At 39.9% G+C, this 199,046-nt stretch carries 141 protein-coding genes and 1 tRNA gene (1 of these 142 only partly in view); 64 read left to right on the top strand and 78 right to left on the bottom strand.

What is annotated here, in order from left to right:
- The first annotated feature begins 741 nt into the window (after nt 1–741).
- Nucleotides 742–1,113, top strand: a complete 372-nt coding sequence (locus tag ACE1EF_RS16610; RefSeq protein ID WP_375721817.1) for a YraN family protein — start codon at nt 742–744, stop codon at nt 1,111–1,113.
- Between the two features lie 68 nt (nt 1,114–1,181).
- On the opposite strand, the gene rodA is transcribed toward ACE1EF_RS16610, so the two are convergent.
- Genes rodA through purH form a run of 6 tightly spaced genes read right to left on the bottom strand, consistent with a single transcriptional unit; the run spans nt 1,182 to nt 8,413 of the window.
- Nucleotides 1,182–2,603, bottom strand: coding sequence for a rod shape-determining protein RodA (rodA, locus tag ACE1EF_RS16605; protein ID WP_375721816.1), 1,422 nt, complete (start codon nt 2,601–2,603; stop codon nt 1,182–1,184).
- Nucleotides 2,584–4,422: a penicillin-binding protein 2 gene (mrdA, locus tag ACE1EF_RS16600; RefSeq protein ID WP_375721815.1), complete on the bottom strand. Its 1,839-nt coding sequence runs from the start codon at nt 4,420–4,422 to the stop codon at nt 2,584–2,586. The genes rodA and mrdA overlap by 20 nt, the downstream gene beginning before the upstream one ends.
- Nucleotides 4,415–4,936, bottom strand: a complete 522-nt coding sequence (gene mreD, locus ACE1EF_RS16595) for a rod shape-determining protein MreD (RefSeq protein ID WP_375721814.1) — start codon at nt 4,934–4,936, stop codon at nt 4,415–4,417. The genes mrdA and mreD overlap by 8 nt, the downstream gene beginning before the upstream one ends.
- Nucleotides 4,929–5,759: a rod shape-determining protein MreC gene (gene mreC, locus ACE1EF_RS16590; protein WP_375721813.1), complete on the bottom strand. Its 831-nt coding sequence runs from the start codon at nt 5,757–5,759 to the stop codon at nt 4,929–4,931. The genes mreD and mreC overlap by 8 nt, the downstream gene beginning before the upstream one ends.
- Nucleotides 5,760–5,794: 35 nt before the next feature.
- Nucleotides 5,795–6,814 carry a rod shape-determining protein gene (locus ACE1EF_RS16585; protein ID WP_375721812.1) on the bottom strand — a complete coding sequence of 340 codons (1,020 nt, stop codon included), beginning with the start codon at nt 6,812–6,814 and terminating at the stop codon, nt 5,795–5,797.
- A gap of 12 nt (nt 6,815–6,826) precedes the next feature.
- Nucleotides 6,827–8,413: a bifunctional phosphoribosylaminoimidazolecarboxamide formyltransferase/IMP cyclohydrolase gene (gene purH, locus ACE1EF_RS16580; protein WP_375721811.1), complete on the bottom strand. Its 1,587-nt coding sequence runs from the start codon at nt 8,411–8,413 to the stop codon at nt 6,827–6,829.
- A 330-nt stretch (nt 8,414–8,743) separates the two neighbouring features.
- Between purH and ACE1EF_RS16575 the strand changes: the two genes are divergently transcribed.
- From ACE1EF_RS16575 to ACE1EF_RS16535, 9 genes are all read left to right on the top strand, one after another.
- Nucleotides 8,744–8,818: transfer RNA gene (locus ACE1EF_RS16575), tRNA-Val, on the top strand.
- A gap of 44 nt (nt 8,819–8,862) precedes the next feature.
- Nucleotides 8,863–9,135, top strand: a complete 273-nt coding sequence (locus tag ACE1EF_RS16570; protein ID WP_375721810.1) for a GIY-YIG nuclease family protein — start codon at nt 8,863–8,865, stop codon at nt 9,133–9,135.
- 64 nt (nt 9,136–9,199) lie between these two features.
- Complete coding sequence (locus ACE1EF_RS16565; protein ID WP_375721809.1) at nt 9,200–9,472, top strand: GIY-YIG nuclease family protein; 273 nt, start codon at nt 9,200–9,202, stop codon at nt 9,470–9,472.
- Nucleotides 9,473–9,821: 349 nt separating this feature from the next.
- A complete protein-coding gene (locus ACE1EF_RS16560) occupies nt 9,822–10,796 on the top strand; it encodes a hypothetical protein (protein WP_375721808.1) in 975 nt (324 codons plus the stop codon).
- A 5-nt stretch (nt 10,797–10,801) separates the two neighbouring features.
- Nucleotides 10,802–11,740: a T9SS type A sorting domain-containing protein gene (locus tag ACE1EF_RS16555; protein ID WP_375721807.1), complete on the top strand. Its 939-nt coding sequence runs from the start codon at nt 10,802–10,804 to the stop codon at nt 11,738–11,740.
- Between the two features lie 273 nt (nt 11,741–12,013).
- Nucleotides 12,014–12,883 carry a prephenate dehydratase gene (locus tag ACE1EF_RS16550; RefSeq protein WP_375721806.1) on the top strand — a complete coding sequence of 290 codons (870 nt, stop codon included), beginning with the start codon at nt 12,014–12,016 and terminating at the stop codon, nt 12,881–12,883.
- Nucleotides 12,867–14,024 carry a pyridoxal phosphate-dependent aminotransferase gene (locus ACE1EF_RS16545; RefSeq protein WP_375721805.1) on the top strand — a complete coding sequence of 386 codons (1,158 nt, stop codon included), beginning with the start codon at nt 12,867–12,869 and terminating at the stop codon, nt 14,022–14,024. The genes ACE1EF_RS16550 and ACE1EF_RS16545 overlap by 17 nt, the downstream gene beginning before the upstream one ends.
- 11 nt (nt 14,025–14,035) lie before the next feature.
- On the top strand, nt 14,036–15,106 hold the full coding sequence (locus tag ACE1EF_RS16540; RefSeq protein ID WP_375721804.1) for a bifunctional 3-deoxy-7-phosphoheptulonate synthase/chorismate mutase type II: 1,071 nt from the start codon (nt 14,036–14,038) through the stop codon (nt 15,104–15,106).
- Between the two features lie 24 nt (nt 15,107–15,130).
- Complete coding sequence (locus tag ACE1EF_RS16535; protein WP_375721803.1) at nt 15,131–15,925, top strand: prephenate dehydrogenase/arogenate dehydrogenase family protein; 795 nt, start codon at nt 15,131–15,133, stop codon at nt 15,923–15,925.
- Between the two features lie 16 nt (nt 15,926–15,941).
- Here ACE1EF_RS16535 and ACE1EF_RS16530 read toward each other — a convergent pair whose 3' ends face one another.
- Nucleotides 15,942–17,960, bottom strand: a complete 2,019-nt coding sequence (locus ACE1EF_RS16530; RefSeq protein WP_375721802.1) for an alpha amylase C-terminal domain-containing protein — start codon at nt 17,958–17,960, stop codon at nt 15,942–15,944.
- A gap of 192 nt (nt 17,961–18,152) precedes the next feature.
- On the opposite strand from ACE1EF_RS16530, the gene ACE1EF_RS16525 reads away from it, so the two are divergent.
- A complete protein-coding gene (locus ACE1EF_RS16525; RefSeq protein ID WP_375721801.1) occupies nt 18,153–19,100 on the top strand; it encodes a phosphoribosylaminoimidazolesuccinocarboxamide synthase in 948 nt (315 codons plus the stop codon).
- A gap of 170 nt (nt 19,101–19,270) precedes the next feature.
- On the opposite strand, the gene tsaB is transcribed toward ACE1EF_RS16525, so the two are convergent.
- The 8 genes from tsaB to ACE1EF_RS16485 all read right to left on the bottom strand — a co-directional run bounded on the left by tsaB (nt 19,271) and on the right by ACE1EF_RS16485 (nt 23,923).
- Nucleotides 19,271–19,966, bottom strand: a complete 696-nt coding sequence (gene tsaB, locus ACE1EF_RS16520) for a tRNA (adenosine(37)-N6)-threonylcarbamoyltransferase complex dimerization subunit type 1 TsaB (RefSeq protein WP_375721800.1) — start codon at nt 19,964–19,966, stop codon at nt 19,271–19,273.
- 1 nt (nt 19,967) lies between these two features.
- Nucleotides 19,968–20,714 carry a DUF6048 family protein gene (locus tag ACE1EF_RS16515; RefSeq protein ID WP_375721799.1) on the bottom strand — a complete coding sequence of 249 codons (747 nt, stop codon included), beginning with the start codon at nt 20,712–20,714 and terminating at the stop codon, nt 19,968–19,970.
- The gene (locus tag ACE1EF_RS16510) at nt 20,668–21,141 is read right to left on the bottom strand and encodes a DUF6452 family protein (protein WP_375721798.1); all 474 of its coding nucleotides are present in this window, start codon (nt 21,139–21,141) and stop codon (nt 20,668–20,670) included. The genes ACE1EF_RS16515 and ACE1EF_RS16510 overlap by 47 nt, the downstream gene beginning before the upstream one ends.
- 19 nt (nt 21,142–21,160) lie before the next feature.
- On the bottom strand, nt 21,161–21,382 hold the full coding sequence (locus tag ACE1EF_RS16505; RefSeq protein WP_375721797.1) for an RNA-binding S4 domain-containing protein: 222 nt from the start codon (nt 21,380–21,382) through the stop codon (nt 21,161–21,163).
- Nucleotides 21,383–21,431: 49 nt separating this feature from the next.
- Complete coding sequence (locus ACE1EF_RS16500; protein WP_375721796.1) at nt 21,432–21,803, bottom strand: hypothetical protein; 372 nt, start codon at nt 21,801–21,803, stop codon at nt 21,432–21,434.
- The gene (locus ACE1EF_RS16495) at nt 21,781–22,215 is read right to left on the bottom strand and encodes a rhodanese-like domain-containing protein (protein WP_375721795.1); all 435 of its coding nucleotides are present in this window, start codon (nt 22,213–22,215) and stop codon (nt 21,781–21,783) included. The genes ACE1EF_RS16500 and ACE1EF_RS16495 overlap by 23 nt, the downstream gene beginning before the upstream one ends.
- A gap of 29 nt (nt 22,216–22,244) precedes the next feature.
- Nucleotides 22,245–23,372 carry a radical SAM family heme chaperone HemW gene (gene hemW, locus ACE1EF_RS16490; RefSeq protein ID WP_375721794.1) on the bottom strand — a complete coding sequence of 376 codons (1,128 nt, stop codon included), beginning with the start codon at nt 23,370–23,372 and terminating at the stop codon, nt 22,245–22,247.
- A 299-nt stretch (nt 23,373–23,671) separates the two neighbouring features.
- Nucleotides 23,672–23,923, bottom strand: coding sequence for a hypothetical protein (locus ACE1EF_RS16485; protein WP_375721793.1), 252 nt, complete (start codon nt 23,921–23,923; stop codon nt 23,672–23,674).
- Between the two features lie 330 nt (nt 23,924–24,253).
- On the opposite strand from ACE1EF_RS16485, the gene ACE1EF_RS16480 reads away from it, so the two are divergent.
- Nucleotides 24,254–26,752, top strand: a complete 2,499-nt coding sequence (locus ACE1EF_RS16480) for a hybrid sensor histidine kinase/response regulator (protein ID WP_375721792.1) — start codon at nt 24,254–24,256, stop codon at nt 26,750–26,752.
- Between the two features lie 6 nt (nt 26,753–26,758).
- Here ACE1EF_RS16480 and ACE1EF_RS16475 read toward each other — a convergent pair whose 3' ends face one another.
- The 9 genes from ACE1EF_RS16475 to crtD form a co-directional block, all read right to left on the bottom strand.
- A complete protein-coding gene (locus ACE1EF_RS16475; RefSeq protein WP_375721791.1) occupies nt 26,759–28,108 on the bottom strand; it encodes a sigma-54-dependent transcriptional regulator in 1,350 nt (449 codons plus the stop codon).
- A 178-nt stretch (nt 28,109–28,286) separates the two neighbouring features.
- Nucleotides 28,287–28,643, bottom strand: a complete 357-nt coding sequence (locus ACE1EF_RS16470) for a hypothetical protein (RefSeq protein WP_375721790.1) — start codon at nt 28,641–28,643, stop codon at nt 28,287–28,289.
- 225 nt (nt 28,644–28,868) lie between these two features.
- A complete protein-coding gene (locus ACE1EF_RS16465; RefSeq protein ID WP_375721789.1) occupies nt 28,869–29,486 on the bottom strand; it encodes a LysE family translocator in 618 nt (205 codons plus the stop codon).
- A gap of 4 nt (nt 29,487–29,490) precedes the next feature.
- Nucleotides 29,491–30,219 carry a hypothetical protein gene (locus ACE1EF_RS16460; protein ID WP_375721788.1) on the bottom strand — a complete coding sequence of 243 codons (729 nt, stop codon included), beginning with the start codon at nt 30,217–30,219 and terminating at the stop codon, nt 29,491–29,493.
- Nucleotides 30,216–31,526: a cryptochrome/photolyase family protein gene (locus ACE1EF_RS16455; protein WP_375721787.1), complete on the bottom strand. Its 1,311-nt coding sequence runs from the start codon at nt 31,524–31,526 to the stop codon at nt 30,216–30,218. Before ACE1EF_RS16455 ends, ACE1EF_RS16460 begins: the two co-directional genes overlap by 4 nt.
- Nucleotides 31,526–32,620 (bottom strand): glycosyltransferase family 2 protein, encoded by a 1,095-nt coding sequence (locus ACE1EF_RS16450; RefSeq protein WP_375721786.1) that lies wholly within the window; start codon nt 32,618–32,620, stop codon nt 31,526–31,528. Before ACE1EF_RS16450 ends, ACE1EF_RS16455 begins: the two co-directional genes overlap by 1 nt.
- Nucleotides 32,617–33,114, bottom strand: coding sequence for a 1-acyl-sn-glycerol-3-phosphate acyltransferase (locus tag ACE1EF_RS16445; protein ID WP_375721785.1), 498 nt, complete (start codon nt 33,112–33,114; stop codon nt 32,617–32,619). Before ACE1EF_RS16445 ends, ACE1EF_RS16450 begins: the two co-directional genes overlap by 4 nt.
- Before the next feature lie 132 nt (nt 33,115–33,246).
- Complete coding sequence (locus tag ACE1EF_RS16440; RefSeq protein ID WP_375721784.1) at nt 33,247–33,912, bottom strand: carotenoid biosynthesis protein; 666 nt, start codon at nt 33,910–33,912, stop codon at nt 33,247–33,249.
- Nucleotides 33,913–33,926: 14 nt separating this feature from the next.
- On the bottom strand, nt 33,927–35,408 hold the full coding sequence (gene crtD, locus ACE1EF_RS16435) for a 1-hydroxycarotenoid 3,4-desaturase CrtD (protein WP_375721783.1): 1,482 nt from the start codon (nt 35,406–35,408) through the stop codon (nt 33,927–33,929).
- A 228-nt stretch (nt 35,409–35,636) separates the two neighbouring features.
- On the opposite strand from crtD, the gene ACE1EF_RS16430 reads away from it, so the two are divergent.
- Entirely contained in the window at nt 35,637–36,353 is a 717-nt protein-coding gene (locus ACE1EF_RS16430; protein ID WP_375721782.1) for a LytR/AlgR family response regulator transcription factor, read from the top strand.
- Nucleotides 36,354–36,486: 133 nt separating this feature from the next.
- Nucleotides 36,487–38,454, top strand: coding sequence for a sensor histidine kinase (locus tag ACE1EF_RS16425; RefSeq protein ID WP_375721781.1), 1,968 nt, complete (start codon nt 36,487–36,489; stop codon nt 38,452–38,454).
- 72 nt (nt 38,455–38,526) lie between these two features.
- Here the strand turns inward: ACE1EF_RS16425 and ACE1EF_RS16420 are convergent, their stop codons facing one another.
- The 36 genes from ACE1EF_RS16420 to ACE1EF_RS16245 form a co-directional block, all read right to left on the bottom strand.
- On the bottom strand, nt 38,527–39,549 hold the full coding sequence (locus ACE1EF_RS16420) for an ATP-grasp domain-containing protein (RefSeq protein ID WP_375721780.1): 1,023 nt from the start codon (nt 39,547–39,549) through the stop codon (nt 38,527–38,529).
- 204 nt (nt 39,550–39,753) lie between these two features.
- On the bottom strand, nt 39,754–40,920 hold the full coding sequence (locus ACE1EF_RS16415; RefSeq protein WP_375721779.1) for a PD-(D/E)XK nuclease family protein: 1,167 nt from the start codon (nt 40,918–40,920) through the stop codon (nt 39,754–39,756).
- A 154-nt stretch (nt 40,921–41,074) separates the two neighbouring features.
- Nucleotides 41,075–43,468, bottom strand: coding sequence for a TonB-dependent receptor (locus ACE1EF_RS16410; protein WP_375721778.1), 2,394 nt, complete (start codon nt 43,466–43,468; stop codon nt 41,075–41,077).
- Nucleotides 43,469–44,284: 816 nt separating this feature from the next.
- Nucleotides 44,285–46,123 (bottom strand): hypothetical protein, encoded by a 1,839-nt coding sequence (locus ACE1EF_RS16405; protein WP_375721777.1) that lies wholly within the window; start codon nt 46,121–46,123, stop codon nt 44,285–44,287.
- 46 nt (nt 46,124–46,169) lie between these two features.
- On the bottom strand, nt 46,170–47,000 hold the full coding sequence (locus tag ACE1EF_RS16400) for a hypothetical protein (protein WP_375721776.1): 831 nt from the start codon (nt 46,998–47,000) through the stop codon (nt 46,170–46,172).
- A 336-nt stretch (nt 47,001–47,336) separates the two neighbouring features.
- Complete coding sequence (locus tag ACE1EF_RS16395) at nt 47,337–48,158, bottom strand: sugar transferase (protein WP_375721775.1); 822 nt, start codon at nt 48,156–48,158, stop codon at nt 47,337–47,339.
- A 239-nt stretch (nt 48,159–48,397) separates the two neighbouring features.
- Nucleotides 48,398–49,144 carry a glycosyltransferase family 2 protein gene (locus ACE1EF_RS16390; protein WP_375721774.1) on the bottom strand — a complete coding sequence of 249 codons (747 nt, stop codon included), beginning with the start codon at nt 49,142–49,144 and terminating at the stop codon, nt 48,398–48,400.
- A gap of 175 nt (nt 49,145–49,319) precedes the next feature.
- Nucleotides 49,320–50,717 carry an LruC domain-containing protein gene (locus ACE1EF_RS16385; RefSeq protein ID WP_375721773.1) on the bottom strand — a complete coding sequence of 466 codons (1,398 nt, stop codon included), beginning with the start codon at nt 50,715–50,717 and terminating at the stop codon, nt 49,320–49,322.
- A gap of 42 nt (nt 50,718–50,759) precedes the next feature.
- Complete coding sequence (locus ACE1EF_RS16380) at nt 50,760–51,944, bottom strand: glycosyltransferase (protein ID WP_375721772.1); 1,185 nt, start codon at nt 51,942–51,944, stop codon at nt 50,760–50,762.
- A gap of 547 nt (nt 51,945–52,491) precedes the next feature.
- Nucleotides 52,492–52,950, bottom strand: coding sequence for a putative colanic acid biosynthesis acetyltransferase (locus tag ACE1EF_RS16375; RefSeq protein WP_375721771.1), 459 nt, complete (start codon nt 52,948–52,950; stop codon nt 52,492–52,494).
- Between the two features lie 70 nt (nt 52,951–53,020).
- Nucleotides 53,021–54,184: an acyltransferase family protein gene (locus tag ACE1EF_RS16370; RefSeq protein WP_375721770.1), complete on the bottom strand. Its 1,164-nt coding sequence runs from the start codon at nt 54,182–54,184 to the stop codon at nt 53,021–53,023.
- Nucleotides 54,185–54,664: 480 nt separating this feature from the next.
- Nucleotides 54,665–56,704 carry a right-handed parallel beta-helix repeat-containing protein gene (locus tag ACE1EF_RS16365; RefSeq protein WP_375721769.1) on the bottom strand — a complete coding sequence of 680 codons (2,040 nt, stop codon included), beginning with the start codon at nt 56,702–56,704 and terminating at the stop codon, nt 54,665–54,667.
- 68 nt (nt 56,705–56,772) lie between these two features.
- Complete coding sequence (locus ACE1EF_RS16360; RefSeq protein ID WP_375721768.1) at nt 56,773–57,672, bottom strand: glycosyltransferase family 2 protein; 900 nt, start codon at nt 57,670–57,672, stop codon at nt 56,773–56,775.
- Nucleotides 57,669–58,217 (bottom strand): LbetaH domain-containing protein, encoded by a 549-nt coding sequence (locus ACE1EF_RS16355; protein WP_375721767.1) that lies wholly within the window; start codon nt 58,215–58,217, stop codon nt 57,669–57,671. Before ACE1EF_RS16355 ends, ACE1EF_RS16360 begins: the two co-directional genes overlap by 4 nt.
- 1 nt (nt 58,218) lies before the next feature.
- Complete coding sequence (locus ACE1EF_RS16350; RefSeq protein ID WP_375721766.1) at nt 58,219–59,202, bottom strand: nitroreductase family protein; 984 nt, start codon at nt 59,200–59,202, stop codon at nt 58,219–58,221.
- A gap of 8 nt (nt 59,203–59,210) precedes the next feature.
- Nucleotides 59,211–60,353 carry a polysaccharide pyruvyl transferase family protein gene (locus tag ACE1EF_RS16345; protein ID WP_375721765.1) on the bottom strand — a complete coding sequence of 381 codons (1,143 nt, stop codon included), beginning with the start codon at nt 60,351–60,353 and terminating at the stop codon, nt 59,211–59,213.
- A 9-nt stretch (nt 60,354–60,362) separates the two neighbouring features.
- Entirely contained in the window at nt 60,363–61,496 is a 1,134-nt protein-coding gene (locus tag ACE1EF_RS16340) for a glycosyltransferase (RefSeq protein WP_375721764.1), read from the bottom strand.
- Entirely contained in the window at nt 61,486–62,613 is a 1,128-nt protein-coding gene (locus ACE1EF_RS16335) for a glycosyltransferase (RefSeq protein WP_375721763.1), read from the bottom strand. Before ACE1EF_RS16335 ends, ACE1EF_RS16340 begins: the two co-directional genes overlap by 11 nt.
- A gap of 36 nt (nt 62,614–62,649) precedes the next feature.
- The gene (locus ACE1EF_RS16330) at nt 62,650–63,168 is read right to left on the bottom strand and encodes an acyltransferase (protein WP_375721762.1); all 519 of its coding nucleotides are present in this window, start codon (nt 63,166–63,168) and stop codon (nt 62,650–62,652) included.
- 32 nt (nt 63,169–63,200) lie between these two features.
- The gene (locus ACE1EF_RS16325; protein ID WP_375721761.1) at nt 63,201–63,971 is read right to left on the bottom strand and encodes a glycosyltransferase family 25 protein; all 771 of its coding nucleotides are present in this window, start codon (nt 63,969–63,971) and stop codon (nt 63,201–63,203) included.
- A gap of 38 nt (nt 63,972–64,009) precedes the next feature.
- Nucleotides 64,010–64,951, bottom strand: a complete 942-nt coding sequence (locus ACE1EF_RS16320; RefSeq protein ID WP_375721760.1) for a glycosyltransferase family 2 protein — start codon at nt 64,949–64,951, stop codon at nt 64,010–64,012.
- Nucleotides 64,952–64,994: 43 nt separating this feature from the next.
- Nucleotides 64,995–65,921 (bottom strand): glycosyltransferase family 2 protein, encoded by a 927-nt coding sequence (locus tag ACE1EF_RS16315; protein ID WP_375721759.1) that lies wholly within the window; start codon nt 65,919–65,921, stop codon nt 64,995–64,997.
- A gap of 35 nt (nt 65,922–65,956) precedes the next feature.
- Nucleotides 65,957–66,946 (bottom strand): glycosyltransferase family 2 protein, encoded by a 990-nt coding sequence (locus tag ACE1EF_RS16310; RefSeq protein ID WP_375721758.1) that lies wholly within the window; start codon nt 66,944–66,946, stop codon nt 65,957–65,959.
- On the bottom strand, nt 66,939–68,393 hold the full coding sequence (locus ACE1EF_RS16305; protein ID WP_375721757.1) for a lipopolysaccharide biosynthesis protein: 1,455 nt from the start codon (nt 68,391–68,393) through the stop codon (nt 66,939–66,941). Before ACE1EF_RS16305 ends, ACE1EF_RS16310 begins: the two co-directional genes overlap by 8 nt.
- 12 nt (nt 68,394–68,405) lie before the next feature.
- Complete coding sequence (locus ACE1EF_RS16300; protein WP_375721756.1) at nt 68,406–69,656, bottom strand: O-antigen ligase family protein; 1,251 nt, start codon at nt 69,654–69,656, stop codon at nt 68,406–68,408.
- Between the two features lie 41 nt (nt 69,657–69,697).
- Entirely contained in the window at nt 69,698–72,070 is a 2,373-nt protein-coding gene (locus tag ACE1EF_RS16295) for a GumC family protein (protein ID WP_375721755.1), read from the bottom strand.
- 368 nt (nt 72,071–72,438) lie between these two features.
- Nucleotides 72,439–73,209, bottom strand: coding sequence for a polysaccharide biosynthesis/export family protein (locus ACE1EF_RS16290; protein ID WP_375721754.1), 771 nt, complete (start codon nt 73,207–73,209; stop codon nt 72,439–72,441).
- Nucleotides 73,210–73,911: 702 nt separating this feature from the next.
- A complete protein-coding gene (locus ACE1EF_RS16285; RefSeq protein ID WP_375721753.1) occupies nt 73,912–77,715 on the bottom strand; it encodes a type I polyketide synthase in 3,804 nt (1,267 codons plus the stop codon).
- A complete protein-coding gene (locus ACE1EF_RS16280) occupies nt 77,702–80,893 on the bottom strand; it encodes a non-ribosomal peptide synthetase (RefSeq protein WP_375721752.1) in 3,192 nt (1,063 codons plus the stop codon). Before ACE1EF_RS16280 ends, ACE1EF_RS16285 begins: the two co-directional genes overlap by 14 nt.
- Nucleotides 80,894–80,900: 7 nt before the next feature.
- Nucleotides 80,901–81,929, bottom strand: a complete 1,029-nt coding sequence (locus ACE1EF_RS16275; RefSeq protein ID WP_375721751.1) for a phosphoadenosine phosphosulfate reductase domain-containing protein — start codon at nt 81,927–81,929, stop codon at nt 80,901–80,903.
- On the bottom strand, nt 81,922–82,197 hold the full coding sequence (locus ACE1EF_RS16270; RefSeq protein ID WP_375721750.1) for an acyl carrier protein: 276 nt from the start codon (nt 82,195–82,197) through the stop codon (nt 81,922–81,924). The genes ACE1EF_RS16275 and ACE1EF_RS16270 overlap by 8 nt, the downstream gene beginning before the upstream one ends.
- A gap of 18 nt (nt 82,198–82,215) precedes the next feature.
- A complete protein-coding gene (locus ACE1EF_RS16265; protein ID WP_375721749.1) occupies nt 82,216–83,100 on the bottom strand; it encodes a methyltransferase domain-containing protein in 885 nt (294 codons plus the stop codon).
- Between the two features lie 48 nt (nt 83,101–83,148).
- Nucleotides 83,149–85,128, bottom strand: a complete 1,980-nt coding sequence (gene asnB, locus ACE1EF_RS16260; RefSeq protein WP_375721748.1) for an asparagine synthase (glutamine-hydrolyzing) — start codon at nt 85,126–85,128, stop codon at nt 83,149–83,151.
- Nucleotides 85,129–85,135: 7 nt separating this feature from the next.
- Nucleotides 85,136–86,935: a non-ribosomal peptide synthetase gene (locus tag ACE1EF_RS16255; RefSeq protein WP_375721747.1), complete on the bottom strand. Its 1,800-nt coding sequence runs from the start codon at nt 86,933–86,935 to the stop codon at nt 85,136–85,138.
- 18 nt (nt 86,936–86,953) lie between these two features.
- A complete protein-coding gene (locus ACE1EF_RS16250; RefSeq protein WP_375721746.1) occupies nt 86,954–88,852 on the bottom strand; it encodes a hypothetical protein in 1,899 nt (632 codons plus the stop codon).
- 16 nt (nt 88,853–88,868) lie between these two features.
- Complete coding sequence (locus ACE1EF_RS16245) at nt 88,869–89,276, bottom strand: T9SS type A sorting domain-containing protein (protein WP_375721745.1); 408 nt, start codon at nt 89,274–89,276, stop codon at nt 88,869–88,871.
- A 107-nt stretch (nt 89,277–89,383) separates the two neighbouring features.
- On the opposite strand from ACE1EF_RS16245, the gene ACE1EF_RS16240 reads away from it, so the two are divergent.
- Nucleotides 89,384–90,109, top strand: a complete 726-nt coding sequence (locus tag ACE1EF_RS16240) for a 4'-phosphopantetheinyl transferase family protein (protein ID WP_375721744.1) — start codon at nt 89,384–89,386, stop codon at nt 90,107–90,109.
- An 837-nt stretch (nt 90,110–90,946) separates the two neighbouring features.
- Here the strand turns inward: ACE1EF_RS16240 and ACE1EF_RS16235 are convergent.
- Complete coding sequence (locus ACE1EF_RS16235) at nt 90,947–91,654, bottom strand: LytR/AlgR family response regulator transcription factor (RefSeq protein WP_375721743.1); 708 nt, start codon at nt 91,652–91,654, stop codon at nt 90,947–90,949.
- A 574-nt stretch (nt 91,655–92,228) separates the two neighbouring features.
- Here ACE1EF_RS16235 and ACE1EF_RS16230 point away from each other — a divergent pair.
- Nucleotides 92,229–93,716 (top strand): phytoene desaturase family protein, encoded by a 1,488-nt coding sequence (locus ACE1EF_RS16230; RefSeq protein ID WP_375721742.1) that lies wholly within the window; start codon nt 92,229–92,231, stop codon nt 93,714–93,716.
- Nucleotides 93,700–94,533, top strand: coding sequence for a phytoene/squalene synthase family protein (locus ACE1EF_RS16225; protein WP_375721741.1), 834 nt, complete (start codon nt 93,700–93,702; stop codon nt 94,531–94,533). Before ACE1EF_RS16230 ends, ACE1EF_RS16225 begins: the two co-directional genes overlap by 17 nt.
- 111 nt (nt 94,534–94,644) lie before the next feature.
- Here ACE1EF_RS16225 and ACE1EF_RS16220 read toward each other — a convergent pair whose 3' ends face one another.
- Both ACE1EF_RS16220 and ACE1EF_RS16215 read right to left on the bottom strand, forming a co-directional pair.
- Nucleotides 94,645–95,382 (bottom strand): sugar phosphate nucleotidyltransferase, encoded by a 738-nt coding sequence (locus tag ACE1EF_RS16220; protein WP_375721740.1) that lies wholly within the window; start codon nt 95,380–95,382, stop codon nt 94,645–94,647.
- Between the two features lies 1 nt (nt 95,383).
- Nucleotides 95,384–96,562: a GHMP family kinase ATP-binding protein gene (locus ACE1EF_RS16215; RefSeq protein ID WP_375721739.1), complete on the bottom strand. Its 1,179-nt coding sequence runs from the start codon at nt 96,560–96,562 to the stop codon at nt 95,384–95,386.
- 233 nt (nt 96,563–96,795) lie between these two features.
- Between ACE1EF_RS16215 and ACE1EF_RS16210 the strand changes: the two genes are divergently transcribed.
- From ACE1EF_RS16210 to ACE1EF_RS16160, 11 genes are all read left to right on the top strand, one after another.
- Nucleotides 96,796–97,485, top strand: a complete 690-nt coding sequence (locus ACE1EF_RS16210) for a hypothetical protein (protein WP_375721738.1) — start codon at nt 96,796–96,798, stop codon at nt 97,483–97,485.
- 104 nt (nt 97,486–97,589) lie between these two features.
- Nucleotides 97,590–98,294 (top strand): phosphoadenylyl-sulfate reductase, encoded by a 705-nt coding sequence (locus tag ACE1EF_RS16205; RefSeq protein WP_375721737.1) that lies wholly within the window; start codon nt 97,590–97,592, stop codon nt 98,292–98,294.
- A gap of 6 nt (nt 98,295–98,300) precedes the next feature.
- Nucleotides 98,301–99,290 carry a calcium/sodium antiporter gene (locus ACE1EF_RS16200; RefSeq protein WP_375721736.1) on the top strand — a complete coding sequence of 330 codons (990 nt, stop codon included), beginning with the start codon at nt 98,301–98,303 and terminating at the stop codon, nt 99,288–99,290.
- 66 nt (nt 99,291–99,356) lie between these two features.
- Nucleotides 99,357–99,791, top strand: coding sequence for a dCMP deaminase family protein (locus ACE1EF_RS16195; protein WP_375721735.1), 435 nt, complete (start codon nt 99,357–99,359; stop codon nt 99,789–99,791).
- The gene (locus ACE1EF_RS16190) at nt 99,784–101,424 is read left to right on the top strand and encodes a S41 family peptidase (RefSeq protein ID WP_375721734.1); all 1,641 of its coding nucleotides are present in this window, start codon (nt 99,784–99,786) and stop codon (nt 101,422–101,424) included. Before ACE1EF_RS16195 ends, ACE1EF_RS16190 begins: the two co-directional genes overlap by 8 nt.
- 8 nt (nt 101,425–101,432) lie before the next feature.
- Complete coding sequence (locus ACE1EF_RS16185; protein WP_375721733.1) at nt 101,433–102,095, top strand: DUF4271 domain-containing protein; 663 nt, start codon at nt 101,433–101,435, stop codon at nt 102,093–102,095.
- Nucleotides 102,096–102,122: 27 nt separating this feature from the next.
- On the top strand, nt 102,123–102,872 hold the full coding sequence (locus ACE1EF_RS16180; RefSeq protein WP_375721732.1) for a uroporphyrinogen-III synthase: 750 nt from the start codon (nt 102,123–102,125) through the stop codon (nt 102,870–102,872).
- Between the two features lie 22 nt (nt 102,873–102,894).
- Nucleotides 102,895–103,278 carry a ribonuclease P protein component gene (gene rnpA / locus ACE1EF_RS16175; protein WP_375721731.1) on the top strand — a complete coding sequence of 128 codons (384 nt, stop codon included), beginning with the start codon at nt 102,895–102,897 and terminating at the stop codon, nt 103,276–103,278.
- Entirely contained in the window at nt 103,262–103,504 is a 243-nt protein-coding gene (gene yidD, locus ACE1EF_RS16170; protein ID WP_375721730.1) for a membrane protein insertion efficiency factor YidD, read from the top strand. The genes rnpA and yidD overlap by 17 nt, the downstream gene beginning before the upstream one ends.
- A gap of 108 nt (nt 103,505–103,612) precedes the next feature.
- The gene (locus tag ACE1EF_RS16165) at nt 103,613–111,616 is read left to right on the top strand and encodes a PKD domain-containing protein (RefSeq protein WP_375721729.1); all 8,004 of its coding nucleotides are present in this window, start codon (nt 103,613–103,615) and stop codon (nt 111,614–111,616) included.
- A gap of 363 nt (nt 111,617–111,979) precedes the next feature.
- A complete protein-coding gene (locus tag ACE1EF_RS16160; protein ID WP_375721728.1) occupies nt 111,980–113,041 on the top strand; it encodes a PorP/SprF family type IX secretion system membrane protein in 1,062 nt (353 codons plus the stop codon).
- On the opposite strand, the gene ACE1EF_RS16155 is transcribed toward ACE1EF_RS16160, so the two are convergent.
- Nucleotides 113,038–114,936 (bottom strand): RecQ family ATP-dependent DNA helicase, encoded by a 1,899-nt coding sequence (locus ACE1EF_RS16155; RefSeq protein WP_375721727.1) that lies wholly within the window; start codon nt 114,934–114,936, stop codon nt 113,038–113,040. The two genes, ACE1EF_RS16160 and ACE1EF_RS16155, sit on opposite strands and share 4 nt — an antisense overlap.
- Nucleotides 114,937–115,175: 239 nt before the next feature.
- Between ACE1EF_RS16155 and ACE1EF_RS16150 the strand changes: the two genes are divergently transcribed.
- Genes ACE1EF_RS16150 through ACE1EF_RS16135 form a run of 4 tightly spaced genes read left to right on the top strand, consistent with a single transcriptional unit; the run spans nt 115,176 to nt 120,875 of the window.
- The gene (locus ACE1EF_RS16150; RefSeq protein ID WP_375721726.1) at nt 115,176–117,113 is read left to right on the top strand and encodes a foldase protein PrsA; all 1,938 of its coding nucleotides are present in this window, start codon (nt 115,176–115,178) and stop codon (nt 117,111–117,113) included.
- The gene (locus ACE1EF_RS16145; protein WP_375721725.1) at nt 117,103–117,972 is read left to right on the top strand and encodes a peptidylprolyl isomerase; all 870 of its coding nucleotides are present in this window, start codon (nt 117,103–117,105) and stop codon (nt 117,970–117,972) included. Before ACE1EF_RS16150 ends, ACE1EF_RS16145 begins: the two co-directional genes overlap by 11 nt.
- Complete coding sequence (locus ACE1EF_RS16140; protein ID WP_375721724.1) at nt 117,959–119,308, top strand: peptidylprolyl isomerase; 1,350 nt, start codon at nt 117,959–117,961, stop codon at nt 119,306–119,308. Before ACE1EF_RS16145 ends, ACE1EF_RS16140 begins: the two co-directional genes overlap by 14 nt.
- 13 nt (nt 119,309–119,321) lie before the next feature.
- Complete coding sequence (locus tag ACE1EF_RS16135) at nt 119,322–120,875, top strand: OstA-like protein (RefSeq protein ID WP_375721723.1); 1,554 nt, start codon at nt 119,322–119,324, stop codon at nt 120,873–120,875.
- A gap of 96 nt (nt 120,876–120,971) precedes the next feature.
- Here ACE1EF_RS16135 and ACE1EF_RS16130 read toward each other — a convergent pair whose 3' ends face one another.
- The gene (locus ACE1EF_RS16130) at nt 120,972–122,060 is read right to left on the bottom strand and encodes a DUF1573 domain-containing protein (RefSeq protein ID WP_375721722.1); all 1,089 of its coding nucleotides are present in this window, start codon (nt 122,058–122,060) and stop codon (nt 120,972–120,974) included.
- Nucleotides 122,061–122,320: 260 nt separating this feature from the next.
- Here ACE1EF_RS16130 and ACE1EF_RS16125 point away from each other — a divergent pair, with 260 nt between their 5' ends.
- From ACE1EF_RS16125 to ACE1EF_RS16110, 4 genes are all read left to right on the top strand, one after another.
- Nucleotides 122,321–122,683, top strand: a complete 363-nt coding sequence (locus tag ACE1EF_RS16125; protein ID WP_375721721.1) for a sulfite exporter TauE/SafE family protein — start codon at nt 122,321–122,323, stop codon at nt 122,681–122,683.
- A gap of 7 nt (nt 122,684–122,690) precedes the next feature.
- Nucleotides 122,691–124,064, top strand: coding sequence for a histidine--tRNA ligase (gene hisS / locus ACE1EF_RS16120; protein ID WP_375721720.1), 1,374 nt, complete (start codon nt 122,691–122,693; stop codon nt 124,062–124,064).
- Nucleotides 124,065–124,145: 81 nt separating this feature from the next.
- A complete protein-coding gene (locus ACE1EF_RS16115) occupies nt 124,146–124,370 on the top strand; it encodes a plasmid mobilization protein (RefSeq protein WP_375721719.1) in 225 nt (74 codons plus the stop codon).
- Between the two features lie 4 nt (nt 124,371–124,374).
- A complete protein-coding gene (locus tag ACE1EF_RS16110) occupies nt 124,375–124,818 on the top strand; it encodes a nucleoside deaminase (RefSeq protein WP_375721718.1) in 444 nt (147 codons plus the stop codon).
- A 41-nt stretch (nt 124,819–124,859) separates the two neighbouring features.
- On the opposite strand, the gene ACE1EF_RS16105 is transcribed toward ACE1EF_RS16110, so the two are convergent.
- Together ACE1EF_RS16105 and ACE1EF_RS16100 are read right to left on the bottom strand one after the other, a co-directional pair.
- A complete protein-coding gene (locus tag ACE1EF_RS16105) occupies nt 124,860–125,441 on the bottom strand; it encodes a hypothetical protein (RefSeq protein WP_375721717.1) in 582 nt (193 codons plus the stop codon).
- 76 nt (nt 125,442–125,517) lie between these two features.
- Complete coding sequence (locus tag ACE1EF_RS16100; RefSeq protein WP_375721716.1) at nt 125,518–126,048, bottom strand: GNAT family N-acetyltransferase; 531 nt, start codon at nt 126,046–126,048, stop codon at nt 125,518–125,520.
- 308 nt (nt 126,049–126,356) lie between these two features.
- Between ACE1EF_RS16100 and ACE1EF_RS16095 the strand changes: the two genes are divergently transcribed.
- Nucleotides 126,357–128,504 (top strand): hypothetical protein, encoded by a 2,148-nt coding sequence (locus tag ACE1EF_RS16095; RefSeq protein WP_375721715.1) that lies wholly within the window; start codon nt 126,357–126,359, stop codon nt 128,502–128,504.
- A 67-nt stretch (nt 128,505–128,571) separates the two neighbouring features.
- Here ACE1EF_RS16095 and ACE1EF_RS16090 read toward each other — a convergent pair whose 3' ends face one another.
- The 9 genes from ACE1EF_RS16090 to ACE1EF_RS16050 form a co-directional block, all read right to left on the bottom strand.
- Nucleotides 128,572–129,048 carry a nucleoside deaminase gene (locus tag ACE1EF_RS16090; protein WP_375721714.1) on the bottom strand — a complete coding sequence of 159 codons (477 nt, stop codon included), beginning with the start codon at nt 129,046–129,048 and terminating at the stop codon, nt 128,572–128,574.
- 195 nt (nt 129,049–129,243) lie between these two features.
- Complete coding sequence (locus ACE1EF_RS16085) at nt 129,244–131,271, bottom strand: dipeptidyl-peptidase 3 family protein (protein WP_375721713.1); 2,028 nt, start codon at nt 131,269–131,271, stop codon at nt 129,244–129,246.
- A gap of 17 nt (nt 131,272–131,288) precedes the next feature.
- On the bottom strand, nt 131,289–132,110 hold the full coding sequence (locus ACE1EF_RS16080) for a hypothetical protein (RefSeq protein WP_375721712.1): 822 nt from the start codon (nt 132,108–132,110) through the stop codon (nt 131,289–131,291).
- Between the two features lie 5 nt (nt 132,111–132,115).
- Nucleotides 132,116–132,760 (bottom strand): SPOR domain-containing protein, encoded by a 645-nt coding sequence (locus ACE1EF_RS16075; RefSeq protein ID WP_375721711.1) that lies wholly within the window; start codon nt 132,758–132,760, stop codon nt 132,116–132,118.
- Between the two features lie 22 nt (nt 132,761–132,782).
- Nucleotides 132,783–134,771, bottom strand: a complete 1,989-nt coding sequence (locus ACE1EF_RS16070; protein WP_375721710.1) for an OmpA family protein — start codon at nt 134,769–134,771, stop codon at nt 132,783–132,785.
- A 37-nt stretch (nt 134,772–134,808) separates the two neighbouring features.
- Entirely contained in the window at nt 134,809–135,789 is a 981-nt protein-coding gene (locus ACE1EF_RS16065) for a PorP/SprF family type IX secretion system membrane protein (RefSeq protein ID WP_375721709.1), read from the bottom strand.
- Between the two features lie 386 nt (nt 135,790–136,175).
- The gene (locus tag ACE1EF_RS16060) at nt 136,176–138,830 is read right to left on the bottom strand and encodes a 4-alpha-glucanotransferase (protein WP_375721708.1); all 2,655 of its coding nucleotides are present in this window, start codon (nt 138,828–138,830) and stop codon (nt 136,176–136,178) included.
- 15 nt (nt 138,831–138,845) lie between these two features.
- On the bottom strand, nt 138,846–140,708 hold the full coding sequence (yidC, locus tag ACE1EF_RS16055) for a membrane protein insertase YidC (protein ID WP_375721707.1): 1,863 nt from the start codon (nt 140,706–140,708) through the stop codon (nt 138,846–138,848).
- A gap of 9 nt (nt 140,709–140,717) precedes the next feature.
- Nucleotides 140,718–142,319 (bottom strand): CTP synthase, encoded by a 1,602-nt coding sequence (locus ACE1EF_RS16050; RefSeq protein ID WP_375721706.1) that lies wholly within the window; start codon nt 142,317–142,319, stop codon nt 140,718–140,720.
- A 315-nt stretch (nt 142,320–142,634) separates the two neighbouring features.
- On the opposite strand from ACE1EF_RS16050, the gene ACE1EF_RS16045 reads away from it, so the two are divergent.
- The 13 genes from ACE1EF_RS16045 (at nt 142,635) to ACE1EF_RS15985 (ending at nt 170,158) form a co-directional block, all read left to right on the top strand.
- Nucleotides 142,635–145,397: a glycoside hydrolase family 78 protein gene (locus tag ACE1EF_RS16045; RefSeq protein WP_375721705.1), complete on the top strand. Its 2,763-nt coding sequence runs from the start codon at nt 142,635–142,637 to the stop codon at nt 145,395–145,397.
- Nucleotides 145,398–145,422: 25 nt separating this feature from the next.
- Complete coding sequence (locus tag ACE1EF_RS16040) at nt 145,423–146,349, top strand: dihydrodipicolinate synthase family protein (RefSeq protein WP_375721704.1); 927 nt, start codon at nt 145,423–145,425, stop codon at nt 146,347–146,349.
- 25 nt (nt 146,350–146,374) lie between these two features.
- A complete protein-coding gene (locus ACE1EF_RS16035; RefSeq protein ID WP_375721703.1) occupies nt 146,375–147,859 on the top strand; it encodes a sodium:solute symporter family protein in 1,485 nt (494 codons plus the stop codon).
- Between the two features lie 604 nt (nt 147,860–148,463).
- Nucleotides 148,464–154,694: a LamG-like jellyroll fold domain-containing protein gene (locus ACE1EF_RS16030; protein ID WP_375721702.1), complete on the top strand. Its 6,231-nt coding sequence runs from the start codon at nt 148,464–148,466 to the stop codon at nt 154,692–154,694.
- A 323-nt stretch (nt 154,695–155,017) separates the two neighbouring features.
- Nucleotides 155,018–156,043: a T9SS type A sorting domain-containing protein gene (locus ACE1EF_RS16025; protein ID WP_375721701.1), complete on the top strand. Its 1,026-nt coding sequence runs from the start codon at nt 155,018–155,020 to the stop codon at nt 156,041–156,043.
- A gap of 120 nt (nt 156,044–156,163) precedes the next feature.
- A complete protein-coding gene (locus tag ACE1EF_RS16020) occupies nt 156,164–159,427 on the top strand; it encodes a SusC/RagA family TonB-linked outer membrane protein (RefSeq protein ID WP_375721700.1) in 3,264 nt (1,087 codons plus the stop codon).
- A 41-nt stretch (nt 159,428–159,468) separates the two neighbouring features.
- Nucleotides 159,469–161,295: a RagB/SusD family nutrient uptake outer membrane protein gene (locus ACE1EF_RS16015; protein ID WP_375721699.1), complete on the top strand. Its 1,827-nt coding sequence runs from the start codon at nt 159,469–159,471 to the stop codon at nt 161,293–161,295.
- 33 nt (nt 161,296–161,328) lie between these two features.
- The gene (locus ACE1EF_RS16010) at nt 161,329–163,131 is read left to right on the top strand and encodes a T9SS type A sorting domain-containing protein (RefSeq protein WP_375721698.1); all 1,803 of its coding nucleotides are present in this window, start codon (nt 161,329–161,331) and stop codon (nt 163,129–163,131) included.
- Nucleotide 163,132: 1 nt separating this feature from the next.
- Nucleotides 163,133–164,596, top strand: a complete 1,464-nt coding sequence (locus ACE1EF_RS16005; RefSeq protein WP_375721697.1) for a pectinesterase family protein — start codon at nt 163,133–163,135, stop codon at nt 164,594–164,596.
- Nucleotides 164,597–164,660: 64 nt separating this feature from the next.
- The gene (locus ACE1EF_RS16000; RefSeq protein WP_375721696.1) at nt 164,661–166,361 is read left to right on the top strand and encodes a pectate lyase family protein; all 1,701 of its coding nucleotides are present in this window, start codon (nt 164,661–164,663) and stop codon (nt 166,359–166,361) included.
- Nucleotides 166,362–166,427: 66 nt separating this feature from the next.
- Nucleotides 166,428–168,167: a pectate lyase family protein gene (locus ACE1EF_RS15995; RefSeq protein WP_375721695.1), complete on the top strand. Its 1,740-nt coding sequence runs from the start codon at nt 166,428–166,430 to the stop codon at nt 168,165–168,167.
- Between the two features lie 80 nt (nt 168,168–168,247).
- On the top strand, nt 168,248–168,910 hold the full coding sequence (locus ACE1EF_RS15990; protein ID WP_375721694.1) for an aspartate/glutamate racemase family protein: 663 nt from the start codon (nt 168,248–168,250) through the stop codon (nt 168,908–168,910).
- Nucleotides 168,911–168,919: 9 nt separating this feature from the next.
- Entirely contained in the window at nt 168,920–170,158 is a 1,239-nt protein-coding gene (locus ACE1EF_RS15985; protein WP_375721693.1) for an MFS transporter, read from the top strand.
- Nucleotides 170,159–170,206: 48 nt separating this feature from the next.
- Here ACE1EF_RS15985 and ACE1EF_RS15980 read toward each other — a convergent pair whose 3' ends face one another.
- Both ACE1EF_RS15980 and ACE1EF_RS15975 read right to left on the bottom strand, forming a co-directional pair.
- Nucleotides 170,207–171,607, bottom strand: coding sequence for a four-carbon acid sugar kinase family protein (locus tag ACE1EF_RS15980; protein WP_375721692.1), 1,401 nt, complete (start codon nt 171,605–171,607; stop codon nt 170,207–170,209).
- Nucleotides 171,608–171,622: 15 nt separating this feature from the next.
- On the bottom strand, nt 171,623–172,453 hold the full coding sequence (locus tag ACE1EF_RS15975; RefSeq protein WP_375721691.1) for a beta-keto acid cleavage family enzyme: 831 nt from the start codon (nt 172,451–172,453) through the stop codon (nt 171,623–171,625).
- A 393-nt stretch (nt 172,454–172,846) separates the two neighbouring features.
- On the opposite strand from ACE1EF_RS15975, the gene ACE1EF_RS15970 reads away from it, so the two are divergent.
- The 14 genes from ACE1EF_RS15970 to ACE1EF_RS15905 all read left to right on the top strand — a co-directional run.
- Nucleotides 172,847–175,621 (top strand): glycoside hydrolase family 78 protein, encoded by a 2,775-nt coding sequence (locus ACE1EF_RS15970; protein ID WP_375721690.1) that lies wholly within the window; start codon nt 172,847–172,849, stop codon nt 175,619–175,621.
- A 2-nt stretch (nt 175,622–175,623) separates the two neighbouring features.
- Nucleotides 175,624–176,754, top strand: a complete 1,131-nt coding sequence (locus ACE1EF_RS15965; protein WP_375721689.1) for a hypothetical protein — start codon at nt 175,624–175,626, stop codon at nt 176,752–176,754.
- Nucleotides 176,755–176,763: 9 nt separating this feature from the next.
- Nucleotides 176,764–179,172: a beta-galactosidase GalB gene (gene galB, locus ACE1EF_RS15960; protein WP_375721688.1), complete on the top strand. Its 2,409-nt coding sequence runs from the start codon at nt 176,764–176,766 to the stop codon at nt 179,170–179,172.
- 9 nt (nt 179,173–179,181) lie between these two features.
- On the top strand, nt 179,182–182,493 hold the full coding sequence (locus ACE1EF_RS15955; RefSeq protein WP_375721687.1) for a glycoside hydrolase family 2 TIM barrel-domain containing protein: 3,312 nt from the start codon (nt 179,182–179,184) through the stop codon (nt 182,491–182,493).
- Between the two features lie 12 nt (nt 182,494–182,505).
- Nucleotides 182,506–186,015, top strand: coding sequence for a glycosyl hydrolase (locus ACE1EF_RS15950; RefSeq protein WP_375721686.1), 3,510 nt, complete (start codon nt 182,506–182,508; stop codon nt 186,013–186,015).
- A gap of 127 nt (nt 186,016–186,142) precedes the next feature.
- Nucleotides 186,143–187,573 carry a sialate O-acetylesterase gene (locus tag ACE1EF_RS15945; RefSeq protein WP_375721685.1) on the top strand — a complete coding sequence of 477 codons (1,431 nt, stop codon included), beginning with the start codon at nt 186,143–186,145 and terminating at the stop codon, nt 187,571–187,573.
- Between the two features lie 89 nt (nt 187,574–187,662).
- Nucleotides 187,663–189,981, top strand: a complete 2,319-nt coding sequence (locus ACE1EF_RS15940; RefSeq protein WP_375721684.1) for a DUF5703 domain-containing protein — start codon at nt 187,663–187,665, stop codon at nt 189,979–189,981.
- Nucleotides 189,982–190,021: 40 nt separating this feature from the next.
- On the top strand, nt 190,022–191,023 hold the full coding sequence (locus ACE1EF_RS15935) for a PDDEXK nuclease domain-containing protein (protein ID WP_375721683.1): 1,002 nt from the start codon (nt 190,022–190,024) through the stop codon (nt 191,021–191,023).
- Between the two features lie 32 nt (nt 191,024–191,055).
- Nucleotides 191,056–192,102, top strand: a complete 1,047-nt coding sequence (locus ACE1EF_RS15930; RefSeq protein WP_375721682.1) for a uroporphyrinogen decarboxylase family protein — start codon at nt 191,056–191,058, stop codon at nt 192,100–192,102.
- 58 nt (nt 192,103–192,160) lie between these two features.
- Nucleotides 192,161–192,484 carry an L-rhamnose mutarotase gene (locus ACE1EF_RS15925; RefSeq protein ID WP_375721681.1) on the top strand — a complete coding sequence of 108 codons (324 nt, stop codon included), beginning with the start codon at nt 192,161–192,163 and terminating at the stop codon, nt 192,482–192,484.
- Nucleotides 192,485–192,512: 28 nt separating this feature from the next.
- Nucleotides 192,513–193,559 (top strand): L-rhamnose/proton symporter RhaT, encoded by a 1,047-nt coding sequence (locus tag ACE1EF_RS15920; protein WP_375721680.1) that lies wholly within the window; start codon nt 192,513–192,515, stop codon nt 193,557–193,559.
- 97 nt (nt 193,560–193,656) lie between these two features.
- Nucleotides 193,657–194,943 (top strand): MFS transporter, encoded by a 1,287-nt coding sequence (locus ACE1EF_RS15915; RefSeq protein ID WP_375721679.1) that lies wholly within the window; start codon nt 193,657–193,659, stop codon nt 194,941–194,943.
- Nucleotides 194,944–195,042: 99 nt separating this feature from the next.
- Entirely contained in the window at nt 195,043–197,757 is a 2,715-nt protein-coding gene (locus tag ACE1EF_RS15910; RefSeq protein WP_375721678.1) for a family 78 glycoside hydrolase catalytic domain, read from the top strand.
- Nucleotides 197,754–199,046: the 5' portion of an aceric acid hydrolase gene (locus ACE1EF_RS15905; RefSeq protein WP_375721677.1), read on the top strand. It continues 744 nt past the right edge of the window; 1,293 of the gene's 2,037 nt are visible here — the first part of the coding sequence; it begins with the start codon at nt 197,754–197,756; its stop codon lies beyond the right edge, outside the window. The genes ACE1EF_RS15910 and ACE1EF_RS15905 overlap by 4 nt, the downstream gene beginning before the upstream one ends.

The following is a 199,046-nucleotide window of genomic DNA, read 5'->3' as shown; positions in this document are numbered from 1 at the left end:
AACTGAAGGGGTAGGCAAATGAAGGCACTTAATATATAATAAAAATGTCATCCTTTCAGGATTTTCTTTCATCAAAGAAAGTACACAGTTACAAAAATAACAACCCTTCGGGTTTTGTTGTGTAGTTATAGCCGGTCTGTAAATTTGGTGTAATCCCAACGGGATGTCATTATTGTAAAGAATAGATAAGACGAAAAGCATAAACCCGGAACGGGTGACACTGTTATAATAAACTAAATGATCAAAATAATCAGATCCTGAGATATTAATACTGTCATCCTTTCAGGATTTTTTCACATCATAGCAAGTTCACAGTTACAAAAATAACAACCCTTCGGGTTTTCTTATTTGGTCATAATTCGTCTGTAAGTTGAACATAATCCCAACGGGATGTCATTATTGTAAAGAATAGATAAGACGAAAAGCATAAACCCGGAACGGGTGACACTAGCATAATAAAATAAATGATCAAAATAATCAGATCCTGAGACATTAATACTGTCATCCTTTCAGGATTTTCTTTCATCACAGCAAGTTCACAGTTACAAAAATAACAACCCTTCGGGTTTTGTTATTTGGTCATAAATCGTCTGTAAGTTGAACATAATCCCGAAGGGATGTCATTATTGTAAAAAAGACCGTTAATATATGGTACTGTAAACCCGGAACGGGTGGTATTATTAGATGCTTCTATACAATTATGAATTTTCGTAACTTTATAATTCCTTAAACTCAAACCAGATGACACAAAACAACCGAAAAAAAGGTAACCGTGGAGAGGAACTGGCACGGATATATCTACAGCAACACGGCTATCATATCAGGCATACCAACTGGCAGTTCGGACACAAGGAACTCGATATTGTAGCAGAAAAGGACAGCTTATTAATTGTGGTAGAGGTTAAGAGCCGGACCACCGATATTTTTGAAAATCCCGAAGATGCCGTTTCGAACAAGAAAATCAGGATGATCATTGATGCCACAGAAGCATACCTCGAAACTTATGATGTGGATTTGGAGGTTCGGTTTGATGTTATAGCGGTCTTGTTTCAGCCCGGTAAAGCGCCTGAAATTGAACATTTTAAGGATGCATTTATTTCCCCCATCTGGTAAATGTAAACGCATGAGAAATCAGTAACTCAAAAGTCTTGATTCCTGTGTCTTGATTCCTGTGTATTAGGTTAAGCCAGTATCTGCATCCGGTTAGAATCAAGTTTCAGGAAGATGAAAAGGAGGATTGTGAAACCCCATAACGATGAACCCCCATAACTGAAAAAGGGTAGTGGTATTCCGATTACCGGAGCCAGTCCGATTGTCATTCCAATATTGATTATAAAATGGAAAAGAAAAATGGAAAATACACCGTACCCATATATCTTTGAGAAAAGGCTTCGTTGTCGCTCGGCAAGATAAATTAACCGGATCAGAAAGAATGAAAACATGGCTATTACAGTAAAGGTACCTAAAAATCCCCATTCCTCGCCTACGGTACAAAAGATAAAATCTGTACTTTGTTCGGGTACATATTTAAATTTGGTATACGTACCGTTCAGAAATCCTTTACCTGTGAACCCGCCCGATCCTATGGCAATCCTTGATTGTTTCACATTGTATCCAGCACCACTCGGATCACTTTTAATACCCAGCAATACTTCTATTCGCGTGCGTTGATGATCCTCCAGCACTTTTTCAAATACATAATTGGTTGAAAGGGTATATCCTATGGAGATAATAAGGAACAGTCCGGCCAGCGCGAGAACCCTTGACTTATCTACCAGGGCCTTAAAGAAGAGGTATGCGGCACTTAAAATAATCACGACTGTCAAAACCATTTTAAGGTCCGGCTTATAAATTCCGAACACATTCAGTAGTAAAAGAATACCGGTTGCAGTTGCTGAAATTATCGCAATTCCAAGAAGTATTCTGTACTTTTTCTGAATCAGTATGCCAATAATAGCGAGTGCCAGAATCATAACCAGCACCATGCTTTGTGAGTAGATTAATGAAAAGATAAAATACAGCACCGCGAGAATGGCAGCTGTCAGAAATATTCCGGATAAGCCCTGACGGTACATGACCAGAACAAGGGACGCATATACCAGGGCTGATCCTGTGTCGTTTTGCAAAAGGATCAGTGCAGAAGGAAAAAAGGTTATAAAAAAGGCCAGTGCCAGATCTTTTATCCGGTTAAAACTGAAATTGAACCGGGACAGAACTTTGGCCAGTGCCAGTGCTGTGGCAAACTTCATGAACTCTGCCGGTTGAAGCCTGAAAGAGCCAATAGCTATCCATGATGTGGCCCCTTTAACTTCCACTCCAACTACCAGAACGGCAACCAGTAACAGCAGAATAGCAGCATATATAGGATAGGCAAAAGCTTCAAAGAATTTACTGTCCGTTAATAAAACAACAAGAGCAAGAACCACTGAAGCCCCTATCCAGAGCAGTTGTTTTCCGGCACGGGTATCCAGGTTTATACTCATGGAAGGCTCATCACCCAGACTGGATGCAAAAATACTGATCCATCCAAATCCGATAAAGAAAAGGAACAAAAGGATGGTTATCCAGTCAAGTGATCGTATGCTACTCTGTCTCCTGTCCATGATCAATTAGATTTGTTTCAAGCATCTGATCTTCATAATACTTGTGATAGGGCGGAATACTGTCTGTAATGTATTTTTCCATTAACAGAGTCGTTATCGGAGCTGCGTAGGTAGATCCAAACCCGGCGTTTTCTACCAGGGTGGATATGGCAATTTGTGGATCATCAAAAGGCGCGAATGCAAGAAATACAGAGTGGTTCTCACCCTGTGAGTTTTCTACAGTACCCGTTTTACCTCCCATTTCCATTGATCTGTTCCTGTACCATCTTGCTGTACCATGTTCCCCTGAAAATACCTCTCTCATGCCTTCACGGATAAGCTTGAAATTTGATGAATCAACCTTTGTCCTGTGCAGTTCAGTATATTTTTCCCTGACATATTTTTCATGTCCGATTGATTTGACAATGTGCGGGATATAGTATTTTCCGCTATTGGCCATTACGACGGCTTCATTGGCAATCTGAATGGGTGTAACCAGTAATTCTCCCTGCCCGATAGCCAGAGACCGTATAGTGTTTGCCCGCCATACATTACGGTAAACCTTATCATAATAGGATGCCTCAGGAACGGATCCGTTATATTCGTAAGGCAGATCGATTCCCAGTTTTTTCCCAAACCCGAAGCTTCTGACATAATCTGCCCATTTTACATATTGTGATTCCACCTCTTCAAGGGTGGGCCTTTCGATGGTCTGATAAAAGGTTTTGTAAAAGAACGGATTACACGAAAGTTCAATTGCAGTAACCACGTTTAAAGGTGATACGTGAGAGTGCGAACAACCAATTGGTTTGGAAGCTTCACCCTGGCAACTGAATAGGGTATACTGGTTGATGGATTGTTCCTGGAGCGCGATGGCTCCAACCACCATTTTAAAGGTTGAGCCGGGGGAGTAATTCCCTTGTATGGCTCTGTTTATGAGTGGTTTGAGCGTATCGGTATTCAGCGATATAAAGGCATCAGAACGTAACCTGCCGGTTAGCACTGTTGGATCGAATGTGGGTGCCGAAACAAGGGCCAGCACTTCCCCGGTTTTGGGTTCAATGGCAACAACACTGCCCAGTTTGTTCTGCATCAGTTTTTCTGCATAAATCTGCAGATCAATATCAATGGATAGTGTAATGTCTGATCCGGTTACCGGAGGCTGGTCATAAGCTCCGTTTTTGTATGATCCCTTTTCTCTCCCAAAGCGATCCACAAATATCAGCCTTTGCCCCTTTTCTCCTCTCAGAAACTCCTCGTAAGTTTTTTCAATTCCGCTCATACCTGCATAATCGCCGGATTTATAGAACGGATCATCTTTAATCATTTCCGGTGTTACCTCACCCAGATAGCCCAGTACCTGCGCTGCATTCGGATAATTATAGGCTCTTATGGTCCGTTGCTGTACATAAAAACCCGGAAACTGATACAGGATTTCCTGTAAAAAAGCATAGTCTTTGGCTGACAATTGCGAAAACAGAATAGATGCACGGTTCCATGACCAGTTTTTTGCTTTCGTCAGCTGCCTGGCCAGCGCTTCAGGTGTTACATTGATGGCACTGCATAGTTTAAGAGTATCAAATGCTTCCAGCTTCTGAGGTAATACCATCAGGTCGTAAGCCGCTTTGTTGTAAACCAGAAGTTTCCCGTTGCGGTCAAAAATCTTACCCCGCGACGGATATACGATTTCGGTCCTTATGGTGTTGTCGTCTGCAGAAAGCCGGGCTGTTTCATCAACAACCTGAAGATTAAAAAGGGATATAACAAATACAAGAGCGATGATCAGTACCATTCCGCCCAATATAAATTTTCTGCTATCTCTGTCCCTGAAGCTATTCACTAAGCAAGGTCCGTTTTGAAGTGCTTGACTGTGTTAAAATAATGAGAATCAGTGTAAATACTGAAGAGTATAAACTGTATAAAAGGGTAATGCCGGAATTCTTCAGTGAAAACGCATCCAGAAAGAAAAGTGCAAGGTGATGCAATATGACCAGAATTACAGCATAGCGCATGTACCAGGCCCATCCGTAATGAGCAACAGACGGATGTGTTCCCGGTTCATAGTTGTCCCTGGGTTCCATAAATGGTAGTAAGAGGTTCCGTAGAAAACCGAGAAATACCGTGGCCGCTGTATTGATCCCCGGAGTGGACACAAAGAGATCAATCGTGAATCCCATTAAAAAACTTAGCAGTAAAACGCCGGATTTAGAAACATTAAAGGGAAGGGCCAGAATAAACACAATGTAAAGATATGGATTAATATGATCCATAAAGTTAATATGGTTCAGCACTGTAATCTGAAGCAGAACCAGGAAAACAAAATAGAGCACATATTTTGCAATAAGTCTAATCATCGCTTTCTTCCAATACTTTTAATGAATCAATCTCGTGTTTATATTCATTTCCAATCACTTCCACATAGTACAGCGATTTAAAATCCACAGCCAATCTAACGGTTATATCATAAAAATCATCATCTTCATCCGACACGATTTTATCGATATAGCCAACCGTAATGCCAGCCGGGAAGATAGACCCGAAGCCGGATGTGAAAATGGTATCTCCGACAATCACATCAGCATGATTCTCAATAGCTTTTAATTTTGCATACTCGTAATCAATGCCGTCCCATACCAGCGAACCGAAAAAACCGGTTTGGCCTATTTTTGAGCTGATAGCCTGCTGTGTATTCAGTATCGGCGTCACAATGGCATAATGTTTCGATGTTCCCTTTACTGATCCCACCAGGCCCCTGGCTGAAGTAACACCCATTTCGGGTTTTATACCTTCTGCGCTACCCTTGTCAATCGTAATATAATTCATTCTGCGGTGAACGGAATTATTTACAACACGGGCCGGGATGAAGTAAAACTCTTTTTGAGGCATTGAATCGTTGTAGAATGCAACGCTTCCTGTATCTTTTTTGTTGTAAAAGAGCAGATTTTTCAGCGCAGCATTTTCAACAGACAGTTGAGCATTTTCTTTTTGTAACTGGAAATAATTTCCAATGGCTTTTGATTGCTCATACACATACCCTGCAATGCCACTTCCTGAATTGAGAAACGTAGCACGTTGGTAAGGATTATTGTTGAAAATGAGCACAAAAGCTATTGCCTCCAGAAAAATGAAGAGGAAAATATTCTGAAACCGTATGAAGAAACGGATCAAATTCCGCATAGATCAGTGTCCCATATTTGGTGCCTTGTGGCTGTTTAACGAAGCAGGAACTGGAATTTGTCAACATTCTTAAGCGCTATGCCTGTTCCCCTGGCAACGGCATGCAACGGATCGTCGGCAATATGAACCGGAATATTGATCTTGTCGCTCAGACGTTTATCCAGACCTCTTAACAATGCACCTCCACCTGCAAGAAAAATCCCTTTGTTAACAATGTCAGAGTAAAGTTCAGGCGGTGTCTGTTCAAGTGCGCTTAAAACTGCAGCTTCAATTTTTGAAAGTGTTTTCTCAAGGCAGTGAGCAATTTCCTGGTACGAAACCGGAACTTCCATCGGAAGAGCAGTCATGGCATTCGGACCACGTACGATATAATCCTGTGGTGGTTCTTCCAGATCTGTCAATGCGGCTCCAACATTAATTTTTATGAATTCTGCTGTACGTTCCCCAACTTTAATGTTATGTTGGCGACGCATATATTCCATGATATCCTGCGTAAGATCGTTACCCGCAATTCGTATGGATTTGTTGGATACAATACCACCGAGCGAGATAACTGCAATCTCGGTTGTTCCACCACCAATATCCACAATCATACTGCCTTCAGGTGCTTCAACATCAATGCCAATGCCGATTGCTGCAGCCATAGGCTCGTAAATCATATAAACCTCACGGCCTCCGGCATGTTCAGAAGAGTCTCTAACCGCCCTGATCTCAACTTCAGTACTTCCCGATGGAATACAAACCACCATTTTCAGTGAGGGTGAGAAGAGGCGGGGTTTTTTGTTGATCATCTTAATCATGCCACGAATCATTAATTCTGCAGCGTAAAAGTCAGCAATTACACCATCGCGCAAAGGATGTATAACTTTTATATTTTCATGCGTTTTCCCATGCATCTGACGAGCTTTTTCTCCCAAAGCGATAAGTTTGTCATCTCTTCTGTCAAGGGCAACAACTGATGGCTCGTCAACAACGATTTTGTCGTTATGAATAATAATAGTGTTCGCAGTACCCAGGTCAATAGCAATCTCCTGGGTCAAGGAAAATAATCCCATGTTGTGTTCTTTTTAATGTTTAAAGTGGCGTCTGCCGGTAAAAACCATTGCAATTCCAAATTCGTCACATGCTTCAATAACCTCGTTGTCGCGGATGCTTCCACCCGGTTCAACGATATATTTTACACCATACTCGTTAGCAGCTTCAATGCTGTCCCTGAAAGGAAAGAAAGCGTCGGAGATTAAAACAGATTTTTCAATTTCAACACCTTCCTTGAGGTTAAAACGGGGCATTGTAAGATGTCTCAGACTGTCAAGTCGGTTGGGTTGTCCCATGCCGGCTCCTGTCAGCCAGAAGGATCCATCTTCCTGTTCGGTTACAATTGCAATCGCATTACTTTTTAAATGTTTGCAGGCTGTAATACCAAACCGGGCAAGATTCATTTTATTATCTTCAAATTTCACTTTGGTCACTTGTGTAAAGTCGCTGTCCATTCCTTCATCTTCGTCCTGTACCAGCATGCCACCACTGATGGAACGGAATAACTTTTCACCGGTCGTTTCATTTTTCACCGGTATTTCGAGAACTCTAAGGTTCTTTTTCTTTGCCAGCACCTCTTTGGCTTCATCACTGTATGAAGGTGCAATAATGATTTCAATAAATTTTTTGCTGAACCATTCTGCTACATCTTGTGTCACTTCTTCTGTAAAGCAGATGATGCCTCCGTATGCGCTCACCGGATCACCGGCCCATGCCAATTCAAGCGACTTCATTATATTTTCTGTTACAGCTAAACCGCAAGGATTAAGATGTTTAATAACAGAGACTGCAGATTTATTCCTGAGGTGCGTAACAGCATGATATGCATCACTGGCGGATTTCCATGCTGCGTCGGCATCCAACAGGTTGTTGTAGGACAATGCCTTGCCCTGCAGGATTTTAGCATTGGCAAGTGAAGCGCCATCACTGACGTTATTAAATTTAAAGAATGTGGCACTCTGATGCGGGTTCTCGCCATACCGGAGTACATGACCGTTGTTCAGGCTGATCCGGGAAGTGTCAGCTTCTTCATTAAAATATCCGAAAATGGCTGCATCGTAATGAGATGAAACGGCAAAGGCATCACGCGCAAATACTTTTCTTTCTTCAAGGGTTGATTCTGCCCCCCTAGTCTTCAGGATATCAAGTAATTTACCATACTGAGCCTGCGACGGTACAATGATAACATCCTTAAAATTTTTAGCTGCCGCCCTAATCAATGATATACCTCCGATGTCAATTTTTTCTATGATATCCTGTTCTGCTGCACCAGAGGCTACGGTATCTTCAAAAGGATAAAGATCAACAATAACGAGATCAATTTCAGGAATGTCATATGATTTTATCTGATCATTATCTCCGCTGTTTTCTCTTCTTGTAAGGATACCACCAAATATTTTAGGGTGCAAAGTCTTGACGCGACCGCCTAATATCGATGGGTAAGAAGTAAGGTCTTCGACCGCTGTACAAGGGATGTTCAGAGATTCTATAAAACTTCTGGTTCCACCGGTACTGATCAGTTGAACACCTTCGTTATGTAGTTTGGTAATAATTTCGTCCAGATTTTCTTTGTGAAATACAGAAATAAGAGCAGATTTAATTTTTTTATTTTCAGACATTTACACTAATATTAAAATAATTAAATGCAAAAATATAAAAAATAGCCAATTCATTCAACTTGTTTAATTTTTTTGTGCTTTGAATTATTAACTTTTTATCAGGGCGGATATTGTGTGAGATTTGGGTGTGTTCGTAATATCCACTAATACAGTTGATTATGGTAATAATATTGACCAGTCAATTGGAGAATAGCCTACTGGTTACAGTCGAAATAACACTATTCGCAATTTTTAAAATATAATTTAGAGGAATTCGAATATTTTTTATCAATTTCTTTGCAGGAATAAAAACTTAGCATATATTTGCACCGCATTTGAAAAAAATGACACGGGCGGTTAGCTCAGCTGGTTCAGAGCACTTGGTTTACACCCAAGGGGTCGGGGGTTCGAATCCCTCACCGCCCACAAAACTTCACAATTAAGGTGAAGTTTTTTTTTACCCGCAAACCATGTTTTACACTTACATTTTATATTCCGGTGTTTTAGGTAAATTCTATATTGGGTCAACCAAAGATATTGCCAACAGGCTGGAGTGGCATAACGTTAAAGGTCATGGATTTACCAGTCGTGGCCGGCCCTGGGTTCTGGAATATTTTGAAGCCTATGAAACGCGTGAGGAGGCAAAACAGAGAGAGGAGCAATTAAAGCGTTGGAAGAATAGCAAACGGATAAGATCATTAATCGGGAAAGGCACAAGGGGTCGGGGAGTTCTCCCGACATAACCTGTCGGGATCACCGCCCACAAAACTTCACAACTAAAGGTGAAGTTTTTTTTACCCACAAACCATGTTTTACACTTACATTTTATATTCCGGTGTTTTAGGTAAATATTATATTGGGTCAACCAAAGATATTGCCAACAGGCTGGAGTGGCATAATGTTAAGGGTCATGGATTTACCAGTCGTGGCCGGCCCTGGGTTCTGGAATATTTTGAAGCCTATGAAACGCGTGAGGAGGCAAAACAGAGAGAGGAGCAATTAAAGCGTTGGAAGAATAGCAAACGGATAAGATCATTAATCGGGAAAGGCACAAGGGGTCGGGGAGTTCTCCCGACATAACCTGTCGGGATCACCGCCCACAAAACTTCACAACTAAAGGTGAAGTTTTTTTTTTACACGCAAACCATGTTTTACACTTACATTTCTTGTTCGGATTTGCATGTTTAATCTGATTGTCGTAGTTATTCTGCTTTTAGATTAGAACATCAAATTCAGCCTACCAAAAAAAATGCTACAAGTTGAGGTGTGAAAAAATAATTGAAAATTCAGGTTTAGTTAATGGACATATCTCTTTTAAGTTTGTATATTTAAGCTCCTCAGTTACTGTTTAATCAAATTCGCATTTTGGATTTATACATGCCTTCCGGGTATGAAAATATACGTTTAACTCTCTAAAAATTATGACATCATGAAAAGACTGTTTTTTACTTCATTTATTTTTTCATTTATTTTTTTAACGCATTCTTATGGCACCAAATGGCGCGTTAATAATACCGCCGGAATTGATGCTGACTTCACAACATTTAAAGCAGCTCACGACGCTGCATCACCGGGTGATACTCTTATGTTTGAAGGTTCAAATTTAGCCTATGGTGATGAAGATACTTTATCTAAAAAGCTTATAATTATTGGTCCCGGTTACTTTTTAGGTGAAAATGAAATTGGTAACGATAATATTCTTCCGGCTGAACTTGGTGTCCTTTATATTGATTCTGCAGGCAGGGGATCGGTTATTATGGGGATGTCAATATTAGGTGGCTTTGATGCTTTAAGAGTAGATGCAAGTGACCTGATAATTGAAAGAAACCGTATTAACGGTTCAGTTGCCTTCTGTTATGAAAAACCTGTTCAAAATGTAGTAGTCTCAAAAAATTATTTAGCAGAAATAGATACCCGATGGAGCTCAGAAACCTTATTTGCCACAGGTTTAATAATAACAAATAATATTGTTACCTCAGTTATTGGTTTCAATAATAAAACTACAGCTACAATTACAAATAATGTGTCCGGGGGGCATATAAACGCTAATAATTCAGTAATTAAAAACAATGTTTCGGCATATTTGGTTGCAAGGGACGGATCAACATATCAATATAATGTGGTAGTTCATGATGCACCAGTTGGTATAGGTAATATTGGTAATGTAGCGTGGGATGATATTTTTGTTACAGCCGAAACATCCACCGACGGAGAATTTGTGCTATCAGAAACATCGGTGGCTAAAGAAGCAGGAGAAAGTAGTGCTGACTGTGGAGCATTCGGAGGAGATGATCCTTATATTTTATCAGGATTACCCCCCATGCCGTTTATTTATAATGTTGAAATTCCGGCGACAGCAACCGGAAGTTTGGTAGTAAAAATTAACGCCAGAAGTCAAAAATAAGCACTATGAAAAAGTTATGTTTGATTTTTCTGGTATTCCCGTTGTTGTGTTTTGGACAAACACTGACACAGGGAGAGTTTTTTGTAGATAATGATCCGGGATATGGAAATGGCTATTTAATGGGGTTTACACCAAGTGAATCGCTGACCCTGGTTTCGGAACTTTCGCTTGAGACAGTTACTCCGGGATTCCATACGTTGTATTACCGGTTGAAGGATGATGTAAACGGTTGGGGTCAGACGTTTTATCAGAATGTATTTGTATCCGTTCCTTCTCAGAGTATAACCCGGGCGGAGTATTTTATTGATTCCGATCCTGGTTATGGAAACGGAATCAGCTTGTTTAATGGATCCAGTGATGTTGCAGATATGCATACAGTGATCCCGCTTTCAGATATTAATCCTGGCTATCATGTTTTGTTTTACAGGTCAAAAGATGAAGGATCCTGGGGCGAAACATTCCGGCATCCATTTTATAAAACGATGACGCCGAAACTAAATGCCATTCTTTATTCATTTGATGACCAGGAGGTATTGTTTAAGATTGATCTTGATCAGGAAATATGGGAACTGGATAAGGATTTTGATATTGATGTCAGTTCGCTTTCTAAGGGTGATCACACCTTACATGTCTGGGTTCAGAATACAGATGGCATTTTGAGTGAGGTGTGGAGTGATTCGTTTTATGCAGGGGCAAACAGCATCAATAATCCTGAAACAGCGGGTGTCGGACTTTATCCCAATCCTGCTACGGATTTTGTCAGGTTCAATACCGAAGATGAGATTATTTGCGTGACCTTGATTTCACTGAAAGGAAGCGTGATAAAATCATATTCAAGTGTAGATAAGGAAATCAATGTGAGTGAAATACCTGATGGTTTATACCTGGTAACGATTAAAAGTGTACGGGGAATTTCGGTTCATCCTTTGGTAATAAATCATTAGAATTTCAACGTATAATGTTTACATTAATTAAAGATTTTAAGCAAAAACTCACATTTTTAATGCATTTGTGTTTGATCAATTAAAAATTGGTTATATTTGCGCAAACAAAATTAAGGAAATGAAATCCGGTTACTTTTTTAGCTTTTTCTTTTATTTCTACTTTAAAAAGGTGGCGGGATTTTGTATGCAATGAAATGAACATATATTATAATACAGAATCCCGCTGAAAAGCGGGATTTTTTTTTGGTAACATCAAAAGATAAAAATATTACGATGGTAAAGACAAAACAGGTAGCCATTCAGGGAATCGCAGGAGCATTTCACGAAATAGCAGCAAAGGCATTTTTCGAGAATGATGATGTGGATATAATTCCCTGTATAACATTTAAGGATGTCTTCAATACATTAAGAAAAGATGGTTCTGTTTATGGTATAATCGCTATAGAAAATACGCTTGCCGGCAGTCTACTCCCAAATTACAATCTTCTCAGAGAGTCAAACTTCAGCATAATAGGTGAATATAAACTGAGGATTAAGCACAACCTTTGTGCATTGCCCGGTCAGAAGATCGGGGATATTCGCGAAGTTTATTCACATCCAATGGCTTTGATGCAATGTGAGGATTTCCTGGATCAGTATCCTGCCATGCGCTTAATTGAATCAGACGACACCGCTCTGAGTGCAAAGAATGTGACATCGGATAAAATGCTAGGGGCTGCTGCTATTTGCAGTGATCTGGCGGCCAGAACCTATGGGCTGAATGTCCTGGCAGAGAGCATCGAAACCAATAAGAAAAACTTTACACGTTTTCTTATTATTGGTGATCCGTGGAACCTTTCAGCCGATTTTGCGTTAAAAGAAGTGGTAAACAAATCGTCCGTTGTTTTTGCATTGCCGCATGAGGAGGGAAGCCTTTCCAAGGTATTGACCATCCTTTCGTTCTATGGCATCAACTTAACCAAGATTCAGAGTCTTCCGGTCTTAGGCCGTGAATGGGAATACATGTTTTATGTGGATCTGACGTTCAACGATTATATCCGTTATCAGCAATCGCTGGAAGCCATAAAACCGCTGACAAAGAACATGAAAATATTAGGAGAATATAAACAAGGAAAACAGTCACACGATGATTTCACCAGCTGAAAGAATTAGTAACGTAAAAGAGTATTACTTTTCAGTTAAACTGAAAGAGATTGCTAAAATGCGGTCTGAAGGCATTGATATTCTGAATCTGGGTATCGGTAATCCGGATATGCCACCTTCGGATGAAACCATTGAAGCACTGCACAAAGCATCTTCAAAAGACGGAGATCATGGCTATCAGAGTTATATTGGTATTCCGGAGCTCAGAAAGGCTTTTGCTGAATGGTATAAAACATGGTACGGTGTTTTGCTTGATCCGAATTCAGAAATCCTGCCCCTGATAGGAAGTAAGGAAGGAATAACGCACATTTCACTGGCTTTCCTGAATCCGGGCGATGAAGTGCTGGTTCCTGATCCGGGTTATCCGACGTACAGCTCGGTGAGTGAACTGGTTGGAGCTAAAATCAGAACGTATGATCTGAAAGAAGAGAATGGGTGGTTTCCGGATCTGGATCAACTGGAGCAGGATGGAGTGGAAAAGGTTAAGATCATGTGGATCAACTATCCGAATATGCCTACCGGTACACCGGCTACAAAAGAATTGTTTAAAAGCATTGTTGCTTTTGCCAGAAGAAATAATATTCTGGTTGTAAATGATAATCCATACAGCTTTATCCTTAATGAGCATCCGATGAGTATTCTTGAAGTTGAGGGTGCTAAGGATGTATGTATTGAACTGAATTCGATGTCTAAAAGTCACAATATGGCCGGATGGCGTATAGGGATGGCGGCTGCAGATGCAAACATTATAAACTATATCATCAGGGTAAAAAGCAATGTGGATTCTGGCATGTATAAACCCCTGCAGCTGGCAGCAGCCGAAGCCTTAAAAGCACCTAGGTCATGGTACGACGCCAATAATGCCGCATACCAGGAACGTAAGAAGCTGACATTTGCTATTATGGACAGGCTGGAATGCAGTTATGATATGAAACAAACCGGGATGTTTGTATGGGCAAAAATTCCGGATCATATAGAATGTGTCGCTGATTTTTCGGATTCAATCCTTATGAAAGCAAATGTTTTTATAACACCAGGATTCATTTTTGGTGAAAACGGGAAAAGATTCATACGCATATCGTTATGCAGCTCAGAGAAAATGCTGAAAGAGGCATTAAGAAGAATAAATGAAAAAATGTAAACAGAAATAAAATGCTTGACTTAGAAAAATTCACATTACCGGGTCTGAATACGGAAAGACCGTTGGTTATTGCCGGGCCCTGCAGTGCCGAGACTGAAGATCAGGTTATGGCAACCGCAAAAGAACTTGCAGCAAGAGGGGTACAGATCTACCGTGCCGGAATCTGGAAACCAAGAACGCGTCCGAACATGTTTGAGGGTGTTGGGGAAAAAGGGCTGAAATGGTTGAGACATGTAAAAGAGGAAACCGGAATGTATGTGGCTACAGAGGTGGCAACAGCCAAACATGTTTACGAAGCTTTAAAGCAGGGAATCGACGTGCTTTGGGTTGGTGCCAGAACATCTGCAAACCCTTTTGCAGTGCAGGAAGTGGCCGATGCCCTGAGTGGAGTTGACATACCTGTACTGGTAAAGAACCCGGTAAATCCGGATGTGGAGTTATGGATCGGAGCCATGGAACGCATTAACCAGGCCGGTATTAAACGATTGGGAGCCATACATCGTGGATTCAGCTCATACGACAAACGCATCTACAGAAACCTTCCGCAATGGCATATCCCGATTGAACTGCGCCGTAAGGTGCGTGAACTGCCTATTATTTGTGACCCGAGTCATATTGGCGGTAAACGGGATCTGATTGCTCCGATATCACAGCAGGCCATGGACCTGAATTTTGACGGGCTTATTATTGAAAGTCATATCTGTCCGGAAAAGGCACTGAGTGATGCCGCTCAGCAGGTTACGCCTGAGGCTTTATTCGAAATTATTTCCAATTTGGTATTGCGTGATGCAACAAAAACCACAGAGGATCTGTCGATTCTACGCCGCAATATCGATGAACTGGATGATCAGTTACTGGAGGTGCTGGCTAAACGTATGCGGATATCAAGGGAAATAGGACAGTTTAAGAAAGAAAATAATATGACAATCCTGCAAACAACGCGTTATGATGAAATTCTTCAGAAAAGGGTAGAGCAGGGGAGTGAACTTGGCCTGAGCAGCGATTTTATGATTAAGATCTTAAAAGGGATTCACGAAGAATCCATCCGTCATCAGGTGGATGTGATGAATGCAAAGGACTAATCCGATAAAAAAACATTCAGCGATATGAAAATCCTTGTACTGGGTGCCGGGAAAATGGGCACATGGATCACCGATTGTCTTTGTTTCGATCACGAAGTGGCAATTTATGACCCGGATCATAGAAAACTACGTTTTGTATTCAATACAATCAGGATGACCAATCCTGAAGAGATTGAGGCTTTTAAACCGGAACTGGTGATAAACGCGGTAACCCTGAAGTATACCATTGAGGCGTTTGAGACAGTGATTCCGTATTTACCTGAAAATTGTATTCTTTCCGATATTGCATCTGTGAAGAACGGTTTGAAAGACTACTACAAAAACAAAGGTTTCAGGTTTGTTTCCACGCACCCGATGTTTGGACCAACATTTGCCAACATCCAGGATCTGTCTACACAGAATGCAGTAATCATTTCAGAATCAGATCATCTTGGTAAGGCCTTTTTCAAGGATTTTTATGGAAGTCTGCGCCTGAAAATTTACGAGTATACCTTTAAAGAGCATGATGAGATTACGGCATACTCCCTGTCAATACCATTTTCTTCAACGCTGGTTTTTGCTGCCTGTATGAAAAATATTGAGGCACCGGGAACCACATTTAAAAAACACATGGCTATTGCCCAGGGATTGCTTTCGGAGGATGATTATCTGTTATCCGAAATTCTGTTCAATGAGTATACCTATGAACAGGTTGAAAATATTCGCAAGGAGCTCAGGTATCTTCTTGACATTATAAAAGATAAGGATTCTGAAAAGATGAAAGCCTTCCTGTCAAAGGTTCGGAATAATATTAATCACAAAAAACCATCCGCCGGCTGACGGATGGTTTTTTGTATCAGAACAGTTTCTTTGTTTCCTGTCTCTTCATGACAAAAGCTATGCGTGATGGAATATATAAACGTAGCCAGTGTTTCTTTTCCAGTCTGGATGGCGCAGAAGTGTAATAGGTCATTTTATCATCAATCCTGTTAAAGCCACCAAATTCCGTCGAATCCGTGTTCAGAATTATTTTGTAGCGTCCCGGATCAATCTGTATCCCATAGTCCGTAAAGGATTGGTTAGGATTGAAGTTGAAGACAAAAATCAGGTCTTTGCGTTGAAATATCAGAACCTGATCTTTTTCATTGCTGCTGTGTACGCCAGTAAAGGCATTTGCAAAATCATCTTCTGATGACAGCAGCTGAATCATGGCCTTATCAAATGCGTTTAAGAATTTATACTTCAGATTTTCATTATCCACCAGACTCCATTGCCTGCGGGCATATTTAAATGACCAGTTATTTCCTTCACGCGGGAAATCGATCCATTCCGGATGGCCGAACTCGTTACCCATGAAGTTAAGATAACCGCCATTGATTGTTGATGCAGTAATCAGCCGGATCATCTTATGCAGGGTTAAACCACGGTCCACGGTCAGATTCTGGTCAAAAACCTGCATATGCCAGTACATCTCTTTATCGATAAGGCGGAATATAATGGTTTTGTCGCCTACGAGGGCCTGGTCATGTGATTCAGCATAGTTTATGGTCTGTTCTTCCGACCGGTGATTCGTCAGCTCATGAAAGATGCCACCAACATTCCAGTTTTCATCCTGAACCTCCTTAATGATCTTGATCCAGTAATCCGGAATTCCCATGGCCAGCCTGAAGTCAAACCCGATCCCGCCTTCGGTTGTTGTATATGCCAGGCCCGGCATACCACTCATTTCCTCTGCTACAGTTATAGCTTCCGGTTTCAGTTCATGGATCAGCTCATTGGCAAGAGCCAGATAAGTAATGGCGTCTTCATCCTGGCCTCCGTTGTAATAATCATCATATGAAGTAAATGCTTTTCCAAGACCATGATCGTAATAAAGCATACTGGTTACGCCATCGAACCGGAATCCATCGAAACCGATGGTCTCAATCCAGTAACGGCAGTTGGAAAGCAGGAAACGCATCGTATCTTCTTTACCGTAGTCGAAACAGAGAGAATCCCATGCCGGGTGTTCCCTGCGGTTTATATCTTCGTGAAAATAGAGTTTGCCTGAACCGTCAAGCTTGCCTATCCCTTCGTTTTCATTTTTAACCGCGTGACTGTGTACAATATCCATGATAACCAGGATGCCGTTTTCATGGCAGGCATCAATAAGCCGTCTCAGTTCCTCCGGTGTGCCAAAACGGCTGGAAACAGCAAAAAAGTTGCTGACATGGTATCCGAATGAACCATAATACGGATGCTCCTGGATGGCCATAAACTGTATCACGTTATATCCGAGATCAACAATACGGGGCAGTGTTTTTTCCCTGAATTCATTAAATGAACCAACCCGTTCCATTTCTGTTGCCATTCCGATGTGGCACTCATATATAAATGGCGATTTGCCGTTAAGAGAAGGCTGGGGAGCTGTAAATTCAAACCGGTCCTCCGGTTGCCATACCTGCGCACTGAAGATGTATGTATTTTCATCCTGAACCACACGTTTTGCAAAAGCAGGTAGTCGTTCAGCCTGTCCACCATCCCAGCTGACCAGCATTTTATATAAATCACCATGGTTTAGTTGATCTTTTTCAAGTATGATTTCCCAGATACCGTTTCCCACGTTTTTCATCTGGTATTCCTCCAGAGCCTGCCAGTTATTAAAGGTTCCGATAAGAAAGATACCGGTGGCATTAGGGGCATATTCCCTGAAAACCCAGCCGTCATTCATGGGATGAAGTCCCAGCAGGTTATGCCAGGCCGCACAGTTTTGAAGGCTTCCAAATTTCTGTATCAGTTCAAGCCGTTTTGATATGACCCGTTCATGACGTCTTACAATGGTATCGGTAAACGGTTCAAGCCACGGATCGAGTTTTAATAAGCCTGGTGTATGCATATTCGTGTTATTTTCTATAAAAATAGTGAGATTTTTTCACTTTAGTTGACTCATCCCGAAAAGATTTCAGGAATTGATTCCATCAGGAATTAACAGTACAGTTTACATTTATTTAGATTTTATACATATTAAAATCCCGTATCATAGATCAAAATTTTTTATTTTTGTGTGAATCATTAAAACAATAAAAAAATGAGTAAAGCACTGGTTAAAACCGACTATAATTTCCCCGGACAAAAGAGTGTCTATCATGGAAAAGTAAGAGACGTTTATGATATTAACGGAGAGTATCTTGTCATGATAGTTTCAGACAGAATATCGGCTTTTGATGTGGTACTCCCCAAGGGTATTCCCTATAAAGGTCAGGTTTTGAACCAGATCGCTGAGCGTTTCCTTGATGCAACTCAGGATATCGTGCCTAACTGGAAAATTGCTTCTCCCGATCCATCAGTAACTGTAGGGCATCGATGCGACCCGTTTAAGGTTGAGATGGTTATTCGTGGTTATCTTACAGGACATGCCTGGCGGGAATATCGTTCAGGAAAACGTTCACTTTGTGGCGTCCCGTTACCTGAAGGAATGGTTGAGAACCAGAAGTTCCCGGAGCCAATTGTTACGCCGACAACCAAAGCAGATGAAGGCCATGATGAAGACATCAGCCGCGAGGAAATTTTGGCACAGGGACTTGTTTCTGAGGCAGATTATGATTTACTGGAAAAATATACCAGGGCATTATTTCAGAGAGGGACAGAGCTGGCTGCTGAGAAGGGCCTGATCCTGGTAGATACCAAATATGAATTTGGTAAGAAGGATGGTACAATTTACCTGATTGATGAGATTCATACACCGGATTCATCACGTTATTTCTATGCCGAAGGGTATGAAGAACGTTTGAATAAGGGTGAGAAACAAAAACAGCTTTCAAAAGAGTTTGTGCGTCAATGGCTTATCGAGAATGGATTTCAGGGGCAGGAAGGTCAGAAGGTGCCGGAAATGAGCGAGGAATTCGTGAACCAGGTTTCAGATCGTTACATTGAACTTTACGAACATATTGTAGGTGAGCAGTTCAAAAAAGCAGAAGTGGAGGACGTGGCTGCACGTATTGAAAAGAACGTGACCGAATTCATTAAAGGAATGTGATCTTAATAGATCTCAGGAATTAAGACATTAGATAGAAAGCACGGATTACGGTTCGTGCTTTTTTTCTGTTATTTGGTAAGGAAAGAGAACGTCATATTAAATTCTATGTGATACGAGAATAAATCTGCGAAACTTAGCGCCGTCATCGGCGGGAAATATTTAAAATAAAACTATTTCCCCAAAACGTTTTTTGTAGAGACAGTTGCAACAAAGTTCTTCAGATAAAACGGTTCAAAATAAGCTACATCCTCAAACTGTTTTTCTTTAAATGCTTTTTCTGCAAGAACAGCAAGATATTTTGCCATGGGATGGATGCTGTCTTTAAATTTCAGCTGGGGTAAGGAAAGCACATTGATGCATTTTTCTGCACCATTCCCGAAAACATAGACCTCCCTATCTTTATATTCAAGCAACGACTCAGCATCTATAACTTCTGCCACGGTTGGTTTAATGCGGTTCAGAGCTTTATCAAAAACAGCGTAATAGACTTCCATCCGTCTTGCATCAATCATCGGGCAAAGCAGTGGATCACCCTTTATGTTCCATTCGGTGAGCAAGCCCTGGGTTAAAACGGTATGCGTGTCAACCGCAATTAAAGGAATCCCGTATCCGTAACATAATCCTTTGGCCAGCGAAACGCCAATCCGCAATCCGGTATAGGACCCTGGCCCGCTGCAAACAGCAACAGCATCCGGATTCAGTCCGGCTTTTTCAGCTTCATCCAGCACTTCATCAACAAATATTCCTGTTTTTACGGCATGTGAACGGTCTTCAAAACTCTCACGGTTAAACAGCACTTCCCCATCTTTACTGAACGCCACTGAACCAACCTCTGTCGATGTATCTATTGAAAGAATATTTGCCATGTTACTCTGTTAATGAACCTTTTTTTATTGGTAACGCGTAGGATACATATATGTTTGCTGACACGTTTACATTATTGCTGTATTTCCCGAATCCGGGAATCATATAAGGTGTTACATCTCTTGTGGATGTCTTTAGCATGCGTTTTCCCCTTACTGTCCATCCAAAGAACCAGTTTTTGGCGATCTCTGTTTTAACACCTACCGTAAGTTCGCCCCAAAAAGAGTGAAAATTCTGCCCCGGGAATTCAAAGTTCATATCTGTCCCCGTATTATTGAGGATTATGTTATCAGCATTTTGTGTAAGATTAGCGTAAGCCAGTCTTATCCCGACATAGAACATATCCCGATCGTCTTTGTCATTATATTTGAGAAAGTTATCATCCACACCCACCCTGAAAAACAGTCCGTTGGTTTGCAGATTATATGTAGGTTGGTCCAGTGATACAAATTCATGACCTAACTCAAATACGGGGAAAAAGCGTCCTTTTATTTCAGTGTCAATACTGGCTTCCATTCCACCTCGTGTGATGCCGTCGATAAAGGGATAAAGATACCGTGTAGGGTCCAGACTGATTCTCAAGTATTTCGTTCTGCCTTCAGGTATAACATATTTAGGACGCTCGTTTTGTTGTTCTTCCTCCGTATTTTCTGTCGTTACCTGCGAAAAGGCAGAAAATGAGAATGTAAGAAGCAAAATAAAACTAATATGTAATTTTAATATTCTCAACTTCAATATCTGTTGTAACATTTTTTGATAACCAGAATAATGAATCAATATTCTGCCCGGTATATTTTACACTGTCCAGCAAGAATTCGGGCACAAACCCACAGGCTTCGTCCAGAAAATCCACTTTCATGGAATGATAAAATACAATGATGTCTGTTGTTGTGTCGATAGAATCTGCTGCAATAAATAAAAATGCTGTTGTGTCTGATGAAAGGGATAACGGCAGTGTTTTTATGTATGCTGACGCTGCACCCGAGTTATAGAGGGTGTCATCCGGGTTTTCAAATGGACTGATGATAACACGGTTTACAATACTTGATGCGTTTTTTTGCAGAGCATAGTTTACACCTGCTATGGTGCTGTGATTGCATTCGTCGGTTTTATTGCACGCTAGCAACAGGGCAAAAATCCCGGCAACAAAAAATATGTGAGTCTTATTTTTCAACATCAGGTGTAAAGATAACCGTTCACTTTTCAGAGGCACCGGTGATTTTTATTTTTTGACCTTCGTACTCAATAATGTCTCCATCTCTCAGTTTGGCTCGTTTTCTGTATTCCGTTTGACCATTTAGCATCACTTCTCCGTCTTCGACAACTATCTTTGCATGGCCACCGGTTTGAACCAGTTGCATTACTTTCAACAGCTTGATTAATTCTATGTATTCTGTTTTTAACTGAAATGTAAGCATTTGAGTAAATTTGAAATGCAAAGATAATGCTTCTGCCAGATAGTTTAGATCAGAATTTTGTTAATCCTTTATAATTAATATAATATTCGCCGTTCACTACCGGCTGTGCCATTTCTTCATCACTGTCGCCGTTTGCATTGGCAATGCCTACACTTGCAAAATACATGGATGCATTATGCTTTGCAGCCAGTTCCCTTATTTGTGCTGCCGTATGAGGCTGCAGAACGCCCATATGCGGATAACGTGCCGTGCGAACGACAATCAGGGCTTTGTTACCATCAATTTCTGCCAGAATTTGTGGGTTGACATCCGGTTCTTTTCTCACATTAAGTACTTTAAGACCCTGATCTACCAGATCTTTGTAAACGACTTTTATGCCCAGGAAATGGAGTTCTTCCTCATTTAATTTTCTTTCGCTCATGCCGGCTGATTTTTTTCACCGGAAAATGCTCTTTTTTCCAGTTTCGGATTCCTTTTTTTAAATTATATATTGTGGTAAAGCCTTCCTTCGCCATTAGTTTGGTAGCCTGGTTCGATCTGAACCCAACTTCGCAGTAGACAAATACAGGAGCTTCCCTGTCCAGGGTGTCCATGGCATTGTACAAATCCTGTTTGTTAGCTGCATGAACCGAACCATTTAATTTGTATTTTTTGTAATGGGCATTGTCACGCACATCAATAATCACAGGGTCAGGAACCTCCTGCAGTCTTGCATAATACATATCAGGCAAAAGGGTGACAATAGCATTGGTGGTATCTTCTGCTGCATCCTGAGCCTGACACAAAGGAGGAAGCAAAACAAGCAAAACAATGAGTATTTTTACAACCTTCATAAATGCAAATATATAAGTTTAAAAAGTGCTTACACAAACATCAGATCCGACATAATATGATCAGAAATGAATATACCGCTTCTGTTCAGCCTTATGATATGATTATCAACATTTAAATTGCCCGATTGAATAAATTTTTGGGCATTTTTAACGAAGTAGTCATGTTTTTCGCGCCCGAATAATTCCAGGAGTTCGCTAAGATTACAACCTTTCATTGTCCGCATTCGCGTGATAATGTAATCATTATATTGTGTGTCGATATCCAGTATTTCTTCTTCAAAACAGGACTCATGGTTGTTTATGGCTTTAATATAAGCTGCATTGTCAGCTATGTTCCATTGCCGTGTTTTCCCATTATAAGAATGTGCTGAAGGCCCCACTCCCCTGTAGATACTGCCGTTCCAGTAGGATGAGTTATGTCGGCTTTCCCAGCCAGGGATGGAAAAATTACTGATTTCGTATTGTTGAAATCCTGCCTTATTTGTTGTATCAATTAATAAAGCAAACATTTCCAAAACAGATTCATCCGCCATTGGCTGCATCCTGTTGTTTTTAACCAGGTTGTAAAACAAAGTTCCTTTCTCATACATAAGACTGTAAGAGGACAAATGTTTAACCGGAAGTTTCAATGCCCTGTCAAGTGTGTATGCCCAACTCTTCATGGTCTGTGCCGGGATGCCATATATCAGGTCGATGGTCAGATTTTCAAATCCGCTATTATATGCATTTTCGATGGCATCAATAGCCTGCTGTGCATTGTGACGCCGGTTCATAAATTTCAGTTCCCCATCGATCAGTGACTGTACCCCCATACTTAATCTGTTGACAGGTAGTGACCTGAAAAATTTTATTTTATCAGATGTCAGATCATCAGGGTTGGCTTCAATTGTTATTTCAGCGGTATCACTGATATTGAATTCTGAATAAATTGTTTCAAATAGGTCGTTCAACAGATCATCCGGAAGCAGGGATGGTGTGCCACCACCCAAATAAACCGTATGCAGCATTTCGCTTTCAGAGAAATGAGATCTGGTTTTTATTTCTTTTATAATAGCAGAAACAAGCGGCCTCATCAGGTTCAGACCTGTTGAAGTATGAAAATCACAGTACCCGCAGCGGGTTTTGCAAAATGGGATATGAATGTACAATCCGGCCATTACAACTTAAAAGTGCGTGAAATTAAAAACTCCTGTTGAAAGATGAAACCAATTTGGTGAATGATTAAAGTATTTTAAGTAATATTTCCCGGTTGGCTTATGTCTTTACTTAGCCCTGGCTAATCAGGCTCCGGTAAACCACACGTTGTTGTTATAAGTTTATGTGTTTGACAGGAAAATCGGGACAATAAAAAAGGGCTAACCTCTCGATTAGCCCCAAGTCAAAAAGACCTCAATTTACCCCACTATTACTCACTTGCAATTATTGCAGGACTCTCCAACCTGCAATATTTTTAATATTATTTAGCTTCTTCAGCTTTTTTCTCTTTTTTAGATTCTTCTTTTTTCTTGTCACAACTTTTTTCTTTGTCGCAACACTTCTTTTCACATGCTTTCTTGTCAGCACTCTCTTTTTTCTCTTTCTTATCTTTTTCAGGAGCCTGAACAACTACTATTTCATCTCCATTGAGAACAGTTGCAGCTGCGTTCGCAGGAACCATAAGCATCATCGAAAGAACGAATGCGGCTAAAAATTTAATGATGTTTTTCATCGTATTGTTGTTATTTTTTGATTATGTCTATTGCAAATATAAAACATTTATTTAGACTTAGTCAATATAAACAACAAATTATTATGTTAAAATTCATCAAGCATGTTTAAATCTATATATGAAATCGAATAAGTAGGATATAAAATGCACACTGTAAGTGTAGTTATATTGACATAAGTCGTATATTAAATAAACAATAGAAAAGGATATTTTCATATTTGGTACTGCTTTTGCTGCAAATCCGTTTGAGTAAAATACCGGTTTTTTGCATTATGGTTGTTTTAATACCAAAAGGCATATCCGGCCGTTTTAATTTAAGAGATAAGGAAAATGAGAAATCCATTACAGGATATTAAAGTAAAACTTTTTCTTGGTTATTTTATTCTGGTTATTATTACCGGATTAACAGGATGGCTTGTTTATTCCGAACTGATACAGAACGGCAAGGAAAGTGTAAAAATAAATCCCGCCAATGAGAAGATAATCTACATAAACGGTATTCTTTCCAATCTATACACAGCAGAGGGGCTTGAACGCAATCTTTTACAAACCGGGGATTCTAAGTATTTTTCCAGTTATATTGAATTAATGGACAGTGTGGAATTACAGATTGATTCTTTAAACACACTGATTGAAAATCCGGGGCAGAAGAACTACACCGACACCATCCTGACATTGCTGGAAAACAAGAGGAAAAATATAACAGAGCTAAAGTATCTGAAAGAAAACTATTCAGCGAGTGCGCTTTACGAAAAAACACTGAAAGATCTCGAACTGAACCGGGATTCCATTATTCAGTATTTTACGGTCAGTCAAAAGCAGACCACTAAATATGATTCAACATATATTAAACGTGAAAAGCCAACTTTTTTCAACCGGCTGTTTGGATTGTTCAGTGATCAGACACCAAAAGATTCTGCACTTCAGGTTAAAATCAGCAAATATATTCAACGTGATAGTCTCTACAATAATATGAATCCTGCAGATTCCGTGGCTGCCCTTCTCAATTCCATCTCAAAAGAAATTAAAAACAGAAGTTTAAATGCAGAGAAGCGGATTCGGCTAAAAGAAAAAGAAATTCTGGAAAGTGATAAGACGATTACCCTGCAGCTTAAAGAGATATTGTCAGTTGTGGAAAATGAAGAATTGATGGCTTCATTTACAAAAGTCTACAAACAACAGGAGCACAATGAAGTCATCACCCGTTACATTGTATTGCTTGGTATCCTGGCACTGTTTACCATTCTGTTTTTTGCAGTTAATATCCTTCGGGATGTCACTAAAAGTCAGCACTACAGGCAGGGTCTTGAATCTGCAAAAAACGAAACAGAACTGGTTCTGAAAAGTAAAGAGCAGTTTATGTTAAGCCTGACACACGATCTGAAGTCGCCATTGAATGCTATTTCCGGTTTCACAAGTCTCATTGCAGCTGAAAAAACGACACCTACCGTAAAAAGGTATCTGAAAAATATTGAACAGTCATCAACGCATATTCTTAAACTGGTGAACAGCCTGCTTGACCTGGCCCGTCTACAGCAAGGTAAACTTAATATAAACCCTGTGCCGGTTAACCTCTGTTTGCTTATTAATGAGGTAACAGAAAATTACAGACCCGGTGCAATAAACAAAAAAGTTGACTTTAAACTCGACAATAAGATATTACCCGAACAGAACTATATTGGTGACCCCGTAAGGATCACCCAGATCCTGGTTAATCTCATTTCAAATGCCATAAAATTTACAAATACAGGCTCTGTTGAGGTCAGGGTTGCCCCTAAAAGCATAAACGATAAAACAGATGAAATCACACTCGAAGTTATTGATACCGGAATTGGCATAGATCGAGATGAGCTGCCCTATATTTTTGATGAATTTGCAAGAGGTAAGGCTGATAAAGGGTCATATGAAGGTACGGGACTGGGGCTGACCATAACAAAAAAGCTGGTGGATCTTTTGCAGGGGAATATAAGTGTTATCAGTTCACCCGGAAAGGGAAGCCATTTTACGCTTAAGTTTCCGCTGGATAAAACCGGGCAGAAAGCAGAGAATATTCCGGATATAAAATCTGAAAAGACAACTTCAGATCTTGCTGTTTTACGCGAAATGACAATCTGGGTTGTTGATGACGATGAACTGATGCTGGAAATGCTTGATGCCGTATTAACATCTTATGGAGCAACCGTTCGGGTTTTTAATGATCCATTGTTAGCTGCAAATGAGTTTGAAACCCGTAAAGCCGATTTAGTCATCACCGATGTTCAGATGCCCGGAATGGATGGTCCTGATTTACTGAAGAGGATAAAACAGAAATCAGGAGGAAGTTTTCCGGCTATTGCCATGTCAGGGCGGGATGAAAGTAGTGATCAGGAAATAGAAGATAACTTTATGGCATTTATACAGAAACCATTTGATCCCAATGATTTGCTTGATATTATCGTTTCCAGCCTTGAAAAAATAATAAATGGTAAGGTGGTAAACACGGAACAGGATTTAAGTTACAGCCTGGATAAAATAAAACGTTTTGTCGGAGAAGATCGCGAAGGACTAAAAAGTATATTGCGTTCATATGTTGAAACAAGCAAAGAGCATATTACCCTGCTTGAAACAAATCTTACCGACCGGAATTTTGATAACATTAGTGAGGTAGCCCATAAAATGTTGAATTTCCTCAGGCAGATGGAGGTCAGGGAGCTGATCGGTATTTTTTCTGACCTGGAGAATTACAGAACATCAGGGATGACGGAACAGCAATTAATAGAGCTAACCTTCAATGGTATCAGAAAAATGAACCGGTTGATTCACACGATAAAACAGAAGGAGAATATTTAGACCCCTTCAGTCAGTACCTTCTTTTCCATCGGAAAGCTCAATATTGTATAACCTGAGTTTATTGTACAGTGTTTTACGATCTATTTTCAGCAGTCTGGCAGCCTGGCTTTTATTATGACCTGTGGCGTCAAGAGCCTTAAGGATGAGTTCCTTTTCATTTTGACTGTTGTAAAGTGAGAATGCAGATTCACTATCGGGCTTTTCGTATAACTCTTCAGGAATATCGGCCCGGCTTATTTCATTTCCTTCGGTCAAAAGTGTTGCCCGTTTAACCACATTCAGCATTTCGCGAAGGTTTCCCGGCCAGTCATATTGCATAAAAACAGAAGTCACATCATTGTCAAAGCCATCCACGCTGCGGTTAAGAAATGCGTTAGCCTGATCCAGAAAATGTTCGGCGAACATCATTATATCTGCCTGCCTTTCTCTGAGGGCTGGAACTTCGATCATAAATTCATTTAACCGGTGAAACAGGTCCTCTCTGAAATCTCCTTTTTCACAGGCATCTCTCAGGTCTTCATTTGTTGCTGCAACAATGCGGACATCAATTTTCACCTCTTTTGTGCTGCCCACCGGCTTGATTACACGTTCCTGTATGGTTCTTAAAAGCTGAACCTGGGAATCATACGAAAGGTTGCCGATTTCATCCAGAAATAATGTTCCGCCGTTAGCTGCTTCAAACTGGCCCACTTTATCTGTAACCGCTCCGGTAAAGGATCCTTTTACATGTCCGAAAAATTCACTCGCCACAAGTTCTCTTGGTATAGCACCACAATCCACCGCAACAAAAGGTTTCTTTCTTCTGTCGCTCAGATTATGAATAGTACGTGCTACCAGCTCTTTCCCTGTTCCGCTTTCTCCGATAATTAAGACAGACATCGGCGTTGGAGCAACCAGTTCAATATACCGTTTTAACCGTTTTGACGCCGGACTCTTTCCTTCAACAAAATCCTTGTTTTCTTCCTTTTTGCCTGGTTTATGTTCATCGTCGCGTTTAGCAGTCTCAATGGCTTCCTCGATTAGTTTCAGCACTTCATCGGGCAAAAAAGGTTTGGGTATGTAATTAAAGGCACCTTCTTTGATGGATTGTATGGCCGTGTTATAATTGGCGTAGCTGGTCATCATGATTATCTGTGTTTTAGGCGTAATGCTCTTTATCAGACGGATGACGTCCATGCCATTTATATCAGGCAATCGAAGGTCAGTTAATACCACATCGAAAAAAGTTTTAGTGATCAGGTCTTTAACAGTTGCAGGAGAAAAAACTGAAGTTACTTTGTATTTATGCTTTTCCAGGTAGGTTTTAAGCATCATACAAAACGTTACATCATCATCAATTACCAGGATATTTGCCATACATATTACATCAAAAAAGAATTCCCCAATTTATGAATATTGCTTAAGAAGAACAATACAGATTTTTATTATGACATATTAAATTAAAAAAACCCCTGCCGGAGGGCTCCGGTCAGAGGTTATTGGATACCTGTTATCCTGATGATAATTAAGATGATTTGGGTACTTTTTATGAAGTTTACTCTTCTGATGGTGATTGTTCTTCAGCAGAACTATCCGCATTCAAATCTTCTTTCTTAAAAACAGTTCCTTCTTTATCGAAATAAAGGGCCCATTTTGTATCTTCCTTACTGACATCTACTTTGTACGTGCCATCACTTCCCAGGTAATACTTGTCTACTGTGAAGTTTGAGAATTTTTCACTTAAGGCTGTGGTAATCACTTCAGGAACATCATCTTTTGTGATCTCCTTATAGGTTACCTCATCCTGTTGCGCTGCTACTGCAGAATTTTCATGTACTGTGGCATTACTTATAGTTGGTACTGACAATCCAAGTGTCATCACTGCTGCTGTTAAAATCATTAATTTTTTCATAACTTATTTTTTTAATTAGTAATTGTTACGCTTTGATCTGTATATAAGAAAAGGATGTGCCACAAAATTTTTGGATGTGTAAGGGTTGAGTTAATGTATTAAATACCAGTAGAATAAAAATTGTTTTTATGCAGGGAATAAGTGAACGGACAATATCACATCAGCTGTGGATTCACCATGATGATGTAGATTAATTCTACAACAGAAACTACATATAAAGGAAGATTAAAAAAATAAGAGTGAAATGGCAATTCCGGTAAAAACAACGGCGGAGATCACATTCATATTACGCGAAAAATTATTATGCTCACGTAACATTTCGCCAAATGTGCCGGCAAAATATCCTGCAGAACCAAAAACAACAACCACCTGAAAGGCAAAAATTACGCCCAGAACAATAAACTGAAGCATAACCTTCCCCAGGTCAGGATCTACAAATCGTGGTAAGAATGCGATAAAAAATAAGGCGACTTTCGGATTCATAATGTTCATAAGAAAGCCCCGCCAGAACAGGTTATCTTTTTTTGTTACAGATCCGGAAATATTCAGACTGTCATTCCGGTGTTTAATGCTCATGTAAGCCAGATAAAACAGGTAAACAGCTCCTGCAATTTTCAGTATCCAGAATGCAACAGGCGATGTTTTAAAAAGGACCGACAAACCCAATGCAGCAGCAGAAGTATGCACCAGGTTACCGCTTGCCAGACCCATGGCAGTAGTAATACCGGCCCGCTTTCCGTTTGACAATCCCTGGGTAACGGTGAAAATAATATCAGGTCCCGGAGCAAGAATAATCAGTACGGAGGAGCCCAGAAAAAACAGCAGTGATGTGAGGTCAAACATTGGATCAGTTTTTTAATGCTTCCGGTTTTAATTCATTCGCGACCCAACTGTAACGGGGTTCAAAAATCAGAATCTCATCAAAAATACGAATGGCATTCGTTTTATAACCTTTCTTTAGTAAGGCTGTGCCATAATTTGTTTTAGCCATCAGGTAATACCAGCTGTTTTTCAGGTTCACACTATCAGATTCCAGCATGTGGATGGCTTTGTCATAGGTGCTGATGGCCAGGGTTTTGTCACCGCCAGCAAAGGCAGGAGCGTAGTATTTTCCATTGGCATATTCCATCAGTACATACGGATTATGATCATCCAGGGCCAACGCCTCGTTTATGTAACTGAAGCTGCGTGGGCCGAGAAATGGTGCTTTATAGGGTGATATGCCAATCTTAAAGCCGGTAAAAGCACATTTATAAGCCCAGTATCTTGCAACTTTATCGTTGCGTTTCATGAGCAAATCCAGATTTTTTTCTGCAACAATCAGAATCTTCCCGGCTTTATCATCCTGATCTTCACCAATTAAAAATCCAATCAGTCCATACTGAGCTTCAACGATGTTTTCCAGTAACTTAATGTCTGGTTTCGACTGGTAAAGTTTTTCCATATTGTTCAGGACCTGCTCCCATTTTTCCATATTGCCGGAGATATAAGCACTGTATATTTCTGCCTTAAAATCTTCAGCTTTAATAATGGAAGCCTTGAATACAAGCAGGAGTATGAAAACGTATGGTCTCATTTAAGTTTGTTAAGTGTTTCTTTATATACCTTTAAAGCTCTTTCCCTTGCCATCTTATGATCCACCACAGGCTGTACCATATGCAAATCATCCCCCAGCCATGTTTCGATGTATTTTCCATCGGGATCGAATTTTTTCGTTTGTGATTCCGGGTTAAAAATACGAAAATAGGGCGCAGCATCACAGCCTGTACCTGCTGCCCATTGCCAGCCGCCGTTATTGCTCGATAACTCGTAATCCGTCAGTTTTTCAGCGAAATAGGCTTCCCCCCATCGCCAGTCGATTAACAGATGTTTAGTCAGAAAACTGGCAACAATCATTCTTGCACGGTTGTGCATGTAGCCGGTTCGGTTAATCTGGTTCATCGCAGCATCAACAATTGGATAACCGGTCTTTCCATTGCACCAGATGTCAAACTCCTTTTCATTATTGCGCCATGGAATATGATTGTAAGCCGGTTTAAAAGCCCCGTCAACCACATATGGAAAATGCCAGAGGATCATCATGTAAAACTCGCGCCAGATGAGTTCATTCAAATAGGTTTTATTCATCCGGAAAGCTGTTCTGACCAGTTCCCTGATGCTTAATGTTCCAAACCGGAGATGAACCGACACCTTCGATGTGCCGTCCTGTGCCGGATAATCTCTCGTTTTGTCGTAATGCTGTATAATAGCTTCATCAATACGAACAGGAGAAACCATATGATCAGTCTCCCTGAATCCTATTCCGGAAAGCGAGGGCATAGGTGTAGGTTCAGTTTTTAAAAATGCATTTGTGTGCTCTTCAGAAGGGTAGGATTCCATATCTTTTTTACCCAGACCTGATAACCACTTTTTGCTGTAAGGTGTGAAAACGGTATAAGGGTTCCCATCATCCTTCAGAACCTCATCTTTTTCAAAAATAACCTGGTCCTTAAAGGAATAAACTTCTATGCCATTCATTAAGGCAAGCTCAGTCACAGCTTTATCCCGGTTTACGGCATCCGGTTCAAAATCGTGGTTGAACCAGACCGAAGTAATGGTAAATTCCCCGAACAGCTCCCTGTAAATTTCAACCGGTTTCCCGTGTTTCACAACCAGATCCGAGCCGGCCTCGTTCAGTTTTGTTTTGAGTTCTGTCACTTTTTCGTGAATAAAAGCAACGCGTCGATCGCACTTATTATCGAGTTTATTCAGAATGTCAGTATCGAAAATAAACAGTGGCAGAACCGGTAAGCCGGACGTGAGAGCTTTGTAAAGTCCGTGGTTGTCGTGTATGCGCAAATCTCTGCGAAACCAGAATACTGCGATATTTTGTTTTTTACTCATTAGATTTTAATTTTTCTACCCTTCCATGAATAGTTTTGCCGAAACCTGAAACTCAGAGCCCGGATGACAACGGTGATAAACATAAGCTGTCGTGGAATGATCAGAATCCAGGCTTTAAGCATGCTCTCCTGTGATAAGCGGCCAACAACAGCTTTGTAAACCAATACGCCAATAAGGTACATGGAAAGAAATCTGAAATCAGGCATTAATAACATGATTACAAGTCCTGATGTTGTAACAAGTACATGAAATAATGTAAAAGCAATGCTGTTGCCAAAAAAACGGATGACATTTTTTGCAAATCCATTGATGGCTTCAGTCCCGCTATTATACATTCGGCAGGAAATATCATCTCCTCCAAGCAGTGTGATACACCGGATATTAAATTTCTTGAACAACTGCATAATGGCGATGTCTTCTACCGCCTGATCTTTTTTCCACCAGTGGGGTTGATGTTCCATGTATACTGAGCGTTCAAACAGCATAAACTGACCATTAGCGCCACTAAAAACAGGCCGTCTGCTTTTTCTGACAAAAGCCAGCGGAAGCAAGGTTAACAGGATATCGTACATCAGAGATACGGTAAGCTGTTCGCCCATGGTTTTTTTAAACTGGTGTGGAAAAATGGACAACAGTCCTGCTTTTTTGTGCTGTAAATAACCGACAGCACTGGACGCCAGATGGGCTTCAGGACGAACATCAGCATCCATAAACATCAGATAATCACCATTAGAGGCTTTGGCCAGTTGATAGCAGGCATGATTTTTCCCCAGCCATCCCTCAGGTAGTTTTAGCCCTTTTACCAGTTTTACCCTCTCGTCATTTTCTGAAAAACGGGTCACTATTTCTGCTGTCCTGTCATCGCTTTGATCATCATACACCAGCACCTCCAGACGACGGTAAGTTTGTGAGCTTATTTGTTTCAGTAAGGACCCGATATTGTCTTCTTCATTTCTTGCAGGGATCAGAATGGAAATCAGAGGTTCATGTTCCGGTACCAGTTGAATAAGGTATGGCTGAATGGCAAAATTATACAGTACGACCACATTTCGGATCAGCAGATAAAATAATATGATTACAGCCAGGGCAATCATACATTAAGCGCGTTTAAACGGTTTCTGCATTCGGCCAGGAAGCTGTTGTAGGCATTTTCCATTTCACTGATATTTGTGAAGGATTTTGCTTCAATGCTTTTATAAAAAGAGTATAAGGTCGGTTTTTTATTTGAAAAATACTCTGTCAGGTTGACTACGAACATTAACTGAAGATTATCCGGCGCCCGATCTATGATGCGCATAATCCCTTTTTCAAAATGAACGGTTTCCTGGTTTTGTGGTCTGATTTCACCCTCAGGGAAAAAAAACAGAATATTATCCGGATTTTGCATCAGCCTGGAACAGTAATCCAACAATTTCAGGGTATTTCGACTGTTACGTTTGAGACCGGCAGCTCCTATTTTATTAAAATACATTCTGGATTTAAGTTGCTCATACAGCATAATGATATGGAATCTTTTACCAATGTTTATCCGGTTCAGATCATACATCCAGAATCCGTCCCACCAGCTGAAATGGTTCCCAATAGCCAATATAGCACTATTGACAGTGTTTTTTGAAACTTCATTAAAATTTAATTGATGAAAATTTCGCAAATTCAACCGGTGTATATACCAATTAAAGAAAGAAACATAGTGCTTATTATGTCTTGCTTCCAGCATAGTTCAGATAAACAGTATTACAATATTCAGTACCAGGAAAAATAGGAAAAGCATGAAGAAGAGCGGACCGCCCATTTCATTCATCAGTTTCACTTTTGAAATGGCCATAAGAGAGGAAAAAATCAGCGCTATTACGAACCATGCAATATAGTTTTGAAGGGGAACCTGAATGGCTTCCCAGCTCCAGAAGCCCAGTTTTATAGCGACCGGTTCAAGCACAATGTCGAATGCAGTAACCAGTATGGCAACAACGGGTACCTTAATCCATTCCGATGTATCCCAGTATTCTATCATAGCTCTGGCTGTATAAACCAGGAGCAACCAGTTAAGTCCTATGATAAGCGGTGTCCCCATAACCTTTGGACCTAAAACTTTTCCATACCGGTATGATCCGAAAATGATACCGGTTTTTACGCCCAATGCCTCAACACTAAATCCGGCCATAAAGATAAAAACTGATAAAATGACCATCTTTAAGTTGCGGTCACCATCGTGGTAATGGATAGAACCTAAAACTGCCAGCAGTATGACCAACGGTGTCATAGCCTGAAAAACCGGTCGTGATAGTGGTATGGCAAAACCTATTATGCCTACCAGCAAAACAGAAGACACAGAGCGGATCGCTTTGGACGGTTCCGGTCTTGGTATCGCAATTCGTTTTATATCCATGTTAAACTCTTATGTTAAAATTCACCCTTATTTATGTACGTTTTGACTTCATCAGCAACTATTCTGGCTGAAGCAATACACAGTGGTATTCCCCCGCCGGGATGCACACTGCCACCCGTAAACCACAGGTTTTTAAACTGTGAACTGAAGTTTGCATGCCGGTTAAATGCTGCAAATAAACTGTTTGAACTGTTTCCGTAGAGCGCTCCCCTGAATGAAGAGGTGTTACGTTCAATTGTCACAGGATCGGCAATATTTTCAGTTAGAATATGCTCCCTGATATTCACGTTCAGCAATTTATCAATTTTTTTCTGAATATACATCCTGGCATCATTTCTCAGTTTTTCCCAGTCATGATTATGATTGGCAGGCACATTCAACATGACAAACCAGTTTTCGCAACCTTCAGGGGCATCTGTTTTGACTACTTTTTTACTGATAAATATGTATATGGTTGGATCATGATACAGAATTTTGTCTTTAAAAATGGCTTTGAACTCTGACTGGTAGTCCTTAGCAAACAAAATATTGTGCACATCAAGACTACTGTTAAAATCAACACCCCAGTAAAAAATGAGGGCAGAGGAGGACAGTTCTTTATTGATGATGGATTTTGGTGGCCTGATCCCTTCAAAAAGGTTCATGTAAATGGTCCTGACATCTGCATCACTGATGATAATATCTGCATTCATTTCCTTACCGTCACATACAATACCCGTTACTTTATTACCGTCATGCAGAATTTTTTTAATAGAGCTGTTCGTTTTAATTTCTATCCCTTCTTCTATAGCCAGTTTTTCCATGGATAGCGCAATAGATCGTATCCCTTCGTCAGGGAAATAGGCGCCAAGATTATGTTCCAGGTGTGCTATCATGTTTAAAGTAGCAGGTGCTCTGAACGGATCTGATCCATTATACGTTGCATACCGGTCAAAAATCTGTACCATATGAGGGGACTGAAATGCTTTTTTATTGCGCCTGTGCATGGTGTAGAGGGAATCCAGCTCATGTAAATGAAAAAGCATTCCGCGAAATTCCTTTTTTGCAAAATTCTTCCAGCGCTGAAACGCATTGAACAGAAATACAGGAGATGCCGTCTGATAAAGTTTTCTGTAGCGCTTAAGGTACTTCTTCAGATTATTCTTTGGTTCACCCAAGACTTCATAAGCTTCATCCGAAAACCGGTCGATATCTGCCCAGGCATTGACAACTGTTCCATCATGAAAAAAATAACGGCAGGAATTATCAAGCTTCGTATAGGTGAAGTAATCACGTGGGTTTTTATCAAAAAGTTCAAAAAGCTCATCACTCAACTCAGGAAGAGTAAAAAGTGACGGTCCGGTATCGAAACGAAAACCCTTTGACCGGATTTCTCCCATTTTACCACCAATGGTTGGGTTCTTTTCAAAAAGCGTTACGTTCAGACCTGCTTTTTTAAGTCTGAGTGCCACAGCGAGGCCACCGATTCCGCCGCCAATGATGAGTGCTTTTTGCATAAGGTTATGATTGAGATCCAAATATAAAAAATTAACAACTGAAAGTTAAGGAAGTTTGTTTAAGCACTTCCAAACAATTTATAATAATATTGAAATGGTGGATTCATGCACGTCAGAAAACGGTATAGGTTTTAAATAGTAGTAATTACCCCTAAAAACAGATCAAATCCTAATTTTAGTTTGCAAATAAATGTTAATTTATTAAATTTAGGCTATAAACGACCGAAAATGAAAAAAATTAGAGCTCTTCTTGTTGATGATGAACATGATGCAATTGATGTGATGGATAATTTATTATCCGATATTGACTATATCGACGTTATCGACAGGATTTCGAATCCGTTAAAGGTGGAATGTAATGTAAGTAAATTTCAACCGGACGTTGTATTTCTGGATATTAATATGCCGGGAATAAATGGCATTCAGTTACTTGAGAATATAAGAGAGTATAATACGGAAGTATATGTTGTAATTGTCTCAGCTCACCGAAGTTATATCAGTGATGCCATATTACATAATGTTTTTGCTTTCCTTTTGAAGCCTGTCAACCGGCATCAGCTGAAAGACATTACAGATCGTATCTTAGATATTAAAAAAGAAGTGGAAATAAGAGATTATAAAGGTATGATTAAGTTACCGGTTAACGATGGATATGTTTATATAAATACAAACGATATCTTATTTCTGGAAGCTGAAGGGAATTATTCCAGAATAACCCTGATTAATAATCAGGCCTATATCTCTTCCTATAACATGGGGAGATTACATAAAAAATTACCCCAGAGTGATTTTTACAGAATCAATCGTTCGTGTGTTATGAATAAGCATTATTTATTCAAAATTGACAAGGCTAAGAAGAACTGTGTCGCAAGAATCGGAGATAATGAAATACAAAAAGAGATATCAGGTGTGTTTATGACCACCTTCAATAAAATACTTCAATAATCTGAAAAAACTTATTGCCCTTATAAGAGCCGCTGGCGGAGGACAGCTTACCTGGTTAAATCCGTTTATAATCGCAGTTTTTCCTGCTTTAATAATCCTGTTATTGCAACCTATTGATTTCAACAAATTCAAAATGAATTTTTTAACCAGAACTCCAAACAAGACAATTGGAGATACGCAATTTTATAAAGATATAAATGATGACGGAAATATTGAAAAATTTATGTTTGGGAATAATGCTGCAGGGAATCTGTTTTTTAATCTCTATAATGTAAATGATGAATTAATTGAACAAATAAATTGTGATCATCCCACAATAAGATCATATCGGTTTATACACCCAATGTTTATAGATAAAGCAAATGATAATTTTGCTGAATTAATTGTATTCACGCAAAACAAAGATACAATATTCCTTAACCGTTTTGATTTTAAAACCCTAACATGGCTTAAAAAAAATATTTTTGTGACTGTAGTTGGTAATGTGTTTTCAAAAGGAGAAAATTTTACCATAGAATGGATAACAGAAAAACCTGATCAATCAGATATTCTGTATTTTGTTATTAATTCAGGTTTCAGCATGTTTCCCAGACGCATATTTGGCTATAACTTTCAGAACGATAAAATCATTAAATCCTTAAACACAGGTTCTCAGCAAAGAGTACGGGCATTTTATAAGGAAGATGGCAGAATGTTTTTTCTTTCTCTTACGCATGCTGCCAATAATTGTTCCAGTGCATATCCCTTTCCTTATCATGATACATGTGTGTGGATTTTTTCTTATGACAATGACTTGAAGCTGAAGGGTAAGCCTAAATATCTTAGAGGTAAAGGATCGGGGAATGATATATACAGGATAGATGACAGTAGTTTTGTTTGTTCCTATTGGAATTACGGTTCGTTTGGACACCCTAGTGCCTTATTAAAACTGACAGAAAGTGGTGAAATAACGGATAGTCTGAATATACATTTTCTTTATGCCCCCAGACTGAACCGAATAAATATTAAGAAGAGAGATTATTTTGTTCTAATTGGTGAAAAAGATAAAATGACTAATTCGTATTTATTCAATCCTGAAACATTCGGGCTTAAAGATAATCCTTTTAAAAGACTTATTTTTTTTGATAAATCTCCGATGAATTGTGATGTGGATCACGATGGTCAAAGTGAATTGATATTAGTGAATCCCATCGAAAACAGCATAACTATACAAAGTAATAACCTGAAGCATAAGAACAAGTTGAAATTCCCGATTCAGGAAAGGTATGTTTCAAATATCAGTTCAAAATCTGAACAGAGATCAGGACATATATTACTCACTACAGATCAAAGTGTTTATGATATGCATTTTATTCAGAATCCGGTATATAAGCTTAAAATACCATTCTATGTCCTGGTATACATAGTTTGTTCTGCTTTTGTAATGGTGATCATGGTTAATTATAGAAAAAGAATTGAATATGCCCAGAAGATGGAGAGAAGAATTGCCGGTTTGCAGCTCCAAAACTTTAAGAACCAGCTGGATCCGCATTTTACATTTAATGCGCTGAATTCGGTTGCCAGTGCTATATACAAGGAGGATAAAAGAACAGCATACGATCTTTTTCAACGATTCAGTGAGATGGTCCGTTCATCGCTTCACACAGCAGATAAGGTTTTAATACCCCTGGGCGATGAATTACAATTCACCGAAGATTACCTGGAGTTTCAGAAAACGCGGTTTAAAGGCTTGTTCAGGTACGCCATTGAGATTAGAAATAATCCGGATGTGGGTCACATTGAAATTCCTAAGCTACTGCTTCAGGGAATTGTTGAGAATGCGGTAAAACATGCTTTTTACCGCATAGATTATGTTGGGGAAATCCTTATCCGTATCGATAACACGAATCACAAAACCATAATAACTATTGAGGATAACGGCATTGGAATTAATGCCTCAAAACATGAAGGTTCAACGAAAGGGAATGGTGTCGGTTTAAAATTGCTGAAAGAACAGCTGGTCAGAATAAACAAACTATTTCAAAAAAACTATACTTTAGCCATAACCGATTTATATGAATCCGGCGGTAAGGGTACGAAAGTCGAAATTAGTCTTGGTTAAAACAAAACATACAAAATATGTAAACTGAAACTATTTCAGATGAATTTTGAAACCTTAAATGGTAATTGATGTCTATGACTTAAGCGAATTTATAAAATCTTCTGCTATAAATTTTTCAGCATTAACCTCAGCAGTAATCCATTGTAGTTCCTTGTTCCAGTAACCATCGCAATTGGCTATTATATCACGACAATAGATGTAACTTATTTCACAGATTACGGGCTTTATGCCATCGTATATAAAGTCAAAAGCAATGGATTGTGAACCAATCTTTTCAGATATTTCAAAAGCAAGTTTCACACAATTCATATCAAATATTTCGGGACTGTTATCATAAAGACCGCTTCCGGATGCTCTGAAATCTCCGGGCCGACAATATCTTCTGGTTCCGAAACACCGGTCTCCAACCACAATTAATCGCGTATCATAGGTATTACCGGGAATAAAATCCTGAAACATCACATAACCAAGTTCTTTCCCGGACATTCGTTCTACTGATGTTGGAATGAATAAGCGTATAAAGCCTGACAAGACACCACGAAGAGCATGAAGGTTCTTATCTCTTTTCAACAACCAAAACCGGTCTTTAAACCTAACATAACGATTGATATGTTTATAGCCGCGTCTAAAGGATTTTTGAATAAGTTTTTTAGCTGCACCTCGGGTATTAACCTTAATAACGTTTACTCCACTGGCTCCACCTCTTAGTTTAAAAACTTTTGGATAGGAGGTTTGTGCAGACCAGTTCAGGGCGTCCTGCTTTGTATAATATATGTGAGTAGGCACATAGGGCGCCTGGATGGATTCCATCAGATATTTTTGTCCGAGTTTGTCATCAAAATGCCAAACTGTATTAATATCCGGAAACACCTTAATTCCTTTCTTTTGCAAAGATATGGTGAGCTGACGTGCAAAAAGAGGTGCTCTGTAATCGTTTTGATTCCAGTGCCACATTAAACCGTCACAATCCTCAAGCTTTTTTATAATATCCGTATCATAACAATTTACAAGCTTATAAGGAATATTCTTTTCCTCGCAGTATGCAATCCAGCCATCACTGAAACTGCCTTTTTGTTTGTGTATTGCAATTAACATAATCGTACAGGTAATTTAAATTTAATATTTAAAACTAATAATTTCTCTTTTTTATGCAAATGACTTTACTTACGTTTTATATGCGTAATTGTTCTAGCCCTGTAAACAGTCAAGAACCTAATATCAGTCTAACAAAAATATCCTTACAATTATAACTTCGACCAAGGAGGTAAAAGATCTCATATCTATCTTTTTGTACGGAATTTAAAAATCATATTTCTTTACCGTTTCAATAATCTTTTTAATTTCTTTCATGTTTTTGCTGTAGATTTTATCGACAGCTTCAATCAATTCTTTCTTATCACTCCAGTCATTAATTCTCATAAATCCTGATACCAGCATGGTATATTTTGATTCAGGTTTTTTTGCTCTGCTTTTTATGATGAAGCCATTCTTTTCCAGGAACCGGATAAACCTCTGTCTTTCTGATCCGTTTTCAAAAGGTCCAATTTCAATATGAAATCTTAACCTTGTATCATCTCTTTTTGAAATCCTGATTGCAATGGGATAAGGAACTCTCCAACCTAAATCCATTCCGGGTAATAATTTTGTTAACTCAACAGGAAGAAACCAGAAATCTCTATCGCTTAAGTAGTATTCTTTGATTTTATGTAGTGTCTTAAACGATAGGAACGCCTCTTTCAGAGATGTTTCATCATGTACAATTGTTTCATTTATTATATCGATGGCATCACGGTGTTCGTTATAAATTTTGAGACATAGTGCTTTTAACTGTTCATTCATTCCAAGTGTTTTTTCGAGTGTCCTTAAATAAAACCGTATAAAGTCTGATATCTCTTTCGAAAGATATTTCTCATTTGCTTTCAACGTGTCATGGATCAGTTTGTGCAGAATTTCATGACTCAGAATACCGCATTCGTTATTATTTTCAGGCTCATCTCCGGTAGTTGTTAAAAGGGCAGGTATTTTTATATAATCCGGGAATGCTGCATTAACAACATTTAGATAAGCTGACAACGGTTGTTTGCTGTCCCTTGAGTGAATTTTGTTTTTAATAATAAATAGTAAGCTGTTACTTTTTGACTTTAAGCAGATTGCATTGTTTTGTTCATCTGTTTTCAATACGGTATCTCCAAAATCAGCCATATGAATTTGTAATTGGGATATTCTATCACCTAAGATATCTTCATTCATTAAAACAACTTGAGATAACACGACCTTCAGAAAATAATCGCCCAGACCATGATTTTCATTCGGATTAAGCAACCAAGCCAAAACATTGGAATGTTTTATTTCATCCGTCTCAATTGCCAGAACCTTGAAGGGATTAAATGCCTTAATCTTTGTTTCTAACATTTCAAGATTATAATTATTTACAATGAAGTTATATAAAATCTCTTTTTCATTCATTTTTGCTACCTGCAGAGTTATGTTTATATGTTATACCGGATAGCTGCATATGTCAGTTTCACCATGAGTTATTCAGGAAAAGTGTTTGATTATTTACATATGTTAGAAGGATTTCTTGAATAAAAGAACTGGGAGATATAAACTACTGATCAGATTAAAACTGTACCCTGTAAAGCATCATCGGAAAGAAACCTTGTTGATACACAGCATATTCTTCATTTCTGTTGACATCATACTGTATTTGAAACACATTCCTGTAGTTGGTCAGGTTTTGCAGGTCAAGCCCCCATTCCATGGTCATTTTTTCACGATTATATTTGAAACCGATCCTTAAATCCGTTCTGAAGTAGTTGCCAAAGCGTTTTTCCCAGGCATGTTCCCAATCCAGAACTGCAGAATGGGTGGATGCAGAAGCTTCCTGATTATATGGTACATATCTGCGTCCTCCGGCATAAACTGTTTTAGAGTCAAATGTCAACATAGCTTTTTCATTCATTTGGATTTCATACCCTAGAAGCAGATTGCACACAAAATTGCCGTTAAACGCTGTATTACGCCATATACCATCCAGAGGTTTGTATTTTGATTCATACAAGGAAGTGGTCCATAAGAAATAGAACCCCCGGTCAAGAAATCTTTCCATTGTAAATTCTATCCCGTAATTTTCACCCGTAACATTATTGCTTAGAAAATTTTCAGCAGGAACAGTAAAGTAATCTCCGGCATTGATCATGGCAAACTGCCTGTCATAGGCAGAGTTTTGATATATTTTACCAGGTATGTCATATAGATACTGGTAATATAATTCTGTTTTGAATCTCAATATATGGGTAATCAATAGATTATAGCTTAAGACATAATGGTTGCTCCGTGACATTTTCAGATTTTCGTTAGTGGTGTAGGAGCTATCTGTTGATGAATCATAAAACTGGTGATAGTATATACTTTTAGCTTGTATCTGGCTGTGTTTCCCATAGCCGGCGGACAGGGTCTGAGACTGACTAATCTGCCAAACCATAGAAAGTCTCGGTTCCTGAATCCATTGTTCATTCAGGTCATAGTACTGACTGTAAAGTCCACAGTTGAGTGTCAGTTTGCTGCTGAATTTGTGCTGCCACTGGACATAACCTCTCCATAAGTTATTATTACCCTTGATATCAAGAATACGGACAAATCTTTCAAATTCAGGATAATGGACGCTGTCGGCATAGTTAATTATAAAATGGTCCCTTATAATTCCTAAGCTGTAATTATTCCGGCTGTTAATTTTATGTTTGTATTCTGTTGTTAATGAGAGTTTTGATTCATTCTGTGTGCTGCGATAGTATGGAATGATTCTTTCGGGGTTGGTATAAACAGAATCATAGCTGGTTTTTGAAATAGCATACTGTACCGACAGCGTGGATCTGATCCGGATGTTTTCATTGAAATAATACTGATGGGTTAATCCAACAAAACCCAACTCTGTTCCAAAATCGGTGGCCGTATTCCTGGACACATAGCCGGTTGTTATTCCACCATCTGTCCCCCTTCCCAGTTCAATCAGGCTATTCCCCCAAAGACCGATTAATTTGAATCGTCCGGCCTTATTCCCGGGAAAATCGATGACAAAAGTGAGATCTTTATACTGAGGAATGGTCATCCCTGCTCCCAGATCAAATCCCAGCTTATTAACCACATCAAGTGTGGAATACCTGTAATTTGCCATATATGAGGCATTCTGACCCCTTTGGGATCTGCCCAGAGGACCTTCGGCTCCCAACTCAAAGCCGTTAAATCCTACTTGTCCTACATACTCGCGTTTTTTGTTATTTCCTGACCGCATATTAAGATCAAAAACACCCGACAGGGCATTCCCAAATTCAGCAGGGAACGCTCCGGTCATAAAATCCGATTGGGTAAGAAGGTTGTTGTTCAGAATGCTTACCGGGCCACCTGTTGTGCCCATGGCTGCAAAATGGTTGGGGTTAGGAATTTCCATGCCTTCAAGTCGCCATAACAATCCCATAGGTGAGTTCCCACGTATGACAATATCATTCCGCATATCGTTCTGACCAACTACGCCTGCAAAATTAGCTACCATACGTGCAGGATCACCCAGACTGCCGGCAAAACGTTCCGTTTCCTCAATGGAAATGGAACGGGCACTTACGGCTGCCATAGGGTTAAGTGCACTTTCCCTCTGTTTCTTAGCTCTGACGGTCAGTTCATTTATAACTTTAATCTTTTCACGAAGTTCGATCTCCAGGTAAATTTCTTTAGCACTTGTAACCAGTATATTGCTGACCTTTGTTGTCTCATAACCCACGAAAGACACATCAACTGACTGTCTTCCCGGACTGACATGTTCAATTTCGAAATAGCCTTCAGTGTTTGTGGTTACTCCGATTAGGGGATCAGAGCCGGTAAGTGTTACAGTGGCTCCGGGTAAGGGATAGCCTGTTACTTCGTCAATGATCCTGCCCCGAATGGTCTGATGAAGGGGTTGAGCCAATATGACCGGAAACCATAGTACTAAAAATATGGAGAAGAGATATATATATTTCATTTTAATCAGTCCAAATGAGCATATGACCACTACAGTTAAACGCATTACATTGGAAGAAGAGGTTATCATCCCACCTTTATCATCCGGTAATATCAGTTAGGTTTAACCGGGTATGTTCAATCCCCGGCCATGAATTGCTGCCCTGAAAAGGCGATGTTAACTGTTCTCGATAACATGCCACCGGAAGAAGTACTCCTCCCGGTCCGGATAGGAATCAGGACCAGGAGGAGTGGGATAGGGATCTATATTCGTCATCACAGGGGTAGTATAATAGACAGTTTTAAGATGAACTACGCGGATGACGAAATATTTTAAGGGATAAGATTTTGTGTCTGTAATTCAGAAGGTCTTTCGAACCTAGATTCTAAGGTAGTAGAAATTGATGCTTGTGGCTCTCAGACACTTCTGACTATTAGTTTATATTTAAGTTTTAATGTTTTCTGCTGCTTTGAAGCTATAACTCCTCTATGTGACGGAAAACTGTGTTCGTCATTCCATTCGCAATGACGATTGACCGTGTAAACAATGCCGTGCAATAGTATACGTCATTATGATCCCGACGTTTACGTCGGGAGAAGTAATCTCAACCAATTGAGGTGTGTTCATTGGAGTATGAGTTTGCTACTTCTGATACTAAGGTCTGGATGGTTATAACGAATGGCTGAACGGACATTCAGGAAGAATCTTTGAAAAAATCAAATTCCCGCTTAAAGTTTACCGGTTACAAAAAGTTGATGAGCATATAGAAAAATTTTCATTATCCACTATTCTTTAAATTTTACCTGTGCATATAGCCATTCACTCGTCACGAAAATACTACATATCCACCACCACACCAATGCTGCTTGTCAGTATATGTTTGCTTTTCGGAGCCCTTATGCCGCTGTTGTTGCTTTTCCACCAGGATGTTCCATATCCTATACTGCCCACTATATGATAAAAATTGATAAACTTAATGTGGCGTGCAACTTTAAAATCAAACGCAATTTTTGTTGTTACCGAATAATCATATATGCCGTCCTTTCCTAAATTCATTTCCGGGTATTCCAGAACATTATGGCGTTGATAGCGGTAAACATCGCCAAAGTTAAGGTTATCTTCCATATTAGACAGATCGTTGGTGCCGTGTCTGATATACCTGGTGTCCCAGGATAAAACCAGGTCCCTGAATGCAAAATTGGTCAGGTTCAGGTTCCATTCGGCCGAATTGGGAGGCAGATAAAAACCAAGGTTACTTCCATCGTGTGTGTAGGTCATATCCAGAGGACGATCGTTACCGAAGGGATTAAAGTCCGTTTCCGGGTAATGGGTATAAACATAAGGTGTCAGACGTGTGTATCTTAGTTTTGCAGTGGTAAAAGGGATTATATGAGATAACAGATTAGTCTGCCAGCCCAACTGCCACCCGTAACGGTTACGGGGACGTAGAAATAATCGGCCATTACCTTCCCATCCAAATTCATCCACAAAAAACTCTCCCCATAGTTTTCCCATGTTGGACAGCCTCACAGCAGCATCAAAATAAAGGGTCAGGTTATCGTGATCGCCCACTTCAATCTGTGCCAGATGGGGAACCATGAAAGGGACCAGGTAGGCCATTTCAAACCGTTTGGACCAGATATTGCTGCCACCGGCTGCCAGGGTGGTGTTTTTCCACAGGATGAGTTCCAGCAAATGATTTGTGAAATTTTTTTGTACCTGCCCAATATCATAACCGTAAATGTTTTCAAGTGTATTACTTTGTGATTCATATGAAAACAGCGAGCCTGTAAGGTAGGAGTAACGCAACCAGGGGACTGGCTCAATTTTGAATTCAATTCCGGGAAAACTGCGTGCTGTTGATGAAAGTACAAGGTTTTGCTGATCAAAACCCCAGGCGCGTCTCCTGTTGTGAATATTGATCTGAAGGGTGTTGTTAAACCATGACATGTTGAGTTCTGTATGGTAGATAAGGGCTGCCGTAAGATTCTCATGGATAGGCGAGGTCTCTTTAAAATCAGGCACATTGACATGTGACCACATGGTGATGTAATCAAACTGGTAAGGCAAAGCGGCATATCCTACATTATCATAAGGAAAATAAACGTCTCCGTCTTTTGTATATGACCCTTCAAAGTAATCCGGCGCTAAATGTTCAAAAGCCGGACCACCGCTAAAAGAAAAGGAGATATGCTGGCCGAAATCTCCGCTGACAAACGGTTCCGCGATCAGGTTGGTTTGCCAGGTCCCTTCTTGACCAATTCCTGTCCCTATTTCGGTACGGGCACTAAATCCCAACACAGCATACCGGTCCTTGTTTTCGGTCTGATAGATACGTATGCTGTTGGAACCGTGGGTCAGATCTTCCAGATATGTTTGCACCAGTGATTGTTCTTTTGCTGTCAATCTTCCAGCTTGTAATGCGTCAGAAAGTAGTCTGACAACAGTAATCCGCGTATACGGTTTTGACATGGGGAGAAGGTTTACATGTTTGCCTGTTTCCAGGTAGTCCAGGAATTGATATACCGGGTCAGAAAGCGGAATAATTTTATGGTGCAAACGGATATTTCCTGTTTCAATGTACTTTAAATCCGCTTTAACAAAATCATGGGGCTGACTAAATAAAGTGGTTCCATAAAGCAGGATTATCAGTAGGGAGGGAATGGTTTTGAACATTATCTTCAGAATTGAATTGGAGACTTTAGTTGGTTACAGCTTGAAATTATTCATTAATATCTTTGGTAACTTTACTATATTTCAAAGAATGGCTAAAGAGCCATTTGAAAAGTTTATCATCTTTATAACAGGGCACTGCAGTATGACCCATATCTGAATATTCACTGTATTTGAACACAGGAAGACCGGCACGGTTAAGTGTTAGCGTGTTTCTTTCAAATCCCGTTAAGCTGTCTAAAAGTTTTGTTTCGGTGGCATTGTCGTTGCATGCATAGTTGCGCATGTATTCTAATGCCTTTCGTGCAACAGTTACCCGCGATTTTATATCGGACAGGCCGATGTGATACCATACTGCAGTATATTTGGCGATGTCGTTTCCCAGGTCAGGCTGGCTTTGTCCGGCTATACGTATTATGGCTGCGAAGTACATGTTTTCAGCGAACATTCCTTTTGCCAGTGGGTACGAACCGGATCCTCCCCAGGAAAATCCGGTTAAATATATGCGGTTCAGATCAATTCGATAGCCTGAATCTATGGCGCTTTTAATCCAGTACGCCAGGGCTTGACCATCTGCATCTGTTGTTTTCTGGTAGTCAATAACAAAAGCAGGGAAATCCCGTGCAACTTCCGTATAATATTTTTCTCCTTCACCCCATTTGCCGGAAACCAGCAGTGGATAAAGCCGTGATGCATTTTCTGGTTTGTTGTATCCCCAGGGACTCTGAAAGGTCAGGCCCTTATGTACAAGTTCAACCGGTGCATCTGTATCATTAAATAATTCCATTGGATTAAGTTCGCTTTGATCGTTTTGTGCCTTGGCGCAGGAAATGAAGGTTAGTGTAAACATGGTAAACATAAAAGATAGTATTCTTTTCATCTTATCGTAGTAAATTATTTTTAGAGATTTCCCAACAACGCAGTGACAGGTTTTAATGCTATCCCGGAAGTTTGTCTGGCATATATGTAGGGTTATAAAATCCTCAAAGACACATCTGGTCTGTTTAACAGGGACTTTATAGTGGTCAACTGCATAATTACTATTTTCATTCGGAGCTCTTATCTTTAGTTGCTTCTTTAGCCGCAATCATATTTTGCTTTGTAAATCGAATTCTTTCCGCTAAAATAGGCTTTACGCCTTATAAGATGTTATCGTCTGAAATATTAGTGATGATCAAACAGATAATTTAATGTAGTTTTTTCCGGGTTTGTTAATTCATAATCCTTTAGCTTTTAACATGACCTTTATACCTTTTAAAATAATAGAGATATCAATAAATAACAATTTGACCGGCGAGCTAAAGATGTAGTTATCAATGTATTTGTATTCATACACGGGTTTACCCATCTCAGGTGTTCCTTTATTAATATGTCCCATGCCCAGAAGGCCTCCTTTTATCAGGGCCCTGGTCACATTGCCCTGTTCCAGATCCCGCTCATAATGGTGTACCGCCAGTGGGCGCGGACCAATGATGGACATATCCCCTTTAAGGACACAGAAAAACTGGGGGAGCTCATCAAGATAAAATTTTTTGACAAAGCGGCCGAGATAGGTACGGGCTTCCGGCATCCACTCGTTTTGAAATGCATGCCAGTCGCCTTTGGCCTGAAGTTCCTTATCGATGTATTTCTGCTTGATGAGTCTGATTTTGTATTTCCGGAATACCTTTCCACGGCTAATGGCATTGTAATAAAAAATCAGGGGCCCCCGGTTTTCCGGAATAAGAAGACCCTCTATCAGATTAAAGAGGTAGAGAATTACAAAAACAGGAAAACTACCAATCAGTATCAGGATTGAAAAAACCTTATCGAACATTGTTTTTGAAAGCCTGCTTCTAAGTGCTCTTTTCAGTTCAAAGATATAGCTGTATTCACTTTTTACTTCCTCATCCGGTGGAATATAAACAAAGGCCTGTTGTGGTTCTTCATCAGCATTGACATAAATGGCATCTGCAAATTCTGTTTTTACCATACCAACCGGTGTTTCTACTGACGCTTTGGTGACATTTCTGTCACCAAAAAGTTTGTTCCAAATCATAATATGTCTGTTTTTTGGTTTTAAAAGAGATTTTGGTTTTTCAGACGCTGAATGTCTAAATAATCAATGAGAGAATTGATCACGGTTAAACCGGATCTAAGGTTCAGAACTGAAGATTCAGCTTTGGAAAGCGTGAATTACTCAAAATGATGTAACGACCCACTATTTTAATATAAACTGACAGGATAATTCAGTTCGGTTCAATTGTAGAATCTGAAGTTTCAGGAATACCCTGACTATTAAATGAAAAACTGGGGAATTTTTGATATATTCTTCGACAACAATACAAATACTGGAAAAGGCAGTTTATTGCTGCGCATAGCTCTAAAGTCTTCGGAAGATTTACGTATTATGTTTCTAAGGCCGTTATTGCTGGTTCCGCCTATCCGCATTTTAGTAATGATATTGGGTACATTGACGATTTTAAGGGAGGTGTCTTTAAACACGCGCAGGATAAATTCATAATCTGCCGATATCTTATAGTCCAGGTTAAACTGGCCGTGTTTATCATACACTTCGCGCTTCATAAATACGGTGGGATGGGCCGGCATCCAGCCACGCTGTAACTTGCCCGGATGAAAGGGTTCACTCTTCCACGTGCGGATGATGCGTTTTTCCTGATCTTTTGAAACATAAACCAGGCCACCATATATGACGTCTGCGCCACTTAATTTAAAGGTTTGATTGATCTGTTCAAGGGTTTTCTCATCCCATAATTCATCATCAGCGTGCAGAAAACCGATAACATTCCCTGTGGCATGACGAATACCTTTATTCAGTGCATCATATATGCCTCTATCCGGTTCAGAGATAACCCTGGATGCCCGGGTAGGTTGCCTGCGGATTAAATCCAGTGTACTGTCACTGGATGCACCGTCTATAATAATATGTTCCACTCTGGGATGACTTTGACTGTATACCGAATGCAGGCAATCTTTAACTGTATCCATGCAGTTATAGGTCGCTGTAATGATTGAAAATTTCATAATTTAAAATTTTAATGAATTCAAATGAGAGTATGATAACATTGCATGTTAAGAATGCGCTTTACCCCTCTTATATTTTGTGATATGAGAATTTTATGGCGTTTTTCGGAAGCAGGATAAGGAGCTCCATCCACAACTTAAACAGAGGAGGATGGAGCATTATAATTATTCCGGTTTACCAGACTTTACTGCTTTCAGGATGTTCATACCAGTCTGTATTGCTGGTTCCGCCGGATGTAGCCCAACCTTCAAACTCAGGAAAAGCCTGTAATACATTGATATATTCCAGTGGCCAGGTGATGTCTGCCCCCACATATATGGCCCATGGCAGGTTACTGCTGGTGATGTAGTAGGTATCCTCTGACGGAACAGAATAATCATCCCGGGTACCGAACAGGCTTGAATTCATCTTATCCGTTGGGGCCTGGTTTCTCAGGTGGATTTCAGTGGTCCGGTCCTGGTTTTTGGTCATGAAAAAGTTCATGGACTCGCAGTTTAAGCTGTTCACCTGGATGCTTGTCAGATCTTTAAACCAGAAATTCAGTTCAACCCGTTTCCCAATACCGTTATTCCCGTCACGCTTTGTATTAAAGGCCCAGTCACCCGCCGGATCCTCCTGTATGATCACATCGTCTATATTATCTATAGCCATTACAACTACTTTATCACCCTGACCTTCTTCTACAGGCAGGTTATCAGGATTGGGCACTTCCGGTAATACATAACTCCAGTCGCCATCGGGACATTCAACGATGGCTTTAGGCTCATATACAATTTTTTTTACGGTAGCCCCACTCAGATCATCCTTTGAAATTTCTGGCAGCCAGACACCAAAACCATTGTCGTAACCGGCACCGGCAGCTTTCACTCTTAACAGAAGCTTCATGAAGAATACCTTATTATTGCCTTTCGTGACATAAATCACACCCACCCGCATTACCAGATCGTTGAAGTCATAGTCACCTTTAACCGGCCAGTTATCTTCAAAAAGCAGGGTTCCATAACTTTTTCCATCCGGACTGAACGAGGTATAAGCCCCATTTTTATTATTAGGGTAGTCGTCCAGATCATCCGGCACACCGTCACCATCTGAATCGGTTATCTGCATTGTTATGCTTTTACTTTCAATGGCATTTTCATTAAAGGTAAAGGCTATTTCTGCATCAGAAATGGTAAATGTTTTTTCCATCCGGTTGCCTGAAGGGAACGTACACATCACGCTGAGTGAGGTTTGACCGGAGGCAATACTCAGTTTATCCACAAACATAATGTTGTTGCCGGCGCCACCGGATAAAATCTCATCCCCGTCTTCATTCCGGATGGCGATTTTAGAATAGAACCCGGGATTGTAGGAAACTGCGTCAAATGAGAAACTGACGACTTTTGTAGTCTTCCATGTGAACTCAGGGGAGATATCCAGGCTATCTAAAACCGAAGATGTTTCTGTCCCCCGTTCAACGGGAACGATTTCCTTGGATTGCGTCTCGCATGCAAGCAGGAGCGTCAAATAGACAAGCATTCCTGCCGGAACAATCATATTTCTGATTGTTGTAATGAACTTTTCTCGTTTCATGTCACTAAAGATTTAAATGATTTCTGTGGTTTTATAAATGATCTATTGATCAATGGTTGAATTATGGAGAGCTGTAAACAAATGCTCCCAGTGAGAGATGATGGTTGACCGGTCGAATACCTTAACTTTTTGCCTGGCTTTTGCTGCTACGCGGTCCAGTTGTTTGGTATCATTCATCAGGCCTGTTACCAGTTTTTTTGCTGTTTCTTTGTTATAGGGTTTCGGAATAATAACACCATCCTGTTGATGTTCAATAATATCGTATACAGCGGAGTAACTGCCATAAACCACCGGGACCACTCCAAAACTCATACCCTCGGTGATTACCAGACCAAAGCCTTCAAATTCGGAGGTTAAGAGAAGAAGTTTAGCCTTTTCGTAGTACGGTGAAGGATTCCGGTTGCCTGTAAATTCCACACGTTTTATCTGTCTGTTTTCAACATAGTGCTGCAGGTCTGCTTTCTCATTGCCATCCCCTGTGATGCTTAACCGCCAGTCAGGATAATCATTATAGATGTCCTCCCACAATTCAATAATCCGGTGAACCCGTTTCTGATAAAAATCCAGCCGGCCGACATAGAGGATCAGGTTTTCTTTTTCTATCGTTGTTTTGCCTGATGGCGTCAGTGTGTTGAGGTTGGGGATGAAGGATAGTTTTTCCGGATTTTTTATACCTGTAAATGCTTTAAACGATGATTTAAAACTCTCTGAAAGCAGCACGTACCGGTCGCTCCGGCGATACACATCACGCATGCTCCATTGAATGAAAGCCCGGGTTAACCAGCGCTTTGCAGGATAATAGGCCCTGTTTTTTATACTGTTTTGCTTTGATGATTGCATGGCCGCTTCAATGGATGCTATCCTCGCATTTTTATCCGGTGTATTGTGAAGCACTGAAATCAGCTTACACGGTTTACTTCCAATAGCGTTTTTACATAAGGTGGTCACGTAATATGGCAGACACCACTGGTTAATAATGATATCCATGGCCTTTGTGTCGATCAGCGATGAAAGCAGTTTGGTATTCCGGGATCTCCAGACCGGATATGATAAGGCGATCAATCTGACGGATGCGTCCAGTTTAAAATGCGCGTCCACGGTTTCCTGTTCAAAGGATGCAATCCAGACGTGATGCCCTTTACCCGTAAATTCATTGGCAAGCACCCTGGTCACACTTTCAACACCACCGTAGCCGGGGAAAACCCCAGTAAGAAAAAGGATGTTCATGTGGAGGGGACAGTTTTTTAGCTACCGACTTTATATTGCATTGGTCTTAAATGTTTGTCTTTCGTCATTACCAGGCGATGCACTGAGCCTGGTCGAAGTGAGCCTGAATGCTTTTAACTTATGTTATTGTTGTTTTACGACGAAGTAATCTTATTCAATTGGTTAGGTGTCCTTAAATATGGGATTGCTTCGCTACATTTTATTCCGCTCGCAATGACGATTAACCCGGTAAACAATAACGTACAATAGTATCCGTCATTACGAGGCATATGTAAGGATCTACAAATTGATTCTAATATGTTTTAATGCCGACGTAATCTTATTCCATTGGTTATGTATCCTTAAGTATGGGATTGCTTCGCTACATTTCATTCCGCTCGCAATGACGATTAACCGGTAAAACAATAACGTGCAATAGTATACGTCATTACGAGGTGTGCGTTTGGACTTACAAACTAAAGTGGGGTATTTTTTACGACGAAGTAATCACTTTAAATTTATCCATTTCATATATTCCCGACTTTCTGACCCTTCACGCCTTGTGACTTTATGACTTATTACTTATTTTTCTTGATTTTATAAATTTTGCAGGATTGCCAGCAACAACAGTCCAAGGATCTACATTTTTAAACACAACGGCTCTTGCACCAACTACGGCACCCTCTCCAACGGTTACACCAGGGCCTATAAATGCATCGGCAGCTACCCAAACATTATTTTCAATAGTAATTGGACGTGTAATCAATGCATGAGACTGTTTTGAAATATCATGCGATGCTGTACATAAAAATGCTCCTTGTGAGATCACACAATTATCTTTAATAATTACTTTCGCTTTGTTATATATTTGCGTGTGTGGACCTACACAACTTGCTTTCCCCATTTCTAAATTCCAGGGCGCAAATATTTTAGCAGATGGATAAACCAAAGAACGAATTGGTATTTTTGAACCAAACATCTTCAGTATAATATTTCTTGGATACCTTAATGTCGTTCCAATCATCATCCTGAATACTGTTGCGTTTATTACATACCAAAGCAGCCGTTTTAAATGCTTTGGTTTTGATTCCTTATAATTAGATAGATCCATTAATTTGTACCAATAGTCTTTTAACTCTATTATTTTCTCGAAGTCTTGTTGTAGGTACTTCAAAGAACTTATAAATAAGAATTGAACCAAAAATTGTTAATATCCAGTAAGTATTATATTTTAAGAAAACAATAATGTATATATTGTCATTTAAACCAGTCCAGGGAATCTTGTTAATTATATTAGTTTGAATAACTGATAAATTCAATAAGTACATTGAATATGAAATTAAACTTACTGTTGTAATTCCTTTATATATTATTCCAGTCCCAGATTTTAAATCACTTAAGTATGGAAGAAGAAAAGCTGTTGCAATTGAAGTGACTGAAAATGAAATAACACAACTGTAAAATCCTGTATATGTTATTACGTTTTGTAAAAATAAAGTTTTATTTATAATAAAAATTATTAAACCTGCAATGAATAGTTTTTTTTTGTTTTTTAACCATCTGATATTCATGTAATATTGAATATAAGCACTAATAACACCAAACATTAAACTGTCTAATCTTGTAAATACCTGCTTTCTAAATAATAAATCCCATTCATAATGTGATTTTATATCGACTGATGAATATTTTATGAATCTGAACAATAAAACCATAAAAAGAACTGAAATAGCTATAATAAGTATCGCATTCTTTGATTTAATATTAAAAAAATGCATTAAAGAAAAAATGCAGATAGGCGTTATTAAATAAAACCATTCTTCTATGCTTAAACTCCAGGCTTCAGGGAAAAAATGAGGATGTGGGTGAAATAAATTTTGCGCAAAAATAAAATATCTTTTTGTTTGCAAAATTGAAAATTCACTATCGAAAGCAAAACTAAAACCGATTAATAAAAACAATATCAGAAAATAATTTGGCAAAGTACGGAACCATCTCCTTATCCAAAAGTCTATAATTAATTTTTTAGTCGGTTTATTTTTATCGAGTAGTTTTATTAAAATACCACCAATTAAAAAGCCACTTAGAACAAAAAATATTGAAACTCCATCGAAAATGATTATGTTATGTATTGTTTTTAGTGATGGAGGGAGGATATATTGACCATGTTCAATAACTACGAATAGGATTGCAAGAGCCCTTAGAATGTCAAGTCCGTATAACCTATTTTTACTTAAGTTTATTGAAAAAAGTTGAATCATAATTCTACAATCTTTCTAGTGGTTAGTAATTAAACTCTTTCTGCGATTTTATTATTAATAAGACCCTAGTGACTATTTTAATATCTGAATTAACATATTTTTTCAAATATCGAAGAGTCGGAATTTTGTCTACATCACCATTTTAAAGCACTGTAATTTTAATACTCATATTATTGTCTGCCAATATCCTTTAACCAGATATTACCATGTAATCTCATTCAAGCTAAAGTTTAATTATTTAATGATGTTTTTTCATAGTTTTTACAGCCTCATTGTTTTAACCTACGGTTAAATCGCTAAAAAAAGGCATAGGCAATGTTAAACCCAACTACTGACAAAAGGTAATGATGAATGAAAATAATGACAATTACAAAAACGTTGTGCTAAATAAATAATTTCAATCTTTGTGAACTACAATCTTTTAAGGCTTTTAGACTCTTATGACTTTCTTGATCCTACCAACTGTGTGCCCCTAAACCCCTACCTCAATAACACAAACTCACAATCCCTATTTACCTTAATATCGTACGCTTTGCCGGGAATAAAGTTTCCAATGTTATTCACCCAGCCGCTGGTGCTATCATAATAAAGTCTGTTTGCCGCGTCATCCCTGACTTCCACCAGGCATCCCTTGTCTCTCAGCGCTTTTAAAACGGTCAGGGCATCCTGTGGGCTAAGTTTATTGTAGGGCAAAATATTCCAGCCTTCACTTAGGTTTACGCTTAAATTGCCTTCAACAGGCAGGCCCACTGTTGTAAAATCGCAGGTCTTGGCCACCTTAATTTTATAACCCTGGGTCACTGACAGTTCACCAATGTTATTGACCCAGCCTTCTTCGTCACTAAGGTATTCGATGGCATTGCCTTCCTGATCCATAATTTTAACCAGGTTATCATTGGTTAAGGTATCAAACACAAAGTTAAAATTCATGTTGCCCGGAACCACCCTGAAAGAGAAATAGTTCCAGCCCGGGTTAAAGCGCACAACAAAGGTATCTTTAGCGGGTGGAACATAGGCCGTTTCATACTCAATGGCTCCAATATCCGGTAACCCATCACGTACTTTTCCGAAAAAATCTCTTGTTAGCCCAATATCTGCCCCTGCATTAATAGCCGGAGAGCCTTGCTTAAGGCGGAAATTGTTGAAGAGTGTATCAATAAATAAGGGGTCTGCATAAATTGTATTATTTGTTATTGCTGCAAAATCTTCATAAGTCATTAAGGCACTATCAACATACCCAACATTTGTTGGGGTTTGAGAATAAATGATGTTATTATACAATTGAAGCGAATCATTGTGATATGCGTCCACAGCATATGATCCTTTATTTCCTGAAATAATGTTGTTTAGAAACTTATTTTTTCCTTTAGTTCCATCAACTACGGAATAACTACTTGAATTAAATAAAGTATTGTTGAAAAAAATATTACTACAATGTGTAACAGGATCACCCCCGCTCACACTATTTGAAACTATATGCGTTTTGTTGTCATAAAAAAGATTATTGTAAACCTTATTTCCATAATGACCGTCAGTAGTTCCACCAAACCTGAATGCACATACATCTGCATGACCAGAAAAGATGTTATTATAAAACAGATTGCTATCGCAATGATAATAATAAATGTCATTGTCTCCAAAAACATCTATTCCGGCATTTCCGTTGTTTTGAATTACATTATTGTAAAACTCACACCTCGAAGATGAAGCCCAGCCAACACCATAAGTTTCAAAATTTGTTTTGGTATTATTACTGAAAATATTATTGTAAATTTTAGAATCATAAACTCCCTGAATATAAAGACCTGCAGTATTGTGAGTTGATACATTGTTATAAATTTCAACATAGCGTATGGCTTGATGCCATTTATAGTTTGAATATAAAGAAATACCTGTTACTCCATTATCGTAAATGGTATTATTAAATATCCAAATGCTATCTCCAGCTCCCTCTCCGGGAGGCAAGTGATCGGTATCTAACTTTAACTCAAAAATAATAGGGTTTCTATTGTCCGTGAAATAATTATTGCTTATGCGCACATTTTTCCGATTAATTAAATAGATAGCTGCCCCTGAATTGTTGATAAAATCACAACTGTCAACTATAATATTCGAAGTAGTCGAAATCCATGGATCTTTTATGGCTCCACTTGTTGCCCCAGTGAATTTAATATAAGAAAAACTTAGATAGTCCATCCAGTTACCTAAATTAACAAGCATATCAACCGAATTATTTCCATCAAATACAGGTTTAGCGCCAAATCCATAAGCTGAAAAATTAAGACTGTCCCTTGGTATTTTTATTGATTCACCTACCCATGTATCACCTCGCTTAAAAAGTATTGAATCACCGCCATCAAACGAATAGCTATTTATTTTACTTAGCGTTTCCCAAGCCGTTTCGGGCGATAAGCCATCGTTGTTATTCGAGCCTCCCGAACTACTTATATAGTAGTTTGTGGCAAAGCTGTTTATTGTTAGAAAAAAAGTGAAAAGGCTAAGATATAATGTACGCTGCATGATATTGTTTTTAAGTTTGGCGAATAATGCATAGAGCTAATGTCTAACATGAGCTAGCATAAAGACATTTAATCCAATTGAATGTTGTATTTTTTTTTAAGGTATTTTTTGATTTTAATTTGATCAGTACCACACACCTTTTTAATTTCAAAGAGCTTGGCATCCACCAGGGTGCGGTACCACCAGCCTTGTAAAAAGTGCCATAAGAATCCTTCTTTGCCCTCAAGAAAACCCAGCTTAAGAATGTAGCGGTAGATAAAATAAGCAAAGGCTCGCCAGAAAAGCGGTTGTTTGGCGTATTTTAGTTTTTTATTGCGTTTGGCTTGCGCCTGCTCGCTTAATTCGCCAATAGCTTTTTTGTTTCCTAACAGGTTTAATTCAAGGTCCAGTAAATCAATGGCCTCACGAATGGCATAGCCATTGTGTTTCTGCGTCCACCACCCTAGAGAATTTAAGTTATGGTCGGCAAAGGGATGCTTAAATTTTACACTTTTCCCTTCTGATAATACAATATGTTCATCCATATTCCTTACTTCAGATCTTCCCTTTTTATACTTGAAAAGCCGCATTAACTCTATTCTTCCTGTTCCCCTTTTAATCTCTTTTTCCAGAAATATACGGCGCAATGGCATTATTATTCCATTGACGTCCTCGGGTAGCGGATACAATTTACTATTGATTTCATCGATCAATTCTTCAGATAAATACTCATCGGCATCCAGTCTGAAAATCCATTCATTATTAATTGGCAGGTTATCTAAGGCCCAATTAAATTGTATTGCCTGATTTAAAAATGGATTCTGGTACACTTTTGCTCCTAATGATTTAGCTATATAAATTGTATTATCTGTTGAGTAACTATCAATTACAAATACTTCCCGTGCAATTAACTTTATGGAACGAATGGCTCGTTCAATATGAATTTCTTCGTTATATGTTAGAATAATTGCGGAGATATTCTGCTTCATGATAATTTATCTTTAATAATCCTTTTCTTGATAAATTTAGCGGGATTTCCTCCAACCACAGTCCAGGGTTCAACATCTTTAAAAACTGCAGCACGTGCTCCAACAACGGCTCCTTCTCCAATGGTAACACCAGGGCCAATGAATGCATCTGCTGCAATCCAAGAAAAGTCTTTTATTATTATAGGGGCACTGATAAAGGGCTTATTAATATATGAGATATCATGTGATCCATTACATAAATAAGTACCTTGGGAAACTGTAACTTTTGAGCCAATATTAATTTTGTCGAGATGTAATGCTACATAAGGACCTAAAACTGAGTAATTATGCATCGTTAAATTCCACGGAGCAAGTATATTTACTGAAGAATATACCATTGATCCTTTCCCAATTTTGGCTCCAAACATTTTTAGCATCCATATCCTCCAGAAATTCAATAATCTAGAAGTAAATGGTTTGAAAAAAAAGAATGAGAAGAAAATCCAAATTTTACTTAATAGCTTTTGTTGGATAGAAATATTATCAATATATTTTGCAGCTTTCATCTTAATATATATGTAAAAAGTGTTCTAATGGATATCTTTTTGATAAAGCAATTTGAAATGAATCTGGAGGGATTCCGCAACTTATCATCATGATAAATACCTCTGAATTTTTAATACCACATAATTTTCGTAGTTCCCTATCTTTCTTAATTGAAAAATTACAATTTAGTGGACATGCAGCTATTTTCATGAAGTGAAGAGAATACAATAAATTCATTGCAAACATTCCACCATCTATCCACACCTGATGACGTTCGAAAACACCATGAGAAATACCTAGCTCAGCCGTTACAACAATTAATTTTTTGGCAAGATGACCAAAGCCCCTATTTCCTCCTTGTAATTTGAGTATTTGTTTAACTAAAGCTCTGTCAGAATATATGTACACTCTTGATCCTTGTCTGTTACAAGAAGATGGTGTATTTCTGCTTAAATCTACTGCTGCATTTATTGTCTCAATAGGTACTTCTTTGTCAGAATAGTTTCTTAAACTTTTTCGTGAAGAAGAAAAGATGTCAAATGAACTTCTATTATGTTTAAAGTATTCCTTTTGAGTTGATTGGATTTGTTTACTAACTTCTCTGATATGAGTTTTCTGTCTGAAAATATCAATTTTTTCAACTAATGTTTTATCTAATTTATAGGCGTTGTCTTCATGAAATTTCAGATATTCATTCACTACCGAAGCTGCATGCCTAAGCTGTATATCGTAAAAACCATACTTGGAGACAAATTCATTACAGTTTGAAAGAAGTGAAAGCAAATTATTTCTACCGAAGCCTAATCTGGTTTCTGGCATTGTGAGTCCTTTTTCAATAACATGATATTCTTCTGTGATTCTTGCAATTAATTTTGTCTTAGTTGAAGTTTTTAATACCCCTGAGTGCACGACATAATGCCAAAAATCATAACAATACTCTGGAATTAAAATGATTGGAATTAATATGGGTATGAATTTTTTTATAATAGTTTTTAGATTAAGCATAATTACTTTTAGTTAATTGATTCAAAAAGGAAATTAATAGATTGTTTTCTAAGTTCATTTAATTTTACAATGGATTTCGTAAAATCACAATCTGTTACGTGGATTTCGGAAAAATCCGAAGGTTTAGTTATTATCCTGTTTTCAAGCTTCAATGATTTCAATAAGCTTAATTGTCTGCTGTTGTTCATTTTCCTATTGTTGATGACAGTGTAAAATGGTCTTTCAAAATTAACTGAAAAGGCAGTTCCATGAAAGGAGTTAGTTATTACAAAAGAAGCATTCATAAACAATCCTAAAAATTCTGCCGGACCAGCATCAAGCACATTTTCAATTTTTTTAGAGTTATCCGGAGGTGCTGCTTCTTTACAAATTCTAATAATTTTATAACCTTTTAATTTTGCTATTTTCTCTGCAAGTTTTATTGCAATATCAGATTTTGATAGCATATAAAGTAACAAATAGTTGGGCTCAATTTTTTGCACTTTTGCATATAATAACCATCTTTCACGATCAAGTAATAATGTCGGATCCAAAACAACTCTTGCCTCTAAACCTAGCTGTTGCTCAATTATTCTTTTACCATCAATTTCTCTTACACCAATTGCTGAAAATTTTGATAAACTATTTTTAAATCTGTATATTGTTTCAGGCGGCAAGCATTTTACTCCAAAACTGGAAGCATAGGAAACAGTTATTGCATTTTTAGGTGCAAAATTTAGAACATAAGGATCCAGTGAGGTATATGATGTTGGATTCCAAACCTGATCACTTCCTACCATGAATACGTCGTAGTTCCATTTTTCTTTAAATAATTTATCGATTGAATTAAAACAACGGTTAGAAAAATGTGTGTGATTTTTGTGATATAAATCAAATTTTTTGTTTCTTTCCTTTGATGGTTTTAGATATTTTATTGTTTTAATTTTAATGATTAGGGGATAAATTAATTCCTGAATCTTTTTCTTTACTCCAAGTTTTATCCAAGGTTTTGAGAGGCTCGTCCTTTCATAATTTTTATGTTTATAATACAAAAAATCAATTAATTCGGCATTATAACCAAGATCATTAAGTTTTTGTTGCAATGCAAAGGCTTGTAACTCCGCACCGTAATTATTTACTTTGACAATTGTTATTATTCCAATTTTTTTCATTTTGAAAACTTAAAATATAAAATCTGGTTTATTGTTATTCCCAATTATCCATTTATACAATTGTAACATTTTATAAGCAACTGAGCCGATGGAATAATTTTCCTCAACCAATTTACGACCATTCTTTCCTATTAATTTTAAGTCCCTGTTATCTAAGGAAAGTACCTTTTCAAAACATTTTAATAAAGGCTCCAGTCCAATATCAATCCACCAGCCGGCATTGTGGGAATTTAATTCTTCCCATGGCGTGCCTTTTGTTGTAATTACAGGTACACCACAGGCAAGTGCTTCTGCTACCACAATCCCAAAATTTTCGCTATACGTAGGCAATACAAACAAATCAGCACGGTGATAAGTTTCCAATTTGGCCTTATCGAACTGAGGACCAATAATCTTTATCTCATCCCCCAAATGTTTGCTATCGATTCTTTCCTGCAAAGAATTAATATATTCCTGCTCTCCATTTCCAGCAATTTCAATTTGCCAGTCTTTTTTTAAGGCTGGTGTAAGCTGTTCCCAGGCATCAATAAGTATTTCTATCCCCTTTTTGGGATGAATGCGCGATAAAAAGAGTAAGGTACGTTTCTCCTTTTGCTCTTTTAATGCCGGTAAAGGAAAATCCCCTAAGTCTATTCCGTTGGGTATAATTGCAATGGGATTCTTATATCCCAAATTGCGAATGTTTTTGGCCTCGGATTTTGCTGTAGCGTGTAAACATGCAGCTCCTGTCAGGTCGGCATGTTGAAAAAGTGCCATGGCTATTCTCTTTTTCCATTTTCCGGCATTAATCGCCCAGGGCTCCAACATGCCATGAGGCGAAATAATATATGGGATGTTTCTGTTTTTTGCGGCTTGTGCCATTGCATGAACAGGATATTCCCATAGACCATTACCGTGAAAAATGTCTGTATCTGACTTTCCAAATACCTTTGAAAAATATTTTGAATATTTTTTTATAAGAGGAAATGATCCCTTTACATTATAGATGCTTACTTTAGGATTGAGGGGCAAGGGAGTAGGAGATTCCAGACAGACCACTTGCGATTTTAATTTAGCATCTAAATGGTTTACCAATAATTGCAGGTAGGTGGATGTTCCACCACCATTTTTATCGATGGATGATATGACGTGACTAATGTTCATATTCAGAATTATTTAACCAGGGTGCAAGAGGTCTTGATCCCGCTTTATGGTAATGAAATTTTATTATATCCAGAAAATAGTCAGCCACTTTTTCCCCTGTAAGTTTGTTACAAAACTCAAGAATAGTCTTTCTCTCAAAGTTGTTTATTTCTTCTATCTGAGTGTTTAATCCTTTTACAAGACTTTTAATATTTCCACTTTTAAAGGTCATTCCAATCTGTTGGTTAATTAACAAAACAGATGCTCCACAATGGTCGCTGCATAGCACCCGGGTTCCTGCCGCAATGGCCTCGTTTACCACAGCGCCCCAGCCATCAAACCTGCTGGGAAGTACTAAAGTATGGTAGTTTTGTAATGAACTTTGGAGTTCACTATTTTTCAATACGCCTTTAAAGCTTACCTTATCACTTACATCAAGTTTTGTGCTTAAGGTCTTGTATGTGTTCTCATCACTTCCTGTACCATAAATATCCAATATCCAGTTCTTGTGCGATATTTGTGCCAATGCCTTAAGGAGAAGATCAAGTCCTTTTCGTTTAATTAATTGCCCAACAAATACAAAACGAAGAATGTCCGTGGGTAAGTTTTCATCCAATCTTTCAGGAGTGTTTACCGTGTACATAAATGGATAAAAACAAGATGGTTTCAAGCCATTTTCTAGATACCATGTTTTTGTATTGCTACCGGAGCCCAGAACCAAATCATAATGTTTTAAATAGCGTCTTTCAATTAATAAAGCAGCCAGTCTTCGTGTTAAAGCTCTTTTCCCATACATATTGAGTGATTCGGTGAGCAGAATTCTTTTAACAGGATAATTCCGGCTTAAATTAAAGGCATTATATACCATCGGAAAGGCACGGATGCCGGAGAAAACGTGATAGCTATTTGTGATTTCTTTTTCTAATATGTGCTTGATTTGTTCAATATTAGGAGAGAAAATGATTTTGGGACCATGGCTTTTGCTCAATGTGTTCTCCCATCCATTTTTTATAAGCGACTCAGGCAGGTCTTCCTGAACTACCAGAATAAAGTCACTCACTTTTTTGTTGCGGGCCAATTCAATCCAATAGGGTAACTTATGCTGACTCACAATATTTTCCCAAAAAACTATTCTCATTTTAAAGTGTAACAATCGTCAATAAAATGTAAATCATTAATTACTTAGAGGATCACAATTTTTTAATTTTCGTATTAATTTAGCAGGTACGCCACCAATTAACGAATAAGCTCCAAATTCTCCTTTTACTACTGCCCCGGCAGCTACAATGCATTTTTCACCTAGTTTTGTGCCAGGAAGAATAATCGCACCGGCGCATATCCAGCAGCCATCTCCAATTTCAATGGGTAAACTTATGCCTTCTCCGGCTACTCTTTCTCCTTGCAAATCTATTTTATGAGTCCCGGTGCCAATAAATACATGTGGTGCAATGTCCACCGACTTACCAATTTTTAAACCCGAAGCAGATAAAATGGTTGATTTATGTCCTATCCATGTATTTGCGCCTATTTCAAGATTCCCGGATCCTAATACGAATGCGCTGGAACAAATTTTGCAGTTAGTTCCAATGGTTGCTCCTGTAAACCTATACAACTTACGTTTCGTATTAAAAAGCCTGGTTTCCGGAAAGAGTTTTATAAACAGCCTTACAATATACAATTTAGTAGAATTCATTTTTTAGAAAATTGTTTGTCTGTAAAAGATATTTATCGATTTTTTAAAATATTCGCATAAGGCCTGAAAAGTCTGTTGTAGCGTGAAAATACCAAATCAAAGCTTAAAGTTACCAATCTGCAAAACTTAAATTTTAATACTGTAAAAAAAGGTCGGGTATTTAAGTGTTCCACATCCGATGTTGTGGAAGAACCAAAGCTATCCTGATCTTGAATGATCAAGGGTGGATTTATTGCATAGATGTCAATAATTTTGTGTTTGTGTAATCTTTTCCAGCAATCAGCTACGTCATTAACAGGATAGAGAACTTTTAACAATGCTTTGGCAGCTAAATTATTTAGTATGTATGAAGAAGTATAGTACCCGCTTTTGTATCTCCCAATTGTAAATTTATTATTCAATTTAGCTAGAACTTTTTGTTTGGTTTTTGCCGGAGAAAGCAAAATTACCTGAGGGAGGCTCTGATCAATAAACTGTTCTATTTGAGATAATATAAGCTCAAAGTTTTCGGGAATTATAACATCGTCTTCCAAAATGCATGCAAGTGAAATATTTTCGTTGGCTATTTTCCTGTAAATATTTATATGACTTAAGGCGCAGCCTATTTCTGAGGGTCCCAAAGGACGGCATTGATGCCTTAGGGCCTTTCTGTTATTATAGTTTGTAGCTAATTTTTTAGTTGATAAAGAAGAACCTAAAACACCGGTTATAAAGTTAAAGGGCGTGTTTAGCTGACTAAGTTGCTGTTGCACAAATTGGCGCCTTTCTTTATCCTTTTCAAGGTTAACTATTAAAATTTGCATTTTGGTGTATTTATGATTTAATCAGGAAATATAAATTCCTATTTTATAGCCTGATAGATTTTTAGGAGCAGCCTCGTGCCTAATAATTTACGAAATAGAATAAGTGCAATAATTTCCAGGTGTATCCGGGGATTAAGTGAGCATTTAATCATCCATTTTTCAAAATCCTGCATTTTTAATTTCGTTGCAGTCGATAAATAATTGGCATAAAGTGTACGGCTAGCTTTTAAAATCCCCTTTTGGGAAGCTTTATCCCAAAGGTTCGCATCATTAAGGGTACGAACGATGGATTGTTGTGTTCTTATACCCGATTCAATTTGCTCTAGATTACCTTTAAATTCACTTAAGCGATCGGCCTTATGAACCCTCAGGAAAAACAAAGTTTCAGGAATAAAAACCATTTTGTTTATTTCAGAGACAACTCTCACATGGTATTCCAAATCATCGCCAAACCCAAGCTGGGTATTCCAGTTAACATTCTTTTCCAGAGCTGACTTTTTCCATAAAGGGGCAGAGGTTTGCATTACATGCACTCTACCGCTACATAATTCATGTAGTAAATCAAGCTTTGATTCAAATGCTTCACCAATTTTAAAACCTTTATGAATGGTTTCTCCCATTAATCCATAACAGGAACAACCATCTGCATTGGTTTCGTGTATTTTTTTTATTTGAAGCTCTAATTTTTCGTGCATTAACTGATCATCTGAATCCAGAAATTGAATATAATCCCCCTTTGCCTGTTTTAAGCCATGATTACGGGCAGCACTTGCGCCTGCATTATCCTGCTTTATATAACGGATGTTAAACCCTTGCCATGTGCTATTTAACTGTTGGGAAACCAAATTTTCAGTATCATCGCTTGAGCCATCATCTACAATAATAATTTCAATGTTTTTATAAGTCTGGTGCAAACAACTGTTTACTGCCGAAATTATAAGATTACTTCGATTATAAGTTGGGATGATTATACTGACCATTATAATGGAAATAAATTTATTGTTGGCATAATACTTTAATCATTTAGAACCAAAGCTTCCCTTGCCGCTTATTGGCTTTACGGTTTTTATTAATTTGCTTTTTATGAGTTAAAATAAACCTGTAGGCATCAAGCAAATTTTTAGTTTCACTAAAATTTAGGGTTATCAAAGATTTTATAAATAAAAAGCAGTTTTTTACATGTCGATTTCTAAGGGCTGTGTTTATTTGCTTTTTCGAAAGGTTAATATTTAAATAGTACTCCATTAAGGACCTTCTTTCAATGTTCTTTTTATACAAAGCAACATTTCCGGCGTTTTCGCGGTCGTGATTCATAAAGGCCTGAGTGCAAATACCTATTTTAAAGCCATGATAATTTACCCGCTGACAATAATGCAAGTCTTCACCATAGTGGTAAAAGAAGGGATCAAAGCCGCCTACCTTATTTAAAGTTGCGATGGGAAGTAGCCATCCTGCGGCATTTACGTATTTCCCTTCATAAACCGGTTTTTCTCTTTTTAATACCAAGTCCTCCAAATATTCAGGAATCGCTATACTTGAAACGTAGTGTTTAAAATGTACATCAAGTTTCGTTCCGTCCCCATTCAAATGCACCGGACTTAAAATACCGTAAGATTTAATATCCGGCACGTTGAGCATATTTTGAATACAATCGGGGAAAAGATATGCATCCTGATTGAGTAAATACACATAATCGGCACCCTTGGTTAAAGCATATTTTATACCTATGTTATTTGCTTTGCCAAAACCTTGGTTTGCACCTGTTTTAATAATTTCAATATCCAGGAAATTACTTTCAATATATTCGATGGTGTCATCTTCTGAATTGTTGTCTACTATTACAGCAGATAATGGATAAGTTGAATTGTTAATCGAATCCAAACACTTCTTAATCCATTTTTTACCATTGTATGTAACTACAATGACAAATATTTTTAGTTTTCTTGTCAAAACAAAAAGTTTTTAATGCATTTGAATTGCGGTAATTATGCTGTAAGTTTTATTTTTAAAGCAAACAACTGTGCTGCCAGATTAAACAGAAAAGAATTTGTTGAAAGTAGTCTAAATTTTATTTTTTCAATACTACCAATATCATCTACGGGCAGATTTCTTAATTCCTGAAAGTTTTGTGTAAATAATTTTTTGAGTTCGATATTTTGTTTTTCTGAGTAGTTTTTTTGGTTTTGAATTGCTTTTGCTTTCAGGTAAAATAACGAAATGAAATACTTACGATGAAACTTTTCAATTACTTTCTTCTCCAACTTAATTTCCCTCATTTTATGGAGTAAATGAAGATTGGTCTTAACTGTTGAATATTGATAGTAACCAAATGATTTCGTGATCGCATTCGGATTATCCTGTCTGTAATAAAAGCGTGCATCTGAAAAAACAACCTTGTTGCAGTTCAGAAACCATAAGCGTTGTGCCAGTTCATCACTGTTAAATGCATCCGTTTTAATGCCGATGCGTTTTATTAATGCTGTTTTCCATAAGGCAAAGCCCGAAATCTGCCAGTCCAGACTATATATAAACGCATCGCGACCTGGTAGCTCTACATCCAGCCTTCCATTTAATCCTCTACTAATAACATTCTGTTGGCTACTTTCAAAATAGTACTCAACTACCGGTACAACTGCATCTGCATCGGTTTCAATGGCCTTGTTATATTGTTTTGATAGAAAATCTGGCGCAAATATATCATCCTGAGAAAGGTAACACGTGTATTCCGACTTTATAAATGGAAAAACGTATTTCCATGAATAAGGAACTGAACCTTCATTGGGTTTCGAAAAAACTTTTATTCTCTCATTTGTTCTGGCAAATTCATTTAGTATTATTAAACTTTCATCTGATGAACCATCGTCAATGCATAAAACTTCAAATTCCTTAAAACTCTGTTTTAAGATTGATTCTAAAGTTTGTTGTAAATATTTCACACCATTGTAAACCGGAATGAAAACAGAAATTTTACTCATCTTTATTCAAAAGTTTAACTTTTTCGCTAATTAAATTCCAAATCTCGGAAAGTTCTTCGAACTTTAAAAAACGGGCAATGCCCAGATAGATTAAGCTACCCATTATTGCGCCTATAAGCAATTGATAAAGTGGATTATTTGTAAAAAAGCTTGGCACTAATGCAACAGCACCTGCAAGCACCGCAGTCATAAAACAAGGTGCCAATAATTTAAGTTGTTTAAAAGTGCTTAGATCTATATATTTCCCAGTAAAGTTTGTGATAATTAAAAAGCTTAAAATCGTTGATATCAATGTTCCTAAACACATTACAAATACGCCAAAGGGAGCAGAAACAAACAATACAATAACAATAAGAAATTTGCTAACAAATTCGAGTTTTAAAATTAGGTCAGACCTCCCTTTTACGGCTAACAGATTAAGATTGATAGAACTGAAGGGTTGGAACATGTAGCTGAAGCAAAGCACCTGCAATAAAACTACAGACGGTAGCCACTTTTCAGTAAGTAAGAGCTTAATCAGTGGTTCACCTAAAGCTCCCAATAAAACCATTAGGGGAAACATAATAAATGCAAGCATCTTTAAGAGCTTCTGATAGTTTTTTACAAGTCGAATATGATCGTTTTGTATCTCGCTTAAAACGGGAAAGGTCACCCGCTGTATTACTGCTGTTAAGCTACTTGAAGGCAAGCGTACAAGTCCTTTCGCACGGCTGTAAAAACCTAGTTCATTGGCAGAGTATAATTTACCGATAACAACCTCATAAATATTTTCAAAAATGGAGGTTAATAATTCAGTTCCCATGATTTTTGAACTAAAGCCAAAAAGTTCTTTAAATGAGTTTAGGGAAAAAACCCATTTTGGTTTCCAATTGGAAAAGTACCAGAGAAAAAATGTGGTGAGAAAGCTTGATGCCAGACCTTGATAGGCCAGAGCCCACACACCATAGCCTAAATAGGCTAAAGTAATCCCGATGCTTCCGGATATAATTAAAGAAAGGATTGTGATTTTTGTTTGTGCTTTAAAATTAATTTTTATAGTAAGTAAAGTTCTTTGTATTGTTCCAAATGCTCCAATGATAATTCCTAAACTAACAACCCGTGTAATTTTTAATAATTGTGGTGTATCATAAAAATTTGCAATAGAAGGCGCGGCCACATAAATACCAACATATATAATGATGCTGGCAACAATATTAAAATAAAAAACAGTAGAGATATCATCTTCGGTTCTGTCAGTTTTACGAATGAGCGCAACACCAAAGCCAGCACCTATGAACACTTCTGATAGCCCCAAAAATATGGCAATCATCCCAATCAGACCATAATCTGAGGGAGCTAATATTCTGGCGATTATCACCCCAATTATGAATCGCATGCCACTGGAGGAGAAGGAGTCAATCGCACTCCATGTAAGTCCGTTTACTGTTTTTGTTTTAAGGCTTGTCATGTCAATCTCTTACTATTGCTTCAGTAAGGTTTGCATTGGCTTAGAACTTGAGTAATGCTTAGTGCTAAAATCACTAATTAATCTGAAATTTACAAAGTTGTGTGAAGCTTCCTTTGTTTTTAATTGTATTGTATTTCCTATTAGCAACCAGAAGTAGAAGAATAAGCCATTGCCCGCAGCATGCAAATAGCCTTCAGCCATCATATGGGCGATAAAGAATAATAAAAGTGCACCATGTAGAGCGGCTTCATGTAAATCTTTTTTTTCTGTATATAGCATAAACAATGCATATGATAGTAGCAGTAATAAGGGAATAAAGCCTGCCAGTCCCATCATTGATAGGATGGCCAGCCAGGAAGATCCGGGCTCAATATTGCCATTATCTTTATTAAAATATGATCCGGTTAGTCTAATATTCATGGACGCAAAACCTACACCAATAAAGGGTGATGAATCAAACTCATATATTCGTGTTTGCCATAATGCAGCTCTTGATGATGTTAAATCGCCTTCGCGTTCTGCTGACTCCATTTTTGACATCATTTTTTCGGTATATTGTTCCCAAAGTGGAAAGGAGCTAAAGGCAAGCACCACTAAAATAATGATGATTTTAAAAAAGCGGGAAAGGCGGTTCTGGTTAATTTTAAAAATCATAAATAATAAACCTACAATTCCACCCATCAGTGCAGAGCGGGAACCTGCGGCGATAGCAGTAATTAAACTGGCACCTGTTAAGAACCAATAGATGTAGTATTGTTGCTTTTTAGAATGATTGCCCTGCAAGGCTTTGGAGGCTGCTAATATCATGGCAATAGACGCCAATGGGCCCAACATCATGGAATGGCTAAACAGGCCAATAATACCGGTCCAGTTTTTCATAAGCCCTAAACCTGTAACAACGCCTAAGAATGAAATGGCCACCATGATGATAATCGTCTGGCTAAGTACTTTAAATAATTGTTGCCTGTAATAATTTAACATGACACTTTGTATAAGTGGACTTAAAAGCAGGAGCATGATAATAAAGGATACATAACGCTGTTTAGCCCTGAAAAAGGGAGGTATGTTATTAAACAGAATGCTGGACAAAGCTGCAAGAACGAACCACAGCATTAGCGGATGTACGCGGTATTCTGTACTGTTGGGAATCAGCATTAAGGCAATAGCCAGAAATACCATGTAATAGGCAAAGCCTACGCCGGGAAGTATCCAGGACACTTGCGATATAAAGGTAATCACGGAAATCGCAATTAATAGTGCCATGATTTGCCGGCGGTGCCGGCCTTTTTCAACCGAATATACAATCATGAGCTCCGTTTTTTCCCCTTTTTATCGGATCCATAATACCCATAGCCATAGCCATATTGTTCCTGCGCCAGTTTATTGTCGTTGAGGATCAGGCCTACATTGTCAATTCCTTTTTGCTTCAGGTCTTTCAATACCACCCTTAATATCTTTTTCCGGGTAAATTTGTAGCGCGTTACCACGATGCACATGGACGCATAAGGAATCAGCATATAGGCATCGGTAATTTGTGCCATGGGCGTTGTGTCGAGTATTATACAGTCGTAGTTGGATTGCAGGTAGTTAAACAGCTCTTTTGTTTTACTGGAGGCCAGCAGTTCCATGGGGTTGGGCGGAATGCTGCCTGCCGGGATGTAGCTGAGATTGTCCATTTCACCATCCTGTATAATTTCTTCTATTGTATTGTAACCGGACAGATAGGTGCTCAGCCCTGTTTTTTTATCCCGTACCTTTTGCAAAGGGGTGGATTTCCGGATGTCGCAGTTCACCAGGATGGTTTTTTCGCCGAGGCTGGCATAGGAACCGGCCATATTGACAGCACTAAAGGATTTGCCTTCGCCTGATACCGATGAGGTCATCAGAATGCATTTGGGTTCATCCTTTTTCAGGTAAAAATTCAGGTTTGTTCTCAGAGTGCGGTACGATTCGGCAATATTGGATTGTGGATTGGTTTTAAAAATATTGGATTCTTTTTTATTCCGGTTATGCAGAATGGTGCCCAGTATCGGGGCATTGGTAATGTGCTCCAGGTCTTCCCGGGATTCAATTTTGGTTTTCAGGGCCATAATCAACAGCAAAATACCGAGCGGGAAACCGCTTCCCAGCACAAAAGCAATCAGATAGATCTTTCGCACGTTTGGACTGATGTAACCAGACAGTTTAGCCGGTTCAACCACCATGTTATCCGGCAGATTGGAGGCCTTGGTGATTTTGGCTTCGGCATGTTTCTGGAGCAGAAAGTTATAGATGGCATCGTGTACCTGGTACTTGCGTTCTATGCCACCGAGTTGCATGCGGGTTTTGGGTAATTTGCTGATCTCTGCTTCTGCCACTTTTATACGGCTTTGCAGTTCATTGATGGCAATGGAATTGGAATTCTGGGCCGAAGTAATATTTTCCCTGATCACGTTTTTCAGATTGTTAATCTGTATGGCCAGCCGTTTTACCATGGGATTATTGGCCTGGTTATTTTCGATGAGGTTGCTGCGGTTACTTTGTGCCGTGGAGAGGTCCACAATCAGTTTGTTGAGCAGAGGGTCATCCACGCCCATGGATGCGGGGGCAATAATCTGTGTCTCCTCATTATTCTCTTTCAGGTAATCGGCCACATAGCTAAAATACCGTTTCTGCGCCATTAGTTCTGCCTGTTGGTTGCGCAGTTCCATCAATTGTTCCGACATGCCTGTGGCCTGTTCCTCCACATTGATCAGCCGGTTTTCAGATAAAAACTGCTGCAGGCTGTCCTCTGTCATATTCAGGGATTTTGACACTTCCTCCAACTGGCTTTCAATGTAATTAATGGTCATATTAGCCATGTGGTTTTTTTCCTCCAGGTTGGCTGCGGAGTAGACTTTGATCAGTTCGTTGATGATGTCCCTGCCCAGCTCAACCGACTTGGTATCAAGACTGATTTCAACAATGGTGGCACTTTGATTGACCATGTTAAACTGCAGGGCATTTTTATAGTAGTCTGTCGTTGCTTCGTTTGTAGTCAGTTTAAAGGCATACTGTTTTTGAAAGGATAATTGTTCATCACTGGTAATGACAACCAGGAACTGGAAATCGGGTGTAGTCATAATTTCACCCACCTGCCCTTTCAAAGCAATCTCATAATCAGGTCTCATGCCTGTTACATGGTTTGTCAGATAATTGTAAGCCGGGGCATCCTGTTTTTCGGCGGATAAAACATAGGTGCCGTCATCCTCAAACTGTAAATTGAATATGGTATGAATCAACTGAGGATGCTCCTTGAAAAAGATGACTTTGAACGGCATGCTTTTATATGCATCGTGGTACTGGTAGTTTTTATACTGATAATAGAGCACTTCAAGGTCCAGGTTTTGTATGGTTTTTTCCACAATGGGATAGGACTTGAGGATCAGTAATTCGTTTTGCAGGTTTTGATTATTGCCAAAGAGGTTTCCGCCAAAGAGGTCTTCCATGCTGCCCGAAGCCGATTTGGATTGATCTTTAATGAGCACTGACGCAGCTACCCTGTAGGTTGGAATGGTGTAGCGGATGTACATGTAAGCAAGGCCAAAGGCCAGAATAAGAAAAATAATAAACAGCCACAGATTCCGCAGGACCGTTTTGAAGATCTTTTCGAAGTTGATGCCTTCAGGAGGTGGCGTTTGGGTTGTATGTCCGGTCATTTAATTAAAATTGAAAAGTAAAAAGGTAAAAGTAAAAAAATAGAAGTTATAAAGACCATAAGTGTTAAAAATGTTATAAAAGTTTAAAATATTCCAGGTGTCGAAATGTCAAAGTCCGGTCAATATTCAAGTATGTTAGTGGCTTCGTCCTTACGGGAATGAGTTACGTTATGCCCTTTTTTAAGTCATTTAGTGACGAATTAATTTTGCTGTGGATTTTTAATTCCATGTTGTTGAGATTGCTTCCCTATAAACCGGGACAGGTCTCCTGCCTTTGGCGGATCGCAATGACGTTTCATTTAGCTCGACATTACGAGCTTAGCGAAGTAATCTCTTATTCAATACCGCCTTGTAAGTCCAGATATTTTTCATTTACTAAATCCATCTCCAAACACCGAATACAGAAGCAGGGTAGTGGATATAATGGAGGTAATCTGTGCCAATGGGAACTGCCGCATGCCCCAGAACTTTTTGCGCAGGGGTTTTACGTACACAAGGTCATTGGGCCTGAGATAATAATATTCTGAGGCCATCAGTTCCGGATCGGTCAGATCCACTTCGATGCGTTTGTTTTCATTGCTCTCATTGCGCACCAGGATCACCTTTTTGCGGTTGCCATATTCGGTAACATCGCCGGCCAGCCCAAGTGCATCAAATATGGTCAGTTTTTGTTCGGAATACGAGTAGTAGCCAGGTACTGCAACCTCACCCAGTACGGAAACATATTTATTCACCAGCCGGACGATCACGGTTGGCTCGCTCAGAATGTATTGCATGGAATCCTCCAGCATGGAAGAAACTTCCAGCAGGGTTTTGTTTTCCACGTTAAGATACCCCAATACCGGCAGCTGGACAAACCCTTTTTTATCAATCAAATAGGAGGTTAATGATGCACTGTATGGCGACATTGCTCCACTACTCTGTCCGGATGACTTTTCAAAGATGTTGGTGGCCGGATCGTCCAGACTTTTAATCTGAATATACAATTCATCGTTGGGTTGCAGCTTATAATCATCTGTTGCCGGATCAGCATATACACTTAGCTCATCTTTAGATTTGAGATACTCCACGTTTCTTTGTGTGACGCAGGAAGCCAGAGTGCCTATAATTAAGAGTATGTAAATGATGTTTTTATACATTATTTTATGTTTTGGTCCTTTCCTGTAAATGTAGTTGAAAATATTGATTTATAAATGTCAAAAAAGTCAAAGTGTCGAAATATCAAAGTTCAGTTTTAACAGGTTTGCATCATTACAAGGAGCTGTAAAAATCAGACAGTGTTCTATTTTCATTTAGCGACGCAGTAATCTCATTTAAGGATGCTGTTTTTCTTTTTAAATATGAGATTGCTTCCAGATAAACCGGAACAGGTCTCCCGCCTTTGGCGGACCGCAATGACGTTTCATCGTCAGAGGATGTTTCCCGATGAATCGGGATAAATCACTTTGCCTGTCGTCTTTAAAAGTCAAAGTATCTCAACTTGTGAAATATCATTGCATCAATGTGCATGTACAATCTCATTTTTAAAGGTCTTACGATGTTGAAAATTTGTAACTGGTTCATATATAATAATTTTAAACGATAATTGTGTCATGTTGTTGGTGTAAATTGCAATAGTCTTTGTTAAGGTTTTCGTCATTACGAGGAGCTGTAAAAATCAGACAGTGTTCTATTTTCATTTAGCGACGCAGTAATCTCATTTAAGGATGCTGTTTTCTTTTTAAATATGAGATTGCTTTCCGATAAACCGGGACAGGTCTCCCGCCTTTGGTGGATCGTAATGGCGTTTCATGAACAGCGATTACTACATCAGACTGTATGTCTTTTCAGACCTTGTGACTTTAGCGTCTCTTGTGTGCCCCTTCAAGCTTATTATCCAGATACTCATAAATAATATTTGTTATCTTTTCTTTATTTCTTTTCAATAATATTGTTTCCATATGATCTCCTTCTACTTCATGCACAGTGACGGAATCGCAATATTTTTTCCATCCAAGATATGGATCACTTTTGGGATCATCCTTTTTAATCAAGACTATTTCACCATGAATTTTTTGGGGTTTGTATTTTCTTGCCAATTTTAAAATATTGTGTAAAACAAGTTCATTTGTTTGTTCCCCAGTTAGTTTCTGTTCAGGGTCCAATTCTCTTTTTGAAAAAATTCTTAAACCAAAGGCTAATAATTGGGACCACAAAACTTTGGGTAATTTAATAAAAGCACTGACAAAAATCGAATATATAAAGCCTTGTTGTTTTTTAAGTTGTTTAAAGCGGGTGCTTAAAGTGCTTCTTAAATCCAAAATAGATGTAGAATCAATTAACATTAGCAAAGCAACTTGTTTAGATTCTTTTTGCAGCATTGATGCTATTTCCATTGCAACCAAACCTCCAAAAGAAAATCCAACTAAAATAAAAGGGCCTGTGGGATTGATAATTTTAATTTCCTTCAGATACTTCTCCGCTATTTCTTCAACCGATTCCATTTCCAGTCTGTTTCCTTTCAAAAGAGGCCAGGAAAAACCATAAATTGGATGATTTGATTTGAGGAAACTATCTTCGGAAACAATGTTTTGAGAGTATATGGTAAAAACGGGTGGTTTATTTCCTTCTTCACAAAGACAGTATAAATGATCAAACTTTCCTGCTTCTGAGGTTTGTTTTGCCTCTTTCATTTGATGATCCCAAATTAAAAAGGACATCTTTCTTACAGAGTTATAATCACTTAAAAAGTCTCTAAACGACATGGTGCACTTATATTTCTTTTCAATCTCATTCACCAGATTCAATGCCAGTATGGAACTTCCGCCTATTTTGAAAAAATCATCATCCTTTTTAATATCATTAATGCCAAACAAAGTACACCACATTTCCCGAACTTCATCTTCAATAGCCTCTAAACTATCTTTTACATTTTTCTTTTGAGTGATAACTTCTCCAAGTTTAGACACATTGTTATAATGTGAGGAACTAACATCTGATATCTGAACATCGCCTGCCAATTTAAAATCGATCCAGTATCTGTTTTTTTCGAAGGCATACAGGGGCAGAGACACATGTTCCGGCATAGGATTATGAAATTTAGTAAAATCGGGTTCAATCCCTCTTATCCACAATTCACCCAGGGATTGATAAACCCGTTCCTGATCTGTTAATTCATTCAATTTTCCAAGAGAACATATTATTTTATCTTTCTGCAAGAGTGCATCATTCTGCATTACAAGTCCACGCAGGTGCGTGTTGGGGCCAAGCTCTATAAATAAGGGATTTTTTATACCTGATAATGTTTGAATGCCTTTAGAAAACAGAACCGAATTTCGGAGTTGAGACGACCAGTAGTCACCGCTGGTGGCTTGCTTATCTGTAATAAAATCACCTGTTAAGCAGGATACGAAAGGTTTTTGGGGCTTCTTTAAATGAAACGAGTTGACATAGGCTGTAAATTCTTTCATTATCGGTTCAAACGCCTTTGAATGAAACCCGTGGGAGGTATTTAGACGCACATATTTGTATTCATTTGAATCTAAAATTTGCAGTAATCTATCTTCATTTTCTCCCTGATAGGATATGGTAATCATTGAGGGGGAATTAATGGCTGCGATTTCAAACAGACCATTTTCATGTGCCCTGAGTTCCTTATCGGAGGCAAATACAGCCATCATGTTCCCACGGGGGGCACTAAACATGAGCTCTCCGCGTTTAATGACAATTTTTAAGGCTGTTTCCATGTCAAAAACACCGGCAACACACGCTGCTGTGTATTCTCCTATACTGTGCCCTAAACAATAATCGGGCTTTATTCCAAAGTGCATATAAAGTTGTGCCAGGGCATATTCAATGATAAACAGTGCCGGTTGGGTGTATCGTGTTTCAGCCAGTAGCTGATTATTTGCAGTGGAACCGGACTCAAATATGATTGGTTTAATATCAATACCTGTTATGGTTTGATAGATGGAAAAACAGCTATCCATAACCCGTTTGCAGACATCTTCGGTGTCATAAATGTTTTTTCCCATGCCTGCATATTGTGCCCCTTGTCCGGGGAACAGGAATACTATTTTATTCTCAGCTTCGTTAAAAACAAACGGTTTAAATCTTCCTGAAGTTGTTCCGGCTTCTTTACCGGAAAGGATATACGACCTGACCGGGAAATGGGCCCTGCGAAGCTGTAGTGATGCAGCAATCTGATGTTTATCGGTCTTCTTATTTGCATCTATAAAACTGATAAGGTTATTTTGCATTTGTGTCAGCGATTTTTCTGACTTTGCTGATAACACAAATAATGCAGGGTGTTTATGATTCTTACCTGCAGGTTTTTCTTGTTTTATCTGATAACCTGAAAGTAATACGTGTGCATTTGTTCCACCTACGCCAAGGGAGCTGATCCCTATGTTCATAGGCTTATTTTCAGTCCACTCTATATTTTTATCGACTACAAAAAATGGGGTATCTTTTATATTCAGTAAGGGATTGGGTGCTTTAAAATGCAGTGTTGCAGGAATAACCTTGTTATAAGCTGACAAAGCTGCTTTTATCAACCCTGCAACACCTGCGGCCGCATCCAGGTGCCCAATGTTGCTTTTTACTGATCCTATTCCGCAAAACTGTTTTTTACTGGTCGTCTCGCTGAAAGCCTGGGTTAAGGCTTTTACTTCAATGGGATCACCTAAGGGGGTCGCGGTACCATGTGCTTCTATATAACAAATTTCATCTGCCCTTATTCCGGCAAACGAATAGGCAGCCGAAATAACCTCCCGTTGGCCTTCAATACCCGGTGCAGTAAACCCAATTTTAGCATGTCCATCGTTGTTAACTGCCCATCCCCGTAATACGGCATAGACTCGATCATTATCTTTCACGGCATCTTCAAGCCTTTTTAAAACAACCGTGCCGACACCATTAGCAAAAACAGTTCCCTTACTGTCTTTATCAAAGGGCCTGCAATGGCCATCCGGAGATTGTATCGCTCCCTCCTGATATATATAGCCGGTTTCCTGCGGTACAGTAACGGTAACACCTCCGGCGACACAAACGTCTGATTCATGCGAAAAAAGGCTGTTACAGGCCTGTGCTACAGCTACCAGCGAGGTAGAGCAGGCAGTTTGTAAGGATATGGCAGGCCCCCTGAGATTGTAAAAATAGGCTGTTCGGGTAGCCAGAAACATGGGCTCATTATCAATATATGTTTGAAATATTGCCGGCGTTCTTGTCCTGAGATAAAGTTCATATTTTTCCGGATCACGTAATACATTATTTAATAAATAGGTATTGGCAACCGAACCTGCATAAACGCCTATTTTCCCTTCGTAATTAAAAGGATTAATGCCGGCATCCTCAAAGGCGTGCCATGTATTACTAAGCCATAATCTGTGCTGGGGATCTAAAATCCTGGCATCATAGGGGGTCCTGCCGAAAAAATTAGCATCCCATTTATCTATGTCTTCAATAATGCCTCTGGCTCGCACATAGCTTGTTTCATCCTTTATTCTTTCAAAATCGTATTCAAAATTTTTCAGTTCCTCGTCAGAAAAAAAATGAATCGCTTCTTTATTCTGAACAAGATTATCCCAGAATTTTTCCAGAGAATTTGCCCCTGGAAATCTACATGACATGCCTATAATAGCTATACCATCATTATATTGTTCCATTATTATTTCCTTTTCGCTTTTTAGCCAGATTTTTTAGGTTTTCGGACAAATTAATTCCGGCATTGTTACTTACTCTTATTTCCTGTGACTGAATTAATGTACTTATTGATTTGATGGTGGTGTGAGTAAAAAAGTCGATTATATCAATTTTATATTCAGTGAGTTCATTAATATCTTTGGCAACCTCTAATAAGGTTAAAGAGCTTCCCCCAAGATCAAAAAAATTATCATTTAGTCCCATCTTTTCCACATCAATATACTTTCCCCAAATTTGTTTAATAACCTTTTCGATACTTGAAAAAGTATCGCCTGTATTATCAGTGGTTTCATCAAAGAGTTTTAACTCTTTTTGTCCTTTTATAAGCTTGTTTCTGTCGGTTTTGCCATTTGGTGTTCTTGGAAATTCATCTACCAGATGATAAGAAGATGGAACCATATATTCTGGAAGTTCTTTTCTTAATGTGTTTAATATTGATGATTTTGTTTCATTAAATTCAGAATTTGCATTAATAAAAGCTACCAGACGTGTATCAGTATCGGATATTTTTTGAAGTTTTACAACAGATTCCACTACACCTCCCATTTTATTTATAATGGTTTCAATTTCATTGGGCTCAACCCTGTATCCGCGAATTTTAATTTGATTATCTATTCGTCCAAACAGTTCAAGGTTCAAATCAGAACGTATCCTTCCTCTATCTCCGGTTTTATATATTATATTACCTGATGAATCGGATATAAATTTGTCTTTTGTCAGATTAAGTCTTTTATGGTAACCCAAGGCGACACCTATACCTCCAATGCATACTTCTCCAATAAAACCAGCTGGTAATTCAACATTTTCTTCAGACAGGATTTTTATATAGGTATTATCAATTGGTTTTCCAACAAGAACGGGTAAATCAATTGATTCAATCTTTTTGCATGTTGACCATATTGTGGTCTCAGTAGGACCATACATATTCCATAATTCCTTAACCTTAGGTAATAATTTCTTAATAAGTTGTACCGGTAGAACCTCACCTCCGACTAAGGCTTTTAAATTCATTTTACCTTTCCAACCAGTTTGCAAAAGTATATTCCATCTTCCGGGTGTGGCCTGAAAACAAGTTACATTATGTTTATCGATTAATTCAATTAGTTTTTTACCGTTTAAAACATCCTTTGATTCGGCAATTACTACTGATCCACCTTTTATTAATGGCAAAAACAGTTCAAGGAAAGCAATGTCAAAAGATATTGTGGTGACTGCCAGTAATACATCCTTTTCCCTAAAACCAGGAACTATTGACATACTTAAAAGGAAATTCAGAAATGCTTCGTGATGTATTTTCACTCCTTTTGGTTTACCCGTTGAACCAGATGTATATAACATATAGGCACCAGATTGCATGTCACTAACAGGATGGGTAAACGATTTATTCTGTTCTGTAAAGTCTTTGTATGCAGAGGAGTAAAAGATGCATGTTGTGTTGTTTTCAGTAAACTTGTCTTTTAAATGTTCTTGTGTTAATACCAGTTTTGTAACAGAATCATTAAGCATATAGCTTAGGCGGTCAGAAGGAAATTCCGGATCAAGAGGTAGAAATGTGGCTCCTATTTTTAAAAGAGAGAGCATGCAAATCACCATATCAACTGAACGATCCATACAAACACCGATAGTGTCATTTTCCCCAATATCTTTTGCAGTTAAAAAATTAGCCAATTGGTTTACATTGATTTCAAGTTCCTGATAATTAATTTTCTTTTCCCCACATATTATGGCTGTTTTCTGTGGAAGTGCATTTTTATGATCAGTAATATATTCTGTTATTAATCGATCTGGTAACGGTACTTTTGTATTATTATATTCATCAATAAGTCTTTTGCCTGAATCCGGGATCAATGAAAGAGATGATATTTTTTTATTTTCAATAAAACTTAAATTCTGACAAATAATTGCTATAGTTTCGTTTAGAGTCTTAATGGTTTCAACAGAGTAGTTTGACTCATTGAATTCCCAAAATCCGCCATAGGTCCTTTCGTTACGCCACATCGTCATAAAAAGTTCCATTTGAGCACCATCCCGGTTAAGCACTATCTGATCGGAATGTTGATTGCCTAATGTAAGAGGAACTTTATCTTCGAAGGTAAATCCTACATCAAAAATATTACCATCGTTATTATCCTGCTTTGTTTCATGTAATTCTAAAAAGGGAAGTTCCTGTATGCGATGAATACGTAACAGTGAGCCCCTGATTTGATTTATAAGGTCTGAAACCGTTGTTTCTTTGTCAATGGAGACAGAAACAGGAAGGATATTAATGAAACAGCCAAAGGTATCTGCATATTCCTGTTTTCTCCGGTTTGTAAAAGGTACACCTACATATATCTTTTGTTGACCCGAAAATTTATGGAGTGTTATGGCATAGGCAGCCATAAATACTACGAATGGTTTTAAAGCATTTTCAGCAGAATAAGAATTTATTCCATCAGAAGTATTAGGATCAATTTCAAAAAAGAACCTTTTGCCTTTGATAAAAATTTTAGGATAGTTGTGTACTTTGTCTGCTGGAAGTTTTATCGGGTTCAAATTTCCCTTTAGTTCTTTCTGCCATATTATCCTTTGTTGGTTTGCATTTGAAGAGATAAGCCATTCACTCTGCCATTCACAATAGTTAAAATAATCATTGGATAAGCCAGTAGATGCATATTCTTCAGATTTTTTTTGTGCAGGAAAGGAATTGTAGTACTCTTCTAAATCCCTGCAAAAGATCCTTTTGGAATGTAAGTCGATTAGAATATGATGAAATACCAGAGATAAGTATGATACATTTTTATACCTATGCAATTTAACCCGCCATGCCAATTCTGTGTTTAAATTAAACGGACGATGCACAAACGGTAGCGCTTCATTATACTCAAAATCTGAAGGAGCGTCACCATTAAAATTCTCTATCTGTAAGATATCATCTAACTGAACATTCTCATGGGAATATTGAAAAGGCTGGCCTTTTATATGGGTAAATTTAGTACGCAACAAAACGTGTTTTTTTGATAACTGAGAAATAGCAAATTTTAAAGCTGCTACATTAACAAAGTGGAACTTATATAACAAAGGAATATGTAAGGCAGCATTATGAGAATTAATATTATGCTGCAACCAAAAATGTTCCTGATTTCTCGTTAACTGATACATGCAAATTTTATTTTAACATCTCATCGTCAATTTTAAACTCCTGCTTTGCAAATTCTATCTGATCTTTGGGCTGATCAAATAGTTTTTCAAGTCCTTCTTCTCTACTCAATAATTCTTTGCGTATTAAATGACTTAATTCCAGTTCATAAGGGCTGTATCCATGCCGTTTAATGTGTACATAATTATTAAAAGCATTTAGAGTGCAATTTGTGGAACAACCGTCTACATCTTTGGGTTTCTGCCAACCAAGTGGTAAAATTTGCTCTACTATCTCATTTTCAGTGATTTTTTCAAGGCTTAATATATTTATGGTGTATGGATAGTTATTATTCTGTAAGGATTCAGGTAATTCCAGATATCGTCTGACATTTTCGCCTATTGTATTCTTTAATTTATCCAGTACCGGCTTTCTGCTGTCCAGAAGAAATTCGTAATTATTTTTGTAATATATTGTATTTGCCGGTATCTGTCCAAGAGTAAACCCTGCCAGTATAAACGGTATGTTTTTTTCCAGCGCTGTTTTTAACGCCACCATATTTACTATTGAGATGCAGGAGTTACAATTGGCCGATATGCGGGTTAAGGATTGTTTGGTATACAGGGTTTCCAATGAACTTACACGGTATAAGCCTTTCATAAAGTTGTAGGATGGTCTGTACGTAAAATGATCTACTCCCAGCTTACTGACAACTTTTTCAATATTCCTGAATGCGGTGGGTGAAATGAAGCCATTATCGAGGGTGAAGGAAAGTACCCGGAGTTTATATTTCTCAATAGCCAGTTTTAATGTATAGGTACTGTCTTTTCCTCCGCTGTAGCAAACGATAGCATCATAGTCAGATGCTTGCTTATCAATGTTGCGGAATAACGCATCGATCTCTACTTGTGCTATTTTAATATTATCGTCTTCTGTCGTATACAAAAGCTGATTATTACAAAAGTTACACACTCCGCTATCATCAAATTTTATCCGTGGAAAATTTTCTGAAAGGATGCATTTTGTACACCTCTGAACATGTGCATAATCTTTATTCATTTCTGGAGGAGATATTGGTATGAATAAAATCAACAATCTTTATCACGGAACCAAAATTGTCACGGTTCATTTGCTCCTGTGTCACCTTAAATCCATGGGATTTCTGGATATAAGAGGAAATTTCAATCAGTCCCATAGAATCTATAATACCGGTATCAACCAAACTTTTGTCTGTTTCAATGTCTTCATAATCAACGAAGAACTGCCTGCACAGGAAATCCATCAGTTCATCCTGAATGGCTTGTTTTGAAATTATTTCTGTATTCATATCCTGAAGTTATTTGAATTATCTTTTGATTGCTTCAACAAAAAAGGCAACGTCATTCCAGTTGTCAAAGTAGCGATTATTTTTCAGTACTGCTGCAGAGCTTTGATGTGGAATAGTAAAATATACTTCATTAAATCCCGCTGTGTGCAGCTTTGCTTTTATTTTTTGATGCGTCCACCAGTTAATATGATTATTACGATGCTGCTTTTGTATTTCCAATGAACATCTTGTGGTACAAAATTCGAAAAGTTCATCTTTTGAAAGCTTAGCGGCCATTTCCCTTAATTCATGGTCTGTTATTTGATTGGGATTGCCACCGCCATGCCATATGGAGGCATTGGCCGCAAAATGTGAGATAAACAGTTGCTCCAGGGATGCTGTCACCATGTTGTCTGTAAATCCCATATTTTTGTTGTAATAATGTGCCCACCAATAAAAATCCCTATTATTGTTCATTAATGCTAAATAGTCCAGATCGGAGTTCGGCGTTATCAGTTTCAGAATGCCGTTCTCTTTCAGTGACCGATGTGCCTCCCGGAAAAAGATTTCTGCACTGGCATCGGAAACATGCTCGATTGAATATTGAGATAAAATAATTTCCGCACTATCAGATTCAATGGGAAGTTTTTCATTTTTTAACATGTCATATTCAAAATCTTTTTGAGGATCAAACTGTTGCAGGTGTTTGGCGACAGGACGCTTAATATCAAGATTTCGCCAAAGTGGATGATTAATTATATTCCCAAAACCAAAATGACCTCCGGCGCTTACATTGTAAAACCGTTTGTTGTAGACACTGTCTGAACCATAGGTGCTTAGATATAAATCAGTATCATCTTTTTGGCCCTGTTTTACCAATCTGTATCCCAGGTTATCAAGCTTTTTTAAAATAAATTGTTTCATTCTTTTCCGGGTAATTTAATATTTTATTATTCTTGTGATCAGGATTTTTCAGCCCATGTAATCAACTATTTCTACACTGCATAAGTCTTCCGGTAATTCATACGTTCTAGGGTGTTTGGCCCAGTATTGTGCTATTTGAGCTGATAATATAAAGGTGATAATCATATTGTCCCTGTATCCGATATTTTCAGGCACTCCGTTTTCAAATTTTTTCAGGAAACGGGTCACCCATTTGGGATTAAAGATCTGATAATCTTTAATCAGGATATCATTCATGAAAAATGCCGCATTGTCGGTTAATTTTCCATTTCTGATAAATGACTTTAAATCGGGCGACATGTAAGGACGCTTGGGGCGGTTTAAAATGGATTCAGGAATTTTTGAAGCAAATGCTTTTTTTAGCAAATATTTCTGATTAAACCCTTTAAGTTTAAACCCTTCATTCAGAGTAAACAGCATATCTATTACTCTATGATCCAGAAATGGATATCGGCCTTCAACACTATGCGCCAGGGACATCCGGTCACCTTGTGAGGATAATAAATATCCGGTTAACAATGATCTGATTTCAAGGTATTGGTTTTTTTGTAAGCTTGAAAAACGTGTAAAGTTGGTAGGACAGCCCTGCATATAGTCAGCAATGACGTCACCCTTATCAAATTTCTGATTCAGTGATTTATTAAAATAGTTTTGCAGTATTTTGTTGTTGTGTACCCGGATATTACCTGATGCCAGCTCGTTTCCTATATCGCCAATAAAGTCTTCATAAAACATACGCATCATTCCATATTGATTCTCATCGCTGTAATGATTTAAATGCGGGTAGAGTTTTTTGATTAACAAAGGGCGCATTTTAGAATCCGGAAATCTTGACCAGAATTCCAGCAATTTAACCTCTTTGAAAGAATCGTAACCCCATAATATTTCATCTGCACCCTCGCCTGTTAAAACGACCTTAATATGCTCTTTATTTACTTTTTCGGACAATAAAAATAAAGGAGTTGGTGCCGTTCGAAAAACGGGTCTTTCTGTATGATATATCGACTCAGGAAATGCCTTGTCAACTTTATCATAAGTGATACTTATCGCATGATGCTCAGTATTGATCCTGGCAGCCATCTCCAACTGATAAGGGGATTCATCGTATTCCTTATCTTCAAAGGCAATGGAGAAGGTTTTATAACTGTTTTTCGTTTGATCGCTAATGAGGCTTAATATGGCTGAACTGTCAATCCCTCCACTTAAATAGGCACCCACGGGAACATCACTGCGTAAACGAATTTTTACTGCATCTGTTAACAGGGCCATAAAGCTTTCTTCTGCTTCTTTATAAGTCAAATTATCCTGATGGTATGAACGACCTAATTCGTAATATTGATTCTCAAAATTCAATTCTCCGTTTTCAAAAACTGCAAAAGAGCCTCCCGGTAATGATTTAATGTTTTGATATACCGTTTGATTTCCTGATGTATTCCATAACAAGCCGTGCATAAAAAGTTGTTGTGGATTGTAACTGCGATAGAATCCTGGAATCTGATCAAAGGCTTTCATCTCTGATGTAAAATAGTACGTTCCTTCAAAATTTAGGTAATACAGCGGTCTTATGCCGAATCTGTCCCGGGCAATGGTCAACTGCCTTTTTTGTTTGTCCCAGATAAGAACAGCAAACTGGCCATTTAATTTTTCAAAACACCGGGTACCAAATTTAATGAAAGCCCTAAGGAGTACTTCAGTATCACTTGAGGTATGAAACGTTACACCGAGGCTCTCTAACTCTTTCTTAAGCTCAATGTAATTATAGATTTCTCCATTGAATGATATAACATGGTCGTCAATCAGCATGGGTTGGTGACCTGCGGATATATCAACAATTGACAGGCGGGTATGTCCGAGAATTGTTTGGTTTGATGCATAATAGCCCCAGTTATCGGGTCCCCGGTGCAACAAGACAGAAATCATCTTTTTTATTTGAGTAACCTGCTCAGGAATATCAAGATGCTTACTGTGAATACCAGTTATACCACACATATTCAGATTATACTAAGGGTTTTATACTTTTTATGTGATCGGCGAGTGATTGTACTGTGGAAAATTGAAATACGGTCAGTACATCCATATCAATTTGCAACATTTCCTTTAATAAAAGCGTAAACTGAACAAGCAATATTGAGTTCGCCCCTAAATCAAAAAAATTAGTATTCAGTGATATCGTATCTACATTTAAAAGGTTTTTCCAGATTTCGATAATCTGCTGGTCAATATTATTTCCAGGGTTTTTGACTGGTTGTATATCTGAAAGTTTTTGTTCGAAAGCAGATGATAGTTTTTTTCTGTCAATTTTACCACTGCTGGTTCGCGGCATATCCTTAAGATCAATAAACTTTGAAGGTATCATAAACGGAGGTAATTTTTCTCCAATTTGCTTTTTGAAATCCCGCTTTTGGTAATTGCCTGGTGAAGATGAATAAAAACAAATAATCTGCGCATGGCTTGTTCCTTTTTTATCGACAATGCAGGCGCACTCATTAATTCCATCGATTTCAGCAATATTATTTTCAATTTCTCCCAACTCAATCCGATATCCTCTTATTTTAACCTGGTTGTCACACCGGCCCTTATATATAATGTTACCGTTATCATCAATATAGGCTCTGTCCCCTGATTTGTAAGCCCGAACCTTTTGTTGGTCAACCTCAATAGTAATAAATTTCTCATTCGTTAATTCGGTTCTGTTTAAATAGCCTCTTGCCAGATTTACGCCACATATTACCAATTCGCCTTCAACTTCAGGCGGAAGGATCCGGTTGTTTTCATCCACGATGTAGATTTGGGTATTGTCAATGGCTTTACCTATGGGGATAGTGGTTGGGACATCAACCGGACAGGTATAATAAGTTACATCCACGGTTGCCTCTGTTGGTCCGTATAAGTTTGTCAGTATTGTTTTATTTTTCAGGTTCAAGTTGCTTAATGCATAAAAGTCTTTCACTGAATTGGATGATAAGGCTTCACCACTGCAGAATAACCACTTTAATGTTTGGGTTTTATTATCAGGATATACCGATTTCAAGTAGCTTAAGCTTGCATTAAACATTGAAGGAACGAAGTGCACTACAGTAATTTTTTCCTTTTCAATGCAGTCAAAGAGCCTGGCAGGATTTTTTTCATGCGTATTGGGAAGAAGCACAACACTGGCTCCGGTAAAGCTCCACCAGAATAATTCCCAGATAGAAACGTCGAATGTTATGGTTGTTTTTTGCAACAGAGTATCTGATGAATTGATCGGATACTCTTTTTGCATCCATGCAATACGATTGATTACAGAACGATGTTCAATCAAGACTCCCTTTGGTTTACCGGTAGAACCCGACGTAAAAATGCAATATGCCAGATTGTATGGTTTGACATTCACCTCAGGCTGTGTAAAAAACAGCTCATTTCCCCTTTCAAGAAATGAGTCGATGCTAATGATTTCAGGTCCTTCAGGAATATTAGAACGGTATTTTTCTTCGGTAATAATGATTCTGGCTTTTGTATCTTGTAGAATATCCAGCAGGCGTTGTTTGGGATAATCCCCGGATACCGGCACATAAACACCACCTGTTTTTAATATGCCGAAGATGGATATGATCAGCTCCAGTCGTCTGTTCATGTAGACAAGTACAAAATCTTCAATTTGTACATGCTTCTCAATCAATCTATTGGCCAGTGCATTGGCGTAATTGTTTAATTGCCCGTAATTCAGGGATGCGCCTAAATAACGGACCGCAATATGCTCTGGCGTTTTTGCTGCCTGAGTTTCCAGTACATGATGTATGCAAATATCTAAAGGCATTGCTTTATTTATCAGGGATCAACGAAAATCCAGTGAATGGTTAAAAAGCCATGGGAAAAGAGTCTGGTCTAAAAAACAAGGTATCGAAGTATGTCCCATGCCTGTATATTCACTGTAAACAAACATAGAATAGATGTTACGGGTTAAAATTATTGTATTTCTTTCATATCCGGTTATGTTGTCTGAGGTTGTGGATTCAACAACGCTATTATTACACGGATAGTTATTCATGTATTCCAATGCATCTCGCGCAACCTGTACTCTGATTGGTTCATCATTAAGACCAATATGGTACCATACAGCTGTTTGTTGAGCAATATCGTTTCCCAAATCGGACTGACTCTGGCCGGCCATACGAATAATGGCTGCAAAGAACATATTTTCAGCAAACATGCCTTTTGCCAGTGGGTATGAGCTTGAACCTCCATAAGAAAATCCGATATAATATATCCGATTAACATCTATGTGATAGCCAGCTTGAAGAGCACTTTTGATCCACTGGCCCAGGATCTGACCGTCCGTTTCACTGGGTTTTTGGTAATCAATCACAAAAGCAGGAAAATCTTTTGCTACCGCCTGGTAATTTCTCTCTCCATCTCCCCACATTCCAGAAACAAGGATAGGGTAAAGCCTGGATGCATTTTCAGGCTTGTTGTAACCCCATGGACTTTTAAAAGCTCTGCCCTCATGCACAAATGTTTCAGGTGCGTCAGCCTCTTCAAATGTTTCATGAGGATTAATATCAAAGGTAAATGTCCAGATTTCGCTGGAGACCAAATTCCCGTTACTATCTTTTGCAATAATTTTCCAAAAGTACGTGGTATTTAAAAGTAAACTGCCTGTACTCCATGTTGTATCGTTTTGATTTTCAGATACCAAGGTGCTTGCATCAGCATCATCAAAATACACATCATAACTTAGATCATCGCCTTCCGGATCAGAACAACGCCATTTCAGATCTAACGCATTTATTCCTGTTGTACTATTATTGGCAGGTGCGAGCAATTCAGGTTGTTCAGGTGCCAGATTAGCAAGAGTTGTAAAGCTCCAAACCTCACTTGAAACCAGATTTCCGTTATTGTCATTGGCTATCACTTTCCAGTAATAAGTTGTATTAAAGTTTAAACTACCGGTTGTCCATGTTGTATCGGAATGATCTTCGGTTACCAAGGTGCTTGCATCAGCATCATCAAAATACACATCATAGCTTAGATCATCTCCATCAGGATCAGAACAACGCCATTTCAGATCTAACGCATTTATTCCTGTTGTACTATTATTGGCAGGTGCGAGCAATTCAGGTTGTTCAGGTGCCAGATTAGCAAGAGTTGTAAAGCTCCAAACCTCACTTGAAACCAGATTTCCGTTATTGTCATTGGCTATCACTTTCCAGTAATAAGTTGTATTAAAGTTTAAACTACCGGTTGTCCATGTTGTATCGGAATGATCTTCGGTTACCAAGGTGCTTGCATCAGCATCATCAAAATACACATCATAGCTTAGATCATCTCCATCAGGATCAGAACATTTCCACTTTAACGTTAAGAACAGACCCTGGTCACTACTATTGTTCACCGGATATAACAATTCAGGAATCCAGGGTTGAGAGTTGGTTAAAACGATAATCTTGGCTATTTCAGAAATAAATGGTTCGCATGATCCTACCGTAACAAAAGCTCTGAAATATGCAGTTTGATCAGCAATAAACATGAAGGTGTCAGAATTATTTTCGCTAATGCTGATCCAGTTTACGCTATCTACTGATTTTTGCCAATTTACAGATCCTGTAAAGGAATCCAGTTTGAATAAAACCGAATCATTTAATTGTACACGTTTTGTGATTAAATTAATCGTTTGAGCATTGACGAATAATACAGATCCTAAAAAAAGAGATATTATCACATACAGTCTTATCATTTTCTATAATTTTTGATTACCTGAGAATGATTTTTGACCTGTAGAATTTTGAATCTGAACTTAAGCTTAAAATATATATTCCTGGTGAATATCTGTTTAAGCTAATCAGCTTTTCAGTTTTTTCATCCGTTATCATAAGTATTTCTGTGAAGATGGTTTTCCCGTAAATATCATAAACAGCCATTAACAAATTGCTTTCATCGCAGAACTTATTTATACTGATAGTAAATTGACCCGTTGTACTTTCTGTGCGTATTGAAATAGTTTCTGAGGGTAAATCAGATTCCATTACTGCCGAATATAAGCAATCTTCCAGACCTGGTTGTTTTATGCTTAATTCTATATAGGTGATCTGGGAATATCCAAAGTCTGTGAAAAATGAAAGAATGATGACAAATAGAAATGACTTGTATGAATATTTCATAATTTTACAATTTAGTTCTGTCTATAATTCAGGTTATAGATGTCGGTATTTTGTTTTTGATACATAAGCTTTAAAAAACATTTTTATCAGGAATAAATATTATTTATATGGATTTTGAATTGAATGATGCTATTTCCCCTGTTTTTAAATCAAAGACATCAATTGAAATAACATGTGGTAATGCACTTAATTTCCCCCAAAATTATTCATCACTTTTATCTGTTCTTTCCGATATCGAAGTAAAGCATGCTAATCAGTTCATTCCTCAAATTGTAAAACATACCTATGTAGTTTCTCATGCCTTATTAAGAATTTCACTTTCGGATAAATTGGGGATTGATCCATCTCAACTAAGACTTTTTCAGGAAGATTTTGTTAAACCCAGACTTGAAAATGCACCGTATGATTTTAATCTGACGCATTCCGGTGAATACTTTGCCTTTGTTATATCCGACTACGAGAAATTAAAGGTGGGTATTGATATAGAAAAATTGGATGCTTTAAAAGATTTTAATTCAATATGTGATGCTTACTTTCATGAACAGGAAAGGGCATATTTTTATCAGCATGATATTTCAAAAAAGGAAAGAGAAGTACGTTTCTTTGAAATCTGGACACGAAAAGAGGCCTATCTTAAAATGACAGGAGAGGGATTAATTAATGATCTGAACAGAATCAATATTCTGAGTTATAACACTCAGGGAGAAGCATCTTCAGATAATAAAACCGTAATATTTACCTTTCGAAATCAACATCTTGTACTAAGTGTTTCCATGACCGATGATATGAATATAAACATAAAAACTGCAAGTGAACAGAACCTAAACCTTTAAAAATTCTTTTTGCGACACAGAGCTGATTTTATGAGTTTAATTAATAGATTACTATAATTCAGGCACAAAGCTATCGCTACAGTGAGTCACATATTCTCTTTCGGTTCAAAGAAGAAAGTATATATGCAGCACCTGCATTTGATCAACATCAAATGTCAGAGGTCCATATATATGCCTGCAATCCTTGTGTATAAGTATTGATTTTGGGGGAAATACAGGCATCGTTCGTATGGTCCAACTGGCGTTGATATTAATATGTTGCAGAGGGACAGATTAAAACAGGTTTTGAATACAGGTAACCAGTATCATCATTAATTATTCGTTCGTTCAACGATTGAGAGTGTTATTACCTTATAAAAATAAGTCCACCCGTTTAAAACTGTCTGTTACAAATATAGAGCAACACTGTTAGCAGAATGATAACAGTAACCATTTTTTATTAAGTGCTTTTTTTATTCAATTAGATAGGTAAATTATCAATAACGTAACATAGTTAAGGGATGCTAAAAACTCGCCTGTACAAACAAAATAATATATATATTATTAATACGTGACAAAAAGATTGATTATATGGCTGATGAATTTCAAAATGAAACTATAAGGTGCGTTTTTTTAACTTGCATTACAAATCAAAATATAGAGTATGGAATGCAGCATTATATTCCAGACATACTATACTTAGAAGTTCAGAGGAAGTGCATGTAGCCTACCACTTAATAATGAAAATAATGAACTTGTGGATGAAAAGAGGAGGCAGGGTACGAAGAATGAGTTTATTCTCACAGTATGACGGATCAGTAATTAATTCTAATTAGTAGAAATTTTAAGTCGCACGTATTAGCTGAAATTCTTATTAAAAAATGTGATAAAAGTGTTGGAAAGTTTCACTTCCCTGCTGTTGCCATTTACATGTACAACTCCAATGTTATTTTTTTTGTCAATTTTTCTCAGGTAGGCAGAGTTCAGGATACAGTTTCGGTTGATCCGGAAAAACTGCCTGGCATCCAGTTTTTTATAAAGCCGTCCCATATTATAGGAAGACATAAATTCATCGTTTAAAGTCGTCACGATGCGGGTGTAATTGCCCTCAGCTTCCAGGAGCAGAATTTCACTGTGATCGAGAAATAAAAAGCCGTTCTTTACGGGAAGTTTTATTTTTTCATTTGTATCAGCAATATCCAGATGCTGATAGAGTTTTTTAACTACATGTTCAACATCATCCGCCCCGAATGGAATGGAAAGTTTAGAGAAAATCTGATAATTGATGACCTCTTCAAGGTTATCTTCTTCCTGAGTCAGCAGAACGATGGAAATATCAACATTATATTCCCTTAGATTTTTAAGCCACGAAAAGCCCAGGTGATCCTGCATGGCGAAATTCATAAACAAAACATCAGGTTCCAGAACTTTGATCGAAGAGTCCAGTTTTTTTATTTCATTAACTGATCCGGTAACCTGAACGAAATCACTCTCTTTAAGAAACCCGGTCAGTAGTCGCAGTGTATCCGGGTTATGGTCAGCCAGTAGTGCTTTGATCTTATTCATAACGTTAATTCAAGTCAAACAAAACAGAACTTTCTTGATGTGGCAATTTATTTAAGAGTGGTTTATATATTGTAAATATAGCAATTCTTCAGTTGAAATCAAGAATTGTTCGTGTAAGAGCTCCAGATTCAAAATCAAATAAAAACCAATTTAAATATCTTATATACAGTGTTATGAGCCCTTTTATTTAATGTATTGGGGCACAACTGCCGGCTAGAAGCGGAGAAAAATTTATTTAGGTTCTTGTATTGTTGATAAAGGACTTAAAATTTCAGTAAGATAGGTTCAGTAATTGGCGTAAAGATGATTGATTATTGCGTTTTAGCTACATTTACAGGACAAACTTGAATCGTCCTAAAGCAACAGCCAGATGTATAATCGAACAATATGGATCTTTTTCCCAATACAAATAAACATGGAAGATGGCTGAGACGAGTAGTTTGTTTAAGCGATTCCAAACAATTTATAATTGTTGTAAAACATGATTGTTATTTCATAAATATTTGGTTTATTGTTTCTTGCAATTTAACAAACTTATACATATGACTGTTTCTATTAGCAGCAAAACCTTAAGATGAGTAAGAAAGTATTAATTGTTGGTAGTGGTTTGGCAGGTCTGGCTTCAGCGCTTAGGCTTGCAAGTAAGGGATACGATGTTCGGATCCTGGAAAAAAACAGTCGTGCAGGTGGTCGCTTAAACCGTCTGGAAGTTGATGGTTTCAGGTTCGACACCGGGCCAACATTTTTTAGTATGAGTTACGTTTTGAGAGAGTTTGAAAAAGATACCGGTGTTCAGCTTGATGTTGAACTTTTTCCTCTGGATCCGCTTTATACAGTGCGGTTCAGAAATGAAAAGGCTGTATATAAACTCTACAGGGATCCGCAAAAGATGATTGATTCCATTGGACATCTGGAGCCTGACTTTGAAAAGAAATATATTAAATACCTAGAGGATACCGGAGAACTGTTCCACGATACCTTCGATATTATTGTTAAAAAGAATTTCAATTCATTCTTAGCTTACGCCATAGGACTCCTACGTGTTCCACCTAAGCATTTGCCAAAACTGAGGCGCAGTTTCTGGGAAGAGGTGGACCGGCGATTCGAGTCGAAGGAGATTAAGCAGATATTTTCACTTGTAGCTTTTTTCCTTGGCGGTACACCTTTTGATACCCCGGCATTGTATTCCATATTATCTTATTCCGAGTTTAAACATGATGGATATTTTGGGATCAAAGGCGGCATGTATGCTTTGGTGGAGGCCATTGAGAAAGCGCTTGAAAAATTCAAGGTGGATATTGTTTATGATTCGGAAATTGTGGGTTATAAAGCAAACGGGAACAGGCATCTTCATGGGTTTGTGGATCAGAAGGGGAAGGTATGGGAAGCGGACCTGATGATTGTAAATTCCGACGCAGCAGCCTTCAGGGGTCAGGTCTTTAAACGACCCGGATTTTCTGAAGAAAAACTGGTAAAGAAGCAATGGACTATGGCTCCGTTTACGATCTATATTGGAATTGAAGGTGAGGTTCCCGGGCTTGAAAAACACAATTACTTTTTAGGGCAGGATTTCAGGGATTATGCTGATACGGTATTTACATCGGCATTCAACGGAGAGCAGCCCTACTACTATGTCAACGTGCCTTCAATGAGTGATCCTACAGCGGCACCTGAAGGGCATCAGGCGCTGTTCTTTTTATGTCCTGTTCCCGATTTACGGTTTAAGAACGACTGGACCGATGAAGAACAGTTCGCGGACCGGATTATTGAGGATTTTGAGAAACAGACCGGGTATGCTATCCGGCCACATATAAAAACAAGGACCATCTACTCACCTGAGGAGTGGGAGAAGCAGTTCAATCTGTTCAGAGGGAGTGGCCTTGGCCTTGGACATAAGATAAGCCAGATGGCCTGGATGCGTCCCGCCAACAGGGATGAGAAATTCAGGAATGTGTTTTATACCGGTGCATCAACCATTCCGGGTACCGGATTGCCAATGACTTTGATCAGCTCCGCGCTAACCGTTGAACAAATTGACAAACGCTATGGATCTTTATCTTAAAAACGCACTGGATTGCAGCCGGAAAACGACGCTCAATTACAGCACATCGTTTTCTTTAGGTGTCAGGTCACTTGACTATGAAACACAAAAGGCTATTTATGCCATTTATGGCTTTGTACGTTTCGCCGATGAAATTGTGGATACCTTTTTCGAACAGGATCAGGAGGCCGTATTCAGGGAATTTGTACAACAGACTGATGAGGCTATTGCAACTTCATTCAGTACCAATCCGATTTTACACAGTTTTCAGTGGGTGGTTCATACCTATGATATTGCACAGGAGTACATCGATGCCTTTTTGAAAAGCATGGAAATGGACCTTAAACTGACCGTTCATGATCAGAAATCTTTCGATACCTATGTCTATGGTTCTGCTGAGGCTGTTGGCCTGATGTGTTTGTGTGTATTCTGTGCAGGTGATCGCGAAAAATTCAACAGGCTGGTTAATCCTGCCCGAAAACTCGGATCTGCCTTTCAGAAGATTAACTTTTTACGTGACCTGAAAGATGACTTTAAAGACAGGGGACGCAACTATTTCCCCGGAGTTGATTTTGACCATTTTGATGATGCGCTAAAACATCAGCTTGAGGATGAAATTCAAGCGGAATTTGACGAAGCGTTTGAAGGCATTAAAGCACTGCAGCCCTCAGTACGGCTTGGTGTTTTACTGGCGTATACCTATTATAAGGAGTTGCTGTTTAAAATCAGGAGGACGCCGGCAGAATCCATTATGAACAAGCGTTGTCGCATTTCGGATCAGTACAAAATGTGGCTGTTGTTTAAGGTGGTGGTAAAGAATCAGATTTACAGCATCTGATGCAGCTCTGGTAAAGATCGTTTTGTTACAGTTAAGCCTCACTCATCAGAACATGAGTATGACATTGAAGATACTGCAGCTAAAGGTCAACCCCGGTATGTATAAAAACCGTTACTCCTTATTAAAGATAGCATTTACCCTTTCATAGCTGTCAAGATCTCCAATGTCATATCGTGATCCTGACATTTGCCAGGCATACACATCTGTTTGTGTGCTGAGCCATCCGGCGAGGTTCCCCGGAGCATCAGGTTTACAGCCATGTTCAATGGCTCTCTTAATCGTTGAAAAATCCTTTTTCATATACACATAAAATGGCGGAACAGCCCAGTGAGATGGCGGATTTTCGGGTTTCTCATGCAGTTTGATAACTTTAAAATCAGGATTGGCTTCCAGAACACCCGTTTTTTGCAGAGCCGGAACTGACGGTTCATGGTGACAACAAATGCAGCTGCTGTTTTTTGAAAGCGCAAACCGAATGAATTCACCGAAGGAAAAATCCACCACATTATCTCCGGCAAGCACCAGAAGGTCAGAGTTCAATTGTAGTTTATTTATGGTGAACAGTATATCTTTTACGGCTCCGAGACGGTTATCGTTGTTGGTTGTCCCGTCGTTCAGTAATATGATTTCTTTTGGGGATCCGGATTTGGTTTTCCAGTCCACAAAATGCGGATAAAACGTATCATTTGACACTACAATAATCCGGTCAATTTCCGGTAGCTGGTCCAGATCGTCAACCAGCCGGTCCAGAATGCTTCGTTGTCCAACCTTAAGCAGAGGTTTAGGGAAGTTTTGAGTCAGTGGGTAGAGCCTGGTGGCATAACCCGCAGCCAGTATCAGTGCATCCATATTATTTTATTCTTCTGGCACCGTCTGCCGTTTTACATACATGAACCGAATACTTTCCGGTCAGTTCAGGAAATTTCTCAAGGTAACGTTTTGAAACGGATTCAGTGATCTCATCACGCTTAGCAGGATCACCAATGGCTATACAGCAGCCTTTAAAACCTGCTCCACTGAACCTGCCGCCAAAAATGCCGGGCGTTGATTTCATAATATTATACAGCTCAATGGTCTCTTCGCAGCCGGATTCCCACTGGGTAATGGAACTCCATCCCGATTCAAACATTATTTTACCCAGTTTTTCTACATCGCCTTCCTGATATGCTCTGACGGCATCGTCCACCCGGTCGTGTTCCGACATGAAATGTGCCGCACGTTTAGCCAGGGGTTCCGGTAATTTGTCTTTCCATTTCTCAAATACCGTTTTATGTACCATGCGCAGCCGCATGTCTTTCACTACGGTATAAGGCAGACCTTCGTAGGCATAGAGACTGAAAGCTGCTACTTTACATTCATCTGTACGTGTATTGTAACCCGTATTGACAAGTGTTCGCGTTAGCCCGCTGAAAAAAATGAAAAGGTCAAATTCCGGCATATTTTCCGGCGATGGTACCAGTTTGTAGGAATTGTCGCGTGTATCCAGGTACAGCAGGTTATCTTTCCGGCACAGCACTTCACAACTGTGGTCCAGTGTTCCCAGGTTCAATCCGATATATTCTTTTTCTGCTTCAAAGGCCGTCTGAATCAACTCCTTTTCTCCAAGTGTGATATGGTTTACATCTGCAAGTGCCATAATGTAGCACAGCAACACCGCAGCAGAAGAGGATAGTCCTCCTACCGGTAGTGATCCGGAAATCAGTCCCTGAATGCCATTCTCCAGTTCATATTTCTTTGAGAGGGAGTATATGGCCGCTTTAACGTAACGCCCCCATGTGGTTGGTCGTTCGCCCAGATCGTCAATGGTAAACAGCACCTGTCCCTCAAAATCGCGGCTGAACAGGTTTATAATGCCGTTTTTTGTTGGTATATAAAGCAGATCAACACCGTGATCGAGGGCAAAGCCGGTGACGTGGCCATGTTGATGGTCTACATGAGCACCGACCGGGCATATCCGGTATGGACTGTAAACGTGACGAATAATTGCTTCATCTGTATCAGGGAATAATGACTGAAATGTTTTTCTCATAACGTTATCTGTTAAACAGGTCACTGCAAATAAAACAAAAAAGTGGTTCTTTTTATCATTTTAGCGCCGGAGTATTTTCCGAATATGTTTTTAATGGTACTTATAAAGCCAGATTTTAAACTACTTACATATGCTTCATCCAACTCTGAATTCCGGGTCTTGTCATATCAATTTAACACCGTTTTAACTTGTCTATAATTCCTAACCCATAATTTGCATATAAAATTACAGCTATGGACGGATTAAACAGAATTTGGAGCAACGAAGAGCAGGTTAAACTGTTTTCTGATGCTGACTTAATGACTTCAGTTGAAAGGCTGGAGGAAGAAGTGAAAGAAGTATGTATGGTTAAAGGTAGTATAGGAACAGAGGTTTTGAATTTTTCGGGTGTGGCTTCACTGGCAATTGAGTCACTTATCACCTCCTGTACTTCATTTGATCAGAGCCTTGCCATTGTAAATAATTCTTCACGGGGAACCTTTATAAAAGAAATTGCAGCCATAAATAAAGTACACTTTGCCGAGTTGTATTCTGCTGAATACCAGATTCCGGAAATAAAGGATTTGGAAAGGTTTCTGGCGGCCAATAAAAATATCCGGTATATTGTACTGCCTCTCATAAGTCTCAACGGTCTGGAAAAAAAATTATTACAGTTCTCCGATGTATTGAGCGAATACAACATTGGTTTGCTGGTGGATTATTATGGCAAGCTGGAAGGATTAAAGATTAAACTTCTGAAGTACAATATCCTGTGTATTTCAATCACACCATCTGATTATAAATTTGGCCCTGTTTCTTCATCTGTGTTAGTCGCTCAGCGAAGATTTCTGGTCTCCTGTGAAGGGAATGCGAGGACCTATTCACTTGATCTCTATGCCTCATGGCAAAAGAAAATGTGGAATAACAACAATATGGTGGTTTGAGCAACAGCGGTAAACTTAATTAATCCGGTGTTCTTTATAACAAATCTTAATTAAACCTGTACCTGTCGAAAAGTTGTTATCTTTGTTCTTTCAAACAAAGCGGTATGTTAAAGGACAAAGTAGAGTATTATAACGACCTTCTTAAAGATAAGACTCCCCAGGATGTATTATCTTTTTTTTATAACGAATTTAATGACAAAATCGCATTGTCTTCCAGCCTTGGAGCTGAAGATCAGGTGCTGACGGATATGATTGCGAAGCATGCCCGAGGAATGCGGATTTTTACCCTGGATACCGGCAGACTGTTTCCTGAGACGTACAGTCTCATCTCAAGAACAAACGATAAATACGGCATTAAAATTCATATCATGTTTCCGGATTATAAATCTGTTGAAAAGATGGTGAAGGATAAGGGGATCAACCTTTTTTACGAAAGTGTGGAAAACCGGAAACTATGTTGCCATATCCGTAAAATTGAACCATTAAAAAGAGCCTTTAAAGATCTTGATGTATGGGTTTGCGGACTAAGAGCATCGCAATCAGTCACCAGGCAGAATGTGCATATCGTGGAGTGGGATGAACCCAATGCTTTAATAAAAATAAATCCCCTGGCAAACTGGAGTGAAGATGATGTCTGGGATTACATTAAAAAGAATGGTGTCCCTTATAATGCATTGCATAACAAAGGGTTTCCGAGTATTGGTTGTCAGCCTTGTACACGGGCAATTGCTGATGGCGAAGATATTCGTGCCGGCAGATGGTGGTGGGAAAATCCCGAAACAAAAGAATGTGGTTTGCATAAACGGTAATCCTGTATGTTTATTACGATCCTGATCCTTATCTCAAGTTTGGCCCTCTTAATCTTTAGCGGACACGGACTGGTTCGTGGCAGTGTGAGTATTGCCTCAAAATTTCACATATCCTCACTGGTCATCGGCATGACAGTGGTCGCATTCGGAACATCTGCACCCGAACTTATCGTATCTTTAAGGGCTGCCATGGAAGGACATCCGGATATAGCAGTGGGAAATGTGGTCGGTTCGAACATTGCAAATGTGGCACTTGTATTGGGATTGACCGCCATGGTGATTGCACTGCCTGTTGTATCAAAACGGTTATTTTACGACTGGTTCTTTATGATGATCAGCTATTTCTTTCTTTGGTTGTTTTTCCAGAATGGAGTAATTGACCGCTATCAGGGTGTATTAATGGTTGTAGCTATTGTACTGTTTACCTGGAGAGCAATTAAAACATCCATGGCCAGAGAGACAAGTGACAAGGATGAGGTTTCTAAAACATATCCGGTCTGGCTGGCCATTATCATAATACTGGCATCCTGCGCGGGACTGGCCTGGGGGGCTGACCTGCTTGTTAACTCAGCATCGGAAATAGCACTGGCCTTTGGTGTCAGTGAGCGGGTAATTTCGGTAACCATTGTGGCATTCGGGACGAGTGTGCCTGAGTTGACCGCTTCACTGGTCGCTGCATTTAAAAAGGAAACAGAGATTTCTGTCGGTAATATTGTAGGGTCAAATCTGTTTAATATACTGGTGGTACTTGGTGTAACATCGGTGATACATCCGATACCGGTGAATTATATTGCATTCAGAACCGATCTTTTATGGATGGCAGTGCTGGGGATTCTACTTATGCTGGTTATTTACCCGTTCAGAGTAAATCTTGCAACCTGGAAGTCGAACAGGCAGATTAAGATATTGACAGACCTGCGAAACGGCAGACTAACATTTTGGGGTGGGTTAATACTGTTTGTGCTTTACATCGTTTATATTGCAATGCTTTTTTAAGAGACATAAGACACAGGATGAAAATATCTTGATTCCGGTGTCCTGATACTTGATTCTAAAAATAACATGAAAGATAAAAAACAGGAACTACTGGACCGGAGATACCTCAGAATGGCGGGTATCTGGGCAGAAAATTCATATTGTGAGAGAAGACAGGTCGGCGCCTTGCTGGTAAAGGAAAAGATGATCATCTCCGATGGATATAACGGAACACCTTCGGGTTTTGAAAACAAATGTGAAGATGAAAACAATACCACAAAGCCTTATGTTCTACATGCAGAAGCCAATGCTATAACAAAAGTGGCAAGATCGAATAACAGCAGTGAGGGTGCTACGCTTTATGTTACATCTTCGCCCTGTATTGAGTGTGCCAAACTTATCATACAGGCGGGCATCACCAGGGTAATTTATTCTGAAAAATACCGTTTGGAAGATGGCATAAACCTGCTGAAAAGAGCAGCAATTGAAGTGAAATATATAGATTTACAGGATAATGAATAAAACATTGAAAAATCTCTGGCCAATTTACATTGCTGTTGCCATTGTAATTGGAATTATTTTGGGTAACCGTATGGCCAGAAATTCCGAAAACAGACCGGCATCACTGATAAATATTTCTCAGGGAAATAAGTTAAGCAACCTGATTGAAATGATAGACAAACAGTATGTTGACACGGTGGATAAGGAAAAAATTGTTGAAGATGTTATACCCGATATTCTGAGCGAGCTTGATCCGCATTCCGTATATATTCCTGCAAAGGATCTGCAGTCGGTAAATGAAGAGCTGAATGGCAGCTTTGGCGGTATTGGTGTGCAATTCAATATTCAGGATGATACCGTTATGGTTATTCAGGTGGTTTCCGGTGGGCCATCCGAAAAAATTGGCATAATGCCCGGTGACCGGATCGTGATGGTAAATGATACCTCGTTTACGGGTGATAAGATCAACAATCAGAAGGTGATGAATACACTCCGGGGAGAGAAAGGAACGAAGGTTAAAATAGGGGTGGTCCGGCCGGGAATGGACGGCATAATAGATTTTGAGATCACCCGTGGTGATATTCCAACCTATAGCGTGGATGTTTCGTACATGATTAATAAAACCACCGGATATATTAAGGTAAGCCGTAACTTCGGACGAAATACCTATGAAGAGTTTTTAAATGCACTGGCTAAGGTCCAGTATGCCGGTTGTACCTCTTTAATTGTTGATTTACGTGGAAATCAGGGTGGCTACCTTGAAGTGGTGAACCGCATGGTGGATGAATTTCTACAGCGTGGCGAACTGATCGTATACACTGAAGGGAAAGCTTATCCGAGAACGGATTACAGGGCTGACGGCAGGGGAAGTATGAAGGGTGTTCGCATGGCAGTACTGATAGATGAGTGGTCTGCTTCTGCCAGTGAAATTTTTGCCGGAGCCATACAGGACAACGACAGAGGTATTATTGTTGGCAGAAGATCGTTTGGTAAAGGTTTGGTTCAGACACAAATGGGCCTTGGAGACGGTTCTGCTGTCCGTCTGACCATATCCCGTTATTATACACCATCAGGACGCTGTATTCAGAAAAGCTATAAAAATGGCAACGAAGATTATTATAAGGACATCATGGAACGTTACCAGAAAGGTGAAATGAACAGTGAAGACAGCATCCATCTGGATAAAACGGAAAAGTTTAAAACGGTGAACGGTCGCACAGTCTATGGTGGTGGCGGCATTATGCCGGATGTATTTGTGCCTGTTGACACAACCGGTATCACTCCACTGTTTGAGAAGCTTGTTCGTAAGGGACTGATTTATAAGTTTGCCTTTAGATTCACGGATGAGCATCGTCAGGAACTGAACAAGCTGGCCGATGTGGATGCACTGCTGGATTATTACAAAGATCACCCGGTGATGGATGATTTTCTCAATATGGCTAAGAAAGAGTGGGGAATGAAAGTTGATCCTAAGGATCTGGATGTGTCTTATCGACTGATCGATACACAGATTAAAGCATACATTGCCAGAAATATTTTTGACAACGACGGCTTTTATCCTATTTTCAATACGCTGGACGCTACTATCGATACGGCCGTTGCCATATTGAATGAACCAGAGGTTGAATACGGTGCGATATTAACAGCCAAATAATTCGGTTTATGCCGGTTGACGATAACATAACTGCTCCGCTTTATCATTCCGACTGGATGACTGTGGTGTTATTGTTATCCGGATTTTTTATCTGGAGTGTCTGGCGTAATGCCGGCAGTTTTCTTGAACAAAAGTCGTTTGAGGTATTGCACGGACATAACCGGAAAAGTCTTTTTGCAAGCAACACCGTAAGTGAATTCCGTATGGGCATCGTGCTCAGTATTGTCCATATTTTAATTACCGGACTTTTTTTACATCAGATAGCAGTCTATTTTAATATTGGGGGAGGATTTCTTTTTTACCTGGAGCTTTGCCTGCTGGTTTTACTTTATCATACCCTGAAAATTGGCATCGTAAAATACTGGAATTACCTGCTGGGAGCGGGTGAGAAAACATCAGAATGGATTAAAAGTTACCAGGTTTTTAATATGATACTCGGGCTTTTGTTACTTCCGGTAGTTGTGGTCATAACCTATACCTACCGGGGCACTGAAACAGGTCTGAATATAGGCCTGTTCCTGCTGGTCATCTACCTTGTCGCTCTGTTGGTCAGGAGTGTTAATATTTTTTTTAGCAATTTAAGTTCATTTATCTATGTGATTTTGTATTTTTGTGTCCTCGAAATTTTGCCATTAATGCTAGCTGTAAAGGTAGCCTTAAACAGTGGGTGAAGATGTCTAATATAAAGGAATAAAGTCTTGAAGATCAAAAAGGTATTAGTTTCACAGCCAGAGCCAACAACGGGCAAATCGCCCTACTACGATTTAGCCGATAAGACCGGAGTTAAAATAGATTTTCGTCCTTTTATTCAGGTTGAACCTGTCTCAGCAAAGGATTTCAGAAGTCAGAAAGTGTCAATTCTTGACCATACAGCTGTAGTTTTTACAAGCCGCACAGCCATTGATAATTATTTTAGAATTGCCCAGGAAATGCGTCTGACCATTCCGGATACCATGAAATATTTCTGTATTTCGGAAGCGGCAGCATTTTATCTTCAGAAATATATTGTTTACAGAAAACGAAAAATATTTAACAGCACCGGAAAATTTCCGGATCTGGTAGAGGTCATGCAAAAGCACAAAGATGAAAAGTTTCTGGTTCCGTTATCAGATATTCATAAGCCTCAGATACCTGAGCTGCTTAATGCCAACGGGTTTAATTATACCAAAGCCATCATGTACAAGACTGTTAGCAGTGACCTGTCTGATCTGGCTGATGTCAACTATGATATCCTTGTATTCTTCAGCCCGTCAGGAATTGCTTCTCTGCTGAAGAATTTCCCGGAATTTAAGCAGAATGAAACAAAAATCGCCAGCTTCGGTGCGTCAACAGCCAAGGCTGTGCAGGAAGCAGGCCTCAGGCTTGATATTCAGGTTCCGAATCCGCAGGCTCCTTCAATGGCAATGGCACTCGACCAGTTTATTACTGAATACAATAAAAAGAAATAGACTGAGGTTAAACTCAGATCAGATGTCAGATAAAACATTTAAAAAGGAAGAACGACTTTCCGGTAAATTGGCTGTAAGCAAATTATTTACTTCCGGGAAGTCGTTCTTTTTACATCCCTTTCTTGTTTATTACACTTCGCGGGAAAGTGGTGCAGATCATTCGCGGCTTCTCATCTCAGTTTCTAAAAAGAACTATAAACGGGCTGTACACAGAAATCTTGTAAAACGCCGGATAAGGGAGGCATACCGACAGTCTAAACCTGAAATACTGCCCTTGCCCGGTAACGAACATTATGACATCGCTCTCGTTTATATATCCAAAGAGATACATCCTTTTCAGTTCATAAAATCAAAGATGAACCGGATTTTTAAGAAAATAAGTGAAGGGAATGACAAAAATTCTTGACATACCTAAAAAAATTCTGACAGGATTCCTGTTGGTGCTGGTTAAATTCTATCAGTATGTTATCTCTCCATTAACTCCTGCAGCCTGCCGATACACACCCACATGTTCGGAATATTCCATACAGGCTTTGAAGAAATACGGGCCATTTAAAGGTCTTTGGCTCTCTGTGAAGCGAATTTTGCGTTGCAATCCCTGGGGTGGTTCCGGATATGATCCTGTACCATAATAAATAAAAAGTTAACATAAATTTTGGTGATATTCACTTTTTGTTTAAATTTGTGTTTACATAAGTTTAAATAATTTAAGTCTATTGTTAAATTTTAACTTATAAAAATTGAATAGAGCCATTAAATATGGTGTGTTTTTTATCTCCATCCTGATACTTTCCCTTTCTGTACAGGCCCAGGAATGTAATGTTTTATCCAAAGCAAACGATATTACACCCGATAAATACTGTGCGCCGGTTCATGTAGACTGGAAGATAACCTACAGGGGTGTGATGGGGGTAGCTGATCCTACAACGGTAACATTTGATGTGGACTGGGGTGATGGAACAGTCGTGAATATTCCCTATGGTGCAGGACCCGGTATGGTTCAGAATATTGGAGGTGACGATTATCAGGCGACCATTGAGCATATTTATCCTGATGCGGTGGACGGATCCTGTAACTATCAACCCAGGGTGTGGTTGCGCATAGACGGCCGTCTGTGTAGCAGTAGTGTTCAGGAGCAGAATGTAACCGTATGGGATGTGGATAATGCCAATGGTGGTGAACTCAATATTGAGGAACGCATCATTTATGTTTGTGTTGGCGAGGATACTACCGTGGTATTCAGAGACGTGAGTGACTGGAACTGTGTGCCACCTGAGGAAGAAGATAATATCAATAATCAAAGCCGCTGGATTCAGTGGGAATATGGTACAGGGGCAACTACCCTTACAGATGTTTTTATTGATGGTGTGCCCTATGCCGGCACATTTTCTGATGCAGTTAATAAACTGCCCGGTCCGGTAACGGAACCGCAGTTGCCTTATAGCAGGTCGCGCACCATTTATGTGCCACCTACCGATGCAAGCGATGTGGGTAAGGAATTTGAGGTCACCCTGAATAACTGGAACTACTGTAACCAGTATCCGGGTAATGATCCTGTATCGCAGACAGCCAGAATAATCGTGGTAGATATTCCTACCGCGTCTATTACATTCAATACTCCTGCAGACACAGATGTATGTCTTGGCGCAACCGTACGTGTGACCGGACATCCGGGAGGCGGAGTGTGGAGTTCGCCTTCAGGCGGTTTTTCTAATCCCAATGTGGGAAATTTCAATACCAATATTTCCGGTCCCGGTGTACATGAGATGGTTTATACCTATGTGGGAACGGGAGATTGTATTGCAGAGGCAAGGGCATTTGTAACAGTTTATCCGAATCCATCCATTTTTGTGGCAACGGGTGATCCGACCTATTTGTGTCCGGGCACCAGTTTTACTTTTAATAACACCGTGATGGGTGGAACGGCACCCTATACATATACCTGGGAGAATGATACTGATCCCTTATCGGCTACAGATATTTTAAATCCGCAGTTCACAACCAATATTCCGGATACATACAGCTTGCGTCTGAGGGTACGGGATAATAATCAGTGTTCAGCTGTGCGAAACAGAAATATCGTGGTCTCGGATGTGGATATAGATTTTGATATTAATGAACTGACCCTTTGCGAGGGTGAGAGCAGTGAATTGAATACCAATGTCAATGGCGGATCGGGATCGTATACCTATGTGTGGTCAGGTGATATTGCCTATTTGAGCGGACCGGATTCAAAACCGCTGTTTACAGCTTCCGATACAGGTTCCTTTAAACTTTACTGCCGGGTTATTGATGATAATGGTTGCGATATGAACGATTCCGTGATCATCCGTGTAAATGAAAAGCCTGATCCGGTAATTGTTGGCGGTGACCGCATAGTTTGTGGTTTGACAACCGACGTGGAAACGGTTTCAGGTGGTGGGACAATAGACTGGACAAAAGTCAGCGGGCCGGGAAATGTTCATTTCACTGACCTGGGCGGCAATATGACAGAAGTAAGGGTAAACAAGGAAGGCCTGTATAAATTCAGGTTCAGCGAAGAGAAAAATGGATGTAGCGGATATGACGAAGTTGAAATCGATTTTACAAAAAATCCTGAGCCGTTTGCCGGAAATGATGCCGCGGTATGCGATAATAAAATAATACTGGATGCCCAGCCAAGCGTAGGAACGGGAAGCTGGATGATAGCCAGCGGTCCCGGGGCACTGACTTTCGATGATCAGTTTGATGAAGAAACAGAAGTAACGGTGGGTACCTATGGTACATATAAATTGGTTTGGCGTGAAGATAATAACAGTTGTATTGCTACAGATACGGTAAATATTACATTCAATAAAGTTCCGGAACCAGATTTTACGATGGTCCACAACGGAAGCTGTTCGCCTCTGGATGTACACTTTGACAATAATTCAGCAGGTGGATCAACTTATCTTTGGCATTTCCAGGGTGCATCATATTCAAATGAGCTTGAACCGGATTACAGTTTTGACTTACCGGATGATAAGGATACGACATTTGTGATCGAACTGGAGGTAACTTCCGTTGCCGGTTGCAAGGCATCTGTAAGCAAACCTTTGCTTGTTAACCCTAATCCGTTGGCTAAAATTAATACGGCTTACAAACCAGCGTGTAGTCCAGTGGATATTACACTGGAAAACGGATCTGTCGGTGGCGTGAAATACACATGGGAATATGGGGATGGAGATTCTGAAGTATTATTTGATAAATCGGATGTGACCCACAATTTTGTCAACTCTTCAGTCACCAACCAGGTGGAAAGTTTTCTGGTTAACCTGGTGGCCGAAAACAGCTATGGCTGTACAGATACCGCTTCTACATACATGATGGTTTATCCCGAGGCTCATTTTGAATTTAACTTTTCCGGTAATCCGGTTTGTGAAAGTTCAAATGTATTGATCTACGCCGATGGGGGAGCCAAGGAATATAAGTGGGATTTTGGAAACGGAACACTGGCATCTGGTGCCAATCCTACAGTATATGCGGAATATTATAACAATGGCATCGCCGATACGGCCTTTCTGGTTAATCTTGATGCAACTTCTTATTATGGATGTAAAAGCACTTATCAGGATAGCCTGATTGTTCATCCGGTAGTGATAGCCGGTTTTATTGACGATCAGGTTCAGGTAGCAGGTAAGCTCAACCTTACGCTTACCGATGATAGCAAAAACGGTAAATATGTATATATTAAATGGGGCGACGGGGATGTTGATTCCGTTGAGATCGGAGTTGATTTTCCGGTGTCTCACTTATATGAGAATAAGGATTTCTTTCCCAAGCTGTTTAACCTGACTTATATTGTGGAATCTGAAATGGGCTGTTTCGATTCTACCGGCATGCAGCTAAGGGTGTATCCTGAATTTTTTGTTGATTTCAACATGCCGGCAAATGGTTGTTCGCCGGTTGAGGTTCAGTTTGAGAATACATCAACGCCTGCCGGAACGTTTGAATGGGATTTTGGTGACGGTTCGCCGGTTGAAACCCGGTTATTTCCCATTCATAATTTTGTCAATACTAAATTAAACGGTGAACCGGATACCTTTACGGTACGCTTAACCGGAACCTCCATGTGGGGATTTACAGATACGATATATAAAGATATTGTCATCTTTCCGGTGCCGGAAGCTGCATGGAATATTACGGCTACAAGCAATCCGGATGATACAGTCTATGTTGAAAATGTTACTTCAGGTGGAGATGTTTACTACTGGGATATGGATGACGGTGATCTGGATACAACCTTTGTACTTTCAACTAAAATAAAATGGTTCGGCAATATTAATCCGGAACAGGTGATCAAAAACATCAGCCTGAAAGCTGTGAACAGTTATGGTTGCAGGGATTCTGTTTATGATAATGTTACAGTTAATCCGGTTATCGTAGCTGATTTTGTCATCGATTCCGTGTCTTGCTCTCCAATGAGTACTGTGGCTACAAGTACTTCAACAGGTGCCGTATTTTATGAATGGTCACTTGATGGTGGTCCGTTTGTACGCGGAGACGTCCATTATCCGGTTGAAATTGAAAATAATACAGGTGCAGTACAGGTGCACCAGTTAACCCTTAAAGCCAGGTCAGTTTATGGCGATCAGGATCAGATAACAAAAGATCTGACCGTTTATCCTGTCCCGATTGCACGAATGGCCGGCATTGATCAGGATAAGTCACCGTTGAATTTAACGCTGGAAAACCAGTCGGTAAATGGTGATACATATACATGGGTATTCGGAGGTGTGGATTCTGTTCTGATGAATACGGAAGATGATGTTAACTATACCTTTATCAACAGTACACAGTTCCCGGTAACACACGCAGTAGATTTAAAAGCAGAAAACAGCTATGGATGCGTGGATTCCACTTCCGAAATGGTGATTGTGTATCCGGAAGTGAAAGCAGATTTCGATTGCCCGCTGGAAGGCTGCCCGCCTTTCCAGGTTTCATTTAAAGATCAGTCAGTTGGTGGCTTGTTTTATGAATGGACGATTGAAGGTGTCAATACATTCTATGGTAAAATCCTGAACTACGAATTTAAAAACGAAACACTGGCAGATAAGTTTTACAATGTACGTTTAAGTATTGAATCTGCATACGGATTCAGGGATACCATGATTAAAACCATCCGGATTAAACCGATGGTGAAATCTGTATTTGATGCTACTTCAGGCGGGATGTCGCCATTTACATCTGTTCTGACCAATAATTCAGTAAATGCACTTGAATCACACTGGAGTTTTGGGGATAGCAGTCCGGATGAAATACTTGCCGGATCTCAGAGCACTACACATAATTATCTGGCTGTGCTTGCACCTGAAGCCTATGATGTTTCACTCGGCATTATATCACCGGAGGGCTGTGAGGATTCATCCTTGTCAACCGTGATGGTTTATCCGGCACTGAAGGTTGATTTTGAGTGCGATACGGTCGGTTGTTCTCCTTTTGATGTAGACTTTCACAATTTGTCAGACGGTGCAGACCTGTTTATATGGACGTTCGGTGATGGAAGCGGAAAATGGATGAGCAGGAATGCTTTCCACAGGTTCGAAAATATTACGAAGGTTCCGGTTCAGTATGAAGTACAACTGATAGGGCAATCCAAATATGGTTTTATTGATACCGTTAAAAAGGTGATAACCGTTAATCCTTCACCTTACGCGTTGTTTGATATCACACCGGAAGGCGGTTCTCCGCTGGAAGCTCTGGTGAAAGATCAAAGCGAAGATGCAGTAAGTGTGGTGTGGAATATGGGTGACGGGGATATCTTACATGATCCGGGGCTTAATTTTACACATACTTATATTAATAATACCGGTGCACCCTTAAGTCATAACGTGGTTCAGCGTGTGCAGAATGTGTATGGTTGTTTTGATTCAATGAGCCAGACAGTTAATGTATTTCCGCCAATCAAAGCTGGCTTCGATTGTGACAGTGTTGGCTGTACGCCGCTGACTGTAGCTTTCAGGAATACCTCCATGGGAGCACTCAGATACAGGTGGGATTTCGGTGATGGTTCAGATGTGCTGGAAAGCTCTATACCTGTTCATGTCTTTGAAAATCCTTATCCTGACACCGTGCTGGTTTACCGTGTAATGATGGTGGCTTTATCGCAGTTTGGCTATTCCGATACAGCATACAGGGATATTACGGTTTATCCTGTGCCGGTTTCGGATTTTGCGCTGGATTTAAATAAAGGATGTGCTCCGTTAACGGTTGAATTTGAAAACAGGTCTGCAGGGCAGGATGAGTCGGTCTGGACTATTGGCGATAACAGTTTTAATACTGCTGCTTCACAATTTTCACAGATCATGGAAAATTCTTCCTTCCTTCCTAAATACTTTGAGATCAGGCTGGATGTAGCAAACAGTTACGGATGTTCTTCGTATTCCACGGATATTATAGAAGTATTTCCGCAGGTTAAAGCTGATTTCGGGGGTGATACAGTAGGTTGTAGTCCACTGACGGCAATCTATATGAATAAATCCAGGAATGCCAACGATTTTGTATGGTATATTGATGGAACTGCAGATTACCGGCAGAATCCGGTTCTGCCATTCGAAAATCTGTCAGAAGATATTGACGCACATTCGATAAAGCTCGTCGCAGAATCGGCCTACGGATGTTCTGATTCAATAGAAAAGACCTTACAGGTTTCACCCGAACCGGTTGTTGATTTTGAGGTGCTGCCTGCAGAAGGATTCTCTCCGCTTAATGTAATGATTAAAAATTATTCGGATCATGCAGATACATATACATGGAATCTTGGTGAAGGTGACCCGGTTGTGAAAAATGATAACTCCGACCTTGAACATACCTATATCAATGAAACACTGGCACCTTCTGTCAGAAAGGTAAATTTACTGGCGGAAAACAGGTTTGGTTGTAAGGGTGAGATGAATAAGTCGGTGGATGTGTATCCTTTGGTCAAAGCTGATTTCGAATATACCGGTAATGGTTGTTCTCCACTGACCGTCGATTTTAAGAATCTGTCGCAGGGTGCAACTCATTTTGAATGGGATTTCGGAGATGAAACGCCGGTTTCGGTCGCAACGAATCCGACACATACATTTGAAAATAAGTCACTCAGCGAAGTGAGACGGTTTACGGTGAAGTTGTTGTCGTATTCTCAGTATGGTATGGCGGATACCGCTGTTAAAGTTATTGAAGTTTATCCGACACCGGTTTCAGGTTTTAAAGCAAACATCATTTCAGGTTGTTCGCCTGTTAACCTCGTCATTACAAATCAATGTAAGGGAGATGGCATCATGCAGTGGGAGCTGGGAGACGGTAACGTTTTTGAAGGTGGAGATTCCGTATTTACCAGGACATTTGAGAATATGACGACCATGCCGGAATATCATAATCTTTCGGTGAAGATCGCAAATGCTTACGGGTGTTCAAGCAGAACACAAAAAGCCCTCGAGGTATTGCCGGGTGTGGAGGCAAAATTCGACTGTGATACGGCCGGTTGCAGCCCGTTTACAGTTGCTTACAGAAATAAATCGGTAAATGCATCGGAATACTACTGGGATCTGGCAGATGGAACGACTACGATGGACGCCATGCCGGTAAAACAATACGTGAATAAGACTTCTGAGGATTTCCGGGAGTATGTGGTGCTGGTGGCTAAAACAAGCTACGGGTGTGCCGATACATTTAAAAAGCGCATTGCGGTGTATCCCGAACCGGATTTCACGTTCGAAATTCTGCCACCCGAAGTAACGCTGCCATCTGCTGAAGTCACCATTAATGCTTCCATTAAGAATGAAGGTCCGTGGCGTTTTGTATGGGACTTTGGTGACGGCACAGTTTCCGACAGTCTGAGTCCGGGCATACATTCATATGATAAATGGGGTAATTATAATGTTAAAGTGGATATTACGGATGACCGCTGTTCTGATCTGCAGGTTAAAGGGGTGGTGGTAAATCCGTCTGTTCCCATTGCGGAATTCACGGGTCCCACTGTTGGTTGTACACCGGTTACAATGGCCTTTGTAAACCATTCACAGGGTATTGTGGCCAGTTTGTGGGATTTCGGGGACGGAACTTTGTCGTCAGACGAAAATCCAAGTCATACCTACTATCGTCCCGGTGCTTACGATGTTAAACTGACCGTGTTTAATGATGTGGGGCATGCCGATACGCTGGTTCGCCGGGTAAATGTTTACGAAGGTGTTAAAGCTGACTTTTTAATGACGCCACATGTGGTACATTCATTCTCACAGGAAATATCGTTCAGCAACTTCTCTCAAAACGGATATGATTATATCTGGGAGTTTGGTGATGGCGATGTGTCTCATGAGTTTGAGCCTAAAAAAAGATATTCACATGAAGGAATTTATGATATATCACTTATTGCTATTTCCAGGGAGGGATGCCGGGATACCATGCTGCAGAAAAGTTCCCTGGAGGTATCTGATGTGTATAATGTAAGATATCCGAATGTATTTATGCCGATCAAATCGGGGCCCCAGGGGGGCGTTTATACAGACGGGGACACCCATATTTTCTATCCGCTGGTGGATAAATCCATGTTGAAAACCTACAGACTTACAGTTTTTGACCGTTGGGGTCTGATGGTATTCGAAACGCGTGATGCCAATGTTGGCTGGGATGGATATTATAACGGTAAGCTTTGTCAGCAGGGTGTTTACGTCTGGAAGGTACATGCAGAATTTGAAGATGGAAATGAAGTGGTTAAAACTGGTGATGTTACGTTGTTGAAATAATCTATATTTTTTAGTCTGGAAAAACCTGCCCGGTATTTTGATGCCCGGCAGGTTTTTTATTTTTCAATCTTTATCTTAATGTAAAATATTTTTATGTGTGTGATGACATATACGCTAAAAACAACGGGTTTAAAGGCTGTTTTTAACGCTTGATGCTTCGTTTTATTATCTCAATTGTAAATAAATTATCACAATAATGTTTGAAAACATTAAATAAAGCCCAATAATATGTTAACTAAATTTGTCTAAATGTAAAATAAACATTAAATTTGAAGTGTGTTAAGGTGTGTTCAAGTTTCGAAACCATTATTTAATGCAATAATGCGAACCCCCTTAATCAATTGATCTTCGAAGGCAAGCAGGATGAAAAAGTTAACATTTGTTATATTAATGTTATTAGCCGGATACCAGGTTTGGTGTCAGGATCCTCATTTTTCACAATACTATGCTACAACCACTTATCTAAGTCCTTCTCTTGCAGGTTCCAGTGGTGAACCCCGAATGACCCTTAATTACAGAAATCAATGGCCCGGAATCGGTACAGTGTATGAAACGATGCTTGCATCATACGACATGTACTTTGACGATTATAACAGTGGTCTTGGATTCATGGTTTTAAAAGACAGGGCCGGTTCAACGGACCTCGCACAGACCAATTTCTCGGTTCAGTATTCCTACCGTTTACAGATGAATTCAAAGTGGCAGATCATTCCAGGTTTGCAAGCCGCTTATTGTCAGAACAGCATTGACTTTTCAAAATTTGAGTTCGCAGATGCCTTGCTGAATGATTATGTGTCAAACACATCGGCCCGTACTTCAGAACTTTACATGAATGGACTGCAGAACAAAAACTATTTCGATTTCGGAGCCTCTGCTTTTTTGTATTCCACTGATATGTGGTTTGGCCTTACGCTGGATCATATCAGTCAGCCTAATCAATCTTTTGCCAACGAGGAATCCCGGTTGCCGATGAAGATGGTTGCCTTTGGCGGTATGAATGTATGGAAGACGGCTGATCGCAACCGTGGGCCTGTACGTTCTATCGATGCCGATTTTCGTTACATGCATCAGGGTGGTTTCGATCAGATTGATATAGGGGCTTATATTTACAATACAACCCTTGATTTTGGTTTATGGCTGCGTGCAGTTCCCAATTTCAGTGATGAGATAAGTGCGAAGCTGAACCGGGATGCCCTGGTATTTATTTTAAAATACAAAGTCAATGGACTGCAGATCGGTTACAGTTATGATATTACCATTTCCAATCTTGCCTCACATGCATATGGTAGTCATGAGGTTTCTCTGACTTACGAATTAAGCAATATCGGCTTATTCAAAAAACTTGGTAAAAATCCGGTGGCATGTTTCCCGAAAGGAAGCGACGGAAGATATTCAACACGGGTGCGTAAACGTACGCGCTTCTAGGAAATTAATTTTATTTGTTTGCCTTCCATCACAATATCGCCGTTGTCTGTCATGAACCGGATAGCCTCCAGAACCTTTTCTTTATTGTACGCCAGGTTTTTAATCACATCGTTGATATCCGTTGTCCCGGTGGTCTCAAGTTTATTCAATACGGCTTTTTGAATTGACCCAAACAGGTCATTCTGTTCATTGCCGGAATCACAGATGTCACACACACCGCACGGTTTGCTTTTTTTCTCTCCAAAATAGGCAAGCAGTATCCTGCTCCTGCAAATCATATCAGAGCTGATATAATACAACATGGCATCCACCCGTCCTTTCATCCTCTCCTGCTGGTCTTCGTAAATGGTTTTGGAAATAACGATAACATTCTCAGGAACACGATCCCTGAGCAGGGTAATCGTCGGGGTCTTTTTTTGAGGGATATATTTTACCAATCCGGCCTTGTCAAGATTGACAAGATACTGGTAAACCTGTTCGTTGTTCAGACCTGTTCTGCCGGCAATGGTTTGCTCACTGATGTATACAAATGAGCTGAATAATCCGGAATAGGATCTCAAAATAGTCTTGATCAGTTCTTCGTATTCCTGTCTCTGATTCTGAAATCCAAACAGTTCTTCCTTGCCGGCCAGGAAATAGAGTCTGGAATTATTTTCCCTTGTATCGGTATTTTGGATCAGGCCGGAACGCTCCAGGATGTTCAGTGCATTATTTGTCTGCACAACATTAAGCGCATACGCCTTACAGAATTTTCCGAGTTCAAAGTCAAAGGTTCTGCCAATTCCGTCTTCTACTGCTACCTGGAAAAAGTTCATCAGGTGATTGTAGATCGTCCGTATGAAAGGTTTGTCCGGGAAGGCATTGGTAAAACTTTTTTTCAGATTAGTTACGTCTGTTTTGGAATAGAGCAGACAGGCTTTGGCAGGTTTTCCGTCTCTTCCGGCCCGTCCAGCTTCCTGAAAATATGCTTCCGGTGAATCAGGAATATCGAAATGGACCACAAGGCGAACATCCGGTTTATCAATACCCATGCCGAATGCATTGGTCGAAACCATAATCCTTGTCTGGTTTTCGGTCCACTGTTTCTGTCGTTTATCTTTGGCGAAACTGTCGAGTCCTGCGTGATAAAAGGATGCCGAAATGTTATGCCGGTTCAGAAATTCAGATAATTCTTTAGTCATCTTGCGGTTTCTGACATAAACGATGCCTGAGCCCTGGTGTTGTTCAATTAATTCCGCAAGTCGGTTGAATTTATTTTCAGAGTATTCCACAACATAGGCCAGGTTTTCGCGACGGAAACTTTTTTTAAAGATATTTTTTCTTCTGAAGCCAAGTTTTTCCTGTATGTCATTCACAACCTGCGGTGTGGCCGTGGCCGTGAGAGCGAGTACGGGACAATCGGGTTTCAGCGCTCTGATATTCCCAACATTAAGATAAGACGGACGAAAATCATAACCCCACTGTGAAATACAATGTGCTTCATCCACTGTAATAAAGGAGACATTCAGATGTTCCAGCTTTGAGAGAAACAGTTCTGTCTGAAGACGCTCCGGACTCAGGTACAGGAATTTATAGTTTCCGTATATGCAGTTATCAAGTGTTATTGCAATCTCCTCACGCCGCATACCCGAATAGATAGCCGCAGCCTTGATGCCTTTTTTCAGCAGATTATGTACCTGATCTTTCATCAGGGCTATTAACGGTGTTACCACAAGGCAGATGCCATCCATGGCCAGGGCCGGAACCTGAAAAGTAATGGATTTACCACCACCGGTTGGCATTAATCCAAGTGTATCCTTCCGGAGATAAACCGATTCAATGATGTCTTCCTGAAGGTCTCTGAATGAAGTGTATCCCCAGTACTGCTGTAAGATAGCCTTAAACGGATATGCCATATTGCAAATATAGGCGATAAATTCTTTTCCTGTTTAATTCCTGTACTTATCGCTTTGTTGCTTCAATTCTATTAATGATTGTAAACACTTTTTAATTTGGTATTTCAACATATTTTGTACTTTTGCTCAGATAAAAAAAATTGGCCTCTTGGCTTTATTTTTAGCGTATCATACGATTTTTTAAGCATCATCGTTTTTTGATAACTGTAAGTTAAACATTGATATTAATAATTAGAATTATGAAGAAATTCCTTTTAGTATTATTTACCTGTGGTTTGTTGTTCAATAGCTATGCACAGTCGGATGAAGTTTTAATGACGATTGGTGATCAGGACATTACCAAAGGGGAATTTGAATATTTGTTTTACAAGAACAATGATAAGGAAGACATTACCTATAAGGATGTGAAGGATTACCTGGATCTCTTTGTAAAGTTTAAGCTTAAAGTAATTGAAGCAGAAAACAGGGGAATGGATCAAAAAGAAGATTTTATTAAAGAACTCGGTGGTTACAGGGCACAGCTTGCAAAACCTTATCTTACTGACCGTTCTGTAGATGAGTTTTATATCAAACAGGCTTACGACAGATTGAATGAAGAAGTGGAAGCGAGCCATATTCTTATTGAGGTTAAAAACGGCAAAACACCGGCGGATACACTGGAAGCCTACAATAAAGCGCTGGATATCATTGATCAGCTTAAAAACGGAGCTGATTTTGCGGAACTGGCCAGAAAATACAGTGCAGATCCTTCAGCGCAACAGAATGGAGGTTATCTGGGATATTTTAAAGGTTTTCAAATGATATATCCGTTTGAGGATGCAGCATATAAAACCCCGGTAGGTGAAATTAGTCAGCCGGTCAGAACCACATACGGATATCACATTATAAAGGTGCTCGATAAAAGACCATCTCCAGGGGAAGTTTTGGTGGAACACATAATGAAAGTGGCCAGAGATGATGATCCGGCGGATGTAAAAGCACAGAAGAAAGAGGAAATTGATAAGATTTATCAGCAATTGCTTGATGGAAAGAACTTTGAAGATCTGGCAAAAAAGAATTCAGATGATTATTCTACTGCCAGCAATGGAGGGCGTCTGAACTGGTTTTCAACCGGACAGCTTGTAAAACCATTCGAAACAGCTGCGTTTGCTTTGGAAAAACCGGGCGATATCAGTGAACCGATCCGTACACAGTTTGGCTGGCATATCATTAAGCTGATCGATAAAAGGGATGTGCAACCTTTTAATGAAATCAAGGATAAAATCAGTGCACGTCTGCTGAAAGATGACAGAGGGAATAAAGCACATGAAAGCTTTATCAATAAACTGAAAAATGAATACAACATTGAGCAGTATAATGTCAACATTGAACCTTTTGCAGAGCTTTCACACAAGTACGCCTATACTGACAGCTTATTTAAAGCCGATACAAGAAATATGAATAAACCTGTGCTTAAAATAGAAGACAGTGTTTACACACAAAAAGATTTTGCAGATTACCTGATTGCAAACCCAAGAGGTGAAAATCCTGGTGTTGCAGACAGGGTAAGAATGAAATGGTCAGCGTTCAAGGATCAAAAACTGGTTGACTACGAAGACAGCCAACTGGAGAGAAAATATCCTGAATTCCGCTATCTGATGAAAGAATACCATGACGGCATATTACTTTTCGATATCAGTTCTCAGGAAGTATGGGATAAAGCATCACAGGATACCACAGGACTGGAAAAATTTTATGCCAAACATAAAAAGGATTATAAATGGGATGAACCGCATTTTAGTGGCAATATAATTTATTGTCAGACCGATACGGTAATGGATTCTGTTAAACTTTTACTGGCTGAAAATATGCCGATTCGCGATGTGTTTAAAAAACTGAATACTACAAAACTCAACTTTAAATACGATACCGGTTCATTCACAAAAGGACAGAATAAAATTGTGGATCAGATGATCTGGGATGGTGAGGTAGTTGAGCCGGATAAAAAATTCCCGGTTGTTTTCCTTGATGGTCAGACCTATCCTGAAGGGGAAGTTAAAAAACTGAATGAATGTCGCGGGGCAGTCACTTCTGATTATCAGAATGAACTCGAAGATAAGTGGGTTAAAGCACTGAAAAAGAAATATAAGGTTAAAGTGAATAAAAGTGTATTAAAAGAAGTAGCCGGTGACAAATAGAACCCTTGTCAGTCATATCGTTACATGGTTTGGCGGGTTTATTTTAGCTACAGCATTTTTTGCCTGCAATAACCAACCTGAAGCATCCGGGGATGTTATTGTAAAAGTGTATGATAAAGTGCTCAGAAAGTCGGATGTGGCATTGTTGGTGCCACAGAATACACGTTCAGCAGACAGTGCGGATATTGTGGACCGCTATATTCAGGAATGGGTTAACAAAGAATTGATTCTCCAGAAGGCCAGACTGAACATCGGAACAAATCCTTCCATTGAGAAAATGGTGGAGGATTACAGAAATTCATTGATCGTAAGCAAGTACATGGAACTGCTGGTAGATCAGAAGGCCGGTACTGAGATTAGTGAGAAGGAGATCGCTGATTTTTACAATAATAATCCGGAAAATTTTACCCTGAATGAGGAAATCATAAACGGTATTTTTATCCAGATTCCGGAGGATGCACCAAGACGCGATGATTTAAGCTTGTGGATGAAGAACAGAAGTGAAGAGGATATGTTGAATCTGGAAGATTACTGTTTTCAAAATGCCACTAAGTATGAGGATTTTTCTGAAAAATGGTTGCCCGCTTCTGTCGTTGAGAAGTATCTGCCTGAACCGCTGGATAAAAAGGCGTTAAAAAAAGGTGTAACAATTGAGCAGGCTGATTCGTTATCGGGGTACTATGTGGTGGTATTTGATGAAAAAGATGCAGGTGAGGTTGCACCGTTGATTTACGTTAAACCACAGATAGTTAAGGTGCTGCAGCACAAAAAACGACTTGAATATATTGCTGATTTTAAGAAGGATATTCTGAATGAGGCAATTGAAAATAAGAAAGTAATATATTATGAAGATAAATAAGCTCTTTATTACCCTGGGATTGCTCTTTGGCCTGATGACACTTCAGGCGCAGGATAATGTGATTGATGAAGTTATTGCAGTGGTTGGTGCTGATCCGATATTAAAGTCCGACATTGAAGAACAGTTTAAACGGCTTCAGGCGCAGGGCGTGTCGTATTCTGGCGATTTGAAATGTAAGCTGCTTGAAGACAGAATGATTCAGAAACTGTTGTTAAATCAGGCCAAACTGGACAGTCTTGAAGTCAGTGAATCTGCAATAATAGAGCGGGTTGATGCACAGGTAAATTACTATATCTCACAAATCGGTTCAAAGGAAAAACTGGAGGAGTATTTTGATAAATCTACTATTCAGATTAAGGAAGACCTGCGTGATGTGATGCGTGAAGAGGACCTGACCCGTCAGATGCAGTCCAAATTGACGGAGAACATTACCACAACGCCATCCGAAATTCGACGCTATTTCAATAACCTTCCCGAAGACAGCATTCCTATCATTCCGGCTCAGTATGAAATTGAAAAAATTGAGGTAAAGCCTAAGATTGAGAAGGAAGAAATAGAAAGAGTTAAGGCTCAGTTAAGGGAGTTTCGTGATCGTGTAAACAACGGTTTTGACTTCAGTACACTGGCAATCTTATATTCTCAGGATAAAATGAGTGCAAGAAGAGGTGGTGAACTTGGTTTACTCGGAAGAGGGCAGCTGGTTCCTGAGTTTGCCAATGTAGCATTTAACCTTCGTGATCCGAAAAAAGTATCAAAAGTGGTAGAGACAGAGTATGGATTTCATATCATGCAGTTGATAGAACGTACAGGAAACCGTGTAAATGTGAGGCATATATTGCTGAAACCACAAATTTCTGATTCAGCAAGGCAAAATTCGATTCTACGTCTGGATAGTATTACAGATTTTATTCATGAAGGTAAATTCAATTTTGAAAAAGCCGCGTTGTATTATTCAGAAGATGATGCAACAAGAAGTAATGGTGGACTAATGGCAAATCCGGCTACAGGCGCATCAAAATTTGAAATAACCCAGCTTCCACAGGAAATAGCTAAAACGGTTCAGACACTTCAGGTAGACAGCATTTCGCAGCCTTTTAAGATGATTATTGAGAAAACGGGAGAGGAAGTTTACCTGATCATCAAACTTAAATCCAGAATTGACGCACACAAGGCCAACTTAAAAGATGATTACCAGGTGCTTAAGGAACAGGTCTTAGCCAGTAAGAAAGAGGAGAAGCTGAAGGAATGGGTCCTGGAACAACAGCTTGATACGTATATCTCCATCGATGAAAAATGGAGAAACTGTGAGTTTGAATACCCCGGCTGGGTAAAATAATCCGGACAAACCAATGAGGTTCAGGCATACACTTACTTTTTTTATGCTGTTTGTTTCTTTTATCTCTTTTGCACAGAAAGATGGTAAAAGCAAGATGGTTACATTGAAGTATTGTGACCGTTGGGTTGAAGATAAGATCAACAATCCCGGCGTGAGAGACCTTATTGGGAACGTGTTGTTCGAGGATGGCAATACAGCCATGTATTGCGACAGTGCCAGGCAGTTTACCGATAAGAATGCTTTTAATGCCTATGGAAATGTGCATATTATAAAGGCAGACAGCATTCATATTTACGGAGATGAGTTGTTGTATGATGGCAATACAAAACTGGCCAAGCTGCGGCGGCATGTAAAAATGATCAATACAAACAGCACGCTTACCATCGAAACAGAAAAACTGGACTACGACCTGAATACTGATATTGGTTTTTATTTTGACGGGGGTACCGTTACAGATACAGCTTTTGTTCTGAACAGCATAAAAGGCTATTATTTTGTCAACACCGGAATGGTGAATTTTAAAAACGAGGTTAAAGTGAAGACCTCGGGGTCGGATATTTTTACGGATACCTTGCTTTACGATACAAATACAGAAATAATCTCCATTCTTGGTCCAACGAATATTTATACCGATAGTGTTCATTTGTATTCTGAAGATGGATGGCATGATCCCAAAAACAATTATTCCGAGCTAAAGCATAACTCCTCCATTCAAAAAGGAGCGCAGATAATTGAAGGCGAGCACCTTATTTACGATGGCATGGCAAAAAACGGTGAAGCCTTTAAATGGGTTGAGATTACCGACACACTGCAGCAAATAAAAATAAAAGGCAAGCGGGGCAAGTTCAGCGAGGCAACCGATTATGCATATGTAACAGACTCAGCTCTTTTTATACAGTATGCGGGTTTCGACTCGCTGTATCTGCATGCCGATACCCTTTCGTTTGAACCGGACACCAACGACTTTAAACTGATGAAAGCCTACCATAATGTAAAATTTTTCAGGTTTGATGTACAGGGCAAATGTGACTCAATTGTATATTCCACGTACGATTCAGTAATTAATATGTACAATGATCCGGTAATGTGGTCTCTTAATAACCAGATGACCGGTGACGAAATACATGTTATCAGTAAAAACAATCATGTGGAACAGATAGATATGATTGGTAATGCTTTTTTAATCTCGCGTGTGGATTCTATCCGGTTCAACCAGATAAAAGGGAAAAAGATCAGTGGATATATTGAGAAAAACATGCTCCGTAAAATTTTTGTGGATGGTAATACCGAAAGTTTATATTACCTGATTGACGGTCCGTATATTGTAGGAATTAACAAAGCAGAAAGCCCGTATCTCACTATTTTTATGCATGGTAACAGGATAGAGAAAGTGATAATGTCTCCAAAACCGGTTGGTAAAATACTGGATCCTACCAAGGTGACTCCCGGACAGTTGATACTGGAGAATTTCAGCTGGCGTTTAAATGAACGTCCTTTTACACCCTGGGAAATATTTAAATCAAAGAAACAGGTACCCGCTTCTCCTGTGGTTGAAAACGCACTCTAATGGTGCGCTCTTATGTGCGTTATCTCTGAATATTTGATTGTTATAACACAGGCTTTTACACTGTAAGATCCTTATGCCCGTTCTGTGCTGATGCCTCTAATTTACAGTTCCGATAATCTTTAAAATAACAGTGGAATGGTTTGGTGCATTTGTAATTATCGTAACCGTTTTATACTGTCTTCCTGATTTTCCTCTGGAGTCAAATTCAATTTTGATAGACGATCTCTCCCCCGGTGCAATCACTGATTTTTCAGGTTTTATGGCCGTACAGCCACAAGAAGCTTTAACCTTCCGCAGGATCAGGTTTGATTTTCCTGTATTCACAAACGGAAATTCATATTCTACTTTCTGTCCCTGTTTGATGGTGCCAAAATTAAAGGTTGTATTCTCAAACACGATATCCGGTGCCTGTGCACGTTCCTGTGGCGACATTTTAGTGAAATCATCTTCAATGGTCACACTAACAGAAAGTTTATGATTGTAATCTACCTGTCCATTCTGCTTCATGAACATACCGCTTAGAATAAATCCCCAGTCATCCACTTTGGATGCATCATACGTTATGTTGATTACGCCTGCCTGACCCGGTTGTAAAATCTGTGGTTCTGTTTGAACTGTAATAAATTCAGGAACACGTATGAATTCTATTTTTACCGGTTTATTCTCAGAAGTGTTAATGATGTTTACCCTGGATTCCTTAACCTCGTTTTTGTTCATTTTTAAAAATGATACATGAGATTTATTTAAACGGACGTCACCGAAACTGTAGGGATACTTGTCGATTATGGTTGGTGCCTTTTTTTCTACATTACCGGTCAAGGTAAGGATAACAGGTTCAGGACTGGCATTTGTATAAACGGTAATATGCTTTAATACCTTACCGGGTCTGTTAATAGGATCAAAAACCGCTCTTATCTGACCGCTCTTACCCGGAAGGATCGGTTCTTTGGAGTAGGTCGGTGTGGTACAACCACAGGATGAACTCACATTTTTTATCATCAGTGGCTCCTGACCAAGGTTACGGAATTCAAATACGGTCTCTACTTTTCCACCATCTTCCTTTATATTTCCCAGATCATGTTCCGTTTCTGAGAATGCTATTTTAGGACTGAGTGTTTGTGCAAATAATGATGAGGTAAATACGATGAGAGTCAATAAAATTGAAGTACGTCTGAATCTTTTCATATCCTGCATTGCTTTCTGTTAGGAGATCAAAATTAACTGAAAATATGTAAATTTCTCAGTGATTTAAAGATTTTTTAACGTATGTAGCCTAAATTCCAGGTTCTGGGATGTAAAAGTCCACTTATAACGCAGTAAACAAGCCGCAGAAAGTTCAGAACAGGTGCTTTATCAGCCGGTTCACTTAATTTAGCTTAACGAAACAGGTTTGATTCTGATTTATAAATAATCTTGACTATTTTTGCACAAAATTCAGTATGAGGATGTCAGAACTTCTAATATTACTCGCTATTGGATTGCTTGCAGGCATTTTAAGTGGAACCCTCGGTGTGGGAGGTGGAGTGTTGATTGTTCCCGCACTGGTTTTTATTCTGGGGTATTCACAGCATGAAGCACAGGGTACTAGTCTGGCCATCATGATTCCTCCAATTGGAATCCTTGCCGCCCTGAAATATTCAAGAATGGGATATGTAAACTGGAAAAATGCGTTGATCCTCAGTCTGATTTTTGTGGCAGGAGCCTATCTGGGATCATTAATTTCAGTAAGCCTGCCCGATAAGGTATTAAGAAAGTTATTCGGTATTTTTATGCTGGTTGCAGCACTTAAAATGATATTCAGTAAATAATTAATAAATGGCACAAAAACCTTCAATTCCTAAGGGAACCAGAGACTTTATTCCTGAAGAGATGGTTCGCAGGAACTATATTTTTGATTCAATTCGGTCTGTTTTTCAGCGTTATGGTTATTTACCCATTGAAACTCCGGCTATGGAGAACCTTTCAACCTTGCTAGGGAAATACGGAGAAGAGGGTGATAAACTGCTGTTTCGTATTTTAAACTCAGGGGACTTTTTAACTAAAGTTGATTCTGATATACAAAATGGTGATGATTCGCTGGCTCTGGCCAATGCTGTTACAGAGAAAGGTTTGCGCTATGATCTTACCGTGCCGTTTGCCCGGTTTGTGGTACAGCATCAGAGTGAAATTTCGTTTCCGTTTAAACGCTATCAGATTCAGCCTGTTTGGCGTGCTGACAGACCACAGAAGGGACGTTACCGTGAATTTTATCAGTGTGATGTGGATGTGGTCGGTTCAGAATCGCTGCTGAACGAAGTTGAACTGATACAGATCATCAGCGATGTGTTTTCTGCCCTTGGCGTCAATGTAACTGTAAAACTGAATAACCGTAAAATTTTGTCAGGCATTGCCGAGGTCATTGGTGAAGCGGATAAAATTGTTGATATCACGGTGGCCATTGATAAACTTGACAAGATAGGACTGGAGAATGTGAATAAGGAGTTGCAGTTGAAAGGGGTTTCAAACGAAGCCATTGATAAACTACAGCCGATTATAATGTTATCCGGTTCTGCAGACGAAAAAATAAATACGTTGCGACAGGTTTTGTCCGCTTCGGAAACTGCCATGAAAGGGGTTGATGAAGTTGAAGAGATTTTTAACTGGATAGATGGTTTAAACCTGAACCTACCGGTAGAACTGGATTTAACTCTGGCCCGTGGTTTAAATTATTATACCGGAGCCATTTTTGAGGTAAAAGCCAGTGATGTGGAGATTGGCTCTATCTGTGGCGGTGGACGCTACGATAACCTTACCGGAATATTCGGATTACCGGGAGTCTCGGGCGTTGGTATCTCCTTTGGTGCCGATCGTATTTATGATGTACTGAATCAACTAGACGCCTATCCGAAAGAAAGTCCGGCATCCACAAAAGTATTGTTTATTAATTTTGGACCCAAAGAGACAGCATATTGTTTAAATGGCCTGAGAAAGCTGAGACTGGCAGGTGTAAACTGTGAACTTTATCCGGATAATGCCAAGATGAAAAAACAGATGACTTACGCCAACCGCAAGTCAATACCATTTGTCGTGCTTGCCGGTGATTCTGAAATGGAAGCCGGAAAGTTTACCCTGAAAGATATGACATCCGGTGAACAGAATCTGGTGACCCCCGAAGAATTAATCGTGAAACTTAAAGAGGTGATTGATTAAGGGTTACGTTCATATTTTGTGAATAAGCAGGGCGTTTTTTATTAGTCAGTGAAATGGGAATTTAATAAGTTTGGAACAGATATGGACCGTAAGCGCGAAATGTTAAAAAGAAAGCACCGGATCTCCTTCATGCTAAACGAGGAGGAGATGAAGTCTTTCGCCCGCTTTTGTACCGATTACGGTGTAAGGAACAAATCAAGTTTCATTCGTGAATCTATATTTTCAAAACTGATCTACAAGTTCGAACTGGACTATCCTACGCTTTTTGATGAGGAAGAGATGGATCGCATGATTGTTAAACGCTGATTCCATGGCCGAACTTTTTTCCGATGAATATTTTATGCAGAAAGCGCTGGCCGAAGCCAAACGGGCTTTGTATGCGGAGGAGGTACCGGTGGGTGCAGTGATCGTAATGAATAACCGGATTATAGCCCGTGGATTCAATCATACCGAAACACTGAATGATGTAACAGCACACGCCGAGATGGAAGCCATTACTGCAGCAGCAAATTTTCTGGGCGGCAAATACCTGACAGGTTGTACCATTTATGTTACGCTTGAACCCTGCGTGATGTGTGCCGGAGCTTTATCCTGGGCACAGATTTCAAGAGTCGTTTTTGGCGCTTACGACGAAAAACGCGGATTTACAAAAACAGGGACCCAACTGCTTCATCCTAAAACCGAACTTAAAGGTGGCATACTTGAAAATGAGTGTGCCAATTTACTGATAGATTTTTTTAAAGGGAAGCGGTAAGACATTATTTGATTAGAAACCTAATACAAACTGTACTGTTGTTAATCCTGCAAATATTCACTTAATTTAGAAGCTTTTTGATCGAATATCTTTATCAGTTTTTCCTTAACATCAGCAGTATATTTATTCAATACTATTTTTTTAGGCACATTAAAATAATAGAATTCTATGGCGTCTTCAGTAATTGTTGTTTGATAAATTCTGTAAAACTTAAATGTTTTTCCATGAATAATAATGTATTTTTCGTGACATATGATTTCATAACGGTCTAAATATTTTGCTCCCAGAATAATATAAAAATATGACAGTAAAATATTTATCCTTAAATAAATTGTATCTAAATATCCTTTATTTGTAAGTGTTAGTATTAAAAACAAAAGGGCCATAAAAAAATATAGCACGGTTTGAGTTGTTATGAAAAAGCCTTTCTTCCCAATAGCGACTTCTCCTTTTGCAAGCGACTTTTTGTTGATTAAAGTAATATAAAGCAAAAATGTAATTTCTATAAAAATAGTCCAAAAGAAATACTTCGAATATTCCTTAAATACCATCATTGCAATTATGGTAAGAATAATTAATAAAGCCAGTGCGATAGAACTCTTATTCGTTTTTAGTAATTTCATTTTTGTTTAGATTAGGTTTCTAATTATTGAAATCCTTAAATAAAATACTCACATCTAATAATTTATAGAAATAAAACTATAATTTCAATTCGAATAACAGCAGTTCTTCATCATCATTAGGAATTTCGGTTGTGCCGATATATTTCAAACCCAGTTTCTCAATGAGCTTTTGTGAGGCATAATTGTCTTTCGTAGTAATGGCACACACAATTGGCAGATTGAAGTCATAAAAAGCAGCATGCATTATTTTCTGAGCCGCTTCTAATGCATAGCCCCGGCCTTCATATTCGGGTAAAAAGGCAAAGCCGATATCCACTGCGTTCAAACCTTCCCGATCGAACAATCCGACAGTTCCGATTCTTTTATGATCAGCTTTGCTGTATACCACATAATTCCCGAATCCAAGCCTTTCAAGCTGGGCTAACATTTTATCCCTGATGTATTGTTCTGCATCTTCAATGCTTCTTACATGTCTGTCACCAATGTATTGAATGAATTTCTCCGTATTCAGTAATTCCAGTATAAAATCCGCATCCTCAAGCTGAACAGGCCTGATCACTAAGCGATCTGTATCAAAATTTTTGTATGTGTTTTGTAAGACAGTCATTTCTCTTTATGGCTTTTTCAGTTTTGCATTTAGCCGTTACAAAATACAAAAGAATTTTTAGATAATATTGAGCCGGATAAGTTTCTGTTTTAAGTCTGTTCACGCTGTTATTGTAGGGTTGTCATTTCTTTTTATGAATAGATTTTCTCTGTTTGTGCTGATGACATATGTATTTTTTTTCGATGTGATAGCAAACGGACAAATAAGTTCGGATAAACTCTCCCTTATTACTCATCTGATTATAAAAAACGGTAATCAGTTTAAGCACTCGCATATTATAGGTTTAATTCAATTAATACTATTATTTTATGAAAGCTATATGTAAATACCTGTTAATTATCGTGTTATTTTCCAATCTTATTATCAGTTGTTCCGGAGATAAAGGCAAGTCAGCAGATTCAAAAGAAACTGCTGTGGATATTACAGTGGATTTGCCCGGTGGATCAACCGTAAACTTAACGCGTGCTACACTGTTCAGTTTGAGTTCAACCAGTGATTTAAACAGTAAAATGACCGGTAATCTGCCAGCCAATAAAGGCAGTTATGAACTGGCATGTCTGCTGGATGAAAATGATAATGTCATGCTTGCGGGCTTTATCGGTGAGAATCAAACATCCATAAATGTGGAAACCACAACCGAGGTCATGCTCTATTATGCCCTGGATTACTATCTTTTGCCGGATAATGCCAAAGCCGTATTTTTAGAAAATGTCAGAATGATTCCCGGTTTTTCTGATCTAGTGAAATCAATCGGAGATCTGTTTAATGCTGATCCTCTAATGTATTCCAAAGGAACCTATCTTCCGCTTATCAATGCTAAAATCAATGAACTTTCGACAAAAAGCACAGGCCTCGATCTCAAACGGATTTTAATAGATGGTGAAGATTCAAAAAGTGGTATTACGGTCGTAAATCTTGATTCTGTGCACATCAAGATGCAGAATGCCTTTCCCCGAAGAACAAAAGTTTTTATATATAAGAAATCGTATTATGACCGGAACGGAAATCTAAGCCATATCACCAACTACCTGGATAATCCTGTTGAAGAATTCAATTTTGAACCCGGAAAACAGATGGACATCAAAACACTGGATGTCGGCACCAATATTGCCCAGATCAATGCTCAGAATGCCTCAGTTGACAATCTTTCTGAGACGGGGCCCATTGAACTGCCTGTGAATACATCCCTGGAATTTCTGGCTACATATGAAGTTGTGGTTATTGGTTCCGGATCTCTTAATTCTATCGATCGCGATTTAAGCGCGAGAGAACAAAAAGCTTATGAGGAACTGAATATGAAGACCTATGCGCTTGATTTTTTCCTGCCGGCTCTTCTCGATATCGGGGGTAATAAAGGGTTATTGCCTCCTTACGGAGATAGCAGGGAAACGGATCTTTACAATGCAGTTCTTCCGGTTCTGCAATCTGATCCCGATGTGCTTGATGATATCCAACATAATGATTTTAAATCTGCATCAGAAATCCTGTTTCCTCAACTGTATGGCAATGTAAGGCTTTCGGATGATCTGCGAACAGTTTTGAAGAATGTCTACAACGTTCTTTCAGAAAACGGATCAATGCCCAACACTTTTATTCAAAGTCAGGAACTTATAGAAACCGGATATCCACGTACAAAGTATGTCCTTGAGACGATGAGTAAAAACATGAGCTTTAATGATAAATTCAGAACAAAGGCCAGGTCGGTGGAACAATGGTCTGTAAATTCAATTGATGCAGAAGTCAATCTGATACCGAAAGAGGTTAAAGTCTGCCTTGGTGATGCAACACAAATTAAAGTTTCCTATATGACGTTTACTGATCCGGAAGTGGAGGACCTTGAGTTTCATTGGGAAACCAGTAATAAGTTTGGAGGCAGAGTGCAGGACATCAATGATAACCCCAATAATTTTGGCGTTTCTATCGTCACTTCCTCAAATACTGTTTCATATATCTCTACGGCCACTGAATCACAGCTTGGTTCCGGTGATAATTACGAAACAGTTTCTGTTGTCATTTACGCTAAAAACAAGACAACCGGAAAACTGACTGAAGTTGGTAAGGATAACATGAAGGTGAATAATAAAAAAGGCTGTGTGTCATTCTTTGTGTCCTTCACAAAAGAAGTGCTTATTAACTCGTTTTCAAGTATCGGGTGTACCGGTGGAATGGAATATTCACTGGGCCATCCAACCTTTGTGGCAGAATTTAAAGCCGTTGAGGGTGCAACATCTTACAAAGGCAGAGTACTGAGAAAAGATGGAACCTACGCCGGAGAATTTACGCTGCCCGATCTGGAGGATTCCGGAGATGGCATGGTTAAGTTTAAAATGGGGGTAGGTCCGATTTATGTGTACCTGACCTGCAGTGAAGATAAGGCTAAGGAAGAACAGCAAAGACGTCTGGATTATCTTGATGAGGTAGGACATCAGGGCATAGAGATAACACCGGTATTTTAAACTAAAAGTGATAGTTCCGGGGTGGTGAGTTTTGTAGCTTATGAATGTTCACCCTGATTCTATATGGTTAATATTTCGTTTTATCCGTTTTAGTTGTCCACTGTTCAAATAGAGAGCGTGCTGCTTCCGGAAGAATTTTTATAAACCTGATCTTTCTCTTGGAGATTGGTTTACTGAATTCATCGTAGATAAATCCGTCATCGAATCCGATTTTTGCTGCGTCGGTTTTAGAGGCAGCATAATACACCACATCGGGCCTTGCCCAGTAAATGGCACCCATACACATGGGACAGGGTTCACAGGAAGTATAAATTTTACAGCCTTCCAGCTGATAAGTGTTCAGCTTACGGCAGGCTTCTCTTATGGCAACAATCTCAGCATGTGCAGTGGGATCATTGGCAGAAGTCACCCTGTTGTGACTCTCAGCAATTATTTCACCGTCTTTTACGATGACACAGCCAAACGGACCACCGGCATTAGCATCCATACCTTCTTTCGCTTTTTGTATAGCTCTTTGCATAAACCGCTCGTCAGTTTTATTCATGGTTATATTCCGGCTTTCAAGTTTCTAATTTCGAAGTTACGAAAATAATAGTCACCGGTTAATATTTTCGGTCAGTGAAAGATTTGTCTGGCAAAACTATACGAAAACAGGCTCCCAACGGAAGCCTGTTTTTATTGGATTTATAAGGAATTATAATTCGTAATTCCACATTCGTAATTCGTAATTCCTTATTGTTTATCTGGTCAGCCAGCTGTGATGTTTGGAGTAATTCAACATCTGTGCTGCATAATCATCGGGATAGCTTACTTCAACGTCCGTAATACTGCCATCTTTTTCAATAAGTTTATAAGATGGATTAATAAAACCGCCGTAAGGTGCGAGGTCAAGTTTTGCATAACGTTCTTTTACCTCTTTAAGCAAATCCTGATTTACAATAACGCCATATGTTTCCACCAGGTTTTTTGCAGCTGCATAATCACCTGTTGATTTAATCTTCTGTATCAGAGCCAGCAATTGGCCCAGCAGCTTATGCATTTTTTCATAGTCATTAATCTTAAAATATGTTTTGCCGTCTCGGACAATCTCCTCAATTACGTTTTCATCTTTCCCATGTTCAAATGTCCACTCTGCAATCAGCTGACGGTTTCGCATGTGCGATTCTTCTATGTTATCTCCCGGCTCAATACGGGTGAGCTGAGTCATCAGCCCGTTCCGGATATAAGAATCGTATTCGGCTTTAAATGCTTCTTTGTTTGGCAGTAATCCCAGTTCAACAAGCTTAGGATCAGCCATATAATAGAGGCCAAATAAATCGGCCCGGGCTTCTTCAATGGTTGCTCCGTATGCTTTCAATTCATCGCCGGCCACACCGGGCAATAACTGACCCGAACCGTGTCCGAGGCATTCGTGCAGGTCTGTGTGAAGGTTTCCGGTCATGAAACCGTATTTTTCCACCCGGTCAATTTCCGCCTGATCATAAGCGAATTCCTGCAAAAAGCCGTTTCCTTTAGCTGACTGGTCGTAAGCATAAGTGATATTCTCGAGTGTAACGGATTTTGAACCATATTCCTTTCTTATCCAGTCCGCATTCGGAAGGTTGATACCAATTGGCGTTGCTGGGTAGCAGTCACCACCAAGCATAGCAGCAGTGATCACTTTTGCAGAAACGCCTTTTACTTTTTTCTTTTTGAACCTGTCATCCACGGGAGAATGATCTTCAAACCACTGTGCATTGCTGCTGATGATTTCCGTGCGGTGTGTGGCTTCCAGATCTTTAAAATCCACAATGCTTTCCCAACTGGCTTTCAGTCCGAGCGGATCGCCGTAGGTTTCAATAAAACCGTTTACAAAATCCACGCGTGAAGCCTGATCCTGCAGCCAGGCTACGTTGTATTTATCGAAGGTTCTCAGATCGCCTGTATTATAAAATTCAATCAGCAGATTGATCACGGTTTTCTGATTATCGTTTTCAGCTACCTCAGCTGCTTTTTCAAGCCAATAGACTATATGCTTAATAGCCGGACCGTATTTGCCATCTGTCTTCCATACCTCTTCACTAATTTTACCGTCTTTCTTAACCAGTGTTGAGTTTAAACCATACGATATCGGTTCGTTATCATCAGGAACTTTCATCTGAGCATAAAACTCCTCAACATCGTCCTGCGATAAATCACCTTCGTAGTAATTATTGGCTGATGCTTTTATCAGGTCCTTTCCTTCGGCAAGGCTGACCCGTTTTTTTGCTATTTCAGGATCAAAAATGACCGGAACCAGGGTCTTCAGTAAGTCTGCCTTAACCATGGGAAGTTTTTCTTCCGGCACCTTATTAACCTCTGTCACAAAGAAGTTCTGGCTGAAGCCGGGTTTAAACTTATCCATGGAGTAGTGGTGGTGTATGCCATTAGAGAACCAAACCCGTTTAAGGTAGATCACAAAATTTTTATAATCGGCATTTTCTTTGTCCCCGTTGTAGTTTTCGTAAATGGCTTCCAGCGTCTGACGGATCGGCAGGTTGTATTTGTAGTTCTGATCAAAAATAATATCCCTTCCTTCTATGGCTGCCTGGCTCAGATAATAAATCAGCTCTTTCTGCTTCAGGCTCAGATCTTCAAATCCGGGAACTTTGTAGCGTATAATCTTCAGGTCAGCAAACTTTTCGACATTGTAGTTAAAGGTGTCGTTTTTCACTTCATTTACTTTTTTATCTGTACATCCATTCATGATAAACACAGTTAAAAGTGTTGTTAATACTAAATATTTCATATACGTGTGTGTTTGTGTTAGTCATTTTTATTTCTCGGATCCAGCATCTCTTCAAACTCCCATTTTCCTCTTTTAAACTTAAAACCGTCGTAGGTAAAGTCTGAACCATAATACTGATACTGACCTTCCAGTTCTGGTGAAGCAGGGCTAAGATGGTCGAAAATGATTCGCTTATAATCAGGATCATACACCAGAACCATAGATCCGGTGGCAGAAAACCGGAAAACCACACGTTTCTGCGTTCCTCTGTCCATTTTAAAAACAGATGCCCCCAAAACAGGTTCATGTTCCGGTTTAAAAATTAAAACATCAATTATTTTTCTGGCAACGATATTATTATAACCGTCCCATCCCAGCAGCGTATAATATGTTTTTTTACGTTTTGTTTTTACAACAATGGCATAGTAAAGACAGCCATACCATTCAGCGGCTTTCAGAACCTCGGTTTCAGGAATATTATTACGTGAATCTTTTAAAACGGTTATTTCCATCCTTCCCTCACCGGTTTTATGTTGTATGACACAGCCGTATTTATAGAGCATCTCGTCGCCCTGATAGTTCCACGAATAAATGTTGAGTTTGTCATCGGCAGAAGATACTTTACCCAAATGGTCAACCATGGGTTTTACATGAAACGATCCGGGCTGCTTTAAGTAGGAAGACAGCAGTAATCCGACGGAATCGCTGGCCGCTTTTTTTGCAGTTTCAGGTAAACCGGACCCTAAAACGGCAAACTGCCTGTTCAAGGCTTCGTCTATAGGAGACTGCGCTGATATAATGTGAAATAAGAAAAATATTACGGCTGTTTGGGTCAACCGTAAAACTTTATAAAATGTCATGCCTGTTATTCTATTGCGTAGGGCTCGTATTTATCGAATTCCACGATAAATGACTTGTCATAGCCCATTTTCTTATACTTTTCAAGAGCAACCTCTGCTTCATCCTGACTGAGATATTTTCCGATACAATACCTGAAAAGTTTATCTTCCAACTGAAATTCCATAATCCCGGTAAGGGGGGCAAAAAAGTCTTTGTAAACGGGGTACTTAAAGGCCGAAAGCTGGATGGTATAAACCACAACTTCACCCTTTATGACGTTACTTTTATTGACTTTTGGTTCAGCCGTTTTTTCTTTTGGTTTTTCTTCCACTACATTCTGCCATACCTTGTTTTTAATTATTTTGCGGGAGGAGACCACAAAGGCATCGGGATATCCTTTTTTCCTGACATCTTCTATGGCTGTTCTTGCTGCCTGATAATTAGGATATCTCCCGTAGTAATACTTATACAGGCCATCTTCATTCTTCTTTGACCATACACCTTCCAGCCCCTTGAAAAATGAGGTTGGAACTTCTTTCGATAATGCTTTGATCTGAATGGTGAAGAATTCTGCATCAACAGGCTTCTGCACCTTGTCCTGCGCGGTAATCAACACGGTACACGACAGTATGGCTGAAAGAATAAGTATAAAAATTCCTGTTCTTTTCATTTCAATTTTTTTGAGGGTTCTACTAGTCAACAATTACAATAATTTCAATGCGTCGGTTTACCTCATGTTCTGCATCAGTACAGTCAACGCCATCCTTACAATGGTTCAGGATGTAACGTTCTCCATACCCCCTGGCTACAATCCGGTTTGGATTAATGCCCCGTTGAACAAGATAAGCCTTCGCGTTATCTGCACGTTTTTGTGATAATGCAAGGTTGTAATCCAGATCTCCCTGTGAATCGGTATGTGCATTTAACCTCAACCTGATATTGGGTTTTGATTTGAGGTACTCATACCAACGTTCCAGTATCTTTTTTGCATCATACGACAGTTCGTAACTGTTCAATGCAAATTTAAGTTTATTTTGGGGAATAGTAATGGTCTGTGTTTCTTCAATAATCGGAATGATATTAATGTCGGTATATGCCGAGTTAAGATTAATAAAATCCTCTCCTTTGAGTGTACGTTCATAGGGTTCAAATTTGCCCTGTGCCCTTGCCGAAACATGAATGTCGGTGGTTGGATCTATTAAAGCTTTCTCAACTTTAAATCCTGTTTTACCAAGCTGGTCAGTTGTACCTTCAAACAGTAGTGAGTTGTCTGTTTCGTCAGTCAATGCCACAAGAACATCGGCTATCGGAACACCGGAAAGGGCATTCGAGACCTGAATATCCATATCTACAAACGGATTTTCTTCTACTGCCGGAACCGTATCAACCGGTTCTGTTTTAGCGGTGTCTTCAACAATCTCCTTTGGTTCTTCGAAGGCAATTCTGTAAATATTGTCGTATCTGCCACCTGTTGTGCGGTTGGATGACAGATAACCTTCTTTTGTGTTTTCAGGATTTAGGATATAGGCAAAATCATCGAATCGACTGTTAATGCCGTATTTCATATTCGTAATTTCTTTGTCTTTCGATTTCAGGTCAACTTTAAATACATCAAGGCCACCGTAGCCCGGATAACCGTTTGATGCGAAATAAAAAATATTGTCGGATGATACAAACGGGAAAAGTTCATCACCGGCAGAGTTGACAGCGGTCAGGTTCTGGGGAGCCAGCCAGTAAGACCCCGATCTTCTGGAAAAATAGATGTCTTTACCGCCTTTCCCTCCCGGTTTATCCGATACAAAGTATAGGGTGTCACCGGTAATGCTCAATGCCGGATGGGCACAGTTATATGTATTATCGTTGTTAAATGGCAATGGTCCAATCTGACGCCACATGCCCGATTTGTATTCTGCCTTGTAAATTTTCAGTACTGTTTGCTCCTGTGGAAGTTTTATCACCTTGGTATAGTACATGGTTTTGTAGTCCGGAGAAAAAGTTACTGCACCGATATGATAATCCGATTTTAGGTTCTCAGAAAACAGAACAGGTCTGCCTAATTCCCCGTTGTTGATGACAGGTGAATAATACAGGTTAAGAAATTCCAGTCCTTTAAGGTCAACTTCTTTTTCTGAGTTCAAATTGGAATGATAATCCAGTACGTTTGCATTGCTGGAAGATGAAGAAAAAACAATGCCACCCTGGTAATACTGAACTCCGAAAGACTGGCCAAAAGTATTGATATCTGTTTTTTTTACGGTGTAGGAAGAGGTGTCGTTTGTCCTGTTTTTCATCCAGTTAACCTGTTCGGTGTAATGATCAGGAACATCTGTTTCGCTGTCTGTACGGAAAAATGTTAATGCCTTGTCGTAATCGCCTTGCAGAAAGAGCAGTTTGCCATAGGTAATACGATCTTCTCCTTTAAGATTTGTTTCACCGGCAAGTTCATAGTTTTTCTTTGCTTTTTCAAAATCATTCAGGAAATAATAGCAGTTTGCCATGCGGATAGAAGTTTCAGGATCAACACGCTGACCTTCCTCTTCGGACTTATATTTTTCATATAAAATGACAGCCTTACTGTAATTCTGTTGCTTATAAGCTTTGTCAGCCTGCTTAAGGTCTTTGTTTCCAAAAAGAAAGCTGAATGAGATTAAAAATATATATATCAGTGAGCCTGTCTTCATTTTTGTCGTATTATACTAACATGTAAATATACCATTTTTAGAAATATCTGATACTCTTAACCCCCTGAGAAGCCGGTGTTTTACCGATATGAAGATCTTCGAGATCTATTCTCAGGCTTATTTCATGTGATCCGTATGAAACCTTGCTCAGCTTGGTTATGGGGTAGTCGAAAGAGTAACCCACGTAGAGCTGCTCCCAGACTCTTACCTCTGTTGCAATAATAACATCTGAACCGGTTCTGAATATCAGCCCCAGGGAGCCCCAGTCCTTATAAAAACCATGCACTCCCAAATCAAACGTGAGGGGTGCACCATATATTGTTTTCATTAAAACGGTAGGCTTTACCTTATAATCATTATCCAAATCTATCACATACCCCCCATATAAAAACATGTGCATGGTTTTAAAGCTGAAGGATGTCTTTATGGATTCGGTATTGGCTTCCGGTGAATGGGTGAGCATTTTAGGCATGGAAAAACCGGCGAAATACTTCTCACTGTATAAAAAAGCGCCAACACCAACATTAGGTCTGAAGTAGCTGTTGGCATATTTTTCATATACCGGGTCATTCGCAGAATTAAGATTCAGCGATGCCGCATCAAACTGCAGGGAACTAAAACCCAGCTGAAGTCCCATGGAGAGTTTCAGATCGCGGGTGATGTTGACAGCGTAAGCGGATGCAACAGCCAGATCCACATTTGAATTTAAACCGATACTCTCTGACATCACAACAAGACCGGCGGATAGGTTATCAACCGGGACGGGACCGTGAAAATTGAAGCCTAAGGTTTTAGGACTTGCAGCAAATCCGGTCCATTGATTGCGGTAGTTCATAAGGCCGCTGTATGTGCCTCTGCTCCCAGTATAACCGGGATTTATGAGCCCCTGCATATTCACATACTGTGTATATTGTTGGAAATCCTGTGCAAAGGTCAGGCCGGCAATCAGCCCGAACAACATAACAACAAGGACCCGTTTAAATGGTCTGCGCATTTTAATATCTTGATTACCACTCATGTTCAGCAATAATTTGTATACTTTACCTTTTATTTACAACACTAAAATACATCTTTTCTGTTAGTTGTATTCTGTTGAAACGGGTAAAATGTTTTAATTTCCGTTGATGATTATGTGACGATACTTTTCGTTAAAAATATCTGTTATTTAAATTTATAAGGCAAACCCTGTACAGTATCAAAAGAAAACTTCTCAGAAAACACTGTTGTAATTGTTTGATATTGAGGTGTTTTTGTGATAGTTGTCAGCCGTAATATTTAAGATAATGTACAAGTAGATTAAGTTTAAATGTTATCATATCATTAAGCAATGGGCTTAATAATGTAACAAATGTACTAATTTGTTATAAATATCTTTAAATATAACGTTAAAAAAAGTTTGATTTTTTAACTTATCCGGTCAGTATTCTGAATCATTTCATAAATTTCACCAGTAAACTCATCTTCAATCAGAAGATCTTCAACAGGAATATGCATTCTGTAACGCCAGTAATGTCTGGAATATTCAGGTTTATTAATCCGTTCAGCATGCGGGTCGGGATATCTTAACCGTTCATTTATTGACAGCCAGTCCTGTAAGGGAAGAATGGTAAGTGCAGATCCGGCCTGCAGGTTAACATCGATAATTTTTTTACATAACCATCCCGGACAATCTGCAAAAGTCTGCACATCTTCGTGACACAGCGTGTTGACCATTCGTTTTCCTTTATCCGGATCATATTTCCATACGCCCCGCAAGGTCGGGGTGTCGTGAGTGGAGGTTGTACAAACCGACAGGTATTTGAACCATCTTGGATCGGAAAACTCGATGGTATTTATTTTTGGCATATTCTGGATATCCAGAGTCAGGATATTCAGCTGATTCATGACTTCGGGTACATTATCAGGAATCATCCCCAGGTCCTCGCCACAAACGAGCATATTCGTGGTATGGATTAGTTTGGGAAGTTTTTCGAGTGCTTTATCCTTCCAGAACTGATTGTGCCGTTTATAGAAAAAGTCATTGTAAAGTACCATCAGGTTATGTTTTACATCGTCAGCTAAACGATGAAATTTCCTGGTGCGTTGTAATTCAATCCGTGGAAAATAATATCCTTTTTGCCGTTCATCTTCCATAAACAGAACATCACATATAACATCCCTCAACTTGTAAATAATGTTTTCATCTGCAATCCCCAGTTTATGGCATTTTGCAGACAGCTGTCTTGTTTCGTTAAATTCGTCCTTTATGTAATACAGATCGCCTGCAGGTTCAAAGAAGTGTTCAAGGATGAGTTCTGTATAATCCCCAAAAATGTACGATTCATACTTATAAACATGCGGCGTACACCACCATTTAGGGTCAAAGGGCAGATGATTTGCCCAAAGATCTTCCCTGGTATAAGGCAGTGCGGGACTGAAATGGCCCATTAAACCTTCCTGAAATTTAAACGGTATTTCCCATATCCTGAAGAATCCAAGGATGTGGTCAATGCGATAAGCATCAAAATAGTCCGCCATCTTTCTGAACCGGTTTTGCCACCATTCAAAACCATCCTTTTTCATCTGATCCCAGTTGTAGGTAGGGAAGCCCCAGTTTTGTCCCACCGTGGAAAAATAATCCGGTGGCGCTCCGGTTTGCTGATTAAAGTTAAACAGTTCCGGTGAGGCCCATGCATCAACACTTTCACGGTTGATACCAATAGGGATGTCACCCTTCAGAGCAATGCCATTATTATGCAGGTAGTCTACAGCAGAAGAGAGTTGCTTGTCGAGATGATACTGCACAAAAATGTAAAACCTGGCATCGCATAAGGCTGTGTCATCTGAATCGCAACATTTTTCCAGCATCTCTTCAGAGTATTCTGCGAATTCCCCCCATTTGCTGAAATCCGTCGTCTTATGTTTGTCTCTGAGACAACAGAACAAAGCATATGCTTTTACCCAAAAGCCGTTTCTTTCAATAAAGTGCTGATAATCCGGATCCTCATCCAGATTCTCCTTATGGAAATTGTAAGCTTTGCGTAAATATTCCAGCTTCAGATTAAGAACAGCTTCGAAATCAATTTCCGTTAGCGCATTGAGTTCGCGTTTTTTCTTCTGAAGAAAAGTTAATGTGGAATTATCGTGTTTAAATAAATCATCGAGATGAATATAGATAGGGTTTAATGCATATACTGATATGGCATTATAGGGATATGAATCTGTCCAGTCAAATTTTGAAAGTGTGTCATTAATGGGTAAAATCTGAATCAGGTTCATTCCGGTTTTGGCAACCCAGTCTCCGAAAGTTTTTAAATCAGTGAACTCTCCTATGCCTAGTCCCTCCTTTGTACGAATAGAAAACACAGGGATTGCAATTCCGCTTCCCTTCCATGGTGATGAAAATCTGAATGTGGAATCTCCACAAAGGATACTGCTATGATTTTTCACGGTCAGTTTCCTGTTGTCACCTGCTTCCCATTCACTTATGCGTTTATTTTTTTCATCATAAACGGCATATTTGTATTCAATTTTCTTGGTTTTGGGAACAGAACCGATACCTCCGAACCAGTTGGCAAATTCAGTGCTCTCAAGAATAAGTGGATTATACTGATCCCAGTTTCCCAGTTCACCGATATTACCGGTTACGCATATTTTATAACCTTTTTTTACCCGGGGGACACTGATCTGGAAATAGATTCCTTCAGCCAGATTATTGTCTGCAGGAAGGCTGAAGTCGTCCCTTTTGAAAATTGCATTTTTCGAGATGGAACGATACAGTATGCTTTCATCTGTATCCGGACTCAGCCATTGGTCGTAAATGTAAATGTCACTCTTACCTGTAGCTGTAAATCCTCTTGAAACAGGCTCTGACTTTTCTGTCCCGTCCGCATTGAGCAAAACATATTTATAGGTAATTCTTATGTTCTGTTTGACTGTTGTATTTAGTGCCCACAAGCCATTGGGATTATAGTTCAGCGGTAATCTTTCGATCTTATCCGAACCATTAAAATTCCCTTCTACGACAATTTTTTCACCCCATTGAGTATTATAGTGGATTGCAATAAATACATTTAGCATAAACAATTAATTTAATTACCTTTTTTTGTTTTTCGCGTTCTGACGAATCTGCGCCTGCTGTTGTTTTTGCATTCTGTCCAGTCTTTCCTGGAATTTCGATTTTTTGGCCGGTTTCTTTTTATTGGCTTCCAGCTTTGCCAGAAGTGCATCTTCGTCAACGAACCGCCTCATAATGTAAGTCTGGCCTACTGTTATCAATGTTGATAAGAAATAATAGTAGCTCAAACCAGCAGAATAATTATTAAAAAAGAACAGGAACATAACCGGCATCAGATACATCATGGTTTTCATACCAGGCATCTGGTTTGTTGATGCGGTCATTTCCGAGTTTATTCTCGTGTAAAACACATTCACAATAGCCATTAGCAGGGTAAATAAGCTGACGTGGTTACCGTAAATATTGGACAGGACAGGAATATATTTATCCCACGATAAAATTGAGTCGTATGACGCAAGGTCCTTTGCCCAGAGAAAACTTTCCTGACGTAATTCAATAGAAGCAGGAAAGAAGTAAAACATTGCCACTAATATAGGAAATTGAAAGACCATTGGCAAACATCCGCCCATCGGACTTACGCCAACTTTACGGTAAAGTGCCATGGTTGCCTGCTGGCGTTCCATAGCTTTGTCCTTTGGAATCTTTTTATTTATCTCATCAATCTGTGGTTTCAGTACCCGCATCTTCGCTGTTGAAATGTAAGATTTAAAGGTGAACGGGAAAATAATCAGTTTAATGAAAACGGTAAGGATCAGAATAATAATACCATAATTGGCGATGTGGTTATTCAGGATATTAAATACGTTAATGACAACATATTTATTAAACCAGCTTACAACAGGCCAGCCGAGGTTTACAACCTTTTGCAGATCATATCCGGTCTTTTGTAAGGTTTTATAATGGTTCGGCCCAAAATAGTATTTAAAGTTAATATCCTGATCAACAGGAATGGAAAGATCCGACGTCATATTGAAAAGATAGCCCTCTACATTCTCAAGTTTTTCGAGATTTACATTGGCTGATGTAAAGAAATTATCTGCTATTAAAACAGAAGAGAAAAACTGGTCCTTGTAACCCACCCATTTTACACGGGTTGTCAGAGTTTCTTCTGATGATTTGTTTCCTGAGATATGTTCCACATCATCCTGATAATATTTGTAATATAATCCGGAATATCTGCGTTCAAAATCGGCACCTTTTTCATTCTGACGCATGAACACCTGCCAGTGCAGATCAAAACTACTGACAGAACGGGGTAGAATTTTATCTACACCGTTGACTTTGAAATTGTAGTTGACAAGATAATCATCAGGTGCCAGAGTGTAGATATTGCTTATGGTACGGCCATCACCCAGATCGGCGGTTAAAACTATTTTTTGGGTTCCATCAGTGGATGTATTGTTTTCAGCAACCTTAAAATATATATCTTTTGTTGAGATTTGCCGGTTAGACTGCGTAAAAAAGCTGAATCCGAATTCTGAATCATCACCGTCGAATAAAACAAGTGGCTTTTTGTCGTAGGTCAGGTAGTCTTTCAGAACAACAGAGTATACACGTCCACCTAATGTAGACAGCTTGATATCGAGGTATTTGTTTTCGAGTGTGATAAATTCTTCTTCACCTTTCATCACAGGCGCAAATTCTCCGTACATTTCTGAAGTGCTTGCCTGGGGATGATTTTCGTCAAGTGAATCTTTTTGTTCCGGAAAAACAGCTTCAGAAGTAGTATTCAAACGTTGCTGTTCCTGCTGTACCTGGGCGATTGAATCACGCTGCTGCTGTATCCTGTCCAGTTCCTCCTGCGATGGCTTATTATAAAAGTAAAATGCAACTAATATTAATCCAATTAAACTGAATCCAATTAAATTATTTCTATCCATGATTTTTGATTATTCTTCTTTGATTGCTGCTTTAATAAAACCTTTGAAAAGCGGGTGCGGGTTGACAACCGTGCTACGGTATTCCGGGTGGAACTGTACCCCGACAAACCATTTATGTTCGGGTAATTCAACAATTTCCACCAGGTCAGTATCCGGGTTGATCCCAACTGCTTTCATGCCATTGTTCTCAAAAGCTTCAAGAAATTCGCTGTTAAATTCGTATCTGTGTCTGTGTCTTTCATAAATTGTGGATTCACCGTAAACTTCATGAACCTTACTGCCGTGAAGCAGGCTGCATTCATAAGCGCCCAAGCGCATGGTACCTCCCATTTCAGAAACCCCTTTTTGTTCTTCCATCAGGTCAATAACCGCATGCTTGGTGTTGTAATCCATTTCGGTGGAATTGGCGTCCTCATACTTCAGTACGTTGCGGGCAAATTCAATGACGGCACATTGCATCCCGAGACAAATACCAAGGAACGGGATATTGTTTTCACGGGCATACTTACAGGCCATAATTTTACCTTCTATGCCTCTGTGTCCGAAACCAGGTGCTACCAGGATACCATCCATACCTTTCAGCATTTCATCCAGGTTACTGTCGTTCAGCTTTTCCGAATGGATGAGTTCCAGTTTTAATTTGCGATCGTTGTACGCTGCGGCATGAATCAGTGATTCAATAATGGATTTGTAGGCATCTGCCAGTTCAACATATTTACCTACCAGTCCTATTTTAACTGTTTTCTGTGCTTTTTTAAGCTTGGTTAAAAACGCTTTCCATTCTTTAAGTTTTGCGACTCCTTCTGAAGGCAGACCCAGTTTCTCGAGTACTGTTGTATCAAGTCCCTCTTCCTGCATTTTTACCGGAACCTCATAAATGGTAGGTACATCAATGCTCTGAATGACCGATTTCTGATCGACATTACAAAACAGGGAAACCTTACGTCTGATGTCCGGTGTCAGTTCATGTTCTGTGCGCAATACCAGAATATCGGGTTGAACCCCTTCTTCCAGCAACGCTTTTACAGAATGCTGGGTTGGTTTTGTTTTTAACTCTCCGGATGCTGCCAGGTAAGGAACATAAGTCAGATGGATTACCAGGCTGTTTTTTCCCAGCTCCCAACGCAACTGACGGACAGATTCTATATATGGAAGAGACTCTATATCACCTACTGTTCCTCCGATTTCTGTGATGACAAAATCAAATTGCTTTTTACTTCCGAGTAACTTGATATTGCGTTTTATTTCATCCGTGATATGCGGAATGATTTGTACTGTTTTGCCCAGAAAATCTCCGCGGCGTTCTTTGTTGATGACATTCTGATAAACCCGACCTGTGGTAATATTATTTGCCTGCGTGGTCGATACATTTAAAAAGCGTTCGTAATGTCCCAGATCGAGATCGGTTTCAGCCCCATCAACCGTAACATAACATTCTCCGTGCTCATAAGGATTCAATGTTCCCGGATCAACATTTATATATGGATCCAGTTTTTGAATGGTAACTTTATACCCTCTTGCCTGTAATAATTTACCTAATGATGCAGAAATAATGCCCTTGCCGAGTGAAGAAGTAACACCCCCTGTGACAAAAATGTATTTTGTATCCACTTTAAACTTATGTTTCTTGTTAAAATTCGTTTCGTTTTAAAGTGCACAAAAATAGTAATAAAAACCGAATTAAGCGGTTGGATTTTTTAGTATTACATATCGGGATTAATTTATATTGATTTTAACCTTTTTCTCTGTCTGCTATTGGAGGGACTTCAGACTTCCGGTAGTGGAATCTGTCAGATAAAGTAAAAAATATGAAAACGTTTTCATATCTTTAAAGATGTTATTAAATTTGCATCTGTATCAATTTACAGATTGATAGTTAAGGTTTTAAAATTGATGTAAAAATCCACAACTGCTAACTGATATTCCATGGAAATCCGATATAAAAAACTATTTTTCATATTTAGTCTGACCTTCTGGTTTTGCCTGTCTGCAATGGGTTCGGTGAAAACACAGGAACTGCGATGTGAATTGCTTAAAAATCCACTTGGAATAGATACTCCGAATCCACGTTTAAGCTGGAAGATTCAGTCGGATGAACATGGGGTTTTTCAGAAATCGTATCACATACTGGTTGCCTCGTCAATTGAAAACCTTGATAATAATATTGGTGATCTTTGGGATTCCGGTGAAGTGGATTCAGATCAGTCACACCTGGTGCCTTACGGGGGCAAAGAATTAAAAAGCAGGACGGATTGTTTCTGGAAAGTGAAAACGGTAACCAGTAATGGGGAGTCAGGCTGGAGTGAGACAGCATACTGGAGCATGGGCTTTTTATACTATAAAGACTGGTATGGAAGATGGATCGGATTCGACCGTACCTTCCCCTGGGATGACGACACCTTTCATTCCCGTTTATCAGCCCGTTATTTGCGCAAAGAATTTAAAGCAGACAAAACTGTGAAAAAGGCCAGGGCTTATCTGATGGGACTTGGCTTGTATGAACTTTATATAAACGGAGACAAAATAGGGGATTGTGTATTGGCTCCTGTTCCAACGGATTATCATCAGAATATAAAATACAATGTGTATGATGTTACATCGGCATTGAAAAAGGGAGATAATGCTCTGGGAGTAATTCTGGGTAATGGCCGCTATCATACCATGCGTCAACACTATAAGCCGTATAAAATAAAGAATTTCGGTTTTCCGAAGCTTTTAATGCAACTTGAGATTGAATTCACCGACGGGTCAAAACAAATTATTAAGACTGACAACTCATGGAAAGGCACAGCAAACGGGCCCTTACTGACAAATAATGAATATGACGGGGAGGAGTATGATGCCCGGATGGAAATGCCCGGATGGAATACTGTGGGTTTTGAAGACAGTAGTTGGTTACAGGTGGAATATGTGGATCAGCCGGATGGAAGATACGAGGCACAGATGACTCCGAATATGAAAGTAATGGAGTACATCAAACCTGTTGGGATGCATAAAATATCAGATGAAACCTATGTACTGGATATGGGTCAGAACATGGTGGGATGGCTCAGGTTAAAGGTCCGTGGAAAAGCCGGTGATAAGGTGAAAATGCGTTTTTCGGAAATTCTGAACAGTGACGGTGGAATTGCCACGGAGAATCTTCGCGATGCTCAGGCTACAGATGTATATACCCTGAAAGGTGAAGGCACAGAAGAATGGTCGCCTCGATTTATCTATCATGGGTTCAGGTATGTAGAGATTACCGGTTATCCCGGAATTCCAACAACAGATGATTTTACAGGTGAAGTTGTGTATGATAATATGGCAGTGTCGGGAACATTTGAAACCTCCAATCCGCTGATTAACCGGATTTATGAAAATGCAACCTGGAGCATAAAGGGAAATTACAAAGGTATGCCGGTTGACTGCCCGCAACGGAACGAGCGTCAGCCATGGCTTGGAGACCGTTCAACGGGTTGTTATGGTGAAAGTTTTGTATATGATAACGCAACACTGTATTCAAAATGGGTGGATGATATTGCTTATGCTCAGAAAGGAGAAGGCACAATTCCTGATGTGGCACCTGCCTTTTGGCGTTATTACAGTGATAATATGACCTGGCCCGGAACATATCTGATGGTAGCTGAAATGCTGTACAGGCAGTATGGTGATATCCAACCTTTGAAGACACATTATGCTTCAATGAAAAAATGGATGGACTACATGCAGGACCGTTACATGACCGAAGACTTTATAATGACTAAAGACAGTTATGGCGATTGGTGTGCACCACCTGCAACCATTGAAGAGGGCAGAGGTAAAAGTGCCAATGTGAAACATCCGAGTGAACTGATTTCAACAGCGTACTTATATTATTATGCCGGATTAATGCGAAAATTTGCAGAACAAACCGGATGCAACACAGATGCGGATTATTATGCAGCACTTTCCGAAAAGGTTAAGGTTGGATTTAACAAAAAGTTCTTTAACCCGCTACAAAAGGGTTATGGTGATAATACCTTAACCTGTAATCTGCTTGCCTTGCAATTTGGCTTGGTTCCTGAACCTGATAAAGAAGCTGTTTTAGGTACGGTTGTCGATATCATCGTAAAAAAGAATAATGGCCATTTAAGTACAGGTTTAATAGGAACACAATGGTTGATGCGGACATTGACGGAAAATGGTGAAATAGATCTGGCTTACCGGATTGCGACGGCCAAATCGTATCCCGGTTGGGGATATATGGTGGAAAACGGGGCAACAACAATATGGGAATTATGGAATGGTAATACTGCAGCACCCAATATGAATTCCTATAATCACGTAATGATGCTGGGTGATCTGATTATCTGGTATTATGAGAATCTGGCTGGAATAAAGTCCGATCCTGAAAATCCGGGTTTTAAGCACATTATTATGAAGCCGGAAATTCCGGTAGGACTGGACCATGTAAAAGCAGCTTACGAATCACCATATGGCAGTATAGAAAGTAGCTGGGAGAAAAGTAAGCATCGCTTTTCCTGGCAAATTTCAATACCTGCAAACACTATGGCAAAAGTATGTGTGCCGGCTAAATCACTTGGTTCGGTTAAAGAAAGTGGTGTAAAGGTTACGGAATCAGAATACATTAAAGTACTTGAATTCGAAAATGGCCGGGCTTTACTTGAGCTTGGTTCAGGATCCTATGTTTTTAGCTCTTCGCTGTAATTTGATAATAAAACTGAAATAGAATATGATACCAAATTTTAAGATTCCGTTGCGGGGTATTGTTCCCCCATTGGTTACCCCCCTTCTCGATAATAATACGCTGGATGTTGAGGGTTTGGAGCGGCTTGTGGAACGGGTTATTGCTGGCGGAGTACATGGCGTTTTTATTCTTGGAACCACAGGTGAATTCGCAAGCTTATCGTATAAATTAAGGGAAGATTTAATTAAGCTGACATGCCACTTTGTTAATGGCAGAATTCCTGTTCTTGTGGGGATTTCAGATTCTGCTTTTACCGAAAGCCTGAATCTGGCAAAAAAAGCAGCTCAGTATGGTGCAGATGCCGTGGTTATTACACCTCCCTATTATTTTGAAGCAAGCCAACCGGAACTTCTGGAATATCTGGAGCGGATAATGAAGCAGATGCCACTTCCGTTGTTTATTTACAATATGCCGGTTCATACCAAGGTAATGTTTGCACCACAGACCGTGCGTTCAGCGGCAGATATTCCCGGAATCATCGGAATGAAGGACAGTTCAGCTAACCTGGCTTATTTTAATCAGATTAACTTTTTACTGAAAGACAGGCCTGATTTTACATTTATGGTTGGCCCTGAAGAGTTGACATCGCAGTTTGTACTGCTAGGAGGACATGGAGGTGTGAATGGTGGCGCCAACATGTTTCCGAAACTTTATGTGGATATTTACAATGCTTCTGTTGAAAAAGACTTTGACAGGATTTTATTATTGCAGGAGAAAGTTATGCGGATCAGTACATCGGTTTACAGCGTTGGCAAATACGGTTCAAGTTACCTTAAGGGATTAAAATGTGCCCTGAATGTATTGGGCGTTTGCAGTGATTTTATGGCTGAACCTTTCCATCGTTTTAAAGCACCGGAACGCGAGAGAATTATTTTGGCTCTTGAGGAGCTGAATTACAAAACATTGGTGTAAACGATGTGGTAATAAGGGAGGTATTATGAGTAAATTAGATGTTTTCATTTTTATAGCCTATTTATTGGGTATTGTCTTATTTGGTCTGTCTTTTTACCGCAAAAACAAAACGTCATCATCATTTACACTTGGAAATAACAACCTGCCATCCTGGGTCATCTCTCTGTCAATTTTTGCAACATTTGTCAGCAGTATCAGTTACCTGGCCTTGCCGGGACAGGCTTTTCTCAGCAACTGGAATGCATTTGCATTCAGTCTCTCTATACCCTTTGCCTCGTTTATGGCAGTAAAGTTTTTTGTTCCGCTCTACCGGTCTGTTAACAGTCCTTCTGCTTATACATATCTGGAACAACGTTTTGGCCCCTGGGCAAAAACATACGTTTCGGTCATGTATCTGTTGACCCAATTGATGCGGGCCGGCACCATCCTGTTTTTACTTGGTATATTATTGCATACACTCCTGGACTGGAATATATCAACCATAATAATTGTTACAGGTTTTAGTGTGATGATTTATTCTCTGCTGGGAGGAATACAGGCTGTTGTCTGGACAGATGCCATTCAGGCCATCATATTAATAGCCGGAGCTGTGGTGACTGTAATTACCATCATGGTAAAAATGCCTGAAGGGCCATGGCAGATCTTCGAAATAGCATCTTTACATGATAAATTCAGCCTGGGAAGTTTTGGGTTAAGCCTTAAAGACTCTACGTTCTGGGTTGTATTGATTTATGGTATTTTTATAAATCTGCAGAATTACGGGATTGATCAGAATTATATACAACGCTATATGACATCCGGTTCCGATAAAGCAGCAAAAAAATCAGCGTTGTTTGGCGGTTTATTATATGTGCCGGTATCTGCGCTTTTCTTTTTTATCGGAACGGCTCTTTTTGCCTTTTACAAGGCCAGTCCCGGCTTACTTCCGGAAGGTATCCAGGCAGATAAGGTATTCCCGAATTTTATTGTGAACCAGTTGCCTGTTGGGTTGACAGGATTTCTGATTGCTTCTGTTTTTGCAGCAGGAATGAGTACGATCTCAACCAGTATAAACAGTTCGGCCACAGTGATACTGACAGATTTCTTTAATATTTCAGAGGATAAATCTGAGCATAATAAAAAATCCATGAGGGTATTGTATCTCTCTTCTCTTGTTTTCAGTGTGCTGGGTATTGGTGTAGCGGTTGCAATGATAAATGTACAAAGTGCCCTTGAGGCCTGGTGGAAGCTGGCATCCATTTTCAGCGGAGGTATGCTGGGATTGTTCCTCTTGGGCTTTATGTCGAAACGGGTGACAAATTCAACCGCCATTATTGGTGTTATTGCAGGTGTTGTTATTATTGCCTGGATGAGTCTTTCTCCCATAATCTTTCCCGGAACGGGTCTGGAATCTTTAATCAGTCCTTTCCATAGTTATCTGTCCATTGTCTTTGGAACAATCGTCATTTTTATTACCGGATTTATGTTTAGTATTCTTCGTTTTACGGCCAGAAAACAGAAGATGCAGTGATGTGATTGAAGTCATTTACATGGCATATTTGTGAAAACGATATCATTTGAAGCAGTAAAACTTATTTTTTAAAGAGGCCGTATAAACTGTGTTTTCAGAAAATTCCTGCCGTATTAAAAATATGTTTTGTAATATATTATTGTCGAATAATTTATATTTTAAGTTTCCGTTTTTTATCCGAATTTAAAGTTTCTTAACATTATAATAGTCAATAAATCAGAATTATAGGCTTATTGTGTGGTGTTGAATATATTAAATTGCTGAGCATCATAATATAATGGTAATGTAAAGTAAATATTGCAGGTGCTGAATAGCAGGGTATAAATTTGTTTTTTTTTATGGAAACGTTTACATTTGAAAAGTTTTTCCTTTGGTAAAACGTGTAAATCCAATTGATGACATCAGGTTTTTTGTGAAGGTATTGAGCTTGCTGAAATATTCTAAAAAATTAATAAAGAGGAGATTAAAGGAAAAGATAAATGTGAAACAGGCTGCATTTTAGCAGGTTGTTCAATTGATGTGGTAAACAAGAAGATTAAAATCCCGAATAATAATTGCTAATATATTATTGATTAATCCAATTTCTAACTAAAATTTAGTGCATATGAAGAAAATCGACATCAAATTGTATGTTATGGCTTGTATGCTTCTGGTATCAAGCCTGGGTTTTGGTCAGTTAAAATTTGGAGATAAATCAACAGTTGGACAAACCCTTACGCTGGATAATGCGTTAGGTGTTGCTACACTTGATTTAACTTTTAATACTGACAAATCCCTGAGTTCAATAGTTTTAAATGCAGACAGCGCTGCTGTTGGTAAAGACTATTACAACATTAGCATTTCAAAATGCCAGAATAATAAAGGCTTTGGGGTTGATGTTTATGATGAAAGTGATCAGGCTATTGTAAATGATGATTTTCGTTGTCGTCTGGGACGCATGTCAACGTCAAACGAAAATCCGGTTCGTGTTGCCAGCATTGATTCTCTGGTATCTATATTGGATGCCTATGCTGTAAATGATGCTGCTACATCAACTTCTAGACAAAAGCCGGCACATTGCTTATTTGATCTGGCGGATGATAATCAGGCCTTTGGCGCCTGGCCCGGCAAGTACAAAAAGGTAAAGTATGGATTCAATGTAAAATTCAGTGGTCAGTCACTTGATACTGATATTACATTTAGCATCGATACCTATGATGAAGGAAATACCGGTTCAACAGCGTCCTATTCACTTACCGTGCTAATTGCCGGAGTGGACACTGTTACAATTGACGATTATTATGTTACAGGCACAGGAGTGAAAAATGTATCGCTCGCAGCTGATGCTGGTTTTGGCCCTGGTGATTTTACAGGACAAAATGTATTCTGGTATCTGGAAACAACTGGTACTGGAACACCTGTTGCAGATGATTCTTTTGATCCTGTAATTGTATTTGATAATTTGAAAATTGTATATAATTCTCCTGCATGGATTCAGCCAGCTGCCGGAATTGAGGTAAATTCATTCCAGAATTCTCTTTTAAGGGGTGAAGCCGGCGTAGAAACTACGTTTGCTGTTCCGATTCAGACAAAAAACAGAATGGCTGCTTTAACCATTGTGAACGATCTTTATCTTAACGGAGATGGTCTTGAGCGTCCATATACGCTGGTAGATCCGGGCGCATTGAAGGCCAATGATGGCAGTGGTAACTACACAGTAGATGTAGATTATACGCTTGAACCTTCAACTTTTGATGCTGGATCAGGAAAATGGAGTGATGCAAAAATTACAGTTGCGGCACCTCCCTCAGGCGTGGTAAACGATGATATGATGTTATTCTTCAAGGCAACACCTGTTGCAGGAGAAGAGCTGATATCCAGATTTGAGCTGGATAACGGAACACGTATTTTCTACGATGTCAGTGTTATTGAGAAAACCTTTGCGTTAATGCATTCTTATACTTTTGAAGATGCAGACACCGTAATCGACGTTGTTGGTGATCTGAATGGAACTTTACATGGCAGCAAAATTACTGTCGCCGATGGTAAAGCTACTGTTTCAGGAGCAACAGCAAGTACAGATGGTTATATCTCACTGGATGCTGATGCACTCGATTTAAAATCCTACAGTGCGGTAACACTTGAAGCTTACCTGGAAACAGGAGAAGCATTGAACGGTTCTTATTCTATGTTGGCTTACTTCGGTAATAATACAGGAGGTAACAAATGTTTCTGGATTCAGCCTACAAGAAACGGAAATGAAACCCGTATTGAAACAAATAATGGTAGTACCACAGCAACGGCTGCATTGAGTGGTTATGAACTTGATGATGGGAAAATGCATCATGTTGTTGCATCTTTGTCAGCTACAGCTTTAAAATACTATATTGATGGGGATTTAGTTGCCTCGGCAGCCTTAGATGCGGATTATGTATCGACACTGGATACCGTAATCGCTAATATTTTCAAAGGTCCTAATGGTTGGGGTGATCCAAACTATAATGTATCTCTGGATGAATTTAATATTTATGATGGTGTAATGGACGATGCTTTAATATCAAGCAGAGCTCTTGAGTATATTGCTGCTTCCAATTCACAATTGTCTGGATTAACTGTAGATGCTGGTGCTATTGCTCCGTCATTTAATCCGATGGTTCATTCATATTATCTTGCCTTACCTGACGGTACAACTACACTTAATGTTGATGCAGTTGCTAAAGCTTCCGGTTCAACCGTTACAGGTACCGGTTCGGCCGATGTATCCTCAGGAAGTGGTGTAATTGAGATTCAGGTGGTTTCCGAAGATGAAAATGATACAACTGTATACAGTATTGTTTACGGACAGCTGGAACTGATGCATGCATACAACTTTGAGAATCCTGATTCAGTAATGGATGTTGTAGGTACTTTAGGTGGAACAAGAGAAGGAAATGCAACTATTGAAAACGGACAGCTGGTATTAGATGAAGCTGGTGACTGGGTATCATTCGATGGTGCTGCCCTGGATCTTAACAGCTATCCGGCTATTACCATGGAATACGTGTACACTTCTGCTGTTGGTGCCAATGATGACCACTGGAACTGGTCTGCTTATTTCGGTGGTAATGGTGGCTCTAATTGTACGATGACTGCATTTAATACCTGGGGTCAAATCAGATTCTGGAAAGATAACAGCAGTGCCAGAGGCGTTGTAACAAATCAACTGGATGATGGTAAACCTCACCATGTGGTAACAGTGGTAAGCAATAATATCGTCAAACTATATGTTGACGGTGCATTAATCGGTACAAAAGAAGGTGTTGGTAACCTTGTAATTGGTACTGAAAATGCGATGCTTGGTAGAGCTTACTGGAATGATCCTACATGGATGGGAACCATCGATGAATTCAATATCTATTCCGGAATGATGGATGATGCTATGGTAGCTGAGCAGGCTAAGTTTGCACTGAATACAACTGTAGCATATGTAACCGAGGATAAGGTTATGGATGCAACAGCAACGCAACCGGACAACGATCCTATTATTCAGATGTTGAAAAATGATCCGAATGTATGGGTTGATGTGATGACAGTTGCTAATGATGCAGTTCTTGACCTGTCAAGATATGATGTGGTTGTTGGTCAGGAACCATTTGGTTCATCATCAGCAATCTGGAAAAGAGGTGGTACTTTAGGTATGGGTAGTCTTACTGTGCCTCATATCATAAATAAAGTCTACACAATGAAGGATGGCCGAGGATTCCAGGATGGAGCTGCCGGTAGTGGTGGTGAACAGGCTGGTGATTATTACCTGCATGTTGATCCTGCAAAACAGTCCAGTCCATTGTTTAACGGTTTGACCTTCGAAGGTGATTCTGTTCAGATTTTCCTGAATGGATACAAAGATGATGGTGGAGCTGATGATGCTTATCATAAAGGTCTACAATACGCTGTGGATGTTGTACTGAGTCCTGATACTACATTAATGGCTCTTTCAACAATGGCTCCCGCCAATGCTACTGTAGGTATCAATTACCTTGGCGTTGGTGATGTAATTGGTTCAGAAACAATGCAGGCACCGATGATTACAATGGGTATGAACTTTGGTGCAATAAGTGCTGCCGGTGGTGATAACATAACTGAAGCAGGTCTCACTTTGTGGAGAAATGCAATATATATGTTAGCAGGTCTTGAAGTTCCTGCTGAAGCTGTAAGCAAGAGCATTGAAGTTGAAGTTGATGTTGCAGCGGCTGTAATGAAGGGCTCAGATGGTAATGCATATCAGTTTACTGTACCTTCAGGAACTACTGCTATTGACTTAGACGTGAACGTTGTTAATGGTAAGGATGCTGTTATCCCAACAATTAGTGGATTAAGCGACGGACAGGATGCAGAATACGAATTGAAAGTATTTGCACCGGTTGGAACAGATTCTATGGTTTACAAAGTTTATGTTCATGTTCAGTCCGAAGGTGAAATACTGTATTGTTCAGCATCAAACGGAGTATATGCAACAGCAAAAGCCTACGATACTAATGTATATGATGCATTGGTTGAAGGCGGTTATTCTGTGACATTTGCTAAAAAAGGTTCTATATTCGAATGGACACCGGATGGTATCAACGCATTCGATTATACACCTTACGCAGGAATGGTTATCGGCGGTGGCGAAAGTTCATCTAATGTGAACGATTATGCTAAGCGTAATTATCCGATTCCTTGTGTAAGCATGCAGAACGACGGACCTAAGAATAACAAGTGGGGCTGGGTAAATGATAAGAAAGCTGAAGAGTTTGCCAAGTTCAGTGATTTCACTGTTGAAACAGCTCAAATGAAGATCCTTAATAACACGCATCCTATTACTGCAGGTTATGATATGGATCAGCTGATAACCTGGTCTGATGGTACACCTGATTCAGCAGACTGGCCAAAAGAGGTTAAGTCATATAATCTGATGGACAGCGTTCCGGATGCAATACCTCTGGCAACATTTAATGAAGAATCACTTTATCCTACAATGTGGGCTGTTCCTAAGGGATCAGAGGTTCGTTCAATGAATGGTGACTATGACACATATGAACATGTAACAACTGCAAGTAATGTAGTCTTGCTGTATGCATTCAACGATGGATTATTGTATATGACGGATGAATTCAAGCCATTGTTGCTGAATTCCCTGGATTGGGCAATTAACTCTATCCCTCTTACACTGAAACATTCATATCCATTTGATGATGGTACCGCAGTTGATGTAATTGCCGGAGCTGATGGTGTTTTACAGGGTGATGCTACAGTTGCTGACGGTGTGGTAACACTTTCAGGAACAGGTTTTGTTTCATTACCGGGTAAAGAAATCAATGTACCGGAATACGGACAACTTTCTGTTGAAGCAGTCTTCACACAGGCAGCCGGACTTGATGGCTTTACAGTTCTTTACAACTTCGGTGAAACAAGTGGTACAATTGGTGCTAACTATTTCATCTGTCAGCCAACAAGAAATGATGGTGATCAGAGCAGGGCATCTGTTTCCTGTCTGAATACAACAGATCCATGGCTCACAGAGAATGGTGTTATGGGTAATGAGATCAAGGATGCAGAAACACATCATGTTGTAACTATACTGACGCATTCAGCGATTAAATATTATCTTGATGGTGTATTGGTTGGTACTGATGCATTAACAGGCAATAACTCACTCGCGAATATCAGTTCTGATACAGCCTACATTGGTAAGTCGGTTTATTCCGGAGATCCACTGTGGCAGGGTTCAGTTGATATTGTAAACATCTATCAGGGTGAAATGGATGCAGCTAAGGTAGCAGAAAGAGCCGCTGAATTATTGCCAGGTCCGAAGAAGGTAGCTTATGTTACTGAATCGAAAACTATGGCAGAAACAGCAACTCAGCCAGATAATGATCCAATTGTTACCATGTTAATGAAAGATGATAACTTCGTGGTTGATACATGGCTTGTTGCCAACGATTCTGTATTTGACCTGTCAGGATACGATGTGGTAATTGGTCAGGAACCATTTGGTTCTTCATCAGCCATCTGGAAACGTGATGGATCATTAGGAATGGGAAGCCTTACTGTACCTCATATCATCAATAAGGTTTATGCTATGAAAGCAGGCAGAGGATTTGCAACCGGTGCATCTGGCAGTGGTGGTGAGCAGGCCAGCGATTTCTATCTGCATGTTGACCCGGCAAATCAGGCTAATGATCTGTTCAAAGGTCTTACATTTGTTGGTGATTCTATCCGCATCTTCCTTGAAGGATTTGCAGATGATGGTAGTGCCGATGGCGAACATTTCAAAGGCTTACAGTATGCAACAGATGTCATGTTTAACCCGGCCAATTCAGCACTGGCTATGTCAACAAAAGCACCGGCTAATGCAACAGTCGGAATCAACTACCTGGCAACAGGCGATTCTATTGGTTCTGAAGAGATGCAGGCACCGATGATTACCATGGCAATGAATTATGGTGCAATTTGTGGTAACAGTGGTAAAAACATTACAGCTGCAGGTTTAACGATCTGGAGAAATGCAGTATATATGCTTGCCGGATTACCGGTACCTGAAGAAGCATATACATCTGTTTCAAAAGTTAGAAATGATGCTGTATCTGTGTCAGTTTATCCTAACCCTGCACGCGATGTTGTAAACATCAGCTTCGGTCTTGACCGGAAAGCAGCAGTTAGCTTATCTGTATACTCCGTTTCAGGACAGTTGGTAGAATTGAGAGATGATAAACTCTACGAAAGTGGAGAACACAAACTCACAGTTAATACATCTGAAATGAAAGCCGGTTTATATATCTATAAACTGAATATTGGTGAAGAATCCGCAACCGGAATCTTAAGTATTACTAAATAAATTTTAACTAAATGGGGGACGCTCTGCGTTCCCCATTTTTAAACATTTTCTTTAAAAGTTTTATTTCTTTACTCTTTAATTGAATTTTACCTCTGCAAAAGGATGTTTTGGTTCATTGCAGGTTTAAAAAATAAAATAATGACGCATAAGGAATTTTAATTCAGTAAGATATACAGTCATATTATACTTTTCAAACATGCATAACAGAAACCAGGGAGATATTTTTAGTTTGGAGTAAAAAATAAAATCCTGTAAATTGAAAGAAAAGACCAATACTTATAAGAGAGATATAACATTTCATATTAACTAAAAAGTAGAAGATTATGAGAAAAAGAATTTTTACACTTATTGCTTTAGCCGCATTGGGTTGTGGGTTAGGTTTATACGCCCAGGATACCGGTACAGGTACCGGATGGGAAACGTTGAATCCCGGATCTCCAAAGGTTTTAGATGAAGATTTTTCAGGGTTTGACTTTTATGGTAACTGGGATTTGATGGGTAACAGAGGAACAGATAGTAAACCAGTGACAGATGACGAAACACTGGAAACAATACCCGCAAATATAGGGGGAAGCAAAACAGTTAAATATCTGAACTCAGATCTCGAAGTGATTTATACCTGGGATTCCTGTGCCTTTGCTCCGGAGTGGGGTGTTGCAGCTTCTATGGAGGCAGATGGCACACCTATTGAACCAGATCCAACTACGCCGGGAGTGTCAAATGGATTTGTTGAGATAGCGCGTCTGGGCTATGGCAATAAAAGGGGTGAGTTCTATATTGACCTCAGGGCAATGGAGTTTGTAGAAGCCATACAATATTCGCATTCAAGCTGTGGTGGTCAAAGAAGAGGATTTATGGTTCTTTTTAGCCTGGATGATGGTGCAAACTGGGATACGTTGCGGTATCAACCCGGTGATGCTGCCTGGGCTTCAAGTTTTACAAAAGATCCGTTTACACTGGAAAAAACGGAAAGTACTTTTAACTGTACCCCATCAGCCAAAGGGATGTTGTGGGAGGATGCAATTTATGCTGAAAATGTGATGTTACAAATCCGTCCTGCGGATCCGGTTCAGCAGGCTGTTCGTATTCATGACTTTAAAGTCTATGGTGATTTGCCATCAGCAAACCAGGATATTCAGAATGATCTGATCAAAGTATTTAGCTATAAAAACACGGTAAAACTGAATAAGGTGGCTGATATTGAAGTATTCAAACTGAACGGTCAGCTGGTTAAGTCAGAAAAGCAAACCAATCTGGTTACTTTGGATGATGCCCCTTCGGGCATATATTTGGTTAGGGTTCAATCCGGAAGCTACACCAAAACATCCAAGTTAGTACTATATAAATAGTATAATTCACTTAATTGTTTTATTGGAGGAACAGCTTTTGCTGTTCTTCCAATTTTAATTAGATATAGCAGGTGAAGCATTTGAATTTATTTGATAATTTAAAATCTAATTCTAATATTAATGAAAAATTCCACATTTTTTAAATTAAAGGATATCTGGACTGATCTATTTCCCTATCAATTATCAAAAATGTTTGTCGCATTTTTCTTACTTTTTGTTGTAGGATTTGCTTCATTTGCTCAGCAAACTGGACAGATAAGTATTTCAGGTGATATAACTGATGAAGATGGAGAACCTTTAATCGGGGTAAATATTTTAATCCTGAATAAAGCAAGAGGTGCGATAACAGATTTCAACGGTCATTATTCAATTCAAGCTAATGCAAGTGATACATTGCAGGTTACATTTATTGGTTATGTTAAGAAGGTAGTGCCTGTAAATGGAAGAACAGTTATTGATATCACCTTAGAAAATGATAACGTAAATCTCCAGGAGGTAGAAGTTGTTGTTGGTTATGGAACAGTTAAAAGGGCAAACTTAGTTGGAGCCGTTTCTAGTATGACTACAGCAGAAATTGAAGATATTCCTGCAACAAGTTTAACAAACTTATTAGAAGGTAGAATGGCTGGTGTATTCGTATCTCCCGCTCAACCAACAGGTAATCCTGGGGCTCAAACTAGAGTCAGAATTAGAGCAGAAACAACTTTCGGAACTTCCGGCGGGGGAGCAAAAGATCCATCCCCTCTTTATATTGTAGACGGATTCGAAATGTCGCAGGAAGCATTTGATATGCTTGATCCATCTGAAATTCAAAGTATTTCAGTTCTTAAAGATGCTTCTGCAGCAGTGTATGGTAGCAAAGGAGCGAATGGTGTGGTTTTAGTAAAAACAAAAAGAGGACGTAAAGGTAAATTGAAAGTAAATTATTCAGGAAGTCAGGGAATAATGGACGCTACTCAATTGACAGAAATGTTAAGTACATATGATTTATTCAAATCTGTAGATGCTATTCAAAGTGTTAGAAATCCCGGATCATGGGTTCCAATATCTGATGAGGAGTTGAGTGCTTTAAGTTCTATAAATTATGATTGGCTTGGAGGCGTATGGCAACCATCATCAATATCCAGACATACTATTAACATATCAGGAGGGAACGATGTTTTCACCTATTATGCTGGTGGTACCTATGTATATACTGAAGGTAATTTCCCAGATCTGGGTGTTGGGAAGTATACTTATCGTATTGGTTTAGATGCTAATATTACAGATAATTTAACGGCCTCAGTTACATTGGCTCTTGATAACAGAGATTTTAAAAGACCTTATTTGTCAGGAGTTGGTAATAATACAATGGAGGGATTATTTTTGGAACTCCTTCAGGCACCACCTTGGATGCCTCCCTATATGGATGGAAAACCAGTTAATAATAACCTTGATTTTAATCCATATGCTTTGTTTGATACTAAAAGTTTTAAGGAAGACGTAGATAAGGGAAATACACTTAATTTGAGGTTAGAATATAAGTTTAAAAAACTTGATGGGCTTGTAGCAACAGCAACCTATAGTAGAAGAGAAAACCACAGTTATTCAAAACAATATAGCGTTCCATATACCTTATATGAATTTCAGGTATTAGATGGAAGATATATGCTAAGTGATGTTGTTTTGGATGAGAAAACTATAACAAATAATGACAGAATTTCTGAATCCTATAGTTTTGGACAGAATTACCAGTTTAATTTTAGTTTAAACTATAAGAAGAAATTTGGGCTTCATGATATAACATCTTTTTTCACCTATGAGCAAACAGAGGGCAGTGTATATGGATTTAGTGCTGTAGCACAGGGACTTCAGTTTTATGGTGTTGAAACACAGAGAGCATTTAACAGACTCGCTGCTGTTAGTGATGGTAATATGGGAGAAAGTGGGGATCTTGGTGCCGTTTTTAGATTAAACTATTCTTATGCAAACAAATATTTATTTGAATCAACCTTAAGATATGATGTAAGTACATTATTTGCACCTGGTGAACGTGCCGGACTGTTTCCCGCGTTTGCGGTTGGTTGGGTACTTTCTGAAGAAGATTTTATTAAAACCAAATTGAGATTTGTAGATTTTCTAAAAATTAGATATTCATATGGTTTAACAGGTTATCCTTCGGTTGGTCCATATGAATATAAATTAAGCTATGGGCCATCTGGCAGTTATTTATTTGGTAGTGGCACTGCTATAGCCGGAATGGATGTTGCAGGTAAAACAGATGTTATAAGTTCAGGTGTTTCGTGGGAAAAATCCCAGATGCAGAACGTCGGCATTGATTTGAAGTTTTTAAACAATAGATTAAGTATCACTGCTGATGGTTATTATACTTATCAGTATGATATTCTTGATCAGACTACAACTACCCTGCCTGAAACAAGTGGAATTGGAGATATGCCAAGCCAAAACCTGGGCCGTCTGGAAGCGTGGGGTTATGATATGTCAATTGGTTACAGAGGGAGAGTTGGAGCTGATTTTAGTTGGAATATTAACGCAATATTTTCATTTAATTCAAACCGTATTTTAGAGAGACCTACACAATATGCTTCAAATGACTTTAGGTATCCAATTGGTCAGGCAACATTTGCAGCAGGAAGAGAAGAAGGTTTCTTAAATAATGGAATCATTCGAACCCAGGAGCAAATGGATGCTATAAACGCTGAGTGGAATGCAAAATGGGGACATGATTATTATGGGATGAATGGGACACCTGGTTCTCCGAGTTCAGGTTTAGGAAGCTTTTATTTTCAGGATATAGGTCGCCCCGGTGATCCCTCTTTAGGGGAACCTCAGATTGTATATGAACCAGACGGTTGGATAAATGAGGCATATGACAGAACCTATGTGGAACGTGTAAACGATCATTTTGTCCTTAAAAATTTGCTTCCAACATTTGTTACCATGGGGGCCGGATGGAGGCAACTTAAAATGAGCATGAATTGGGGATTGGCATATGGTATAACAAATAAAGTAGTTGATAAGGCAGCCAGAAAAGCCCCGACTTCACCCTATGAGAATGCACCATCTTTCTGGAAAGATATTTGGACTCCGGATAATATTAGTGCAGAGTATCCAAATCCGGCATATGATTCAGAAAATAGCCTTGTATCAACATTCTGGATGAAAGACGTTTATCAATTAAGACTGAAAACATTGAATATATCTTATGAGATGCCAAAGAAATTGGCTGATAAGTACAAAATACCTCAGTTTAGGGTGTTTTTTGTTGGTACCAATTTATGGACTCCGGTATCAACATTTAGTTATAAAGAAGACGCTATCGCCAGATTTAACACATATCCTTATTTAAAGAAATTTAATCTAGGATTAAGTTTTAGTTTTTAAATGATCAAGACAGGATTTTAAAAAACATAAAAATGAATCAAATGAAAATATCAACCAATATAATAGCTCTATTTTTACTGGTTTTACTTGCTTCTTGTGAAAAAGTATTAGATAAAAGAGATTTAAACGTTATTGATGATAATATTTGGGAAAGTGCTGATCAGTCAACGCTATATGTTAATAATTTATATGAAGACAATATGCCTGGTATGTCGCTAGGAACAAATAGTCCACTTAGTGACGAAACTTTTTCGAGCTCTGATTCTTATACAGATCTCCTTTATGGAGGTATAGGCATAAATGATATAAATGCAGTACAAATTATACATCGCAATAAATATCAATTAATCAGACGTATTAATATTTGCATCGATGGTCTGAAATCCTCTTCTCTAAGTGAGGATGTTAAGAACCCCATTCTAGCTCAGGCTCTTTTTTTCAGAGCCTGGAGATATTGGGAAATGGTAAGAGCCAATGGTGGTGTGCCTATGGTTCTAAGTACTCAGGATCCATTCTTTGACGATTTGAATGTTCCACGAAGTAAAACATCTGTTTCAATTGATTTAATTATGGCAGATCTGGATAGTGCCATTTCATGGTTGCCAATTGACTGGGAAAGGACTGAAGACAAAGGTAGAATTACAAGTGGTGCAGCGGCTGCATTTAAAGGACGCATTCTTTTAACATGGGCAAGTCCTTTGTTTAATAGAAATAATGATCAAAGTAGATGGCAGGGCGCATATGATGCAAATAAGGAAGCTATTAATATCTTATCGCAGATGAGCACACCAAGAAACTTGTACCCTGATTTTAGCAAAGTTTTCACAACAAATGTTCTTGAAAATGTTGAGGCAGTCATATATAAAAGGTTTGATGTAAATGCAGGAACTGATTATACCAGTGATTGGGAGGGCAAAGTTCGGCCTCCATCAGGCGGTGGGGATGGAAGTTATGCTCCTACCTGGAATCTTGTTAAAGCATTTCCAATGGAGAATGGAAAACGGATAGAGGAAGCTGGTTCAGGTTATGATTCAACCGTTTTCTGGAAGAATCGTGATCCTCGGTTTTACGCGACAATAGGATATAATGGGTGCGAATGGGTAATGAATGGTAGGGATGATCAAATTCAATGGACATACTATTTAAATATGCAGGAAAATAAAAGAAGCCCTGCAACAGGTTTTTATTGTAAAAAAGCAACAGATCCATTAATTGCTGAAGAAAATACAGGACAAACAAGTACAACTTGGCATGAGTTAAGATATGCTGAAGTTTTATTAAATTTCGCAGAAAGTGCTAATGAGATAGGTAAAATAGACGAAGCACTTACTGAAATCAGGAGGATTCGGAATAGAGCAGGCATTGAGTCTGGTGATGGTGATTATGGTATTCCAAACTCCGTTTCAAAAGAAGAACTGCGACAATTGATTATGAAAGAAAGACAAGTAGAATTTGCATTTGAAAACAAACGCTATTGGGATTTACGCCGTCGTTTAATGTTTAGAGAAGATTTAGGAAGTTTTACTCCAAAACTAAACGGAACACAACGATTAGGATTCGATATTAGGGCTAAGTCTCCATGGAATAGGAGAATAAGTGATCGGAATTCACCATATTTTGGATGGAACAGAATAGATACTGCAACTATGGGAGGTTATGTTGATTTAAATGATCCAAGTAATTATAATTCATATTTTACAACCGATATACGAATAATGGAGAGTATTGTAGGTGGTGAAGTTAAATCCATAAACTACCTTCCATTGTACGATTTTTTTGCTGTAAGTTCCTCAATGTTGTCTAAAAGCCCCGCAGTCGAGCAGACTCTGGGATGGGTTAACGGAACATTTGATCCGTTGGCAGAATAAATACGTTTTAGTTTAAAAAAGATTTAAGGTATAATGAGGTTATTTAGAAAGGTTTTGGTTGGAGCAGGGATATTACTTTTGTCAGTTTCATCTGTAGCACAGGAGCTTCTGGCATTTCCCTCAGCGGAAGGGTATGGAAAATATGCAAAAGGTGCAAGAGCTGCAGGTTTAAGAACAAGCTATGGTATTGTTGTACAGGTAACAAATCTTGAAGATGATATGAATAATCCTCCGGAAGGAAGTTTTCGTTGGGCTGTTAGACAGGGGATTGAAGACATTACCGTTAATGGCACCGTTATTCCTGATTTTCAAAGGCCATTGTATATTGTGTTCCGGGTAGGAGGTGTTATTAACCTGAAGGGAGAACTTAGGGTAGACAGGAGTTATATGACCATTGCCGGTGAAACGGCACCCGGGGACGGGATCTGTTTCAGAGGTGCAACACTTAATTTTTCCGGTTCTGAAAATGTAATTGTCCGATATATCAGGTCAAGACCCGGCGATGAACTGGGAGAGGAAACTTCAGCATTCAGGATTGAAAATGGTGGTAATTTTATAATTGACCATTGTTCGTTCAGCTGGGCTATAGAAGAAACAACACATTTCTCCAGTAACGACAATACAACCGTACAGTGGTGTATTATCAGTGAATCACTCTACAACTCTATCCATAAAAAAGGAGCTCGGGGATATGGAACCCAATGGGGAGGTGAATATGCTTCATATCATCATAATCTTCTGGCTCATCATAATTCCAGAATGCCACGTATTAATGGTTCAAATAAGAATGATGTGTATGCATTGGTGGATTACCGGAATAATGTGAACTTCAACTGGGGATCATCCGGTGCATTTTATGGCGGCGAGTGGGAAGGTGAAAATTGTAATGGTTACAGCCATGTAAATGTGGTGAATAACTATTTTAAACCCGGTCCGGCAACCAGTGGGACAACCATTGCAGCGCCTTCTCTCAACCGGACTGATGTTCCATTATGTGGTTATGCAAAATGGTATGTCAACGGAAACTACATGAATGGTAACCAGTCGGTAACTGATAATAACTGGCAGGGAATAAGCTTTTCACCTAAGGATAGTATCAAATCAGGCATTGAACATGTAAAGTCAGATGGTGTTTTGGAGGATTACAACGACTATACCCAAACTGCCGAGGAAAGCTATGTATCAGTACTTGATAATGTTGGGGCAACCTTACCTAAACGTGATCCCATTGACGATCGTGTTATAAAGGAAGTGAAGGGTGAGATAGGGATTGTAAGATATGAATATGTGGTGAATGATCAGCTTACCCCAATTAAAGGTGTAAATTCAGGTTTAATTGACACACAGCAGAACCTTGTACCCAACGATGCTCCTGAAGGAACAACAGCGTGGGATGTGTATCAGGAAACATCATCTGATGAAGCACCTGCTGACAGGGACAAAGATGGGATGCCCGATGCATGGGAAGAAGCTAATGGTCTAAACCCTGATAACGGGGAGGATTTCAGAGATATTACCGAAAGTGGATATTCCAATCTTGAGTTATACCTCTTTTCTTTAACCGGAGAAGAAGTTAAAACTTCGACAACAAACATAACTTCGAAGCCTCTTTTTAATGTGTATCCGAATCCGGTGGATGATAAATTCAGGGTTAGTTGCAGTGAGTCAATCAGTAATTTGTGGTTGTTTGATGCTACAGGCAGGGCGGTAATGAGTTTAAATGATGGTTATAATGAGAATTCAGAAATTACTGTTCATTTAAATAGCGGATGTTATATTGTTAAGGCAGCAACTCAATCAGGAGATGTTTTGGTCTCTAAGCTTATCAAGAATTGAAATGATCAGATCTATATTAATTATACTAATTTTTCAGATTGGTCTTGCTGCATCTGTGGCCCAGGTATTTGACATTGTTGTAGATCCGGAGGGAGCCGGTGATTTTACCAGTATTACTGATGCGCTCAATGCTGTTCCTGATAATGCTTCACAACGCACATTCATATTTGTAAAAAGCGGTGTTTATCATGAGAAAATCTGGTTAACATCTGCAAAAATAAATGTGAGTTTAATTGGAGAAAACGTGGAATCCGTCATACTGGATTGGGATGATTACCAGGGAAGGGTAGTAAACGGTGCTTCTATTTCAGGTGCAGATAGTTATACATTTCTGGCTGAAGGAACCGACTTGTACATGGAAAATATCACCATTCAAAACTCAGCAGGTCCTGTGGGACAGGCTGTCGCCATCCGTACAATTGGTGACAGAACCGCATTTAAAAACTGCCGTTTTTTAGGGAATCAGGATACCTATTATGCACATAAACGCCGACAGTACAATTATAAATGTACCGTGCAAGGAAATACCGATTATATTTATGGCGATGCAACCACGGTTTTCGACAGTTGTACCATCAGAAGTATTCCGGGAGGGAGTTATATTACGGCTCCGGCAGATGCCAAGTTGATTACCCATTTTGCATCCGGAAATTTTTACCATGGCTTGCTTTTTCGGTATTGCGATGTTACTGCCGCTTCCGGAGTAGCAGATCATTCAGTTTATCTGGGACGACCATGGCAACCCAATGCTTCGTCGGTTTACATAGAATGTACTTTGGGGAGTCATATAAAACCAGAAGGATGGAGTACCTGGTCTGACGATAATCACCTTTCCAGTTATTTTGCTGAATACCAGAATGTAACTACAGAAGGGAATCTTGTTGATGTGTCTCAAAGGGTATCATGGAGCTATCAGTTAAGCGAAACGCAATTAAACCGGTATGCACTTAAATTCTTTCTGCACAACAGCGATAATATACAGGAATACTGGGATCCGGTACCTGCAGTTACACCACTGTATGATCCACAGAATGTTCAGCTTTCGGGAAATCAGCTAACATGGGATCTGGTGCCTGAGGCTGTTGGTTACGTCATATATTTCCAGGGAAACGTAATTGGTTTTGCTGAAGAAAACACGTTTTCTGTCACTGAAGGTATAAGTATTCCGGAAGATTTTAAGGTTGTTTCAGTAGATGATTATGGTGCCTTAAGTGATGGTTCTGTGTCTGTAAATACGGCACTGCATCATGTTATAAAAAATAAACCGGATTACAGTTTTATCAATAAAAAGTTTGAACTGCCATATCCTGTAGATATTGATGTATTTGATATGAATGGAAGAAAATGGACTTCCGTGAAACACAAAAAAAGTTGCGATTTTTCCGGATTCCCATCCGGTATTTATATGATTAGGGTTGAGGAAGCATCAGGAAGAATCAACAATGTGAAAATTCTGAATAATTAAATTCGCGGGTTGTTTAAAACCAGCGTGATTTCAGAATCTATATCCGAAATATAAAACAACAACAATGAGTATTAAAAAGGTTCAAACCGGCATTGCAGCTATTTTCATGCTGAATTTATCTGTTAATCTGCTTGCTCAGTATCCTGATATGAGTAAAGTACAGTCAACAGTGGATTCCTTAAATCAGGTATGGGACAAACTGGATCAGAAAGCCTGGGAGAAAGCCTGGCCAGTGATATATAACGATATGCAACATTATAAAGTTTACAACCAGTGGGCACGTCGTTCAGATGATTTGCCTCAGGCAGACATTCCGGCTTTCCCGGGAGCTGAGGGTGGCGGTATGTACAGCTTCGGTGGTCGTGGTGGTAAGGTTTATGTGGTTACCAGTCTCGAAGACAGTGGTCCGGGAACACTACGGGAGGCCTGTGATCAGGGTGGAGCACGGATTGTTGTTTTCAATGTTGCAGGAATTATAAAACTCGAGCGGCCAATAAATGTTAATGCACCCTATATCACAATAGCCGGTCAGACTGCACCGGGAGACGGAATCTGTATTGCCGGAGAATCTTTCCTGGTCAATACACATGATGTGGTGATTAGGCATATGCGATTCAGGAGAGGAGATACGTGGGTTGGAAGGAGAGATGACGCTATTGGTGGAAATCCCGTTGGAAACATTATGATTGATCATGTGTCAGCATCCTGGGGGCTGGATGAAAATATGACCCTGTATCGACATATGTTTACTGATGCACCCAATAACCCCAAAGCAACAAGACATAAGTATTCAACCATTAATATTACCATACAGAACAGCATTTTTTCTGAAGCGCTTGATACATATGGGCATGCGTTTGGGAGTACTCTGGGAGGACAGAACTGTATGTTCTCCAGGAATCTCTGGGCAAATAATACCGCCAGAAATCCTTCAGTTGGTATGAACGGGACGTTTAATCTTGTGAATAATGTGATTTATAACTGGGATCATCGAACAGTTGATGGCGGCGATTACAGTTCGAGATACAATATTATCAATAACTATTACAAACCCGGACCGGCAACGCCTGAAAATTCGCCGGTAGGGCACAGGTTAATCAAACCGGAATCCCGATATGTGGTGGAAGGAACAAAAATATATGGAAAAGTGTGGGTGGAAGGTAACATCATGGAAGGTTATCCTGATATTACCAACGACAACTGGAAGGGTATTCAGATTGAAGGGATGGACGATGCAGGAGAATTTTTACCGCAGATCAGGTGGAAGAAACGCTTTGATATGCCGCACATAAGTCTTTTATCAGCAAAGGAAGCCTACGATGTGGTATTAAGTAATGCAGGAGCTACGCTTCCCAGAAGAGATCCTGTGGATCTGCGTATTGTAAAACAGGTGCAGGAAAACAAAGTTGATCTGGAAAATTACACGGTTATTGATTCCCTCTATCAGTTTAAACACAGACGCCTTGGACCTGATTCTTACAAACATGGTATCATTACGGATATAAGACAGGTTGGAGGCTATCCTGAATATAAAGGTAAACCACGGAAAGATACAGATATGGATGGTATGCCTGATAGTTATGAAAAAAAATATGGTTTGAATCCCAAAGATGCATCTGATGCTAACGGGGACATGAATGGCGATGGCTATTCCAATATTGAGGGCTATATCAATGGTATTGATCCAAACACAAAAACAGACTGGACAGATTTGAAGAATAATTACGATACGTTGGCTGAAAAAGGCGGAGTAGATTTGAAGTAAATAAGTCCCGGTCGGAAAAGTATTAAAAGGCTATTTGCAGAAATAAAATTGATAAAAATATACAACATGAAAAAACGCAGTTTAATACTTGCCATGTTATTAATTGGCTTGGCAGGTGTAAAAGCACAATACCCGGATATCCCGGATGATGTAAAAAAGAAATCAGTTGAATTAATTCAAAAGACATACGAATTATCAGATAAAGCATGGGAAAAAGCTTTACCGATCGTAGAAAAGGAAGCAGCCGAAGGCAGACCTTATATTCCATGGGCAGGTAGACCGAGTGATCTGCCTCAGGCAAAAATACCGGCATTTCCGGGAGCTGAAGGAGGAGGAATGTACACATATGGTGGACGGGGCGGTAAGGTGATTACGGTTACAAGCCTGAAAGATCATGGTCCCGGAACCTTGCGAGAGGCCTGTGAGACCGGTGGTGCTAGAATTATCGTTTTCAATGTTGCAGGAATCATTCATCTTGAGCGTCCTATCATTGTTCGTGCACCCTATGTTACCATTGCCGGTCAGACTGCACCCGGAGATGGAGTTTGCCTTGCAGGTGAAAGTTTCTGGATTGATACACATGATGTGATCATTCGTCATATGCGGTTCAGAAGAGGTGAAACCTGGGTTGGTAGACGTGATGATGCCATTGGGGGTAATCCTGTTGGAAATATTATGATTGATCACGTATCAGCAAGCTGGGGACTGGATGAAAATATGTCCATCTACCGTCATATGTATGATGACAAAACAGGTAGAAAAGCTGAAAAACTGCCAACGGTGAATATTACCATCCAGAATTCCATCTTTTCTGAAGGACTGGATACCTGGAATCATGCGTTTGGAAGTACTTTGGGAGGAGAGAATTGTTCCTTTATGCGGAACCTGTGGGCTAACAATACCGGAAGAAACCCATCCATTGGCTGGAACGGAACTTTCAATTTTGTAAATAACGTGCTTTTTAACTGGGTCCACCGGTCTGTAGATGGCGGAGATTATACCGCGAAATTCAACATCATCAATAATTACTACAAGCCCGGACCGGCAACTCCGGTCGATAAACCGGTTGGCCACCGGATATTAAAACCTGAATCAGGAAGAAGTACGCTTACCCATCGTGTTTATGGTAAAGCATTTGTGGATGGTAATATCGTAGAGGGGGATGAGAAGGTTACCATGGACAACTGGGCTGGCGGTATACAGATGGAAGATATTCCCGATAAGGATAATCCTTACCAGGAAGTGTTGTTGTCGGATGATATCTCAAAATATAAAGATATGGTCTATTGGAACAGGCCATGGAATATGCCATATATGACCATTATGCCGGCCTCCGAAGCATTTAATTACGTTCTGAAAAATGCAGGAGCTACACTTCCCAGACGCGATCCCGTGGATCAGCGGATATCAAGGGTGGTGAGAACGGGTAAGATAGAATACGCAGATAACGTAAGCCTTGAAGGTGTACCGCAGTTTAAACACCGCCGTCTGGCTCCTGATAGTTATAAGATTGGGATCATAACAGATATATCACAGGTTGGTGGTTATCCTGAGTATAAGGGTGATGCTTACAAGGATTCAGATAAGGACGGTATGCCGGATTGCTGGGAAGAAAAATACGCCGATTTGGGATTGGATCCGAATGATCCAATGGATGCCAACAAGGACTGTAATGGCGATGGTTATACCAATATTGAAAAATATATAAACGGAATTAATCCGAGGTATAAAATTGACTGGAGAGACCTCAGGTACAATTACGACACTTTGGGTGCCAAAGGTGGTGTGATGGGAAAGGATGAATAGATTGAATATTTGGGAATTCCATTTTTATCTGCAATTGTATAATAATGGGTCACCATTAACGCGTCATGAAAAAGAAAAAAATGAAAACTGTTGTAGCCATACATACCGCAACCACTATGGTTGAACCAACCAAAGCCCTGTTCGCGGAATATCTTCCTGATGTCCGCCTGATTAATATTGCTGATGATAGTCTGATTCAGGATGTGATTCGTGCAAATGAAGTTCCGACAGCAGTTAAGAAACGTCTGGTCAGTTATTATAATGCTGCACTGGATGCAGGTGCTGATGTGATTTTTAATACCTGTTCATCGGTTGGGGATGTGGCCATTCTGGCTCGTGATCTGCTCCCTGTTCCATTGGTGAAAATTGATGATGCCATGGCTGAGAAAGCCGTTCGAAAGTATAATAAAATTGGTGTGCTGGCCACGCTTCCAACTACGCTGGCTCCAACTGCGAGACTTTTGCAAAAGTTTTCAGATGAACTGGGTAAGCCGGTTCAGATTGAAAAAGGCTTAGCCGAAGGGGCATTTCAGCAACTAATGGAAGGAAATGTTGACGCACATAATGCAAAGATTCTGGAGACTGCTGTTGCATTGGCAGAAAAGGTGGATGCTTTTGTTCTGGCACAGGGATCTATGGCCAAAATGCAGGATGAGATTATCAAACAAACCGGTAAGGACGTGCTTTCAAGTCCTTTACTGGGAACCCTTCAGGTGAAGTCTGTCATCGATAGCCTTACATAACCCCACAACATGAAGAAGCGCAATTACGTTCTGCTTTTACTGGTTCTGATCGGTATAATTACCTTTCTGGATCGCATTAATATCAGTGTGGCAGGCGTAAGCATAATGCAGGATCTTAATCTCAACGAACAACAATGGGGTTGGACACTGAGCGCTTTTATTCTTTCCTATGGCCTGTTTCAGGTGCCATTGGGTTGGTGGGGTGATAATGCCGGTCAGCGAAAAGTTCTGTCTGTCATTGTGATCTGGTGGTCGCTGTTTACCATTTTTACCGGTATGGCCGGTGGATTTGCTTCACTGATCATCATCCGTTTTATGTTTGGCATTGGTGAAGCCGGTGCATATCCCTGCATGACGGGTACCATCGGACGATGGTTTCCTAAAAAAGAAACGGCTAAAGCTCAGGGTTTTATCTGGGCGGCCAGTCGGGTAGGTGGCGCACTGACTCCTTTTATCGTTATTCCCGTTATTATTGGTTTGGGATGGCGAACCGCATTTTATATCCTCGGTTCTCTCGGTTTTATATGGGTCGCTGTATGGTATTTCTGGTACAGGGATAATCCTGCAAAAATGAAGGGAATAGCAAAAGAGGAATTAAGAGAGATAGACATAATTCCATTCGAAACAGAAAAAGCTAAAACACCCTGGAAAGAGATATTGAGCAAAAGACAGTTCTGGATCTTACTGGCTATGTATTGGTTTTATGCCTGGGGAAGCTGGTTTTTTTTCTCCTGGTTCCCGACTTTTATGGAAGCCGGCAGGGGTTTTGCAAAAAGTGAACTGACTTATGCTGTGGCCGCACCATTTTTTATGAGTATGCTGGGTAATATTTTTGGCGGTTATCTGAGTGACCGTTTTTCCGTTAAGTATGGTTTAAAAACCGGGCGAAGAATACTGGGTGTTGGGGCCCTGCTGGCCTCTTCCGTATTTATGTTTCTGGCCGGATTTATACCGGGAAAGCTACAGGTGTTTATATTTCTTTCACTTTGTTTTGGGGTCATCGACCTGATGCTGCCTGGTGCCTGGGCTATCTGTATTGATATGGGGAAGAAATTCGGCGGTACTGTTTCCGCTGCCATGAATACTGCCGGTAACCTTGGTGGTTTTGTTTGCGCCATTGTATTCGGCAGTCTGGTAAAATCTACAGGTGATTATAATCTGCCGCTTTTTGTCATCTCAGCCATGTTATTAATCAGTGCTCTGCTCTTCTCGCGTATTGATGCCTCAAAACCGCTGGTAAACTCATAAGAAATACATATTTGTCATATCGGTTATATACCTGGGACAAGATTAAACTTATCTCAACTTCAGATAAAGGTCCTTCAGGGCATATGCATCGCCCACATTTCCCGGGAAAATAATAACAGGCAGATTGGGGAAACGATGTGTTGATGCAGTTCTGACAGTTGGAACACCGGTCAGAATTTGTCCGGCGACCTCTGCCGATTCTATTTCCAGACCTTTGGTGAGCACATCATGTGAGGTAATTCCACCTTTTGTTACAACATATGAAGGTTGGATTTCCAGGTCTTTAATTAGCGTAAACAGAAATTCAGATATTTTTTGTCCCAGGTTAAGCCGTTCCGTTTTATTATTCAGTCTTATTTCAAGACGTGAAGTATACAAAACCGGCGTAAATCCTTTTAATATTGCTTCATTCAACTTTTCCTTAATTTCAGCAAGGTAGGAGCCAAATGAATAAAGTGTTTTTTCAACATCAACCTCAACAGCGAACAACAGGTCACATTTCATGAGTTCATGGAGTTGCTGTGTTGTTTTTTTTACATGTGAACCCACAATAAAAATGCCTGTTCCACTGGTGATGTTTAAATCAGCTTTGGTAAGTAGGGGTATATTCTCTTTACCGCTTATAGCCTTCGGAAGCGATGATGATGTGCGCATAACCAAAGCTGTATTGTCTGGAAATACTGTTAAGAGTGCCAGCGAAAACTTCTGAAGATCGAAATACCCTGTGGCATTTACTGCAATGTACTTTTTTTCAGTAAGGGCAGTGATATTTTCAGAAATTGTTTCTATAGCCTGGTTTTGTAATGCACTTGCTGAAAGGAACCCAATATCATGAATAGAAACTGATCCATCTGTTTTTTCAATAATATATTCTCCCAGATGAGAATTCCTGTAACCGAATACATTATCTTTTGCAAATTCGCTTTCAGAAACAGGGAGTGCATTATTATGCTCTTTTAAGTAATGTATGTTATTTAAGGTGAACCGACCTGCTTCAAAAAAGGAGGGGATAAAAAATACAGGGAAAGGAGTTTTAATGTTTTTATTACGAAGGGTTTTATGGATGGCTGCGTGTTCAACCGGGAAATGACCACGTAGGGTAGAATCGCTGCGGCTGACAAATATGAGCCTGAATTTATATCTTACGTTCAGATCACATACTGCAGAAACAATTTCATTGTTTACTTTTTCTGCAAAACCTGCATCGGTTGAGCGGGAATTTGTCAGTACATAAAAAACGGAGGAATCATTTTGCATGGCAAAATCCAGACTGTCGTTGTCCCATTTGGTCAGGAACAGGCATCCGTGCATGGTTTGAATGCCGGTAGGATCATCATCAATAACAACGATTTTGATCCGGTTATCACTTATAATTCCGGCAATTTCAGTTCTTAATATCGGATCTTCATCCAGCCGAAAGTCATTTATTAGGGTTGAGTATTGTTGCACATTCTGTGATTTTAATTACGACAGGCCTAACATCCGGCGTGCTTCAGCTGGTGTGGCAATATCATACCCAAGACGCGTGATTGTCTCAACCAGTTTTTCAACCAGTACAACATTACTTTTCGCAATTTTACCCGGTGCATAATATGCTGTGTCTTCAAACCCGATCCGTAAAACCTGAGCTCCCATAGCCAGTGCTGCCCCAGCCAGCGAGAAATCGGGCATGCCATCGTAAGTCAATCCCCAGTGAGAATTGCTTGTGTTCAACAGTGAACTCATATAGCCTATGTTTCTTGCATTGGCCGATAAAGCACCTTTTGTATTCATGCAGAAATTAAAGTGAAGTGGGGCTTTGAGAACGCCTTCCTCAAGCATGATATAGCAATTCTCAATCATACCCAGATCAAAGCATTCCAGTTCGGGCAGTACATTTGTTTCCTCCATTCGTTTAGCCCAGTAACGGATATCCGGGAATGTATTAATATAAACTCCTTCACCAAAATTTACGGAACCCATATTCAGAGAAGCAACCTCAACCCTTGGGTCATTAAGGCATACACAGCGTTCATCCAGTGTAAAATCAGCCAGTCCACCTGTAGATCCCTGTATGACAATATCGGTTTTAGCTGTAAAAATATCCAGCGTCTTACTAAAGGTATCAAGTTCAAAAGTCTGCTCACCCGTATTATCTCTAACATGTAAATGAACCATACTTGCACCGGCTTTCGCGCAATCAATCACTTCATTGCCAACTTCCAGTGCAGTAGTCGGATTTTTGCACACCGTTGGAATAGGTTTGCCCACATGATTTACTGGCGCTACTGTAATGATGATTTTTCGGCTTTTCATATATATTGGATTCTGTATTTTTAAGTTGTTGATGAGTTTTATATTCTCAATTCCGGGGTAAGAATTTTAATCATTACAAATCTATGAGATTTATCTTACAATTACAATGAAACGTTTTCATAATTATATATTATTTTGTATTATTAAAGCCTAGTATTGAGGCAATATACGTTGTGAAAACGTTATCATTAATTAGCTAAAAATTAAAAGTTTACGACACCTTAAATTTTAGGGAATCACCGTAAATTTTAATATATTTATCCTTGTCTGTCGATTTTCTGACGTTTTGGAGTTAAAACCTCAATGTCTTTAAGATCTGAAAGCACTGAAAGCCTCAAAATTTTGATGTATTTATTTTTTGAATTGAATCAGGAAATAAGGAAGAAAACCTCGATGAAACAGATCATTATTATCATACTGTCTTTGGCTTTTTTGGGGGCATGTAATGGACATGAACCAAAGATCCGGATTGTAAAAACAGAGTGCAATCATTTTGATAAACCTCTTGGAGTCGATAATCAACATCCTGAATTCAGCTGGATGGTAGAGTCAGATACAATTAACAATCGACAGGCTTCCTATCAGATACTGGTTGCGGATGTTGTTGGTCTGATAAAAAAGGATAGTGGGAACATCTGGAACTCAGGGAAAGTAAACTCCACTGAGTCTGAAAACATCATATATTCAGGGAAAGAACTTTTATCGGGGAGGAAATATTACTGGAAGGTGAAAGTATGGGATATCTACGGCAATGAATCGGACTGGAGTGAGATGGGTTCATGGCAAATGGGATTGTTGAAAGCGCAGGACTGGAGTGGTGCAGAATGGATAGGATATGAAGAGTTGCCCGAATCAGACAGGGTAGTTGAAGGGATTACCGGCTACGGCGATATCTCGCTGCAAAAGGTTGAAAAGCGATCTGTTGTTCCAATGTTCAGGAACGGTTTTAAGCTGAAAGATGAGGTCGGATCAGCAACGTTGTACATTAGTGGTTTAGGACAATATGAAGCAACCATAAATGGTGAAAAAGTTGGCGACGCTTTTCTCACACCGGGCTGGACACATTACGATAAAACCGTTTTATATAACACTTATGATGTGACAGAAATGTTACGCAGAGGAGATAATGCTATTGGAGTAATTGTTGGCAACGGGTTTTATTATAATAACAGGGAACGGTATCGCAAGCTAATTATCGCCTATGGATTCCCTGAATTACTTTGCAAACTGCAGGTGCAGTACAAAAACGGTGAAAGTGAAACGATTGTATCTGATTCTGGCTGGAAAATGCATCAGTCACCCATAACTTACTCCGGAATTTATGGTGGGGAAGACTATGATGCACGGAGAGAAGAAAAGGGTTGGAACAAAGCCGGTTTTAATGCTGATTCATGGCTGAAAGCAAAACAGGTTTCCGGGCCCTCCGGAACTTTAAGATCAGATCAGAATTATCCGGTAAAAGTCATGCAGACCTTTGATCCGGTTTCTGTGACTCCGATTAATGATTCCGTAGTTGTATATGATTTCGGACAGAATGCATCAGGTATTGTTTCGCTTAAGATCAGGGGTAAGGCCGGGCAAGAAGTACAGTTGTGGCCGGGAGAGTTGTTGAAGGATGATGGCACCGTAAACCAAAGGGGCTCAGGTTCGCCCTATTATTACACTTACATCTGTAGCGGTGAAGACAAAGAAAAATGGCAACCCCGGTTCAGTTATTACGGATTCAGATATGTTCAGGTCAATGGTGCTCAGCCGGATGCTGCGGAAAGGGGAACAGATCTTCCTGAAATTATTGAATTAAAGGCTTTGCATACCCGAAGCGCAACACCTCAGGTTGGTACGTTTGAATGTTCCAGTGAGCGGTTTAACAGGATTTTCGATCTGATACGGTGGAGCATAAGAAGTAATATTCAGAGCGTAATGACCGACTGTCCTACACGCGAAAAGCTGGGATGGCTGGAGCAAACGCATCTGATGGGGGAAAGTGTACATTTTAATTATGACATGTACCACCTATATTTAAAGTTGACAAATGATATGATGGATGCTCAGACCAAACAGGGCCTGGTGCCATCCATTGTCCCTGAATACATTAATTTTGAGTACTATGATTCTGCTTTCAGGGATTCACCGGAATGGGGCAGTGCATCCATAACCATGCCCTGGATGGTATATAAATGGTATGGTGATCCATCAGTCATACAAAAAGCATGGCCAATGATGAAAGCATATATGGATTATCTGGCCGGAAAGTCTGAAGATTATATTTTATCACATGGTCTGGGTGACTGGTATGATATTGGGCCTAATACTCCGGGTTATGCACAACTTACTCCTGTGCCATTGGTCGCAACAGCAACCTATTATTACGATGCCGTCCTTATGTCTGAAATTGCCGCTGAATTACAGAAAGGTGCCGAAGAACAATCGTTTAAGAAACTGGCTAAAGATATAAATGCAGCATTCAACAACCGGTTTTACAATGCTAAGTCTAAATTATACGCAACCGCAAGTCAGACAGCACTGGCCATGCCCTTAAGTCTTGGACTGGTTCCTGAAGGAGATGAACAGGCGGTGTTCGAAAATTTACTTTTAACGATTCATAAAGATAATAACAGCCTGACAGCCGGCGATATCGGATTTCATTACCTGGTGGATGCCTTAACCCGATACGGGGCATCTGATCTGCTGTTTGCGATGAATAATCGGGATGATGTTCCGGGTTATGCCTATCAGCTGAAAAAAGGAGCAACGGCTTTAACTGAATCATGGCAGGCCCTTGATTCAAAATCCAACAACCATTTAATGCTTGGCCATCTCATGGAGTGGTTCTTTCAGGGATTAGGAGGAATTGGCCAGGAAAGTTCATCGGTTGGGTATAAGGCGATTGTGATAAAACCCGATGTAATTGACAGTATATCGTATGTTAAAACAAGTTATGAATCCCCATACGGAACCATAAAAAGTGAATGGCAACAGGATAAAGGCAGTTTTGAATTAACCATAGAAATTCCGTTTAATACTACAGCAACAGTTGTATTACCATTTAACGGAGAGGTTTTGTCCGAACCTGAAAACTGCCGTGTGGTTAATACGAATAATTTGTTTAAAGATAAGCCTGTATACAAAACCGGATCAGGCAGATATACATTTAAAATAAGAAAATAAGTATGAAGAGAATAGCAGTTTTGTATGTATTTGTAATAATTGCTTTTGCAGCTTGTAAGGTACCTGAAAAAAAAGCGGATTTACCCAGGATTGTGACTCCTGCCAAAATGCAGAAAATATATGAAATCGTTAAAACTCCCTATAAATATGGTTTGATCCTGGTACCGGACAGCAATAAATATAAAATGGACTGCCCTACCATTTTCAGACATGATGGAAAATGGGTGATGACGTATATTGTGTTTGACGGCCGTGGTTATGAAACGCATCTGGCAACCGGTGACGACCTCATTCACTGGGATCGTAAAGGAAAAATTCTTGAGTTCTCAGATTCAACAGACTGGGATTACAACCAGAAAGCAGGCTATCCGTCGCTGATTGATTATGAGTGGGGTGGCGATTATGCCATTCAAAAATATGACGGAAAATACTGGATGAGCTACTTTGGTGGTGACTCAGAAGGTTATGAAAGCGGCTTGCTCTCCATCAGCATGGCGTATACTGAAAAGGACCCTGCAATTCCGCATATCTGGCAGACCCTGGGGAAACCGGTCCTTATGCCAAACGATAAAGATGCGCGATGGTACGATAACAGTACCATGTACAAAAGTTTTGTGATTGAAGATAAGCAAAAGCTGACCGGCCATCAGTTTCTCATGTATTATAATGCAAGAGGTGACAGTGTTAATCCGGGCCGTGGAGCAGAACGCATCAGCATGGCTGTATCCGATGATATGATTAACTGGAAACGGTTTGGTACACAACCCATGATGAACCATCATAAAGGCATCACCGGCGATGCCGTATTTCAGAAAATCGATGATATTTATGTAATGTTTTATTTCAGAGCTTACTGGCCTGAAGGGCAAACAGTGGTATACAATAGCTTTGCCTGCTCATACGACCTGGTAAACTGGACAGACTGGAACGGACCACACCTGATTGAGCCCTCTGAAAATTATGATAATCTCTTTGCCCATAAAGCGTATGTAATAAAGCACGATGGCATTGTTTATCACTTTTATAATGCGGTGGATAAACTTGGCAACCGCGGCATAGCACTTGCTACTTCAAAAGATATTGGTAAAAGTAATCTTCAGTTTAAGTCGAAGGAAGAATCAAAAATAAAATAACCGTTTTATATGCAGACAGCCTTGAAATATATTGTCGTCGTTCTTTCGGTAGTTTTGTGTATTTCCTGCAAAACAATCAACATCCCTGAACGAATGCCCTTTAATAAGGACTGGAGATTCTTTTCGGGGGATGATACACTGGCTGCTTATCCGGGATTTGATGACAGTAATTGGCGAATATTAAACCTTCCTCACGACTGGAGCATTGAAGGAAATTTCAGTATCGATAATCCTGCCGGACCTGAAGGGGGGGCATTGCCGACAGGCATCGCTTGGTATCGAAAAACGTTTGTTTTGGATGAACCTGGTTCTGATCGCTATTATATAGACTTCGATGGTGTAATGAGCAACAGCGAGGTCTGGATCAATGGACATTACCTTGGCAAGAGACCCTATGGATACAGCTCATTCCGGTACGAACTCACACCATATCTGCATCGGAACGATTCAGTGAATGTGATAGCTGTTAAAGTGGACAACTCTGATCAGCCGGCTTCTCGCTGGTACACCGGTTCGGGGATCTACCGGAATGTGTGGCTGGTTCCTGAGAATAATATGCATATTGCGCACTGGGGAACATTTGTAAGCACCCCGACCGTGACTGCAAATCATGCCAAGGTTCGGTATCAAATTGACCTGATAAATCTGACGGGTTCAAAGCATAAAGTGAAAATCAAATCGGTGATTTATAATGCCGATGGATTAAAAGTGGCAGAGCAAAAGTCTGGGAGTTCAATTGAGGAAGAGAAACAAATATTTCAGGAATTTAATATTGATGATCCCGATTTGTGGTCCCCCGAAAATCCCGTCTTGTATCGTGTGGTTACTGAAATTTATAAGGGAAATAAATTGTATGATAGGGTTGAAACGCCATTTGGTATCCGTAATTTTAAATTTACACCGCTTGAAGGTTTTTTTCTAAACGGAAAAGTTTTGAAGATTCACGGGGTGAACCAGCATCATGATCTGGGTGCTTTGGGTGCTGCATTTAATGAAAGAGCTGCCGAACGACAACTGGAAATTCTGAAAGCCATGGGATGCAATGCTATCCGTATGGCACATAATCCACCGGCGCCTGAATTGCTGGATTTGTGCGATCAGATGGGATTTCTGGTCATAGATGAAGCCTTTGATGAATGGAAACGCACCAAGGTAAAAAGAGGGTATCATCTGTATTGGGATGAGTGGCATAAACGCGACCTTCAGGATATGGTACTGCGGGACAGAAACCATCCGTCCATTATTGCATGGAGCATTGGTAATGAAATACCGGAACAGTTTGATTCCGGCGGGATCACGATAGCCAGGGAACTGGTGGAAATTGTTAAGGAGCTGGATACTACACGTTATGTTACCAGCGCATTGACGGAGACTGATCCCGAGAAGAACAACATTTATAAATCCGGAGCACTGGACTTGCTTTCGTTTAACTATAAACATAAGGAATACCTGAAGTTTCCGGATCGTTATCCCGGTGAATGCCTGCTGCCATCAGAAAATAACTCGGCGCTGGCAACCCGGGGTCATTATGACCTGCCTTCTGACAGCGTACGCATCTGGCCACCGGCTTACAATAAACCTTTCGACGGAAATGCTGATTTTACGGCATCTTCGTATGATAATGCCATTGCCTACTGGGGATCAACGCATGAAGCTACCTGGGCTGTGGTGAAAAATAATACGTTTATTCCCGGCATGTTTGTCTGGTCAGGGTTTGATTACCTGGGTGAACCAATTCCTTATCCATATCCGGCCAGAAGTTCGTATCTTGGAATCATCGATTTATGTGGTTTCCCCAAAGATCCCTACTACATGTACCAAAGCGAATGGTCGGATGAAACCATGTTACATCTGTTTCCCCACTGGAACTGGAAATCCGGACAATTGGTGGATGTATGGGTTTATTACAATAATGCCGATGAAGTAGAACTGTTTTTGAACGGCGAATCACAGGGTGTTAAACATAAGTCTGATGACCAGTTTCACGTGATGTGGCGCATTCCTTTTGAATCCGGTACTATAAAAGCTGTATCACGTAAAAACGGGGAAGTGGTTTTGGAAAAGGAAATAAGTACAGCTGGGGAACCATATAAAATTGAACTATCAGCAGATCGCAGTAAAATTTATGCTGACGGAAAGGATCTTTCTTTTGTCACCGTCAGAGTATTGGATCGGGATGGAAACCTTGTGCCACATGCCAATAATTTGATTAACTTCGAAGTTGCCGGAACCGGATTTATCGCAGGTGTGGACAATGGTTACCAGGCCAGCCTTGAACCATTCAGGGCAGACCATCGCAAAGCCTATAATGGCATGTGTCTGCTCATCGTTCAGGCGATAAAAACAGCAGGAGAAATCAATGTTACTGCCACATCGGATCAACTTGAAGCGGATTCGCTGGTGATCACAACCGAATAAGAAGATGCTATGAAAAAAACAAAACGAGATACATTATATGGAATTCTGACTGGTGTCATTTTAAGCCTTTTCCCCATTTGGGGTGTAACAGGCCAGACCATTGCCGGTGATCCTGCCGGTATACCGCCGGTTCCGCATGTTTATAATACTGTGCCCTGGGAAAACCCACAGGTTTGCGAAATAAACAGAGACCGTTCAAGGGCATCGGCTTATTCATATCCGACTGTTCAGGCTGCGATAGCAGATGACCGCGAATCATCCGGACGTTTTAAATCTCTGAACGGTACATGGGACTTTTATTTTGCGATCAAACCAGCCGATGCACCAAAAGATTTCTATAAAAGCCGGGTACATGGATGGGATAAGATAGAGGTGCCCTCCAATTGGGAGCTGAAAGGCTATGATGTACCCATTTATAAAAGTTCCATCTATCCGTTCCGTCCCATAAATCCACCTTACGTGCCGCGCGATTACAATGGTGTTGGATCGTATCAGCGTACCTTCACCGTGCCGGATGCATGGAAGGACATGAACATTACGCTTCATTTTGGAGGTGTGAAATCGGCTTTTACAGTTTGGGTCAACGGAGAATTCCTGGGATATGGCGAGGATGGCTGTCTGCCTTCGGAATTTAATGTGACAGCCTATCTCAAAGATGGGGAAAATACTGTTTCCGTGCAGGCCATCCGGTGGAGCGATGCCTCTTATCTGGAGGATCAGGATCACTGGCGTTTAAGTGGTATACAAAGGGAAGTATTCCTCATGGCTGAACCAAAACTACGCATAGCCGACCTGCACTACCAGGCCAAACTGGACAAGGATTATAATGAGGCAGTTTTGAGTATTCGTCCCAGACTGGATAATCTGACTGGTGATACAGTGAAGGGATATACCGTGGAAGCACAGTTATTTGATGCGGCTCAAAACCCGGTTTTTGAGGAACCCCTCAGTAAAAGTGCAGCGGATATTATCAACGAATCTTATCCACGGCTTGATAATGTAAAGTTTGGTGTGTTTGAAACAACCGTAAAAAATCCGTTGAAATGGAGCGCCGAAGAGCCCAACCTGTATACTCTGGTTTTAACGCTTAAAGATAGTCATGGGAACGTGGCAGAGGCTAAAAGTTGCAAGGTTGGATTCCGCGATATCCGGTTTGCAAAGGATAACAGTAAACTGCTCATCAATGGGAAGGTGACTTACCTGTATGGGGTTAACCGGCACGACCATGATCCCGTTAAAGGGAAAGCACTCTCACGCGAAGACATCAGAAGAGACATCGTGCAGATTAAACAGTTTAACTTCAATTGCATTCGTACCTCACATTATCCCAACGATCCTTATTTATATGATCTTTGCGATGAATACGGCATTTATGTGATTGATGAAGCCAACCACGAAACGCATGGTATAGGTGGCAAGCTCGCTAACGATCCGGAGTGGACCAATGCCATGATGCAAAGGGTTCAGCGCATGGTTGAACGCGATAAAAACCACCCGTCCGTTATTTTCTGGAGTCTTGGAAATGAGGCAGGACGTGGTCCGAATACAGCTGCTATGGCAGGTTGGGTGCACGATTTTGATATAACGCGCCCTGTGCATTATGAACCGGCTATGGGGGATCAGCACGCTGAAGGTTATATTCCCTTTGGTGATCCGGGTTATCCCAAAGATCATTCTCACCGCATTCAGACACCTCTGGATGAACCCTATGTGGATATCATCAGCAGGATGTATCCTGCATTGTATACAGGCCCGCTTCTTGTTTACCAGGATAACGGTGACAAGCGGCCAATCTTTTGGTGTGAATATTCGCATTCCATGGGTAATTCTACCGGTAACCTGGCAGAATTCTGGGATCAGATTCGCACCCTGCCGCGTATGATTGGAGGTTGTATCTGGGATTTCAAAGACCAGGGCTTACTGAAGAAAGATTCAAACGGGAATGAATTTTTTGCATACGGTGGTGATTTTGGTGCCAGGTTGAACGACAATAATTTTTGTATCAATGGAATTGTAGCTTCAGACGGACGACCAAAACCAGCCATTTTTGAATGCAAACATGTGTTTCAGCCGGTGGAATGTAAGATGCTGGATGCTGAGAAAGGTTTGGTTCAAATTAAAAACCGGCAAAGTGTAAAAACGCTTGCAGATTATACAATTACGGTTGATTTCAGGGAAGACGGACGTGTGATCAAAACAATTGAATTAAATAATGTTTCATTGGCAGCCGGCAGAGATACAGTCATTGATATTTCAAAAGACTATCCGAAGTTTAAGAAAGGGATGGAATACCTGGCCGATATCCACTTTACACTTTCAGAAGCAACGCCCTGGGTTGATGCCGGTTTCGAAGTGGCATCCAATCAGTTTGAACTGACAGGTCTGCCAAAACCGGCAACAAATACAGGATCAGACAAAGAACTGAAAATTAAGGAAGCCGTAGATGGCTATGAAGTTTCCGGAAATGGTTTCGGTATGCTCTTTGACCATGAAACGGGTGCTTTAAGTTCGTATAAACTAAAGAATGAAGAACAAATATATCAACCATTACTGCCGCATTTTACGCGCCCATTGACAGATAATGATGAGCGCGGCTGGAAACCACAGCAGCAGCTTAAAGTCTGGTATGTCAACAAACCTGTGCTTGAAAATATGTCTGTGGATGCCCTGGACAAAACCAATATTAAGATTACCAGTGTGTATTCTTTCATTAAAAACAAGGCAGATATTGAAGTTATATACAGTATTAATGGTGATGGTGTGGTGAAAGTTGATTTCACTCTGAATGCGGACACGGCTCTGCCAAATATCCCTAAGGTGGGAATGCAGTGCGGGATCAATCTTACTTACGATGATATTGAATGGTATGGCCGCGGGCCTCAGGAAAACTACATCGATCGCAGACAGGGTGCTCCTGTTGCTGTGTATGACATGCCGATAGAAGAATTTATGGAACCCTATGTGATGCCGCAGGAGAATGGAAATCGTACGGATGTAAGATGGATGTATCTGAATGACGGTAAAAATGACGGGCTTCTGGTCGTGGCAGACAGCCTGTTAAGCATGAGCGCATGGCCTTATACAGAGGAAAACATTAATGAAGCAAAGCATACCAACGAACTGGAAGATGCCGGTTTCATCACACTGAATATCGATCTCATTCAGATGGGCGTTGGAGGTAACGACAGCTGGTCGCCGGTAGCAGCACCAATTAAAAAATACCAGGTTTCTGCTAAAATATGGAAATACAGCTATTATTTATTCCCGGTAATAAATTTAAGAAGTGATCCCGATAAAACGGCCCGAAATATCAGATTTTAAGCAGTCAATTCCATGAAGATCAGATACACGCACATATCATTCACGTTTTCAGTTATCATTTTAGTGACTTTAATGTTGTGTGTTGGATGTGAGAATCAGGGATCAAAAAAATCAGAGCGCATATTGAATGAAGCGGATGAGGCAAATGCTAAGCCATGGATCTTCTGGTACTGGATGCACGGTGCCGTTTCGCGAGAAGCCATCACAGCCGACCTTGAAGCCATGCATCAGGTTGGTATAGCTGGAGCCATGCTGATGCCAATTAAGGAGGTGCTGGATTCATCATTTTATTATCCGTCTTATGAAACCATGACACCGGAATGGTGGGATCTGGTTCAGTATGCCATGGAAGAAGCCAAACGGCTTGGCCTGCAAATCGGCATGAACGCCTGCGATGGGTTTACCTGTGCCGGTGGTCCATGGATTACACCGGAAATGTCTATGCAAAAAGTGGTGTGGGCCGATACTCTGGTTACCGGCGGACAGACGTTTAAAGGGAACCTGCCACAACCGGAAATCGTCAAAGGGTATTACGACGATATTGCCACATTTGCTTATCCGGCTTATTCGGGAACGGGTATCAGCTCTTATGATCTGAATCCCAAAGTGACCACGAGTTTAAAGGATGAAAACCTGCAATACCTGGCGCAAAAACATAATACAAGACAATTTTCAACACGCCAGCCATGCTGGATTCAGTATGCCTTTAAACAGCCGTTTACCTGTCGCTCTGTGATGCTTAAAACAGGTTGGAATAATTACCAGGCTAACCGTTTAATTATTGAAATCAGTGATGATGGTGTGCATTTTACTAAACATACACGCCTTGTTCCCCCACGCTCCGGCTGGCTTGATCTGGATGCCGATAACACGCAGTCCATTCCACCGGTAACAGCAAAGTATTTTCGTTTTGTGTTTGATCCTGAGGGTTCTGAACCGGGAGCAGAAGATATTGACGATGCCAAATGGAGTCCGCGCTTAAGAACCTACGGCATTGAACTTTCCGGTGATCCGAAGATCAGTCAGTTCGAAGGCAAGTCCGGTATGATCTGGCGGATTGCAAAAGAAACAACAGATAAAGAGATTTCGTCAGATATGTGCGTTCCGGAGGATCAACTCATTAATATATCAGAGCAGGTAGGTGATAAAGGTGAATTGGAGTGGGATATTCCGGAAGGGAAATGGATTATTCTTAGAATAGGACACACCTCAACAGGACATGAAAATTATGTTGGTGGAGGAGGTAAAGGTCTGGAATGTGATAAGTTTGATCCGGAAGTGATTCGTTTTCAGTTCGATCAGTGGTTCGGCGAAGCCTTTCGGCAGGTCGGACCTGGTTTGGCAGGTGATGTATTAAAGCGGTTTCATATCGACAGCTGGGAGTGCGGAAGTCAGAACTGGTCGCATGTCTTCCCCGAAGAATTTAAGAAACGCAGAGGCTATGACCTGATGCCATATCTGCCGGTCATGGCTGGTGTTCCGCTGAAAGACACCGAGTTTTCGGAAAAGGTTTTAAAAGATATACGGACTACCGTATCCGATTTGTTCACCGACGTATTTTACAGGACACTGGCTGAGGAAGCCCATAAAAAAAAGACCTTGTTCAGTGCTGAGTGTATCGCCCCGGTTGGCGTCTCTGATGGCATGTTGCACTATAAAGAGGTGGATTTGCCCATGGGTGAATTCTGGTACAACAGTCCGTCGCACGATAAGCCAAACGATATGCTCGATGCGATTTCTGCAGCGCACATTTATGGTAAAAGAATTATACAGGCCGAAGCCCTGACCGAAATCCGTCTGGACTGGGATGAGTATCCCGGCATATTAAAACCGGTGGTGGATCGAAATTTTGCTTTGGGTGCCAATCGAATGGTTCCACATGTGTTTGTGTTGAATCCTTGGATGGACCGTAAACCTGGAATGACGCTTGGCATGAATGGAAACTTTTTCCAGCGGGATCAGACCTGGTGGAAACCCGGGAAGGCTTTCTTTGAATACCTTACCAATTGTCAACGGATATTGCAAAAAGGTGATCCGGTGGTGGATATTGCAGTATTCACCGGTGAAGAGATACCGAGAAGGGCCATTTTACCCGACAGACTGGTGGATGTACTGCCCGGAATCTTTGGGAGGGATAAGATTGAACTGGAAAGAAAAAGACTTGAAAATGCAGGTATCCCGACAAGAGATATTCCGAAAGGCGTAAGAACGCAGTCGAACATGGCGGACCCGGATAACTGGATTGATCTGTTAAACGGCTATGCATACGATTCGTTCAACAAAGATGCCCTGTTAAGATTAACAACTGTTGAAGATGGCAGAATCGTATTGCCGGGTGGCGCATCCTATGGCGTGCTGGTCATTCCCGGAAACCGGAAAATGGCGCCGGATGGAGGAAAAGAAATGAGTCTTGAAGTGGCAGAAAAACTGTTGAGCCTTGTAAAGGATGGCGCCACAGTTCTTATGATGGATAAGCCGGATAAAACGCCCGGATGGCAGTCCGGATCAAATGCAGATCAGCAATTGAAGAAAACTATAGCTGAGTTCTTTAACGGAGATAAGGTTAGCATTGAGGACGGGAAAGGGCATAAGCAAATGATGTGGAATATTGGAAAAGGGAAGGTTATTCAGGGACCGTGGATCCTTGATTCTTTTGACCCGATACACATACAACAGGATGTCCAGGGTTTCGATGGCGAAGGTGAAAAAACCGATATCGCCTGGAATCATCGGACTGAAAAAGGGAAAGAAATTTATTTTATTTCCAACCAACAGAATGAGGCAAGAAATATTACCCTGTCGTTTCGTGTAGACGCCAAGGAACCTGTGTTGTACGATCCGGTAAGAAATACGCAATACAGATTACCTGCCTGGCAGCAGCATAATGCCAGAACAGAATTGAAATACCGCTTTGAACCTTACCAGTCTGTTTTTGTGATTTTTGAGGATAATGATCCCAAATCCTTAAAGTCTGCAGGTAAAAACTGGTTAGAAACGAAACCGGTTCAAAGGATAACTGGTCCTTGGAATGTGAAGTTTGATCCCGAATTCGGTGGGCCGGAAGAAGCGGTAAGGTTTAATAAACTGACTGACTGGAGCAAAAATGCAGATACGAAAATTAAATATTATTCCGGTACAGCTGTGTATAGCACGTCATTTAAATTTTCTGATGAATTAAAAGAGAATCAACCGCTATGGCTTGATTTGGGTGAAATTGCAAATATTGCAGAGGTGACACTGAATGGTAAGTCATGTGGCATCGTCTGGACAGCACCCTACCGACTCAGAATTGACGGAGCCTTAAAGACCGGGAATAATGAATTACAGATAGCTGTCACCAATACCTGGGCAAACCGGTTAATTGGTGATCATCAGTTGCAGGAGGACCAAAGGATCACATGGACAACAGCGCCATACAGATTGGAGGGTAAGCCGCTGGGAAAGGCAGGATTACTGGGACCGGTTAGTATAAATTATGTCCCGATAGCTATCGGGATACGAATTAATGATCCTTCGCATTAAGCTACGGATCACAAAGGAATTAGGAATTGCAGTGGTTGCTAAGTGAAACGCAGTTTTGTACCGAAGCAACCGTAATTTTGGAAACTGGATAAAAGGAATTAAAAATTTTAGAAATAAATTATTAATCATGTTAAGATTGAAGATATTAAGATTAGTTGTTTTGATGCTGGCTGTTTTTATGGGATCAGCACGTTCTGAAATCAAACTTCCGGCACTGTTTACAGATCATGTGGTTCTGCAGCAGCAAAGTGATGTGGCGGTCTGGGGTTGGACTGATGCGAAAGAAAACGTTGTTGTTAAACCATCGTGGAGTGATGAAGTTTATTCCACAAAGGCAGATAAAAGCGGGAAATGGAAACTGAACATTAAAACACCTGTTGCCGGTGGACCATTCGAATTGTCAGTCAGTGATGGCACTGAGGTTGTATTGCATGATATCATGATCGGAGAGGTTTGGTTGTGCTCAGGCCAATCAAACATGGAGATGCCCATGAAAGGCTTTCCGGGTCAACCTGTTGAAGGATCAAACATGGACATCCTGAAATCGAAAAACAACAATATCCGTCTGATTACAGTACCCCGTGGAAAAACGCCTGTCATTAAGGATGATTTTAATGGGAAATGGGTAACGGCATCACCGGAGAGCGTAGCAGAATTCAGTGCAACAGGGTATTATTTTGGTCGTCTGCTGAATGAGATGCTGGATGTTCCGGTTGGATTAATTGATGTGACATATGGTGGATCATGCATACAGGCCTGGATGAGTGAAGAAACCAGTGTGCCATTTAATGGTACGCCCTTACCTGAAATGGATGACATTCCCAAAGTCCCAAATCGTACGCCAACAGTTCTGTTTAACAGCATGTTGAATCCGGTCATCGGGTTTGGAATGAAGGGCTGTATCTGGTACCAGGGAGAAACCAACTACGAAAGTCCGGATCAGTATGAAAAGCTGTTCCCTGAAATGGTGACAGAATGGCGTAAGTTATGGAATATCGGCGAATTTCCGTTTTACTACATGCAAATAGCACCCTTTGACTATTCCATGTTTCAGCATGATACCATCAATCCGAAATTTAACTCAGCTTACCTGCGCGATGCACAGCGCAAATCCATGAATACTATCTCTAACAGTGGTATGGCCGTGATTATGGATATTGGAGAAAAGACCTGTATTCATCCCAAAAAGAAAAAAGTTGGAGGTGAACGTCTGGCCTTATGGGCTTTGGGTGATGCCTATGGGATAAAAGGGTTCGGTTTTAAGAGCCCATCATTTAATGCCATAGAGATCAAAGGTAGCACAGTGGTGGTTTCTTTTAATGATGTGGGAGAAGGCTTAACCACGTTTGGACAGGATCTTACCGGTTTTGAGATTGCCGGCGAGAATAAGCTATTCTTTCCCGCACAGGTCTATTTAAGAAGAAAATCGGTGGTTGTATCATCACCTCATGTGGAAAAACCGGTTGCTGTGCGCTATGCATTCGATGATTTTGTAATAGGAACCTTATTCGGTACAAACGGATTACCGGTGTCCTCGTTCCGAAGTGATGAATGGTAGTTGGAGATATAAGACGTAAGATATAAGACGTAAGACATAAGATTTAAGATAAAAGATATAAGACACAAGATACAAGACTAAAGATTTAAATGAATAAGATTCCATCTAAAATATTGCTCTTTTTATGTTTTGTTTTGGTTGAACCGAACGCAAAACCGCAGCCGGCTGCATTGGATGCTTATAATGTGGTTTGGACAACGCAAAGCAAAAATGCTTCTGAAACCATGCCATGTGGAGGTGGGGATATCGGTTTGAATGTCTGGGTTGAAAACGGAGACATTCTTTTTTACATGGCTAAAAGCGGCACGTTTGATGAGAATAACTCCATGTTGAAATTAGGCCGCGTGCGTGTGCAGCTGAATCCAAATCCGTTTGAGGGAAAAGCATTCAGGCAGGAGTTGAAATTGAGTGATGGTTCGGTTCACATTTTCGGATCCGATGGCGATTTAAATGCTGATGTAAAAATATGGGTGGATGTGTATAGTCCGGTCATTCATGTGGCTGTGTCTTCCAGTCAGAAAACAACGCTAAAAACGACTTACGAAAGCTGGCGGTATCAGGACAGGTTACTGCGAAAATGGGAAAACTTTCAGAATTCGTATAAGTGGATCAACCTGGAGGGCCTGAAAACTTATGCTGATTCTATCCAGTTCGATAATAATGCAGTCAGATTTTATCATCAGAATCGTCAGGAAACTGTATTTGATGTCACCGTTGAAAGGGAACAGATGGAACAAGTCAAAGATCAACTTATCAATCCTTTGGCAGGTCTGACCTTTGGCGGTATGATGTTTGGCGACAACCTTGAGCCGGCCGGCACAACCACCGGTAATTACCTGAGTACAGATTTTAAGGGCTGGCATCTGAAAAGCAAAAAGCCTTCAAAAACGCATGAAGTTGCGATAGTACTGAATACGGCTAATGGTAAAACTTCATGGCAGGAGGGCATAGAGAACTATGTTGAGGGATATCATAAACATAAAAATTCATCGTTGAATCTGACACTTAAGTGGTGGCAGGATTACTGGTCCCGGAGTTTTGTATTTATTAATCCTGAACAGAAAGCAGAAACTTCAGAAGTGTGGCAGGTTGGCCGAAACTATACGCTGTTTCGTTACATGCTGGGCTGTAATGCTTTTGGTGATTATCCCACTAAATTTAACGGTGGTTTGTTTACAGTTGACCCGGTTTTTACAGATTCAACCCGTGCGTTTACACCTGATTTCAGAAACTGGAGTGGCGGAACCTTTACGGCTCAGAACCAACGGCTGGTTTATTTCCCGATGCTTAAGAGCGGTGATTTTGAGCTCATGAAACCACAGTTTGATTTCTATCTGCGGATTTTACATAATGCAGAATTACGCAGTAAGGTTTATTGGGGACACGATGGCGCCTGTTTTACCGAGCAGATAGAAAACTACGGCTTACCGAATCCAGTGGAATATGGCTGGGACCGGCCTGATGATTATGATCCCGGGAGACAGTACAACGCCTGGTTGGAGTACCAGTATGATACATCGCTGGAGTTTTGTTTTATGATTCTGGAAATGGCTAAATACAATGGATCAGACATTTCGGAATACTTACCATTGATTGAAAGTTGCCTCACCTTTTTTGATGAACATTATCAGTACCTGGCAGCTCAGCGCGGAGTGAAAAAACTGGATGAAAACGGTCACCTGGTCCTTTATCCCGGATCAGCCTGTGAAACATATAAAATGGCGTATAATGCCACATCAACCATAGCAGCCTTAAAAACAGTTCTCGAGGAAGTGATCGGTTTGCCGGAAAAATACAATGAAAAAATTAACAAGATTCACTGGCAGGAGATGCTGGACCGGATTCCACCAATTTCGTTTACTGAATACAATAGACACAAAACAATTGCACCGGCAAAGCTGTGGGAGCGGGTCAATAATACAGAAGTACCGCAGCTGTATCCTGTTTTTCCATGGGGCATGTATGGCATCGGGCATCCGGATCTGGATGTGGCATTAAACACATGGAAGTATGATCCTGATGCCATAAAATTCAGAAGTCATATGGGATGGAAACAGGATGTAATTTGGGCTGCGCGCCTGGGATTAACCGAAGAGGCTGCTGCCTTGTGCCTGAAAAAAATGAAGGATTCCGGCAGGCGCTTTCCGGCGTTCTGGGGACCGGGTTTTGACTGGGTTCCGGATCATAACTGGGGCGGTTCAGGAATGATTGGCGTACAGGAGATGCTGCTGCAAACCGTTGGCGATAAGATCTATCTTTTTCCGGCATGGCCAAAAGAATGGAATGTACATTTCAAACTGCATGCACCGGGGAACACAACCGTAGAGGCTGAACTGAAAGACGGAGAAATTAAAATTTTAAATGTATTTCCTGAGAACAGGAAAAAGGATATTATAAATTGCTATTAACCTGGTTACAATTACAGAATGGTAAAATAAACACTAAAGAATGCCTGAACATAAAACAGAATATGATCAAATACTGGAAGAGTTGATTAATCTTGTAGAAAGAACAAAGATACAAGTTGTTAAACAGGCTAATAGTGCATTAAATATTTTATTCTGGCACATAGGTAAACGTATTTTGGATGAGGTTCTTCTTTATAAACGGGCTGTTTACGGTAAACAAATTGTCGATTCATTGTCGCGAGAATTGGTAAAAAGGTTTGGACGAAATTTTGAAGAGAAAAATTTACGGCGCATGATTCAATTTGCTGAAACATATCCCGATATTGAAAAAGTCGTTACATTGTCACGACAATTATCATGGTCTCATTTTCTCGTGCTCATACCGGTTAAAGAATCTGTTGCCAGAGAGTTTTACGGGAATCTGGTTTTTGAAAGAGCATTAAGTGTCAGAGAATTAAGAAAACAGATAGCAAAAAAAGCTTTTGAAAGAACTGAAAAAGCAGATATAAGATTGATTGAAAGTAATATTCAAAAGGGAATCTTTAAAGATCCATATTTGCTTGATTTTCTTGAACTAAAAAGGGGTTATCTGGAGAATGAGTTGGAGTCCGCAATTTTAAAGGAACTGGAATTATTTATTCTCGAGTTGGGATATGGTTTTTCATTTATTGAAAGACAAAAAAGAATGATTATTGATGGTGATGATTATTATCTGGATCTGCTTTTTTATCACCGTAAGTTAAAAAGATTGGTAGCTGTTGAATTAAAGATCGATAAGTTTAAGGCTAAATATAAAGGCCAGATGGAACTATATCTTAAGTGGCTTGATAAATATGAAAAGCATGAAGGAGAACAGTCACCCATTGGTCTGATATTATGTGCTGAAGCAAGTAATGAACAGATAGAATTACTTCAAATGCAAAAGGATGGTATTATGGTTGCTGAATATTGGACCGATTTACCTCCTAAAAAAATATTAGAAGCAAAATTACATAATGCCTTACAGGAAGCCAGAGAGCAACTGGAAAGGAATAAATTGTGACAACCTGATTTTATAAATAAATCACTACAGGAATGAAAATGACCCACAAAGATCGCTTTTATGCCACCATTAATTATCAGCCGGTGGATCGTCCTGCCTCATGGCTAGGTTTACCGGTTCCCGAAGCAGAAAAGGCGTTGACCGCTCACTTCGGCGTAAAAAGTGTGGATGAGATCCGTAAGATCATTGACGATGATATTTATCCGATAGAAGTTCCGTATAATTATGCGCCAGCCAACCATATTGCCTGTGCATTCAGGTTTGCCAAAGTGGACCATCTGGATAAACCGGATGAGCGAACCCTTACAGCGCCTGGTTTTTTTGAAGATTATACCGATCCGGCGGATGTGGATAAGTTCGACTGGCCGGATCCGGCAAGGTATCTTGATCGTGCAGAAGCACTGAGAAGAGCAAAGGCAGTGGATGATAAGTCGGTGCGGATGGGTGTGATGTGGAGTGCGCATTTTCAGGATGCCTGTTCGGCTTTCGGTATGGAACAGGCCTTAATGACCATGCTGATGAACCCGGAGATGTTTCAGGCTGTAATCGATAGAATTACGGAATTTTATCTGAAAGCCAACGAAATTTTTTATGAATCCACCAAAGGTCATCTGGATGCCGTATTGATCGGCAATGATTTTGGCAGTCAGACCGGTTTAATGGTTGATCCTGAATTATTGCGGGCTCATGTTTTTCAGGGCACCAAACAACTGATTGATCAGGCAAAAAGTTATGATCTGACTGTGATTCATCACTCCTGTGGTTCTGTGTTTCCGCTGATTGACGATTTTATTGAACTGGGGGTGGATGTGATCCATCCTATTCAGGCCCTGGCTGCAGATATGGATGCTTCAAATCTGAAAAAGCACCATTATGGGAAAGCGGCTTTTTGCGGTGGGGTGGATGCCCAGTATCTTTTGGTAAAAGGTGATGCTCAATCTGTGGCCGATAAGGTAGATGAGTTGAAGGAACTGTTTCCGACGGGACTGGTAATTTCGCCAAGCCATGAAGCTATTTTGCCCGATATACCGCCGGCAAATATTGAAGCGATGTTTAAAGCTATTAATAACGTAAAATAACAACATAGAAATTGAGATAATCTTGTGTCTTGTTTCTTATGTATTATGTCTCAAGATAATGAAAAGATTTGGACAAATGATCCGGCTCAAACCGGAAGGTGCTGTTGAATATATTCAACAACATGCTGATGTGTGGCCGGGAGTACTGGCGAAAATTAAGGAATGTAACCTCGTTAATTATTCCATTTTTTACAGGGATAATATCCTCTTTGCCTACTTTGAATATACCGGATCTGATTTTGATGCCGATATGGCAAAAATGGCTGATCACGAGGAGACACAGCGCTGGTGGGATGTGGTTAAACCATTGATGGAACCACTTGAGAACAGAAAACCGGGAGAATTCTGGAGCGATATGGAAGAGATTTTTCATCTGGATTAATAACTATCTTATAACTTATAATCTTACTATGATCCCCTCAAGTCCCATCATCGGAACCCTGTTACATGCTGTCGGCGGCGTATCAGCTTCGTCTTGCTATGTGCCGTATCAAAAGACCAGACAATGGTCATGGAGCACATTCTGGTTGGTTCAGGCCATGTTTGCCTGGATACTGATGCCACTTATAATTGGTGCCATTACAGTTCCTGATTTCTTTTACATCCTTGCTCATGCGCCGTCAAAAGCCATTTGGATGGCATTCATTCTTGGGGCGGTTTACGGTTTCGGAAGTATGTCGTTCGGTGTATCAATCCGATATATTGGTTATTCGCTGACCTATACCCTGGCTATTGGTATATCAGCAATTGTAGGGACTGTTTTGCCTTTGATAATATTTGGTGGTTTGACACAACATTTTCAGGCGCCCGGTGGTAACATCGTATTGTTTGGAATGATCGTTTCTGTGGTCGGTGTCGGACTTTGTGGATGGGCAGGTTTCAAAAGGGAACACGAGGTTAATCCAAAACAGGATGGTCTGAAAAGGTCGAATATGTTTATAGGTTTGATCCTTACCATCATTGCCGGTGTACTTTCAGGTGTGTTTAATATATCGCTTGAATTTGGACAGCCCATAGCCGATATGGCAGCAGAACATGGTGCCGGTCAGTTTGAAGGAAATGCCAAGATGATAGTTTCTACAGCCGGTTGTTGGGTTGTTAACATGGTTTGGTTCATGGTCGTCGCTGTAAAAAACAAAAGCCTGAAGGAGTTTTCTGTAAAAAGCGGTTTGCCCCGTAAGCTGATCTTCAAAAACTTCTCATGGTCAGCTTTGGCGGGCACAATGTGGTTTTTACAGTTTTTCTTTTACGGAATGGGGCATGTCAATATGGGCAAATTTCAGTATGCCAGCTGGGTGCTGCACATGTCAATGCTGATTTTTTTCAGTTACATCATTGGCGTCATCATGAAGGAATGGAAAAATGTATCAGGCAGAACCTATGCCTTACTGATTATGGCCCTGCTGATTTTGGTTTCATCTTTTGTGATCATAGCTTATGGTGGAATGCAGGAATAAGGTGAAGCTATAATTACAAGGTCAAAAGAAGAATTATAGAAACGAATTTTATAAGATATTAAATCATAAAGAATACCTCAACATTAATAAGTTTTATATGAAGGAACAGAAAAAAATGTCGGATACTGAGTTGAAAAAAGATCCGGATATGGATAAAATATCAAGGGAGCAATGGAAAGCTTCAGCGTTGGCAGGAATGGCTTCTTATCTTGATGCTGGTTCAATTGTGGCTTTAGGTGCCGGATTGTCATTGTTTCAATCGTACATGAATTTATCAAACAATGCTATCGGCTTGCTGGCTGCTATCGGTCCGAATGCAGTAGGATGTGCAGTTGGCGCATTTATTGGCGGTAGACTTGGAGATAAACTGGGGCGCAAACGGATCTACCAGATAGATCTTCTGGTGTATGCTTTTGGAATTTTACTGATTGCTTTTGCATTGAATCCGGTCATGTTGTTTGCAGGAACCTTTATTATTGGTGTGGCAGTAGGTGCCGATGTTCCAACATCTCTGGCTTATGTGGGAGAAGCTGCGCCGGATAAAGCCCGTGGAAAATTGCTTGGTTTTACCCAGGTGGCCTGGAGTTTTGGTCCGGTTGTTGTACTCTGGATGGCCATGTTCCTGGCGCATCTGGACATTCTCGGAATTCGCATTGTTTTCCTTCATCTTTTTGTGGTAGCTATGGTGACCTGGTACCTGCGTCGTAGTCTGGCTGAATCTTCCAGATGGAAAGTTGCGGCTACAACGGCAAAAGTTAATTTAAGGACCCTTTTTTCCGGTTCCAACTTAAAAGGATTGGTATACACCGCTGTAATTTATTTATTCTGGAACCTGGCAGCAGGGACAGCAGGAATTTTTAATCCATATATCATTAAAACCTTGAATGCCGGTAGTCAGGCAATGAGTGTGGGCTTGTCGAGTGCAGGTTTTATTATATTTATTATTGTGACCCTGATTGTTTTTATGCCACACTCGGACAGGAACTTTAAAACACGAAGAACCATTTGGGCAGTAGGAGCCATTATGCAGGTAGTTGCCTATGGAATGCTACTGTTTTTGCCGTTTACCATACCGGTTATAATTGCAAATATTCTGATGTTTTCTTCAGGTGCAGCTTTAGCAGGTGAAGCATTTTACAAAGTGTTCAGTCAGGAACTGTTTCCAACCATTTTCAGGGGTACTGCCCAGGGGCTAACGTTTGGAATAAGCCGGACGTTGCTTGGTGTATGGAGCTTCTTTGTTCCGGCTTTGGCAAATGTAGGGATAGAACCGGTAGCCGGCTTACTCACGTTCTTTCTGATCATCAGTGGTGCGGTTGGCTTCTTTTTTATGCCGGACACCTCAGGTAAATCACTGGAACAGATTGCAAAGGAACGGGCCTGATGGGTATTCCTGGAATATAATTGAATTAAAGCAACAGGTGAATAAAAAAGTAAACGAAATCTGCGAAAATCTGCGTCATTAGCGGGAAACAAAAATAGTATGTTAAGAATTACAGATTTAAAAACAGAATATAAAACGAACCCGGTTGGATTAAAACCATGTCAACCGAGGTTAAGTTGGATGATCTCTGATGATCGGACGAATGTAGTTCAGGCAGCTTACAGAATTCTCTGTGCATCATCTGAATCAGATTTGAGAAATGAACATGACCTGATCTGGGATTCCGGTAAGGTTGAATCGGAACAGTCTGTGCAAGTGGTATACGGCGGAGAGGAGCTTACATCAGGACAAAGGGTATACTGGGAAGTGAAAGCCTGGAGCAACTATGGCGATGAATCAGCTTGGAGTGAAACGGCTTTCTTTGAAATGGGGCTATTTGACTTGTCTGACTGGAAAGCACAATGGATAGAACCTTGCATCAAGGAAGATTCATCAGACTCAACACCTTCTCCCTTTTTAAGAAAGGAATTCAGTACGGATAAAAATATCACTAAAGCAACAGCCTATATCACTGCCCATGGTTTATATGAGTTGCACATGAATGGTCGTAAAGTCAGTGAGGACCTGTTCACTCCCGGCTGGACCAGTTATAACCACCGTTTACAGTATCAGGTGTACGATGTGACCCGGGATATTCAGGCAGGTGCTAATGCTATCGGTGTAATTCTTGGTGATGGCTGGTATCGTGGTTATCTGGTCTGGCAGGGCAACAAAAACCTGTATGGCGATAAACTGGCTTTGTTATGTCAGATAATAGTGCAATACGATGATGGATCAGAGGAGTGGATCATAACGGATGAGTCATGGCAATCATCCACCGGACCAATTCTGAAATCCGATATTTACAACGGTGAGACCTACGATGCCCGTCTGGAAATGGAGAACTGGAATAAGGCAGGATTTGATGCGTCCGACTGGGGTTCAGTCCTCATAAAAAACTATGGCTTTGATAAGCTCGTGGCGTCTGAAGGTGTTCCTGTAAAAATAACAGAAACACTGAAACCGGTCACGAAATTTGTCACACCCAAGGGTGAACTGGTGTTCGACATGGGCCAGAACATGGTGGGCTGGGTCCGGTTCAGACTGAAAGGCGAAAAAGGACAAATAATCACCTTGAACCATGCCGAAGTTCTGGATCAGGACGGCAATGTGTACCTCGATAATCTCAGGTCTGCCAGAGCTGAAGATGTCTATATTTTTAAAGGCAACGGCATTGAAGAGTATGAACCACGATTTACATTTCACGGTTTTCGCTATGTACGTGTTTCAGACTACGATGGGGAAATTTCGTTGGATGACATTGATGGCCGGGTTATGCATTCGGATATGGCTCAGACCGGAACCTTTGAATGTGGTGAATCCCTGATTAACAGGTTGCAGCAGAATATTGACTGGGGTTTACGCGGGAATTTTCTGGATGTACCGACCGATTGTCCGCAACGCGATGAACGTTTGGGATGGACCGGAGATGCTCAGGTATTTGCACCAACCGCATGCTTTAACCGCGATACAGCTGCTTTTTACACCAAATGGATGAAGGATTTTATTCCGGACCAGAAGGCGGATGGGAGTGTGCCATGGGTGGTACCTAACGTCATTGAAAACGGAGCCGGAACAGGATGGTCTGATGGGTTTGGTGCGACCGGCTGGGCCGATGCGGTAGTTGTAATTCCCTGGACGGTTTACCGGAAATTTGGCGATAAACGTATTCTGGAGGAACAGTATGCTTCCATGAAAGGATGGGAAGAGTACATGATTCGTGAATCGGGTGAAGATCTGATATTTAATGCAGGTTTTCATTTTGGCGACTGGTTGTCGTTTGCTGAATATTATTCTTTGTTTTACAATGCACCGGATTACGGTTATGCAGGGGCACATACGGATAAAGATCTGATTGCGACAGCCTATTTTTATTACACAACCGGTTTGATGCAGAAGATTGCAGGTTTACTGGGGAAAGTTGATGATGAACAACGTTATGCAACGTTGCGCCCAAAAATTAAGGATGCTTTCAATACTGAGTTTCTGACGAAAACCGGCAGGCTGACATCCAATACACAGACGGCTTATGCGTTGGCTCTGGCTTTTGGTTTGGTTCCGGATGAGTTGAAAGTACATGCAGCCAAACGGCTGGTGGCCGATGTTAACCATTTTGGTCATTTAACAACCGGTTTTCTGGGAACACCCTTGCTGTGCCAGGCCCTGACAGAAAGCGGTTATCCTGATATTGCCTATAAATTACTCTTTAACAAAAAATATCCGTCATGGCTCTATCCGGTAACGCAGGGAGCAACCACCATTTGGGAACGCTGGGACGGAATTAAGCCGGATGGCTCCTTTCAGACTGTGGGAATGAATTCGTTTAACCATTATGCTTACGGGGCTGTTGGTGACTGGTTGTACTCCTATGTGGCCGGCATAACACAGGATGAGGAAACACCGGGTTATAAAAAGATTATAATAAAACCTTATCCCACAAAGGAACTTGGTTTTGCAAAAGCAAAACTTCAGTCCATGTACGGAGTAATCCGATCGGAATGGAAATATGAATCGGAAAAGCTGTTGCTTGAAATTGAGATTCCGCCAAATACTACGGCAGAGATTCATTTGCCTGTTTCAGAATCAGAAGAAATATATTCAGCGGGGAAACCGTTATCTCAGAACAGTGAATATTCAGTAATCGGGTACGACGGGAACCGGACGCTTGTTCAGGTTGGTTCGGGCGTGTATAAATTTGAAATTCGGAGGAAATGAGACATTTAAAACATATCATACCAGTGTTGCTTTTGATGGTGGCAATACAACTGGGAGCGCAGGAGAAAAGCCTGGTAAATACCTCAGAAAGTCCGTATGCCAGAATGGCTCCGCTTGACATTTCAGATGTGACATGGACAGATGGGTTTTGGGCAGACCGGTTTAAGGTTTGCGAAGAGAGCATGGTACCGCATATGATGGCAATGTACATGAATGATTCCATCAGCCACGGCTTTGCTAATTTTGAAATTGCAGCAGGGTTGAAAAAAGGAGAACATGTGGGGCCACCATTTCATGACGGGGATTTTTACAAAATTCTGGAAGGCCTGATCATGGTTTATGCCATGGATCCTACAGAGAAAGTGGATCATGAACTGGATTCCATCATCACCATCATCGGAGAAACGCAGCGACCGGATGGTTACATTCACACGCCGGTTGTTATTGAACAGCTGAAGGAAAAAGGAGCAAAGAATGAATTTGCTGAACGACTTGATTTCGAGACTTATAATATGGGACACCTGATGACCGCTGCCTGTCTGCATTACAGAGTAACGGGTAAAACCAATTTACTGGATATTGCCATAAAGGCGACTGATTTTTTGTATAATTTCTATCAGAGGAATAAACAGGAACTGGCTTTAAATGCCATTTGTCCTTCTCATTATATGGGTGTAACGGAAATGTACCGAACAACGGGTGACCCGAAATACCTGGAACTGGCCAAAGGATTGATTGACATCCGGAGCATGGTGGAAGACGGACATGACCATAATCAGGACAGGATTCCGTTTCGTGAGCAAACCAAAGCAGTGGGCCATGCCGTCCGGGCCAATTATTTGTATGCAGGTGTAGCTGATGTATATACCGAAACCGGTGACACAACATTGATGCATGCACTGGATGCCATCTGGAACGATCTGGTTGAAACCAAATTGTATGTTACCGGTGCATGTGGTGCATTGTACGATGGTGTTTCGCCAAATGGTACAAGCTATGATCCGTCTGAAATTCAGCAGGTGCATCAGGCATACGGCCAGGATTACCAGTTACCGAATATGACGGCTCATAATGAATCGTGTGCCAACATAGGAAACCTGCTGTGGAACTGGCGCATGTTGCTGGCATCCGGTAATGCGAAATATGCTGATATTATGGAGGAGGTCATGTATAACAGTCTGCTGGCAGGCGTAAGCCTTGATGGGAAACGGTATTTTTACACCAATCCACTGGAAGTATCACAGGATCTGCCCTATAAACTGCGCTGGTCAAAGGACCGGGAGGAATAT

It is taken from the genome of Quyinboa sediminis (assembly GCF_042219855.1).
GTDB lineage: Bacteria > Bacteroidota > Bacteroidia > Bacteroidales > UBA5342 > JBHJHP01.
This window is presented reverse-complemented; position numbering and strand designations above follow the sequence as displayed.

Coding starts and splice junctions, on each gene's coding strand:
- ACE1EF_RS16610 (WP_375721817.1), top strand. CDS start 742: ATGACACAAAACAACCGAAAAAAAGGTAACCGTGGAGAGGAACTGGCA.
- rodA (WP_375721816.1), bottom strand. CDS start 2,603: ATGGACAGGAGACAGAGTAGCATACGATCACTTGACTGGATAACCATC.
- mreD (WP_375721814.1), bottom strand. CDS start 4,936: ATGATTAGACTTATTGCAAAATATGTGCTCTATTTTGTTTTCCTGGTT.
- mreC (WP_375721813.1), bottom strand. CDS start 5,759: ATGCGGAATTTGATCCGTTTCTTCATACGGTTTCAGAATATTTTCCTC.
- ACE1EF_RS16585 (WP_375721812.1), bottom strand. CDS start 6,814: ATGGGATTATTTTCCTTGACCCAGGAGATTGCTATTGACCTGGGTACT.
- purH (WP_375721811.1), bottom strand. CDS start 8,413: ATGTCTGAAAATAAAAAAATTAAATCTGCTCTTATTTCTGTATTTCAC.
- ACE1EF_RS16570 (WP_375721810.1), top strand. CDS start 8,863: ATGTTTTACACTTACATTTTATATTCCGGTGTTTTAGGTAAATTCTAT.
- ACE1EF_RS16565 (WP_375721809.1), top strand. CDS start 9,200: ATGTTTTACACTTACATTTTATATTCCGGTGTTTTAGGTAAATATTAT.
- ACE1EF_RS16560 (WP_375721808.1), top strand. CDS start 9,822: ATGAAAAGACTGTTTTTTACTTCATTTATTTTTTCATTTATTTTTTTA.
- ACE1EF_RS16555 (WP_375721807.1), top strand. CDS start 10,802: ATGAAAAAGTTATGTTTGATTTTTCTGGTATTCCCGTTGTTGTGTTTT.
- ACE1EF_RS16550 (WP_375721806.1), top strand. CDS start 12,014: ATGGTAAAGACAAAACAGGTAGCCATTCAGGGAATCGCAGGAGCATTT.
- ACE1EF_RS16545 (WP_375721805.1), top strand. CDS start 12,867: ATGATTTCACCAGCTGAAAGAATTAGTAACGTAAAAGAGTATTACTTT.
- ACE1EF_RS16540 (WP_375721804.1), top strand. CDS start 14,036: ATGCTTGACTTAGAAAAATTCACATTACCGGGTCTGAATACGGAAAGA.
- ACE1EF_RS16535 (WP_375721803.1), top strand. CDS start 15,131: ATGAAAATCCTTGTACTGGGTGCCGGGAAAATGGGCACATGGATCACC.
- ACE1EF_RS16530 (WP_375721802.1), bottom strand. CDS start 17,960: ATGCATACACCAGGCTTATTAAAACTCGATCCGTGGCTTGAACCGTTT.
- ACE1EF_RS16525 (WP_375721801.1), top strand. CDS start 18,153: ATGAGTAAAGCACTGGTTAAAACCGACTATAATTTCCCCGGACAAAAG.
- tsaB (WP_375721800.1), bottom strand. CDS start 19,966: ATGGCAAATATTCTTTCAATAGATACATCGACAGAGGTTGGTTCAGTG.
- ACE1EF_RS16515 (WP_375721799.1), bottom strand. CDS start 20,714: ATGTTACAACAGATATTGAAGTTGAGAATATTAAAATTACATATTAGT.
- ACE1EF_RS16510 (WP_375721798.1), bottom strand. CDS start 21,141: ATGTTGAAAAATAAGACTCACATATTTTTTGTTGCCGGGATTTTTGCC.
- ACE1EF_RS16505 (WP_375721797.1), bottom strand. CDS start 21,382: ATGCTTACATTTCAGTTAAAAACAGAATACATAGAATTAATCAAGCTG.
- ACE1EF_RS16500 (WP_375721796.1), bottom strand. CDS start 21,803: ATGAGCGAAAGAAAATTAAATGAGGAAGAACTCCATTTCCTGGGCATA.
- ACE1EF_RS16495 (WP_375721795.1), bottom strand. CDS start 22,215: ATGAAGGTTGTAAAAATACTCATTGTTTTGCTTGTTTTGCTTCCTCCT.
- hemW (WP_375721794.1), bottom strand. CDS start 23,372: ATGGCCGGATTGTACATTCATATCCCATTTTGCAAAACCCGCTGCGGG.
- ACE1EF_RS16485 (WP_375721793.1), bottom strand. CDS start 23,923: ATGAAAAACATCATTAAATTTTTAGCCGCATTCGTTCTTTCGATGATG.
- ACE1EF_RS16480 (WP_375721792.1), top strand. CDS start 24,254: ATGAGAAATCCATTACAGGATATTAAAGTAAAACTTTTTCTTGGTTAT.
- ACE1EF_RS16475 (WP_375721791.1), bottom strand. CDS start 28,108: ATGGCAAATATCCTGGTAATTGATGATGATGTAACGTTTTGTATGATG.
- ACE1EF_RS16470 (WP_375721790.1), bottom strand. CDS start 28,643: ATGAAAAAATTAATGATTTTAACAGCAGCAGTGATGACACTTGGATTG.
- ACE1EF_RS16465 (WP_375721789.1), bottom strand. CDS start 29,486: ATGTTTGACCTCACATCACTGCTGTTTTTTCTGGGCTCCTCCGTACTG.
- ACE1EF_RS16460 (WP_375721788.1), bottom strand. CDS start 30,219: ATGAGACCATACGTTTTCATACTCCTGCTTGTATTCAAGGCTTCCATT.
- ACE1EF_RS16455 (WP_375721787.1), bottom strand. CDS start 31,526: ATGAGTAAAAAACAAAATATCGCAGTATTCTGGTTTCGCAGAGATTTG.
- ACE1EF_RS16450 (WP_375721786.1), bottom strand. CDS start 32,620: ATGATTGCCCTGGCTGTAATCATATTATTTTATCTGCTGATCCGAAAT.
- ACE1EF_RS16440 (WP_375721784.1), bottom strand. CDS start 33,912: ATGGATATAAAACGAATTGCGATACCAAGACCGGAACCGTCCAAAGCG.
- crtD (WP_375721783.1), bottom strand. CDS start 35,408: ATGCAAAAAGCACTCATCATTGGCGGCGGAATCGGTGGCCTCGCTGTG.
- ACE1EF_RS16430 (WP_375721782.1), top strand. CDS start 35,637: ATGAAAAAAATTAGAGCTCTTCTTGTTGATGATGAACATGATGCAATT.
- ACE1EF_RS16425 (WP_375721781.1), top strand. CDS start 36,487: ATGAATTTTTTAACCAGAACTCCAAACAAGACAATTGGAGATACGCAA.
- ACE1EF_RS16420 (WP_375721780.1), bottom strand. CDS start 39,549: ATGTTAATTGCAATACACAAACAAAAAGGCAGTTTCAGTGATGGCTGG.
- ACE1EF_RS16415 (WP_375721779.1), bottom strand. CDS start 40,920: ATGAATGAAAAAGAGATTTTATATAACTTCATTGTAAATAATTATAAT.
- ACE1EF_RS16410 (WP_375721778.1), bottom strand. CDS start 43,468: ATGAAATATATATATCTCTTCTCCATATTTTTAGTACTATGGTTTCCG.
- ACE1EF_RS16405 (WP_375721777.1), bottom strand. CDS start 46,123: ATGTTCAAAACCATTCCCTCCCTACTGATAATCCTGCTTTATGGAACC.
- ACE1EF_RS16400 (WP_375721776.1), bottom strand. CDS start 47,000: ATGAAAAGAATACTATCTTTTATGTTTACCATGTTTACACTAACCTTC.
- ACE1EF_RS16395 (WP_375721775.1), bottom strand. CDS start 48,158: ATGATTTGGAACAAACTTTTTGGTGACAGAAATGTCACCAAAGCGTCA.
- ACE1EF_RS16390 (WP_375721774.1), bottom strand. CDS start 49,144: ATGAAATTTTCAATCATTACAGCGACCTATAACTGCATGGATACAGTT.
- ACE1EF_RS16385 (WP_375721773.1), bottom strand. CDS start 50,717: ATGAAACGAGAAAAGTTCATTACAACAATCAGAAATATGATTGTTCCG.
- ACE1EF_RS16380 (WP_375721772.1), bottom strand. CDS start 51,944: ATGAACATCCTTTTTCTTACTGGGGTTTTCCCCGGCTACGGTGGTGTT.
- ACE1EF_RS16375 (WP_375721771.1), bottom strand. CDS start 52,950: ATGATGATTGGAACGACATTAAGGTATCCAAGAAATATTATACTGAAG.
- ACE1EF_RS16370 (WP_375721770.1), bottom strand. CDS start 54,184: ATGATTCAACTTTTTTCAATAAACTTAAGTAAAAATAGGTTATACGGA.
- ACE1EF_RS16365 (WP_375721769.1), bottom strand. CDS start 56,704: ATGCAGCGTACATTATATCTTAGCCTTTTCACTTTTTTTCTAACAATA.
- ACE1EF_RS16360 (WP_375721768.1), bottom strand. CDS start 57,672: ATGAAGCAGAATATCTCCGCAATTATTCTAACATATAACGAAGAAATT.
- ACE1EF_RS16355 (WP_375721767.1), bottom strand. CDS start 58,217: ATGAAAGCTGCAAAATATATTGATAATATTTCTATCCAACAAAAGCTA.
- ACE1EF_RS16350 (WP_375721766.1), bottom strand. CDS start 59,202: ATGCTTAATCTAAAAACTATTATAAAAAAATTCATACCCATATTAATT.
- ACE1EF_RS16345 (WP_375721765.1), bottom strand. CDS start 60,353: ATGAAAAAAATTGGAATAATAACAATTGTCAAAGTAAATAATTACGGT.
- ACE1EF_RS16340 (WP_375721764.1), bottom strand. CDS start 61,496: ATGAACATTAGTCACGTCATATCATCCATCGATAAAAATGGTGGTGGA.
- ACE1EF_RS16335 (WP_375721763.1), bottom strand. CDS start 62,613: ATGAGAATAGTTTTTTGGGAAAATATTGTGAGTCAGCATAAGTTACCC.
- ACE1EF_RS16330 (WP_375721762.1), bottom strand. CDS start 63,168: ATGAATTCTACTAAATTGTATATTGTAAGGCTGTTTATAAAACTCTTT.
- ACE1EF_RS16325 (WP_375721761.1), bottom strand. CDS start 63,971: ATGCAAATTTTAATAGTTAACCTTGAAAAGGATAAAGAAAGGCGCCAA.
- ACE1EF_RS16320 (WP_375721760.1), bottom strand. CDS start 64,951: ATGGTCAGTATAATCATCCCAACTTATAATCGAAGTAATCTTATAATT.
- ACE1EF_RS16310 (WP_375721758.1), bottom strand. CDS start 66,946: ATGAGTAAAATTTCTGTTTTCATTCCGGTTTACAATGGTGTGAAATAT.
- ACE1EF_RS16305 (WP_375721757.1), bottom strand. CDS start 68,393: ATGACAAGCCTTAAAACAAAAACAGTAAACGGACTTACATGGAGTGCG.
- ACE1EF_RS16300 (WP_375721756.1), bottom strand. CDS start 69,656: ATGGCACTATTAATTGCGATTTCCGTGATTACCTTTATATCGCAAGTG.
- ACE1EF_RS16295 (WP_375721755.1), bottom strand. CDS start 72,070: ATGACCGGACATACAACCCAAACGCCACCTCCTGAAGGCATCAACTTC.
- ACE1EF_RS16290 (WP_375721754.1), bottom strand. CDS start 73,209: ATGTATAAAAACATCATTTACATACTCTTAATTATAGGCACTCTGGCT.
- ACE1EF_RS16285 (WP_375721753.1), bottom strand. CDS start 77,715: ATGGAACAATATAATGATGGTATAGCTATTATAGGCATGTCATGTAGA.
- ACE1EF_RS16280 (WP_375721752.1), bottom strand. CDS start 80,893: ATGTATCAGTTAACGAGAAATCAGGAACATTTTTGGTTGCAGCATAAT.
- ACE1EF_RS16275 (WP_375721751.1), bottom strand. CDS start 81,929: ATGAATAAAGATTATGCACATGTTCAGAGGTGTACAAAATGCATCCTT.
- ACE1EF_RS16270 (WP_375721750.1), bottom strand. CDS start 82,197: ATGAATACAGAAATAATTTCAAAACAAGCCATTCAGGATGAACTGATG.
- ACE1EF_RS16265 (WP_375721749.1), bottom strand. CDS start 83,100: ATGAAACAATTTATTTTAAAAAAGCTTGATAACCTGGGATACAGATTG.
- asnB (WP_375721748.1), bottom strand. CDS start 85,128: ATGTGTGGTATAACTGGTATTCACAGTAAGCATCTTGATATTCCTGAG.
- ACE1EF_RS16255 (WP_375721747.1), bottom strand. CDS start 86,935: ATGCCTTTAGATATTTGCATACATCATGTACTGGAAACTCAGGCAGCA.
- ACE1EF_RS16250 (WP_375721746.1), bottom strand. CDS start 88,852: ATGATAAGACTGTATGTGATAATATCTCTTTTTTTAGGATCTGTATTA.
- ACE1EF_RS16245 (WP_375721745.1), bottom strand. CDS start 89,276: ATGAAATATTCATACAAGTCATTTCTATTTGTCATCATTCTTTCATTT.
- ACE1EF_RS16240 (WP_375721744.1), top strand. CDS start 89,384: ATGGATTTTGAATTGAATGATGCTATTTCCCCTGTTTTTAAATCAAAG.
- ACE1EF_RS16235 (WP_375721743.1), bottom strand. CDS start 91,654: ATGAATAAGATCAAAGCACTACTGGCTGACCATAACCCGGATACACTG.
- ACE1EF_RS16230 (WP_375721742.1), top strand. CDS start 92,229: ATGAGTAAGAAAGTATTAATTGTTGGTAGTGGTTTGGCAGGTCTGGCT.
- ACE1EF_RS16225 (WP_375721741.1), top strand. CDS start 93,700: ATGGATCTTTATCTTAAAAACGCACTGGATTGCAGCCGGAAAACGACG.
- ACE1EF_RS16220 (WP_375721740.1), bottom strand. CDS start 95,382: ATGGATGCACTGATACTGGCTGCGGGTTATGCCACCAGGCTCTACCCA.
- ACE1EF_RS16215 (WP_375721739.1), bottom strand. CDS start 96,562: ATGAGAAAAACATTTCAGTCATTATTCCCTGATACAGATGAAGCAATT.
- ACE1EF_RS16210 (WP_375721738.1), top strand. CDS start 96,796: ATGGACGGATTAAACAGAATTTGGAGCAACGAAGAGCAGGTTAAACTG.
- ACE1EF_RS16205 (WP_375721737.1), top strand. CDS start 97,590: ATGTTAAAGGACAAAGTAGAGTATTATAACGACCTTCTTAAAGATAAG.
- ACE1EF_RS16200 (WP_375721736.1), top strand. CDS start 98,301: ATGTTTATTACGATCCTGATCCTTATCTCAAGTTTGGCCCTCTTAATC.
- ACE1EF_RS16195 (WP_375721735.1), top strand. CDS start 99,357: ATGAAAGATAAAAAACAGGAACTACTGGACCGGAGATACCTCAGAATG.
- ACE1EF_RS16190 (WP_375721734.1), top strand. CDS start 99,784: ATGAATAAAACATTGAAAAATCTCTGGCCAATTTACATTGCTGTTGCC.
- ACE1EF_RS16185 (WP_375721733.1), top strand. CDS start 101,433: ATGCCGGTTGACGATAACATAACTGCTCCGCTTTATCATTCCGACTGG.
- rnpA (WP_375721731.1), top strand. CDS start 102,895: ATGTCAGATAAAACATTTAAAAAGGAAGAACGACTTTCCGGTAAATTG.
- yidD (WP_375721730.1), top strand. CDS start 103,262: ATGACAAAAATTCTTGACATACCTAAAAAAATTCTGACAGGATTCCTG.
- ACE1EF_RS16160 (WP_375721728.1), top strand. CDS start 111,980: ATGAAAAAGTTAACATTTGTTATATTAATGTTATTAGCCGGATACCAG.
- ACE1EF_RS16155 (WP_375721727.1), bottom strand. CDS start 114,936: ATGGCATATCCGTTTAAGGCTATCTTACAGCAGTACTGGGGATACACT.
- ACE1EF_RS16150 (WP_375721726.1), top strand. CDS start 115,176: ATGAAGAAATTCCTTTTAGTATTATTTACCTGTGGTTTGTTGTTCAAT.
- ACE1EF_RS16140 (WP_375721724.1), top strand. CDS start 117,959: ATGAAGATAAATAAGCTCTTTATTACCCTGGGATTGCTCTTTGGCCTG.
- ACE1EF_RS16135 (WP_375721723.1), top strand. CDS start 119,322: ATGAGGTTCAGGCATACACTTACTTTTTTTATGCTGTTTGTTTCTTTT.
- ACE1EF_RS16130 (WP_375721722.1), bottom strand. CDS start 122,060: ATGAAAAGATTCAGACGTACTTCAATTTTATTGACTCTCATCGTATTT.
- ACE1EF_RS16125 (WP_375721721.1), top strand. CDS start 122,321: ATGTCAGAACTTCTAATATTACTCGCTATTGGATTGCTTGCAGGCATT.
- hisS (WP_375721720.1), top strand. CDS start 122,691: ATGGCACAAAAACCTTCAATTCCTAAGGGAACCAGAGACTTTATTCCT.
- ACE1EF_RS16115 (WP_375721719.1), top strand. CDS start 124,146: ATGGACCGTAAGCGCGAAATGTTAAAAAGAAAGCACCGGATCTCCTTC.
- ACE1EF_RS16110 (WP_375721718.1), top strand. CDS start 124,375: ATGGCCGAACTTTTTTCCGATGAATATTTTATGCAGAAAGCGCTGGCC.
- ACE1EF_RS16105 (WP_375721717.1), bottom strand. CDS start 125,441: ATGAAATTACTAAAAACGAATAAGAGTTCTATCGCACTGGCTTTATTA.
- ACE1EF_RS16100 (WP_375721716.1), bottom strand. CDS start 126,048: ATGACTGTCTTACAAAACACATACAAAAATTTTGATACAGATCGCTTA.
- ACE1EF_RS16095 (WP_375721715.1), top strand. CDS start 126,357: ATGAAAGCTATATGTAAATACCTGTTAATTATCGTGTTATTTTCCAAT.
- ACE1EF_RS16090 (WP_375721714.1), bottom strand. CDS start 129,048: ATGAATAAAACTGACGAGCGGTTTATGCAAAGAGCTATACAAAAAGCG.
- ACE1EF_RS16085 (WP_375721713.1), bottom strand. CDS start 131,271: ATGAAATATTTAGTATTAACAACACTTTTAACTGTGTTTATCATGAAT.
- ACE1EF_RS16080 (WP_375721712.1), bottom strand. CDS start 132,110: ATGACATTTTATAAAGTTTTACGGTTGACCCAAACAGCCGTAATATTT.
- ACE1EF_RS16075 (WP_375721711.1), bottom strand. CDS start 132,760: ATGAAAAGAACAGGAATTTTTATACTTATTCTTTCAGCCATACTGTCG.
- ACE1EF_RS16070 (WP_375721710.1), bottom strand. CDS start 134,771: ATGAAGACAGGCTCACTGATATATATATTTTTAATCTCATTCAGCTTT.
- ACE1EF_RS16065 (WP_375721709.1), bottom strand. CDS start 135,789: ATGAGTGGTAATCAAGATATTAAAATGCGCAGACCATTTAAACGGGTC.
- ACE1EF_RS16060 (WP_375721708.1), bottom strand. CDS start 138,830: ATGCTAAATGTATTTATTGCAATCCACTATAATACTCAATGGGGTGAA.
- yidC (WP_375721707.1), bottom strand. CDS start 140,708: ATGGATAGAAATAATTTAATTGGATTCAGTTTAATTGGATTAATATTA.
- ACE1EF_RS16045 (WP_375721705.1), top strand. CDS start 142,635: ATGGAAATCCGATATAAAAAACTATTTTTCATATTTAGTCTGACCTTC.
- ACE1EF_RS16040 (WP_375721704.1), top strand. CDS start 145,423: ATGATACCAAATTTTAAGATTCCGTTGCGGGGTATTGTTCCCCCATTG.
- ACE1EF_RS16035 (WP_375721703.1), top strand. CDS start 146,375: ATGAGTAAATTAGATGTTTTCATTTTTATAGCCTATTTATTGGGTATT.
- ACE1EF_RS16030 (WP_375721702.1), top strand. CDS start 148,464: ATGAAGAAAATCGACATCAAATTGTATGTTATGGCTTGTATGCTTCTG.
- ACE1EF_RS16025 (WP_375721701.1), top strand. CDS start 155,018: ATGAGAAAAAGAATTTTTACACTTATTGCTTTAGCCGCATTGGGTTGT.
- ACE1EF_RS16020 (WP_375721700.1), top strand. CDS start 156,164: ATGAAAAATTCCACATTTTTTAAATTAAAGGATATCTGGACTGATCTA.
- ACE1EF_RS16015 (WP_375721699.1), top strand. CDS start 159,469: ATGAAAATATCAACCAATATAATAGCTCTATTTTTACTGGTTTTACTT.
- ACE1EF_RS16010 (WP_375721698.1), top strand. CDS start 161,329: ATGAGGTTATTTAGAAAGGTTTTGGTTGGAGCAGGGATATTACTTTTG.
- ACE1EF_RS16005 (WP_375721697.1), top strand. CDS start 163,133: ATGATCAGATCTATATTAATTATACTAATTTTTCAGATTGGTCTTGCT.
- ACE1EF_RS16000 (WP_375721696.1), top strand. CDS start 164,661: ATGAGTATTAAAAAGGTTCAAACCGGCATTGCAGCTATTTTCATGCTG.
- ACE1EF_RS15995 (WP_375721695.1), top strand. CDS start 166,428: ATGAAAAAACGCAGTTTAATACTTGCCATGTTATTAATTGGCTTGGCA.
- ACE1EF_RS15990 (WP_375721694.1), top strand. CDS start 168,248: ATGAAAACTGTTGTAGCCATACATACCGCAACCACTATGGTTGAACCA.
- ACE1EF_RS15985 (WP_375721693.1), top strand. CDS start 168,920: ATGAAGAAGCGCAATTACGTTCTGCTTTTACTGGTTCTGATCGGTATA.
- ACE1EF_RS15975 (WP_375721691.1), bottom strand. CDS start 172,453: ATGAAAAGCCGAAAAATCATCATTACAGTAGCGCCAGTAAATCATGTG.
- ACE1EF_RS15970 (WP_375721690.1), top strand. CDS start 172,847: ATGAAACAGATCATTATTATCATACTGTCTTTGGCTTTTTTGGGGGCA.
- ACE1EF_RS15965 (WP_375721689.1), top strand. CDS start 175,624: ATGAAGAGAATAGCAGTTTTGTATGTATTTGTAATAATTGCTTTTGCA.
- galB (WP_375721688.1), top strand. CDS start 176,764: ATGCAGACAGCCTTGAAATATATTGTCGTCGTTCTTTCGGTAGTTTTG.
- ACE1EF_RS15955 (WP_375721687.1), top strand. CDS start 179,182: ATGAAAAAAACAAAACGAGATACATTATATGGAATTCTGACTGGTGTC.
- ACE1EF_RS15950 (WP_375721686.1), top strand. CDS start 182,506: ATGAAGATCAGATACACGCACATATCATTCACGTTTTCAGTTATCATT.
- ACE1EF_RS15945 (WP_375721685.1), top strand. CDS start 186,143: ATGTTAAGATTGAAGATATTAAGATTAGTTGTTTTGATGCTGGCTGTT.
- ACE1EF_RS15940 (WP_375721684.1), top strand. CDS start 187,663: ATGAATAAGATTCCATCTAAAATATTGCTCTTTTTATGTTTTGTTTTG.
- ACE1EF_RS15935 (WP_375721683.1), top strand. CDS start 190,022: ATGCCTGAACATAAAACAGAATATGATCAAATACTGGAAGAGTTGATT.
- ACE1EF_RS15930 (WP_375721682.1), top strand. CDS start 191,056: ATGAAAATGACCCACAAAGATCGCTTTTATGCCACCATTAATTATCAG.
- ACE1EF_RS15925 (WP_375721681.1), top strand. CDS start 192,161: ATGAAAAGATTTGGACAAATGATCCGGCTCAAACCGGAAGGTGCTGTT.
- ACE1EF_RS15920 (WP_375721680.1), top strand. CDS start 192,513: ATGATCCCCTCAAGTCCCATCATCGGAACCCTGTTACATGCTGTCGGC.
- ACE1EF_RS15915 (WP_375721679.1), top strand. CDS start 193,657: ATGAAGGAACAGAAAAAAATGTCGGATACTGAGTTGAAAAAAGATCCG.
- ACE1EF_RS15910 (WP_375721678.1), top strand. CDS start 195,043: ATGTTAAGAATTACAGATTTAAAAACAGAATATAAAACGAACCCGGTT.